The following is a 230,686-nucleotide window of genomic DNA, read 5'->3' on the forward strand; positions in this document are numbered from 1 at the left end:
GAACGTAATACCGGCGAACTCCGGAGTGGTGATGGAGCGGACCAGTCCCGCCAGTGGAAGGAGCGCCGGAGCTGCCCCTGCTGCGGTGTCCGGTGGATTGGGCACCAGTGCCTGCGCTTCCCATCTCATGACTCCATTCGAAAACATGTTCGAATGGAAGTCAAGGCGCCGCGCAGCAGACCGTGCCGGCGGAAGAGGCTATTGTTCCAGCGCCCAGGTGGCAGTCACGATGGCCTCAATTCGATTGGTACCCGGTTCGACTGCCACGCCCTCCGACGCGGACGTCCGCTGCATGCCTGCAAGCGGAACCGGTCCTGCCTGAGGCGGCCGGTCCGTCACGGAAAGCACCCGGCCCAGGGTGGCGGAGGCCAGGGCTGCATACTGCATGGCGGTGCGCAACGCGTCATGCCAGGCAGCTTCCCTGGCCTCTGCGCGGACCGCGGCGTCGTCAGAGAGGACCAACTGCAGGTTGTTCAGCCGCACATTGTCCCCGGCGGCACCAACTGCGCCGGAAATGACGGAGGACGCACTGACGAGGTCCCGCAGCCTGACGGTGAGGCTGCTGGACGCTACGTACCCCACGAGTTTCTGGCCTTCGCCGTCCCGCCAGGCGAGGTCGGCGCGGACGGCTAAACCCGCCGAGCGGATATCGTCCGGGGCAATGCCGTGGCTGCGGAGAACGGAGCCCACCGCAGCCAGTCCCTCCTCGACCGAGGCGTAGGCGCCCTCCACCGATTCGGCGCGGCACTCCACTCCCACCGAAACCAGCATCAGGTCAGGCGGCGCTTCCGCCCATCCCGTGCCTGTAACGGTGACCGTCCGCGCCTCCCCGTTTCCGCCGGGTTCCTGTCCCATCAATCTCGCCTCCCCGCCGTGAGCGGGTAGCCGCCGGCTGCCAGCCCTGCCCGGCGTTCAAAGATGTTCCCCGTTCCCGGATTTCCGGTTCGCAGAACGGACCAGCCCGCGGCTGCGAGGTACAGCGGGATGAAGGGCAACCCCAGGCACCACGCGTACTGCGTGCAGTGCCTTTCCTCGTGCCCCAGGAGTGCCGGCCGGGACAGCAGTTCCCGGGCTGTGCTGCGGCAGAACACTACGTTGCCCAGGGTGTAGGCCTGCGCGAACGGCAGCCGCCAGCGGTAGCCCGCGGCGACGATCAGTCCGCGCGGCCCCCGGCTGATCCGGGTCCGGGCGGCGAGGGCGACGGCGAGCCCGGCCAGGGTGCTCCCGTTCAGGAGGTTCGCTGCCCGCCTCAGCCGCTGGGCCGTCGTCGGGTCGTGAAAGGCACCTGCGCGCTGCCGCAAAGTCATGAGGCCATGGTAACCGGAGGGTTCAACTAGACTGGAGGGCAGTGGCCGCCGGTCCTGCCGGCGAGCCCTGACCTGGTCATTGAATGCACCTGACGTTCAGCGCATTCATCCATGACCTGCCGGCGACGGACGCGCCGGGCGGGAAACCGCCAACGGCTGCCCCGGCCGCCGGCAGCCACGACTCGTAGCTAAGAACAGTAGATGACTGAAACTTTGCCGGGCGCCGCCATTCCGAATCCCACGGATGAGGCCGCCATCAACGCCGCTGTAGACCAGGCCATCACCGCCATTGACGGTGCGGCCACCCTTGACGAGCTGAAGGCGGTGCGGCTTGCCCACAGCGGCGAGAAGTCCCCGCTCAGCCTTGCCAACCGCGAGATTGGCCGCCTACCCAAGGACCAGAAGGCGCTCGCCGGAAAGCTGATGGGTGCCTCCCGCGGCCGGGTCAACAAGGCGCTCGCCGAGCGCACCGCGGTGCTCGAAGCCGAGAACGACGCCCGGATCCTGGTGGAGGAAACCGTTGACGTCACCGCAGCCCCACGCCGCCGCCGCGCCGGCGCCCGCCACCCGCTTTCCACGCTGCAGGACCGCGTGGCAGACATCTTCGTGGGCATGGGCTGGGAAATCGCCGAAGGCCCCGAAGTCGAATCCGAGTGGTTCAACTTCGACGCCCTGAACTTCAAGCCGGACCACCCGGCGCGCGAAATGCAGGACACCTTCTTCGTGGAACCCCCCGAAGCCCACCTGCTGATGCGCACCCACACCTCCCCGGTACAGGTCCGTTCCATGCTGGAGCGCGAGGTGCCCATCTACGTGCTGTGCCCCGGCAAGGTGTTCCGCACCGATGAGCTGGACGCCACCCACACCCCGGTGTTCCACCAGTTCGAAGGCCTGGCCATTGACAGGAACCTGTCCATGGCGGACCTGCGCGGCACCTTGGAACACTTCGCCCGGCAGATGTTCGGCGACGAGGCCCAGATCCGGCTCCGCCCCAACTACTTCCCGTTCACCGAGCCCTCCGCGGAGCTGGACATCTTCCACCCTGGCGCCAAGGGCGGCCCGGCCTGGATTGAGTGGGGCGGCTGCGGCATGGTCAACCCCAACGTCCTGCGCGCCGCAGGCATCGACCCCGAGGTCTATTCAGGTTTTGCCTTCGGCATGGGCATCGAGCGCACCCTCATGTTCCGCAACGAGGTGGGGGACATGCGCGACATGATCGAAGGCGATGTACGGTTCAGCGAGCACTTCGGGATGGAGATCTAACAGTGCGTATCCCACTTTCCTGGCTGCGTGAATTCGCGGCAGTACCGGCCGGAGCAACGGCCGAAGATGTCATGGCCGAGCTGGTCAAGGTTGGCTTCGAGGAGGAAGCGGTCCACCGTCCCACGGACACCCTCCAGGGCCCCGTGGTGGTAGGCCAGGTCCTGAGCCTGGTCAAGGAACCGCAGAGCAACGGCAAGACCATCAACTGGTGCCAGGTCCGCGTTGTCCCGGAAGGGCAGGAGCAGACGCTCACCGGCAAGGGCATCGACCCCTCCGGCGTGCAGGGCATTGTTTGCGGAGCCCACAACTTTGTTGAGGGCGACAAGGTGGTGGTCACCCTCCCCGGTGCCGTCCTGCCGGGCGACTTCCACATCGCGGCCCGCAAGACCTACGGCCACCTCTCCGCCGGCATGATCGCCTCCGTCCGCGAGCTGGGCATCGGCGAGGACCACGACGGCATCCTGGTGCTGTCCCGCATCGGGCTGGACCCGGAGGTGGGCACAGACGCTATGGAGCTGCTGGGCCTCTATGACCAGGCAGCGGAAATCAACGTCACGCCGGACCGGGGCTACGCATTCTCTATCCGCGGCGTGGCCCGCGAGTATGCGCATGCCACCGGAACCGCCTTCACGGACCCGGCAGCCAAAGTCAGCGCCCCTGCAGGGCAGTCGGGCGGCTACGGCGTCAAGCTCAACGACGACGCGCCCATCTACGGCAAGCCCGGCTGCGACCGCTTCGTGGCCCGGACTGTCCGCGGCGTCGATGCGACCAGGCCCACTCCGCCATGGATGATGTCACGGCTCCGGCTGGCAGGCATCCGCTCCATTTCGCTGCCCGTGGACATCTCCAACTACGTCATGCTGGAGCTGGGCCAGCCCACGCACTGCTACGACCAGGACAAGCTCACCGGTGACATCGTGGTGCGGCGCGCGGCGGCAGGCGAGAAGATCACCACCCTGGACGGCAAGGAACGCACCCTTGACGCCGAGGACTTGCTCATCACCGACGACTCCGGTGCCATCGGTATTGCGGGCGTCATGGGCGGTGCGGCCACCGAGGTGAGCGACTCGACGTCGAACATCCTGGTGGAAGCTGCACACTTCGACGAGGTGTCCATTGGGCGCTCGCGGCGCCGGCACAAGCTGCCGTCCGAGGCGTCCAAGCGTTTCGAGCGCGGGGTTGACTGGCAGGTGGCGGGCATTGCCGCCCAGCGCGTGGTTGACCTCCTGGTGGAACTGGCCGGCGGCACGGCCGACGAAACGGGCACCGACGTGGGCACGGCACCGGAGACCATCACCATTGGTCTGCCCGCCGGCTTCGCCGCGGCCCGCATCGGCATTGACTTCACCGAAGAGCAGATTGTCACCTCCCTTAAAGACCTGGGCGCTGTCGTGGAAAAGAACGACGGCGGCTGGAGCGTCACGCCGCCTACTTGGCGCAGCGACCTGGAGACCAAGGAAGACCTGACCGAGGAAATCGCCCGGCTGGTGGGCTACGACAAAATTCCCGCCACCCTGCCCGTGGCGCCGCCGGGCCGCGGCCTCACCCGTGTGCAGCAGCAGCGCCGCCGCCTGATCCAGGCGCTCGCCGACGCCGGCCTCACCGAAGTCCTGGCCTACCCCTTCGTGTCCAAGGCAGCCAACGACACCTTCGGCGTGGCCGAACAGGGCGCGGAGCGGAGTGCGGTCAAGCTGGCCAATCCCATCAGCGAGGAGCAGGGCTTCCTGCGGACCTCCATCCTCCCTGGGCTGATCGAGGTGGCCAAGCGGAACCACTCGCGGGGCTTCCGCGATCTTGCCCTGTTCGAGTCCGGCCTGGTGTTCCTGCCGGCCGGGACCGTGGGCACAGCTTCGATCCCGCCGCTGGGCGCCAAGCCTGACGCCGAGGTGCTCGATGCACTGTACGACGGCGTCCCGGACCAGCCGTTCCATGTGGCTGCCGTGCTCACCGGCCATGATTCCCCGGCTGCCGCGGGGCACACCCCCCGGCAGTGGGACTGGGCTGACGCACTGGATGTTGCCCGCCTCGCCGGCGACGTCCTCGGCGTCGACCTGGTGGTCAGCCAGGGCAGCCACCAGGCGTTCCATCCCGGCCGCACCGCCCGCCTGGCGCTGCGGACAGGGGAGACCGTGGGCTACGCGGGCGAACTGCATCCCAAGCTGCTGGCGGCGTCGGACATGCCCGCCCGTTCGGTGGCACTTGAACTCGACGCGGACGCGCTGTTTGAGGCGGCACCGGACGTGATCGTGGCCCGCCATATCTCCACGTACCCGGTAGCCACCCAGGACGTTGCACTCGTTGTTCCTGCCGACGTGCCCGCGGACGAGGTCCTCGAGGCGCTGCGGGAAGGCGCCGGCGCGCTGCTGGAGGACGTTGCGCTGTTCGACGTCTACGCAGGCAAGGGCATCGAGGAAGGCAGGAAGTCGCTGGCCTTCGGCCTTCGGTTCCGGGCAGCTGACCGCACCCTCACCGCAGACGAAGCCTCTGCTGCGCGTGAGCAGGCAGTTGCCTTGGCCGCGGAACGCTTCGGAGCGGTCCAGCGGTAAGCAGGACACCCCCCCAGATAGAAGTCCCCGCACCCCTCGAATTGGGTGCGGGGACTTCTTCGTTACGGCGCCAACTGTTCGAACATGCTGAAGGCGCAGAACTTTCTTACTTCCTAGGTTTCTCGGCACGTTGACGGATTCCCTTGAGCATCCTTCGCTCCATAACGAACCAGCATGCATCGACCAGCGGGGCCAGAATCCAGAGGACGACCTTTGTGTAGATCCGGATGCGTACCCGGCTCACCAACCGTGTGTGGTCTCCCTCCGGGTACAGCGCGAAACACCAACTGACGCGGCCGGAGACCGGTTCCAGTACCATGGCCCGTTCGGCGTCAAGGATCCTTACCGGCCAGTCCGGGCCCTTGCCCAGGGGAATCACGTCACCTGCCGCAAGCCCTTGGAACTCGGGAAGTATCCTGCCGGCGCTTGGGCCGCTCAGGATACCGAAGGCCCGGTCCAGGATGTCGTAGCTGTATAGGCCACCGCGCCTGTCGCCCATTTGCACCAGCCACGGCCAGATGCTGCCGGGGAGGGTCTTGATGGATACGGCCCTGGTTGTCGTCACGTACGGATCGTTTACGAACTCATCGCCTGGCATTGGGCGTTCTTCTTCGTCCTTGTTCGCTCCCCAGTGGAGGTGGAGCGGGCGGAGGAACCGGTGATAGACAGCTTCCGCGGCGAGGATTGCCCCGGGAATGCGCAGGATTTTCGGGGGCAATTGAGCCGGCTGCCTGGGACTGTCCATGATTGAGGACTCTCCATCCTGTGACTGGTATCCCTGGCGATGTGAATGTTCTTGCCCCGGGATGGCTGCGGTCTGCAGCCTGTTCCTTTAAGTGAGTCCCTCGGCCCGGCTCCTGATCCCGTGGAGCATGCGCAGGGACATGACGAAGCTGGCGACTTCCACGGCCTCGACCAGGAACCGTGCCCACCATTGCCGATAGGCGTACCGCTCACGGACAACGAGTCGGGTGGTGTCGTTTGGCTTGGGCTGGAGGATGAAGGCCCAGGTGAAGTCGAAGGGGCCGGGCGCTGGACTTGGGGGGATGCGCAGGACGAGCGCCCTTTCCGGTTCAAGGAGCGCCACCTCCAGATTCGAGGAGTCCGTGGGTGCCAGATGGACAGGGTCCCCCACTTTGATGTCCTGCCACTCAGGATGGATGCGGTCCGCGCTGTGGATGTCCAGGCCGGCGAGGTTCTCCAGGAAATCGTAGCTGTAGAGTCCCCCTCGGCGCTGGCCCATCTGCACCAGCCAGGGCCACACCCGTTCTGCCGGGGCATGGACGGTGACAGACCGCGTTGCCTGCAGGCCGGCGACAGCGATCAGGTCATCACCGGGCAGTGGCCCGCCCGCCTCCTCGGGGGTTGCACCCCAGCGCAGTTGAAGGCGCCGGAACGCAAACCAGCAGGCCGGAATACAGATAAGTGCTCCGGCGGCAGGAAGTCGGCGCAGGTTTCGTTGATCCGTCATTGGCCGAGTGTCCCACCCTGGGGCTGCCTTTGGGGTGGGCCGAAAGCCCTGTTCAGCCATCCCAGGGCCAGGGTGTGGGCGCCCCATGTACAACCGCCGCGCTCAGGCTGCGAGCCGCCGTCGTGGCTGGTTCACGGTCCACAAGGACCAGGTGTCAGGGCACCAGGAGGACCTTGCCCGTGGTCTTCCGGCCCTCCAGGTCGCGGTGCGCCTGGGCTGCCTGGCTCAACGGGTAGCGCGCGCCGATCCGGACCTTCAGGCTCCCGTCGGCGGCGGCGGCAAAGACCTCGTTGGAGCGCCAGCGCCGTTCCGCGGCGTCGCGCAGGTAGTGGCCCATGGTGGGCCGGGTGAGGAACAGGGAGCCGCCGGCGTTCAGGCGCTGCGGGTCGAACGGCGGAACAGGGCCGGACGCGGCGCCGAACAGCACCAGCATTCCCCGGACCCGCAGGGCGGCCAGCGAGCCGTCGAAAGTATCCTTCCCCACGCCGTCGTAGACCACGTCCACGCCCGTGCCGCCCGTGATGTCCCGGACCCGCTCCGCGAAGCCGTCGTACCGCAGCACGTGGTCTGCCCCGGCCTCAAGCGCCAGCTGCTCCTTTTCGTCTGTAGAGACAGTAGTGAGAACCTCCGCGCCCCGGGACTTGAGCAGCTGGATCAGCAGCAGCCCAACCCCGCCCGCTCCGGCATGCAGCAGGACCTTGTGGCCCTGCTCCACCTTGAAAGTTGAGTTCATCAGGTAGTGGGTGGTGATGCCCTGGAGGGGGAGGGCTGCGGCGGTAAAGACGTCCAGGCCTTTGGGCACCGGAAGCGCGGCATCCTCATCCACCAGGGCTTGGTCCGCGTAGCAGTTGATGCCCTCGGCCGTGGCTATCAGGTCACCGACTGAGAAACCGGTAACGCCCTCGCCCACTGCCTCCACGGCGCCCGCGGCTTCCGTGCCGGGGGTGAACGGGTACTGAACTTTGTAGGCCCCGCTGCGCTTGTAAGTGTCGATGAAATTGACGCCCGCCGCCCCGACTTTAAAGAGCACCTGGCCCGGTCCCGGGGCAGGGGTCTGAACCTCTGCGTACTCAAGGACTTCCGGTCCGCCTGCCTGCCGTGCGACGATTGCGTGCGTCATGGCTCTCCTTTCGCCGGTTCCGGCGTTTCCGGCCCCGGCTGCCGAATCCATCCTATGGATACTGCTGACAGGGACGGCAAGTCCCGAAACTATTCCTTGCGGCGACTCGCATGCATAAATATCGATACCAGTGCATAACTATTGCTGTATAGTCGGAGCATGACTATTTCTGTTGCGGTTTCGGGAGCCAGCGGCTACGCCGGGGGAGAGGTCCTTCGCCTTCTCGCCGGACACCCCGGTGTGACCATCGGTGCAATCACAGCCCACAGCAATGCCGGTTCCCGCCTCGGTGAACTCCAGCCGCACCTGCATGGGCTGGCCAGCCGCATCCTCGAAGACACCACCGTGGAGAACCTCTCCGGCCATGATGTCGTCTTCCTGGCGCTGCCGCACGGTGCCTCAGCCGAGATCGCCGCCCAGCTTGCCGAAGGGACAGTCGTCATCGATGCCGGCGCGGACCACCGCCTCGAGGACCCCGCTGCCTGGGAGAAATTCTACGGCTCGCCCCACGCCGGCACCTGGCCCTACGGGCTTCCGGAGCTGCCCGGGCAGCGTGAGGCCCTCAAGGGCGCCAAGCGCATTGCCGTTCCCGGCTGCTACCCAACCTCGGCCCTCCTTGCCCTGACCCCCGGCTTCGCGGCGAACCTGCTGGAGCCGGACGACGTTGTGATCGTTTCCGCCTCCGGCACCTCGGGCGCGGGCAAGGCCGCGAAGGTCAACCTGATCGGCTCCGAAGTCATGGGTTCGATGAGTCCCTACGGCGTGGGTGGCGGACACCGGCATACCCCCGAGATCGAGCAGGGCCTTTCCAACGCGGCCGGGGAGAAGGTCAATGTTTCCTTCACCCCCACCCTTGCTCCCATGAGCCGCGGCATCCTGACCACCGCCACCGCCAAGGTCAAAGCCGGCACCACCGCAGCGCAGCTTCGCCAGGCATGGACCGAAGCGTACGACGACGAGCCGTTCGTCCACGTGCTGTCCGAGGGCCAGTGGCCCGCGACCAAGTCCGTCCAGGGCTCCAACCACGCCGCCATGCAGCTGGCCTTCGACGCGCACACGGGACGGGTCATCGTCACCTGCGTGATCGACAATCTCACCAAGGGCACCGCCGGCGGCGCCGTGCAGTCCATGAACATCGCACTCGGCCTGCCCGAAACCGCCGGCCTCAACCTCCAGGGAGTAGCCCCGTGACCATCACCGCACCCCAGGGATTCCGGGCAGCCGGCGTCACTGCCGGACTCAAGGCCTCCGGCAACCCGGACCTCGCCCTGGTCGTCAATGACGGCCCCTCCAAGGCGGCCGCCGCCGTCTTCACCAGCAACCGCGTGGCAGCAGCCCCCGTGCACTGGTCCCGCCAGGTGGTCTCCGATGGCCGCGTGGATGCCGTCATCCTCAACTCCGGCGGAGCCAACGCCTGCACCGGCCCCACCGGTTTCCAGAACACCCACAGCACGGCCGAGAAAGTGGCCGAGGTCCTGGGCATTTCGGCCACCGACGTCTTTGTCTGCTCCACCGGGCTGATCGGCGAACAGCTGCCCATGGACAAGATCCTGCCGGGCGTTGAGGCCGCCGCTGCAGAACTCAGCACCGACGGCGGCCCGGCTGCGGGCACCGCCATCATGACCACCGACAGCGTGCCAAAGTCGGCCCTCTTCATCGGCACCGACGCCGACGGCCAGGAGTTCAGCATCGGCGGGATCGCCAAGGGCGCCGGCATGCTGGCACCCGGCCTGGCCACCATGCTGGTGGTGCTCACCACGGATGCCATGGTGCAGCCGGAACTTCTCGACGTCGTCCTCCGCGATGCCACGCGCGTCACCTTCGACCGCGCCGACTCCGACGGCTGCATGTCCACCAACGACACTGTGGTCCTCCTGGCTTCCGGCGCCGCCGGTGCCGTTCCCTCCGCCGAAGCATTCAGCGAGGGCCTGACCCAGGTGTGCGCCGAGCTGGCCCGGAAGCTGATCGCCGATGCCGAGGGAGCCAGCCACGACATCGCCATCCGCACCTTCAACGCCGCCAGCGAAGCCGACGCCGAAACGGTCAGCCGCTCGGTGGCCCGCTCCAACCTGTTCAAGGCCGCCATCTTCGGCAAGGACCCCAACTGGGGCCGCGTGCTTTCCGCCGTCGGCACCACGGATGCCGCCTTCGAACCGGACAAGCTCAACGTGGCCATGAACGGCGTCCAGATCTGCCGCAACGGCAGCATCGGGGACGACCGGAGCCTGGTGGACCTGGAGCCGCGCGAGGTGCTGGTGGAGATCGACCTGCAGGCAGGCGACGCCGAAGCCACCATCTGGACCAACGACCTCACCCACGACTACGTGCACGAGAACAGCGCCTACTCCAGCTAGGGGCTCCGCCAGCCATTTGCCCGCCCAAGGCATGAACCGCTGTGGAAAGTGACAACATGAACACCCAGACGCGTGAAACCACCAGCATGTCCGCTGCGCAGGACAAGGCGGCAACCCTGATCGAGGCCCTTCCCTGGATCCAGCGGTTCGCCGGCAGCACCATGGTGGTCAAGTACGGCGGCAACGCCATGGTCAACGGCGAACTGCGCCGCGCTTTCGCCGAAGACATCGTCTTCCTCCACCATGTGGGCATCCACCCCGTGGTGGTCCACGGCGGCGGCCCCCAGATCAACTCCATGCTGGGCCGGCTGGGCATTGAATCCGAGTTCAAGGGCGGCCTTCGCGTCACCACCCCCGAAGCCATGGACGTGGTCCGCATGGTCCTCACCGGCCAGGTGGGACGCGAACTGGTGGGCCTGATCAACTCCCACGGACCCTACGCCGTCGGCATGTCCGGCGAAGACGGCGGACTGCTGCGCGCCGTGCGCACGGGCACCGTGGTGGACGGGGAAGAGGTGGACCTCGGGCTGGTGGGCGAGGTGGTGGGCGTGGACCCGGCCGGCATCGTGGACATCCTGGGCGCAGGGCGCATTCCGGTGATCTCCACGGTGGCCCCGGAAATTGTCGACGGCGGAGAGGGCGTGGCGGGCACTGCCCGGTTCCAGCCCACGGGCCAGGTCCTGAACGTCAATGCGGACACGGCAGCGGCCGCCGTCGCCTCGGCGCTGGGCGCCTCCAAGCTGGTGATCCTGACCGACGTCGAGGGCCTCTACGCCAATTGGCCGGACAAGTCCTCACTGATCTCATCCCTCACCGCCTCGGAGCTGCGGCAGATGCTGCCCAGGCTCGAATCAGGAATGATCCCCAAGATGGCTGCCTGCCTCAAGGCCGTTGACGAGGGCGTTGAACGGGCACACATCGTGGACGGCCGCCTGGCCCACTCCATGCTTCTTGAAACATTTACGACGGCGGGCATCGGCACCCAGGTAGTCCCGGACGAGGAGATCAACGGATGAACACGATGGAAAAATCATCAGTGACCGAGCTGGTCGAGACCACGGGCCACGCAGGCTCCGAGTGGCTCTCCCGCTACTCCAGCTCCCTCATGAACGTGTTCGGTACGCCCCAGCGGGTCCTGGTCCGCGGTGCAGGCTGCCTGGTGTGGGACGCCGACGGCAAGGAATACCTGGACCTGCTGGGCGGCATCGCCGTCAACGCCCTGGGCCACGCGCACCCCTTCGTGACGTCAGTCATCGCCAGCCAGCTCGCCACCTTGGGCCACGTCTCCAACTTCTTCACCAGCCCCACCCAAGTGGCACTGGCCGAAAAACTCCTGGAACTGGCCCACGCTCCCGCCGGTTCCAAGGTGTTCTTCAGCAACTCCGGCACGGAAGCCAACGAGGCCGCCTTCAAACTGGCCCGCCGCAACACCGGCGACGGTGCGGTCAAGCGGACCAAAATCATCGCCCTCGAGGGTGCCTTCCACGGCCGGACCATGGGAGCGCTGGCGCTCACCGCCAAGGAGGCCTACCGGACGCCGTTCGAGCCGCTGCCAGGCGGCGTGGTCCACATCCCGTTCGGGGATGTGGAGGCACTCAAGGCAGCAGTGGACGAAACCGTGGCAGCCGTGTTCCTGGAACCCATCCAGGGTGAAGCCGGTGTCCGGCCGCTGCCGCCGGGCTACCTGCAAGCTGCTCGGGAGTTGACGGCCCGGACCGGGGCCCTGCTGATCCTGGACGAGGTCCAGACCGGAATCGGACGCACCGGAAAGTGGCTCGCCAGCGAGGACGCCGGGATCGTCCCCGACGCCATCACCCTGGCCAAGGGACTGGGCGGTGGTTTCCCCATTGGTGCCCTGATCACCATGGGTGAGCAGGCGTCGTCGTTGTTGTCCGCCGGCCAGCACGGCACCACTTTTGGCGGAAACCCCGTGGCCACGGCAGCCGCCCTCGCCACCCTCCACGCCCTCGAAAGCCAGAATGTCCTGGCCAACGCCACGGCGGTGGGGGAGCACCTGCGCTCCGCGCTGGCCGCGATCCCGGGCGTGACCGAGGTGCGGGGCGAAGGGCTGCTGATCGGGTTCGACCTGGACGCCGACGTAGCCCCCGCGGTGGTGCAGGCCGGCCTCGATGCGGGGTTCATCGTCAACAGCCCGGGCCCGAGCACCATCCGCCTGGCACCGCCGCTGATCCTCACCACGGCACAGGCCGACACCTTCCTCGCCGCATTCCCGGCAATCCTCCAGACCGCTAAGGACGCCCAGTGACCACTGCAACCCGGCACTTCCTCAAGGACACCGACCTCAGCCCCGCCGAGCAGGCCGAAGTCCTTGAGCTCGCCGCCCGCATGAAGGCTGCCCCCTACAGCGTCCAGCCATTCGCCGCGCAGGGCAGCGGCCGCAAGACCGTGGCCGTGATCTTCGACAAGACCTCCACCCGGACCCGGGTCTCGTTCGCCACCGGGATCGCGGACATGGGCGGCAACGCCCTGATCATCAACCCCGGCGAGGCTCAGATCGGGCACAAGGAATCCGTGGAGGATACCACCAAGGTGCTCGAGCGGATGGTCTCCACCATCGTGTGGCGCACCGGACCGCATGCCGGCCTGGTGGCCATGGCGGAGAACTCCAGGGTCCCGGTCATCAACGCCCTGTGCGATGACTACCACCCGTGCCAGCTCCTCGCCGACCTGCTCGCGGTCAAGGAACACAAGGGCAACCTCAAGGGGCTCACCATGAGCTACCTGGGTGACGCCGCCAACAACATGGCAAACTCCTACCTGCTTGCCGGGGTCACCGCCGGCATGCACGTCCGCATCGCCGGGCCGGAGGGCTATCTGCCGGCCGCGGAGATCGTGGCGACGGCAGAGGAACGCGCGGCAGAAACCGGCGGTTCAGTCCTCATCACCACCGATGCCAAGGAAGCGCTGAAGGGTGCCGACGTTGTCGCCACCGACACCTGGGTGTCCATGGGACAGGAAGCCGAGAAGGAAGCCCGGATGCAGCTCTTCCGGGACTACTCCGTCGACTCGGACGCCTTGGCACTCGCCGCGGATGACGCCGTCGTACTTCACTGCCTCCCCGCCTACCGCGGCTACGAAATTTCCGCCGACGTCATCGACGGCCCGCAGTCCATCGTCTGGGATGAGGCGGAAAACCGGCTGCACGCCCAGAAGGCGCTGATGGCATGGCTGATGCACCGCTCAGGCCTGGCCTTCGTCGATGGCCTTTCCCCCGTCGAAGGCACCGGAGAGAGCACGTTCTAGTGTCCGCCCAGCCGTCCACTCCGGGCACCAGCCCGGCCACCAAGACCGCCCGGCAGGCGCGCATCACCGCCATCCTCACCGGGCAGTCCGTGCGTTCCCAGGCTGAGCTTGCGGCGCTGCTGGCCGACGACGGCGTGCAGGTCACCCAGGCCACGCTGTCACGCGACCTGGTGGAACTGGGCGCCGTCCGCGTCCGCGGCAAGGAAGGCGTCCTGGTCTACGCCGTTCCCGGCGAAGGCGGTGAACGGGCCGCGAAGAGCGGCGTGACCCAGGAAATCCTGGACGCGCGACTGGCCCGGCTCTGCAGTGAACTGCTGGTCACCGCCGAAGCCTCCGCCAACATCGCCGTCCTTCGCACCCCGCCGGGCGCCGCAAATTTCCTGGCCTTGGCCATCGACCACTCGGTGATGCCGTCCATCCTGGGCACCATCGCCGGCGACGACACCGTCCTGCTGGTCTCCCGCGACCCGCTGGGCGGCCCGGACCTCGCAGCCCGCTTCCTGCAAATGGCCGAGGAAGCCGGGCAATAAGCTTGACGACAACGAAACAACCAATCCCAACAAGGAGCATCTAAAGTGACTGAACGCATTGTGCTGGCCTACTCCGGCGGCCTGGACACGTCCGTCGCCATCGGCTGGATCGGTGAAGCCACCGGTGCCGAGGTCATCGCCGTGGCGGTCGACGTCGGACAGGGCGGCGAATCGCTGGAAACCATCCGCCAGCGCGCCCTGGGCTGCGGCGCCGTCGAGGCCTACGTCGCCGACGCGTCGGACGAGTTCGCCAACGAGTACTGCGTGCCCACGCTGAAGGCCAACGCCCTCTACCAGGGCCACTACCCGCTGGTGTCCGCCATCTCCCGCCCGGTCATCGTCAAGCACCTGGTGAAGGCCGCCCGCGAATTCGGTGCCACCACCGTGGCGCACGGCTGCACGGGCAAGGGCAACGACCAGGTCCGCTTCGAAGTGGGCATCCAGACCCTGGGCCCGGACCTGAAGTGCATCGCACCGGTCCGCGACCTCGCCCTGACCCGCGACAAGGCCATCGCCTTCGCCGAGGAAAAGGGACTGCCCATCGAGACCACCAAGAAGAACCCGTACTCCATCGACCAGAACGTCTGGGGACGCGCCGTGGAAACGGGCTACCTCGAAGACATCTGGAACGCGCCCACCAAGGACATCTACGACTACACCGCCACCCCGGAGTTCCCGCCGGCACCGGATGAAGTCACCATCTCCTTCGAAGCCGGCGTGCCGGTGGCGATCGACGGCGTGAAGGTCACTCCGCTGCAGGCCATCAAGGAACTCAACCGCCGCGCCGGCGCGCAGGGCGTGGGCCGGATCGACGTCGTCGAGGACCGCCTGGTGGGCATCAAGTCCCGCGAGATTTACGAAGCTCCGGGTGCCATGGCGCTGATCACCGCGCACAAGCACCTCGAGGACATCACGGTTGAGCGCGAGCAGGCCCGCTTCAAGGCAACGGTTGGCCAGCGCTGGGCCGAACTGGTCTACGATGGCCAGTGGTTCTCCCCGCTCAAGCGCTCCCTGGACGCCTTTATCGAGGACACCCAGAAGTACGTCTCCGGCGACATCCGCATGACCCTGCACGGCGGCCAGGCCATCGTCAACGGCCGCCGCTCCGACACCTCGCTATACGACTTCTCGCTGGCCACCTACGACACCGGCGACACCTTCGACCAGTCCCAGGCCAAGGGCTTCATTGAGCTGTGGGGCATGTCCGCCAAGGTTGCCTCCGGCCGCGACATCCGGGTCGCAGGGAAGTAGCCCCTGTGGCTGAGCCCAAGACCGAAGCTACCAACGCGGGAGCCTTGTGGGGCGGCCGGTTCGCCGGCGGCCCCGCGGACGCCCTCGCGGCGCTGAGCAAGTCCACGCACTTTGACTGGCGCCTGGCGCGCTACGACATTGCCGGTTCCAAGGCGCACGCCCGCGTGCTGCACAAGGCCGGGCTGCTGGACGACGCCGAGCTCGAAGGCATGCTCGCAGCGCTGAACCAGCTGGACGAGGACGTGGCGTCCGGCGCCTACCTGCCCGCCGAGTCCGATGAGGACGTGCATGGGTCGCTGGAACGCGGGCTGATCGAACGGGCAGGCGCCCAGCTGGGCGGCAAGCTCCGTGCCGGCCGGTCCCGCAACGACCAGGTGGCCACGCTGGGCCGCATGTTCCTGCGCGACCATGCAAAGATCATCGCGCGCGGCGTCCTGGCTACGGTGGACGCGCTCGTGGAGCAGGCCAAAGCCCATCAGGGTGTTGCCATGCCGGGCCGCACCCACCTCCAGCATGCCCAGCCGGTCCTGCTCAGCCACCACCTGCTGGCCCACGCCTGGGCGCTGCTGCGCGACGTGCAGCGGCTTCAGGACTGGGACAAGCGGGCAGGCGTGTCGCCCTATGGCTCAGGTGCGCTGGCCGGTTCTTCGCTGGGCCTGGACCCGGAAGCTGTAGCCGCTGACCTGGGCTTCTTCTCCGCAACCCACAACTCGATCGACGGCACCGCGTCCCGCGACGTCTTCGCCGAGTTCGCGTGGGTCTGCTCGATGATCGGAGTGGACCTGTCCCGCATTTCGGAGGAGGTCATCTTCTGGGCCACCAAGGAATTCTCCTTCGTCACGCTGCATGACTCCTACTCCACCGGGTCCTCCATCATGCCGCAGAAGAAGAACCCGGACGTGGCGGAGCTGGCCCGCGGCAAGGCGGGGCGCCTGATCGGCAACCTGACCGGGCTCCTGGCCACGCTCAAGGGCCTGCCGCTGGCGTACAACCGCGACCTGCAGGAGGACAAGGAGCCGGTGTTCGACGCCGCCGACACCCTGGAGCTGCTGCTCCCGGCCGTGTCCGGCATGATCGCCACCCTGAAGTTCAACACGGAGCGGATGGAGTCGCTGGCCCCGCAGGGCTTCGCGCTGGCCACGGACATCGCCGAGTGGCTGGTCCGCCAGGGCGTGCCGTTCCGCGAGGCGCACGAACTCTCCGGCGCTGCCGTCAAGCAGGCGGAATCCCGCGGCGTGGAGCTGTGGGACCTCACGGACGAAGAGTACGCCGCCATCTCGGCGCACCTCACCCCTGAGGTCCGCACTGTCCTGTCCACGGAAGGGTCCCTGAACAGCCGCAACTCCCAGGGCGGAACTGCGCCGGCCGCCGTCGAACGCCAGCTGGCCGCGCTGGAAGGCGAGCTTGCCGGCGTGCGGGAGTACGCCGGGTAGGAAACATTGTTGGCAGGGCCCCGGGGCATGTTCCCCCGGGGCCCTTGGCGTCTGTGGCTAGGCTGGCTCCATGAGCGAAACCTTCCGCAAATTCCTTCGCACCCTTCCCGACTTTCCGGCCGACCTGCCCGGATTCGATCCGGACAACGCGCCGCAGGACCCGGCGCTGCTGTTCAAGCAGTGGCTGGATGAGGCGCTGGACGCGGGGGAGCAGCAGCCGCACGCGTTCAGCCTGGCCACGGTGGGCGCGGCATCCGGGGGCGGGCAGCAGCCGTCCTCGCGGATGCTGATCCTGAAGAACATTGACGACGACGGCTGGCACTTTGCCACGTCCCGCACCTCGCGCAAGGGCCGGGAACTGGCCGCCGAGCCACGTGCCGCCATGAACTTCTACTGGCCGGGCCTGGGCCGCCAGGTCCGGGTGGTCGGCACCGTGGCCGACCTCTCCGCGGAGGCGTCCGCAGTGGACTGGCACGAGCGGCCCCGGGCCGATGGCAGCGACAATCCGCACTGGCAGCTTTACGCCGTTCAGCCCACCGAGATCGAGTTCTGGCAGGCCAGCAATGACGGCAACCATGTCCGGCACCGTGTGGGGCCTGACGGAACCCTGCTGGATTAGTACCTGGGCCGCCTGGTTGCTCGGCTAGGCTGGCCGCATGACCTCTCCTTCCCCTGCCGTGCTGCTGGCTGAACTGCACAAGGCCGCCGACGCGCTGACCGCCGCCATGGACCGCATTCCAGACGGCGGTGAAAGCGCTCCGTCCACCCTTCCCGGCTGGAGCCGCGGCCACCTCCTGGCCCACATCACCGGCATTTGCGAAGCTTTGGCGCGGCAGGTGGAGTACGGCCGCCGCGGCGAAACGGTGGAGCTTTACGACGGCGGCGTGGAAGGACGCAACCGCGCCATCGACCTCGCCGCGGGACACAGCGTCGAGCAGCACCGCAATGACGTCGATGCAGTGCTGCAGCGCGCACTGGCTGCTTTCGATGCGCTGGGCGAGGATGAGTGGCAGACGCACATCGCCTTCCGCGACGGAGTGATCTTCGACGCCGGGCTGGCGCTCTGGCGCGAGTTGGTCATTCATACCGCGGACCTGGACAGCGGCACGGGACCCGAAATCTGGAACAGGGAATTCTGCTCCCACCTCTTCGACTTCCTGGCGGCCCGCGTCCCGGCCGAAACCCGGCTGGTCCTGCAGCCGGTGGCACTTCCGCCGCTGGCCCTCGGTGCCGGCGGCAGCACCGTCGTCGTCAGTGGCATGGTCACGGACATTGCTGCATGGCTTGCGGGGCGGAAGCCATCGCTGGACAGCCTCCGGGCCACTGCCGTCGGGGACGGCACCGACCTGCCTGCCCTGCTGCCCTGGCCTTCGGCGATGCCCGACCCCAAGTAACACGTCCTTGCTCCATCACTTATGGTCCTTAAACCGGGGTTTTAGGGACCACAAGTGATGGAGCAAGCCACGGAGGTGGGGGAGTTGCCAGGCGTCAGGCGGCCTCGCGGGACAGCAGACTTTCCTTGATGCGCAGGCCCCAGCGGAAACCGCCCAGTGAGCCGTCCGTCCGGATCACGCGGTGGCAGGGCACGAACAACGCCGCCGCATTAAAGGCACACGCGCTGGCCGCAGCCCGCACCGCACGCGGGTTGCCCGCGAGGGCCGCATACTCCGTGTACGTGACCGGTGAGCCGGGTTTGACCTGGCGCAGCACATCCCACGCATGGGCACGGAACGGGCCGGACTGCTGCAGGACCGGGACTGCCATGGCCGGGGCGGGGTCCCCGGAGTAGAAGGCCTCGACGGCGGATGAGATGCCGCCGAGGTCCGTTACCTCCTCCACGGCGTCGGGCCGCAGTGCGGGATGGACCTGTCCGGTCAGTTCCGCAAGGCCCGCCGTCCACCCCGAAGCAAGGACCACGCCATCCCGGGCAAGGATGGTGAATGGTCCGTCCGGTGTGGACAGCTGCAACAGTTGAGCTTTCATGGCATCCCTTTCGCGGGAACGGTTGTTGTCAGTGCAGGCCGTGCCGCGGCGCGCCACAGGTGCATGGTGGCGTAGGAGCGCCACGGGCTGGTCTCCCGGAAGTCAGGGCTGAGGGTGCCCTCCCCATTATCGAGGGCACGGATCCCGTTCCGCACGGCGGTGTCATTGGCAAGGAAGACGTCCGGGGCGCCCAGGACCCGCATGGCCACGTACCCTGCGGTCCATGGTCCCACCCCCGGCAAGGGCAGCAGTTTGGCGGCCAGGCTTGCGGGGTCGTCCCCATAACCGAACTCCAGATCTCCGGCGGCCATGGCTGATGCTGCACCGAGCAGCGATCCGGTCCGCCTCCTGGGGCCGCTCAGCAGATGTCCGGCACCGGCTATTTGGGCCGGGGTGGGGAAAAGCCTGTCCAGGCCGTCGCCGGCGGTACTGCTGGGACTGCCGGCTGCGGACAGCTGGGTCAATGCGGTCCGAGCCGCAGCCACTGTAATCTGCTGGCCCACCATGGCCCGGACCAGCAGCTCCTGCGGGTCCAGCGCCCCCGGCAGCCGCATTCCTGGAGCGGAGGCAACCGTGGCAGCAAGCCGCGGATCGGCTGCGAGGGCGGCGTCAATCGCTTCCGGGTCCGCGTCCAGGTCGAACAGCCGCCGCACCCGGCTCAGCAGTGCCGGAAGGTCGCGAAGGTCCACCGCGCCGACGGTGAGGGTGAGCTGCCCTTCCCGCGTGCCGCCGTCGTACGCCACCCGGAAGCGCGCGTCGCCGTGGGGGAACCGCAGGGTCCGTGAGTAGGAGGTGGACGTGCCCTCTTCAATCCCTGGGAGGGCGCGGACGGCCAGGAACGGGAAGATGCCCGGATCGAACGGCGGCCGGTAGGGCAGGCCCAGGGTCAGGGCCGTCGTGCCGCCGCCGGTGACCGGGTGCCGGACCGTCCTGCCCGGAGCCGAATTGCGCAGGGCCGTGGGGGTCATGTCGAACACTTCGGCGATGGTTTCGTTGAACTGCCTCACGCTGCTGAACCCGGCGGCGAAGGCGATATCGGCCAGCTTCATGGAGGTGGACACCAACAGCGTCCGCGCGGTCTGGGCCCTTGCGGCCCGGGCCAGCGACAGGGGACCGGCGCCGAGCTCCTGGCCCAGGATCCGGTTGAGCTGGCGGGGCGAATAGCCCAGACGGGAGGCCAGACCGGCAACCCCGTCCCGGTTGATCACGCCATCGTTGATCAGCCGCATCGCCCGGCCCGCAACGTCCTGACGCACGTTCCACGCCGGTGTACCCGGCACGGCCTCCGGCAGGCAGCGCTTGCAGGCGCGGTAGCCTGCCTCGTGTGCCGCGGCGGAGGTCTCGTAGAACGTCACGTTTGACGCCTTGGGCGTCCGGGCCGGGCACGAGGGGCGGCAGTAGATTCCCGTGGTGCGGACGGCCGTGTAGAACTGGCCGTCGAACCGGGGGTCGCGGGCGTCGATTGCCCGGTAGCGCTGCCAGAAGTCCATTCCTTCATCCTGCCAGCCTGCCATGGCAGGTACTAGCGGAAATCGGACATGGCCGTGGAAGGGCGGAATCCGGTGCCTGGCCGCATTGCGGGGAGCTGAAGCCGTCCCCATCTGGGTAAGGTCAAGCAATGAACGAAAGTACTTCGGACGCCGGGCAGCTTCGGAGCTTCCTGTCCGGGGATGCCCGCGAGCTTGCTCCGCAACTGCTGGGCGCCGTCCTGACGCACCAGTCCAGGGAGGGCGACGTGTCCATCCGGCTCACCGAGGTGGAGGCGTATCTTGGGCCCGAGGATTCCCTGCACCCGGATCCCGGCTCGCACACTTACCGCGGTCCCACCCCGCGCAACGCCCCGATGTTCGGCCCCGCCGGACATCTCTATGTGTACTTCACTTACGGGATGCACCACTGCACCAATATCGTTTGCGGCCCTGCCGGCGTCGCGTCCGCCCTGCTGCTGCGCGCGGGCGAGGTGGTGGACGGCCTGGAACTGGCGCAACGGCGCCGTCCTACGTCGAAGAGTCCCGCCGACCTGGCCAGCGGCCCGGCCCGCCTTGCAAAGGCCTTGGGATTGACGACGGCGGACAGCGGCCGGGACGCGCTGGCTCCGCCTTTTGGCCTGGAGCTTCCCTCCGGCACCAGTGGGCCCGTCAGTTCCGGTCCGCGGGTGGGCGTGGCCGGCCCGGGAGGATCGGTGGAATACGCCTGGCGGTTCTGGCTCACCGGCGATCCCACAGTCTCCAAATACAAGGCGGCCAAGCCCCGGATCAGGAAGCAGCAGGAAGGCCTGTCACCGGCTGCAACGTTTCACAAGCGTTAACGGAAATGGTTGTAGAATGGACGGTCTGTCTTTCGCGATAGGGGAACGTTAATGCACGACGCCGAATTGGCCCACGAACGGGAGTATGTAGCCGGCCTGTATGCCCGGCTGGAGGAACTCCGGGAGGAAAAGCGCCGCCAGCTTGCGCAGGTCCGGCGCGCCGGAGCCGTGGGCACCATGCAGAACGTTTCCGAACGTGATGCGTTCGCGGCACTGTATGAGGACCGCCTGGCGCAGCTGGATGCGGTGGATGACCGGCTGGTCTTTGGCCGCCTGGACCTGGACTCCGGCGAGGCACAGTACATTGGCCGCATCGGGCTGACCACCGAGGACCTGCAGCGGCTGATGGTGGACTGGCGGGCACCCGAGGCCGGCCACTTCTACCAGGCCACTGCCTTCGACCGGCAGGGCGTGCGCCGCCGCCGGCACCTGATCCTGCAGGGACGCGAAGTAAAGGCCATCGAGGACGACGTCCTGGACGCCGGGATGCTCACGGACGACGAATCGCTGCAGGGCGAAGGCGCCCTGCTCGCTGCCCTGAACTCCAAGCGGACCGGCCGCATGTCGGACATCGTCAGCACCATTCAATCGGAACAGGACAGGATCATCCGGTCCTCCATCTCCGGCGCCGTCGTGGTCCAGGGCGGGCCGGGCACCGGCAAGACTGCAGTGGCCCTGCACCGCGCAGCCTACCTGTTGTACACCCACCGTGACCGCCTTAAGAGTGCAGGTGTGCTGCTGGTGGGGCCGTCGTCGTCGTTCATGAAATACATCGAACGGGTGCTGCCCTCGCTCGGTGAGACCGGCGTTGTCATGGCGAGTGTGGGCCGCCTGATGCCCGGCATCAATGCCGTTCCCGAAACCGACGCGGCCGTGGCCGCCATCAAGGGCCGCCTGGACATGGCTGCCATAGTGGCCAACGCGGTGTCCAACCGCATGCGCGTCCCGGCGCAGAACCGGATCCTCGAAGTGGACGGCCGCAAGCTCACGCTGACGCCCCGGCAGGTCCGGCGCGCCCGGGAACGCGCCCGTGCCACCGGAAAGCCTTACAACGAGGCACGGGTGACGTTCGTGAAGATCCTGCTGCGGGAACTGACCGAACAGATGACGGAGCTCGTCGAAGCCGGCAACCTCGGCAACAACGCGGACCGCTCATACCTTGCCGAGGACGTCCGGACCGCCCGGGACGTGCGGATCGCGCTGAACCTGTGCTGGATGCCCATGACCCCGGAGAAACTGATCTCCGACCTGTTCAGCAAGCCGCAAATCCTTGAATTCTGCACCCCCAACCTGACCCCCGCCGAGCGGGCGCTGCTGCAGCGTCCCGCAGACGCCCCCTGGACCGAATCCGACGTGCCGCTTCTGGACGAGGCCGCCGAACTGCTCGGCGAGCTGGACCCGGCTGCCGGGCGCGGGCTGGCGCAGCAGGAGCACGACCGTGCCCGCGACCTGGCCAACGCAAAGCAGACCCTGGTCAACATGGAAGCCGCCGGCGTGGACCCCTTGATGTCCGCGGAGGAACTGGCCGAGCAGAACCGGGAGCAGGAAGCCCGGCAGACTGCCGCCGAACGCGCCACGAGCGACCGCACCTGGGCCTTCGGGCACATTGTGGTGGATGAAGCGCAGGAACTCTCGCCCATGCAGTGGCGGCTGCTGGTCCGGCGCTGCCCGCTGAAGTCCTTCACCATTGTGGGCGACATTGCCCAGACCAGTTCCGTGGCAGGCGCCAACTCCTGGCAGGGGGCACTGGCCCCGATGTTCGGCGACCGCTGGCAGCTGGAGGAGCTCACCGTCAACTACCGCACGCCTTCCCAGATTGCCGAAGCAGCCGTCAGGATGGCCAACGCCGCGGGCCTGGTGGTCTCCGCGCCCAAGGCGGTACGCGAGGGGCGCTGGGCGCCCATTATTGACGAAGTCGGGCAGGGCGCAGTGGTCAGCAAGCTGGTGGAGGTCCTCCCGGAAGAAATCAAGGCGCTCGACGGCGGCCTCCTCGCCGTCATTGCCGACGGTGACCTCCTGCCCGAGGCCACGGCAGCCCTGCGCACCATGTATGGGCGCCGGATCGGCACCGGCGCCGGCAGCTACGAACAGGACATCGTGGTGATCAGCCCGCGCGAGGCAAAGGGCCTGGAGTTCGACGGCGTCGTGGTCCTGGAACCGTCCGTCATGCTCAACCACGAGCACGGCAAGGTGGGGGACCTGTACGTGGCCATGACCCGTGCCACGCAGCGCCTGCGGCTGATTGCCTCACAACCCGTGCCTGCCGGGATCGCGGGCTGACCCGCTGTTGGGCGTTACTGCTAACTTAGAAAGCGTGCCAGAACTGAACAACCTCGAACCGCAGCGCAACGACCCCACTTTCGCCAACATTTGGCAGGAACTGAAGTGGCGTGGGCTGGTCCATGTCTCCACCGACGAAGCAGAGCTCGAAAAGCTCCTCGCCAATGGGCCGGTTACGTACTATTGCGGTTTCGATCCCACCGCGCCGAGCCTGCACCTGGGCAACCTTGTCCAGCTCCTGGTCATGCGGCGTCTTCAGCTGGCCGGGCACAAGCCGCTCGGCCTGGTGGGTGGCTCCACGGGCATGATCGGCGATCCCCGTCCGACGGCGGAGCGTACCTTGAACACCAAGGACACGGTGGCCGAGTGGGTTGGCTATCTGCAGGCCCAGGTCAGCCGCTTCCTCAGCTTTGAGGGTGACAACGCTGCCAGGATCGTGAACAACCTGGACTGGACGGCCCCGCTCAGTGCCATCGACTTCCTGCGTGAGGTGGGCAAGCACTTCCGGGTGGGCACCATGCTGCGCAAGGACGCCGTGGCGTCCCGCCTGAACTCCGATGAGGGCATCAGCTACACGGAGTTCAGCTACCAGATCCTGCAGGGCATGGACTACCTGCAGCTTTACCGCGACTACGGCTGCGTGCTGCAGACCGGCGGCTCGGACCAGTGGGGCAACCTCACCAGCGGTACCGAGCTGATCCGCAAGGTGGAGGGCAAGAGCGTCCACGCCCTGGGAACTCCCTTGATCACCAACTCCGACGGAACCAAGTTCGGCAAGAGCGAGGGCAACGCCATCTGGCTGGACGCCGGCATGTGCAGCCCCTACGCCTTTTACCAGTTCTGGCTTAACACGTCGGACGCAGACGTGGTGGACCGGCTCAAGGTGTTCACGTTCCTGACGCGGGCCGAAATTGAAGAGATCGCGGTTTCCGTGGCCGAGCGTCCCTTTGCCAGGGAAGGCCAGCGGAAGCTTGCTTTCGAAGTAACCTCCCTGGTGCACGGAGTGGATGCAACGGAAAAGGTCATAGCCGCTTCCGCCGCTCTTTTCGGGAACGGCGACCTGGCAGCCCTGGACAAGGCAACCCTGCAGGCGGCCACCTCCGAGCTTCCTTCCACCACAGTGCAGGTGGATGCGATGGGAATTATCGACCTGCTGGTGGCGTCCGGTCTTTCGGAAAGCAAGTCCGCCGCCCGCCGGACAGTGGGTGAGGGGGGTGCCTACGTGAACAACGAGAAGGTCTCCGATCCAGAAGCCGTGATCTCCGAGTCCGAACTTCTGCACGGCCAGTACCTGCTCCTGCGCCGGGGCAAGAAGAACCTGGCCACCGTCGAGGTGCTGGTTCCCTAGCACCTTCGGGTCCTGCACGCACGCCCTTCCGCAGCCGATTTGCACGGCCGCTGGAGGGCGTGTATTGTTTTCTGAGTCGCCGCCGCTGAGTGGCGACAAACCCCCAACTTCTGAGAAGCAATTCTTACCGCGCAGGGCGTGGAACTGAAGAAATTGCTTCTCATTTTGCTGGGCGGATTCATTCCACCGAGTGGATTCCGGGAAAATAACCGGATTTGCAAAAGTGAATATGAATGAAATAAGATTGAAACATCGCAGCGAAGAAATACGGAATAAGCAATTCAACGAATTGCTTCCGGGAATATTCGAATGTGTCTGTTGTTTGAGAACTCAATAGTGTGCCAAGTTTGTTGATACCGATTTTTTATGAATTGGTTGAATTTGCTGTGCCGCCACCCCGTGGTTGGCATGGTTTTTACAGCTGGTTTCAAATTTTGTGCAGCCGTGGTCGCCGTTATTTCCGGTGGTTGTGGTTGTGTCTGTTTTACTTCAACGGAGAGTTTGATCCTGGCTCAGGATGAACGCTGGCGGCGTGCTTAACACATGCAAGTCGAACGATGAAGGGAGCTTGCTCCTGGATTAGTGGCGAACGGGTGAGTAACACGTGAGTAACCTGCCCTTGACTCTGGGATAAGCCTGGGAAACTGGGTCTAATACCGGATATGACTGACTATCGCATGGTGGTTGGTGGAAAGCTTTTGTGGTTTTGGATGGACTCGCGGCCTATCAGCTTGTTGGTGGGGTAATGGCCTACCAAGGCGACGACGGGTAGCCGGCCTGAGAGGGTGACCGGCCACACTGGGACTGAGACACGGCCCAGACTCCTACGGGAGGCAGCAGTGGGGAATATTGCACAATGGGCGCAAGCCTGATGCAGCGACGCCGCGTGAGGGATGACGGCCTTCGGGTTGTAAACCTCTTTCAGTAGGGAAGAAGCGAAAGTGACGGTACCTGCAGAAGAAGCGCCGGCTAACTACGTGCCAGCAGCCGCGGTAATACGTAGGGCGCAAGCGTTATCCGGAATTATTGGGCGTAAAGAGCTCGTAGGCGGTTTGTCGCGTCTGCCGTGAAAGTCCGGGGCTCAACTCCGGATCTGCGGTGGGTACGGGCAGACTAGAGTGATGTAGGGGAGACTGGAATTCCTGGTGTAGCGGTGAAATGCGCAGATATCAGGAGGAACACCGATGGCGAAGGCAGGTCTCTGGGCATTAACTGACGCTGAGGAGCGAAAGCATGGGGAGCGAACAGGATTAGATACCCTGGTAGTCCATGCCGTAAACGTTGGGCACTAGGTGTGGGGGACATTCCACGTTTTCCGCGCCGTAGCTAACGCATTAAGTGCCCCGCCTGGGGAGTACGGCCGCAAGGCTAAAACTCAAAGGAATTGACGGGGGCCCGCACAAGCGGCGGAGCATGCGGATTAATTCGATGCAACGCGAAGAACCTTACCAAGGCTTGACATGAACCGGTAAGACCTGGAAACAGGTCCCCCGCTTGCGGTCGGTTTACAGGTGGTGCATGGTTGTCGTCAGCTCGTGTCGTGAGATGTTGGGTTAAGTCCCGCAACGAGCGCAACCCTCGTTCTATGTTGCCAGCACGTGATGGTGGGGACTCATAGGAGACTGCCGGGGTCAACTCGGAGGAAGGTGGGGACGACGTCAAATCATCATGCCCCTTATGTCTTGGGCTTCACGCATGCTACAATGGCCGGTACAAAGGGTTGCGATACTGTGAGGTGGAGCTAATCCCAAAAAGCCGGTCTCAGTTCGGATTGGGGTCTGCAACTCGACCCCATGAAGTCGGAGTCGCTAGTAATCGCAGATCAGCAACGCTGCGGTGAATACGTTCCCGGGCCTTGTACACACCGCCCGTCAAGTCACGAAAGTTGGTAACACCCGAAGCCGGTGGCCTAACCCCTTGTGGGAGGGAGCTGTCGAAGGTGGGACTGGCGATTGGGACTAAGTCGTAACAAGGTAGCCGTACCGGAAGGTGCGGCTGGATCACCTCCTTTCTAAGGAGCACCTACAAATCGTTCATGCCGCGTATGTGGTGGTGGGGGTTTGTCAGGAAGCAAAGCCCGTTGCGCAGACGCAAGTTCTGCGGCGGGTGCTCATGGGTGGAATATCAACAAATAGCGGCCGCGTTGTTTTCTTCTTGTCCTAGTACGAGCCAGTGATGGTTCTGGAACGGTGGGGGAGTGATGGCATGGTTTAGTGTTTGGCACACTGTTGGGTCCTGAGGCAACAGGGCCATGGGGGGTTTGTTCTCCTTGTGGGTTTGTTTGTTTCTGGTTTCCCTGCCATGACGCCTCCGCGCATGCTGGCTCCCTTTTGGGGGTTGTGTGTGGGGGTGTGTGGTGTGGGGTTGTTGTTTGAGAACTACATAGTGGACGCGAGCATCTTGTATAAGAAGCAATTTCCAAGATAATGAACCTGGATCTGGCTGTGTTGTTGATGCCCTTTTGGGGTGTTGGGAGCGTGGTTGGTTTTCATGGTTCTCTCGAGTGTTTTTTGTTTTTGATCTTTGTGGTCAAGTTTTTAAGAGCACACGGTGGATGCCTTGGCATTAGGAGCCGAAGAAGGACGTAGGAATCTGCGATAAGCCTGGGGGAGTCGATAACCGGACTGTGATCCCAGGGTGTCCGAATGGGGAAACCCCGCCAAGCGCGCGAGTGACTTGGTGACCCGTACCTGAACACATAGGGTGCGTGGGGGGAACGCGGGGAAGTGAAACATCTCAGTACCCGCAGGAAGAGAAAACAATAGTGATTCCGTTAGTAGTGGCGAGCGAACGCGGATCAGGCTAAACCGTTCCATGTGTGATAGCCGGCGGGCGTTGCATGGTCGGGGTTGTGGGACTTTCCGTACCAGTTCTGCCGGGCTGGTGGGGTGTGATGTGCGCGCATAGGTGAACGGTTTTGAAAGGCCGGCCAGAGAGGGTGTTAGTCCCGTAACCGTAATGTGTTTGTACCGCCTGTGAGAGTATCCCAAGTAGTACGGGGCCCGAGAAATCCCGTGCGAATCTGTCAGGACCACCTGATAAGCCTAAATACTCCCTAATGACCGATAGCGGACCAGTACCGTGAGGGAAAGGTGAAAAGTACCCCGGGAGGGGAGTGAAACAGTACCTGAAACCGTGTGCTTACAATCCGTCGGAGCCAGTCTGATTCTGGTGACGGCGTGCCTTTTGAAGAATGAGCCTGCGAGTTAGTGTTACGTCGCGAGGTTAACCCGTGTGGGGCAGCCGTAGCGAAAGCGAGTCTGAATAGGGCGTTGCAGTGGCGTGATCTAGACCCGAAGCGAAGTGATCTACCCATGGCCAGGTTGAAGCGACGGTAAGACGTCGTGGAGGACCGAACCCACTTCAGTTGAAAATGGAGGGGATGAGCTGTGGGTAGGGGTGAAAGGCCAATCAAACTTCGTGATAGCTGGTTCTCCCCGAAATGCATTTAGGTGCAGCGTTGCGTGTTTCTTGCTGGAGGTAGAGCTACTGGATGGCTAATGGGCCCTACAAGGTTACTGACGTCAGCCAAACTCCGAATGCCGGTAAGTGAGAGCGCAGCAGTGAGACTGTGGGGGATAAGCTTCATAGTCGAGAGGGAAACAGCCCAGACCACCAACTAAGGCCCCTAAGCGTGTGCTAAGTGGGAAAGGATGTGGAGTTGCCCAGACAACCAGGAGGTTGGCTTAGAAGCAGCCACCCTTAAAAGAGTGCGTAATAGCTCACTGGTCAAGTGATTCCGCGCCGACAATGTAGCGGGGCTCAAGTACACCGCCGAAGTTGTGGATTTCGGATTATAGCTAAGCTGCTTCCTTGTGGAGTTAGTTCAGGCGTCCGGAGTGGTAGGGGAGCGTCGTGTGGGCGGTGAAGTCGCGGTGTAAACCAGCGGTGGAGCCTACACGAGTGAGAATGCAGGCATGAGTAGCGAAAGACGGGTGAGAAACCCGTCCGCCGAATGATCAAGGGTTCCAGGGTCAAGCTAATCTGCCCTGGGTAAGTCGGGACCTAAGGCGAGGCCGACAGGCGTAGTCGATGGACAACGGGTTGATATTCCCGTACCGGCGAAAAACCGCCCATGCTGAGCGGGGGATACTAACTGCCCGAGACCTGCCCGATCACCCTTGTGGTGTGAGGGTTTTGGTGGAGCGCAGGACCTGATCCCGGGAGGCAAGCGTATTAACAGGTGTGACGCAGGAAGGTAGCCGAGCCGGGCGATGGTTGTCCCGGTCTAAGGATGTAGGGCGAGTGGTAGGCAAATCCGCCACTCACGAAGCCTGAGATCTGATGGGACCCCCGTTTGGGGGGATTTGGTGATCCTATGCTGCCGAGAAAAGCATCGACGCGAGGTTTTAGCCGCCCGTACCCCAAACCGACACAGGTGATCAGGTAGAGAATACCAAGGCGATCGAGAGAATTATGGTTAAGGAACTCGGCAAAATGCCCCCGTAACTTCGGGAGAAGGGGGGCCCCAACCTTGAACGGTACTAGCGACCGGGAGGGGATCGGGGCCGCAGAGACCAGGGGGAAGCGACTGTTTACTAAAAACACAGGTCCGTGCGAAGTCGCAAGACGATGTATACGGACTGACTCCTGCCCGGTGCTGGAAGGTTAAGAGGACCGGTTAGCCGCAAGGCGAAGCTGAGAATTTAAGCCCCAGTAAACGGCGGTGGTAACTATAACCATCCTAAGGTAGCGAAATTCCTTGTCGGGTAAGTTCCGACCTGCACGAATGGAGTAACGACTTCCCCGCTGTCTCAACCATAAACTCGGCGAAATTGCAGTACGAGTAAAGATGCTCGTTACGCGCAGCAGGACGGAAAGACCCCGAGACCTTTACTATAGTTTGGTATTGGTGTTCGGAGTGGCTTGTGTAGGATAGGTGGGAGACGTTGAAGCCCGGACGCCAGTTCGGGTGGAGTCATCGTTGAAATACCACTCTGGTCACTTTGGACATCTAACTTCGGCCCGTAATCCGGGTCAGGGACAGTGCCTGATGGGTAGTTTAACTGGGGCGGTTGCCTCCTAAAAAGTAACGGAGGCGCCCAAAGGTTCCCTCAGCCTGGTTGGCAATCAGGTGTCGAGTGTAAGTGCACAAGGGAGCTTGACTGTGAGAGAGACATCTCGAGCAGGGACGAAAGTCGGGACTAGTGATCCGGCGGTACATTGTGGAATGGCCGTCGCTCAACGGATAAAAGGTACCTCGGGGATAACAGGCTGATCTTGCCCAAGAGTCCATATCGACGGCATGGTTTGGCACCTCGATGTCGGCTCGTCGCATCCTGGGGCTGGAGTAGGTCCCAAGGGTTGGGCTGTTCGCCCATTAAAGCGGTACGCGAGCTGGGTTTAGAACGTCGTGAGACAGTTCGGTCCCTATCCGCTGCGCGCGCAGGAAATTTGAGAAGGGCTGTCCTTAGTACGAGAGGACCGGGACGGACGAACCTCTGGTGTGTCAGTTGTACTGCCAAGTGCACCGCTGATTAGCTACGTTCGGATGGGATAACCGCTGAAAGCATCTAAGCGGGAAGCTCGCTTCAAGATGAGATTTCCATACACCCTCGGGTGTGAGAGGCCCCCAGCCAGACCACTGGGTTGATAGGCCGGATGTGGAAGCGAGGACTAACGACTCGTGAAGCTGACCGGTACTAATAGGCCAACAACTTACACCACACAGATATATACAAACTCTGCTTGCGTCCACTATGTGGTTCCCAACCAACAACCCCCAACACCAGGGGAATGGTTGCACGGAACCAACACAACTGAATAACAACACCACAATGTTGTAACCACACAAGTCTTCCCACACCACCCCCCACGGGTTGGTGACGGGTACAAGGGTTACGGCGGTCATAGCGTGGGGGAAACGCCCGGTCCCATTCCGAACCCGGAAGCTAAGACCCACAGCGCCGATGGTACTGCACCCGGGAGGGTGTGGGAGAGTAGGTCACCGCCGGACACACATTGAGTAGGACCCTGACAAAGGAATGTCAGGGTCCTACTGCTTTAACCCGACCTCCACCCAACAAACCCCCACACCGGCGCCCGGGCAAACCCGCAGGAACTGATGGGGCGTTACAGGAAACCTGCCAAAAGTGAGCGGGCATCGTGGGGATCCCCGGGAACTGGCGGGGCGTTACAGGAAAACCTGTCAAAGGTGAGCGGGCGTTGCTGTGAAGATGGCCACGATACCGCCACCAGGGCTCCCACTGTCCCGCGGGATTTTGTGGCTCCACTAGAATTGATGAAGATGTACGGACTTCGAAGCGCTTGATTTCGGGTTGCGTAGGAAACGAAACGAGCGGCTGCAGTTGCGCCAGTGGTCGGCTCACAACAGGAGGAATCCATATGGCCGAGCACAACGGGGGCAACCGCGGCAACGACCGTGGCGCGTTCCGCGGCAACAACAACTCCGGTGGGGATCCCCGCGGATTCCGGTCCCGGTCCGACCGCGACGGCGACAACTCCTCCCGTGGTGGTGCTGCCGGCGGTGAGCGGAAGGCGTTCGGTGATCGTGACCGTAAGCCTTCTGGTGATCGTCCGCGCCGTGATGGCGAGGGTGACCGCCGCGGTTTTGGTGGCGGAGCCGGCGGCGATCGTGACCGTAAGCCTTTCGGTGATCGTGACCGTAAGCCTTTTGGTGACCGTCCGCGCCGTGATGGTGAGGGTGACCGCCGTGGTTTTGGTGGCGGTGATCGTGACCGTAAGCCTTTTGGTGACCGTCCGCGCCGTGATGGTGAGGGTGACCGCGGTGGTTTTGGTGGCGGAGCCGGTGGCGGTGAGCGGAAGCCGTTTGGTGATCGTCCGCGCCGTGATGGTGAAGGTGACCGCCGTGGCTTTGGCGGCGGCGATCGTGACCGTGACCGGAAGCCGTTCGGTGATCGTCCGCGCCGTGATGGTGAGGGTGACCGCCGTGCCTTTGGCGGCGGCGATCGTGACCGTGACCGTAAGCCGTTTGGTGATCGTCCGCGCCGTGATGGCGAAGGCGACCGCCGCGGTTTCGGCGGCGATCGTGACCGTGACCGTAAGCCGTTTGGTGATCGTCCGCGCCGTGATGGCGAAGGCGACCGCCGCGGTTTCGGCGGCGAGAACCGCAAGCCGTTCGGTGACCGGCAGGACCGGGCGCCGCGCAGCTTTGACCGCGGTGACGCACGTGGCGAATCCGGCCGTGGCGAATCCGGCCGCGGCGGATCCGGCCCCCGTGGCTTTGGCCGCGACCGCCAGGAGGAGCGCCCTGCCCGCGTGCCCAACGCCGCCGACCTTCGCAGCGCCAACCGTCCGGACCGGGAGCGCTCACCCGAGATCGATGAGGACGTCACCGGCAAGGAGCTGGACCGTGCCACACACCACCAGATCAAGACACTCGAGCCCAAGAGCGCAGAGTGGGTGGCCCGCCACCTGGTGATGGCTGGCAGGCTGCTTGATGACGAGCCCGAGCTTGCCTTCCAGCACGCTCTCGCTGCCAGCCGCCGCGGTGGAAGACTCGCTGCCGTCCGTGAAGCCGTTGGCCTGACTGCCTATGCTGCCGGCCACTACGGCGAGGCGCTCCGTGAGTTCCGCACCTTCCGCCGGATCAGCGGTTCCAACGTGCACCTGCCCGTGATGGCCGACTGCGAACGCGGCCTGGGGCGCCCCGACCGTGCCCTCGATGTTGCCCGTTCGGAGGAAGCCCAGGACCTTGACGCTCCCGGCAAGGTGGAACTGGCCATCGTGGCGGCCGGTGCCCGGACCGATCTGGGACAGCTGGATGCGGCAGTGGCCGAACTCGAAATCCCGCAGCTGGACATCAACCGCGCCTTCTCCTACAGCCCCCGCCTCTTCCGCGCCTACGCCGATGCACTGGCAGCGGTAGGACGCCAGGAAGAAGCGGAGAAGTGGAGCCGCCAGGCCGTCGTGGCAGAAAACGCCCTGGGCCAGGGCGTGGACCAGGAACCCGAAATCATCGACCTCGGCTGGGACGAGGAAGAAGAAGCACGGGAAGAGGCTGAACGGCGCCGGCTGCTGGAGCGTGCCTCCACAGCTGCCGGGACAGAAGCCCCCGCCGAAGCCACCGCAGCAGCTGAACCGGAAAACACCCGCGCCGCCGAAGCGGAGGCAGCCCAGGACAGCAACCTCGACGACCAGGACGCCGACTACTTCGTCTCCGACGATGCCGAATCGGACCAGGACTCGGTGGAACACGACGAGCTCGAAATCGCAGCCGCTGAGGACGCCAACGCGGAGGACGCCAGTGACGCGCACCATGATGAAGAGCGCCGGGAAGACTGAAAAGTCATGAGTGATGTCTCGCTGGTCGCGCGCTTCGATGCGCTCCTCGCCGACCTGGACGGAGTGGTCTACGCCGGGCCCCACGCCATTCCCGGAGCCGTGGATTCACTGCGGCAGCTCTCCGGTTTGGGAATCGGCCTCGGCTACGTGACCAATAACGCCTCCCGCTCCCCGGGAGAGGTTGCAGCCCATCTCCGCGAGCTGGGTGCTCCTGCCGAGGACGACCAGGTGGTCAGCTCATCCCAGGCAGCCGCCGAGCTGCTCGCCTCGCTGCTGGCACCAGGGTCAAGGATCCTCATCACGGGCAGCCCTGCGCTGGCCCGGGAAATCGAGCTCGTGGGCCTGGTGCCCGTGGGCAGCCAGGCGGAGGACCCAGTGGCGGTGGTCCAGGGGTTCAGCCCCGCCATTGGCTGGAAGGACCTGGCGGAAGCCACCTACGTGGTGTCCGCCGGAGCGTTGTGGGTGGCCACCAACACGGACATGTCCATTCCCCAGGCGCGGGGCATCGCTCCGGGTAACGGCACCCTGGTTGCCGCCGTCGCTGCTGCCACCGGCCAACAGCCCAGGGTCGCCGGAAAGCCCGAGGCGCCGCTGTTCCACTCGGCCGCCAAGCGCCTCGGAGCGGAGCGTCCCCTGGTGGTGGGCGACCGGCTGGACACGGACATCCTGGGCGGCAACAATGCCGGCTTTGCCACCGTGGCTGTCCTGACCGGCGTCGACACACGCGAAACCATCCTCGCCGCAAGGTCGGCGGAACGGCCCGACTACATCATCGAAAACCTGACGGACCTGCACCGCCCATACCCGGAGGTCACGCACGACGACGGCACCTACACGTGCGGCCAGTCAACGGCACGCGTGGCCAACGGAGCGGTGGGCATCATTGGCAGCAAGGATCACCTCGACTCCTGGCGTGCCGCATGCGCAGCCTGGTGGGCGGAGACACCCGGCGCCGCAGCCCCGCAGGCACCCAAGCTGGTGTGGCTGGATCACTAGACTGGTTCAATGACTGAGCTGACCGAACCGGACGATGCCACAGCCCGGCCGGCACCCGAGTGGCCTCAGCCAGGCGGGCAGGACATCACCGATCCGGAGGTGTCGCAGGCCATCGCCGGGCTTTTCGAGCTGCCCGGGCTGCCTGTCGGGGACCACGAGACCGTCTACAACGGGCTTCATGACGAATTGCTGGCCGCCCTCAACAGCGATCCCGCAGAGCCCGGCCCCACCGTGAGTGAAGCCTGATGCCGGTGCGCCTCGACCAGGCACTGGTGGCGCGCGGACTGGCGAGGTCCCGCACCCATGCCGCGTCGCTGATCAGCGAAGGCAAGGTCAGATCCGGCGGCGAGGTCCTCAGCAAAGCGTCGCTTCAAGTGGACGACAGCCGGGACCTCGCCGTCGACCACGATGACCAGGACACCTACGCCAGCCGCGCCGGCCACAAGCTGGCCGGTGCCCTCGACGCCTTCCCTGATGTCTCGGTGGAAGGCAAAAGGTGCCTTGACGCCGGCGCCTCCACCGGGGGCTTCACCGACGTCCTCCTTCGGCGGGGCGCCGCACACGTGGTGGCGGTCGACGTCGGACACGGCCAGTTGGTGCCGCACCTCCGCAGCGATCCGCGCGTGGACGTCCACGAAGGCCTGAACGTCAGGTACATGGCGCCGGCCGACATCGGCGGCCCCGCAGCACTGACGGTCGCGGACCTGTCGTTCATTTCCCTCACCCTGGTGATCCAGCCGCTGGCGGACTGCACGGAGCCCGGTGGAGACCTGGTGCTGATGGTCAAGCCCCAGTTCGAAATCGGCAAGGACCGCCTGGGCCGGACCGGCGTGGTCACGTCGGAGCGCGAGCGGCGGATGGCCGTGGAGAAGGTGGCCAGGGCAGCGCTCGACGCCGGCCTGGACCTGTGCGGCCTGGCGGCCAGTCCACTGCCCGGGCAGGACGGAAACGTCGAATACTTCCTGTGGATAAAACGCAGGATCAGCAAAGACTTGCCTAAGATCGAAGAGCGAGAGGCAGCAGCCGCTGCGTTGCTCGGACAAATCTGGCCGAACCACTAGAGAGCGGAACCTGATGAGCAGGCGTGTACTGGTCCTTGCCCACACCGGCCGCGAGGAGTCGCTGAAGGCCGCCTGGGAAGCCTGCGCGCTGCTGCACGCCTCGGGCATAGTTCCCGTGATGCAGGAGTCCGAGCTGGGGGACATGGAACGGTTCTTCGGGCATCTGGCCCAGCCGGTGGAGGTCCTTCACGACCATGTTCAGCTGCCCGATGTGGAACTCGTCATGGTCCTTGGCGGTGACGGCACCATCCTGCGGGCCGCCGAACTGGTCCGCGAAGTGGATGTGCCGCTGCTGGGCGTCAACCTGGGCCACGTGGGTTTCCTGGCCGAAAGCGAACGAGCAGACCTTGCCCAGACCGTCGAGTGGATTGCCAGCCGCGAGTACACGGTTGAAGAACGCATGACCATCGATGTCCAGGTGTGGGTCCGGGGCCAGAAGATTTGGCACACCTGGGCTTTAAACGAGGCCGCCATCGAGAAGGCCAACCGCGAACGCATGCTCGAGGTCGTGACCGAAGTGGACGAGCGCCCGTTGACGTCCTTCGGTTCCGACGGGATCGTGCTGGCCACCCCCACAGGGTCCACGGCCTACGCGTTCTCCGCGGGCGGACCGGTGGTCTGGCCGGAAGTGGAAGCCCTGGTGATAGTCCCCATCAGCGCCCATGCGCTCTTCGCCAAGCCCCTCGTGGTGTCGCCGCGGTCAAAGCTCGCCGTGGAGGTCCTAAGCCGCACGGACGCCCAGGGCGTGCTGTGGTGCGATGGCCGGCGTTCGGTGGACCTGCCGCCCGGCGCCCGCGTGGAAGTGACCAAGTCCGCCACTCCCGTCCGGCTGGCGCGCACCCACCAGACGCCGTTCTCGGCCCGCCTGGTCCGAAAGTTCGAGCTGCCCATCCACGGCTGGCGGGGCCCGGTGCCCAAGTCTGATGCGGTGCATACCGGCCCCATTCCCATTGTGCGGACCCCGCGGCCCATGCCGCCGCTGCCGGTACCGCATGTGGAGAACCCCGGCAGCGATCCCGATCCGTCGACTGCAAAGTGAATCCATGCTTGAAGAACTGAGAATCCGCGATCTCGGCGTCATCACCGACGCAACGCTTCCGCTCGGCCCGGGACTGAGCGTTGTCACCGGCGAAACCGGCGCGGGCAAGACGATGGTGGTCACCGCCGTCGGGTTGCTCCTGGGCGCCCGTTCGGATGCCGGCGCCGTCCGCAGCGGCGCCAAGAGCGCCACGGCAGAAGCCGTGCTGAAACTCGACGCCGGGCACCCGGCCATCGCCCGTGCCCTTGAGGCCGGTGCCGAGGCGGAGGAGTTCGACGGCGGCGCGGAGCTGATCCTGGCCCGCCGGCTGGGTGCGGACGGACGCAGCCGTGCGTTCCTGGGTGGCCGGGCCGCCCCCGTGGGCGTCCTGGCAGAGATCGGTGAGTCACTGGTGGTGGTGCATGGCCAGTCAGACCAGATCCGGCTCAAAAGCGCCACGGCGCAGCGTGAAGCGCTGGACAAGTTCGCCGGCGACGCCCTGGCCGGCCCGCTGGCCAGCTACCAGGAGCTGTACAACCACTGGAAGTCCAGCCAGGCGGAGCTGGACACCCTTCGCAGCGCAGCACGGGACAGGCTCCGTGAGGCAGAATCCCTTGAGGCGGCCTTGGCCGAGATCGACGAGGTGGATCCGCAGCCGGGGGAGGACGAGCTGCTCAAGGCCGAGGCCGTGAAGCTTGCCAACGTGGAGGAGTTGCGGATCGCCGCCAGCACCGCGCACGAGGCACTCATCGCCGAGGACTTCGGCGAAACCGGGGATGCCACCACGCTGGTGGATTCCGCCAAAAGGACCCTCGAACACGTGGCGGAGCATGATGCGGAGCTCGGTTCCGCAGCGGCCCGGCTGGCCGAGGTGGGTTTCCTGCTCAACGACATCGCCACCGAACTGGCCAGCTACCAGGCCGGCCTGGACACGGAGGGCCCGGAACGGCTCGCCGAAATCGAGGACCGGCGCGCCGCCTTGGCCAAGCTGGTCCGCAAGTACGCCCCCACCATCGACGAAGTGCTGGAGTGGGCGGAAAAGGCGCGGATCCGCTTCGACGAGCTGCAGGACGATTCCTCCCGCATCGAGTCCCTGGACGCTGAAGTGGTCCGTGCCGAAGCAGAACTGAAGAAGCAGTCAGCTGCCGTCAGCAAAATCCGCGCCAAGGCCGCCAAGGACCTGTCCGGCCGGGTCAGCGCTGAACTCAAGGCCCTGGCCATGGCCGACGCCACCCTGGTGATCACCATTGAGCCGGCGGGGCAGCTGGGCCCGCACGGCGCGGACGAGATCAGTTTCCTGCTGCAGCCGCATTCCGGCGCCCCGGCCCGGCCGTTGGGCAAGGGCGCGTCCGGCGGTGAACTGTCCCGCGTCATGCTGGCCATCGAAGTGGTGCTTGCCGCCGTCGACCCCGTCCCCACGTTTGTCTTCGACGAGGTGGACGCGGGCGTTGGCGGCCGGGCCGCCGTCGAGATCGGCCGCCGCCTGGCCATGCTGGCACGCCACGTGCAGGTGCTGGTGGTCACGCACCTTCCGCAGGTGGCGGCGTTCGCGGACCAGCACATCACCGTGACCAAAACCTCAGTCAGGGGAGCCGACGGCGGCACGGCCACCGGGTTCACCTCCAGTGACGTGCGGCTGCTTGACGGCCCGGAGCGGGTGCGTGAGCTCGCCCGCATGCTGGCGGGCCAGGAGGACTCGGAATCGGCCCGGGCGCACGCCCAGGAACTGCTGGACGACGCCAAGCTCCTGCCGCAGCGGGCCTGACGGAACAGCCACGGGAAGGCGCAATTGATGATAGGCTCGAATTCCGTGGTGCAGCGATCAAATTCCCGTGTAAATTCCCGGTTCCCGGGCTCCTCCAAGACGACCAAGCACATCTTCGTCACCGGCGGTGTGGCGTCCTCGCTCGGCAAGGGACTGACGGCGTCCAGCCTTGGTCATCTGCTGCGGGCACGCGGCCTGTCCGTCACGATGCAGAAGCTCGATCCCTACCTGAACGTGGATCCGGGCACAATGAACCCGTTCCAGCACGGCGAGGTCTTCGTCACCGACGATGGCGCCGAGACGGACCTGGACATCGGGCACTACGAGCGCTTCCTTGACGAAAACCTCGAAGGTTCCGCGAACGTGACCACCGGGCAGGTGTACTCCACCGTGATTGCCAAGGAGCGCCGCGGCGAATACCTCGGTGACACCGTCCAAGTCATCCCGCACATCACGGATGAGATCAAGCGCCGTATGCGCCTGCCTGCAGAAGGCAACAACGCCCCGGACGTCATCATCACGGAAATCGGCGGCACCGTCGGGGATATCGAATCCCAGCCGTTCCTGGAATCCGCCCGCCAGGTCCGCCAGGACATCGGCCGGAACAACGTCTTCTTCGCCCATGTCTCCCTGGTGCCCTACATCGGCCCGTCCCAGGAACTGAAGACCAAGCCCACCCAGCACTCCGTGGCCGCGCTTCGCTCCATCGGCATCCAGCCCGAGGCGATCGTGATCCGCTCTGACCGCGAGGTCCCCGAAGCGATGCGCGCAAAGATCGGACGCATGTGCGACGTCGACATCGAAGCCGTTATCGGCTGCCCGGATGCGCCGAGCATCTACGACATCCCCAAGACCCTGCACTCCCAGGGCCTGGACTCCTACATCGTCCGCGCCCTGGACCTGCCGTTCAAGGATGTTGACTGGACCAGCTGGGACAAATTGCTTGAAGCCGTCCACAACCCCAAGCACCACGTCGAGATTGCCCTGGTGGGCAAGTACATCGATCTCCCCGACGCCTACCTGTCGGTCACCGAAGCGCTGCGCGCCGGCGGCTTCGCCAACGACACCAAGGTCAAGATCCGCTGGGTCCCGTCGGACGAATGCGAGACCCGCGAAGGCGCCATCAAGGCGCTGGACGGTGTCGACGCCATCTGCGTGCCCGGCGGCTTCGGCATCCGCGGCCTCGAAGGCAAGCTCGGCGCCCTGAAGTTCGCCCGCGAAACCAAGCTTCCCGTGCTGGGCCTGTGCCTTGGCCTGCAGTGCATGGTCATCGAGTACGCCCGCAACGTGGTGGGCCTGGAGGGCGCCTCTTCCAGCGAGTTCGAGCCGGACTCCAAATACCCGGTAATCGCCACCATGGAGGAGCAGCTGGAGTACGTTGAAGGCCGCGGTGACCTTGGCGGCACCATGCGTTTGGGGCTCTACGAAGCCAAACTGGATGAAGGCTCGGTCATCGCCGGAACGTACGGCAAAACCACCGTCAGCGAACGTCACCGGCACCGGTACGAAGTCAACAACAAGTACCGCCAGCAGATCGCGGACAAGGGCCTGGTATTTTCCGGCACGTCCCCGGACGGCAAGCTGGTGGAATTTGTTGAACTGCCCGCCGATGTCCACCCGTACTACGTTGCAACCCAGGCCCACCCCGAACTGAGCTCGCGGCCCACCCGCCCGCACCCGCTGTTCGCCGGCCTGGTCAAGGCTGCCCTGGACCACCAGGGCGTGAACCGCCATGACGCTGCCGACACGGCTGTGCCCGCGGCCGGGGAGCCTGCAGCATCGGGTACCGTTACCGCTAAGTAGTCAAGAGAACAAAAAGGACGGCGCGATGCCTGGTACACCTGAAGCCACCCCTGCCAAACAGGTTTCGGATGCACCAAGCCCGCGCCGTCTTTTGTCTACGGAGAAGGTCTACCAGGGCCGGATCTGGGACGTTGTCAGCGACACTTTCCAGCTCTCCGATTCCGGCGACGCGCTCACCCGCGATTACATCGAACACCCCGGCGCAGTCGCGGTCCTGCCCATGAACGATGAGGGGCAGGTCCTGCTGTTGAAGCAGTACCGGCATCCGGTGGGCATGGACCTCTGGGAGGTTCCCGCCGGACTGCTGGATGTCGAAGGCGAAGGCTTCGTGGAGGGTGCCGCCCGCGAACTGGCCGAGGAGGCGGACCTTGCCGCCGGAACCTGGAACGTCCTGGCCGATCTCTTCAATTCCCCGGGATCCTCCAGCGAGGCCATCCGCATCTACCTTGCCCGTGACCTCACCGAAGTGCCGCACCATGAGCGCCACGAACGGACGGACGAGGAAGCCGAGATCGAGTTCCACTGGATCTCCCTGGACGATGCCGTTGCGTCCGTCCTGGCCGGGCGCCTGCACAACCCGTCCGCCGTCGTCGGGATCCTTGCCGCCGCTGCCGCCCGCGCCGCCAACTATGAAGGGCTTCGCCCCGCCGACGCCCCCTGGCCCGCGCACCCCAGCCAGCGCTGATGGCAGGTGCTTCGGTAAGCGCAGGTGCTTCGGTAAGCGTGGCCCCTTCGGCTGAAGCGGCATCTGCGGTTGAACCGGTTCCGGGCACGGGAACCGCTGCCGCTGCCGCCGCGCCAGTGCCTCCAGCCATCGACCGTGGAATCACGGACTATCTGCAGCACATGGGGGTGGAACGGGGACTGGCCGCGAACACGCTGGCAGCCTACCGCCGCGACCTTGCCCGGTACGCCCGCTACCTGGCAGCAGCCGGCTGCGCGCGGCCGGAGGACATCACCCGGCACCACGTCACCGGTTATGTCCGTGCCCTTTCGGACGGTTCCGACGGCGGCTCCACCCTGGGGGTCCGGTCTGCGGCCCGGACGGTGGTGGCGGTACGCGGCCTGCACAAGTTCTGGGCCCTTGAGGGCCACACGCCGGCCGATCCAGCCCGCGACGTCCATCCCCCCATGGCCGGCAAGCGGCTGCCCAAGGCCATCACCGTTGACGAGGTGACCCGCATCCTTGAAGCGGCAGGAACCGACACCGCCGCCGGACTGCGGGACCGCGCCCTGCTCGAATTCCTCTATTCCACCGGCGCCAGGATCAGCGAAGCCGTGGGACTGGATGTGGACGACATCTCCCTCGCGGAGCCGGAGTCCGGGCCTGCCATTGTCCGGCTGTTCGGCAAGGGATCGAAGGAACGGCTGGTGCCGCTGGGCTCCTATGGGGCCCGGGCGCTGGACGCTTACCTGGTCCGCGGCCGGCCGCTGCTCGCCGCCAAAGGCAAAGGCACCCCGGCCTTGTTCCTGAATGCCCGCGGCGGCAGGATCAGTCGGCAGAGCGCCTGGACCATCCTGAAGGTGGCGGCGGAGAAGGCCAACATCACCCGGGACGTCTCACCACACACGCTCCGGCACTCCTTCGCCACCCACCTGCTCGAAGGCGGCGCGGATGTCCGGGTGGTCCAGGAACTCCTGGGCCATGCATCCGTGACCACCACCCAGGTGTACACCCTGGTCACGGCCGATACGCTCCGGGAGATCTACGCGGCCGCCCATCCCCGGGCGCTCGGCTGAAGTTTTAGAACAGCGCCTCAATGGTGAGTTCCACGGGGCCCAGCAGGAAAGCCAGCACGGAGGTGCCCATGCCGGCAAGCAGCATCAGTCCCGGATGTGCGAGGCCAAGCACCACCCGGCGCAGCCGTGGCCGGCCGCGGAGGAACGATTTCGGTACCCGCGAGAGCGTGGGTACCTGCCGCCAGCCGCGAAGCCTCCGCAGGAACCACGCGCACCGGGCAACAAACGCCAGCCACAGGACGGCCACCACCAGCGGGACGAGGGCCGCCATCAGGGTGAAGCCCAGGGCGGTGACTTCACGCTCGGAGTCACCCGCCACGGCCTGGATGGTGGTTGAGATGGAGGCACTCAGTACCACCGAGATGGCCCAGACCATGAATGCAGCAACCAGGGCCAGGAAACGCACGAAGAACAGGCCCAAAACCGACTCCCTGGCGGCCTTCACCTGCTGCCGGGGCGTCACGTGGAGCACGGCCAGGGTGCTGAGCAGCGTGGGGAGGGCTGCCGCAGCCACCAGCAGATACCACGTCCACCCTGCCAGGTCCACGAATTCATCGGTGCCAATGAGCGCTGTCCACACACAGGCCCAGGCCCAGCCCCAGTACAAAGGGTTGCGTACCAGCCACTCCGGCAGGCGGGCGTCAATGGTCGAGTTGCGGGCCGGCCGTATCCCGTGGGCTGTTTCGGGAGTCACACGTAGAGCTTGGCATATCCGCCGCCCCATGGCGCGTGCCGCAGGGAACTTCCGGACCCCCTAGGCTTGAATGCATGACTGCAGCCCGGGTTACCCTTTGCTTCCTGCTCCGCGACGGCGCCGGCGGGACCGAAGTACTCCTTGGGCTGAAGCAAACCGGTTTCGGCCGCGGCAAGATCGTGGGCGTCGGCGGCCACGTGGAACCGGGGGAGTCGGACGCCCAGGCCGTCATCCGGGAGGTTCTGGAAGAAACCGGCGTAGTGCTGCAGATGGAGGACCTGGTGGACGCAGGATCGGTCCATTTTGTCTTTCCGGCCCGGCCGGAATGGGATATGCAGACCAGGCTCTTCACCGCCCGGACCTGGCAGGGCGAGCCCGCACCCAGCGAGGAGATCGTGCCTGAATGGTTCCGCGTGGATACGCTGCCGGTGGACCGCATGTGGCAGGACGCGGACCACTGGCTGCCGGTGGTGCTGGAAGGCCGCACGGTCAAGGTGGTGGTCACCATGCACACCGACAACGAGTCGGTCGCCTCCTCCCGGAGCCTGCTGGAGTAAGCGGTTAAACGCCTGACGGCGGCCGGGCACCGGTCGCATTCACGCGAAAGGTGCCCACCCGCCGTCGGACGTTCCTGCTAAAGCTTACGGAAGGTGCCGTTCCTCCGGACCGATGTACTCGCTCAGCGGCCTGATCAGGGAGTTGGCGTCCAGCTGCTCCATGATGTGTGCGGTCCAGCCCGTGATCCGGCTGGCCACGAACAGGGGAGTGAATGTTGGTGTATCAAAACCCATCAGGTGGTAGGTGGGTCCGGCCGGGTAGTCGAGGTTCGGTTTGATGGCTTTCGCCTCATCCATCGCCGACTCCAGGCCGTTGTACAGCCCCAGCAGTTCGGGCCGGCCGTAGTGGGCAATCATCTTGTCCAGCGCGGCCTTCATGGTGGGGACCCTGGAGTCGCCGTGCTTGTAGACGCGGTGTCCGAAGCCCATGACCTTCTTCTTCTGCGCCAGGGCGTCTTCCATCCACGCCTTGGCCCGGGCGGCTGCTTCCTCCAGTGACTCCTCCTGCCGGATGCCAATTTCGTCGAACGTGTGCATGACGGCTTCGTTCGCGCCGCCGTGCAGCGGGCCCTTCAGGGCCCCGATGGCACCGGTCACGGCGGAATGCAGGTCCGAGAGCGTGGAGGTGATGACCCGGGCCGTGAAGGTGGACGCGTTGAAGGAGTGCTCGGCATAAAGGATCATCGAGACGTTGAAAGCCTCCACTACCTCCGGCACCTGTTCCTCGCCAAAGGCCATCCACAGGAAGTTCGCCGAGTAGCCAAGGTCTTCGCGGGGTTCCACCACATCCTGCCCATGGCGGCGGCGCTGGTCGTAGGCCACTACCGCCGGCATGGCGGCGAAGAGGTCAACGGCCTTGGCCATGTTCGCTTCCCGGGAGGAATCCTCCGCCAACGGATGCCGTGCCCCCATGACGGAGGCGGCGGTCCGGCATACGTCCATCGGGTGCGAGGTGGCGGGCAGGGCATCAATCACCTGTTTCACCACCGGATCAAGGGCGCGGCCGGCGCGTTCCCGTGCAGTGAACTCCGCAAGCTGGTCCTTGGTGGGCAGTTCGCCGTTCCACAGCAGGTACGCCACTTCCTCGAAGCTGCACCTGGCGGCCAGCTCCTGGACGGGGTAGCCGCGGTAGAGCAGGGAGTTCGTGTCAGGGTTGACCTTGGAAACGGCGGTGTAGTCCACCACCACGCCGGCAAGGCCCTTTTTGATCTCATTTTCAGCCATGCTGAAACTCCTTTGTTCCTAAAGCCTGTTGGTCCGGCCGCGGCCGGGATTCCGGTTGGATATCAGGTGCCGGGGATCTGGAAATTGAACACGCCGGTGTCAAAGCGGTTGTAGGCCTCATAATCAACGAGGTCGTAGAGCCTGGCACGGGTCAGCATGCTTGGAACCTGTGCCTCCTGGGTGCCGTCGGATTTGATCGATTCCAGAGTACGCTCAGCAGCGCCCATGGCACTACGGAGCAGCGTTACCGGATAAATCACCATGTTCACGCCCACACCGGCCAACTCGTCAACGGTGAAAAGGTCGCTTTTTCCGAACTCTGTCATGTTGGCCAGGATAGGCACGTCCACGGCTTCCCGGATGGCCCGGAACTCGCTGAGGTCCCGCATGGCTTCGGGGAAAATCGCGTCCGCCCCGGCTTCGACGAGCGCCTTGGCCCGCTGCTGCGCGGCTTCCAGCCCGTCGGTGGCGCGGACGTCGGTGCGGGCCATAATCAGGAAGTTGGGGTCGCGGCGGGCGTCGGCGGCGGCGCGGATGCGTTTGGTGGCGGTGTCCAGATCCACCACGTTCTTGCCGTCCAGGTGGCCGCAGCGTTTGGGGTTGAACTGGTCCTCGATATGGCCGCCGGCCAGGCCCGCGTTCTCGAGTTCCTGCACCGTGCGGGCCACGTTCATGGGTTCGCCGAAGCCGGTGTCGGCGTCGACAATCGAGGGGAGGTCGGTCATGCGGGCGATCTGCCCGGCCCGCGTCGCCACCTCGGTGAGCGTGGTCAGGCCGATGTCGGGCAGGCCGAGGTCGTTGGCCAGGACGGCGCCGGAGATGTACACCCCGGCGAAGCCCTTCTCCTCGATCAGCCGCGCCGAGAGCGGATTGAACGCACCGGGGAACTGCTGGATGGTCCCGGAGGCAAGCAGTTCCCGGAACCGGACCCGCTTCTGCTCGGGAGTGGTCTTCGAATACAGCATTTAGAACAGTCCCTTCGGCGCGGCCGCGGGGTCGATGACGCCAAGGGCGGCGGTGATGTTCAGCTGGTCCAGTTCCCCGGCTGCAAGTTCCGGGAGGCGTTCGACGGCGGCGAGGAACCGTTCGATTTCGGCCTCCTCCACGAGCCCGGCGGCGAGGGTGCGGAACTTGTTGACGTACTGTTCACGGGCGAACGGCCGGGCACCGAGCGGGTGGGCGTCGGCAACAGCGATCTGGTCGGTGATGACGGAGCCGTCCTTGAGCGTGATTTCCACGGAGCCGCCGAAGGCCTTCTCGGCAATGTCCAGGGAGTGGTAGCGGCGAGTCCATTCCGGATCCTCCACGGTTGTCACCTTGTGCCACAGCTCCACGGTGTCCGGGCGCGCGGCGCGCTGCGGGGCGTAGGAGTCCACGTGGTGCCAGGCTCCGTCCTGCAGGGCCACGGTGAAGATGTACGGGATGGAGTGGTCCAGGGTCTCCCGGGACGCGGTGGGGCTGTACTTCTGGGGGTCGTTCGCGCCGGAGCCGATCACGTAGTGCGTGTGGTGGCTGGTCTTGATCAGCACGGATGCAACGTTGGCCGGGTCTGTGACCTCCGGGTGTTCACGGTGCAGCTTGCGGGCCAGGTCGATCCAGGCCTGGGCCTGGTATTCGGCTGAGTGTTCCTTGGTGTAGGTGTCCAGGATGGCTCGCTTGGCTTCACCGGGGGTGGGCAGCGGAACCATGTAGGATGCGTCCGGACCATCGAGCATCCAGGCGATGACGCCGTCTTCGCCTTCGTAGATCGGCACGGGGGAGGTCTGGCCCCGCATGGCCCGGTCCGCGGACTCGATAGCCATCTTGCCGGCAAACGCCGGGGCATGGGCCTTCCAGGTGGAGATCTCACCCTTGCGGGACTGCCGGGTGGCGGTGGTGGTGTGCAGCGCCTGGCCCACCGACTGGAAGATGGTTTCGACGTCGAGGCCCAGCAGGGTGCCGATGCCTGCGGCCGCGGAGGGGCCCAGGTGCGCCACGTGGTCGATCTTGTGCTTGTGCAGGCATATGGCTTTGACCAGGTTGACCTGGATCTCGTACCCGGTGGCGATGCCGCGCACCAGGTCGTGGCCGTTGGCGCCAACGTGCTGGGCGACGGCGAGGATCGGCGGGATGTTGTCCCCCGGGTGGGAGTAGTCGGCGGCGAGGAAGGTGTCGTGGTAGTCCAGTTCCCGTACGGCCACGCCGTTGGCCCAGGCGGCCCACTCCGGGGCGACGCGTTCCTCGATGCCGAACACCTTGGAACCCTTGCCGCCCGTGCTGGGACCGTGGGTCAGTGCCTGGGCGCGGGCTGCGACGATGGGAGCCCGGTTCAGGGAGGCGATGGCCACCGAAGCGTTATCGATAATCCGGTTGATCACCATGTCGGTCACTTCGTCAGACACAGCCACGGGGTCCGCAGCAACCTGGGCGATCTTGTACGCGAGCTGGTCCTCACGCGGGAGGTTTTCTTCGCTGCGGTAGACGCGGACGTGGTGTTCCTTAACCATGATGCTCCTTTTGGTGGGATGTATGGGTTGCTTTGACGCGGGAGAGGCTGCGGTGCAGGTGGACGATGGTGGCCGCCTCGGCAAGCCTCGGATTGCCGGCCGCGATGGCCTCCGCGATGGCGGCATGCTCGGCAGCGGCGGCAGTGAGGCGGCACGCGTCATCGGCGGCAAGCCGGCGGATCCGGACCAGGTGGACGCGCAGGCTCCGCATGGCCTGGGCCAGGTAGGAGTTGGAGATGGCTGCGTCGATGGCTGCATCCAGCCGGCCCACCAGTTCGTAGTATTCATGCAGGGCAGGGTGATCGCCGCCGATCAATTCAGGAGCCCGGAGAAGTTCATGCTGCAGGTGCTCGAAGGTATTGGCGTCGCCGCGGCGTGCGGCCAAGGCTGCCGCCCTGCCTTCGAGGGTTTCGCGAAGCTCGAACAGTTCGTCGATGTCTTCCAGGGAAATGTCGCTGACCACCACGCCGCGGCCGCCCGCCGTCGTCAATCCTTCCGCCGTAAGGCGGCCCAGGGCTTCCCGCAGCGGCGTTCGTGAGACGCCCAGGCGCTCGGACTGTTCCACCTCGGCAAGGACCGTCCCCGGGGCCAGACGCCATTCGATGATGTCGTCCCGCAGGGCGGCATAGGCTTTGTCGCTGGCGCGCATGCCCGTCTCCTTCCTCGGCTGAGGGCTCCAGTGTATACACAAGTGCTGTTGTTTTGGGAAGAAGAAGGAAAAAAGCGCGAAAGGAGGCTCTTCTGTATACAGAACCTCTTGTTACCCGCGGAGGGGCCAGCTACCATGAGCTGCATCACAATGTCGTGGACGGGATTACGTTATGGTCAGCAACAGCTATCGGGATACCTACCGGCGCAGCATTGAAGAGCCGGAAGATTTCTGGCTGGAGGCGGCGGAAAAGATCCACTGGAGCGCTGCTCCTGCCCGGGCACTGGACTCCAGCCGGGCGCCGCTCTACAGCTGGTTTCCGGACGGCGCACTGAATACCTGCTACAACGCCCTGGACCGGCACGTCGCCGAAGGCCGGGGGGAGCAGGACGCACTGATCCATGACTCCGCCATGCTGGGAACCCGGCAGCGTTTCACCTATGCCGAACTGACCGGCCTCGTGGCCCGCTTCGCCGGCGTGCTGCGCGGCCACGGCGTGGGCAAGGGGGACCGCGTGGTCATCTACATGCCGATGATCCCGGAAGCCGCCATTGCCATGCTGGCAACCGCCAGGCTCGGCGCCGTCCATTCCGTGGTCTTCGGCGGTTTTGCGCCCAAGGAGCTCGCGGCCAGGATCCGGGACGCCGCACCTGCTGCGGTGGTCACCGCCTCGGGCGGGATCGAACCCATGCGCCGCATCGAGTACCTGCCGGCCGTCGCGGAGGCGCTTGAGTTGGCAGGCGCCCGGGACATTCCCGTGTTGGTCAAGGAGCGGGACGGTTTCGCGTCCAAGGCGGCGGACCGGGCCGGGTGGCTGGACTGGGATATGGAAATGGCTTCTGCGCAGCCGGCCGCTCCCGTTGACGTAAAGGCCACCGATCCGCTTTACATCCTCTACACATCGGGGACCACCGGCACTCCCAAGGGGGTGGTCCGGGACAATGGCGGCCACGCCGTCGCGCTGCGCTGGACGCTGGAGAATATCTACGACGTCGGTCCGGGCGACGTGATGTGGACTGCCTCGGATGTGGGCTGGGTGGTGGGACACTCCTACATCGTCTACGGGCCGCTGCTCGCCGGCGCCACCACGGTGATGTACGAAGGCAAACCGGTTGGTACCCCGGATGCGGGTGCCTTCTGGCGGGTGGTCCAGGACCACAAGGTCAACGTGCTCTTTACCGCCCCCACGGCGCTGCGCGCCATCCGCAAGGCCGATCCTGAGGCATCGCTGCTGGGCAGGTATGACATCTCCAGCCTGCAGACCCTGTTCACTGCGGGTGAGCGGCTGGACACTGACACCTTCCACTGGGCATCCCGGGTCCTTGGCGTGCCGGTGGTGGACCATTGGTGGCAGACGGAGACCGGCTGGGCCATCTGTGCCAACCCGCGCGGCCTGGAGCCCCTGCCCATCAAGGCCGGTTCCCCCAGCGTTCCGATGCCCGGCTACCGGCTGCGGATTCTCGACGGGACCGGCGATGCGGTGGCAGCCGGCGCCGAGGGCAACATCGTGCTGGGGCTGCCGTTGCCGCCTGGCACGCTGACCACTCTTTGGGGTAACGACGAACGCTTCATCTCTTCTTACCTGACGGCCTTCGATGGCTGCTACGCCACCGGCGATTCGGGCTACCAGGACCAGGATGGGTACCTCTTTGTCATGGGCCGCACCGACGACATCATCAACGTCGCCGGACACCGGCTTTCCACCGGCGCCATCGAACAAGTCCTCGGCCAGCACCCTGCCGTGGCCGAGTGCGCGGTGATCGGCCTCGCCGATTCCCTCAAGGGCCAGCGTCCCAGTGGCTACGTGGTGCTCAAGTCCGGCGTCGACATTCCTGAAGACGTCCTGGCCAAGGACCTGGTGGCATTGGTGCGCCGGGACATTGGTGCGGTTGCGGATTTCAAGCAGGTGACGGTGGTGGATGCCCTGCCGAAGACGCGGTCCGGGAAGATCCTCCGCAAGACCATGCGCCAGATAGCCGACGGCGAGGAGTATACAGTGCCTTCCACCATTGAGGATCCGGGGGTCATCGACCAGTTGATCGGAGCACTCCGGGTGGACGGACCGGAAGCCGGCTGAAAGGGGAATCCAAGGGCCGTCCAACCCCGATTCAGTTCAGCGGGGGTTCCAGCGGTATTCGTTTTCCGGCCTGCCGGGCGTGCCATAGCGGGCGGTCCGCGAAACGGTGCCGGCATCGGCAAGGTATTCGAGGTAGCGCCGCGCCGTCACGCGTGACATGCCCAGGGCGTCCATGACTTCGGTGGCGGACACTGCTTCCGGCTGCCGGCGGAGAAACTCCTGGACGGAGCCCAGCGTCGAGGTGGAAAGGCCCTTGGGAAGCGGGAGTTCGGACGGCGCCCTGAGGCTGGCAAAGGCCCTGTCCACTTCACTTTGGGACGCACCCCCCTTGCCGGGACCGCCGCTGGAACCACCCAGTTGCTGGCGGAACAGGCGGTAGTTTTCGAGCTTGTCGGAGAACGTTGCGAACGTGAAGGGCTTGATCAGGTACTGGACCACGCCGATTGCCACCGCGCTGCGTACGATCGCAAGTTCACGCACTGCCGTGATCGCGATGATGTCCGCGAGGATGCCCGCCGAACGCATCCGCCGGGCGATGTCCAGGCCATGCAGGTCTGGCAGGTTCATGTCCAGCAGGACCAGTTCCACAGGCTGTCCCGCGGCCACGAATTCGTTCAGCAGCCGCAGGGCAGACTGGCCGTCGGGGGCAGTCCCGGCCAGCTCGAATCCTTCCAGCCTTCCCACGTAGGCAGCGTGCGCTGCCGAAGCGATGGCCTCGTCTTCGACGACGAGGACCCGGATGTTGCTCACTGTCTGTGCTCCTTCTCCGCGGACGCTGCGGGCAGGAATACTTCGAACTTGGCGCCGCGCCGGCCGTTGATGGCCAGCGTACCGCCCAAACGCTGCACCGCCTGCCGGACCAGCGCAAGGCCGATGCCCCGGCCTCCGGGCCCCGCGGGCTTCGTGCTGAATCCGTGCCGGAAGATCTTTTCCGCGTCCGCGGGGTCGATGGGCGTCCCGGAGTCGTTTACGGCGATATCCAGGCCTTCGTCGTCGGCCTCCAGGGTCAGTTCCACACGCCGGGGAGGCGGTGCATCGGCGGCGGCGTCGATGGCGTTGTCCAGCAGGTTGCCCAGGATGGTCACCAGGTCCTGGACGGCCACTCCGGTTGCCGTGCCGGAGCCCAGGGTGGAGACGTCCAACTGGACGCCGCGTTCGTGGGCTTCGGCCACCTTTCCCATGACCAGTGCGCCCACCACCGGTTCATCGATCGAGCTCACCATGTCATCCGTCAGCTGCTGGCTCAGGGCCAGGTCCTGGGTGGCAAAGTCCAGGGCTTCCCCGGTCCTTCCCAGTTCCAGGAGCGAAACCATGGTGTGCAGCCGGTTGGCATGTTCGTGGGTCTGGGCGCGCAGGGCGTCGGAGAGGGTCCGCATGGTCTGCAGTTCATTGCCCAGCGCTTCGATCTCGGTCCGGTCCCGGAGGGTGGCCACGGTGCCGTACACGGGGACTTTTCCGCGCGTTCCGTGGGATTCAGGACCCCGGGCCGGCCCCTGGTTGACCACCAGCACGCGGGAATCGGTCAGGACCATCTCGTCCTTGGTGGTCCGTCCGGATTCGAACAGGCTGCGCAGTTCTTCGTCCAAGGGAAGGTCTGCCAGCGATGGGGGCCGGGTGGGATCATTGCTGCCCGTGTCCGCCAGGCCCAGCAGTTCGGCAGCCTGGTCGTTGTACATCACCACGCGCTTGCGCGCATCGATGAGGATCAGTCCTTCACGGACCGAGTGCAGCACCGATTCGTAGTAGGCGAACAGCTGCGCCAGCTGCTCGGGACCCCAGCCCCTGGTTACCCGCCGCAGGTACCTGCCCAGCAGCCACGACGCCAGGGAGCCGCCCACCAGGAGGGCTATGCCAACGGCCAGCAGGACGGGAAGACGCCCGGCGAAGGCAATATCGACGCTGCGGACAGTGACTCCCACCGCCACGAGCGCCTTGACGGTCCCCGCGGAATCTTTGACCGGAACAATCGTGCGCACGGACGGGCCCAGGGTCCCGGCCGTGACTTCGGTGAATGGCTGGCCCCGGAGCGCGGCGTCAATCGATCCGATGTACGGCCGGCCCAGCTCCTCGTCCCTGGGATGGGTCCAGCGGGTGCGGTCGGGAGCCATGATGGTGATGAAGTCGACGTGGGCCGCGGTGGTCACATCCCTGGCATACGGCTGCAGGAGGGTGGACGGGTCCGGCGTGACGGCAGCCTGGAGCACCAGGGGATTGGCGGCGATGGAAGCGGCAACTCCTTCCATCCGGCGGCCGGCCTCGTCATAGGTCCGGTCCCGGGCATCCACGTAGGCGGCGGTTCCCACAATGGCGATAAAGGACACGACGATCAGCAGGTTGGCCAGGAACAGCCGGCGGGCGATACTCCAGCGGTGGATCATGCCTGCCTCTCGTTGACCCTGCGGATGCCGCGACCAATATGAACGCAACGGTGAGCTGGATCACGGCGTAGCCAATGATGGATATCACACCGCAAGGACGTGACGAGCCCAGAGACTGTGCCCCAGCGTCTATCAGATTATCCATAAGGAGACACATCATGGCTTCTCAACGAGGAGAGTCCCTTGACACCGTGAAGACGCGGCGCAAAGGCCTGGACAAATCGCACTACCTTTACATTGCCGTCATCGTCGCCGTGATCCTGGGTGCAGCCGTCGGCCTGCTGTTCCCGGAAGTCGGCAAGTCCCTCAAGCCCCTGGGTGACGGATTCATCAAGCTCATCAAGATGATGATCGCTCCGGTCATTTTCTGCACCATCGTCCTGGGCATCGGCTCCATTGCCAAGGCGGCCACCGTCGGTAAGGTCGGTGGCCTCGCCCTGGGCTACTTCGTCGTCATGTCCACCTTCGCCCTGGCCATCGGCCTTGTGGTGGGAAACATCATCCACCCGGGTGAGGGCCTGAAGCTGTCGCCGTACGACCCCAACAAGAAGGCCGCCACGGACAGCACCGTGGACTTCCTGCTGGGAATCATTCCCAGTGACGTCCCCGTCCTGCCCACCCTGCTGGCAGCCATCCTGGTTGGCTTCGCGCTGCAGAAGATGGGCGCCCAGGGTGCCCCCATCCTCAAGGCCGTCAGCTACGGCCAGGCTCTCGTATTCCGCATCCTGATCATGATCATGTGGCTGGCTCCGGTAGGCGCCTTCGGTGCCATCGCCGCCGTCGTCGGTGCAACGGGCTTCCAGGCAATCATCAGCATGTTCACCCTCATGATTGCCTTCTACATCACCTGCGCCCTGTTCATCGTGGTCATCCTCGGCGGACTGCTGCAGGTAGTGGCCGGCGTCAACATCTTCAAGCTCATGAAGTACCTGGCCCGCGAATACCTCCTCATCTTCTCCACCTCATCCTCCGAAGCTGCCCTGCCCCGCCTGATCGCCAAGATGGAACACCTGGGCGTCTCCAAGCCCGTCGTCGGCGTCACCGTCCCCACCGGCTACTCCTTCAACCTTGACGGTACGGCCATCTACCTGACCATGGCCTCGCTCTTCGTCGCCAACGCCATGGGAACCCCGCTGGACCTGGGCGCGCAGATCTCGCTGCTGATCTTCATGATCATCGCCTCCAAGGGCGCCGCCGGCGTGACCGGCGCCGGCCTGGCAACCCTGGCGGCCGGCCTGCAGGCCCACCGTCCAGAGCTGCTGGGCGGCGTGGGCATGATCGTCGGCATCGACCGGTTCATGTCCGAGGCCCGTGCCCTGACCAACTTCACGGGCAACGCCGTGGCCACCGTCCTGATCGGCACCTGGGTCAAGGAGATCGACGGCGGCCAGGTGGGCCGGGTGCTCTCCGGCGAAGAACCCTTCGACGAAGCAACCATGATGGTCCACCACCACGGCGAGATGGCACCCAAGGAAGAGGGCGCACGCGAGGCCGCAAAGGCCTAGCCGCCACCCGCACACCCCACGAAACCGCCCCTGCAGCCATGCTGCGGGGGCGGTTTCGCGTTCCCCCCCACTTCAACCTTCGACCTCAGCTAGAGGGTCAAGGCTCAACATTCGCGGAAAGTCAAGTTCCGTCGAATACCGTGTCGGGCGCTGTAACCTAGGGAGCAGAACGAACGGCGCTGGTGAGCCAGCGGCAGGAAATCACCGTCATCGAAAGTGTGGACAGATACGTGAGCAGCGAACAGGGTTCAGCAACTCTGGAGGGCACGGAATTCGACCTGGAAAACGCGGTGATGGGGCCCACCGGGCGCCCATACCGGGAGTTCCCGGAACCCGCGCCGCTGCCCTCCCACGGTCCGGCACGCGTGATCGCCATGGTCAACCAGAAGGGCGGCGTAGGCAAGACCACCTCCACCATTAACCTCGCCGCGGCGCTCGCCGAGTACGGCCGCCGTGTCCTGCTGGTGGACTTCGACCCCCAGGGTGCGCTCTCGGCAGGCCTGGGCGTCAACCCGCATGAACTGGACCTCACCGTGTACAACGTCCTGATGGACCGCAAGGTGGATATCCGCGACGCCATCCACCACACCGGTGTGGAGAACGTGGACCTCCTGCCGGCCAACATCGACCTCTCCGCCGCAGAAGTCCAGCTGGTCAACGAGGTTGCGCGCGAACAGGTCCTGGACCGTGCGCTCAAAAAAGTCGAAGACGATTACGACGTCGTCCTCATCGACTGCCAGCCCTCCCTGGGACTCCTGACGGTGAACGCCCTCACTGCAGCCCACGGCGTGATCATTCCGCTCATCTGCGAGTTCTTCGCCCTCCGTGCCGTGGCGCTGCTGGTCGAAACCATCGACAAGGTCCAGGACCGGCTGAACCCGCGCCTGCAGGTGGACGGCGTACTGGCCACCATGTACGACGCACGGACACTGCACAGCCGCGAAGTGATCACCCGGCTGGTGGAGGCATTCGGCGACAAGGTCTTCGAAACGGTCATCAAGCGCTCCATCAAGTTCGCAGACGCCACGGTGGCCGCGGAGCCCATCACCAGCTACGCCGGAAACCACGTGGGCGCGGATGCGTACCGCCGGCTGGCCAAGGAGCTGATCTCCCGCGGCGGCGCGCCCTAAGCACGCCGTGGCCGAATCCAAACCCGGCTTCGAGGTGCGGCTGGCCAACTTCACGGGTCCGTTCGACCTCCTCCTGGGACTGATCGCCAAGCACCAGCTGGACATCACCGAAGTGGCCATCGCCACCGTCACGGATGAGTTCATCAAGTACATCCGGAAACTGCAGCAGCTCGGCGAAGAATGGGCGCTGGACGAGGCCAGCGAGTTCCTGGTGATCGCCGCCACGCTGCTGGACCTCAAGGCAGCACGGCTCCTTCCGGCCGGTGAAGTGGAGGACGACGAGGACATCGCCCTGCTGGAAGCACGGGACCTCCTCTTTGCCCGGTTGCTGCAGTACAAGGCCTTCAAACAGGTGGCAGGAATCCTTGGCGAAACCCTTCACCAGGAAGGCCGGCGCTTTCCGCGGCAGGTGGCCCTGGAGGAGCACTTCGCGGCGATGCTCCCCGAGCTGGTCTGGAAGCACACACCGGAGCAGTTCGCCGCGCTGGCCGAGGCCGCGCTCCGGCCTAAAGCGCTGGCCCAGCCGCCCCAGGTGGCACTCGGACACCTGCACGGAAGCACCGTCAGCGTCAAGGAAGAAGCGAGGATGCTGGGGCTCCGCCTTCAGCAGGAATCGCCCCAGACCTTCCGTTCCCTGATTGCCGACGCCGAGTCCACCCTGGTGGTGGTGGCCAGGTTCCTGGCCCTCCTGGAACTGTTCCGGGACCGGGCCGTCGCGTTCGACCAGCTGTCCCCTCTGGCCGAGCTTGCCATCCACTGGACAGCCGAAGGCCGGGACTGGTCTGCAGAAAACCTGAGCGAAGAGTATGAGGAGCAACCGTGAACCCCAAGCCGCAGGAAAGGGCGCCCCAGGAGGATCTGGACCACGGCCCGGACTTCGACGACCTCCCCGGCGGTGCCAAAGCTGCCCTCGAAGCTGTCCTCATGGTCCTCGACGAACCAGCCACCGAAGAGGAGCTGGCTGCGGGAGTGGGCCTGACGGTCAATACCGTCCGCTCCCTCCTGGCAGAACTGCAGCGTGAGTATAACGGCTATACTGTTAAAGCCCCGGAGATGGAGGATGCCAGCCACGCTGGCATCGGTTCCAGCCCCCGGGGTTTTGAATTGCGGAACATCGCCGGTGGCTGGCGGATCTACTCGCGCACGGAGTTTGCCGACATTGTGGGCAAATATGTGCTTGAAGGGCAGACGGCCAGGCTTACCCAGGCGGCGTTGGAAACACTGGCAGTCATCGCGTACCGCCAGCCCGTCTCCCGGGCCAGGGTGTCTGCGATTCGCGGTGTCAATGTTGATTCCGTCGTACGGACGCTTGCCCAGCGCGGGCTGATCGAGGACGCGGGAGCCGATCCCGAGTCCGGCGCAATCCTCTACCGGACCACCTCCTATTTCCTCGAACGGATGGGAATCAGTTCAGTGGGGGACCTGCCCCAGCTGTCGCCGCACCTTCCGGGGCTCGACGGGATCGCAGAGTTCTACGACGCCGGGACGATGTAGGCAGGCGCCCTGCCGGCACCTGTCCCATCAGCAGGTTTTATCAGGTTTTTTATCAGGGCAGACGAAGTCTGCACGGCTGGCTAGGGTTGTCCTTGGACATCTTTGCCGGCCAAAACACATTGAAGGACGGGTCATGACACAGGCGGGACGCCAGGGTTCACCACGTAACGGTTCGGGACGCGGCGGGAACGAACGCAACAATTCCCAGCAGCGCAGCACACAGGGCGGCGGCTTCAGCGGAGGCTCCCGCGGCGGAACAGGCAAGCGAGGCGCCGGCTTTGGCGGGGACCGGCCGCACCGAAGCCCCAAGCCGCGCGAGGAACGCTTTATTGACCCCGACCTCGCGGGGGACCAGCAGGGACGTCCGGCTGAGGGTGCCCGTGGCGCGAAGCCGTCGTCGCGGAAGCCCGCTGCCCGCAAGCCCGGCGCCAAGAAGGCTCCCGGAACTCCCGGCGCCCTCAAGCCCAAGCCGCGTACCGGCACTCCCGGGGCAGCAGCTTCGCGTGCCTTTGGCAGCGAACGCTTCGGCCAGAACCTGGGTCCGGTCCGCAAGCCCGGCCGGAAGAAGGGTCCCCGCGGCAACGTTCCGCAGTCGGAACTCCACGATGCCGACGGCGTGCGCCTCCAGAAGGTCATGGCGTCCGCAGGAGTGGCGTCCCGGCGCGTCTGTGAAGAGATGATCGCCGAGGGCCGCGTTGAGGTGGACGGCCAGGTGGTCACGGAACTCGGCATGCGCGTCGATCCCAAGACCGCCGTCATCCACGTTGACGGCCTGCGGATCCAGCTGGACGAGAACCTGGTCTACATGGTGTTCAACAAGCCCAAGGGCGTGGTGTCCACCATGGAGGACCCCGAGGGCCGGCCCTGCATCAGCGACTTCCTGAAGAGCAACAAGAACACCGGCGAACGCCTCTTCCACGTGGGCAGGCTCGACGTCGCCACCGAAGGCCTGCTGTTGCTGACCAACGACGGCGAACTGGCCAACAGGCTGACCCACCCGTCCTACGAAGTCCCCAAGACCTACCTGGTGCAGGTGCGCGGGCCGTTCCCGCAGGGCGTCGGCGCCCAGCTGAAGTCCGGCGTGGAACTGGAGGATGGCTTCGCGAACGTCGACTCCTTCCGCCTGGTGGACTCCACCCCGGGCCACGTTCTGATCGAGGTTGTGCTCCACTCGGGCAAGAACCGGATCGTCCGCCGCCTCTTCGATGCCGTCGGTTTCCCGGTCCAGCGGCTGGTCCGCGTCAAGGTGGGCCCCATCGGCCTCGGTGACCAGCGCCAGGGCAGCATCCGCAACCTGGGCAAGCAGGAAGTCGGCCACCTGCTGGCATCCGTAGGACTCTGACGCATGTCGGCGTTCAAAAGCCAGGGCCGTGGCCACCTGGATGGCCCGGTAGTGGTGATTGGCACCGGACTGCTGGGCACCAGCATCGGGCTGGGCCTGCGCGGCCGTGGTGTACCGGTATTCCTGTCCGACCCCTCGCCCACCAACCAGGCGGTGGCGGTGGACATCGGTGCCGGACGTCCCTTGGCGGACCTCGGGGACGCCAAGCCCCAGCTTGTGGTGGTCGCCGCTCCGCCGGACGTTACGGCCGACGTCGTGTACAAGGCGCTCGCTGATTACCCAGCCGCCGTCGTGGTGGACATTGCCAGCGTCAAGGCGGACATCCTGGCCCGGCTGTGCAGCCTCGGTGCCGACCTCAGGCGCTACGTGGGCACCCACCCCATGGCTGGGCGGGAAAAGTCCGGTCCGGTAGCCGCGCGCGGCGAGCTGTTTACGTCCATGCCATGGGTGATCTGCCCGTCGGAGGAGACCTCCGGCGCTGCCCTTCAGGTGGCACGGTCGCTCGCCTCGGACCTGGGGGCAGTGGTCTCGCAGTTCACGGCGGACGAACATGATGAGGCGGTGGCCCTGGTGTCGCACCTGCCCCAGGTCATGTCCTCCCTGCTGGCCAGTCGTCTCCAGGGAACCCCGCTGCATGCCCTGTCCCTGGCCGGCAACGGCCTGCGGGACGTCACCAGGATCGCCGCGAGCGACCCCACTCTGTGGGTGCAGATCCTGGGCGGGAATGCGGCCAAAGTCGTGGAGATCCTGTACGGCGTCCGTGAGGACCTGAATCGCCTCATTGGGACTTTGGAGCAGCCCTCGGCGCCGGGAGCCCGGCTGGACCTGGCGCAGCTGATCAGTGAGGGCAACGCCGGGCAGGCCCGGATTCCCGGCAAGCACGGCGGCCCGCCGCAGGCATATTCCTGGCTCACCGTCCTGGTGGATGACAAGCCCGGCCAGATCGCGCAGCTGCTCACCGAAATTGGTGAAATCGGCGTGAACGTGGAAGACCTTCGGCTGGACCATTCCTCAGGACAGAACGTTGGCATGGTGGAATTGTCTGTGTTGCCGAACAAGCACGACCACCTGATCGAAGCTCTCAACGACCGCGGATGGCGGGTACTTCAGTAATGACACAGGAACTCCTCGAAACCATGCGCGCGTTGCGCATCGGCCGGCCGCTGGTGGTCGCCATCGACGGACCGTCAGGTTCCGGTAAATCCAGCGTGAGCAAGGAGGTTGCCCGCAGGCTGCGGCTGGCCTACCTGGACACCGGAGCGATGTACCGCGCCCTCACCTGGTACTGCGTATCCCAGGGTATCGACCTTGACGACGGTGCGGCCGTGGAACAGGCCTCCCGGGACTTCGTGCTGGAATTAAGCACCAGCCCGCAGGAGGAATACGTCCGGGTGGGCGGCGTGGACGTCACCGACGCCATCCGTGAACCGGAAATTTCCTCCGCGGTCAGCTCTGTGGCCACCACCCTTGGTGCACGGACCGAACTCATCCGCCGCCAGCGGGACCTCATCGAAAAGCACCACCGCCGGATGGTGGTGGAAGGCAGGGACATTACCACCGTCGTCGCGCCCGGAGCCGAGGTGCGCATGCTCCTCACCGCAAGCGAGGAAGCCCGCCTTCGCCGGCGGGGCATCCAGCTGGGCGGGACGCAGAACGCCGAGCAGCTGGCAGCCCAGGTGACCCACCGGGATGCGAAGGACTCAACCGTGGTGAACTTCACCCAGGCCGCTTCCGGGGTGGTGACGCTGGACTCCTCGGACCTGGACTTCGAGCAGACCGTCAACGCCGCGCTGGTAATCGTCACCAAGGTGCTCAACCGTGACTGACGCCGGCGTGGCCCTGCCGTCCGGCCTGACCATGGCGTGGAGCAGGCCGGTGGGCTGGATCCTGGACCACTTGGTCTACAGGACCACCGTGACGGGCAGGAGCAACGTTCCCACCGGCGGGCCGGTAATCTTCGCCGCCAACCACATCAGCTTCCTGGACGGGCCGGTCATGTTCGGCGCGGCACCGCGGCCCATGCACATCCTGGTGAAACAGGAGATGTTCCAGGGTTTCCTGGGCCGGGTGCTTACCGCCTCCGGGCAGCTTCCGGTGGACCGGCGGGGGGACCGGGCTGCGCTGCAGCGCTGCAAGGACATGCTCGACGCCGGACGCTGCGTTGGGATTCTTCCCGAAGGGACGCGGGGGAGCGGGTCAGCGGCGGACATCAACGGCGGCGTGGCCTGGCTGGCATTGAACTCCGGTGCCCCCGTTGTTCCGGTCGCCATCCTGGGCACCCGGCAGGGCAATGAGCACCTGGACTTCGTTCCGCGGCCCGGGCGGCGCTTCCACGTCAGCTTCGGCTCAGCCCTTACCCTGGCCCGCCGGGCCGGCGAAAGCGGGCGTGCTTCAATGGACAGGGCGGCGCAGGACATCCGTGCAGCGCTGGCAGGGCACGTCCAGGACACCATCCAACTCAGCGGGCAGCCACTGCCCTTCGCTGACCATAACGACTTGACAGCAGTAGCCGGGGACGCCGGCAGATGACCACTAAGGACAGTGCAATGAGCGACACCACCCAGACTTCCGGGCATTCCGGCGCCGACGACGAATACACCCCCGCAGGCACGGACCAGGTTGCCGAACGCTTGGCGGCAATTGGCGACGACGAAGCGGAGCTGCGTGCCGCCTCGCTCCGGGCCGGCCTCGAGGACTACGAGCTTGACGAAGACGATGCCGCACTGCTGAGCGGGGAATACGGCGACGAGGACGTTGACGGGCCGGTCAAGCTTGATCCCGTCCTGGCGATCATCGGGCGGCCGAACGTGGGGAAGTCCACCTTGGTGAACCGCATCCTGGGCCGCCGCGAGGCAGTGGTGGAGGACACCCCGGGCGTCACCCGCGACCGTGTCATGTACTCGGCCAACTGGAACGGCCGCAACTTCACCCTGGTGGACACCGGTGGGTGGGAACACGACGCCCGAGGCATCCACGCCCGGGTCGCCGAGCAGGCCGAGATGGCCGTGGAACTCGCCGACGCCGTGCTTTTCGTGGTGGACTCCGCCGTTGGCGCCACTGCCACGGATGAAGGCGTCATGAAGATGCTGCGCCGCAGCAAGAAGCCGGTCATCATGGTGGCCAACAAGGTGGACGACTTTGCCCAGGAGGCTGACAGCGCTGCCCTGTGGGGCCTCGGCTTCGGCGAGCCCTACCCGGTCTCGGCCCTTCACGGACGCGGTGTGGCCGACCTCCTGGACCACGTCATGGAGGTGCTGCCGGAGTTCTCCACCATTGAGGGAACCGACCGTTCCGGCGGCCCCCGCCGCATTGCCCTTATTGGCCGGCCCAACGTGGGGAAGTCCTCGCTGCTGAACAAGCTTGCGGGATCCGAACGGGTAGTGGTGGACAACACCGCCGGAACCACCCGCGACCCGGTGGACGAATTCATCGAACTCGGCGGCCGCACCTGGCGGTTCGTGGATACCGCCGGCATCCGCCGCCGCCAGCACATGGCCCAGGGTGCTGACTTCTACGCCTCACTCCGGACGCAGTCCGCTCTCGAAAAGGCGGAGGTCGCCGTCGTACTCCTCGCCGTGGACGAGGTCCTCAGCGAACAGGACGTCCGCATCCTGCAGCTGGCCATCGAGTCCGGCCGCGCGCTGGTCCTGGCCTTCAATAAATGGGACCTGCTGGACGACGAGCGCCGCCGCTACCTGGAGCGCGAAATCGAGCAGGACCTGGCGCACGTCGAATGGGCGCCGCGGGTCAACATTTCGGCGAAGACCGGCTGGCACAAGGACCGCCTGGTTCCGGCCCTGGACCTTGCCCTGGAGAACTGGGACAAGCGCATCGCCACCGGCCGCCTCAACGCCTTCCTGGGTGAGCTCGTGGCTGCGCACCCCCACCCGGTCCGCGGCGGCAAGCAGCCGCGCATCCTGTTCGGCACCCAGGCCTCCAGCCGGCCGCCCAAGTTCGTGCTGTTCACCACGGGCTTCCTGGACCCGGGGTACCGCCGGTTCATTACCCGCCGCCTGCGCGAGACCTTCGGATTCGAAGGCACCCCGATTGAGGTCAGCATGCGCGTCCGGGAAAAGCGTGGCCGCAAGCGTTAATTGCGACACACCTGGGGCTGATCGCCGGAAAGTGTCACAGGCACCCCTCCGGATCGTGTAAGCTCTTCTAGGTGGTTCGGCCGGACTGCTGATGAAAATCCTCGGGTTTGAGTTCAGCGGAGAACGGCGGAACCAGCGGGCTGTAGCGCAGCTTGGTAGCGCACTTGACTGGGGGTCAAGGGGTCGCAGGTTCAAATCCTGTCAGCCCGACCACAAAGCCGCGGAAACCTCAGGGTTTCCGCGGCTTTTTCGTTGCCGGATTTGGGGTTATAGGACAAAGCGTGTGTAAATCCCGGGCGCGTCACGAGCGTCCTGCCCAGCCTTTGCGGTGCCAGAGCCCTTCGTCGGCGCTAAGGCCGGTGCTGTAAAGCTCGGGGCCAGGGTCCTGTTCCTTCTGGGCCTTGGATTTTGTTTTGGGTGGGGTGTGATGGTGGGTTTCGATGAGTTTTGCCGGTTGCAGGGACTGTTCGCTGTGCAGGTAGAGGTACCACTCGATCGCTCGTTTGCGGTGGTCTTCGCTCATGCCCCGATGTGCCCGCAGCAGTAACCGGAGTTGGGCGTTGGTGCCGCCTTCAATTCGGTTGGTGGTCGAGGCGATCTGGAGGCCTGCGAACTCGGTGCGCAGGTAGGTGAACAGTGTTCCGGCCTGACTGAGTCGTTCCAGGAGCCGGTAGGCCTTACGGAGCCTGTCGTGGGTGTACCACCAGGTCTGGTTGGCCCTGACCCAGCCCGGCACGACGGCGCTGCCGTTTCTGTAGGTCCGGGCTTTAACCAGGTGCCCGTAGGTCTGGTGCCAGTCGTTCAGCCCACCCAGCCATGCCGCCGCTTCGGCCGCGGTGGTAATCCTCGTCAGCGCCCGCCCGAGCCGCAGCAATGCCTTGCCCGCGTCAGTCCTGGGCCTGCCGGTCAGATGGGTGCGGACGTTGCGCTGGACGTGGACCAGGCAGCGCTGTACCGCGGTCTCACTCCAGCACTCGGACAGGGCCGCCGCGATGCCGGAGCCGCCATCGGTGATCACGACGATAGGGGCGGGAAACCGGGCGAGCAGGGCAGTCCACGCCGCCTTCTTCTCGGTGTCGCACCACTGCCAGCCAAGCACGTGATCCCCGGCCACAGCGATCAAACAACACCACGAGCCCACATAGATGCCATCAACCTGAATCTGGTCATGGATCTCGCCCGTGATCGGGATCTGCGGGGCTATGGTCCAGCACCACGAGGTGCGGCGCCGGAAGGACCGGGCCGTCCCTAACGACGTTGACGCTGACTGGCTCGAGGTGCCCAGCAGCCAGCCCAGGAACGCCTCCAGTTCCGCCCGCCGGCTCACATCGGGACGTTCACCTGAACGGCTCGCCCCGCACTCCAGACACCGATACCGCTGCTTACCGGCAGCCGTTTTCCCGTTCCGAACCAGCGCACGACCACAAATCAAACACTCCAGAGATATGCAAGCACCCCAGCCACCCTAAGCTTCAAAAGCTTAGCTACCACTGATTTCCCCCGCCGCCACTGGGAAGCAAGCCCCTCCCATACACACGTTTTGTCCTATAACCCCGGATTTGAGCTGGCCACCGAAAACCCATTCAAAAACCGTACGTTCGCCTTGGGTGCCGGTTAGCCGAGAGCAGCGTCGAGGGTGACGAAGCCGTAGCCGGCCGCCCGGAGCTGGGAGATCATCTCTGGAAGGGCCGCGGCGTCGAGCGTTGAGCCGTCGTCGGGGTTCGAGCCGAGGTGCATCAGGACGATTTCCCCGGGCTGCGCAGAAGCCATGACGCGCTGGACGATGAAGCCCGGGCCGCGCGTTCCGTTCATGGTGCCCTGCCAGCCGAGGGTGTCAACGGTCCACCGGATCGCGGCGTAGCCGGCGGCGTTGACGTCCGGGATCGTGCGGGAATCACGGGCGCCGAACGGGACGCGGAAGAACGGGAGCGGGTCGCCTCCAGCGGCCTCGATGGCCCTCTGGGCGCTGCTGATCTCGGCCGCGATCTGGGCGTCGGTCAGGGTTGTGAAGTCCGGGTGCGTCATGGAGTGATTGCCCATCCGGTTCCCCGCGTTGTAGATCAACGCCGTGTTGGAGGGGAACTGGTTGACCCAGTTTCCGGTGAGGAAGAACGTGCCTGGGACGCCGTTGGCTGTGAGGGTGGCGAGGATCGACCGGAGGCCGGCGTCGTTGGCGCCGGCGTCGAAGGTGAGCGCGACAACCTTCTGGGTGGTCGGAACGCGCTCGAGGTCAACGCCCATGAGCGCCGCCGGGATGCTGGTGTAGATGACCTCGGTCCTGCCGCCGGCCGCGTGCCACAGGATCGAACCGTGCTGGAAGTCGTTGCGGCGCCCGCCCGTGATGCCGTATTCGCCGCTGGTCGGGTAGCCGAGCCGGCTGCGCTCCCAACCGAGAGCCACCCACTGGGCCCGGATGCCCCCGTACACTTCGTGGGCTCCCGTAGCAGGGGACCAGTAGATCGACGAACCGGCGTTCGAGCCGCTGAAGTGGTTGTACCGGCCCACCCCGTCGGGGGTGCCGGTCTCGTCGGTGAGTGGGAAGCCCAGGAAGCCTGCGGGGCCGCCGAGGGCGAGGTAGTGTCCGCGGATCGCCCCGTTTACCGCCTTGGCTCCGGTGCCGGGGCTCCAGTAGACCGACCCTCCGGCGAAGTCGTTGTAGCGGCCAGCGGCGCCGGGGGTGCCGGTCTCGTCGGTGAGTGGGAAGCCCAGGAAGCCTGCGGGGCCGCCGAGGGCGAGGTAGTGTCCGCGGATCGCCCCGTTTACCGCCTTGGCTCCGGTACCGGGGCTCCAGTAGACCGACCCTCCGGCGAAGTCGTTGTAGCGGCCAGCGGCGCCGGGAGTGCCGGTCTCGTCGGTGAGTGGGAAGCCCAGGAAGCCTGCGGGGCCGCCGAGGGCGAGGTAGTGTCCGCGGATCGCCCCGTTTACCTCCTTGGCTCCGGTACCGGGGCTCCAGTAGACCGACCCTCCGGCGAAGTCGTTGTAGCGGCCAGCGGCGCCGGGAGTGCCGGTCTCGTCGGTGAGTGGGAAGCCCAGGAAGCCTGCGGGGCCGCCGAGGGCGAGGTAGTATCCGCGGATCGCCCCGTTTACCTCCTTGGCTCCGGTGCCGGGGCTCCAGTAGATCGTGCCGCCGGTGTAGTCCTGGGCGCGGCCCCCAGCGATGTCGTAAGGGCTGCCGACGGGCGTGCCGAGGAACGATGCGGCGCCGCCGAGTTGCTCATAGTGCTGGATGATGGCGTCGTCGCCAACCTCCTGGACCGCCATCGACGAGAGAACGCTCCGCTGCGCAGCCACCGCTGATGCGGCGGCCGGCCCCACGGCCATGCCCCCGACGCCGCCGCCGAGGGCGAGGGCCAATGCCATTCCGAGGACGGCGGGCCGATACCGGCGCATTGTGACCCCTTCGTGCTGATCGAGACATGCGAGCCTTGGTCAAAACGCTATGCCGAAGGGATGCGCCCGGGTAGGACCGGAAGTCCCGAATCGCAATCCAATCTCAGCGCCACACCGCCCGTGGTGGTGCCGCAGTCGCCGGGCAACAAATCTCCATCCAATTTCTGCTTCCCGGGGCGCCGCGGGACGGCTTGGGTTGCCATCTTCCTACTTCAGGAATTTGGACGTTCTCCGGTCCGCCAGGATCTTGCCTTTTGTCTGGCAGGTGGGGCAGTACTGCAGGGCAGTGTCCGCGAACGAGACTTCCCGGACGGTGTCGCCGCAGACGGGGCAGGGCTGGCCAGTCCGGGCGTGAACCCGCATGTGGCTGCGTTTTACGTCCTTGAGGTCCTTGGGCGGCTTGCCGGCTGCCTCCGCCAGCGCTTCGCCCAGCACGGAGTGGATGGCGTCGTACAGCACCTGCACCGTCTCCCGGTCCAGGGATTTTGCGATGGCGAACGGCGAGATCCGGGCGGCGTGCAGGATCTCGTCGCTGTAGGCATTGCCAATGCCGGCGATGACGCTCTGGCTGCGCAGGAGTCCCTTGACCTGCTGGGAACTGCCGGCGAGGATCTCACCCAGCATGTCGGCGTCGAACGCTTCAGTGAACGGATCCGGACCCAGGGTGGCGATGCCGGGGACCTCCTGGGGGTCGCGCACAACATAGACGGCGAGGCTCTTCTTGGTGCCCGCTTCCGTCAAATCCAGGCCACGCGGCCCGTCCGGACCGGAGAAGGCAGCGCGGACGGCGATCAGGCCCTTGCCCATCCGGAGCTGGCTGCCGGCGGGGGAGTCCGTAAAGCGCACCCAGCCCGCGCGTGCCAGGTGGAACACCAGGGAAATGCCGTCCGTGTCGATGCTGATGAACTTTCCGAACCGGCGGACGCCGGACACGGTACGGCCTTCGATGGCGTTGAAGGGCGGGTCGGCGGTCTTGAGCACTGCGAAGGAGACGATCTGCAGTTGGGACACCACGCAGCCCCGCAGCTGTTCGTCAAGGAACGCGGCCAGGCCGGCGACTTCAGGCAGTTCCGGCATGGGCTACCTGTCCTGTCCCCGGGATGCCGCACCAGTGCTTGCACTCATGGCTCCCATCTTGTCAGAAAGGCCCGTGCCGGCCCCGGCAGTTGTGCCTATACTTTCAGCGGCGGCCCCTTTTGCGGGCCCCTTTTGACATTTTGGCGCGTACCCCGATGAAAGGCCTCCCATGAGCAACATTCCCGAAGACCTGTCCTACACCGCCGAACACGAGTGGGTCACTGCCCCCAATGCCGACGGCGTGGTCCGCGTGGGAATCACCGACTTTGCCCAGGACGCCCTCGGAGATGTGGTTTACGCCCAGATGCCCGAAGTCGGCACGAAGATTACGGCAAACGAAGTAGTCGGTGAGGTCGAGTCCACCAAGAGCGTGAGCGACATCTACGCACCTGTTTCCGGCGAAGTGGTGGCCCGGAACGACTCCCTGGACAGCGATTCGGCGCTCATCAACACTGATCCGTACGGCGACGGCTGGCTCATCGAGGTCAAACTCGCCGAACCTGACGCCGTTGAGTCCCTGCTCAGTGCATCGGAGTACGAACAACAGGTAGGCTAAAGCTAACCGGTATTTCCGGTCCGGCCCCGCGCCGCAGGCAAAGCGTCTTCGCACGTCAGCCCCCGGATCGGGTGCCGGTGCCGGACCTGCTGGCAGGGCCGGAGAGCAAACGTTGGTTGCGGGTTGATGCCCGCAACGTCAAAGAGGAGGAATCCATGGCTGGCCACAGACACAACCCTGCCGACGGGGATTACGGCACGGGTGCGGCTAAGGCGTCGGAGACCACCTCGATCCATCTCACCCCCGTCACCGATGAACCCACCATCGCGCCCAGGCTGTCCTTTGACGAGCGCAACTCGGTGGAAGCCCTTCCTGCCGGTTCGGCGCTGCTTGTTGCCCACAGCGGCCCGAATGCCGGTGCCCGGTTCCTGCTGGATTCAGACGTGACCACCGCGGGCCGGCACCCGGACGCGGACATCTTCCTGGACGACGTCACGGTTTCGCGCCGCCACGTCGAATTCCGGCGCACGGCGCGCAGCTTTGAAGTAGTGGACAAGAACAGCCTCAACGGCACCTACGTCAACCATGACCGGGTGGACCGTGTGGAGTTGAAGTCCGGCAGCGAAGTCCAGATCGGCAAGTTCCGCCTCACCTTCTACCTGAGCCCTGCCACGGCTGCAGGCCGCAGCTGAACCGGGGACCGCTGCCTGTGGCAATGGCACAACCGGAACGCCGGGGCCCCCAGGTCCTGAACATCGGCGAAGTCCTCGCCCAGCTGAGCGCTGACTTTCCGGGCATGACGGCGTCGAAGATCCGGTTCCTTGAGGAAAAGGGACTGATCAACCCCCGGCGCACCCCAGCCGGCTACCGCCAGTATTCCGACGGCGACGTGGAGCGGCTGCGCTTCGTGCTGGCCCTGCAGCGGGACCAGTACCTGCCCCTGAAAGTCATCAAGGACTACCTTGATGCCATCGACAGGGGGGAGCGGCCGGAGAACCTGCCGCCCGGCGTCGTGGTTTCCCCGCGTATTGTCTCTGACGAGCTGGCCGCCGAGCTGCAGAACCGGGGCAGGAAACTGAGCGAGGAACAGCTGCGCACCGAATCCGGCGCCAGCGTTCCCCTGCTGCAGTCACTGCTAAGCTTCGGCCTCATCAGCCACAGCAACGGCCAGTTCGACGAACACGCCCTCCAGGTTGCCCGCGCCTGCGTCCAGCTGGAAAGCCACGGGCTGGAGCCCCGCCACCTGCGGCCCTTCCAGGCAGCGGCCGAACGTGAATTCGGCCTGGTGGAACGCGCTGTGGCACCGCTTGCTTCCCGCAAGGACTCTGCATCACAGGCGCGCGCGGCCGAGGCCGCCCGCGAGATCAGCGACCTCTGCCTCACCCTGCACCGGGCCCTGGTGCAGGACCACATCTCACGCATGGACATCTGATGATCGAAGTCGAGATTGTAGGCGTTCGCATCGAACTGCCTTCCAACCAGCCGCTGGTCCTGCTCAAGGAGATGCACGGCGAACGCCACGTCCCCATTTGGATCGGCACCCCGGAAGCCAGCGCCATTGCCCTTGCCCAGCAGGGCGTAGTGCCGCCCCGGCCCATGACGCACGATCTCCTGGTGGACGTCGTGGAGTCGCTGGGCCACTCGGTGGTCAGTGTCAACATCGTCGCGGTGGAGGACAACATCTTCTACGGGCAGCTGCAGTTCGAGAACGGAACCACCGTTAGCTCCCGGGCTTCGGACGCGCTTGCGGTGGCGCTGCGCGCAAAGTGCCGGATCTGGTGCGCCGATTCCGTCATGGATGAGGCCGGAGTCCGTATTACCGAGCACGATGAGGGCGAGGACGCGGAGCCGGGCCCCACCGTGGATGAGGAACGCGAGCTGCGCCGATTCCGCGAGTTCCTCGATGACGTGGAACCCGAGGATTTCGACGGCTGAGGTCACGTTAAGGTTAAAGTTAAGCCTGAAAGTTTCGACACGCCTCTTCCAAGCCCCTGGGGTCTTTGACCTCGGGACCCGCCGGGCCTAACGTCGAAGTATCAAGTTCCCTTGCTTACGGCAGCCGCGCAAGTCACACTGGAAAGTGCGCCCCGCGGAAAAATTACACGCATGGTCTTCATGCCAAGGCTGCCGTATCAGTTCCCGGGAGCGTACGACAAGGAGGATCCAGGTGAGTCCCAAAGGCGAAGCAGGCGGGCTGAAACAGCCCACGGCTGGTGTTGCTGTGCCCGTGAGCGGTGCCCAGGGCCTCCTGTTCACCGAGGACCTGCCCGTACTGGACGAGGACGCCGGCTACCGCGGTCCCACTGCCTGCAAGGCAGCAGGCATCACCTACCGCCAGCTTGATTACTGGGCCCGTACAGGGCTGGTTGAGCCTGCAGTCCGCGGTGCTGCAGGATCCGGCTCCCAGCGGCTGTACGGATTCCGCGACATCCTGGTGCTCAAGGTGGTCAAGCGGCTCCTGGACACCGGCGTATCCCTCCAGCAGATCCGCACGGCCGTTGAACACCTGCGGGAACGGGGCGTCGAGGACCTGGCCCAGATCACGCTCATGAGCGACGGCGCCAGTGTCTACGAGTGCACGTCCGCCGACGAAGTCATTGACCTCGTCCAGGGCGGCCAGGGCGTCTTCGGCATTGCCGTGGGACGGGTATGGCGCGAAGTGGAAGGCAGCCTTGCTTCCCTCCCCAGCGAGCATGCCGCAGAACAGTCCTTTCCGGACGACGAATTGAGCAAGCGGCGGGCCGCGCGGAAGATCAGCTGAGCCGCACAGATACCTTAAACAACAGGTCCGCCCTCCAGCCGGAGGGCGGACCTGTTTGTTCTGCGCGTGTCAGCGGGTGCGGCTGCGCAGGCCCTTGCCGGCTGCCATGAGATTGGACAGCAGTTCGTCGAACAGTCCGGCCGCGGACTTCGCCGAATCCCCGGGCCAGTGGTGGACGGGGTGGGCGGCGCCCTGGATCTGCTGCCAGTTGGCCTGTTCGGGAATGCGCGGGCTCAGCAGGAGTTCGCCGAACATGGATTCCATCTCTGCCAGGCGGTAGGTGTGCTCGGAGGAGCCGCTGCGGACGCGGTTGGCCACGATGCCTGCCGGTGACAGATTGGGTGCGAACTCCTGCTTGAACAGCTGGATGGCGCGCATGGTGCGTTCCGTGCCGGCAACTGAGAACAGGCCGGGCTCTGCGACAAGGGCAACCTTGTCGCTGGAAGCCCACGCCATGCGCGTCAGGCCGTTTAGCGACGGCGGGCAATCAATGAGGACCAGCTGGTATCCGTCGGCGCCGGCGAGCACGGCGGAAAGCCGGCGGAGGTCGCGGCGGCCAAGGTCCGGCCGGTCATAGATACCGGTGTAGGCAGATCCGACGGCGACATCCAGCACGGCTGGCCCGGCACCGTTTGATGGGGCGCGGTCAGCCCAGCTGCTGCGCACCACATTCTCGGCCAGTTTCGCCCTGCGCGGGCTCTTCAGCATCCTGCCGATATCCAGGTGGTCGCCTGGCTGTACGCCGAGGGCCGTGGTGGCGTCGGCGTGCGGATCCAGGTCCACCACCAGCGTGGGTACTCCGGCGGCCAGCGCCGCAGACGCCAATCCTGTGGTGACGGAAGTCTTGCCGACTCCACCCTTAAGGCTGCTGATGCTGACTACTTGCACTTGAGAGACCAAAACCTAACGCCGGATGCCGTGTTGGGAGTAATGTTTGCCTCGGCAGAGCCGAAGCCGGACGGTCCTGCCGCCCTACTCATCATATGTTGATGCGTCGGCGAATCCTGCTTTACCGGGCGTCGGCATGGCACCGACTGTGCTGCCGGGGCGGTTTCCGCCAGCCAGGCTGAAAGCGATCGGGACATGACGGGAAAATCTGTGACTGTTGCCACAATGATTTGTGTTTGTCCTTGTAGGTCCTAGACACTGTGACCACTCATCAGTCCACCCCGCAATGATGCAGGAGAAGCATGTTTTCCAAAATTCTGGTGGCCAACCGCGGTGAAATCGCGATCAGGGCCTTCCGCGCCGGCTACGAGCTTGGCGCCAAGACCGTTGCCGTTTTTCCCCAAGAGGACCGAAACTCGATCCACCGCCAGAAAGCGGACGAGGCGTACCTGATTGGCGAGGAAGGCCACCCCGTCCGGGCCTACCTCGACGTGGCGGAGGTGGTGCGGGTAGCCAAGGAATCCGGAGCGGACGCTATCTACCCGGGCTACGGTTTCCTCTCGGAAAACCCCGAACTGGCCCGGGCAGCAAAGGAAGCCGGAATCACCTTCGTGGGTCCGCCCGCCGAGGTGCTGGAGCTTGCAGGCAACAAGGTCGCCGCCCTGAAAGCGGCCCGCGAAGCGGGTGTGCCGGTCCTGAAGTCCAGCGAGCCGTCCAAGGACCTGGACGAGCTCCTGGCTGCCGCCGATGAGATCGGATTCCCCATCTTCGCCAAGGCTGTGGCAGGCGGCGGCGGCCGCGGCATGCGCCGGGTGGATACCCGCGAAGCCCTCCCCGAAGCCCTCAAGTCAGCCATGCGTGAAGCCGATGCGGCGTTCGGTGACCCCACCATGTTCCTGGAGCAGGCGGTCCTGCGCCCGCGGCACATCGAAGTGCAGATCCTCGCGGACGCCGAGGGCAACGTCATGCACCTTTTTGAGCGTGACTGTTCCATCCAGCGGCGGCACCAGAAAGTCATCGAGATCGCTCCGGCCCCCAACCTGGACGAGGGCATCCGCCAGGCCCTTTACCGCGATGCAGTGAAGTTCGCCAAAGCGCTCAACTACGTCAACGCCGGCACCGTCGAGTTCCTGGTGGACACTGAGGGCGAGCGGGCAGGCCAGCACGTGTTCATCGAAATGAACCCGCGCATCCAGGTGGAGCACACGGTCACCGAGGAAGTCACGGACGTGGACCTGGTCCAGGCCCAGATGCGGATCGCCTCCGGCGAGACCCTCGCCGACCTTGGCCTCTCCCAGGACTCCGTCAAGCTGCGCGGCGCAGCCCTGCAGAGCCGCATCACCACGGAAGATCCAGCCAACGGTTTCCGGCCCGACGTCGGCAAGATCACCGGCTACCGCTCGGCAGGCGGGGCGGGTGTGCGGCTGGACGGCGGCACAGTCTACTCCGGCGCCGAAATCAGCCCGCACTTCGACTCCATGCTGGTCAAGCTCACCTGCCGCGGCAGGGACTACCCGGCCGCCGTGGCCCGTGCCCGCCGCGCCCTGGCCGAATTCCGCATCCGCGGCGTCTCCACGAACATCCCCTTCCTCCAGGCCGTCCTGGATGATCCGGACTTCATCGCCGGGGACGTGGCCACCAACTTCATTGACCAGCGCCCTGAACTGCTCAAGGCCCGCGTCTCGGCCGACCGCGGCACCAAGCTCCTCACCTGGCTGGCCGACGTCACCGTCAACAAGCCCAACGGTGAACTGACAGTGCACTCCAACCCCGCCCACAAGCTGCCCGACGTCAAAGGCAAGCAGCCGGCACCAGGATCACGCCAGAAACTCCTTGAGCTCGGCCCGGAAGGCTTCGCCAGGGCGCTGCGTGAACAGACCGCCGTCGCCGTCACCGACACCACCTTCCGTGATGCGCACCAGTCCCTGCTGGCCACCCGTGTCCGCACGCGGGACCTGGTTGCCGCAGGACCGGCCGTCACGGCCCTGCTTCCGCAGCTGCTGTCCGTGGAGGCCTGGGGCGGGGCAACCTATGACGTGGCCCTGCGCTTCCTGGGGGAGGACCCCTGGGACCGGCTTGCCGCCCTTCGCGCGGCCATGCCCAACGTCTGCATCCAGATGCTGCTGCGCGGCCGGAACACCGTTGGCTACACGCCGTACCCTGAAGAGGTCACCGAGGCGTTCGTCAACGAGGCCGCAGCCACTGGCATCGACATCTTCCGTATCTTCGACGCCCTGAACGACGTGAGCCAGATGGCACCGGCCATCCGCGCCGTCCGGGCCACCGGCACCGCCGTCGCCGAGGTGGCGCTCTGCTACACCGGGGACATGCTGGACCCGGAGGAGAAGCTCTACACCCTGGACTACTACCTGGGGCTGGCGCAGAAGATCGTCGACGCCGGCGCCCATATCCTGGCCATCAAGGACATGGCCGGCCTGCTGCGGCCTGCAGCTGCCGCCAAACTGGTCGCAGCCCTCCGCGAAAGGTTCGACTTGCCGGTCCACCTGCACACCCACGACACTGCGGGCGGACAGCTCGCCACGCTTCTGGCAGCCGTCGACGCTGGTGTGGATGCCGTCGATGTTGCCTCGGCGTCCCTGGCCGGAACCACAAGCCAGCCCTCGGCGTCGGCCCTTGTGGCCTCCCTGGCCCACACTCCGCGGGACACCGGCCTCAGCCTGGACGCCGTCAGCTCCCTCGAACCGTACTGGGAGGCCGTACGCCGCGTCTACGCACCCTTCGAGTCCGGCCTGCCCGGCCCCACAGGCCGCGTGTACAAGCACGAGATCCCGGGTGGACAGCTGTCCAACCTGCGCCAGCAGGCCATGGCCCTGGGCCTGGGGGAGCGCTTCGAAGCCATCGAGGACATGTATACCGCAGCCGACCGCATCCTGGGCCACCTGGTCAAGGTGACGCCGTCCTCCAAGGTAGTGGGCGACCTCGCCCTGCACCTGGTGGGTCTCAACGCCGATCCCGCAGATTTTGAGGCGAACCCGCAGAACTACGACATCCCGGACTCCGTGATCGGGTTCCTGTCCGGCGAACTCGGTGATCCTCCGGGAGGCTGGCCGGAGCCCTTCCGCACCAAGGCCCTCCAGGGCCGGAGCGTGAAGGTCCGCGACGTGGAACTCAGCGCCGAGGACAGCGCCGCGCTGAAGTCCGATTCGAAGACCCGCCAGCACACGCTGAACCGGCTGCTCTTCGACGGGCCCACCAAGGACTACCTGAAGAGCGTGGAGACGTACGGGAACATCTCCGTGCTGGATACCCGTGATTACCTCTACGGCCTGCAGCGCGGCCAGGAGCACGAGATCCAGCTGGAGAAGGGCGTGCGCCTGATCGCGTCCCTGGAGGCCGTCTCCGAGCCGGACGAGAAAGGCATGCGCACCGTCATGTGCACCCTCAACGGCCAGTCCCGGCCGGTCATGGTGCGCGACCGTTCCGTCGTGAGCAACGTCAAGGCCGCCGAGAAGGCCGATCCCGCCCAGCCCGGCCACGTGGCCGCGCCGTTCGCGGGCGCCGTCACCGTCACGGTCAAGCCCGGTGATGAGGTGAAGGCCGGCGACACGGTGGCAACCATCGAGGCAATGAAGATGGAAGCATCGATTACGACGCCGGTAGGCGGCAAGGTTTCCCGCCTCGCCATCTCTTCTGTGGAGCAGGTCCAGGGCGGAGACCTGCTGCTGGTCATCGAACAGTAAGCCAAGGCAGCACGCCAGCGACACGAAGAGGGCCGCTCCCCAAAACATGGGGAGCGGCCCTTCTTCCGTTCCACGAAACCAAGGTCGAGTGACTGGCCGGCCTGGTTTGGAAGCCCGGCACAGGCGGGCCGCGGTCCGGCAGCGTGCGTAAAAGGGGCCCCGGGCCCCTGCTCGCCGCGAAGCGGCTTTAGCAGGGCGCGGGGAATAGCACGCAGAGGATCAGGGTCCGCCGGACCCGGGGATTCAGGAACGCGGGGCCGAGTACATTTCCTCGATGACGGTTTCAAAGTCCTTCATTACCTGGGCCCTTTTTACTTTCATTGAAGGGGTCAGGTGCCCGGAGGCCTCGGTGAAGTCTGCCGGGACGATGCGGAAGGACTTGATGGCCTCGGCCTGGGAAACCGACGTGTTTGCCGCCGTGATCAGGTCCTGCACCGCTGCCTTTACCACCAGATTCCCGGCAGCCTGCTCCAGGGTGGTGCCGGCTGGAAGTCCGTGGCGCTGGAGCCAGCCCGGGAGGGCTTCCTGGTCGAGGGTCACCAGGGCCCCGATGAAGGGCCTGTTGTCGCCCACCACCAGGACCTGCGACACGAGTGCGTCGGCACGGATCTGGTCTTCCAGCAACGCGGGGATGACGTTCTTGCCGCCGGCGGTGACGATGATTTCCTTCTTGCGGCCGGTGATCCAGACAAAGCCATCGTCGTCCACCCTGCCGATGTCACCGGTGTGGAACCAGCCATCGGTGAACGCCTCAGCCGTGAGGTCTTCCCGCCGGTAGTAGCCCCGCATGACGCAGACTCCCTTGGCGAGGATCTCGCCGTCGTCGGCAATCTTCACGGCGTTCCCCGGCAGGGGCTTGCCCACTGAGCCGATCTTGATCCTTGACGGGGTGTTGACCGTGATGGGTGCCGTGGTTTCGGTGAGGCCGTACCCCTCCAGCACCTGCAGTCCGATGCCCTGGAAGAAGTGTCCCAGCCGCTCGCCGAGGGGGCCGCCGCCGGACACAGCGTGGGCAACGTGCCCGCCCATGGCGGCGCGCAGCTTGCCGTACACCAGTTTGTCGAAGAGGGCGTGCCGGAGCTTCAGTCCCAACCCCACCCGTCCATCCTGGCGGGCTTTGGAAAACGCGATGGCAGTTTCGGTGGCGCGGTGGAAAATGGCGCCCTTGCCCCCGTCCTCTGCCTTGGTCAACGCTGAGTTGTAGACCTTTTCGAAGACCCTGGGCACCGCCAGGATGAAGGTCGGCTCGTAGCTTTGCAGGTCTGCCAGGAGGTTCTTGATGTCGGGGGTGTGGGCCACGGTGGTTCCGGCGGCCATGGCCAGCACCGAGATAAAGCGGGCAAACACGTGCGCCAACGGGAGGAACATGATGGTCTTGGCGTTCTCGTGGACAATGTCGCCGATAATGGCCAGTGCGTTGTCCGAGAGTTCAACGAAGTTTCCATGCGTGAGTTCACAGCCCTTGGGACGTCCGGTAGTTCCGGACGTGTAAATGATTGTGGCAACGTCATGGAGGCCGGCTGCACTTCTGCGTGACTCCAATTCTTCGTCACTGACGTCGCGGCCTGCCTCGCGGAGGCTGTCCAGGCCGTGGCCCTCGAGCTGCCACACATGCTGCACCGCCGTAAGTCCTTCGGCTGTGACGGCCTGGCGGATGACGTTCTCGTGGTGGGCGGACTCGCCGAAGGCGGCCACCGCGCCCGAATCGCCCAGGTTCCAGGCGACCTGGGAAGGGGAGGAGGTTTCGTAAATGGGCACCGACACCGCCCCGGCGAACCAGATGGAGAAGTCCACGAGAGCCCACTCGTAACGGGTCCGGGACATGATGCCCACGCGGTCACCTGCACCGACTCCGCTGGCGATAAGCCCCTTGGCCAGTGCCTTCACGTCGGCAAGGAACTCGGTGGCAGGCACATCACGCCACGTGCCTGCGGCGTCCAGCCGCGAAAACAGTGCCGGGTTGCCGGGCTTGGCCGCCTGCCGCAACACCAGATCGGTGATGTTGGTTTCGGGTGGGACAACAACCAGGGGCGGAACACTGAATTCGCGCACTATAGCTCCTTTGATATCTGAAGTCCCGCGCAGGGGTTTGCCTAAAGACTAGTACCCCTGCCGGAACTGTGCAGTACACAAACCTACTGGCGAGTAACTTAGTCGTCAATGGGAGCGGCATGCGGGACGTATATGTCAAGACAATCCTTCCGCCCGCCTAGAATGGTGCACTATGTACGGACCCTTGTCCGGCGATCAGGCCGGCCCCCTCAAAAGACCAGCGCCGTGGCGCCGCCGTCCCGCTTCGTACCGTGCCGGGCAGCTGCACGGCGGCGTCGGCGGACACCTTCGCCTTGGCCGCAAGGGACTTGCCATCGGGATCGACATCGGGGGAACGAAGGTGGCCGCCGGCGTGGTGGACGCCGAAGGCAGGATCCTCAATGAGGCACGGCGTTCCACCCCGGGAACGGATCCACGGGCAGTGGAGCAGGTCATCGTGGAACTGGTGGAGGAGCTGGGCCGGGGGCACCGCATCTGGTCAGTGGGCATCGGTGCTGCGGGGTGGATGGACCTGGCCGGTGGAACCGTGCTTTTCAGCCCGCACCTTGCCTGGCGCAATGAACCGCTGCGCGAGAACCTCCAGCGGCTCCTGCGCCGTCCGGTGCTGCTGACCAACGACGCCGATGCTGCGGCCTGGGCCGAGTGGCGCTTCGGCGCGGGGCAGGGGGAGGACCGGCTGGTTTGCATCACGCTGGGCACCGGCATCGGGGGTGCCATGGTGATGGACGGCAGGGTGGAACGTGGCCGGTTCGGCGTGGCAGGGGAGTTCGGCCACCAGATCATCGTGCCCGGCGGCCACCGGTGCGAGTGCGGCAACCGCGGATGCTGGGAACAGTACGCGTCCGGCAACGCCCTGGGCCGGGAAGCCAGGCTCCTCGCCCGGTCCAATTCGCCGATGGCGCAGGACCTGCTGGCAGCCGTGGGCGGACATCCCGACGCCATCACCGGAGCGGTCGTCACCGAACTGGCCCTGGCCGGAGATCCCGCGTCACGGGAGCTGATCGAGGAAGTAGGCGAATGGCTGGGCCTGGGGCTGGCCAACCTGGCGGCCGCGCTGGACCCGGGCCTCTTCGTGATCGGTGGCGGCCTCTGCTCAGCCGGTGACCTGCTGGTGGAGCCGGCCCGCAAAGCGTTCGCCCGGAACCTGACGGGCCGCGGCTTCCGCCCGGCCGCAGGAATAGAGCTGGCCGCACTTGGCCCCAACGCTGGGCTCATCGGCGCCGCAGATCTGTCGCGGGTCAGCAGCCGCGTCCGCAATTGACGACGGCGGCAGGTCGGCGGGAAGGACGCTAAACCCTTGCGCCGTCGTCGTCCCCGTTCTTCTCCTCCGGCAGTTTCATGATCAGGTACACGGTTCCAAGCACGAACGCGGCAACAAGGCCGACGATGGCCAGCAGGGGCGCAGCGCGCCAGAACATCGCCGACAGCAGCAGTGCCACCGGTCCGCCCACCGCGCCAAGCCAGGCCAGCATGGTCAGGGGATCGGTGCCGGCCAGGCTGGGCGGCTCCTCCGGCACGAACTCCTCGCCGCCGTCGTCCACCTCATAGTCCCGCGGTCCCTCCGGGGATTCCTGCGCGGCATCCTGCCCGCCCAATGCCGCCTGGCGCTGCGCCGCGGACAGTTCGGCGGGCGGTGCCCCCGCCAGGCCCAGGGGGTCGAAATCGCGGAAGGCGGACTGCGCCGGCTTTTCCGGTGCGGCGGGTTCCGTCTCCGCCGGCAACTTTTCCCCGGGTGCCGGGGAATCGGGGCGAAGGGCCACCGTGTCCGATTCGAGCCGTGCCACCAGGTCCAGCCACACGGCGTCGTCCTGGTTGGCGCCCTGGTCCGGCTGCTCGGAATCAGGCCTGTTCACTGCGGACCTCCCGTCCCGGTCCCGGCGGCCCGGACTCCAGCATGCGCCGGACAAAGTCCACCGACCCTTCAAAGATACGGTCGGCGTCATTATCAAGGGTGGCGACGTGGTAGCTGTTCTCAAGCCGGACCACTTCCAGGGGAGCGTTGGCCAGCCCGCGCCGCAGGACATCCATGCTGGCGTCGGACACCACGTGGTCCACAGTTGAGCGGTACACCTGGACAGGCGCTGTAACGCGGGGGAGGAGCCGGACGGTGTCCTTGAACATCTTGTTGAGCTCGTGGGCTGCGGCCACAGGGGTGCGGGCATACGCGCCCTCGTCCACCCCGGCTTTGAGGATGTCATTGCCAATGGACGGGGTGCTCCTCAGGACCAGCTTGAGGAGTCCGGCCAGCGATGCGCGGGGATCATCAATTACCAGGCCTGGATTAACCAGGAGCACCCCCGCGACGGGGCGGGTAGCGGCTAGGCGCAGGGCCAGCGCCCCGCCCATGCTCAGTCCTGCCGCGAAGACCTGGTCGCACTCGGCGTCCAGTTCCAGGAAAGCGTCGTCCAGGGCGCCGTGCCATTGCTGCCAGCGGGTCCGCGCAAGGTCCTGCCAGCTGGTCCCGTGGCCGGGCAACAGCGGCATCCGGACGGCGAATCCGGCCGCGGCGAATGCCATGGCCCAGGCGCGCAGGCCGTGGGGGCTTCCCGTGAAGCCATGGGAGAGGACAACGCCGGTGCGGGCCCCCTCGCCGCTGAAGGCGCTGCTGAAGGGGCTGTGGTCCGGGCCGGACGTCATGTCGTCTCCAAGCTGCTGGTTCGGCGGGCGTGGGCGGCGACGAAATCTGCCGACCCGGCGAAAATTGCGGGCGCGTCAACGTCCAGAGTAGCCACATGTCCGCTGCTGGCAAGGCCGATCACTTCCGCGAGGTTCCCGCCCAGCCCTCTGCGCAGCAGCGCCAGCGACGTAGGCGGAACAACGGCATCGGTGCGCGACTTGAAGACCTGCACGGGGGCGTCCACGCGGGGCAGTCCGCGCACTGCTGCTCCGAAGAGTTTCTTGAGCTCATGCACGGCAGCAAGCGGTGTCAGTGAATAGTCGCCGTCGTCGGTCGCTGGTGCCCCGGTCTGGTCCTCCTGGATCGGGACGGTGGTCCGCTGGAAGTACTTAAGGAGGCCGATGACCCGCACCCGCCGGTCATAAAAGCTCAGGCCCGGGTTGACCACGCTCACCCCTGCGACCGGGTGGCGGGACGCGGCCAGCAGTGCGATGGCACCGCCCATGGACAGGCCGGCGGTGAAGCAGGTGTCGGTCCGCCCTGCCAGCTCGAGGAATGACTCCTCGTAGCTGCGGTACCAGTCCTTCCAGCCGGTCCGGGCAAGCTGGCGCCAGTCCGTGCCGTGGCCGGGCAGGAGGGGGACGGACACGGCATACCCAAGCTCCGCCAGGTGCTGCGCCCACGGCATGATGCTCAGCGGGCTGCCGGTGAATCCGTGGCAGATGGCCACTCCGGTGCGTGCATTGGCGCCGTGGCCTGGATAGCTGAAAGCGGCTGGACGGGACGGGGTGCTGCTTTCAGTCATGACTCCATCGTGTCACTGTTCCAGCCAAATCTCACTAGAGTAGGGTTGCATTGAATCGCTGGCCAGGCCCGATGCAGGGCTTGGGGGCTGCCTTCCGGAGAGGTTCACCACGTGTTCTATTGGGTCATGAAAAGGATCTTCCTCGGTCCGGTGATCAAGCTGCTGTTCCGGCCGTGGGTCAAGGGCCTGGACAACATTCCGGCGCAGGGGGCCGCCATCATCGCCTCCAACCACCTGTCGTTTTCCGACTCAATCTTCATGCCGCTCATGGTGCGCCGGCCCGTGGTCTTCCTGGCAAAGTCGGAATACTTCACGGGTACGGGAATCAAGGGCAGGCTGACGGCCGCGTTCTTCCGCCTCACCAACCAGCTGCCCATGGACCGGTCCGGAGGCGCTGCCTCCGCCGCATCCCTGAACGCCGGCATGGAAGTCCTCAATGCAGGCGGCCTGCTGGGCATCTACCCCGAGGGCACCCGCAGCCCCGACGCGCGCTTGTACCGGGGCAAAGTGGGCGTGGCCAGGCTGGCCCTGGAGGCGGGTGTCCCGGTGATTCCGGTTGCCATGATCGGCACGGACAAGGTGCAGCCCATCGGCAAGCGGCTGCCCAACATCCGCAGGATCGGGATGATTTTCGGTGAACCGCTGGACTTCAGCCAATACCGGGAGCAGGCGGAGGACAGGACAGTCCAGCGCCAGGTCACCGACGACATCATGACCCACCTGATGAAACTGTCCGGGCAGGAATACGTGGACGAATACGCCGCCGTGGTGAAGCTCCGGCTCGCCGGCAAGCATGGAGAACCCGTGGCCGTTGCCGAGCCTCTTGCCATCCCCGTGGCGTCCGAAGGCAGGTTTGTCCAGGACCCCGGGTCCGGCAGTCCGGCCGCCACGCGCTCCGGTGCCGGGGACGGCGCCGTGGAGGACGACGCCGGCACGTCAGCGGCGGGCTAGCGGAACCTTCGGCAGGACGCGCCACGGTTGTGACGGCGACAGCGGGCAGCGTGACGGCCCTGTGCCCGGCGGTGCCGCCCTGCCGTTAGTCTTAGAGGGTGACTGAGCTATCTGCAAAACCCGCCTTTTCGCTGTCCAGCACCGCCCAGAGCGGAGCCGCCAACTATCCCGGACTGGACCACTGGCGGGACCTTCCCATCTCCCAGCAGCCCAGCTGGCAGGACCGGGATGTTTTCGAGGCGTCGGTAAAGGAACTGTCCGCCCTCCCGCCGCTGGTGTTCGCCGGCGAAGTGGACGTGCTGCGTGAGCGCCTGGCTGCTGCTGCCCAGGGCAAGGCGTTCCTGCTGCAGGGCGGTGACTGCGCTGAAACCTTCGAGGCCGCCACGGCTGACAAGATCAGCGCCCGGGTCAAGACCATCCTCCAGATGGCGGTGGTGCTCACCTACGGCGCAGCGATGCCCGTCATCAAGATGGGCCGGATGGCGGGCCAGTTCGCCAAGCCCCGCTCCTCCAATGACGAAACCCGTAACGGGGTTACCCTGCCCGCCTACCGAGGCGACATCGTCAACGGCTACGACTTCACCCCCGAGTCACGCGGGCACGACGCATCCAGGATGCTGCGCGCCTACCACACCTCCGCCTCCACACTGAACCTGATCCGGGCCTTCACGCAGGGTGGTTTTGCGGATCTGCGTTCCGTGCACCAGTGGAACAAGGGCTTCACCGAAAATCCTGCCCACGCCCGCTACGAGTCGCTGGCGCGGGACATCGACCGGGCCATCAAGTTCATGGCGTCCTGCGGCGCCGATTTCGAAGCACTCAAGCGGGTGGAGTTCTTCGCAAGCCACGAGGCCCTGCTGCTCGATTACGAACGCGCGCTGACCCGCATCGACTCCCGCACCGGCTTCCCCTACGACACCTCAGCGCACTTCCTCTGGATCGGGGAGCGCACCCGCGAGCTGGACCACGCCCACGTTGATTTCCTGTCACGGGTGCGCAACCCCATCGGCGTCAAGCTCGGGCCGTCCACCACCGGTGATGACGCCCTCCGCCTCATCGACAAGCTGGACCCGGAGCGCGAACCCGGCCGGCTTACCTTCATCACCCGCATGGGTGCCGGAAACATCCGCGAAAAGCTGCCGGCCGTCGTCGAAAAGGTCACCGCTTCCGGCGCCCAGGTCCTCTGGGTCACGGACCCCATGCACGGCAACACCGTCACGTCGCCCAACGGTTACAAGACGCGCAATTTCGACGACGTCATTGACGAGGTGCGCGGCTTCTTCGAGGTGCACCACGGGCTGGGGACCGTGCCGGGCGGCCTGCACGTCGAGATGACCGGTGACGACGTCGCCGAGTGCCTGGGCGGCGCGGACCCGATCGACCAGGAGGCCTTCCTGGACCGCTACGAGTCGGTCTGCGATCCCCGCCTGAACCACATGCAGTCGCTTGAGATGGCGTTCCTGGTGGCCGGCGCCCTCGCCAAGCACTAGGACCTGAGCAACCACCAGGAATAGGGTGGGCCGGCGGCGCCGGCCCACCCTCTTCGCGTTAAGCGGGTTACACCACCGTGATGGTGATGACGGAGCCTTCCGGAACTTCTTTGTTCACCGGTGACTGGTCCCGGACCGTGCCGAAGAAGCCGCCCAGGATGTTGTTCACGCGGACCTCGAAGCCCAGGGCTTCCAGTGCCTTGCGGGCGTCGGCTGCCTGCTTGCCGATGTAGCTTGGCACCGCCACCATCTTGGGGCCCTTGGAAATGGTCAGGGTGACAGTGCCGCCACGGGTCAGGGTTCCGTTGGCAGGGGACTGGCTAACGACGGCCCCCGCCGGGATCTTGCGGTCGAATACTTTGTCCGGGGCGACTTCTGCCGTAAGCCCTGCTGCCTTGACCGCGGCCACGGCGTCATCCGCGGACTTCCCGACCACAGAGGGGACCGGGATGGGCTGTGGGCCCTTGGAAACGACAATCGCCACGGGCGTGCCGTGCCGGGCAGGGGTGCCGGCAGCAGGTTCCTGCGACAGCACGGTGCCCGCTGCTGCCTTCTCGTCGAACTGTTCCGTGACAGTGCCCAATGCCATCTGGTCGGCGTTAAGGGAGTTCTTTGCCTCTGCCAGTGTTCCACCGGTGAGTTTGGGCAAGGGGAAGAGCTGCGGACCCTTTGAAACCAGCAGGGAGACGGGCTGGAACTTCCGGATTTCCGTCCCGGCAGCGGGATCCGTGCCTACCACCAGTCCTGTGGGCACCTGGTCGTCGAAAACGTCGCTCGTGGTGGACCGGAAGCCCACCCCTCCCAGCAACTGCTGGGCCTGCGCCACCGTCTTGTTGGCCACAGCCGGTATGGCGGCAGCAGCCCCCGGGCCCATTCCGAAGAACCATCCGGCACCCGTGGCCAGGAGTGCAGCGATGATGAGGACCAGGACCCACAGGACACCACGGCGGCGGGGATTTCCTTCATGCAGCGTACGCGCCGGCGTGGCGGCGGCCAGGGCACGAAGCTTCTCGCCTTCCTTGTCCGCCCGGCGCTGGGCCCGTTTGCCCAGCCGCGGCGGCGGGGGAGACCATGCGCTGTCGGCATCGTCGTCGTCGGGCAATGCCAGCCCCGGACGCTGCCGGTAGTCTGCCTGGGCGGCAGGGCCTGCCGCTCCCGGCCGGACCGGTGCCTCCGGCCGCCGTCCGGGCGGGTAGGCAGGCGCGGGCCGGGAAGGAGGCATCAGAGTCGTGGGGTTGTTGCCGCGGGCCAGGACCTCTGTTTGGTGCTGGGAAGCGGCGGCAGTGGCGGCAGGAGGCTGCAGGTCCAGTTCGGCATCAGTGAGGTTGGTCCGGATGTGGCGCAGTTCCTGCAGCAGCGCGCTGCCGTCCACCGGGCGTTTCTCCGGATCATTGGCAGTACACCACTGCACCAGTTCGTCCACTTCCCCGGCGAGCCCAGGCACCAGGGCCGATGGCGGGCCCACCGTTCCGTTGACGTGCTGGTAGGCCACCTGGATGGGCACTTCACCCTCGAACGGCTGCCTGCCGGTCAACATCTCGTACAGCATGATGCCCACGGAATAGACGTCGCTGCGCGCATCCGCCGGCTTCCCAAGCACCAGTTCCGGCGAGATATAGGCAACGGTTCCGATCAGTGCCCCCGTGCTGGTTGAGCTGGTGACGGCACGCGCCAGGCCAAAGTCACCAATCTTAATTCTGCCGTCATCGGCGATCAGGACGTTTTCGGGCTTCACATCACGGTGGATGAAACCCGCGGCGTGTGCTGCACCCAGCCCCTCCACCACGGGATCGACCAGCGCCAGCGCCAGCCGGGGCGGCAGGGCACCCCTGTCCCTGATGACGTCCCTTAGCGTGTGGCCCTTGATGTACTCCATGACGAGGTAGGCGGTGGTGCCGTCGTTGCCCTGGTCCAGGACACCCACCACGTGCGGATGGGACAACCGGGCGGCAGCCTTCGCCTCCCGGCCCAGCCGGTCCAGGAAGTTTTCGTCCGCAGCGAGGTGGGGGTGCAACACCTTCAGCGCCACTTCGCGGTCCAGCCGCTGGTCTACGGCCAGGTAGACAGTGGACATTCCGCCGCGGGCAAGCCTGGAGGTGACTGCATAGCGGTTGTCCACCAGCGTCCCTGCAACTGGGTCTGACACGTGTTCCTGCACCTTACGATCCTAATCCCGCAGCAAAACGGCGTCCGACACGAAAACGGGTCCGAACCGGTAACGGTTCGGACCCGCGCTCAGGAACCGGCCAGTGGCCAGGTTCAGCTGAAGTTCTTCTGGTGTGCCTTGATGGCGGCGAGGTAGGCCTTGGTGTCGTCGTACATGCCGTACTTGCTCACTGAGTACTGGCCCTGGTAGTAACCCGCAATAGCGGTGTCCTGGTCCTTGCTGGTTGCCAGCAGCTGCCGGATGATGGCGACGCCGGCCGTGGCGTTGTCGTACGGGTCCAGGAGGTTCAGCTTCCGTCCCACCAGGTCCGACGCCCACTGCCCGGAACTCGGGATGACCTGCATGGTGCCGATGGCGTTGGCCGGTGACACGGCACGCTGGTTGAAACCCGACTCCTGGAAGGCGAAGGCAAGGGCCAGGGAAGGATCCACCCCCATCCGGCGTGCGGTGTCCGTCACGATGTTCTTCATTTCCTCCCGGGAGGGAACGGGCGAGGCATTCAGCAGTGCCTTGTTTTCATTCGCCGAGCTGACCACGGCGGCCGGGTAGCTGAAACCCAGGAAGGAGCTCGGGACCAGGGGAGCGGCGGGAGCCTGCGGCGCGGCAGGAGCCGGCTGGGCGGACGCGCCCGGAATCACCAGCTTGCTGCCGGGGTAGATGATGCTGGTCATGCCCAGCTTGTTCGCGGAGAGCAGGTCCGCGAGCTTCACGCCGTTCCGGGAAGCAATCGCCGAGAGCGTGTCGCCGGCTTTGATCGTGTAGGAACCCGTTGCCGGTGCTGAGGTGGCTGCGAGCGGCGCCGGCGCGGCGGGGGCGGGGGCTGCGGGGGCAGGGGCAGGGTCGCCGCCCCCCACCTTGATCTTCTGCCCCGGGTAGATGATGGAGCGCATGGAGAGGTTGTTCCAGGCGAAGACGTCGGACAGGGCCACGTTGTGCTTTGCAGCGATGGCACCCAGGGTGTCGCCCGGTTTCACCGTGTAGGTTGCCCCGCCTGCTGGGGAAGGAGCTGCCGGGGCAGCCGCCGGGGCAGGAGCGGGCGCAGGGGCAGCCGGGGCCGAGCCGGACAGCTTGAGTTTCTGGCCGGGGTAAATGATGGTGTTCGCCTGGAGGTTGTTCAGCTTAAGGATTTCCCCGGTTTCGAGGCCGAAGCGGCCGGCGATGGCGCTGACCGTGTCGCCGCGGACAATCGTGTACTCCGCGGGAGCCGCCGGCTGCGCGGGCTGGAAGGCCGCCGGAATGGTGGTGGAGACAACAGCAGCGGGGATCACTGCTCCCGCCGCCTTTGCTGCAGCCTGGGCCTTCATTGCTGCTGCAAGGCTGCTGGGGATGTTCCGGGCCGGCTGCTGTGCGGCGGCAGGCTGGGCAAGGGCCAATGATGACAATACGACCGCTGGCAGTGCCGCAGTGGTGGCGGCAATCATGGGCAGACTCGGCTTGGGGGGCTGCTTGGGCGAGCGGGACGTCGTCATCGGAAGGAATCCTCTTCTCAACTGCGGGGTGCGGACGCGGGCGGGGATGCCGCTGTCAATCTTGATACTACTGTGACTTAAGTTATTACTGTTACAAGTGTGATGAATGTGAATCTCTCACAAATTTCGGATTAGCACAAGAATTTTCGGATTCCGCGTAAGGCCGTCTTTATGGGAGTGTCCGCAGGCCAGGGGCGGAATGAATTGCCCCGACTAGGCGCGGGGGTGCGCCGCGTGGCAACCTTGATCCGTGAATAATGTAGAAAACCTGGTGGGCGAGTGGTTGCCGCTGCCCGACGTAGCCCGTTTATTGGATGTTTCCGTCACCAAGGTCCACAGCCTGATCGATGAACACGCCCTCGCGGCATTGCGCGTTGGGGAACGGAAGATCCGGTCGGTTCCCGCGGAATTCATCCAGGACGGCCAGGTAGTGGACAGCCTCAAGGGGACCATCGTGGTGCTGGCAGATGCCGGCTATTCGGACGAAGACCTTATCGTGTGGCTTTTTACCGCCGACGAGTCACTGCGCGGCCGCCCTATTGATGCCCTCCGGGAAGGCCGCAAGACCGAAATCCGGCGCAGGGCCCAGACCTTGGCCTGGTAACCGCCGGTTTCAGGAGGCTCGGCTGACGGTCGCTTCAGCCAGCCTCCGCAGGGCATTCTTGGGCAACTCTTCCAATTCAAGCCCGTCAAGGGCATCAAATGCTGCCGAGCCGAATTCATTAATAAGGACTTCGGTGGCCTGCAGAGCCCCGGAATCCTCGATAATCCGGCGGATTTCGACGATGTCGGATTCGGACAGGTCCGGCCTGCCGAGGCTGGCATCAATGAAGGCGGACTCTTCCGGCGAAGCCTGGTCCAGCGCCAGGGCCACCAGAACGGTCCGCTTCCCTTCACGCAAATCGTCGCCGGCCGGCTTGCCTGTGGTGAGCGGATCCCCGAACACGCCCAGGACGTCGTCGCGGAGCTGGAACGCTTCGCCGAGCGGCAGGGCGAACGAGGAGTAGCCGCGGAGCAGGTCATTGGACGCGCCGGCCAGGGCTCCGCCCAACGCCAGTGGGTGCTCTGTGGAGTACTTGGCGCTCTTGAACCTGATGATGGACTGTGCCCTGCCAACGGCCCCCGCGCGGTCCCGGACCGGACCGGCCACTTCTTCCAGGATGTCCAGGTACTGTCCGGCCATGACCTCGGCGCGCATCAGGTTAAAGATCAGCCTGGCCCTGCTTCCGGATGCCGCCCGCTCGCCGATATCGGTGAACGCCTCCTCGCTGAAGGACAGGCAAAGGTCCCCCGCCAGGATGGCGGCCGCCTGGCCAAACCGTTCGCTGTCCAGTGCCCAGCCCTGTGAAGTATGCAGCTGGCTGAAGCGGCGGTGGACGCTGGGGCCGCCCCGCCGGGTGTCCGAACGGTCGATGATGTCGTCGTGGATCAGGGCGGCGGCCTGGAACAGCTCAAGCGCCGCACCGGCCGTGACCACCTGGCTGGCCCCGGCCTCCCCGCCGGCACCCCGCCAACCCCAGTAGCACATCAGGGCACGCAGTCGTTTGCCGCCCGTCACCAAGTTCGAAATTGATCCCATGATGGGCTCAATATCCGGGGAAATGCCGGACATGACCGACTGGCGTGCTGTGAGGAAGCTGGTCAGCTCGCCGGCAACCCCGGCCACGAAATCAGCCTGTTCATTCCGCAACTGCTCTGCGGCGGTCACTTGGCGGACTCAACTGCCACGTTGGCACCGATGGTGAAAGTGGAAACACCCGCGGCCTCGACCACGGAGAGGTTGACGGTCTCGTTGTCACCGCGGACGAAATCCCTGGAAGCCACTGCGCCCACGTTATCCCCGGGGACGGCTTTGAAGCCCTGGCCTTCCAGAGTCTTTGAATAGAAGTCCATGACGGCGGCCGTGGGGGCCTTGACGCTCCCCACCATTGCGGCTGTTGCAGGCGCTTTAGTCTTGTCAAAGCTGCTGGATACCACGGCCGCCCCCGGCATCAGGGGCAGGAGTTGCTGGGGAAATCCCTCCACCACGGCTCCAACTGTTGCTGAGGTGTTGGGCGACGCCGAGGGGCTGGGGGAGGCGGTCAGCGTGGATTGGGTGGCGGCAACGGAAGTGGAGGGGGCCGGCTCTGCCTGTCCGGATTGGGCGGGGCTGCATGCCGCCAGAGAAAGTGCCCCAATGGCGGCAAGTGCGGCCAGGCCAGCTGGCTTGTAGTTTCCAATAGCCGTCACAGAGACTTTCCTCCTGGTGTTGTTGGCGGGAACCAGCCTCCAGTTTAGCCAGCCTGCACTCCAGTCCTGACAAACCAGGGAGTCCGGGCGAACCGATAGGATTGGATCCGTGGTGCCTGCAGGTATGAACCAGCCATCCGCCGTGCGCCCTCCGGGCCGCAGGCCCACGTGCATCATGCATGTGGACATGGATGCTTTCTTTGTTTCGGTGGAGCTCCGGACGCGCCCGGAACTCCGCGGCAAGCCGGTTATTGTCGGCTTCCCGGGGGAACGGTCGGTGGTCCTCTCAGGATCCTACGAGGCCCGCGCCTTCGGTGTTAAGTCCGCTATGCCCATGGCTGTGGCAATGCGGATGTGTCCGCAGGCGGTGGTCATTGAACCCCGCCACAAGCTGTACTACGAGGTGTCTGGGCAACTGATGGCCATCTTCGAATCCATCACCGGACTCGTCGAGCCGCTCAGTGTTGACGAGGCCTTCCTGGACGTCACGGGAGCACTGCGGCGGCTTGGGCCGCCCAGGGGAATCGGTGAGCTCATCCGCCGGCGGGTGTCAGCTGAACTGGGCATCACTGCATCGGTGGGGATCGCGGAAACCAAGTTCGTGGCGAAGATCGCCTCGACACGGTGCAAGCCCGACGGCCTGCTGCTCATCGGCCCGGAGCAAACCGTGCCCTATCTTCACAGCCTCCCGGTAGGTGCCCTCTGGGGCGTCGGCGCCAAGACCGGAGAGGTGCTCGCGAACATGGGGATCCGGACTGTGGCGGATGTGGCGGCGACCCCCGTGTCCTCCTTGAAGAAGGTCCTTGGCGCCACCGGCGAACACGTACACCGGCTTGCCTGGGGAATCGATCCCCGTCCCGTTACCCCGGTGCGCCTGGAAAAGAGTATTGGTGCCGAAGAGACCTTTGCCGTGGACACCACCGATGATGCGCTCCTTCGCCGGGAACTGCTGCGGCTGTCCCACCGTACCGCCACCCGCCTCCGGAGCTCCGGAATGGTGGCCCGGACGGTAGCGCTGAAGCTGCGCTTCGCCGACTTTTCCACCATCACGCGCAGCAGGACGGTCCAGACGCCGGTGGACAGCGCCCAGCTGATCTACGCGGTGGCGCTCCAGCTCCTGGAGTCGCTGGGGGCACGGGCCATGGCTGTGCGGCTGGTGGGGGTCAGGGCTGAGCAGTTGGAGGAGGCGGCCCGCACTTCGCTCCAGCTAAGCATCGACCGCCGGGAAGAGAACTGGCGGGCAGCTGAACAGGCACTGGACCAGGTGGCGCGCAAATTCGGCAACAAGTCCGTCCTGCCCGCCCGCCTGATGGAGCAGGAAAGCCGGCCGGGAGACGGTTCCGGGCGGCCCGCCTAAGGGGCCCGGCAAAGTCATTGCCGTCTTTCAGATCAGGCCTCAACAATCTATCCTTATAAATACATAGTTTTCGAGTGAATGGACTTACTGCCGGACCCTCTTGGACATGCTCCCGCTCCCGCGAACGCATGCTGCATTCCTGTTCTGGCCACTGTCGGCGAGGCGGGAACTTTCCAGCAACAGCAGGCGTTTGAACGGAGTAGAAGTAGTGGCTGGGATCAGCCCGGACGTTGGCCTACAAAAGGAGGTCGTGATGCCGCTGTCGGAGCACGAACAGAAGCTGCTTGAGCAGCTTGAAAAGCAGCTTCACGAGGACGACCCGAAGTTCGCGAACTCAATGGGTTCGGACCCGGGACGTTCCTGGTCCACGAGGCACGTGGTTATTGGGGTCCTCTGCGCACTTGCCGGCGTATTCCTGTTGCTGGTCGGTGTCACGCTCCAGAACATATTTGTCGGCGTACTGGGCTTCGTGGTGATGGGCGGGGGAGTCTACTTCGCCACCATGCGCAGTTCCCGCGGGACGGCCGGGGCCAAGGCCGGAGGGGGCAAACCCGGCAAGCAACGGAGTTCGTTCATGAGCAACCTTGAAGAGCGCTGGGACGAGCGCCGGAGGGGCGAGCCGTAAAGAGCATGTACCCCCGGGTGCCAGGCTCCTCCATTTCGCTCCCCTGACGCAGGGGGACTGCACGAAAAGACCCGCTTCGGCGGGTCTTTTCGTGTTTAAGGGCAATTCCCCGCCCATGCCGTCGTCGTGGCGCATCAATGGCACGGGATGCGCCCCCCGGAAGCGAAAAGTCCTCCACTTTCCACCACTGTCCTGAATCCGCGCCATTTCAGGGGTCTTTTCCCACGAAACACCCGGCACAGGGAGCGTTCCGCGTTGACTGTGGTGGAAAGTGGAGTAATGTGGAGGACATAAGAGGGTGGTTGCAACATAGGGGATGTGCAGTTCCTGACGGCGGACAGGCGGTGGGCCAGTGTTTCTGGGCACTCACTCGCCGCGTCTGGATGAAAAGGGACGGATCATTCTCCCCGCCAAGTTCCGCGAGGAGCTTGCCAGCGGCCTGGTGCTCACAAGGGGCCAGGAACGTTGCATCTACGTCTTCAGCGAGAAGGAATTTGCGCGGGTCCACGAGCAGATGCGGGAGGCACCAATCTCCTCCAAGCAGGCGCGTGACTATATCCGCGTATTTCTCTCTGGAGCCTCGGACGAGGTACCTGACAAGCAGGGGCGCGTGACCATTCCACCGGCGCTCCGGGAGTATGCAGGACTCGGAAGGGAACTTGCCGTCATCGGCGCCGGTACCCGCGCCGAGATCTGGGACGCCCAGGCTTGGAATGAATACCTTGCGGAGAAGGAAACAGCCTTTTCCGAAACTGACGATCCCATTCCGGGCATTCTCTGAATTCCGGAGCGGGGCAGCAGGAGGTTTCTTGGATGAGATCTCCAGCCGGCCCATCGGCTGCCAACCTGGCTCACCTTCCCCGGAGCCAGGCGGGCGGAACGGTAGGCGCGGATGGGGATCTGGTCCAAGGAGCAGCAGGTGACAACGACGGCGGGAAAGGACCAGGCGTGACCGATCAACCCAAGCCCACGTCCGAACGCCATGTGCCGGTCCTTCGCGACCGGTGCATCAATTTGTTGGCACCGGGGTTCGAAGCAGCAAGGCTGCGCGGCGAGACCCCCATTGCCGTGGATACAACCCTGGGCATGGGCGGCCACTCCGAGGCAATGCTCCAGCGCTTCCCCGATCTCCACCTCATCGGTATTGACCGTGATGAAGAAGCACTGGCACTGGCGGGGGAGCGGCTCGCTCCGTTCGCCGCCCGGACTGATCTGGTCCACGCCGTGTACGACGAAATACAGGACGTCCTGGAAGACCTCGGCGTACCTGAAGTCCACGGAATCCTGATGGACCTGGGCGTTTCCTCACTGCAGCTGGATGAGCGTGGGCGCGGTTTTGCCTACTCCTTTGATGCGCCGCTGGACATGCGCATGGATACCAGCCGGGGCCAGACGGCGGCCGATGTGGTCAATACCTACAGCGAAGAGGACCTGGTCCGGATCATCCGCAAATGGGGCGAGGAAAAGTTCGCCGGCCGGATCGCCAACCGGATCGTCGCGGCACGTGCCGTCAAGCCATTTACCACCACCGGCGAACTGGTGGAGCAGATCCGGTCCGTGGTTCCCGCGTCCGCAGCGAAGTCCGGTGGACATCCTGCCAAGCGGACCTTCCAGGCCCTGAGGATCGAGGTCAACGAGGAACTCGACGTCCTGGAACGCGCCGTTCCCGCCGCCGTCGCTTCCCTGGCCCTCGGCGGCCGCATCGTGGTCATGTCCTACCACTCGCTGGAAGACAAGATCGTCAAAGGCGTTTTCCAGGCCCGCTCCAAGTCTTCTGCTCCGCTTGGCTTCCCCGTTGAGCTGGAAGAGCACAAACCCGAACTCAAGACCCTGACCAAAGGCACCGAGGTGCCCACCGCCGTCGAAATCGCCGAAAATCCGCGCGCTGCCTCCGCCAGGCTTCGCGCGGCAGAACGTATCAGAGCCAGGAGAGCTGCATGAGCACCGCCGCCGTCAAGAACTTTCCCGTTGTCTCCGGCAGTTCGGCGTCCGACATCAGGCGTGAGGCTGAACAGGCCGGGGGCCGGAAGAGCCGTACCCCGCTTTCCGTGGTCCGCACGGCGCCGCGAAAGCGCCGCGCGCCGTTCGTGGTCCTGTGCTTCGCCATGCTCGCCGTAGCGTTGGTGGCGGTGCTGGTCCTGAACATCTCGGTGTCCACGGCGCAGTACCAGTTGGTGGAGCTGCGTGCCAGGCAGAGCACGCTGACCAAGACGAACCAGGACCTCACCCAGCAGGTGCAGAGCTTTGAGGCACCGCAGAACCTGGCGGCCAAGGCCACCGAACTGGGAATGGTGGCGTCCACCGTCAAGGGCCAGATTGACCTGTCCACGTTGTCAGTGACCGGGAAAGCTACCCCGGCGGTCAAGGGCGCAGCCTCAGGAGCCGTGATTCCGTCGCCGGCAGTGGCAGGCCAGCTTATTGTGCCGCCCGCGTCCCAGAGTGCAGATTCAAAGGATGCGAAGTCCAAGGATGCACAGTCCAAGGATCCACAGTCCAAGGATGCGAAGTCCAAGGATGCTGCCGCGGATAAGGCAGCGGCGCCGGATGCCGGCAAGGCTCCTGCCGCCGCTCCCTCTGCCGACGCTGCCCAGGCGGCTGCCGCCCAGGCCGCCGCCGCAGCGGCTCCCGCCCCCGAACTTCACGGCGGTTCCGTCCCGGCGCCCCAGCAGAAGGTCCCCGGACAGTAAGCCAGCAGGCAGGACAGGCAGCAGCGTCGAGCAGCAAGGAATATTACGGTGGCGGAGACGACCGGCAAGGCAGGAAAAAGCAAGGCACCGAACGCCACCAAGCGCTTGCGCCTGGGACTGGGCGTCATGCTCACGCTCCTGCTGGTGGTGGGCGGGAAGCTCTTCCTGGTCCAGGGGCTCGACGTCGGCGGCATGGCCGAGGCGGCACTGAACAGCCGGATGACCTCGGCGATCCTTCCGGCCGAGCGGGGCAGCATCCTCGATTCACGCGGCACCGTCCTGGCCAACAGTGTGATCCGCTACAACATCGTGGTTGACCAGCGGGTCAATACGAAGACCGACGCCTATAAGCGGCTCGAGCCACAGGCCGACGGCCATGACAAGCTGGTGGATGTCAGCCGCGACCAGGCAATTTCCGAACTTGCCGCCGCGCTGGGCATGGACACGAATGCCGTCCGTGACGCGGTGACCGGGGAACAGCCGTATTACATTGTGGCCAAGGACGTGAAGCCCGACGTCGAGGACCGCATCTCCAAGCTCCAGGTTCCCGGCATCGTTGCCGAGGGCGTCAGTAAGCGCGTCTACCCGAACGGTGCCGTGGCAGGCGGTGTTGTGGGCTTCCTCCAGGACGGCACCACCGGGCAGGCCGGCATTGAGCAGACGCAGGACGACCAGCTCAAGGGCAAGGACGGCAAGCGACTGTTCGAGATCGGCGCCGACGGGCTCCGCATCCCGGTGGGCCTGGACGAGCTGACCCCGCCGCAGAACGGCAAGGACGTCAAGCTCACGCTCAACTCGGATCTTCAGTATTTTGCCCAGCAGGCGGTCCAGAGCCAGACTGACAAACTCAGCGCCGAATGGGGCGTCATCATCGTGATGGACGCCAAGACCGGGAACCTGCTTGCCCTGGCCGACACCAACTCCCCGGACCCCAACAACCCCGGCCTCGTGGCAGCCAAGGACCGTGGCGTCCGGTCCGTGACTGCGGCCTATGAGCCCGGCTCGGTGGAGAAGATGATGACGGCGGCGGCCGTGATCGATGAGGGACTTGCCAGCCCCCTGGACCACTTCACCATTCCGCCCACCTACACCGTGGACGGCCAGACCTTCAGCGACGCTTTTGCCCACGGCACGGAGGAACGGACGCTGGCGGGCATCATCGGCTACTCCATGAACACCGGAACGGTCATGGCAGGGCAGCGGCTCAGCAAGGAGCAGCGGTACGACTGGCTGAAGAAGTTCGGCATCGGCGAAGCTCCTGACATCGGACTCCCCGCCACGGCAGGCGGCATCCTCACGCCCCCGGACCAGTGGGACGGGCGCCAGCAGTACACCGTCCTGTTCGGGCAGGGCGTTTCCCAGTCCACGCTGCAGACGGTCCGTGCCTACCAGAGCATCGCCAACAACGGTGTCATGCTGCAGCCGCGGCTGATCGATTCGTACATTTCCCCTGACGGTACCGAGGAGAAAGTACCGGCCCAGCCGTCGCGGCAGATTGTCTCCGAAAGCACGGCCCAGCAGGTCCAGGACATCCTGGAAAGCGCCGTCACCGAAGGCGAAATCAAGGACGCCGGGATCGACGGGTACCGCGTGGGAGCCAAGACCGGTACATCCGAATCACCCTGCGACGACGGCAAGTCCGGCTACTGCGGGTACACCGCCTCCATTGTGGGAATGGCGCCGATGGATGATCCGCGGTTTATTGTGGAGGTGGTCCTCCAGCGGCCGAAGGGCAGCATCTACGGCATCACCAACGGGCCGGTGTTCCGGTCCGTCATGAGCCAGGCGCTGCGGACCTACAACGTCCAGCCTTCGACCGGCCAGCCGGCCAGAATGCCGCAGTACGCCAAGTAGCCGCTGCACCCCGCCGGAAATACCAGCAGCATCCAGCGCCTCACAGTGCCCGGCGCGAACCATGCCGGGCACGCACTAGCACCATCGGAGATCCCCTGTGTCAGAGTTCACCACGCCCGGCAGCGATACTGTCCCGGACGAAAATCCGGGCCGCTTCCGGCCCGCAGCCGTGGCGGCGGTCCCGCTGGCCGCCGTCGGGCAGGCCGTGGGCGTATCCGTACCCGCTCCAGCCGCCGACGTGGAAATCACTGGCATCTCGATCAATTCACGCACCGTCGAGCCCGGCGACCTGTACGTGGCCCTGCCCGGGGCCAGCAGGCACGGCGCCGACTTCGCCACGGACGCCATCGGGGCCGGCGCCGCGGCCGTCCTCACGGACGATGCCGGTGCGCACCTGCTGGCCCTCTCCGCGGACACGCCGGTGCCCGTGCTCGTCGTCGACAAGCCACGCAATGAGGTGGGACCCCTCTCCGCCATGATTTACCGGAGCCAGTCCGCCGACGGCCGTCCGCTGCAGCTTTTCGGCGTCACCGGGACCAACGGGAAGACCACCACCACCTACTTCATCACCTCGCTTCTGCGCGCGCTGGGGCGGCAGTCCGGCCTGATCGGCACCATCGAGATCCTGGCCGGAGGGGAGCCCATCCCCAGCCTCCTCACCACGCCGGAATCGCCTGAGGTCCACGGACTCCTCGCACTCATGCACGAGCGCGGGCTGGACGCCGCGGCCATGGAGGTGTCCTCCCATGCGATCTCGTACCAGCGGGTGGACGGCCTGGTCTTCGACGTCGCAGGGTTCACCAACCTCACCCAGGACCACCTGGACCTGCACCACACGATGGACGGGTACTTCGCCACCAAAGCAGAGCTCTTCACACCGGGCCGCGCCCGCAGGGCCGTGGTCACGGTCGACGACGAGTGGGGCCGGCGCCTGGCCGGCAACAGCGAGGTGCCCATCACCACGCTCAGCACAAGCGGCCGGACGACGGCGGACTGGACAGTCAGCGCTGCCTCGCCACGCGGCCTCGGCACCGACTTCACCCTGACAGGGCCCTCCGGTGCCGTCCTGAACGTCCACACCGGGCTGCCCGGCAGCTTCAACGTTGCCAACGCCGCCCTGGCCGCGCTCATGGTTCTCACGTCCGGGGTTGACGCCGCCGAACTGCAAGCCGCCCTGGACCGCGCCGATCCGTTCAGCACGGCCGTGCCCGGGCGCATGCAGCTGGTCGCCGGGCAGCCGGCCGCCGTGGTGGATTTCGCCCACAACACCGACGCCCTGGCACGGGCCCTGGAAGCAGTCCGCTCACCGGAACCGGACTCCCGCCTGATCGTTGTCTTCGGTGCCACCGGACAGCGTGACCAGGGCAAGCGCCCGGCCATGGGAGCCATTGCCGCCCGACTTGCCGACACCGTGATCATCACCGATGACGATCCGCACGACGAGGACGCAGCAGCGATCCGGGCCGACGTGCTGGCCGGCGCGCGGGAAGCCGTGGAGAAAGAGTCCCTGCACGCCGACCTGGTGGAGATCTTCCCGCGGGATGAGGCCATCCGGCACGCCGTGGGCCTGGCACGGCCGCAGGACACCATCCTGGTGGCCGGCCGCGGCCATGAGGTCTGGCAGGAAGTGAAAGGCGTGAACCTCGCCCTGGACGACAGGGTGGAACTGCGCAACGCCTTGACAGCCAGGGGATTCAACGTTCTCCATGACGACCGGATAGAGTCCTAGACCGAGATGATTGCATTTACTGCGGCGGAAATCGCCGAAATCACCAGCGGGCGCCTGGACGCCGATCCCGGAATTACGCCCCTCTCGGTGGTGACGGATTCACGCGAAGCCACGCCCGGTTCGCTTTACGTCGCAAAGCCGGGCGAGCACGCCGACGGCCACGACTTCATGGAAGCCGCTTTTGCCGCCGGAGCTGTCCTGGCCCTTGTCGAGCGCCCGGTCGAAGCCCCGGAAGGTACCGCCTACCCGTCCATCGTGGTTGCGGACGCCGTCCTTGCGATGGGCGCCCTGGCCGCCGAAGCGGTCCGCCGCATCCGTGCCGCCCGTGCAGCAGCGGGGGAGCAGCTGACCGTCGTGGGCATCACCGGTTCAGCCGGCAAAACCACCACCAAGGACCTGCTGGCCGGGATCCTTGCCACGCAAGGCAACACCATCGCGCCCCAGGGCTCCTACAACGGTGAGGTTGGCGTGCCGCTGACCGTCTTCCGGGCCGACGCCGACACCCGCTACCTGGTCATCGAGATGGGGGCCACAGGGATCGGCCACATCCGCTACCTCGCGGAGATGGTCAAGCCCGACATCGGAGTGGTCCTGGCAGTGGGCACCGCACACGCCGGAGAGTTCGGCGGGGTGGAGAACATTGCGCTGGCCAAGGGCGAGATGGTTGAAGGCCTTTCCGCCGCCGGCACCGCCATCATCAATCTCGACGACGAACGCGTCGCCGCCATGCGCAGCCGTACCTCGGCCAAGGTCCTCGGTTTTTCCGCCGACGGACGCCAGGACGCACAGGTCCGGGCGCTGAATGCTGATACCAATGCGGGGGGCAGCCCCGAATTCGACCTCCAGCTGCCCAACGGCGATGCACCCCTCCATGTGAGCAGCCGGCTGATCGGAGCGCACCACATGGGAAACCTGCTGGCAGCCGCGGCAGCCGCATGGGCCGCCGGAGTGACGGGAGACCACATTGCTGCCTCGCTGAGCAGCCAGGCAGCCGCCAGCCGCTGGCGCATGGAACGCACGGAGCGGCCGGACGGCGTCACCATCATCAACGATGCCTACAACGCCAACCCCGAATCCATGCGTGCCGCTCTCCGGACGCTGGCAGACCTCGGCCGCGGCCGCCGCACCTGGGCGGTCCTGGGAGCCATGCTGGAACTGGGCGATGACTCCATCCGCGAGCACACCGCCGTGGGCACCCAGGTGGTGCGCCTCAACATCTCGCGGCTGCTGGTGGTGGGCCGGGAAGCGCGCGCCCTCTACGTCTCCGCGGTACAGGAAGGGTCCTGGGGCGACGAATGCCTGTTCGCCGAAACCGTGGATGAGGCCCACGACATCCTCGACGCCGAGCTCCAGCCGGGCGACCTGGTGCTGTTCAAGTCCTCCAACAGCGTGGGGCTGCGCCATTTGGGCGATCGGATAGCATTACCCCCAACCCCGACCCCTGCCGACGAAAGGAGCACTCTGCTGTGATTGCTCTGCTGATCGGCGCAGGCCTGGCCCTGCTGTTCGCCCTGGTGGGCACGCCCCTCTTCATCCGGCTCCTGGTGCACCGCGGCTATGGCCAGTTCATCCGTGACGACGGCCCCACATCCCACCACACCAAGCGTGGAACGCCCACCATGGGCGGAACGGTGGTCGTGGCCGCCGTCCTGCTGAGCTACGGACTCACGCACCTCATCATGCTGATGATGAACCCTGATTCACCCGGGCCTTCCGCCTCGGCACTCATCCTGCTGTTCCTTATGGTCGGCATGGGCCTGGTGGGCTTCCTGGACGACTTCATCAAAATCTCGCGCCAGCGGAGCCTGGGCCTTAACGCCAAGGCGAAGCTCATCCTCCAGGCGGCTGTGGGCATCATCTTCGCCGTCCTGGCGTTGAACTTCCCCAACAGTGCTGGCCTGACACCGGCGTCGACGAAGATCTCCCTGGTCCGTGACCTGCCGTGGCTCGACCTCGCCTTTGGTGGCACCGTCCTCGGCGCCATCCTCTTTGTTATTTGGTCCAATCTGATCGTCACCGCCGCCACCAATGGCGTCAACCTCACTGACGGCCTGGACGGCCTCGCCGCCGGCGCATCCATCATGGTATTCGGCGCATATACCCTCATGGGCATATGGCAGAACAACCAGGCCTGCGGCTCACCCAGGGAAGCCGGCAGCGGCTGCTACCTGGTCCGGGATCCGCTGGACCTGGCGCTGCTCGCGGCGATCCTGAGCGCCGCACTGGTGGGCTTCCTCTGGTGGAACACCTCGCCGGCCAAGATCTTCATGGGCGACACCGGGTCCTTGGCCATTGGCGGTGCGGTGGCTGGTTTCGCGATCCTCTCCCGGACCGAGCTTCTGCTGGGCATTGTGGGCGGACTCTTCGTGCTGATCACCCTGTCCGTCATCATCCAGGTGGGCTACTTCAAGGCCACCGGCGGAAAGCGCGTCTTCAAGATGGCGCCGCTGCAGCACCACTTCGAGTTGAAGGGGTGGGCCGAAGTGACCGTCGTGGTCAGGTTCTGGATCCTGGGCGGACTCTTCGTCGCCGCCGGCCTTGGTATCTTCTACGCTGAATGGGTTGTACTGCTGTGACCGTTTCCCCCCGCCTGGCAAACCTTGTCTCCTGGGAATCCGACTGGGCCGGCCTGCGCGTGGTCGTCACCGGCATCGGTGTATCCGGCTTCGCCGCCGCAGACACCCTGATTGAACTCGGTGCACGCGTGGTGGTGGTGGATGCCGCCACCAGCGAAGCAGCGCATGCACATGCAGACACCCTCAAGATCGTGGGCGCCGCCGAGGTGCTGCTGGGACCGGACGCCGTCACCCACATACCGCGAGTCGATGGCGAACTTCCGGAACTGATCGTGACGTCGCCCGGTTGGCGCCCGGACCAGGCCCTCCTGGCTGCCGCGGCCAGGGCACACATTCCGGTCTGGGGCGACGTCGAACTCGCCTGGCGGGTGCGGACCCGGGAAGGCCGGAAGACAGCCGACTGGCTGGCCATCACAGGCACCAACGGCAAGACCACAACGGTTGGACTCACCGAATCGATGCTGCGTGCCGCCGGACTCAAAGCGGTCGCGGTCGGAAATGTCGGAACCCCCATCCTGGATGCCCTGCGCGACCCGGTGGAGTACGACGTCTTCGCCGTTGAGCTTTCCAGCTTCCAGCTGCACTGGGCGGAATCCGTGTCGCCGGTGGCCAGCGTCTGCCTCAATGTGGCCGAAGACCACGTGGACTGGCACGGTTCCTACGACTCATATCTCGCCGACAAGGCCAAGGTCTACGAGCGGACCCAAAAGGCCTGCATCTACAACGCGGAGCAGGTGGAAACCGAGCGCATGGTGGAGAACGCGGACGTGGTGGAGGGCTGCCGCGCTGTCGGCTTCACCACGGTCACCCCCGCAGTCAGCATGCTCGGAGTTGTCGAAGGGCTCCTGGTGGACAGGGCGTTCATCGAGGAGCGCAGGAACAGCGCCGCCGAACTTGCCTCGATGGCCGACCTTGGTCCGCTGGCTCCACGGCACATGGTGGCCAACGCCCTCGCCGCCGCCGGCCTGGTGCGCGCCTACGGTGTGGATGCCAAAGCGGTCCGCCAAGGCATTCTGGACTACGTTCCGGGCGACCACCGCATCCAGCCCGTGGCCCGCCTGAACGGCGTCCTCTGGGTCAACGATTCCAAGGCCACCAACCCGCATGCTGCGTCTGCTTCCCTGTCTGCCTTCAGCAACGTGGTCTGGATCGCCGGTGGCCTCTCAAAGGGCGTCAGCTACGACGACCTGGTGAGGGACCATGCGGCGCGGCTCAAGGCCGTGGTACTGATCGGAACAGACACCTCCCCGCTCCGGGAAGCCCTCCAGCGACACGCCCCCGATGTCCCGGTGATCGAGCCGGGGGCAGGCGACACTGAAGAAGTGCAGACTGCTTCGGCGCCCGGTGGCACTCCTGCCGGTTCACCCGGCAACGGAGAACAGGTGATGTCCCGGGCCGTTGCGTCAGCAGCACAGCTTGCCGAATCCGGTGACACCGTGCTGATGGCTCCCGCAGCTGCTTCCATGGATCAGTTCTCTTCCTACGCTCACCGTGGCGGTACTTTCATCGACGCTGTCCGCGAGCTGGTGGAAGGGCAGGCCCAGACCGGCGAGGAGTAACAATGGTCAGCACGCCCACCCGGCCCAAGGGTGGCAAGCCCCAGGGGGTCAAAACCCAAAGTGGCAAGCCCCGCCCCGGCTCCACGGCCACCCGGCGGCCTGCTCCGGCGGGCCTGAAGCTGCGGACCATCTACCGCCGGTTCTGGTCAGCGCTGGAGGGAACGGGCACGTCCCGGAACGGCTCCACGTACTACCTCATCCTCGGCGCCACGCTCGCCTTGACAGCCATCGGAATCATGATGGTCCTGTCCGCCTCCAGCGTTGAATCCATCGCTGCCGGCAAATCCCCCTACGGCGACGCCTTGAAGCAGGGTGTCTTCGCCGCAATCGGCATCTTCACCATGTTCGTGCTCTCGCGGATCAACGTGGTGTGGCTGAAGCGGCTCGCGTGGCCCGCGGTCGGCGCTGCGGTGCTGCTGCTGGGCCTGGTCCAGGTAGTCGGCGACGAAGTCAACGGCAACAAGAACTGGATCGACCTGGGCGGGATCACCTTCCAGCCTTCCGAAGCCGCCAAGCTCGCGCTTGCACTCTGGCTGGCCACGGTGCTCGCCCGGAAGGGCAAACTGCTCAGCCGGTGGCAGCATGTGCTGGTCCCCGCCGTGCCGATGGCAGCCATCGTCATCGTGCTGATCCTGGTGGGCAACGACCTCGGCACGGCCATGATCATCATGATGATCGTGGCAGCGGCGCTCTTCTTCGCAGGTGTTCCGCTCTACCTCTTCGGCATCGCCGGCATCATCGCCGCTGCCGGCACCGCTGTCATGGCCATCACCAGCTCCAACCGCATGTGCCGCATCACCTCATGGTGGACCGGCCAGTCCTGCGCGGACGGCATCGACGCCAACTACCAGGCCACCAACGGCATGTACGGCCTCGCCTCGGGCGGCTGGCTGGGCGTGGGCCTGGGGCAGAGCCGGCAAAAGTACAGCTGGATTCCCGAAGCCCACAACGACTTCATCTTCGCCATCATCGGCGAGGAACTCGGCCTGGTGGGCACCGTCGTCGTCCTGATCCTGTTCGCCATCCTGGGCGCTGCCATCTACCGCGTGGTGGTGGCCCAGGAAGACATGTTCCACCGGGTCCTGGCCGGCACCATCATGGTCTGGCTCCTGGGCCAGGCCACCGTGAACATGTCCGTGGTCACGGGTTTGATGCCCGTCATCGGCGTGCCGCTGCCGTTCATTTCCTACGGCGGTTCGGCGCTGCTGATGTCACTGTGCGCGGTGGGAGTGGTCCTCTCGCTGGCGCGGGAGCAGATGGCCCCGGCCATGCGCCCCAAACGGATGCTGAAGTTCAAGGCCCGGACCGGGCGGGACAAGGTCAAACCAAAGAATTCCAGAAAGCGTGCCTAACTCCAGATGACTCCGACACAACCCTCCATCGTCCTGGCCGGCGGCGGAACAGCGGGCCACATCAGCCCATTGCTCGCCATCGCTGCCGCCCTCAGGAGTGAAGCTCCCGGTGCATCCATCCTGGCGGTTGGAACGCCCTCGGGGATGGAAACCCGGCTGGTTCCCGCCGCCGGACTCCAATTGGACACGATCGACCGCGTGCCTCTTCCGCGCAAGCCTTCCGCGGACCTGCTCCGCCTCCCTGCCAGGCTGGCCGGGGCGGTCCGGCAGGCCGGTGCCATCCTGGACCGGGCGCAGGCCGATGTGCTGGTGGGAGTCGGCGGCTACGTTTGCACACCGATGTACCTGGCGGCACGGAAGCGCCGCATCCCCATGGTCATCCATGAAGCCAACGCCCGTCCCGGGTTGGCCAACCGGGTGGGGGCCTTCCTCAACGGCCGGGTTGCCGTGGCCTTCGAAGGCACCCCGCTGCGCAATGCCGTGCATGTGGGAATGCCCATGAGGAAGGAGATTTCCGGCCTGGACCGGAAGACCGCACGCAGCGCCGCGCGGGAGGCCCTTGGGCTCGATCCCCACCAGCCAACCCTGATCGTGACCGGCGGTTCCTCCGGCGCGCAGAGCATCAACCGGACCATCGCTGCCGCGGTTGGCCGCCTTGCCGATGCCGGAATCCAGACCCTCCACATCACCGGCCGCGGCAAGACAGTCCTGGACCAGGCCGGCCGGCCCCTCGCGGCGGCCGGCTACCGGCAGGTGGAGTACATCGACGGCATGGAGCTTGCTTATGCTGCTGCGGACCTGCTCCTGGCACGGTCGGGAGCGGCCACGGTGTGCGAGGTGGCAGCCGTCGGCGTCCCCGCGGTGCTGGTGCCACTGCCCATCGGTAACGGGGAACAGGCACTGAACGCAGCGGGCCTGGTGGCCGCAGGCGGAGCGCTGCTGGTGGCCGACCGGGACTTCACGGCGGAGTGGGTCGACCGCGAATTGATTCCCCTGATCACCGACAAGGCACGGCTTGCCGCCATGGAAGCCAAGTCCTACCGGCTCGGAGTCCGAAATGCCGACCAGCGCATGGCTGGTCTTGTCCTGGAAGCGGTAACTGCATGAGCCCCGAGAACACTCCCAGCCTGGAATCGCTTGGAAAGGTGCACTTCATCGGCATCGGGGGAGTAGGCATGTCCGCGGTGGCCCGCATCATGGTGGCCCGCGGAGTCCCGGTCAGCGGATCCGACGCCAAGGACCTGCCCGTCATGGCGGACCTTGCCGCGGCAGGTGCTCGCATTGCCGTCGGCTACTCCGCGGGCAACCTGGCGGACGCGCAGACTGTGGTTGCAGGCTCAGCCATCCGGGAGGACAACCCCGAACTGGCGGCGGCACGCGCGGCCGGGCTGCCCGTGCTGCACCGGTCCCAGGCCCTGGCCGCCACCATGGGCGGTGACACAGTGGTGACGGTCGCCGGAACGCATGGCAAGTCCACCACCACGTCGATGGTCACCGTGCTGCTCCGGGCGGCGGGCCTGGATCCGTCCTTTGCCGTCGGCGCCAACATTCCTGCGCTTGGCGTAAACGCCGCGCACGGGACGTCCGGCATCTTCGTTGCCGAGGCTGACGAATCAGACGGGTCCTTCCTGAACTACCGGCCCCGCATCGCCGTCGTCACCAATGTTGAGCCTGACCACCTCGATTACTACGGCACCGCTGAAGCCGTCTACGAGTCCTTCGACCGCTTCACTGCCCTGCTGCCGGCGGACGGCCTCCTGGTGGCCTGCGGTGACGACGCCGGCGCGCTGGCCCTGGCGGAACGGACCAGGGCGCGGGGCAACACGCGGGTGGTCCTGTACGGCACCAGTGACGCGGCAGACATCAGGCTTGACGACGACGGCAGGGGACAGGTTGCCATATCGGCAGACGGTGCCCGGTTCCCTTTGTCGCTGCAGGTGCCCGGACGGCACAACGCCCTTAACGCGGCGGCCGCCTTTGCCGTGGCCCTCGAGCTCGGTGTGGACGCGGCCGCCGCTGCCGACGGCCTGGCCCATTTTTCCGGCGCATCCCGCCGCTTTGAACTGAAAGGCGGAGCAAGGGGGGTGCGCGTGTTCGACGACTACGCCCACCACCCCACGGAAGTCCGGGCCGCCCTCACCGCTGCCCGGTCGGTGGCAGGCGGCCACAAGGTCCATGTCCTGTTCCAGCCGCATCTGTTTTCGCGTACCCGTGAGTTTGCCGCGCAGTTCGCCGATGCCCTCAACCTGGCCGATACCGCCCTGGTCCTGGACATCTACCCCGCCAGGGAGGACCCGATCCCCGGTGTCACGAGCCAGCTCATCGCCGACCACCTGAAGGAGGGCGGACGGCTCGTCTCCGCCGACGACGCAGTTGGCACCCTGGCCGGAGCCGCCACGGACGGGGACGTTGTCCTCACGGTGGGCGCCGGTGACGTCACAGCCTACGGTCCCAGGATTGTGGAGGCACTGAGTGCCTAGCTCCCGCCGCCCCACCTACTCCCCGGCCAAGGGGAAAAGCCGCCCCGACACCCAGTCCGGGAACAGCGCGAAGACAGCGGCAGACTCGTCCGGCATGCCCGGGGGCGGTGGAGGCGGTGACGTGATCACGGCATCCCGCAACGTCCCGGACCAGGTGTCCACGCAACAGCTGAATGAGCAGAAACCCGCCGGGGCAACGGTCCTTGCGTTCCCGGAGCCCAAAGGCAGGCGCCGCAGGAAAAAGGTCCTGCTCGCCGCGGGAACTGTGCTGCTTCTGGTTGCCGGGCTGCTGGCGGCCGCCGTCTACTCCCCACTCCTCGCCATGCAGAACATTTCGGTGTCAGGCACGCGGCTTGTCACGCCTGCCCAGGTTCAGGCTGCGCTGGAACCCCTGCGCGGCAAGCCACTGCCGCAGATCAGCGACGACGACGTCCGCGGGCTCCTGGGTTCCCTGATCCAGGTCAAGTCCGTTTCCGTGGAGGCCCGGCCGCCGTCCACCCTCGCCGTCGCGGTGCACGAGCGTGTGCCGGTGGCGCTGGTCAAGCAGGGGGAGCAGTACCAGTTGGTTGATGTCGACGGCATCCAGTTGGCAACCACCGACGATCCGGCGTCGGCCTCGCTGCCGGTCATCGACGGCGGTGCCGGCGCAATCGGCCAGGACCTGTTCCGCGCCACCGCCGCAGTCCTCGGGGCACTGCCGGCCGACGTGCTGGCGAAGCTGTCCAACGCGTCCGCGCAGTCCGTGGACGCCGTGGAGCTCAAGCTCGTGGACGGCCAGACCATCGTGTGGGGCAACGCCTCGGAGAAGGAACTCAAGGCCAAGGTCCTGGCAGCGCTCCTCAAGGCTCCGGCGGATCCCAAGAACCCGGTCAGGGTCTACGATGTCAGTGTTCCACGGCACCCCGTGACGCGCTGAGCGCTTTCTTTTCCGGTATTAATCCGACACGCGGACCCGGTTATTGAATGTCGGAACCAGAGGAAATACCGTCACAGACAAGAGTTACTTGACATAACTATAACCTTCAACTCGAAGGTTAAGGTTTCAGCCTTCAAGCTCTCCATCAGTTTTCGCAATAAGACACGAACAAGGGACACGTAACGTGGCAGCTCCGCAGAATTACTTGGCCGTCATCAAAGTCGTCGGCATCGGCGGCGGTGGCGTGAACGCAGTCAACCGCATGATCGAGGTCGGCCTCAGGGGTGTTGAGTTCATCGCCATCAACACCGACGCCCAGGCCCTGCTCATGAGCGACGCCGACGTGAAGCTCGACGTCGGACGGGAGCTGACCCGTGGCCTGGGCGCCGGCGCCAACCCGGAGGTGGGCAAGCAGGCTGCCGAGGACCATGCCGACGAGATCGAGGAAGTCCTGCGCGGCGCAGATATGGTCTTCGTCACCGCCGGTGAAGGCGGCGGCACCGGCACCGGCGGCGCCCCCGTCGTCGCCCGCATTGCCCGCTCGCTCGGCGCCCTGACCATCGGCGTGGTCACGCGCCCGTTCACGTTCGAGGGCCGCCGCCGTGCCGGTTCCGCAGAGGCCGGCATCGACGCCCTGCGTGACGAGGTGGACACCCTCATCGTCATCCCCAACGACCGTTTGCTGTCCATCAGCGACCGCAACGTATCCGTCCTCGACGCCTTCCGCTCCGCGGACCAGGTCCTGCTGTCCGGTGTCCAGGGCATCACCGACCTCATCACCACGCCCGGCCTGATCAACCTTGACTTCGCTGACGTCAAGTCCGTCATGCAGGGCGCCGGCTCTGCCCTCATGGGCATCGGTTCCGCCCGGGGTGAAGACCGCGCCGTCAAGGCGGCCGAACTGGCCATCGCCTCGCCGTTGCTGGAAGCATCCATCGACGGCGCCCACGGCGTGCTGCTGTCCATCCAGGGCGGCTCGGACCTGGGCCTGTTCGAGATCAACGAGGCCGCGCGGCTGGTCCAGGAAGTGGCCCACCCCGAGGCGAACATCATCTTCGGTGCCGTCATCGACGATGCCCTCGGTGACGAAGCACGTGTCACGGTCATCGCCGCCGGCTTCGACGACGTCAAGGCCACCTCGCCCTCCATGGACCAGTCCCAGCCGCAGGCCGCCCCGCAGCGGCCCGCTGCCCCCGCAGCCGCTCCCGCCTCTGCCCACCCGCAGAACGGAAGCCACCAGGGCAACGGCAACCACCAGCAGAACGTCCAGCCGATCCATGCAGGCGTCGGTGCCGCGGGCCTCAGCAACTGGGGACAGCAGCGCCCGTCGGCAGTCCCCGCCGACTCAGGCTTCGATGTCGACCTGCCCTCCGTCGTGGAGCCGGACCTGACCGGCACCCACCCGGATGACCTGGATGTCCCCGACTTCCTGAAGTAGGCAGCGGATTGTTCCATTGGCGCGCCGACATCCTGCCCGGGGTGTCGGCCGCGTTCACTGATGTGGCCGCGGGAAATCTTGCCCTGCACGTAGGGGACGATCCAGCCGGGGTCCAGCAGCGCCGGGCCCGGCTGGAGGAGTCGATCGGCCTGCGTCCCCAATCGCTGCGCTTCATGAACCAGGTCCACGGGAATACCGTGGCCGTGATGGGCCCCGAAGCCCCTTCACCCGAGGCTGACGCCATGGTGTCCCGCCGTCTTCCCCTGGCCGTCATGGTGGCGGACTGCATTCCGGTGCTGCTCGCGGGGGAGTCCCCAAGCGGGCCAGTGCTTGCCGCTGTGCACGCAGGCCGTCCCGGCATCGCCAACGGCGTCCTCCCGGCCGCCGTGGAGAACATGGTGTCCCTTGGCGCCTCCCGGATCCGCGCCTGGCTGGGCCCATCGATCTGCGGGTCCTGCTACGAAGTCCCTTCAGCACTGCAGGATGAGGTGGCCGCCCTGGTCCCTGCCACCCGGAGCACCACCTCCTGGGGAACACCGGCCCTGGACCTTCCCGCCGGTGCACGGAGCCAGCTCGAGGCTGCCGGCGTGGGCGTGGAATACGCCGGTGCCTGCACCCTCGAGACGGACACCCTCTACTCGTACCGCCGCGATCCGAATACCGGCCGTTTCGCCGGACTGATCTGGTGCCATGACTGAGCCGGCAAGTACAGGGCAGGGCCATGCGGATGATCCCCGCAGCACGGAACTTTCCGGGCGGCTTGCGGCCGTGCGGAAGCGGATCGCAGCGGCCGCCGGGGACGCCGGCCGCGCGGACCGGCTGCCGACCCTGATCGTGGTCACCAAGTTCCACCCGGCGGACGATATCCGGCGCCTGGCCGCCCTTGGTGTGACGGACGTCGGCGAGAACCGGGACCAGGAGGCTGCCGCCAAGGCCCTTGAGCTGGCTGACCTGACCCTGACCTGGCACTTCGTAGGCCAGCTGCAGACCAAGAAGGCCAAGTCCGTGGCGAGGTACGCGTCCGCAGTCCATTCCGTGGACCGGCCGCAGCTCGTGGACGCACTGGCCAAGGCCGTTGCCCATGAGATGGACGCCAGTGGGAGGGCAGCGCTGGACTGCTTCATCCAGGTCAGCCTTGAGGGCGACGGCGGCACGCACCGCGGCGGTGCAGACCCCGCCGACGTGCCGCTCCTGGCGGAGCGGATTGCCGCGGCGGAGGGCCTGAACCTGGCCGGCGTGATGGCAGTTGCGCCGCTGGGTGCGCCGCCGGAGCCGGCGTTCGAGCAGCTCGCCGGGATTTCCACCCGGCTGGTGGCGGCTTATCCCGCGGCGACAGGCATTTCGGCAGGCATGAGCCAGGACCTGGAGGCCGCCATCAAGTTCGGAGCGACACACCTGCGAATCGGTTCGGATATTCTCGGTTCCCGTCCCGCCGTGGGGTAGCGTCGGACCTATTGGAAGTGATGGGCGGGGGACTCCAGTGCTGTCAAATCATTGGGCGGCCCGCTTACGGGACACGATTAGGAGTCGACCATGGCCGGCGCTCTGCGCAAGACAATGATCTATCTTGGGCTCGCCGACGGCGATGAGCATTACGAGTCCGAGCAACAGACCACACGTAAGGATGAGGACGAACCGATGGAAGTTGACCGCGAGGAACGCCGTGCTCCGGCGCCGGTCCGCGAAGTCAGCCGCGAGGCGTCCTACGCCCCTGAAGAGGAATACCGCGCCCCTGTGACCCCCATTAAACGCGCGGCTTCGAGCCGCGAAGAGAACACCGGACTTCGCCAGATCACCACCATCCACCCGCGCTCCTACAACGATGCCAAGCTCATCGGGGAGAGTTTCCGGGATGGTATTCCGGTGATCATGAACGTTACGGACATGGGCGAAGCCGATGCCAAGCGGCTGGTGGACTTCTCGGCAGGCCTCGTGTTCGGCCTCCGTGGAAGCATCGAGCGGGTGACCAACAAGGTCTTCCTGCTCTCCCCGTCCTACGTCGAAGTAATCGGTGACGACAAGAAGGCCAGCGACACGCAGGCCAGCTTCTTCAACCAAAGCTGAGCACAAAAAGCCGCACCCGGATGCCAGGCAGGGACACCTGTCTGGCATCTGTGCTGAAATAGACAAGACACCAGCAGGACAACAGCGGCCTCCGCGATGGCAGCGCCGCACGAATATGGAGATATGAAATAAGTCATGGGAATTGTTTTCGGACTTCTCTATCTCGCCCTGCTGCTGTTCTTCGTCGCCCTGATCATCCGCCTGGTGTTCGACTGGGTACAAATGTTTGCCAGGGAATGGCGGCCGCGGGGCGCGGCCCTGGTCGTGGCGCACGCCGTGTACTCCATCACCGATCCGCCCCTCAAAGGCCTGCGGCGCATGATTCCGCCGCTCCGGCTCGGCGGCATCTCCCTGGACCTGGGTTTCCTGATCCTGTTCATCGGTGTCAGCATCGCGATGAACGTCACCAGGGGATTTGCCTGATCCACGCACCGGACCGGCAATGCAGTGTGTTCCCCCGCGGAACGGCTAGTGTAAAGCGAAGAAACCTCGCGTTTGACACCGCAGTGTTGAATTAGAGTAAGCAGACCAAATTTAGGTACCGTAGTTTTGACGGCCGGAAGGCCTACTGACTAACCAGACCAGTGAGGTGACCAGATGGCTTTGACGCCAGAAGACGTTGTCAACAAGCGCTTTCAGCCCACCAAGTTCCGCGAGGGCTATGACCAGGACGAGGTTGACGACTTCCTGGACGAAATCGTCGTTGAACTCCGCCGCCTGAACCAGGAAAACGACGAGCTCCGCAAGAAGCTCGCCGAAGCAGGTTCGAGCGTTCCGGCAAGCTCAGCTGCCGCCCCCGTGGTGGAGAAGGTCCCCGCGCCGGTCAAGGCCGACAAGGACGAAGCCCGCGAGAAGGCAGAGGCCGAGGCGAAGGCTGCCGAAGCCAACAAGAAGAAGGACGTCCAGCCGGCTGCCCCGGCTGCCGCGGCACCGGCTGCGCCCGCAGCTGTCGCCACTCCTTCCGCTGAATCCGCCGCCGGCCTGCTGGCCATGGCCCAGCAGATGCACGACCGCCACGTCGCCGACGGCCAGGCGCAGAAGGACAAGATCATCGCCGAAGCGCAGATCGAAGCCAGCAGCCTCGTCAACGACGCCCAGGAGAAGTCCCGCAAGATCCTCGGCGCCCTGGAGCAGCAGCGCTCGGTCCTGGAACGCAAGGTGGAGCAGCTCCGCGGCTTCGAACGCGACTACCGTTCACGCCTGAAGGCCTACATCGAAGGCCAGCTCCGCGACCTGGATGCCCGCGGCTCCGTGGCTACCCCGGAAGTCAGCGAAGCCAACTAAGTCTGGCAGCACGTATTCTGAAAGCCGGTGGCTGAGGATTCCTCGGCCACCGGCTTTTTGGCATTGACACCCAGCTCCACGAATTGAAAGCACCATGACTGACGAACTCGCTGCGGATGCGGCACGCCCTGTCCCACCCTCACACCGCCCGCGCCGGGCGGTGCTGCTCTCCCTGTTCGCCGGGTTCGCGGTTTTCGCCTACGTCCTGGACCAGCTGACTAAACTCTGGGTCACTTCCAGCATGGTGGAGGGGGAGCGGATCCCCGTCCTGCCACCCCTCCTGCACTGGTACTTCATCCGTAATTCCGGTGCTGCGTTCTCCATCGGTGAGAACGTCACATGGGTGTTTTCCATCATCATGGCCGCCGTGGCCATCGCAATCCTTTTCCAGGTACGCAGGCTGGGTTCGGCCTGGTGGTCCCTCGCCCTGGGCCTGCTGCTGGGCGGCGCCCTTGGCAACCTCACCGACCGGCTCTTCCGTGAGCCGTCCTTCGGCATGGGCCACGTGGTGGACTTCATCCAGCTGCCCAATTTCGCCATCTTCAACATCGCCGACTCCGCGGTGGTGTCCGCCGTCGCCATCATCTGCATCCTGACCATCCGGGGAATCGCCCTGGACGGAACGCGGCTGGGGAACGCACCGCAGGAAAAGCCCGCCCATGACTGAGCGCATTGTCGTGGCCGAAGAGTACGGCGGGACGCGGGCGGACGCCGGGCTGGCCGGCCTTTTGGGGGTGTCCCGCTCCGTGGCCGCATCCCTGCTGGCGGAAGGCCACATCCTGAACCGGGGCAAGGCATTGGGCAAGTCGGCAAAACTCGTGGCCGGGGACGTCCTGGACGTCACCGTCCCGGAACGGCGGGACCCGCTGAAAGTGGTGGAGGAGATTGTGGAAGGCCTGAACATCCTGCTCGATGACGACGATTTCGTCGTCGTTGACAAACCTGTGGGCGTGGCAGCCCACCCGTCGCCGGGCTGGGTGGGGCCCACGGTGGTGGGCGGCCTGGCCGCCGCTGGATACCGCATCTCGACGTCAGGTGCGCCGGAGCGGGCAGGCATTGTCCACCGGCTGGACGTCGGCACTTCCGGCGTGATGGTCGTCGCCAAGTCAGAGCGGGCCTACACAGCCCTTAAACGGGCTTTCAAGGAGCGCACGGTGGACAAGGTCTACCACGCTGTGGTGCAGGGCCTTCCCGATCCCCTGACCGGGACCATCGATGCCCCCATCGGACGTCACCCGGGGCACGACTGGCGTTTTGCCGTCATCGAGGACGGCCGGCCTTCGGTGACCCATTACGAAGTCCTGGAGGCTTTTGGCAAGGCCAGCCTGGTGGAGGTCCACCTGGAGACCGGCCGCACACACCAGATCCGGGTCCACTTCTCGGCGCTCCGGCACCCCTGCGTCGGCGACCTGACCTACGGCGCCGACCCCCGCCTTGCCGCCACCCTGGGACTTACCCGGCAGTGGCTGCACGCCCGCGAACTGGCATTCGACCACCCGGTGACGGGGGAGCGTGTCACGGTCTCCAGTGACTACCCCCAGGACCTGGCCTACGCCCTGGATGTACTGGAATCGGGACAGGCCTGACACGGGCCGGCTGGCAGGGCTGCAAAGCGTCAGAGCTTAGAATGGTCCGGTGAGTTCCAGCAATGATTCGTTTGTCCACCTGCACACCCACACCGAATATTCCATGCTGGATGGGGCGGCCCGCCTGGGGGAGCTGTTCGACGAAACCGAGCGCCTCGGCATGCCGGCCCTCGCCACAACGGACCACGGCTACCTCTTCGGCGCCTTCGATTTTTGGCGGAAAGCCACTGACAAGGGCATCAAGCCGATCATCGGCGTCGAGGCGTATGTAACTCCCGGCACCGCACGGACGGACAAGGAACGCGTCCGCTGGGGCGATGAATCCCAGCGCAAGGACGATGTCTCCGGTGGTGGTTCCTACACCCACATGACGCTCCTGAGCTACAACAACGTGGGCATGCGGAATCTCTTCCGGGCCTCGTCCATCGCCTCCCTCGATTCGGTCTTCGGCAAGTGGCCCCGGCTGGACCGCGAGCTCCTCAACACCTACTCCGAAGGGCTCATCGCCACCACCGGCTGCCCCTCCGGGGAGGTCCAGACCCGGCTGCGGCTCGGCCAGTACCGCGAAGCCCTGGAAGCGGCGGCCGAATTCCGGGACATCTTCGGCGCGGAAAACTACTTCTGCGAACTGATGGACCATGGGCTGGACATTGAACGGCGGGTCACCGGCGACCTGCTGCGGCTTGCCAAGGACCTGAACCTGCCGCTGGTTGCCACCAACGACCTCCACTACACCCACGAGCACGACGCCAAGGCGCACGAGGCCCTGCTGGCCATCCAGTCCGGCTCCACGCTGCTGGAACCCACCTACGACAACGGCGGATCGCGGTTCGCGTTCTCCGGCAGCGGCTACTACCTCAAATCGCCGCAGGAAATGCGCGAACTCTTCCGGGACCACCCGGAGGCGTGCGACAACACCCTGCTCATCGCCGAGCGCTGTGAGGTGTCCTTCAACACTGACGCGAACTTCATGCCCCGGTTCCCCTGCCCGCCCGGGGAGGACGAGACCTCCTGGCTGGTCAAGGAAGTGGACAAGGGCCTGAAGTACCGTTACCCGGGCGGCATTCCGGACGAGGTCCGCAAGCAGGCTGACTACGAGCTTGGCGTGATCACCTCCATGGGCTTCCCCGGCTACTTCCTGGTGGTTGCCGACTTCATCAACTGGGCCAAGAACAACGGCATCCGCGTGGGCCCCGGGCGTGGCTCGGGTGCAGGCTCCATGGTGGCGTACGCCATGCGCATCACCGACCTCGACCCCCTCCGCCACGGGCTGATCTTCGAACGGTTCCTCAACCCGGACCGCGTTTCCATGCCCGACTTCGACGTCGACTTCGATGACCGGCGCCGTTCCGAGGTCATCGACTACGTCACGCGCAAGTACGGTGACGAGCGCGTGGCCATGATCGTCACCTACGGCACCATCAAGACCAAGCAGGCCCTCAAGGACTCCTCCCGCGTCCTTGGCTACCCGTTCAGCATGGGCGAGACGCTGACCAAGGCCCTGCCGCCGGCCGTGATGGCCAAGGACATTCCCCTGGCTGACATCCAGAATCCGGAGTCCAAGCGCTACAGCGAGGCCGGCGACTTCCGGCAGCTGATTGCCACCGACCCGGAGGCCGCCAAGGTCTTCGAGACGGCCCTGGGCATCGAAGGCCTGAAGCGCCAGTGGGGCGTGCACGCCGCCGGCGTGATCATGTCCTCGGACCCCATCATCGACGTCATCCCCATCATGCGCCGGTTCCAGGACGGCCAGGTGATCACCCAGTTCGATTACCCCACGTCCGAGGGCCTTGGCCTGATCAAGATGGACTTCCTGGGCCTGCGAAACCTGACGATCATTTCCGATGCCCTTGAGAACATCAAGATGAACCGCGGCATCGACCTGGACCTGGAAAACCTTGAGCTCGACGACGCCCCGTCCTATGAACTCCTGGCCCGCGGTGACACCCTGGGTGTCTTCCAGCTCGACGGCGGTCCCATGCGGTCGCTGCTCAAGCTCATGAAGCCTGACAACTTCGAAGACATCTCCGCCGTGCTGGCGCTGTACCGTCCCGGCCCCATGGGCGCCAACGCCCACACGGACTACGCGCTGCGCAAGAACGGGATCCAGGAAGTGATCCCGATCCATCCGGAACTGGAGGAACCCCTCAAGGAGATCCTCGGTGGAACCTATGGCCTGATTGTGTACCAGGAGCAGGTCATGGCCGTGGCGCAGAAGCTGGCCGGCTACTCGCTGGGCCAGGCAGATATCCTCCGCCGCGCCATGGGCAAGAAGAAGAAGTCCGAGCTGGACAAGCAGTTCGCGGGCTTCTCCCAGGGCATGCAGGACAACGGCTACTCCATGGAAGCCGTCAAAACCCTGTGGGACATCCTGCTGCCGTTCTCCGACTACGCCTTCAACAAGGCCCACTCGGCCGCGTACGGCGTCATCTCCTACTGGACCGCCTACCTCAAGGCGCACTACGCGCCGGAGTACATGGCGGCGCTGCTGACCTCGGTGGGTGATGACAAGGACAAGTCCGCCATCTACCTCAACGAGTGCCGGCGCATGGGCATCACGGTGCTTCCGCCGGACGTCAATGAGTCCGCCTTGAACTTCACCCCGGTGGGGAACGACATCCGCTTCGGCATGGGTGCCATCCGCAACGTGGGCGTCAACGCCGTCGAGGCAATGGTGGCTGCCCGCGAAAGCGAGGGCGCCTTCACCTCGTTCAAGGACTACCTGATGAAGGTTCCGGCCGTGGTTTGCAACAAGCGGACCATCGAGTCCCTCATCAAGTCCGGCGCGTTCGACTCTCTGGGCCACCACCGCCGCGCCCTGGCGATGATCCATGAAGAGGCCATCGACTCCGTCATCACCCTCAAACGCAATGAAGCCATTGGCCAGTTCGACCTCTTCGCCGGCTTCGAGGACGCCGGCGCGGAATCGTCCTCACTGAGCATCGAGATCCCGGACCTGCCCGAATGGGAGAAGAAGGACAAGCTTTCCTTCGAGCGGGACATGCTGGGCCTCTACGTGTCGGACCACCCGCTGCAGGGCCTGGAGGGCCTCCTCGCCCAGCATGCCGAGATGAGCATCACCACCATCCTGGGCGAGGACGGGCCGCAGGACGGGGCCATCATCACCATCGCCGGGATGATCACGTCGCTGAGCCGGCGCATTGCCAAAGCAAGCGGCAACGCGTACGCCCGGGCGGAGGTAGAGGACCTGGGCGGTTCGATCGAGGTCATGTTCTTCGGTCAGGTTTACGGGCCGATCGCATCGGTCCTTGCCGAGGACCTGATCGTGGTGGTCAAGGGCCGCCTGCAGAAGCGCGACGACGGCGCCATCACCCTGAACTGCATGGAGCTGTCCGTCCCGGACCTGAGCGAAGGGCTGAACGGACCCCTGGTGATCACCATGCCCACCCACAAGGCCACCGAGGCCGTGGTCACCGAGCTGGGCGACGTACTGCGCACCCACCGGGGCAACTCCGAGGTACGGCTGCACCTGCAGGGCGATACCCGCACGGAGATCATGGGCCTGCCGGTCCACCTCCGGGTGAACCCCAGCCCGTCGCTGTTCGGCGACCTCAAGGTCCTGCTGGGCCCTGCCTGCCTGGACGCCTAGGACGGCCTGACGTCAATCAAAGGGGCGGACGACGGCGGGAAGCACCTCCCGCCGTCGTCCGCCCCTTGGTGCCGCTCGAGCAGCAGGGGCTAGATCTCGTAGTCCAGCGGCACGGGCTGCCCGTAGGCGCCGCCGTGGTACAGCAGGGGCGATCCCTCGCCGCCCACCTGGCCGTCCACCACCTGGACCACCACCACAGCGTTGTTCTCGAAGGACAGGCGCATCTGCACCTCACCGACCAGCCAGCCGGCAACGTCCTTCAGGATGGGTACCCCGTGCGGCCCGATCTCCCAGTGGTTGCCTTCGAAGCGGTTGCCCGGGCGGGCAAAGCGCGCGGCCAGTTCCTGGTTCTCCAGCCCCAGCATGTGGACGCCCAGGTACTGGGTGTTGGCCACGGCGGGCCAGGACCTGGAACTGCGTGCCATGTTGAACGTGAACCGGGGCGGCTTGGCGGACAGCGACGCCACCGACGTGGCGGTAAACCCGTAGGGCTCGTCCTGGTAGTTCACGGTGATGATGGCAACGCCCGCGGCGTGGCGGCGGAACATCTCCCTGAACGTCTGCTCGAACGGCTCGCTGTTGTCGGTCACCGGAACTCCTGCACTAAGTGGTGTAACTCTTTCTCCAAGCGTATTGGCCCTCGACTGCGGCGGGAAAACCGGCAGCGGCAACACCCCTGCCGGAGGCCCTGCCAGGAACCTTTGTTAAGGTGTGTTGCATGACAACCTCCGCCCGCCCTGCCAGGCGGCTGCCCTGGTCCCTGCTGCTGGTCCCCGCGGTTTCCGGGATTCCGGCAGGCATCCTCTGGTGGCTCCTGGCGCCGGGCGGATTGAACCTGATGACGCGGGATCCGGCCCTGGCATCAGGCACTGTTCCGCTGGTGTGGCTGCCACGCGACCTCACCCTCGCCGGGATCCTGGTGCTGGCCGGCTGCCTGCTGGCCGTGTTCCTGGCGGACGGCAAACGCCGGGACCCGCAGGTGGCCCTGCTGGCCGGCCTTGCCGGGGCCCTGGCAGGCAGCATCTTCGCGTGGGGGACAGGGATCCTGGCAGCCCGGCTGTTTGGTCCTGCTGTCGACGCCTCGGCGAACGCCAGCATTGCCTTTTCCCTCCGGGCCTGGCCGGTGCTGCTGCTGGGGCCTGCCGCCACGGCCGTGTCGGTCTTCGTGCTGGAGCTGGTGGGAGGGGCGGGCAGGAAGCCGCAGGTGGAGGCGGCTGAACGGGCAGGCGGGAACAGCCCCGTAAAATAGTCCCGTGACCACTTTCCCGGAGTTTCCCGCCCCTGCTGCCGCCGCCGTCGATTTCCGTACCGTCGACCTTCGTGGCCGCAACCTGACGCTTGCCGCGCTGCGCGCCGCCGTGCCCCGCGCCAAGGGCCAGACAGTGGCAGACGCCGAGGCAAAGGTGCTGGAGATCATCTCCGCCGTCCGGCAGCGCGGCTTCGCGGCCCTGGCGGAGCTGGCGGAACGGTTCGACGGCGCAGCGCAGGACCACCCGCTGGTCCCCGCGGATGCGATTGAGGCAGCGCTGGACCAGTTGGACCCGGCGGTGCGGGCCGCCCTGGAGGAATCCATCAGCCGGGCACGGAAATTCGCCGACGCCCAGCGCCCCCGCAATGTGGACGTCGAACTGGGCGACGGCGCAGTGGTCAGCCAGAACTGGGTGCCCGTGGCCCGCGTGGGGCTGTACGTTCCCGGCGGCCTTGCCGTCTACCCGTCATCGGTGGTCATGAACGTTGTGCCCGCACTGGCGGCAGGCGTGGTGTCCATTGCCCTGGCCTCGCCGCCGCAAAAGGAGTTCGGCGGCCTGCCGCACCCCACCATCCTTGCGGCAGCAGCGCTGCTGGGCATCACCGAGGTCTATGCCATCGGCGGCGCCCAGGCCATCGCCGCCTTCGCGTACGGGGTCGAAGCCTCGCCGTCCGGTCCTTCGCTTGAGCCCGTGGACGTGGTGACGGGGCCCGGGAACATTTTCGTGGCCACGGCCAAGCGGCTGGTCAAGGGTGTGGTGGGAATCGACTCCGAGGCGGGAACCACCGAGATTGCCATCCTGGCCGATGACTCCGCGCAGCCGGCACTGGTGGCCGCCGACCTGCTCAGCCAGGCCGAGCACGACCCCAAGGCCGCCTCGGTCCTGATCACGGACTCGGAAGAGCTGGCCGCGGCCGTACGCGCCGAACTGGAACTGCAGGCCGCCGCGACCAAGCACTCGGCGAGGGTCCAGGAGGCGCTGTCCGGCCCGCAGTCCGGCGTCGTGCTGGTGGACAATCTGGAGCAGGGGATCGCTGCCTGCGACGCCTACGCGGCCGAGCACCTGGAAATTATGACCCGGGATGCTGCGGCGGTGGCTGCGCGGATCCGGAACGCGGGCGCCATCTTCGTCGGCGACTACAGCCCCGTGAGCCTTGGAGACTACTGCGCCGGCTCCAACCACGTGCTGCCCACCAGCGGCACCGCTGCTTTTTCATCGGGGCTGAACGTCACCACTTTCCTGCGCGCCATCCAGGTGGTCAATTACAGCCGTGACGCCCTGGCAGCGGTCAGCGGACACATCGTGAGCCTGTCCCGGGCCGAGGACCTTCCGGCCCACGGCGACGCAGTTACGGTCCGGTTCCCCGGCTGAATTCGTACCACTACATGTAGTAATTACAGGATTGTTATTACCCCACATGTGCCCGTAAACTGGGAGGCGCCACAGCATTGCCCCCCGGCGGTGCTGATGGCCTCCAACGACGTTGCACGCCACAAGCGAAAAGGGGGAACGCCATGTACTGCCCGTTCTGCCGCAACCCCGATTCCCGCGTGGTGGACAGCCGCATGGCTGATGACGGCTCAGCCATCCGCAGGCGCCGGCAGTGCCCTGAATGCGGCCGCCGGTTCACAACGGTGGAAACCACCAGCCTCTCCGTGATCAAGCGGTCCGGCGTGGGCGAGCCCTTCAGCCGCAGCAAGGTCATCAACGGGGTGCGCAAGGCCTGCCAGGGCCGGCCGGTGAGTGAGGACGACCTCGCCATGCTGGCCCAGGAAGTGGAAGAACAGATCCGGTCCTCCGGCGCAGCCGAAATCGATGCCCACGAGGTGGGCCTGGTGATCCTGGGGCCGCTGCAGAAGCTCGACAAGGTGGCGTACCTGCGCTTTGCCAGCGTGTACCAGGCGTTCGAGTCCCTTGAGGATTTTGAAACCGCCATCGCCCTGCTCCGCCACGAGGCCGAGGAAGACGCCAAGGGCGCGGCCCCCAGCGCCAAGAGCTCCGAGAAGAGCCCCCTCTAGACTCCGGTGGCGGCAGCGGAGGGGAAGCCGCAGCCGCCACCGGCACCACTGCCTACTTGGCCAGCTTGTGCTTCAGGGCGATTTCCAGTGCGGCGCCCACAATCCCTGCCTCGTTGCGCAGGACGGCCGGCACAATCGGGGTGCGCAGCTTGAGGTTGGGCAGGTACTCATCCGCGCGCTTGGAGATCCCGCCGCCCACAATGAACAGTTCCGGCGAGAACAGAAACTCCACGTGGGAGAAGTAGCGCTGCAGCAGCACGCTGTACTCGTCCCAGGACAACCCGTCCCGCTCCCGTGCCACGGCGGACGCCTTCGATTCGGCGTCGAAACCGTCAATCTCCAGGTGGCCCAGTTCAGCATTGGGAACCAGCTTGCCGTCGAAGATGAAGGCGGAACCGATGCCGGTGCCGAGGGTGATGACCAGGACGGTCCCGGAGACGCCGGCGCCGGCACCGTAGCGGGCCTCGGCCAGGCCGGCTGCGTCGGCGTCGTTGATGACCTCTACGGGACGGCCCAGTTTTGCGGTGAGGAGAGCGTCGATGTCGGTGTCCAGCCAGCTCTTGTCCACGTTGGCGGCCGAGTGGACCACGCCGTGCTGGATGATCCCCGGGAAGGTCACGCCCACGGGGGAGCCGGCTTCCGGTGCCTCGGGGCGTGCCGAAAGCTCGGCCACCACCAGGGCCACCGCCTCGGCGACGGCCTCAGGGGTGGCAGGCTGGGGGGTGGGCACGCGGAAGCGGTCACCCAGGAGCTTGCCCTTCTTCAGGTCGACAATGCCGCCCTTGATCCCCGTACCACCGATGTCGATGCCGATCAGGGGTGCGTTCTTGTGCGGTTTTTCGTCCTTCTTGGCCAATGGGATTCCGTTCGTGACAGGGGCGGGCAGGAAAAGGGGCCGCTTTCGGCGGCCAGTAACAGGTGTCCGGTCTTCGCCGGCAGCATGCCCTGAGCGGGCATGGGACGGGCTACGGGAGGGTGAGGATCTCGGCGCCGGTCTCGGTGACCAGCAGGGTGTGTTCGAACTGGGCGGTGCGACGGTGGTCCCGGGTCACCACCGTCCAGTCGTCGCTCCACATGTCCCAATCCACGGTGCCGAGCGTGAGCATCGGTTCGATGGTGAACACCATCCCGGCCTCAATGACCGTGTTGTAGGCAGGGGCGGCATCATAGTGCGGGATGATCAGCCCCGTGTGGAACGCTTCACCAACGCCGTGGCCCGTGAAGTCACGCACCACGCCGTACCCGAACCGCTTGGCATAGGACTGGATGGCCCGTCCAATGACGTTGATTTCCCGTCCCGGCGCCACCGCCTTGATGGCCCGGTTCAGCGACTCCCGGGTGCGTTCCACCAGCAGCCGGGATTCCTCGTCCACGTCCCCCACCAGGAAGGTGTAGTTGGTGTCTCCGTGGACGCCGTTGATGTAGGCCGTGATGTCGATGTTCAGGATGTCGCCGTCCTGGACCACCGTGCTGTCCGGGATGCCATGGCAGATGACCTCGTTCAACGAGGAGCACAGCGATTTGGGGAATCCGCGGTACCCGAGTGTGGACGGGTAGGCCTGGTGGTCCAGCAGGAACTCGTGGCCCACCCTGTCCAGTTCGTCAGTGGTGACGCCCGGCTGGATGTGCTTGCCCACCTCGACGATGGCCTGCGCCGCGATCTTTCCGGCGATCCGGATCTTCTCGATGGTCTCCGCGGACTTGACCTCGGAACCGGTGAATTTTGCGGGCGCGGGCTTGCCCACGTACTCCGGACGGGGGATGGACGCCGGGACGGGACGCTGCGGACTCAGGGTACCCGGGGTGAGGGTGCCAATGGGTGCAGTCGAGGCAAGGGAAGGCATAGATTGATCATATAAGGCACCACAGAACGCCCAACAACCGACAAGCGGCGGAGGACACACGTAAAGGTTTGTGTTACGTGCATCACCCGGTTTTCCCTGTCGCCGGAACGAGGAGCAACGATGACTGAGTACTGGTTCAACATCAAGACCCACGAGGTGGAAGAGGACCGGCTGTCGGACTGGAGCCAGCTCATTGGGCCGTACAAGACCCGGGCGGAAGCCGAACATGCCCTGGAGAAGGTCAAGGCGCGCAACGAGGCCTGGGAAAAGCAGGACGACGACGACTGACGGCATTATTGGGCAAAGCGCCAGGCCGTTTTGGCGGCATTCCTCCGCGGACTGCCTCGGCCGCTGGCGGCCTCACCTTGACGTCCGCTTCCGGAATACCGCCAAAACGCCGTCCAGGTGCGCGCGGCTGCCGGCAGGTCGCCTGTTCCAGGGCTCTCGGGACGATGAAAAAGGTTAGAAGGTATGTTCCTGGCCGGGGAACTGGCCGGACCTGACGTCCTCACCATAGGCCGTGGCGGCGTCGAGCAAGGTGGTCCGCAGGTCCGCGTACTGCTTGACGAACTTGGCCATCCGGCCGCCCCGCAAACCTGCCATGTCCTGCCAGACAAGGACCTGGCCGGTGGTCGCTTTGCCGGCGCCGATGCCCACCGTGGGGACACTGACCGCAGCATCAACCGCCGCCGCCGTCTCCGCAGGCACCATTTCCATCAGCACGCAGAACGCTCCGGCGTCCGCCAGCGCAACGGCGTCGTCAATCAACCGCTGGGCGTCGTCGCCGCGGCCCTGGACGCGGTAACCGCCCAGGGCGTGTTCGCTTTGGGGCGTGAAGCCGATGTGCGCCATGACCGGAATGCCTGCCTGCACCATCGCCCGGACTGTCGGCGCATAGTACTTCCCGCCCTCGATCTTCACGGCGTGGGCCAGCCCTTCCTTCAGGAAGCGGACGCCGGCGCCCACGGCCTGTTCCGCGCTGACCTCGTAGCTGCCGAAGGGAAGGTCCGCCACCACCAGGGCACGCTTGGCGGACCTGGCGACAGCCCGGCACAGGGGGAGCAGTTCGTCCACGGTCACCGGAAGGCTGGTCTCGTTGCCAAAGACGTTGTTCGAGGCCGAATCGCCCACCAGCAGCACCTCGATGCCGGCGGCGTCGAAAATCTCGGCCGTGTACTGCTCGTAGGCAGTGAGCATGGCGAACCTGGTGCCATCGCGCTTGGCCTGCTGCAGGTGGTGGATGCGGACCTTTGCCGGCTTCCGTTCAGCCGGAGCCGCAGCCCGGGCCGGAGCCGCAGCCGGTGTGCTGGGGCCGCTGCCGTACGGGGCGGGTACTTCTGCGGACGCGCTGGAGTCGGAGCTGTTGCTGGAGGCCATGGGATGAGCGTAGTGCGCCATCCGCTGTCCTAGCTACCGCGTGCAAGGCGGGACAAAGGTGATTAGCGTCTCAGCGGCCTGCAGGGACCCATGCCAGCGGGCGGTGGAAACCGCGCCGGGCGCGGCCTGGGCTGCCTGCCACGTTAATGCTGTGTTACGCAGGGCCCTTGCTCAAGCATCGGTGCCGAATGATTAGTACAGTGTTGATGAACTGCTGCCGGCTTTCCCCTTTGCCTGGGCCCCGGAGCATGAACGTTGACCGGAGAAGAGGCCATCATGGACCGCCAGCAAGAATTTGTCCTGCGCACGATCGAAGAGCGGGACGTACGTTTCGTGCGCCTGTGGTTCACCGACGTCGTGGGTTCGCTGAAGTCCGTGGCCCTGGCGCCGGCGGAAGTCGAGGGAGCATTCGAGGAAGGCCTAGGCTTCGACGGTTCCTCCATTGAAGGACTTGCCCGCGTCTTTGAATCGGACATGCTGGCCCAGCCCGATCCTGCCACCTTCCAGATCCTGCCGTGGCGCGGTGAGACCGAACAGACTTCGCGGATGTTCTGCGACATCCTCACCCCTGACGGTGAGCCTTCCGCCGCCGATCCGCGCAACGTGCTGAAGCGGACCCTCGCCAAGGCGGCGGACATGGGCTTCACCTGCTACACGCATCCGGAGATCGAGTTCTACCTCCTCAAGTCGCACGAGCCCGGTCCGGACGGCGCGCCGGTGCCCGTTGATGAGGGCGGCTACTTCGACCACGTTCCCGGCGGCGTGGCCCAGGACTTTCGCCGCACGGCGGTCACCATGCTGGAGTCCGTGGGCATTTCCGTGGAGTTCAGCCACCACGAGGCAGGCCCCGGCCAGAACGAGATCGACCTCCGCTACGCAGACGCGCTGCAGACGGCCGACAACATCATGACGTTCCGCACCGTCATCAAGGAGGTGGCGCTGCAGCAGGGCACGTATGCCACGTTCATGCCCAAGCCCTTCACCGACCACCCCGGCTCCGGCATGCACACGCACTTCTCCCTGTTCGAGGGTGACAGCAACGCGTTCTTCGAGGCAGGTGCGGAGTTCCAGCTGTCCAAAACGGCCCGGCAGTTCATTGCCGGCATCCTCAAGCACGCCCCCGAGTTCACCGCTGTTACCAACCAGTTCGTCAACTCCTACAAGCGGTTGTGGGGCGGCGGCGAGGCACCCAGCTACCTGAGCTGGGGCCACAACAACCGCTCTGCCCTGGTCCGTGTGCCCCTGTACAAGCCGGGCAAGGGCCAGTCAGCGCGCATCGAGTACCGCGGCATCGACTCCGCTGCCAACCCCTACCTTGCCTATGCGGTCCTGCTCGGTGCCGGGCTGAAGGGCATCGAGGAAGGCTACGAGCTGCCGGCAGCCGCCGAGGACGACGTCTGGTCGCTGAGCTCGGCTGAGCGCCGCGCCATGGGCCACGACCCCCTGCCGGCCAGCCTGCACGATGCCATCCGCTCCATGGAGGACTCGGAACTCATGCCGCAGATCCTGGGCGAACAGGTCTACGAGCACTTCCTGCGCAACAAGCGCGCTGAATGGCAGGACTACCGGCTGCAGGTGACGCCCTACGAGCTGCAGCGCAACCTCGGCATCCTCTAGGTGCCCGGCGTGAGCCTGGCACGCCGCCTCATCGCGGCCGGATTCAGCGACCTGGAGAAGGGCGAACGGTTCCTTGCCGCGCGCGAACTCGAGGGACTGGACCAGGACAGGCTCTTTGCCGGGCTGCAGCTTGCGGCCAGTCCGGACACCGCACTGCAGTCCCTGGTCCGGCTGATCGAAAAGCACCCGCAGCTGCGGGAGCTGGCCGCTGCCGAGTCCGAGGCCAGTGAACCGATGTACCGCGTCCTGGGCTCCTCAGAAGCCCTGGGGGAGTTCCTGATCCGGCACCCCGAGCACCTGGACGCCTTCGAGGTCCGCGCCAGCCCGGAGCCGCTTCCCGCCGACCCGGGCCGGTTGCGCGCCACGCTCCTGCAGTCCGTGGGCGCCGACCCCCGCGCCGCCCGTCCCGTTGCCGCCGTGACCGGCGTGGACGCCTATGCAGCCCTGCGCACGGCGTACCGGCGCGGACTGGTCGATCTCGCCGTCAAGGACCTGTGCGCCGCGGATCCGCTGGACTTCCTGCCCTCGGTGGGCGGTGAACTGGCGGACCTAGCCGCCGCCGCCATTGAGGCCGCCCTGGCCGTTTCCAGGGCCGAGGCGGCGGAGCAGCACAGCGCTGGCGACGTCGCCGACGTCGGCCTTGCGGTGATCGGCATGGGCAAATGCGGCGCACGGGAGCTGAACTACATCTCCGACGTCGACGTCATCTACGTGGTGGACCCGGGGAGCCTGGAGGACGCCCACGCCAACACCATCGGCACGGCCCTGGCGAGCGGCATTTCCCGGGCCATTTCATCGGTTGCCAGGGAACCCGGGCTCTGGGAGGTGGATGCGAACCTGCGGCCCGAGGGCAAGTCCGGGCCGCTGGTCCGCACCCTCGCCTCCCACGAAACGTACTACGCCAGGTGGGCGGAAAGCTGGGAATTCCAGGCGCTCCTCAAGGCCCGCTGCATCGCGGGTGACGCCGCACTGGGCCGTGCCTACGAGGAAGCGGTGGCGCCGTTGATCTGGAGCTCGGCCGGGCGGGAGGGCTTTGTCGAGTCAGTCCAGGCGATGCGCCGCCGGGTGACCGAGCACATCCCGGCCGCCGAGGAGCAGCGCCAGATCAAGCTGGGGCGCGGGGGGCTGCGCGACGTCGAATTCACCGTCCAGCTGCTCCAGCTGGTGCACGGCAAGGCTGACGAGTCATTACGACGGCGGGACACCACCTCGGCGATCGCGGCATTGTCGGCGGGAGGTTACATTGGCCGTTCCGACGCTGCCGCCTTCGACAACGCCTACCGCTACCTCCGGCTCCTGGAACACCGGATCCAGCTGTTCCAGCTGCGCCGCACCCACCTGATGCCGGTGGCGGAGCCGGCGCTGCGCTCACTTGCCAAAGCCGTGCTTGGGCCCTTTTCCAACGAGCGCCCCAGCCCGGACTCCCTGCTGTCAGCGTGGCAGCGCACCAAACGTTCCGTCCGGGAACTGCATGAGCGCATCTTCTACCGGCCGCTGCTGAATACCGCGGCCAAGCTGAGCAGCGAGGACGCCAAACTGACGCCCGAGGCGGCGCAGGGGCGGCTGGCGGCCCTCGGATACCGGGACCCCCAAGGGGCAATGCGCCACATTGAGGCGCTGACTGGCGGGGTCAGCCGCCGCGCCGCCCTGCAGCGCCAGCTCCTGCCCATCCTGCTGGACTGGCTCGCGGAGGGCGTGGACCCCGACGCCGGCCTCCTTGCCTTCCGCCGCGTCAGCGAGGCCCTGGGCACGACGCACTGGTACCTGGGCCTGCTTCGCGACTCGAATGCGGCCGCCGAACGCCTGTGCCACATGCTGTCCAACTCCCGGCTGATCGCAGACCTCCTGGAAGTCTCGCCGGAGTCCGTGGCGTGGCTGGGACAGGACAAGGACCTGGTGCCCGTGGGCTTCGAGGCCCAGTGGCAGGAAATCACTGCGAAGATGTCCCGGCACGCGGACCCGGAGAGCGCCATGCGCCTGATCCGGCTGATCCGGCGCCGCGAAATCCTGCGCATCGCCATCGCCGATTCGGCCGGCCTCCTGGACCAGGAAAAGGTGGGCATGGCGTTGGCCGATACGGACCGCGCCGCCGTCCTGGGTGCCCTGCGGGTGGCGGAAGGAATAGTCTCCGCCGGAGGGCCGCTCAAGACCACGGTCCTGGTGGTGGCCATGGGCCGGCAGGGCGGCCGCGAGATCGGCTACGGCTCCGATGCCGACGTGATGTACGTCCACCGGGCACTTCCGGGCTTCTCCGAGGCGGAGGCGCAGGAACAGGCCGGACGCATCGTGGCCAAGATATCCAGCCTGCTCACCCAGCCGCTGAAGCCGGCCATCATGGCTGAGCGCGTCCTCCAAATGGACGCGGACCTCCGGCCCGAGGGCAAGAACGGGGCCATGGTGCGCTCCCTGGACTCCTTCGCCGAGTACTACCGCCGCTGGTCCCTGGTCTGGGAAGCGCAGGCCCTGCTGCGGGCACGCCCCATGGCCGGCGACGACGCCCTGGCCGCTGACTTCGTCAAGCTCATCGACCCCATCCGGTACCCCGAGTCCGTCTCCGAGCAGGACGTCCGCGAAATCCGGCGGATCAAGGCGAGGGTGGAATCCGAGCGGCTGCCGCGTGGGGCCGACCCGGCACGGCATCTCAAGCTGGGGCGGGGCGGCCTCAGCGACGTCGAATGGCTGGTGCAGCTCCTTCAGCTCCAGCACGCAGGCAAGCACCCGGAGCTCCGCACCACCTCCACCCTGGAAGCCCTGGCGGCCGCGGCGGAGCTGGGGCTGCTGGACAGCTCAGACGCCGGCCTGCTCGCCGAGGCCTGGCGGCTGGCCAGCCGCATCCGGTCAGCCAACGTCATCTGGAACGGCAAGGCGTCCGACCTCCTGCCCTCCTCGCGGCGTGACCTTGAGGCCGTGGCCCGCTGGTGCGGCTACGAACCGGGCAATGCCACTGCCCTGGAGGAGGACTACCTGAGGGTGAGCCGGCGGGCCCGGGCAGTCTTCGAGCGTGTCTTCTATGGGCACTGAACCCCCGCCATGGGTCTGGCTCATCCAATTGGAGGACCTGGACTCCGACGCCCTGGCCATTCAGCTCGACGCCATCGCGAACATGTCGCTGGTGCCGGGCCAGGACCGCTTTGTGGGCGACCCGCTGCGGATGGCCCTCACCGGACTGGCGGAGGAATCACGACGGCCATACGTGGTCGAGGCGGGCGGCTGCGCCGTCGGCCTGTTGACCCTGCAGTCCGGGGCCGCGCGGCTGGCCGGCTGGCCTGACGATCACTCCGCGTGGCTGCTGCGCGGGTTCCTCATCGACCGGCGGCACCAGGGCAAAGGCCTGGGCACGCTCGCGGCCGCCGCCGCTGTGGAGGCGGCACGCAAGCTGAGCGTGCGGCACCAAACTGGCGGGTCCGGCGTCGTACTGTCCGTCAACCAGGAAAACCCTGCGGGCCTGTCCGCCTACCGCCGCGCCGGCTTCATCGACTCCGGGCCGTACCTGGGCGGAACGTCCGGGCCCCAGCGGACCATGTTCCGCAGCTTCTCCGCAGTGGCGCCGGCGTAACGCGCCGGACCGGCATTGCACTTAGCAAGCGTTTGCCCGATCATGTGGATTGGCGGTGTTCTCCAACCTTGTTGGGGGGAAGGCTGGACAGTCTTCGTCTCGGGGGGCATTCGTCAGGGGGTCCGGCTCCCGGTCTCAGCACGTCTGGAGGCGGGCCCCCACCCTATGGTCTCCGTCCGCGGCTTTAAAGCCCGGACAAACGCAGAAGGCGGCCACCGGTTCATCACCGGTGGCCGCCTTCTGCTGTTCAGCTTTCCTGCAGGGCAGGGCTGGGACTAGACGCCGTAGTAGAGCTCGAACTCGTAGGGGTTCGGGCGCAGCGACAGCGGACGGATCTCGTTTTCGTACTTGTACTCGATCCAGGTGTCGATCAGGTCCTGGGTGAAGACGCCGCCGGCCTGCAGGAACTCGTTGTCCTCGGCCAGGGCCTCCAGGGCCTCCTCAAGCGTGCCCGGAGCCTTGGGGATATCCTTGGCTTCCTCTGCGGGGAGCTCGTAGAGGTCCTTGTCGATCGGTGCCGGCGGTTCAATGCGGTTGCGGATGCCGTCGATGCCGGCCATCAGCTGGGCAGCGAATGCCAGGTAGGGGTTGGAGGAGGGGTCCGGAGCGCGGAATTCGATGCGCTTGGCCTTGGGGTTGGTGCCCGTGATGGGGATACGGATACCGGCGGAGCGGTTGCCCTGCGAGTAGACCATGTTGACCGGAGCCTCGAAGCCCTTGACCAGGCGGCGGTAGGAGTTCACCGTCGGGTTGGTGAAGGCCAGGACGGCGGAGGAGTGCTTCAGCAGGCCGCCGATGTACCAGCGGGCGGTGTCGGACAGGCCGGCGTAGCCCTTCTCGTCGTAGAACAGCGGATCGCCGTTGCTCCACAGCGACTGGTGGCAGTGCATGCCGGAGCCGTTGTCACCGAAGACCGGCTTGGGCATGAAGGTCACGGACTTGCCCCAGGCGTCTGCCGTGTTCTTGATGACGTACTTGAACTTCTGCAGGTCGTCGGCAGCGTGCGTCAGAGTGGTGAACTTGTAGTTGATTTCAGCCTGGCCGGCGGACCCAACTTCGTGGTGGCTGCGCTCGACCTCGAGGCCGACCTCGTCCAGGGCAACACACATGGCGTCACGCAGGTCAGCCTGCTTGTCAGTGGGGGAGACCGGGAAGTAACCGCCCTTGACGGGGGTCTTGTAGCCGAGGTTTCCGCCCTCTTCCTCGCGGCCGGTGTTCCAGTGGGCTTCCTCGGAGTCGATCTTGTAGAAGCTGCCCTGCGGGGAGGACTGGTACTGGACGTTGTCGAACACGAAGAACTCAGCTTCGGGAGCGAAGAATGCGGTGTCAGCGATGCCGGTGGAGGCGAGGTAGGCTTCAGCCTTCTCAGCCACGCCGCGGGGGTCGCGGTGGTACGGGTCGCCCGTGCGGGGGTTGACGATCGAGAAGTTCAGCGCGAGGGTCTTCTCCATGCGGAACGTGTCCAGGAACGCGGTGGTGACGTCCGGGATCAGCTGCATGTCGGATTCGGCGATGCCCTGGAAGCCGCGGATGGAGGAGCCGTCGAAGAGCTGGCCGTTGATGAAGAAGTCGGCGTCAACGCTCTTGGCCGGAACGTTGAAGTGCTGCTGGACACCCGGAAGATCGGTGAACCGGATATCGACGAACTTAATATCTTCGTCCTTGATGAACTTGAGGACTTCGTCCGCAGTCGTGAACATCTATGCTCCTAACGCATATGTAAATATCTGGCGTGAAAGCCATCTGATCCAGCGCAATCCGAAGGCAGGAAAACGCGAGGTTTCCCTGCTGTGAGTACCTGCCGGGGGATTTGCTTGAAACTGCTAACAGCCTATGGATGCGGCATTTCCCGTCCGTGTCCGCATTGTTTCGGGCAGGTTACAGAATGCCCTGCTATGACCACGCTATCCTCCGTCCACATTGCGGTCGAGCGCTATCCACAGTGTGGGCGCACCGGGCACCCACGTGGCTCGGTAAGCTTGGACGGTGGTAGATCGCAAAGACATTGGGTCCTGGCTCAGCGGACCGGACACCTCCGGCATCTCCAAGTATCCGGGGGAACGCCTGGGCCTGCCCGAGTCCGGTCCGGGCTCCATGGCACGGGCGGGGCGCAGGATCGCAGCCATCTGCATCGACTGGGCCATCGCGCTGCTCATCAGCAACTTCGCCTTCGGCGGCGACTCCTGGGCCACCCTGGCGGTCTTCGCAATCGAGCAGATCCTCCTGGTGGGAACGCTCGGTTACAGCATCGGCCACCGCATGATGGGCATCGCGGTGGTGAAGCCGGGCGGTGGCACACCCGGGCCACTCGCGGCGCTGGTCAGGGCGGTGCTGCTCTGCCTGGTCATCCCCGCCGTGATCTTCGACCCGGACCAGCGCGGCCTGCACGACAAGGCGATGAACACGCTCCTCATCCGCCGCTAGGCGCCGAATGTCCCTTCCGGGCATCCGCACAATCCTCAACCTTGCCGGGCTTTCTGCCGGCGGAAGTTCGGCGCATTGGCAACGACCACGCCGCCGATCACGATGGCACCGCCCACCAGTTGTGCGGTGGTGTGGACGTGGCCGGCGAGGATGGTAAGGATGGCGGTGAACACCGTAATGAGGTTGAGGAACACCCCGGCGCCGCCTGCGGGCAGGACCGTCAGGGCACGGTTCCACAGCAGGTAGGACAGCACCGACGGGAAAACAGCGATAAACAGCAGTGACGCCCAGGAGTTGCCGGTTGAAGGCAGGGCCAGCCCGCCAGTGGCCAAGCGGACCGGGGCCAGCAGGGCCACCGCCACTGCCGCCTGGACTGCCGTGGCCGTAATCGGCGGAATCGTCGGGGCCCGGCGGCCGATCACCGTGTACGCGGTCCAGACAACCACGGCACCGACCATCAGCACCTCGCCGGTACCAAAGCCCGCGGTGAGCAGCCTGCCGGCATCCCCGCCGCTGATCACGATCAGGACGCCAGCCAGGGCCAGGAGGACGCCGGCCACTGACAACGGCGTCAGCCGTTCATGCAGGAAGACGGCGGCGGCAAGCGTGATGAGTGCCGGATTGAAGGCGTTGATCAGCGAAGCGTTGAACGCATCAGTGTGCACCAGGGCGACATACAGCAGGAGGTTGTAGCCGAGCAGGCCGCAGACGCTGAGCGCCACCAGCCACGGCCACGCGGCCAGGACTGAGCGCCAGTTTGGCCGCTCCACTAGTTGGGCTATGACCAGCAGCGGCACCAGCGCGATGGCCCAGCGCAGGAAGACCAGGCTCAGCGGCTCAATGCTTTGGACCGCACCGGCGCCTACGACATAGTTGCCGGCCCAGAACAGCGTTGCCCCAAGGAGGGAGAGCAGCGCGACCATGCGCCTGCGGCCCTGGGCGCGCCCGGATGGCAGCCCCGGCCTGGCGGACGACGGTTTTGAATCGATGGAGTCCACGGCTGTTGACGCGTCCGCCTATACCCGGCTGGACTCGAGGTCACCGGCGGACACTTCTGCCCCTGCGGCACTGAGGTAACCGCGCCGCCCAGCCCATCGCTCGAACAGCAGGGTGGCGAACGGGAAGATGGCGGAGAACCCCGCCAGCACCGCCACCATGAAGGGCCAGCGCTGCACCCGCCACAGCATCAGGGCAGCGACTCCGTAGCCGATGAACAGCGCACCGTGGATGGGTCCAGCCACCTGGACGCCAAGCTCACTGGTGCCCGCTATCCACTTGAAGTACATCCCGGCAAGGAGCGCTGCCCAACTGCAGGCCTCGGCCACCGCGAGGATATGGAAGGCACGGATCACGGTTGTCCTGGGGTTCATGGTCACGTCCTGTCTTAGGTTGATGGCAGGGCCAGTCGGTTGGGCAAGGGCTGCCACTCCGGCACAGGCGGCTGGCGCGCAAGAAAAAACGCCCCAGCCCGGCAGTGCCGGTACCGGGGCGTTCCGCCTGCTAGCGTCCGCGGTTGGGACGGGCCTTGTAGGGATCGATGCCCTTGGGGATGGGCATCCGGGTGCCCATCGAGGCAATGCGCTTGGAAACGGTGCTGACCTCCAGCTTGGTCAGTTCGTTCTTCATCTTGCCCATCTTCTTCGCCACCTGGCTCAGGGGCACCTGGCCTTCGCCATGTCCGGTCTGGATGGTGTGCACAGGAACGTTGGGCAGGATGCGCGCCAGGCGCTTGCGCTCGGCATCGAGCAGCGGCTTCACACGGTGGGTGGGGCCTTCGCTGACAAGGACGACGCCGGGGCGGCCAACGGCGCGGAAAACGGCATCTTGGGTGCGCGGGTTGACAGCCACAGGCTGCTCTTCAGTGATCCAGCCACGGCGGAGCGTGCCCAGGGCGGCGCCCGAGGCGCCGGGCTGGTTTTCAATCTGTGCGAAGGCGGCACGTTCGGCGCGGCGGGACAAAATAAACGTTGCCGCCAGCAGGCCCAGGGGAATGCCGATGATGAGGCCGGTAATCCAGTTATCCAGCCAGAAACCCACCAGGAAGCTGACTGCCACAACGCCCAGGAACGCCAGCAGCATGAGCCACGGAACCATGGGATCATGTCGGCGGGTCATGGTGAAGACCTCGCCGATCTGCTTGAGCCTGCTGGGCTTCTTGGCCTTTGCTTCCTTCGGCTTGCGCGTGAACAGGCCGCGCTTCACCGCGCTTGAGCCCGCCGGGGTGGAGTTGCTGGAGTCAGGGGATTTCGCCATAGTGCCTCAATTCTACGTGACTTAAACCAAAGGGCCGGACGCTGGAATGATCCGGCGTCCGGCCCGTGGCCACGTCACTGGGGGGAGGTCAGGAATGTGATGCGAGGAGGGTGGCGGCTTCCTGGCGGGTGGTGCCGGAGTCCTGGATGCCGTCGGCGATGTGGGCGAGTTCGGCGGGGATGTCCCGGCCTTTTTTCCGCATGGCGGTGGCCCAGAGGCGGCCGGCGCGGTAGGAGGAGCGGACCAGGGGCCCGGACATGACGCCGAGGAAGCCGATCTCCTGGGCTTCGTGCTGGAGGTCCACGAATTCCTGGGGTTTGACCCAGCGGTCCACGGGCAGGTGCCGTTCGGAGGGGCGGAGGTATTGGGTGATGGTGATCAGGTCGCAGCCGGCGGCGTGGAGGTCGCGGAGGGCTTCGCTGATTTCTTCGCGGGTTTCGCCCATGCCCAGGATGAGGTTGGACTTGGTGACCATGCCCAGGTTCCGGCCCTGCGTGATGACGTCCAGGGACCGTTCGTAGCGGAACGCGGGGCGGATCCGCTTGAAGATCCGGGGTACGGTTTCGACGTTGTGCGCGAAGACCTCGGGGGCGGAGTCGCAGATCGCCTTGATGTGGTCGGGGTTGCCGGAGAAGTCCGGGATGAGCAGTTCCACGCCGGTGCCGGGGTTCAGTTCGTGGATTTTGCGGACGGTTTCGGCGTAGAGCCAGACGCCTTCGTCTTCAAGGTCATCGCGGGCCACGCCGGTGACGGTGGCGTAGCGCAGGGCCATGGACTGGACAGAGCGGGCCACCTTGGTGGGTTCGAACATGTCCACGGGCGAGGGTTTGCCGGTGTCGATCTGGCAGAAGTCGCAGCGACGGGTGCATTCGGAGCCGCCGATCAGGAAGGTGGCTTCCTTGTCTTCCCAGCATTCGAAGATGTTGGGGCAGCCGGCTTCTTCGCAGACGGTGTGCAGGCCTTCCTTTTTCACCAGGTTCTTCAGCCCGACGAACTCCGGGCCCATCTGGACCTTGGCCTTGATCCATTCCGGTTTGCGCTCCACCGGGACCGCAGCATTGCGCTGCTCGATCCGCAGCATCTTCCGGCCTTCAGGTGCCAATGTCACAGTAGAGCTCCTTCAGGGCTCGAAACCAATGCTTCTTCATGTTTGCGGAATTCCTCCACGAACCGGTCCACGATATCCGCGGGCCGGATGTCCCGCCCTGTCTCCTGGGACATGGTGGTCACGCCGGCGTCAGTGATGCCGCAGGCGATGATCTGGCCGTAGGGTGCCAGGTCGTTGCTGCAGTTCATCGCAATGCCGTGCATGGTGACACCGTTCAGGACGCGGATGCCGATGGCGGCGATCTTGCGGTCCGGGCCTTTGGCATCGGCCTTGATCCAGACACCTGCGCGGCCCTTGATGCGTTCGGCAGTGATGCCGTAGTCCGCCATGACGGTGATCATGACCTCTTCCAGCCGCTCCACGTAATCGCGGATGCCGGCGCGGTTCTTCAGTTTCAGGATGGGGTAGGCAATCAGCTGGCCCGGTCCGTGCCAGGTAAGTTTGCCGCCGCGGTCCACGGCGACAACCGGCGTGCCGTCGAAAGGCCGCTCGTGGTCCTCGGTCAGCTTGCCGGCGGTGTATACGGCGGCGTGCTCCAAGAGCAGGACTGTGCTGGGCGCAACTCCGGCGACAACCTTGTCATGGAGTTCGCGCTGGGCATCCCAGCCTTCCATGTAATCAACGAAGTCGGGGGCAAGACCCAGCCGTGAAAACTCAAGAGTCATGGCATCCAGCTTAGACCCCGAAGCCGTGCCGGCCGGGTTTAGTGTCCAAGCTCACCGGCTGCCCGCTTTGTGACCGCAGCCAGGCCTGTGGATAACTTCTGCAGCGCGGCCGAAACTCGACTAGACATGCAGTATGGACGATGCACAGGCGCCGGAGGTTTCCGGTTACGACGTCGGGCGGTTGCTGGGCAGGGGTGGCAGCGCCGACGTGTGGCTGGCCAGGGAACAAGGCAGCGGCAGGGATTGCGCGCTCAAGTGCTTCCGCTCCGGAGGCAGCAGGCTCCGGGGCAGTGCAGCCCTCAGCGAGGAGGATGTGCGGCGGGAGGTCCGGATCCTGTCCGTCCTGGACCACCAGCACCTCATCAAGGCCCACGACGTGGTGCGCATGGCGGCACCCGGCGGCGGCACGGCCTTGAGCATGGATTATGCCGCCGGTGGCTCACTGGGCCAGCTGGTGGCTGCCCGTGGCAGGCTCAGCGTGGGGGAGACGGTTACCGTTCTGACCCCCATCGCCCAGGTGCTGGGTTACCTGCATGGAAAAGGGTTCACGCACTCGGATGTTTCGCCGGGGAACGTGCTGTTCACGGGGCAGGGGAAGCCGATGCTGTCCGACCTGGGTGTTGCGCGGATGCTTGGCGACCCGGGCAGCACGGGGACTGCTGGTACGGGGGGCTTCCTGGATCCGTCGCCGGTGGATGCGGTCCGCGCCGGGCTCCAGCCGGGGCGGGACATCTACTCGGTGGCCGCCCTGGGCTGGTTCTGCCTGACGGGTGAGGCCCCTGGCCGCACCGCCGACCGTCCGCCGTTGCCCCTCCTGGTTCCCGGCGTCCCCAGGGATCTTGCGGCTGCCCTGGAGGCAGGACTGAACGAGGACCGGCGGCTGCGCCCTGACGCCCTGGCCTTCGCCACGGCCGTTTACCGCAGTGCCGAACCCCAGCCCGTGGATCTTTCGGATGCGGTCCATCCCACCGTCCTGCCTGAGCTGCTGACGCGGCGGCACATTCCCGCCACGTCCAAAGGCGGCAGCCTCCGGGTGAAACTCCAGGGCCTGCGGCGGCGGGCGGTGACATCCCGCTGGTCCGACCGGTTGGTGCCGCAGGAGAACAGGGGCCAGCGGCAGTCAAAGGCGGCGCAGTCCCCTGGTAAACACGCGGATGTGCCGGCGGCCACCCGGGTTACCCGCAGGCTGCTGCATGTGATCGTCCCTGCCATTGCCGCCGCCGCGGGAATCTGGTGGCTGTCCGCGGTTTCCGGACAGTTGACGTGGCCGGACAATGCTGCAGCCGAACGGCCGGCAGTGCCGGCAAGCCCATCCGGGGACGCCGCAGTCGGGAGGCAGGCTGTTACCCCGGTGGACGATGCCCGGCAGCGGGCCGGGGCAGCTGATCCCGTGGCGGCCGTGCAGGGACTGGCGGCGCTGCGGGACTATGCGTTCAGCAGCGGCACGCTGGAGCTGCTGGCGGAGGTGAACGCCCCGGGCTCCGCTGCAGCCGCTGCCGACGAGCGCACCGCCGGCCAACTTCATGCTTCCAAGCACCGCCTGGACGGATTTAGCAGCACCCTGTCCGGGATGGCGGTGGAAGACGGCGGAACCCCGCACCAGGCCGTGGTCCGGATAACCTCGGCCACGTCCGGTTACCGCACAGTCAGCGCGGAAGGCACGGTGCTGGCGGCGGGGGCTCCCAGCGCGCCGCAGCCGATTCGGTTGGTCCTGGTCTTCGTCGACGGCCGCTGGCGGATCAGCGACATCCTTGCGGCACCAGGGTCGGGCTAGGCGCTTCCGCTCTTGCCGGCCACCCAGCGGGCTGCATCTTCCAGGCGTCCGTGCTGCCACTGGAACCCGGCCGAGGACAGGACCGCAGGCTCCATCCGCTGACTGGAGAGCAGCAACTCCTCGCCGAGGCCCGGCATGACGGTTCGCAGCACAGGAGCAGGAACCCGCAGCAGCGCCGGCCGGTGCAGGGCGTCGGCCAGGGCCGCGATGATCGTGTTGACGTCCGCTTGTTCCGGTGCAACCAGGTTCACCGGGCCGGAGATCTGGGAGTCGAGGAGGAAGAGGAAGGCGGCGGTAACGTCCGGAAGGGTGACCCAAGGCCAGAACTGGTGGCCGTTGCCGAACGGACCTCCAACACCCAGACGCAGCAGCGGAAGCAGCCTTCCGAGTGCTCCGCCGGAACGGCTAAACACTACGCCGGTCCGGGGCGTCACTACACGGACCCCTGCCGGCGCCGTCAGGGCGGCCTGCTCCCATTCAAGACAGATCTGTGCCATGACGCCTGATCCGGTCGGTGCATCCTCCCGCAGGACGGTGTTGCCGGCATCGCCGTAGTAATTCGAACCCGACTGGCTGATGAAGGTGGCCGGCGGGGCATCCAGCTGCGCCATCGCGTGCACCAATGTCCTGGTGGGCCCCAGCCGGGAACTGAACAGTTCCTCCACCCGCTTCCGCGTCCACGGCCTGTCTCCGATGCCTGCGCCGGAGAGGTTGACCACGGCATCTGCCCCGGCCAGCGCGGCCGGATCCAGGATGCCGGCGGCGGGGTCCCAGCGGATTTCGGCGGGGCCGGCGGGCGGCCGGCGGACCAGGGTCGTCACCGAGTGGCCTGCGCCGCGGAAGGCTGCGGACATGGAAGTGCCGATGAGCCCGGAGGCGCCGGCCATGACGATATGCATGGTCCCATCTCACCACGGCAGCGCGCGTTGTGTACCTCCCGCTGCGCAGGTAAGGGGTTGACTATGATCGAACGATGACCTCTTCGAGCTACTTCCGTTTCCCGCATGTGCACGGCGATCTGGTCACTTTCGTGGCCGAGGACGACGTGTGGATTGCGCCCCTGGACGGCGGCCGCGCCTGGCGTGTCTCGTCGCTCCAGCTTCCTGCCCGCAACCCGCGTTTCAGCCCGGACGGCAAGTGCCTGGTGTGGACGGTTGTGCAGGGAACGGCGCCGGAAGTCGTGTCGGCACAGGTCGACGGCGGCGGGTACCGGCAGCTCACCTACTTTGGGCACAGCACGACGAAGGTTAAGGGATTCACCGCCGGCGGTTCCGTGGTGGTCACCAGCGCCTTCCGCCAGGCTGAGAGCCGGCACACCCACGCCTACAGCGTCCCCCTGGAGGGTGGCTGGGCGCAGGAGCTCCCTTACGGCCCGGTGGAGTCCGTCGCTTTCGGACCCGAGGTCGGCGATGAACGGCCCGTGGTGCTGGCGAGCGTGCTGTCGCGTGAACCGGCATGGTGGAAGCGGTACCGGGGCGGGACGGCCGGCAAGTTATGGATCGACCGCGACGGCAACGGTGAGTTCGAGCGCCTGGTGCCGGACCTTGACGGCAACCTCACCGATCCGCTGTGGGTGGACGGCCGGATCGCCTTCCTGTCCGACCATGAAGGGTACGGCAACCTGTACTCGGTCCTTCCCAGTGGAAAGGACCTGCGCCGCCACACCGACCACCAGGACTTATATGTCCGGCATGCCGCCACGGACGGCAAGCGGGTCATCTTCGAATCCGCCGGTGAACTCTGGGTCCTCCGTGATCTTGGCTCGGATCCGGTAAAGCTGGATATCACCCTCGGCTCGGCCACGCAGACCAGGCGTCCTGCCCTCCTTGATGCCGTCAAGCACCTCGGTGCGGTGGCGCCGGACGTGGCAGGTTGCGCCAGCGCTGTGGAGTCGCACGGGACCATCCACTGGCTGCGGCACAAGGATGGCCCGTCCCGCATCATCGAGGCCACCCCGGGAGTCCGCGGCCGGCTGCCGCGGCCGCTGGGGGACGGCCGCATCGCTTACATCGCTGACCACGACAACGTGGAAGCACTGCACATCAAGGACATTGCCGCGCCGGTTCCGCACATTGCCGGTCACGCGGGGCCAGGCACCACCCAGGCCGCTGCAGCAGCGGAAACACCAGCCTCAACAACCCCGGGTTCCGGAGACACAGCAGAGACCGGCGCGGCGGGGAATGAAACGGTGAGCCTGCCGCAGCCTGTTCCCGCGGCCGGCGCGGCGGTGCTGGCGGGAGGCCAGTCCCACGTTGCCGCAGACGACGAACAGCAGGCAGATGTGGCACCGGCCCCGGCTGACGCCCCGGAACCCGCGGCAGGGGCAGGCATCACCGTCCCCACGCCGTCACGCGCCAGTTCGCTGGAAGCAAGCCCGGACGGACGCTGGCTTGCCCTCGGGACATCCTTTGGCGACGTTTACGTCCTGGACACCCGCAGCGGCGACCTCACGCAGGTGGCAAGCATCGGCGAAGGCAGCATTTCCGAACTGGCGTGGTCTGCGGACTCGCGCTGGCTGGCCTGGTCTGAACCGGTCACGTCCTTTGGTTCGCGCAGCCGGCTGCGGCTGGCCACCGTCGACCGGCTCGACGCCGAACCGGTGGACGTGACCGATGGCCGTTTCCGTGACGCCTCGCCGGCTTTCACCCCGGACGGCAGGTTCCTCGCCTTCCTGTCCAACCGCAGCTTCGATCCCGTGTACGACGGACATTCGTTCGACCTCTCCTTCCCCAGCCCCATCAAGCCATATCTGGTGGCACTCTCCGCAGAGACGCCGTCGCCCTTTGGCCCCTCCGTTGACGCCGCGGGTGCGGAGCCGGAGACCGCCACGAACGCGGATGCCGCGGCCGGCGGCGACGGAGAGGAAAATGACGTGCCTGCCGTCCATGTGGACGCGGAGGGACTGGCGCACCGGGTCATCAGTGTTCCCGTACCCCAGGGCAACTACAGCTCGCTCGAAGCCGTTGAGGGCGGACTCCTCTGGCTCGACTCCGCCCTGGCCGGCGTAACCGGCGACGGAAAGGCCAGCCAGGAGGACAAGGACGCCCGCCCCAGCCTGGTCCGGTATGACATCGCACGGCGCAAACAGACCACCCTGGTGGATGCCGTGGACAGCTACCGCCTCTCCGGCGACCGCAGCAAGGTGGCAGTGATTGCCGACAAACAGGTCACCGTGGTTCCATCGGACGCCAAGTCGGACGAAGACTCCGGCAAGGTGGTCAGGGTTGACCTTGGCCGGATCCGCGTCCTCATGGACCCGCTCAGCGTCTGGGGCCAGGCCTTCGATGAGGCCTGGCGGCTGCAGCGCGACTTCTTCTGGACCGAGGACATGGCCGGTCAGGACTGGGACTCCATCCATGCCCGCTACCGCCCCCTGGTTCAGCGGCTGGGCTCGCACGATGACCTGGTGGACCTGCTGTGGGAACTGCACGGCGAGCTGGGGACGTCCCACGCGTACGTGCGCCCCGCCCCGGTTACCGAACGCGGCAGCCGGGGACAGGGCAGGCTCGGCGCCGACCTCGCGCACACCACCCGCGGCTGGGAAATCACCCGCATCCTGGCGGGCGAGTCCTCCGACCCCCTCGCGACATCACCGCTCACCAGGCCGGGCGTGGGTGCCAAGGCGGGGGACATCCTGCTGGCCATCGACGGCGTCCCGCTGTCCGACAGCGTCACCCCGGCCATGCAGCTGGTGGGCGCAGCGGGCCGCGCCGTGGAGCTGACCCTCCTCAACGGCCCGGGGCACGGTGCTGCTGAAGGCACCCAGCGCCGGGTCGCCGTCGTGCCCGTCAAGGATGAGGAACGCCTGCGCTACCAGGAATGGGTGGCCGGCAACCGGCGGACCGTCCGGGAAGCCTCCAGTGGAACGTTCGGGTACCTCCACATTCCGGACATGATGGCCAACGGCTGGGCGCAGCTGCACCGCGACCTCGATACGGAAACAGCGCTCGACGGCCTGATCGTCGACGTCCGCCGCAACCGTGGCGGACACACGTCGCAGCTTGTGGCGGAACTGATTGGCCGCAAGGTCACCGGGTGGAGCATGCCGCGCGGGGAGAAACCGCGCACGTACCCGCACCACGCGCCCAGGGGGCCGGTGATCATCCTTGCGGACGAGTTTGCCGGATCCGACGGCGACATCATCACCCAGGTGTCGAAGCTGCGGGGCATCGGCCCGGTCATCGGAACACGGACCTGGGGCGGTGTGGTGGGCATCGACAACCGCTTCGCGCTGGCGGACGGCACGGGCGTCACCCAGCCCCGCTACGCCAACTGGTTCAGCGGCGGCATTGGCTGGGGCGTGGAGAACTACGGCGTTGATCCGGACATCGAAGTGGCCTACCCGCCGCACGCCTACGCCGCCGGCCGTGATCCGCAACTGGAGTACGGCATTGGGGCGCTGAAGGAAATGATCCAGGAACTGCCCACCGACCGGCCGCCGGCCCGCGCAGGGTACCGCCGGCTGAAGCCCGCACCGCTGCCGGCCCGCCGGCAGGGGAGCCAGCAGCCGTAGCTCCAGGGGTAACCAAAAGGCCCTGCCCGGCCGGGAAATCTTCCGGCCGGGCAGGGCGTTTTGTTTAGCTGGGGAGCGGCCTAGGCCTCGAGCGTGGCGTCCAGGGTGATGTCGATGCTGGCGAGGGCGCCGGAGACGGGGCAGCCCACCTTGGCGTCCGTTGCGATCTTCTGGAACTCATCTTCCGAGATGCCGGGGACGCGGGCTGACATGGTCAGGTGGCTGCCGGTGATGCCCGTGCCCGGCACGAAAGTAACATCTGCCTTGGTGCGCACTTCCTCCGGTGTGTGGCCTGCATTGGCAAGTTCATTGCTAAAGGCCATGGAGAAGCAGGCAGCGTGGGCTGCAGCGATCAGCTCTTCCGGGCTCGTCTTGCCGTTGGCCGCTTCAGTCCTGGCCTTCCACGTGACATCGAAGGTGCCCAGGCCTGAGGTGGCCAGGCTGGTGGTGCCGGAACCCTCCGTCAGGTTGCCGTTCCATACTGCGTTTGCTGAACGTGTTGCTGCCATGTCACTCCTCAGATTGATCCTTACCGGGGCAGGCTGTTGCCACGACCCCGCCGCTACCCATCCTAGGGATTCGGCACCCCGGGCGCACGGGTTGTCCGCTGTCAGAGGATTGTGACCATGGCGTTAAAACGCCGGCGGCGGCGCCCCCGGGGAAGGGGGGCGCCGCCGCCTACGTGCGGATGCAACCGCTTACTGCCAGAGGGTGGCGATGGCGATGTTGATCAGCGCCAGTCCGCCGACGCCGTGCGCCAGGCCGGTGGAGACGGGCTGCCCGTTCTTGACCTTGCGCGTTCCAATAACGGCCAGGACGGCAACCACGACGGCGATGACGAACTTGATGCCCAGCTTGGCGTAGTTCGGGTCGGAGTCCGGGAGGAACGGCAGGATGCCCATCATGGCGATGCCGGTGAGGAGCTGCAGGAAGGCGCCGTCACGCTGGCGCGGGTGCACCGTGGGGGTCCGCATCGTGGCGATCCAGTAGCCCACGATCATGGCGGCTCCCACGACGTGCAGGAAGACCAGGATGTTGAAGAGAATATTCATGGCTCCAGCTTAGCCAGTCAGTTCTACAGCTCGTAGCAAAGCCACGCGGACGACGGCCCGGGGCGGCCGCGGGCTGCTTGACGTTAAACCGCGACGGCGGTGCCGGCTGCGGGAGGTTCCCACCCGTGCCGGCACCGCCGTCGTTGTACTGCTGTGAAGGTTACAGCCCCAGGTCCGCTTCGAAGGCGCCTTCTTCAAGGCGTGCCTTCAGGGTCTGGAGGAACCGGCCGGCGTCGGCACCGTCCACCAGGCGGTGGTCGTACGTCAGGGACAGGTACATCATGGAGCGGATGGCGATTGAGTCGTCACCGTTTTCGTCAGAAACCACAACGGGCCGCTTGACGATGGCGCCGGTTCCCAGGATGCCCACCTGCGGCTGGTTGATAATCGGGGTGTCGAACAGCGCGCCCACCGAACCGATGTTGGTGATGCTGAACGTGCCGCCGGACAGCTCGTCGGGGCCGATCTTGCCGTCGCGGGTGCGGGAGGCAACATCGGCGATCTTGCCGGCCAGGCCGGCAAGATTCAGGTTGCCGGCGTCGGCGATGACCGGAACCAGCAGGCCCTTGTCGGTGTCGACGGCGATGGCCAGGTGTTCGGCGTTGTGGTAGGTGATTTCCTGCTTTTCCTCGTCGTACGCAGCGTTGAGCTTGGGGTGCTGCTTGAGGGCCTCGGCCACAGCCTTGGCGATGAAGGGCAGGAACGTCAGCTTGGTGCCGTTCTGGGCCTGGAACGAGTTCTTGGCCCGGGCGCGCAGCTTGGCGACCTTGGTCATGTCTACTTCGTGGACCTGGGTCAGCTGGGTGGAGATCTCCAGGGATTCGCGCATGCGCCGGGCGATGACCTGGCGGATGCGGGGAGCCTTCTGGGTGGTGCCGCGCAGGGAGGAAACAGCTCCAGCCGATGCGGCCGGTGCGGACGCGGAAGGAGCTGCGGCCGGAGCGGCAGCGGGAGCGGCCTTGGCCTCAGCGGCGGCCATGACGTCCTGCTTGCGGATGCGGCCGCCAACGCCGGTGCCGGAGAGCGAGGAGATGTCCACGCCGTGCTGGTTGGCCAGCTTGCGGACCAGGGGAGTGACGTAGCCGGACTCGGAGCCACCGGCCGGTGCCGCCTCCTGGACTGCGGGAGCAGCAGCGGGAGCGGGGGCCGCCTTCGGAGCTTCCTGGGCGGGTGCCGGTGCAGCAGCAGCCGGGGCTTCCTGCTTGGGTGCTTCCTGCTTGGGGGCCTCCTGCTGCGGAGCGGCAGCCGGGGCCGGTGCAGCCTGCGGAGCAGGAGCAGCGGCAGCGCCGGAACCGATGACGGCAAGCACGGAACCGACTTCAGCGGTCTCGTCCTCGTTGACCCGGATTTCCTGCAGCGTGCCGGCAACCGGGGACGGAATCTCGGTGTCCACCTTGTCCGTGGAGACCTCCAGCAGGGGCTCGTCGACCTCCACCTGGTCGCCAACGGCCTTGAGCCAGCGGGTGACGGTTCCTTCGGTGACGCTTTCGCCCAGTGCGGGGAGGGTGACCTCGTGGCTTTCGCCGCCGCCGGCAGCCGGCGGTTCCTGTGCGGGGGTTTCCTGTGCAGGTGCTTCCTGGGCGGGAGCTGCCTCAGCCGGGGCTTCCTGCGTGGGAGCTGCTTCTGCGGGGGCCTCCTGGGCGGCTGCGGCAGCGGGAGCTTCTTCCGCAGGAGCGGAGCCGCCGCCGGAGCCGTCACCGATGCGCACCAGGGGTGCGCCTACCTCGGCGGTCTCGTCTTCGGCGACCAGGATTTCTTCAATCACGCCAGCTACGGGAGAGGGGATTTCAGTGTCTACTTTGTCGGTGGAGACTTCGAGCAGCGGCTCGTCCACCTCTACCCGGTCACCTACCTGCTTGAGCCAGCGGGTGACGGTTCCTTCGGTGACACTCTCACCGAGGGCGGGCAAGTTAACGGATTCAGACATGTCGTCCCCGTTCTCCTTATTGATCTGTAGTGCGAATGATTGCTGCCTTGTTGGAAGCCTAGTGCACCCGGTCTGGACGACCGGGTGCACCGGGCCTGGTAATGCTGGGGAAACCTAGCCGTGCAGCGGCTTGCCGGCCAGCGCCAGGTGGGCTTCGCCGAGGGCTTCGTTCTGGGTGGGGTGGGCGTGCACCAGCTGTGCCACGTCCTCCGGGTAGGCTTCCCAGTTCACGATCAGCTGGGCCTCGCCCACCTGCTCGCCCATGCGTGCGCCGATCATGTGGACGCCCACCACGGGGCCGTCCTTCTGGCGGACCAGCTTGACCAGGCCGGAGGTGCCCAGGATGGAGCTCTTGCCGTTGCCGGCCAGGTTGTATTCCTGGGTCTGCACCTGGTCTTCGCCGAACTTTTCCTTGGCAGCCTTTTCGGTGTAGCCGACGGTGGCGATTTCGGGTTCGGAGTAGGTGACCTTGGGGATGTTGATGTCCTCGACCACCACGGGCTTCAGGCCGGCGATTTCCTCGGCCACGAAGATGCCCTGCTGGTAGCCGCGGTGGGCCAGCTGCACGCCCGGGACGATGTCGCCCACGGCGTAGATGTTGCCCACGCCGGTGTGCAGGCGTTCGTTGGTGATGACGAAGCCGCGGTCGATGGTGACGCCGGCTTCCTCGTAGCCCAGGTTGGCCGTGACGGGGCCGCGGCCGACGGCGACCAGCAGCAGGTCCGCTTCGAACGTCTTGCCGTCCACCAGGGTGACCTTGACGCCGTCGTCATTCTGCTCGACGCCCTGGAAGAAGACGCCGGTGGAGAACTTGATGCCGCGCTTCTTGAAGGCGCGTTCGAAGTTCTTGATGATCGTTGCGTCCTCGTTGGGAACGAGGGAGGGCAGGCCTTCGACGATGGTGACGTCCACGCCGAACGACTTCCAGACCGAGGCGAACTCGACGCCGATGACGCCGCCGCCCAGGATGATGGCGCTCTTGGGGATGAAGTCCATGGTCAGGGCCTGGTCGGAGGTGATGACCTTGCCGCCGATTTCCAGGCCGGGAAGGGTGCGCGAGTAGGAGCCGGTGGCCAGGACGATGTTTTTGCCCTTGTATGCGGTGCCGTTCACCACGACCGTGTCGGTGCCCTGCAGCTTGCCTTCACCTTCGATGACGGTGATGCCCTTGGACTTGATGAGCCCCTGCAGGCCCTTGAACTTGCCGGCGATGATGCCGTCCTTGTACGCGTTGACAGCGTTGATGTCGATGCTGTCGAGGGTGACGTTCACGCCGTACTTGGCGGAGTCACGGGCGTGGTCGGCCAGCTCTGCGGAGTGCAGCAGTGCCTTGGTGGGGATGCAGCCGTTGTGGAGGCAGGTCCCGCCCAGCTTGCCCTTCTCCACGAGGCCGACGGTGAGGCCGAGCTGTACTCCGCGCAGCGCCGCAGCGTAACCGCCGCTGCCGCCACCGAGTACCAGGATGTCGAATTCTTGCGCAGTTGCCTGATCGGCCACTAAAACGCTCCCTCGCGTGAACGATGACGCGTTCTGCGCGCATCATCTGGTCTTGGAACTTGCACTGCCGTGATTATGTCAGCAGGGCAACTCTCTTGCATTTGTGACTACCGTGGTTCACCTTAGCGAACCACCTATCCATGCTCCACCTTGGCGCTGTGTTTGTGGAGCGCTTGTGTCCAGTGTCACGCGGCTCTGTGGCACAGGAATCACTGCACCTCAGAGCCGCGTGACACAGGCGCTGGGGCCTTCGTCCAGGCAGCTTTTCAGGCCGCGGCCAGGATGTCCTCGACGTAGGCGACCAGGGTACGGACAGTGCATCCGGTGCCCTGCTTGTGGGTGTAGCCGTAGGGGCTGCCGTTGTTAAAGGACGGCCCCGCGATATCGATGTGCGCCCAGGGGATCTGTTCGCCCGCCTTGTCCTTACCCACGAACTCACGCAGGAACACAGCAGCGGTCATCATGCCGCCGTGACGTTCGCCAATGTTGGCCAGGTCCGCCACCTGGGAATCCAGGCTGGGGCGCAGTTCCTCCGGCAGGGGCATGGGCCAGACAAGCTCGCCGGCGCGGTCGGCCGCTGCCTTAAGGGCGTCCGTGACGCTCTCCGAACCCATGACACCGGCGGTGCGGTTGCCCAGTGCGATGAGCTGCGCGCCGGTCAGCGTGGCCACGTCGATGATGGCGTCCGGGTATTCGCGGCTGGCAGCGACGATGCCGTCCGCCATCACCAGGCGGCCTTCGGCGTCGGTGTTGAGGACCTCCACCGTCTTGCCGCCGAACATGGTCAGCACATCGGCAGGGCGGGATGCGCCGCCGCCGGGCATGTTCTCTGCGATGCACAGCCAGGCGGTGGCCTTCACCGGCAGGCCCAGGCCGGCGAGGGCCAGGACAGTATTAAGCACGACGGCGGCGCCCGCCATGTCGCTCTTCATGTCACCCATGTTCAGGGCCGGCTTGAGGGAGATGCCGCCGGTGTCGAACGTGATGCCCTTGCCCACGAGGGCAATTTTGGCGGTGGCCTTGGCGGGGGAGTACTCGACCTTGACCAGCCGCGGCTGCCGGGTGGAGCCCTTGCCGACGCCCATGATGCCGCCGAAGCCTTCCTTCTCAAGGCGCTTCTCATCCCAGACCGTGACCTTGACGGGGAGCCCCTTGGCGAGGTCCTTGGCGGCCTCGGCAAAGGACTCCGGGTACAGGTGGCTCGGCGGCGTGTTGACCAGGGACCGGGTGGCGTTGACGGCCTTGGCCACTAATCCGGCCCGCTTCAGGGCGAAGTCCAGGCCCGTGCTGCCTGCCAGCTCCGTGAAGATGACGGCATTGCGGACGGGATCCTTGAGCCCGTCCGTGGAAGTCCGGAACTCGGTGAAGGAATAGGCGCCCAGCGCGGCACCCTCGGCAACGGCCGTGACACCCTGCACGGTTGCCGTCGGGAATGCCAGCGTCACCGTGGGGAGCCCGGCCAGCTGCCGGATGGCCGATCCCGCCGCCCGGCGGAGCGCTTCGCCGGCAAGCGGGCTGCTGTCGGACACCTTTCCCACCCCGGCGAGGACCAGGATTCCGGCGCCGGTCTCGGGCAGGCCGGGGAGGCGGACCAGCTGGTCTGCCGCGCCGGTCATCCCAAGCGCCTTCAGCGAGTCAGCGAGTGCCTCCGCGGACTTCGCGGTCAGCGGGTTGTCCAGCAGGACCGGCCCGTCGCTTCCCTGCCCCACCCCGATGACCACTGCGTCGCTGGGGTTCTTCTTAAGGTCCCGCGAGACGGTACTAAGGTTGATTTCAGTATTCTTGACCACAGGGATGAGTCCTCAATTCTCGAAACGTTCGGGCAGGGATGCATGTTGGGCGCTCTGCCATGGTGGCCCGGATCCGGCCGTTCTGGACGGCGCCGGGGTGTGTGCAAGCCCGCCTGGCAGGCCAGTTCCGATCGTAGCCCTTCGCCCGCACAGCGGGAGAATTTCCTGAGATGTGCGCCACAGCGTGCCGCGGAATGCCGGCTGCCCCTGCCGCGTTATGCAGGATGTCCACCCGTACCCCTGAAAGGAACACGCCGTGCTTGAACGGATTTCCGGCTCCCTGCTGGACCCCGACGCGCTCTACGCCAGCAACATCGAGCTGTTCCACAGCCCGGAGCTGCAGGGGCTGGACCTGGTGATGGGTTTCACGGGGTTCGCCGACGCCGGCCACGTGGTCAAGCAGATCAACGCCGAACTGCTGGACACCCTCGATGCCCAGCCTGTTGCTGTCTTCGATGCTGATCAGTTGATTGACTACAGGTCCCGGCGGCCGCACCTGAGCTTTGTGGAAGACCACATCCAGGACTACCAGGAGCCGCGCCTGGCCCTGTACCGGCTGGTGGATGGGCTGGGGAAGCCGTTCCTCCTCCTGGCAGGCTTCGAACCCGACCTGCAGTGGGAACGGTTCGCCCGTGCCGTGGTGAACATCGTGGAAAAGCTGGACGTCAACCTGGTCACCTGGATCCACTCCATCCCCATGCCCGTGCCCCATACCCGGCCCGTCGGCGTGACGGTGCATGGGAACCGGCCCGAGCTGATCGAGGGCATCTCCGTGTGGAAGCCCACCGTTGAAGTTCCGGCGGCTGTCGGCCACATCCTGGAGCTGCGCCTGGTAGAGGCAGGACGCAATGTTGCCGGGTACGTCATCCACGTGCCGCACTACCTGGCTGAGGCCGAGTACCCCACCGCCGCCGTCGCCGGGCTGGAATACCTCGGCGCCGCGACGTCGCTGATGCTGCCCACGGACCGGCTCCGTGAGTCCGGCCGTGAGGTCGGCCGCCAGATCGCACAGCAAATCGAGGCGTCCGAGGAGGTCCAGCAGGTGGTTTCCCGCCTCGAGACGCGGTACGACGAGAAGGCGGACGGCATGGTGCGCCGGTCGCTCCTGGCGAATGAAAATGACGAGCTCCCCGACGCCGACGACCTCGGAGCTGCCGTGGAGGCCTACCTGGCCAGGGAGAACCCCGGGCAGTAGCAGGGCGTCACAGCATCCGGGCCGCGGGCGCGGGCCGGGCATAATGAACTAGTGACTGCTCCCCGCGCCTGGCTTATCTGGACCATTGGAATTTTCGGGTATCTGGTGGCCGTGGCACAGCGGACGTCCTTCGGGGTGGTGGGGCTTGAGGCCACCGAGCGCTTCCATGCAACCGCGTCCGCCATTTCCTTCTTCACTGTCCTGCAGCTGCTGGTCTACGCCGGGCTCCAGATCCCGGTGGGAGTGCTGGTGGACAGGTTCGGTTCGCGCGCCATGATCGCCGGCGGCGCAGTCCTGATGGGACTCGGCCAGCTGCAGCTGGCTTTCGCCGAAAGCATCCCGGCGGGAGTCCTGGGCCGTGTCCTGGTGGGTGCCGGTGACGCGATGACCTTTATCTCAGTGATCAGGCTCATCCCGCTCTGGTTCGCCCCGGCCCGCGTCCCCCTGGTCACCCAGTTGACCGGCATGTCCGGCCAGTTGGGTCAGCTCTTCAGTGTGCTGCCCTTCGCGCTGGTCCTGCACCTGTCCGGCTGGACCCCCGCTTTCCTGATGCTGGCAGGGATGTCCGCCCTCGCCGTGGTGCTGGTACTGCTGCTGCTGCAGGATTCTCCGCCAGGGACCGGGCGCCCGCACGCCCGGCAGGGGCTCAGGGCCACCGGCGCCTCGCTCGCCCGGGCCTGGCGCCAGCCCGGCACACGGCTGGGGATGTGGAGCCACTTCACCATCCAGTTCAGCGGTACCGTGTTCGCGATGACGTGGGGCTACCCGTTCCTGATCTCGGGCCAAGGACTGGATGCCGGTACCGTTGCCGCCCTGATGGCGCTGTATGTCGCCGCAGCCATGGCGGTGGGCCCGTTCATCGGCCGCTTCGTTTCGCGCCACCCCCTGCGCCGTTCCACCATGGTGCTGCTGATCGCCGGAGCCACCGCCGCAGCATGGGCCGCGGTGCTGCTGCTGCCCGGACGCGCCCCGCTGTGGCTGCTGGCCGGCCTGGTGGTGGTGCTCGCAATCGGCGGCCCCGGGTCCATGATCGGCTTCGACTTCGCACGGACCTTCAACCCCGCGCACCGGATCGGCACCGCCACCGGCATCGTCAACGTTGGCGGCTTCATCGCGGCCCTGGTGTCCATCTTCCTGATCGGCCTGGTGCTCGACGTCCTCTACGCCACCGGATTTTCGCAGGGGGTGCTCTACGGCCTGGCCCCCTTCCGGCTGGCCCTGAGTGTCCAGTTCCTGCTCCTGGCTGTCGGTGCCGGGGCCATCCTGGCATCCCGGCGGAAGGTACGCCGGCAGATGGCCGCGCAGGGGATCGTGGTTCCGCCGCTGCGCAGCGCCATCGCCCGGCAGCGCCGGGAAAGCCTGGCCCGCCGCCGCCAGTCAACGCCCGACGACTGAGCCTGTCCCCGCCACTCTTCCTCCACCGCGGGCTGGTTACCCACATAGCCGGCTTGGCCCCTGCCCGCACCACCGCCGGCGGCGAATGCTGGAGCCATGACAGCTTCAGACCGATTAATAGTCCGCGGGCCGGAAGACATTCTTGGCTTCATTCCACATTCGCTGGGGTACTGGCCAGAGGCCAGCCTGGTGGCCATGACGCTGCACGGCACCAGGCTTGGAGCCACGCTCCGGCTTGACCTCCCGGGGCCGGAGATGGAGACGGCCCCGGCCCTTTTTGCACGTGCCGTCCGTCGCTACCTCGCATCAGACCAGGACGCTGACGGCAGTTTGCTGGCTGTCTTCACCAGCGACGCAGGAATGGTCCGGCCATCCCCGTATGACTTTCTGCTTTCCACAGTGCAGGGTGTGCTGGGCCAGGCCGGGATGCCCGTCCGCGATGCCTGGTTCGTGGGCGATGAGTACTGGCGGGACGCCCTGTGCAGCGATGCCTCGTGCTGCCCGCTCCCGGGACGGCCGCTGCAGGAGATCAGGGACAGCATGCTCAATACGGAAATGGTGTACCGGGGCAGCAGTGTTGGACCCGCTCCGAGAGCCGCGCGCGGGCCGGAAGTCCAGCAGGCGCCAGTCCCCGCCCTGCATCTGGCGGCCCTCCTTGAGGCGCAGGCCGCCTGGGAGGCTGAGCTTGGCGGGCAGTCCCGGAGCAGGGCGCACTTCACTGCGGTGCTTGACTTCTGGGAGAGCCTGCTTGACCGGACCCACGCCGGTCCATGGATTCCGGACGTTGAGCGGGACGCCTTCCTTCGCGCCACACTGATCGTTCCCACCTGGCGCGATGCCGTGCTCGTGATGGCCGCGGCCGGCAGGGCTGCCGCAGAGGCAGGCGCGGAACAGTTCGGCGTCCTCTCGGACGCGAGTGGGGACGGCAGCGGCCATTCCGTGGTGGCGGTGCCGTTGATGCCACCGGCGGAACCCGCCGGCGCTCGGCAGGGGTCAACGAAAGAGGGGACAAGGGAACCGGGGGTGGGAGGGCCGCGGGCATCGAGGCGTGCGGCCGGGAGGCGGCACACGATGCCCGGTGCCGCGTCCGGCTCCGTTCCTGCCGGCTACGGTGAGGTCCTCATGGGACTGGCGCCGGACGTGCCGGACTGGGCGGGCCTGGACGCGCTGGACCGGATTCTGGGAGAACTGGCGGTGCCCGGCGGGACCCCGGCCGCCGCAGCGCTGACGCTCCGTGGCTGGGTGGCCTGGTGCCGCGGCCGCGGCTCCTACGCCGCTGCCCACCTGGGCCAGGCCCTCGGGATCGAGCCGGAATACCGGCTTGCCGAACTCCTGCTGGACCTCGTGGGCAGGGGCACGCTCTGTGGCTGGGCCGCACGGAAGGAAGCCGCCTGGCAAAAATTCCGGACCGATCCCGCGGGGCAAAAGGAAACGCTGTGAACCGGGGCCAACCGGCCTGAAGAGCGGAGGACATGGGGCCGGCCGGGGCGGGCCGGCCGGGGGCAGCAGGAATGGATGGCGGCACGGGAGGCCGGATCCGGGCAAATCGTGAGACAATGGATGCCGAGACCCGGTTGGGTCCGTGTATCGAGTGCTTGTAACCGTCCCCGCAAGGGAACATTACAGCCGCTCCGGGAGTTGTCTTAAGTGACTCTGCCGGCCGTGGTGGTGCTTGGTTTTCACCACGGACTTGACAGGGTCATAGTGGTGTTGCCCGTATGGTGATTCCACAGACCACCGCTAGAAAGGTTTTCTGTGACCCCGTCTTCCACGAAGAAGGATTCCGCCGCCCAGGATGTCTTGTCCCCTGAGGAGAAGCAGGCCGCGACCAATGCCAAGCGGGCAGCTACGCGGGCAGCCAACAAGGCTTCGGCCGGCGAGGCTGCAGGCGACGGCAAGCGCGAGCCCAAGAAGCGTGGGCCCAAGCCCGGCGCCAAGGCCGCAGCCGAGGCTGCGGGAAAGTCGGCCGGTGACGTTGACCCGGATGAGGTCGAAGACGTCGAGGAAGACCTCGACGACGTCGTCCTCGAAGGTCCCGAGGCAGCAGAGGACACCGACGCCGATCCCGTCAAGGGTGCCGCCGGCAGCGGCAAGGGCTTCGTCTACTCTGACGCGGACGACGATGACGCCCCGGTGCAGCAGGTCATGTCTGCCGGCGCCACGGCTGACCCCGTCAAGGACTACCTGAAGCAGATCGGTAAGGTGGCACTGCTCAACGCGGAGCAGGAAGTCGACCTTGCACTGCGGATCGAAGCCGGGCTGTTCGCCGAGGAAAAGATTGCCGCAGACGACGGATCCATGGATCCGAAGTACAAGCGCGAACTCGAATTCATCATCCACGACGGCAAGCGCGCCAAGAACCACCTGCTGGAAGCCAACCTCCGCTTGGTGGTCTCGCTGGCCAAGCGCTACACCGGCCGCGGCATGCTGTTCCTGGACCTGATCCAGGAAGGCAACCTTGGCCTGATCCGCGCTGTGGAGAAGTTCGACTACACCAAGGGCTTCAAGTTCTCCACCTACGCCACCTGGTGGATCCGCCAGGCCATCACCCGCGCCATGGCCGACCAGGCCCGCACCATCCGTATCCCGGTGCACATGGTTGAGGTCATCAACAAGCTGGCACGCGTCCAGCGCCAGATGCTGCAGGACCTGGGCCGCGAACCTACGCCCGAAGAGCTGGCACTGGAACTGGACATGACCCCGGAAAAGGTGGTCGAGGTCCAGAAGTACGGCCGCGAGCCGATTTCGCTGCACACCCCCCTGGGTGAGGACGGCGACTCCGAGTTCGGCGACCTGATCGAGGACTCCGAAGCTGTTGTTCCGGCCGACGCCGTGAGCTTCACCCTCCTGCAGGAGCAGCTGCACTCGGTCCTGGACACCCTGTCGGAACGCGAGGCCGGCGTGGTCGCCATGCGGTTCGGCCTGACGGACGGGCAGCCGAAGACTTTAGACGAAATCGGAAAGGTCTACGGGGTCACCCGCGAGCGGATCCGCCAGATCGAGTCCAAGACCATGTCCAAGCTCCGCCACCCCTCCCGGTCGCAGGTGCTGCGGGACTACCTGGACTAGGTCTCTTCCGGACAGCCAAGCAGGGGCTGTTCCCGAATCCACTCAAGGTGGGTTCGGGAGCAGCCCCTGCTTTGTTTCCAGCTGCCGCGGCCAGCGTCTGTCCCGGTGCAGTTAAACGCCCGCGGGGCCCTTCCGGATTGGAAGGGCCCCGCAGGTTCGTTGTTACCGATGCCTCATCTAGTCGATTTCCACGGCAGCTTTCTCGTGAAGCTTTCCCGTCTCGTCGTGCCAGTCGGAGCTCAACGGCTTGAGCGTCGCCTCGACTGCACGGGCGTGGTGGCCGCAGAACAACAGCTCACCGCCGGAGGACTCGAGTACAACCCGGACATATGCCTGAGCTCCGCAACGGTCGCACCGGTCGAGTGCGTTTAGTGTGCGGTCTGCCACTGCTGTTGTCATGTCGGCCTCCTTAGTAGATCAGTACATCTATATAACCAGTATTCGTATCCGAACCATCGCAAGGATGGGGCAAGTTCGCTGTCCGCGTATCCGCAAGGTTAGGTCAAGAATTGCCCAGTCCCGCGCATCACGGGGGCTGGTGGCGCGCCGCACATGGCCCGGAGGGTGTGGCAGACGCCTGCGGCCGCTGCCGCCGACTACTCTTGAAGGTGCGGTCCCAGCGCCGCTTCCACGTCCCTGAAGGAGTTCATCACCAGTGGCACCAAGCTCTGAGTACACCGCCCGGCACCTCTCCGTACTGGAGGGCCTCGAAGCCGTCCGCAAGCGCCCGGGCATGTACATCGGCTCAACCGACTCGCGTGGCCTCATGCACTGCCTCTGGGAGATCATCGACAACTCTGTGGACGAGGCGCTGGCCGGGTTCGGCCACGATATCCGCATCATCCTGCACGCTGACAACTCCGTGGAGATCCACGACGACGGCCGCGGCATCCCCATCGACAAGGAACCCAAGACGGGACTCTCCGGCGTCGAAGTGGTGTTCACCAAGCTGCATGCCGGCGGAAAGTTCGGCGGTGGCTCCTACACCGCTTCCGGCGGCCTGCACGGTGTGGGCGCGTCCGTGGTCAACGCACTTTCCTCCCGGTTGGACGTCGAGGTGGACCGCGGCGGCAAGACGTACAAGATGTCCTTCCGCCGCGGTGAGCCCGGCCGCTTCAAGGACACCGGTTCCCGCGTGGATCCGGCAGCGCCGTTCACTCCCTTCGTTGATGACTCGGTGCTGGACATCGTGGGCAAGGCCAAGCGCGGCGTCACCGGGACCCGAATCCGCTACTGGGCGGACCGGCAGATCTTCACCCCCGATGCCAGGTTCTCCTACGAGGACCTGGTTGCCCGTGCCCGCCAGACCTCCTTCCTGGTACCGGGCCTCAAGCTCACCGTGCGGGACGAGCGCAAGCTCCCTGGAACCCCGGGCGAAGCGGGCCCCCATGAAGAGGTCTTCCACCACGACGGCGGCATCTCCGAGTTCGTCGAGTTCCTCGCCGCGGACCCGGCCGTCACGGACGTGTGGCGGCTGCACGGGTCCGGGAAGTTCAAGGAGACCGTCCCGGTCCTGGACGAACGGGGGCACAGCCAGCTGGCCGAGGTTGAACGTGACTGTGAGGTTGACGTGGCGCTGCGGTGGGGCATTGGCTACGACAGCACCGTGCGCAGTTACGTGAACATCATCGCCACCCCCAAGGGCGGCACGCACCAGTCCGGGTTCGAACAGGCGCTGGTCAAGACGTTCCGGAAAGCCGTGGAAACGAACGCCCGCAAGCTCAAGGCCGGAAACGACAAGATCGAAAAGGATGACATCTTCGCCGGCCTCACAGCGGTGCTGACCGTACGGCTGGCCGAACCGCAGTTCGAGGGCCAGACCAAGGAGATCCTCGGCACCAGCGCCGTGCGTGCCATCGTGGCAAGGGTTGTGGAGCGTGAGATCTCCGCCAAACTGTCCTCCAGCAACCGGAACGACAAAGCCCAGTCCGCCCTGCTGCTGGAAAAGATCGTCAGCGAGATGAAGTCCCGCATCTCGGCGCGCGTGCACAAGGAGACCCAACGGCGCAAGAATGCGCTGGAAACCTCCTCCATGCCCACCAAGCTTGCCGACTGCCGCACGGACGACGTCGAACGTTCCGAACTGTTCATCGTGGAAGGCGACTCCGCGCTGGGCACCGCCAAGCTGGCCCGCTCCTCAGACTTCCAGGCCCTCCTGCCCATCCGCGGCAAGATCCTCAACGTCCAGAAGGCGTCGGTGGGGGACATGCTCTCCAACGCCGAATGCGCTGCCCTTATCCAGGTGGTGGGCGCGGGCTCCGGCCGCAGCTTCGACATCAGCGCCGCACGGTACGGCAAGGTGATCCTCATGACCGACGCCGACGTCGACGGCGCCCACATCCGGACCCTGCTGCTGACCCTTTTCTTCCGCTACATGCGGCCCATGATCCTGGAGGGCAGGGTGTTCGCCGCAGTTCCACCGCTGCACCGGGTGGAGGTCATCAACGCAGGCCAGAAGGCCAACGAAATGATCTACACCTACTCCGAGGCGGAACTCCATGTCCTGCTGGCCCGCCTGGCCAAGGAAGGCAAGCGGTACAAGGAACCCATCCAGCGGTACAAGGGCCTGGGGGAGATGGACGCCGAGCAGCTGGCGGAAACCACCATGGACCCGCGGCACCGCACCCTGCGCAAGGTGGGGATCGAAAACGCGCAGCAGGCAGAGGAGATCTTCGACCTGCTCATGGGCTCCGACGTTTCCCCGCGCAAGGACTTCATCATCGCGGGCGCGTCCAGCCTTGACCGGGAGCGCATCGACGCCTGATTGAAGGCAAGTCCAGTGCGCCGGGGTCAGCCCAGCAGGCCTGGAACCACCAGCAGCACCGTGGGCAGCGCCAACAGCAGCACGGAGCCGGCCAGGACGGCGCTGCGGACGGCGGCGGGAAGCTGGGGCTGGGGCGTCAGGAGGCGGCTGACCCGCGAGGCTGCGGTCCTGACCGCGTCCGAGCCCGGTCCGCCCGATGCCGCTTCCAGCCCTGACAGGGCGAGCGTGGGTGAGGACGGCCGGATGTCCCCGGCGCCGGCGTTTCCTGCCGAGCCGCTGGCCACGATGGCGATCGCCTTGATGAGGGTCGCCTTGCTCTCGGTCCGCAAAGCAACGTCGTCGGCCAGCATCTCGATCAGCGAGTTGACGGCTTCCTGGGCAAGCCTGGTGGTGGGAAGCCAGGGGAGCGCCTGGCGCCAGGCAGCAAAGGCCCACAGCAGCAGGTGGTGCCGTTGGCTCAAATGGGCGTTTTCGTGGATCAGGACGGCCCGCAGCTCGGCCGGTTCGAGGGCGGCCATCAGGCCGTCAGACAGGACGGTTACGGAGCGGGCGCCGCCTGGAAGGCAGTAGGCCACAGGGGAGTCGTGGCTGATGACCAGCGTCCCCGCATCCTGGGCCGACGGGGAGGCCAGCAAAGCCAGCAGTTCGCGGTGCCGGCGCCGCTGCCGCTGGATTTTGTAGTACGTCAGCAGCAGCGTGAACACCAAGTGGGCCGTGAGCAGGGCAGCGGTGGACAGCGCAAAGATATGCCAAAAGCCCAGCGCAGTGGTGGGGGCATTGAAGAACACCATTCCTGCCAATGCGCGGAGCCCTGCGATGAGGTTGTCACCGATGGGTTCCAGGCCGTAGACCAGCATGGCGCCGATCATGGACAGTCCACCTGCGAGCGCAATCGCCTGCCACAGCAGCATGGCCGTGAACGGCGACCTGGCCGGCCATTGTGCCCGCGACAGGAGGATCGGCACCGGCCAGGCCAGGATTATCGCAAGGACCGCCAGCAGGTATGAGGCCCAGAACATGGTGTGTTAGAGGTGGCCCAGCAGTTTGCGCAGCGTCTCGGCTTCACCTTCGGACACGGACCCGATGAAGCGGGCCAGGACGGCCTCGCGGTCAGGGGCTGATCCCAGGACTTCGTGCATGAGTTCGGCGGTGTGGTCCGCACGGCTGGACACGGCCTGGTAGCGGTGCGGGCGGGTTCCGCGTTCGCGCTCCACCAGCCCCTTCTTTTCCAGGCGGGAGAGTACGGTGAGCACCGTGGTGACGGCCAGCTCCTTGCCTTCGTGGCCCGGCCCGCCCTGCGCCGCGGACGTGCGCGCCAGCTGGTCCCTCAGGGTATTGGCCGTAGCCGCTTCCTGGCCCGCCCAGAGCAGGTCCATGACTGCCCGTTCCAGTTCACCAAGACTAGCCATTTCACTTTTCCTTTTATTTCCCGCACCGTGCTCTTTGAATGCCGGTGACGTCACGCGGTTTGTTCAACTACATCACTAAATCTACCCCGAAACCGCCCCGGATTCTACATCGGGTAGAACATGTGGCGCGCCGGCGCTTGCCGGTCCATGTATGGGAAGGGCGTTGGTTTTCGCCCGCCGGCGCCAATGTTCTACACTATGTAGAAGTTACAGTTCTACGAAGCGTAGAAAACTGCATCGGCCAACAGTAGGGACCGCCATGGACGCCTTGGAAATCGCACGCTGGCAATTCGGTATCACCACGGTCTACCACTTCATGATGGTGCCGCTGACCATCGGCCTGGGCCTGGTGGTCGCCGTCATCCAGACCGCCTGGTACCGCACCGGCAAGCCAGAGTACCTGCGCATGACCAAGTTCTGGGGAAAGCTGTTCCTCATCAACTTCATCATGGGCGTGGCCACCGGCATCGTGCAGGAATTCCAGTTCGGCATGGCATGGAGCGAGTACAGCCGGTTCGTGGGGGACGTCTTCGGTGCCCCGCTGGCCCTTGAAGCCCTCTTGGCCTTCTTCGTCGAATCCACGTTCCTTGGCCTGTGGATCTTTGGCTGGAAGCAGCTTAAGCCCGCCATCCACCTTGCCTGCCTCTGGGTGGCCGTCATCGGGTCGGCCCTTTCCGCCTACTTCATCATCGTGGCCAACAGCTGGATGCAGCACCCGGTGGGTGTGGAAATGATCAACGGCCGGCCCGTCATGACCGATGCCTGGGCCGTGTTCACCAACAACACGGCGCTGGTTGCCGTCCCGCACACCCTCTTCGGCGCCCTGGCTGTGGCCGGCGGCTTCCTCCTGGGCATCGCCTGGTACCACCTCTGGCGGAGGCGGCACGACGGCGTTGACACCGTGGGTGCCGACGGCAAGGTCATCCCCGGTGAAGACGTCCGCATCCCCGGCCGTGACCGTGCAGACCACAGCGTGTGGATCCGGTCCCTGCGGATCGGCGCCGTGGTGGCCATGATCTCCTTCGCCGGCACCGCGGTGACCGGCGACCTGCAGGGCAAGCTGATGTTCCAGCAGCAGCCCATGAAGATGGCAGCCGCGGAGGCAGCCTGCCACGACGGCACCGGCTTCTCAGTGCTGAGCATCGGCAACGTGGGTTCCAGGAACTGCGACGACGTGGTGGCCGTGATCGAGGTTCCGGGCATCCTGTCCTTCCTGGCCAAGGGCGACTTCACCACCGAGGTCAAGGGTGTCAACAGCCTGCTGCCCGAATACAAGGCCAACTACGGAACCAACCTGCCGGACAATCCCATTTACGGTGAGCGCGCGGGCCAGGAGATCGAATACGTGCCCGTCATGGAAGTCACCTACTGGGGGTTCCGGATGATGATCGGCTTTGGCGGACTCGCTGCGCTGGCCGCACTGGTGGCGCTCTGGCTCACCCGCAGGGGAACCGTGCCGGAGCAGCGGTGGCTGATGCGGCTGGCTGTCTTCGGCATCCTCGCCCCGTTCGGCGCCAACGCCGCCGGCTGGATCTTCACCGAAATGGGCCGCCAGCCGTTTGTCGTGGCGCCCAACCCCGACCCCAGCGGCATCGACCAGGTGTTCATGTTCACCGCCGCCGCCGTCTCCCCGGGGGTCTCCGCAGGGGAACTGATCGCCTCGCTGGTTGCCCTGACCGCCGTCTACGCAGTCCTGCTGGTGGTGGAAGTCAAACTCCTGGTCAAGTACATCCGCGGCGGGGTGCTCTCCGCAATGCCCGAACTCGGCCACGCACCGGTGGACGAGAACGAGGACGCGACACCGGGCCCCGGCGGCAACGGTGATACAAAACCCGCCGACGACGTCCTGGCCTTCGCCTACTAGCAGAGGAAACACACAATGGAACTGCTTCCCACCATTTGGTTCATCGCCATCGCGGTGCTGTGGACCGGCTACCTCTTCCTGGAAGGCTTCGACCTGGGCGTGGGGATGCTGATGAAGCTCTTTGCCCGCAACAACACGGAGCGCCGTGTGCTGCTGAACACTATCGGGCCTGTCTGGGACGGCAACGAGGTGTGGCTCCTGACGGCCGGCGGCGCCACGTTCGCAGCCTTCCCGCTCTGGTACGCGTCGTTGTTCTCCGCGCTCTACCTCCCCCTGCTGGTGGTCCTGCTGGCCCTCATCTTCCGGGCCGTGGCGTTTGAGTACCGCGGCAAGGTGGACAGGGACAGCTGGCGGAACCGGTGGGACTGGGCCATCGCCCTGGGCTCGTTCTTCGCCGCCTTTGGCGTGGGCGCTGCGCTGGCGCTCACCACCACAGGTCTTCCGCTGAACGCCAACGGCGACCGTGAAGGCGGCCCCATGGCCTGGTTCAGCGGTTACGCCCTGCTGGGCGGCATCGCCGTGGTGGGCTTCGCACTGCTCCACGCCCTGGCGTTCCTGGCCCTCAAAACGGATGGGGAGATACGGCACCGCGCCCGCCGGTGGTTCGTGCGGCTCCTGCCGGTCCTGCTGCTGCCCATCGCAGCATGGGCCCTCGCCATCCAGTTCATGGCCGGCAAACCGTGGACCTGGGCCGCCGTCGTCCTGGCCGTTGCTGCTGCCGCTACAGCCTGGCTGCTGGCCCGGAACGGCTCCGAAGGCCGGTCCTTCCTGGCCCTGGGCGCCTTCCTGGTGCTCGGCACGGCGTCCATCTTCGGGGCCGTGTTCCCGGTGGTGCTGCCCTCCACGCTGGACAGCGCCTTTGACCTCACCATCTCCAACGCCTCCTCCTCGGACTACACGCTGGGGCTGATGAGCATCGTGGCAGCTGTGGGCCTTCCCCTGGTGATCGCCTACCAGGCCTGGACCTACTGGGTCTTCCGCCGCCGCGTCAGCGCCGCCCACATCCCGGAAGCCCACAGCTTCCTCCCGGCGGTGGCCGCCAAGGCGTTCACCACCAAGGGCTGACGTGCGGCCCGCCTTTCCTGCCGGTCCGGCAACCCGTTCGGCCATCTACTGGCTGGGAGTCCTGGCCGCCCTCAAGGCCCTGTCCCTGGTCCTGATCGGCCAGGCCGTGGCGTCCGCCCTGGCCGGCCTGGTAGCCGGGGACCCTGCCTGGGCAACCCAGCTCCCTGCCGGGCTCGCCGGCGTCGTCCTTCGCTCGCTGACCGTCTGGGGCCAGGCCGTCGCCGCCCGCCGCGCAGCGCTGGGGGTCAAGGAAGAACTCCGTGCGGAGCTGCTGGAACGCGCCCTCCGCACGGGCGTCAGGTCCTCAGGCCCGGGCGACGGCGGCCTGGCGGTACTGGCAACCCGCGGACTGGACGCCCTGGACAGCTACTACACGCAGTTCCTTCCCGCGCTGGTTAACTGCGCGGCCGTGCCACTGCTGCTGGGGGCCCGGATCCTCTTCGCGGACTGGGTGAGCGCGCTGGTCATTGTCCTCACCGTGCCCCTGATCCCGGTGTTCATGGTGCTGATCGGCCGGTACACCGAGGACAGCGTCCGCGAGGCGCAGGCATCGCTGGCCCGGCTGGGCGCCCACATGCTGGAGCTCGCCAAGGGCCTGCCGGTTTTGGTGGGGCTGGGCCGGGCCACCGCCCAGCGCAAGGCCCTGGAGGAAATCTCCGACGAATACCGCACCCGCACCATGGGCACCCTGCGGACCGCCTTTCTGTCCGCACTGGCCCTGGAACTCATCGCCACCATTTCGGTGGCCGTTGTGGCCGTCTTCATCGGGGTCCGGCTGGTCCACGGCGACATGCCACTGGAAGCCGGCCTGCTGGCGCTCCTCCTGGCACCGGACTGCTATCTCCCGCTGCGCGAACTGGGCACCGCCCACCACGCCAGCGACGACGGCCGGGTGGCGCTCGCGGAAACCGCCGCCGTCACCGGCGGACCCGAGCCAACACCCCTGCCGGCGGCCAAGGCCGGCAGGCCGGGTGCCCCGCTGGAGGTCACCGGACTTACCGTGACCTACGCCGGACGGTCCGAAGCAGCCGTGGGACCCCTCACCTTCACCGCGCCGCAGTACAGGATCACCGCCCTGGACGGACCCAGCGGCGCGGGCAAGAGCACCATCCTGGGCGTGCTGGCCGGAACCATCGGCACCGGCGACGGGACGGGCATCACCGGATCCATCCGCGGACTGGACCGCAGTACCGTGGCCTGGGTGCCGCAGCACCCCGTCATGGTGGCCGGCACCGTCCTGGACGAGGTGCTGCTGTACCTTTCGCCGGAGGCCGGCCGGGGGACGGACCGGTTGGCCGCAGAAGAGACTGCCCGCCGCTGCCTTGACCGATCCGGAGCAGCCCACCTGGCCGCGAAGCACCAGGCGGAACTGAGCCCTGGCGAGCTGCGCCGCGTGGCCCTGGCCCGCGGGCTGGCCAGGATCGAGGCCGGTGCCGCCCTCCTGCTGCTGGACGAGCCCACGGCCCACCTGGACGATGCTTCCGCCCTCGTTGTGGAGGACGCCATCCGGCGGCTCCGTGGTCAGGCCACCGTGATCCTGGTGGCTCACAACCAGCGGACCCGGCAGCTCGCAGACCTGCTGGTGCCGGTGGGAACGAGGAGCCAGCCCGCGCCGGCAACGCTCCGAAATGACAGCGCTGAAGATGTCCTGCCCACTGCCGCCACAGGCCCCGCTGCAGCAGAGACAAGCGGGGGCAATGCAGCCAACAACGCCGGTACCAGCCGGCCCGCCCAGGCCGCACCTGGCCCGGTCCGCCTCCTGGCCGCCCTCCTGGCGCCGGTGAGGGGCAAGTTCGGCGCCGCTGCTGTCGTCGGCACGCTGGCGGCTGTCTTCGCCGTCGCGCTTTCCGGCCTTTCCGGCTGGCTCATCATCCGCGCCAGCGAGCAGCCGCCCATCCTCTACCTCCTGACCGCCATCGTGGGCGTCCGGTTCTTCGGCATCGGCCGGGCCGTCTTCCGCTACTGGGAGCGGCTGCTGCTGCACGATGCCGTCTTTGCCGCACTCACCCGCCTGCGCGGCCGGCTTTGGGAGTCACTGAGCCGCAGGGCCCTGTCGCTGCGCCGGCTCCTGCAGGGCGGCAACGTGCTGGGGACGGTCATTGACGACGTGGACACCGTCCGCGACCTCCTTCCGCGCGTGGTCCTGCCGCCCATCACGGCGGTGGCGGTGTCCGTGCTGGCCGTGAGCGCCACCGCTGTCCTGGTCCCGGCAGCCCTTCCCGCGGTGGCCGGTGCGGCTCTCAGCGGCCTGCTGCTGGCGCCCGCTGCCGCCCTCTGGGGCGACCGCAAATCCGCCACCGCCGAGCAGTCCCTTCGCTCCGGCGTCCTGCGGCGCGTGACGGCGGCCCTGGACGCGCGCGCCGAACTGCACGCAAACGGCGTAGCACCTTTCGTGCTTGAGGCGCTACTGGCAGAGGACCGCCGCGCCACGGCCGCATCCCAGCGCTCAGCCTGGGCAGACGGCCTGGGACATGCCATCGCCACCGCCGCCTGCGGCACGGCCGCGCTGGCTGCCGCTTGGCTGGCGGCTCCCGGCGTCCTCGCGGCCCAGGTGGCCCCGGCCACCGCAGCCGTCGTGGTCCTCCTGCTGCTCGCGCTGGTGGAACCGTACGCAGCGATGACGACGGCGGCCCGCCAGTTCCCGGCGCTCCGTGCCGTCATGCGCAAGGTGGGGGAGTCGGGGGCCCTTGATGGCGGCGACGTGTCCGACGGGCTGTACCCCGTTCCCGGCCGGGCCGGCGGTGAACCCGGTGTTGAACTGGTGGACCTGGCCGTGGCCTGGCCGGTCGGCTCCCCGGTCTTCTCCGGCGTGGACGCGGTGGCAGCTCCGGGGCGGTGGCTGGCAGTGACCGGGCCTTCGGGTTCGGGAAAGTCAACCCTGCTTTCGGCGCTGCTGGGGTTCCTGCCGGCGGCTGCAGGCCAGGTGCGGGTCACCGGGCGGGCGGCGTGGTGCCCGCAGGAGGCGCACCTTTTCGACTCCACCATCCGCGGCAACCTGATGCTGGGCCGGCCGTCCGGAGATGGTGCACCGCCCCTGGCGGACGACGGGCTGGAAGCCGTCCTGGCCGCCGTCGGACTTGCGGGCCTGGTGGGCCGGCTCCCGGCGGGGCTGGACACGCGGATCGGTCCCGGCGGTGCCTTTCTGAGCGGCGGCGAGCGCCAGCGGCTGGCCGTGGCACGGACCCTGCTGACCGGCGCGCAGGTGATCCTGCTGGATGAGCCCACCGCCCACCTGGACGCGGAGTCCGCGGCCGCCATGCTGGCGGACCTGCGCGCGGGGCTTCGGGACCGCACCGTGGTGCTGGTCACCCACAACCCGGCAGACATCATGGCCGTCGACGCCCGGCTGGACCTTTCGGCATCGTCCGGACGGCCCCGGGCATCGCTGGCCGCTTCCCGGTAGGGCCGGACGCGCTCGATTTCGTCAGCCGTCGACGTCGTGAAGGTGGTGGACGACGTCGTGCAGGAAGTATTGGGAGAGCGTGAGGACAGTGAACTCCGAGCCGTTGCTGCGCAGCCCCCTGCGTCCCCAGTCCTCTTCGCGGACGCCGGCGAACGCCTCAGCGGCCTGGTGGCCTTCCGCCGCCAGTTCGCGGGCCACCTCGGAGGGTTCGGCGTTGGCGTAGTCCTTCTCAACAGCCGTCCGGTCCTGGTCCCAATCCTCGAAACGGGCGCCGTCTTCGGCGAGCATCAGGTTCAGCCGCTGGTCGAAGAGTGCGAAGACGTCCCGCACATGGCACGCATACTCCAGCGCCGACCACGTGTCGTCGTCGGGGCGCTGTGCTGCGTCCGGCCGGCGGAGGACGGCCCGCCACCGGGGGATCATGCTTTCGATGCTCCCGGGAACCGTTGACGGCGTGGCTGTGGAGGCGTTGAAGGAGCATTCCGGGCAGGGGCGGGACAGGACCCAGGTCCAGTCCTTGGCATCAGGAACGATAGGCATGGGAGCAGTCTAAGCGGTACGCATGGACCCGAAGCTACGCCTCCGCTGCCGGGCCGTCCGTCCATGCCATGGCCGGGCCCACCGCTTCAACCGCCTGGGAGAGCGGGACGCCCGAACCGTCGCGGCGGCCGTGTTCCTGCGGCAGCGACCGCGCCACGCCCGCGGCGGATGAAGCCTTGGCCGGCCCGTGTCCCGCCCAGGCGAGCAGCAGCATGTCCTCACCCTTCAGGAACCGGTGCGACCGGACCCCGGCGGTGGCACGCCCCTTGGCCGGATACTCGGAGAACGCCGTGACCTTGGCCGTACCCGGGGCGGTGCCCGGAAGGGCGCCGTTGGTGCCGGCGATGGTGACCACGACGGCGGCCTCGTCCTTGGGCTGGACGGCGCCGAAGAAGATCACCTGGTCGCCCGCGGCGAGCTTGATCCCGGCCATGCCGCCGGCGGTGCGTCCCTGGGGGCGGACGACGGCGGCGGGGAACTTCAGCAGCTGGGCCTCCCTGGTGAGGAACACCAGTTCGGCGTCGTCGTCTCCGGCGGGAGCCACCCCCACCACCACGTCCTTGTCCTTGAGGCTGATGACTTCCCAGTCCTCGCGGTTCAGCGGGTAGTCCGGCTGGACGCGCTTCACCACACCCTGGGCCGTGCCGATGGCCAGGACCTCATCAAGGCGCACAAACGCCACCAGGGTCTCGCCCTTCACCAGGGTGAGGAATTCCCTGGCCGGAACACCTCCCGCCAGGTTGGGCAGCCCGGCAACCGGAGGCAGGACCGGCATGTCCATGACCTGCAGGCGCAGCATGCGGCCCAGCGAGGTGACGGCCGCGATTTCGCCGCGGGCCGACGTCTTCACCACGGATGAGTACACGTCATGCTTGCTCCGGGGCCCGGCCTCGGCCAGCGGCTCCTGGTTGCTGGTGCGGGCCACCTGCCCGGAGGCGGTGAGGATGGCCCAGCAGGGGTCGTCAGCGATCTCCAGTGCCAGCGGCGCGGCCTTGCCCTTTTTGCCATTGGCCGCCACCAGCTCAGCGGACGCAACGGTGGGGGCCACGGCCTCGGATTCCAGCAGCACGGTGCGGCGCGGAGTGCCATGTTCCTCGGCAATGGCGCCGAGTTCGTCGGAGACCACGGTGCGGAGCAGTTCCTCGGAGTCCAGGATGGCCTGCAGCTCCGCGATTTCGCGGCGAAGTTCGTCCTGTTCCTTCTCCAGCTCGATCCGGGAGTATTTAGTGAGCTGGCGGAGGCGCAGTTCCAGGATGTAGTTCGCCTGGATCTCGGTGAGATCGTAGATGGACATCAGCCGCTCACGCGCTGCTGAGGCCTCGTCCGAGGATCGGATGATCTGGATGACTTCGTCGATGTCCACGATGGCGATGAGGAGGCCCTCCACCAGGTGCAGGCGGTCCTTCTTCTTCCCGAGCCGGAAGACAGTCCGGCGCCGGACCACGTTGATGCGGTGATTGACGTAGACGCGCAAGAGGTCCACCAGGCCAAGCGTCTGCGGCTGGCCGTCCACCAGCGTGACGTTGTTGATGCCGAAGGAGTCCTCCATCGGCGTGTACCGGTAGAGCTGGTGCAGGACGGCGTTCGGGTTGAAGCCGTTCTTGAGCTCGATGACCAGCCGCAGCCCGTGCTTGCGGTCGGTCAGGTCCACGATGTCGCTGATGCCGGTCAGTTTCTTGGCGTTGACGGCATCCTTGATCTTCTCGATCACCTTTTCCGGGCCCACCATGTACGGCAGTTCGGTGACCACCAGGCCGGTACGGCGCGCGGAGAGCTGTTCCACCTCCACCTTCGCCCGGGTCTTGAAGGAGCCGCGGCCCGTGGCGTAGGCGTCGCGGATGCCGTCCAGGCCAACGATGCGGCCGCCGCTGGGCAGGTCAGGGCCCGGAACGAACCGCATGAGGTCATCGAGCGTAGCGTCCGGGTTGGCAATCAGGTGCCGGGCGGCGGAGGTGACCTCCACCAGGTTGTGCGGGGCCATGTTGGTGGCCATGCCGACGGCGATGCCGGTGGCGCCGTTGACCAGCAGGTTGGGGAAGGCAGCGGGAAGGACGTCTGGCTGGGTCAGCTGGTTGTCGTAGTTGGGGACGAAGTCCACCACGTCTTCGTCGAGGTGGTTGGTGAGGGTGAGGGCGGCCGCCGCCAGCCTTGCCTCGGTGTACCGCGGCGCTGCCGGGCCGTCGTCGAGCGAGCCGAAGTTGCCGTGCCCGTCAATCAGCGGCAGCCGCAGCGAGAAGTCCTGCGCCATGCGCACCATCGCGTCGTAGATGGCGGCGTCGCCGTGCGGGTGCAGCTTGCCCATGACCTCGCCCACCACGCGGGCACTCTTGACGTGGCCCCGGTCCGGGCGCAGGCCCATGTCGCTCATCATGTACAGGATGCGGCGCTGTACCGGCTTCAGTCCGTCACGGGCGTCGGGGAGGGCCCGGGAGTAGATCACCGAGTACGCGTACTCCAGGAAGGAGCCCTGCATTTCGGACGTCACGTCGATATCGACGATGTTTTCCGTGTAGTCGCTCTCCACGATGGGCTGTGAACTTTGGCGGCGTGCCATGGGGTTTGGTAAATCCTTCTGGGGTTACTGCGCAGCCTTGGGGTGTGCTGCGATAGTTTTTGGCTAGGCTAAGCCTATGGTGGATCAGCCCGGGGACGGCGAATATCCGGAACATTGGGAAGCCGATGTCGTCCTGCGCGACGGCGGGACAGCGCACCTGCGGCCCATCCACCCGTCGGACGCGGACGCGGTGCAGGCCTTCCACACCGGACAGTCGCAGAATTCAATCTACATGCGCTTCTTTGCCTTCAAGGCAAAGTTGTCCGCCAAGGAGCTCAAACGCTTCACGGAAGTGGACTACAAGGACCGGGTGGCGTTCGTCATCACCATCCACGGGGAAATCATCGGCATCGGCCGCTACGACCGGCTTTCCGATCCCACCGAAGCAGAGGTCGCCTTCAATATTGCCGACGCCCACCAGGGGAGGGGAATCGGGTCCATCCTCCTGGAGCACCTGGCCGCCGCCGCGCATGAAAACGGGATCCGGAAGTTCACCGCTGAAGTATTGCCGGAAAACCGCAAGATGCTGATGGTCTTCTCCGACGCCGGCTACGACGTCAAGCGCCACTTCGACGACGGCGTGGTGAGCCTGGAGTTCAACATCGACCCCACCGAGAAATCGCGCGTCGTGATGGAGTCCCGCGAGCACCGCGCCGAGGCGAGGAGCGTCCGGGAGCTGCTGGCGCCGTCGTCCGTTGCCGTGATCGGTGCCAGCCGCAAGTGGGGCACCGTGGGGTACCAGCTGCTCGAGCACATCATCGAGGGTGGCTTCCACGGGTCCGTGTACGCCATTAACCCGGAGGCGCTGGAGCTGGCGGGGATGATGTCCTACGGCAAGCTCTCCGAGGTTCCCGAACCCGTCCAGCTGGCCATCATCGCCGTCCCCTACGAGGAAGTGGCCGGCGTTGTGGCTGAGTGTGCGGCCGCGGGCGTCAAGGGCGTGGTGGTCGCCTCGGCAGGCTTCGCGGACGACGGCGAGCGGGGCCTGCTGCGCCAGCGCGCCCTGGTGCGCCAGGCCCGGGCCAACGGGATGAGGGTGATCGGCCCGGCATCGCTGGGCATCGCCAACACCCACCCGGACGTGTCCCTGAACGCCTCGATGGCTCCCACCATGCCGCTCCGCGGCGGCCTGGGCCTGTTCAGCCAGTCGGCGGCCATCGGCGTCTCACTGTACGCCGCTTCCAGCCGGCGCCGGCTGGGGCTGTCCAGCCTCCTCTCGGCAGGCAACAGGGCCGACGTCTCCGGCAACGACATGATGCAGTACTGGGAGGATGACGCCGACACCTCCGCGGTGGGCCTGTACCTGGAATCGATCGGCAACCCGCGCAAGTTCTCCCGCATCGCGCGGCGGCTGGCGCGCACCAAGCCGGTCATCGTTGCCAAGTCGGACACCATGGGGCTCCGCCTGCCGCCCGGACACGCGGTCCGGACCACGCAGGCACCGGCCGGGGCGCTGGATGCCATGCTGCGCCAGTCGGGCGTGATCCGCGTGGAAACGGTGGAACAGCTGGTGGACGTGGCCCAGGTGGTGTCAGGGCAGCCCCTGCCGACAGGACCGGACGTGGCCATCTTCAGCAACTCCCAGGCGCTGGGGAACGTCGTGGCGGACAGCGCCGCAGCGCACGGACTGGGAGTGTCGCAGGTGGTTTCCGGCCTGGACCTCGATGCCGGCCAGTCGGTGGCCCTGCCCGCACTGCGGAAGGCCCTCCTTGACGCCCTGGCTTCGGATGCCGTGCATGCCGCCGTCGCCGCGCTGCTGCCGGCCCGCGGACTGACCGCCGACGCCGTAGCGCAGGTCCTGGCGGAATGTTCGGCCAGTGCCGGGAAGCCGGTGGTGGCAGCATTCACCGGCATCCTTGACCCTGCCATCAACGTGGAAGGCCTGGTGGGGGCGGAGGGCTGTACCGTCCCTTGCTTTTCCAACCCCGGCGCCGCCGTGGCCGCGCTCGCGTCCGTCGTCAGGTACGCGGAGTGGGCGGCCCGCGACCAGGGGCAGTTCGTCGAACCCGCCGGCTGCGACCCCCGGCAGGCGGAGGCCGAACTCGACGCCCTGCTGCGGGACGTGACAGGCGAACAGCTTAAGCAGCTGGACCCGGCCGCGGCTGCTTCCCTGCTGGGGCATTACGGCATCTCCGTCCTGCCCTCTGCCGGGTTCACCACCCCGGATGAGGCCGTGGCGGCAGCAGACGCACTGGGCTGGCCGGTGGTCCTGAAAACCACCGACCCCGCACTGCGGCACCGGCTGGACCTTGGGGGGGTGCGCCTCGGCATCGAGGACGCTGAGTCGCTGAGGCTCAACATCGAGCAGATGCGGCGGGCGCTCGCCGCCTACGGCGATCCGGTCCTGGAAGTCCAGGCGATGGCGCCCGTGGGGCAGGCCTGCACGTTCCGTGCCATCGAGGATCCGCTGCTGGGCCCCGTCATCTCGTTTGGGCTCGCCGGCGACGCCGTCAACCTCCTGGACGACTGGTCACACCGGGTGCCGCCGCTCTCCGCGGCGGACGTCCATGATTTCGTCCGGGCCCCCAGGGCGTCCCGGAAGCTCTTCGGCTATCAGGGCCTGCCGGCCGTGGACGTGCAGGCGCTGGAGGACCTCGCCGCGCGGCTGGCCTGGATGAAGGACAACCACCCGGAGATCGCGCTGGTGGAATTCAACCCTGTTTTGTGCGGCACGTCGGGAATCACCATCCTCGCCGCCGACGTGCGCATCGGCAACGCCGCGCAGCGCACTGACAGTGCGCGCCGGGCCATGCTGGGCTGACGCGGTTAGCAAGTCATCGAACGATCTGTGAAAATGGGGGCATGAGCTTCCAGCCTCCCGCTTCGGCGCCCGAAACGCCCGGCAACGAAAACCAGGCAGTCCGCCAGCACAGCTCACACAACCACGGAATCCAGGGCCAGAGCCTGGAAGATGCGCTGCAGAAGGCCGGGTTCTACCCGCCCCTGGTGTCCGACGTCGTCGATGACGCGCTGGACGGCCGGGACTGCGTGGCCCACCTGGTGCACCTGGAAACCCACTTTGACCGTGCGGAGGTGCGCCGCCACATCACCGTGCTGGTCCTCACCGCGGACATGCTGGTGATCACCCACGTGGACGACCAGCAGCTGGATGAGGCCGGGGAGCAGATCGTCGCCCAGATCTCCACCGAGTCCGTCCCCGTGGCCCAGATCCGGTCGGTGGTCCTGAGCTACATGTACGCCCAGCCGCAGAACTACAAGCCTTCGGACCCCGTCCGGGAACTCACCTTGTCCATTGCCTGGTCCGGTGGGCAGCGGCTGGACATGGGTCCGGCCAGCTGCGGGGATCCGCAGTGCGAGGCTGACCACGGCTACACCGGAACCATCGCCCAGGAAGACATCGTGCTTCGCATCAGCGCCGAGGCTGACGGGCTGCAGGCGGTGCAGGACGCCAAGCTCTTCGCCAGGGCCCTGCGCGCGGTCAACACGGGTTCTGCAACGCCCGTTTCCCACGCCCAGTCCATGGCGCCGCGGCCGCGTGCCGGGGTGTTCGGCAACCGGCTCAGCCGCGGGCACCAGCAGCGCTGAGATGCCGGAAGAACGCCCCTCAGCCCTCCAGGAAACCGCAGCCACCGGCCGCACTGCCGACCTTCCAGCCGCACCCGCCTACGGACAGCGTTCCATCGCGGAAGTCCTCACCAGCGCCGCAGCCAGCATCGGCGTGGAGGGCTTCACCAACGCCTTGGGATTCCCGGCCGCATCAAGGGTTTGCATAGTCCTCGCTGACGGGCTGGGCCGGAACCTGCTGAAGCAAAAGGCGGCCCACACACCGTTCCTGCGGTCCGTGATGCAGGCCGGGCAGGGCGAGGTCCCCGTGTGGCTGGATTCCGCCTTCCCCTCCACCACGGCAGCGGCATTGTCCAGCTTTGGGACCGGACTTCCCGCCGGCCAGCACGGCATGGTGGGCTATGACGTCCTGGACCCCGACCAGGACAAGGTGGTCAATCTGCTGGGGAACTGGGATCCGGGTGTTGACCCGGCCGAGTGGCAGCCTTTTCCCACAGTCTTCGAACAAATCGCCGGACAGGTGGATGTCAGCACCGTCAGCCTCTCCCAGTTCGACGGCTCGCCGATGACCAGGGCTGCCCTTCGCGGCGGCAGGTTCATCCCGGGGACCACCGCGCACGCCCGGACTGCCGCCGCCGCCGAGGCCATGGCAGGCTCCGGCCCGTCCCTCATGTACTTCTACGTCAACGAGCTGGACAAGGCGGGCCACCGTTATGGCTGCCGTTCGGAGCAGTGGGAGCACCAGCTGGAAGAGCTCGATGCCACGGTCAAGCGGCTCAACTCCTCGCTCCCCGCCGGGACCACCATTGTGCTCACCGCGGACCACGGAATGCTGGACGTCCCGGAAACCCAGCGGATCGATTTTTCCACCCATCCGGAGCTGGTGGACGGCGTCCGCCACACGGCCGGGGAACCGCGCATGGTGCACCTGTACCTTGAAGAGGCGGACCTGGAAGCGGATGCAGGCGTGCGGGACAGGCTGCTTGCCGCATGGAAGGCGCGGTTCGGTGACCGGGTCTGGGCCTTCACGCGTGAGGAAGCCATTGCCGGGGGACTCTTTGGTGACGTCCGGCCCGCTGTTGCCGGCAGGATCGGTGACGTGATGATCGCGGCCCGTGATGCCGTCGCGCTTTACGACGGCCGGCGGATGCGGCCCACTGCCATGGAAGTGGTGGGCCAGCACGGCTCGCTGACGAAGGCGGAGCGGGAGGTCCCGCTGCTGTGCTTCACGGCTGAAGGAAGGAACCGCCGGCGTGGCTGAACTCATTTTCTTCTCCGGCACCATGGACTGCGGCAAATCCACCCTGGCGCTGCAGATGGACTACAACCACCGGGCCCGCGGCCGCGGCGGCGTGCGCTTCAGCCGCAACGACCGGGCCGGAGAGTCCCGCATCTCAAGCCGCCTGGGCCTGGAAACGGATGCGGTGGAGGTGCTGGACGGCACCGACTTCTGGGAGGAAGTGATGCTCCGCCGCACCCAGGGCCGGCGCGTTGACTACCTGATCTGCGACGAAGCGCAGTTCTACACTCCGGAGCAAGTGGAGCAGCTGGCCAAGGTGGTGGACGAAATCGACGTCGACGTTTTTGCCTTCGGCATCACGGCCGACTTCCGCACCCGGCTGTTCCCGGGTTCACAACGGCTCATCGAGCTTGCCGACCGCGTGCAGGTGCTCCAGGTTGAGGCGCTGTGCTGGTGCGGACGGCGCGCCACGCATAACGCCAGGACAGTCGACGGCGTCATGGTCACCGAGGGCGCGCAGGTTGTGGTGGGCGACGTAGACATGGTTGTTGAGGCTGCCGCCAACCTCGAGGCGGAGCATGTGCCGCTAGTGGGCTACGAGACGCTGTGCCGGCGCCACTTCATGCGGCGGGTGACGGCGCACGGTGCCAGCCTGATGGCCCAGCAGGACCAGTTGCTGCCGTTCGATGTGGATGCCTGCCTGTGGCGGGGCTCAGGCGGACCGGGGGAGAACCGCGGGGCCTAGGCTTTACGGCGCGTCACCCTGGACACGGATGGCCGTGGATAGGGCCGCCCCTTGCGCTGACCGTTGCCTGTGAATGTCAGACCCTCCCACGATGATGGGTTTATGGGGAAAGCGGCGGTGGCGAGGGCGTTTGAGGACATCAAGGCTGCCCTCGCTGTGCTCACCGCAGAAGTTGATGGGGCGGGTTTGGAGCCGTTTTCTGCCGCTGATCCGTTGGCGAGGTTGGCGGATGGGTGCCTGGATATTTTGGCTGGGTCCCGGCAGGTCGAGGCGGGGATCGCGGGGCTAAAGGCGAAAGCCGCCGTGAGGTACGCGGAGGCTGCCTGGGCTGTTGCGGGGCCGGGGATGCCGGTGGTGGCGCAGGAGATGGCGGTCTCGGCGGAGATCGGGTGCGTTCTGGCGTTGGGTCCGCGGGCTGCGGGGTCTTTCCTTGCCACCTCCCACGCCGTGACCGCCAGGTTGCCGCTTACCCTGGAGGCTTTGCAGGCCGGGGTGATCTCATGGCAGCACGCCGTGGCCATGGCCGATGAGACGGCCAGCCTTGATGCTGCGGGGGCGGCGGCGTTGGAAGCGCATTTCCTGGACCCTGACGCACTTGACGCGGCCCGGGGGTGCCCGATGGGGCAGATGCCGGCGCACCGGTTCAAGTCCAAAGCCCGGCTCTGGCGGGAACGCCACCACGCCGAAAGCATCGAGAAGCGCCATGCCAAGGGCGTGGCGGACCGGCGGGTGGAGTTCCGGCCGGACCAGGACGGGATGGCCTGGCTCAGCGCGTGCCTGCCCGCGGACCAGGCCTTGGCGGGCTGGAACCGGCTCACCGCTATTGCCCGGGCGATGCAGGGACCTAACGAGTCCCGCACCATGCCCCAGCTCCGTGCAGACACCTTTGCCGAAGCGATCCTGAATGGTGGGCTGGGCACGGGCGGTGACACCAGTGGCAACATGAGCGGGAGCAGTGCCATCCAGGCGCAGGTTCTGGTGACGGTCCCGGTGTTCGCGCTGATGGGGGTGACGGAGGAGCCGGCGGTCCTGGACGGGTATGGGCCGATCCCGCCGTCGATGGCACGGCGGCTCGTCGCGGACGGCGCTGATTCCTTCCACCGGGTCCTGGTGGATCCGCGGGACGGGGCGCCGTTGGAGATCGGCAGGACCAGCTACCGAATCACAAGAGCGATGCGGGCCTGGTTGAGGATGCGGGATGGCAAGTGCCCGTTCCCGGGCTGCAGCAACAACTCGCTGGACAACGAGGCCGACCACATCCTCGCCTGGCACAAAGGCGGCACCACCGGCATCAGCAACTTGGGACAACCATGCCCGAAACACCACAAGCTCCGGCACACCACACGTTGGAAACCCACCGCGGCCAGCAAGACCGAACCACCGGGCTGGACCTCACCCACCGGCCGCCACTACGCCAGCGAACATCAGGACTGGGAGCCACCCAAGTTGCCGCGATGTTCACCAACACTTGCGCGACCGCAACCTGAAGAACGAAGCCTCCTCGAAGACGCGCTCATCGAATTCCTCGCTTCGTGACGCCGAACTTCTGCACCTCTGGCCGACGGACCTCAGTTGGCAGCAGCGAAGTGGGCGGCGGGTCCCGGTGAGTTCTGGGCGCCTAATAACTGGGCGGGCGTTCTACCGGAGAACCCTGCGGTAGCGGATGTGGGTGGCCAGCGGCGAGTGGAGCACCTCGACGGGCTCGAAACCGAAGGATTCAACGCCGTCGAAAATCCGTTCCCCTGAACCGAGCAGGACCGGTGCGATGTCGAGGGTGAGCTCGTCAACCACGCCGGCGGCCAGCGCCTGCCGGACTGTCGACGCTCCGCCGGCGATATCCACGCCGTTGTTCCCGGCGGCTTCCCTGGCTGCAGCGTAGGCGGCGTCGAAACCGACGGTGATGAAGTGGAAGGTAGTCCCGCCCTCCATCTGGATGGGGCCGTGCGGGTGATGCGTCAGAACGAAGACAGGGGCGTGGTACGGCGGTTCGGCGCCCCACCAACCGCTCCATTCCTCATCCCAGTCCCCGCGGATGGGGCCGAACATGTTCCGGCCCATCACATATGCGCCACACGGGCGCATCAGCCATTCGCTGGCCACCTTGTCGGCATCGTTCGCCCGGGGGTCACCGATGTGCCAGCCATGCAGTTCCAGCCCCCGCCGGCCCAGCGGGTTGTCCCGGCTCTGGTCCGGCCCTGCGACGAAACCGTCCAGCGAGACTGACATGTGGCAGGTTGTGTCCGGCACCGCAAACCTCCTGAGGATGGTGCCTTGCATGCGGCACGTGCTGGGGAGCCTAGCACGTGACCTAAGCCATAAGGGAGCCCGGGGCGGCTAGTCGCTCCGGGTACCGAAAACGATCTCGTCCCAGGACGGCACGCTGGACCGCTTGGGCCGTGCAGGCCGTTCCGGCGCCTCAGTCTCCGGCAGCTGTCCGGTGGAGGGGGCAGTGTCGTCCTGCTTTGCGGCCGGGCGCCGGGGATTGCTGCCGAGCAGTTCATCCAGTCCGGCTCCGCCGGACGTTCCGGGACCTGCCGCGGGAACGGAACCCGAGGGTTTCTGCGGGGACGCCGCAATGGTGATTTCCCTCGTGTCGGTGCTCACGCCGTCGTGAAGCCGCAGCGCATCATCGTGGTTGTCGCGGTGCGGCGGAAGGAGGCTGAGCCTGGACAGCATGGAGGGCCTGGTGTCCCTGCGCCTGATGAAGGATTCGCCCTGGGCTGCCGGCGCATCCTGCTGGTCATCCTGCGCATCCGGTTCCTCTGCCTCGGGTTCGGCCGGCATCTCGGAAGGGCGGGGATGGGCGGCCGGCACGCCATGCGTGAGCAGCAGCGCCAATGCGTCGTCCGAGTCCTCATCCACGCCCAGCCGCTGGCCGCGCCGTGACCGGAGCATGTCCAGGAGGCCGTCTGACTCCTTGCTGGAATCCTGGACGGGCACCCCCTGGGCGCCGGCTGGCGTCTTGGACGCATCCGCATCCGTCTCGAAATCAAAGGGGCGGTCGGAAACCGCGGTGAGCCGGCGGGCAGGAACGGGTCCGTCCAGCGGCTCAAGCTCGCTCAGTTGCTGCGCCCAGCGGTTGGTGTTCTGCAGTGACTTCCGTCCCGGATTGAACGTCCACAGCGCGGGCGGCTCCTCGCCAATGCCAGAGGTGCCGCCGGACTTGGCCTCAAAGCTCGCCGAGACAGTCCATGTACCGTCCTGGCGCCGCCAGGAGTCCCATTCCACCGTTGAGGGATCGATGCCGTGGGCGGACAGGCGGTGGGCTACCATGTCGCCCAAAGTCGCCGGGTTGTCACCGAAAGCGGAGCGGTAGATGTCATGGCCGGGGGAGGGCGCCGCGACTTCGACTTTCCGCGCCTGCTGGGCAACGTATTCGCGCTCCGCGAGGACCGGGCCCTCGTAGCGTTCCACCTTGGCAAGCGGCATCCCGGACAACTCCGCGACGTCCGCGGCCGTCGCCCCGGCACGAATTCGTGCCTGGATGTCCCTGGGGGACATGGGAACGGCAGGCCTTTCCGCCCGCGGCTTGGCCGTGGACCTGCTGGCCGTCCTGAGGGCCTCATCGATCGGCAGCTGGAACATCTCGCCGCCGGCCCCGCTCAACAGGAGATGCGTCCCGTCGTCGTGCACGCCTACAAGCCGTAGATCCTGCATACAAATCCTCCACCCTGGCATTACTATCAATCGAAACTCTGCCACCCAGCGGCGGGGAATTGGCTCAAGGAGCAGGGCGCGCCGTGATTTTCCGCTGGAACCAAGCCGGAAAGGCGTGTTCGGGCGGCTGCCGGGCAGCCCGGCAGCGTCAGCGCCGCGTCAGGGCTGCCGTCAGCTGATCAGGATGGCGGGTCGAGGCCAGCCAGTAGGGGGTCCGGTCGGCGGGGTCGGTGATCTCGATCTTCACGACTGGGTCGATCCAGCCCCGGATGCACAGGTAGGCAAGCCCGTTGAGCCGGGTGCCCCGTTCCGCCGTCGCCTCGCCGGCCCTGAACTCCTGTACAGCGCCGACGAATCGGCGTTCAATGGTGGCCCGTCCAACGGTGAGGGTGTCCGCCGTGACCATGATGACGGGGGTGGAAAGAACCAGGAGGACAGCGATGATGGCGAAGAGCACCAACGCAGCGGTGTAGCCCGCCGCCATGCTGATCGGGGCGAAAACCAGGATGCCCGCCGCGGAGACGCCGGCGGCGATAATCCAGATCCAGGCGTTCGGCCACAGCTTCTCCCTGTAGATAACAGCCATCCGGGCAGAGGGTGTGCTGGGAACGGACGCAGACGGGTTTGAATCGGGCATAGCCCCAGCTTTCCACCTTTGGCTCGCTATTTCACCTTGGGACAGGCACCCCCGCCCGGCTTCAGGCCGCGCTTCCCTAGGAGCGATTTGGGAGCGCGGGTTAGAGTGAGTGACTGTGACTGATCATCCCGCCACGGTAGACCTTGTCCCGGACGCAGCATTGCCCGCCCCTGCAGCTCCCACCCTGCAGGTCCAGTTGAAGATGCTGGATCCGGAGCTGGAGGCGCCGTCCTACGCGCATCCGGGCGACGCAGGCGCAGACCTCCGTGCCCGCGAGGACGTGGTCCTGATGCCCGGGGAGCGCAAACTGGTCCCCACCGGCGTCGCCATCGCTCTTCCTTACGGCTTCGTGGCGCTGATCCACCCCCGGTCCGGCCTGGCCACCAAGCACGGCCTGACGATCGTGAACGCCCCCGGCACCGTTGACGCCGGCTACCGGGGCGAGATCTCGGTAACGCTGCTGAACACCGATTCGTCCCAGCCGATAGAGCTGCGGCGCGGCGATAGAATTGCCCAAATGGTCATCCAGCGGGTGGAGCATGCCCAATTTATTCCTGTCAGCGAACTGAGCGGGTCCGTGCGCGGCACGGGCGGCTTCGGCTCCACCGGCGGGTTCAACCTCCCCGGAGCCTGACCTCAGGCTGCACCGCTGCCACACCGGCATGCACGACGGCGGAACCTCGAAAGTTCCGCCGTCAGGTTTCAGGACTGGCACATTTTCGGAATTAAGGAGTCACCCATGGTCTTTGGGTTCGGCAGGAAAGCAAAGAACGAAGAGCCGGCAGAGCCGGCCGATGAGCTCACCGTTGCGGAGGGTGAAGAAAGCCCATCCGCCACCGGCGCCCGCCGCCAGGACGGCCCATTCGACGAGGCCGAGATCAGCAGCCGCGACGGCTATGTGGACCTCGGAGCCTTGCTGATCACTCCCAGCGAGGGCCTTCAGCTCCGCCTCGAAGTGGAGGAGGCCACGCAGCGGGTGGTGGCAGTGACCCTGGACCTCAACGGCTCCAGCCTTCAGCTGCAGGCCTTCGCGGCGCCCAAGACCGAGACCCTGTGGGACGAGATCCGCGAACAGATCGGCCAGTCGGTGGGTGCGCAGGGCGGCCAGGTTGAAGAGGTGGAAGGGGCTTTCGGCACCGAACTCGTGGCCAAACTGCCCGCCGGCCTTCCGGACGGCAGCCAGGGCTACCGCGTAGCCCGCTTCATCGGCGTCGATGGTCCCCGCTGGTTCCTGCGCGGCGTCCTGGGCGGGCCCGCGGCGCTGGAGCGCCCCGCCGCGGAACCGCTGGAGGCACTGTTCCGGCAGGTGGTGGTGGTCCGCGGCGACAGCCCCATGCCGCCGCGCGACCTCCTGCAGCTGAGGCTGCCCAAGGACGCATCCGCCACTCCTCCGCCCGCCGAGCCCACCCTGGAGGAGCCCGAACGTGGTCCCGAAATTACCCAGATCGGCTGAACCTCCCCACGACAACCCGGTCCATGCATCCGGCGGGCTTACCCCGCTGGGGCAACTTCCGGACAAGGGACGCGTCATGTGCCAGGGGCACGTCGAATCAGTGACCTTCGTCCCCGCCGACCGGAACCCCGAATTCAGTGCCATCCTTTCCGAGGACGACGCCGATCGTCCCGCCACTGGTCCGAGGCGGGGCAGGCCCCCGCGCCTCCGCGTCGTCTGGCTGGGCCGCCACCGTGTGCCCGGCATCGAAGCAGGCGCACAAATCCGGGTTGAGGGGATGCTGGCCCGGGGCAAAGACATGCCCACCATCTTCAATCCCCGCTACGAGATACTGTCCCGCCAGGAGCACGAATGACCGCCCAAGAGCCCGAACAACAGCCCTCCGGTCCTGCCCAGCCGGGCGGAGCACAGGAGGGCACGCCGCAGGCTCCCGGTCCATCCCCGGTTGCCGGCCTCGCCGCAGAATACGCCGCAAAGGCCGGGCTCCACCGCACCCACGACGGGCGGGTGGACGTCCTGCGCAGCGCCGGGGGAGTGCAGGGCATTGCCGAGAGCATCGTTCCCGGCCTCGTGTTCCTGGTGGCGTTCACCATCACCCGCGAGCTCACGTTGTCGCTGGTGGCAGCCCTGGCATCCGCGGCCGTGTTCACCGTTATCCGCCTGATGCAGCGGCGCCCGCTCACCCAAGCCCTGGCGGGCGTGGTGGGCGTGGGCATTTCCGCCTGGCTGGCCAACACCACCGGCAAGGCCGAGGACTTCTACCTGCCCGGCTTCTTCACGAACGCTGCCTACATCCTGGCCATGGTCATCTCAATTGCGGTCAAGTGGCCGGTGGCCGGGCTCCTCTTCGGTTTCATCCGCAACGAAGGGGTGGAGTGGCGCAAGGACCCTGACCGGGTCAGGGCGTACCGCCTGGGCACCTGGATCATCGTGGCTGTCCTGGCGATGCGGCTCATCGTGCAGGTGCCCCTCTACCTGATGGGAACCGACGGACTGGCTGCCCTCGCCACCACCCGCCTCATCATGGGGGCGCCGCTGTACATCCTCGGTGTCTGGGTGGCCTGGCTCGTGACCCGGCCTGCTCCGGCGGAACCTGAAGCCGGCGCAGACCAGGTGGCCTGAACCCGCTTTTACTTCAGCCAGAATTCAGCCGCACGGGTGCGGCGGCGAACCTAGCCGTCGAAGCCGTCGTCGTCCTGGGCGTGCCCGTGGCTGCCTGCGGCGGCGGGCTGGGCGCTCTCCGCAGCGTCACCGGTGTCGATGCTGCCGGGGGCGGACGAGAGCAGCTCCCGGAGTCCGTCCTCAGCGGCGATGGTGGTGACGAAGAAGAGCTCGTCGCCGCCGTCGATCACGTCGTCCCGGCTGGGCGTGATGGGTGCCTGGTCCCGCAGGATCGCCACCAGCGTGGCGTCCTCCGGCCAGTGGATGTCGCCCACGGTCATGCCGATGACGTGGGAATCGTGCGGAACCGTAAATTCCACCAGGGACGCCACACCCGTCTGCAGCGTCAGCAGGCGGACCAGGTCGCCGATCTCCACCGCCTCCTCCACCAGGGCGGTCATCAGCTGCGGGGTGTTCACGGCCACGTCGACGCCCCATGAATCGTTGAACATCCAGTCGTTCTTTGGGTTGTTCACCCGGCCAACGGTGCGGCCAACCCCAAACTCGGTCTTGGCCAGCAGGGACACCACCAGGTTCACCTTGTCGTCGCCGGTGGCGGAGACCACCACGTCGGCATCCTCCACCTTGGCACCCTGAAGCGTGGAGAGCTCGCAGGCGTCCCCCACCAGCCAGTGGGCGCCCCGCAGGCCGCTGCGTCCGATTACCTCGGGTTTGAGGTCGATCAGGAGGATCTCATGCTTGTGCGCCAGCAGCTCCCTGGCGATGGACGATCCGACGCTGCCCGCGCCGACAATAACAACTTTCACTGGTACTCCTTGGCAGGGGCTTTGGCGAGGATCTGTGCGATCTGGGCGCTGCGGTCCACCTGCAGCATGGCGTGCACGGTGTCGCCGTCCTGGTAGGCGGTCCCGGCGTCGGGCAGCAGGCCCTCGCCGAAGCGGGTCAGGTACGCCACGCGGACATCGGCAGCCTTCTCAATACTGCTGACGCGGTGCCCGATCCAGCCGGCATCGAGTTCCAGTTCGGCCAGGACCAGGCGTCCGGAGGGTTCGCGGAAGTCGCCCGCGAGGTGCTGCTCGGGAAGGATGCGGCGCAGCACCTGGTCGGCACTCCACCGGACAGCGGCCACCGTGGGAATGCCCAGGCGCTGGTAGATCTCGGCCCGTCCGGGGTCGTAGATCCTGGCGACGACATGCGGCACGTGGAAGGTCTCACGGGCCACCCGGGTGGCCAGGATGTTGGAGTTGTCACCACTGGAGACTGCGGCGAAGGCGTAGGCCTCACCCACCCCCGCCTGCTTGAGGGTGTCCCGGTCAAAGCCGACGCCGGTGACTTTCCGTCCGGTGAAGCCCTGGCGGAGCCGGCGGAAGGCGCGGTCGTCCTGGTCGATGATGGCCACGGAATGCCCGGCATCCTCCAGCGTGTGCGCCAGCGTTGCCCCCACCCGGCCACATCCCATGATCACGAAATGCGCCACCGTATCTCCTCCATATGTAAGTCAGGATCGTGCAGCTAGAACTCTACCGGCATGGCCCTTGTGAGGCCTGGCCCGGAGCCGTCATGACATCGTCCGCGATTCAGACTAGCTTTGTGGGGTGTTGACAATACTGAACGCCGTCAAACGGGTGCTGGTGGGACGGCCGTTCCGGAACGACCGGCTGGCGCATACCCTGCTTCCCAAGAAGATCGCACTGCCGATCTTCGCCTCCGACGCCCTTTCCTCCGTAGCCTACGCGCCGGACGAGATCCTCCTGACCCTTGCCCTGGCAGGCGTCAGCGCCGTGGCCATCTCGCCGCTGGTGGGGCTGGCCGTGATGGTGGTGCTGCTGACCGTCGTCGCGTCCTACCGGCAAAACGTCCACGCTTACCCATCAGGCGGCGGCGACTACGAGATCGCGAACGTGAACCTCGGCAAGTACGCCGGCCTGACGGTGGCCTCGGCCCTCCTGGTGGACTACGTCCTGACCGTGGCCGTGTCCATGTCCTCGGCAGCCGCGTACCTCACCACTGCCGTACCATCCCTGCACGGTGAGCAGGCCGTCATCGCCACTATCGGCGTCGTCATCCTTGCCCTGGTCAACCTGCGCGGCATCAAGGAAGCGGGCAGTGTCTTCGCTGTCCCCACCTACATCTTCATGGCATCCATCCTGGGCATGACCGCAGTAGGCGTGTTCCAGGCCGCAACGGGGCAGTTGGGGGAGGCGCCGTCCGCGGCCTTCACCATCGTCCCGGCCGAGGGCTTCGACCAGGGCCTGGTGGGCCTGGCCGGTGCCTTCCTGCTGCTCCGGGCCTTCTCCTCCGGAGCCGCGGCGCTTACGGGCGTGGAAGCAATCAGCAACGGTGTGCCGAACTTCCAGCACCCGAAGAGCAAAAATGCGGCCACCACCCTGCTGCTGCTGGGCATGATCGGCGCGGCCATGCTGGCCGGCATCATCTACCTGGCCAACGCCACCAAAGTCCACATCGTGCTGGACCCTGCCACGGAATTCCTGCTGAACGGGAACCCGCTGCCGGAGGGATACGTCCAGAACCCCGCCATCAGCCAGATCGCCCAGACCATCTTCGGCGCGGGCAGCATCCCCTTCTACATCGTGGTGGCCGCCACCGGCGTCATCCTGGTGTTCGCGTCCAACACCGCCTTCAACGGGTTCCCGGTCCTGGGGTCCATCCTGGCGCAGGACGGCTACCTGCCCCGCCAGCTCCGGACCCGCGGCGACAGGCTTGCGTTCAGCAACGGCGTCCTGGCCCTCGCGGCTGGCGCCCTGGTGCTCATCATCTCCTTCGACGCGGACGTCACCAAGCTCATCCAGCTCTACATTGTGGGAGTCTTCATCTCCTTCACCCTCAGCCAGCTCGGCATGATCCGGCACTGGGGGCGCGAGCTGAAGCTCGCCAAGGACAAGGCCGTCCGGCGCCGGATGATGAAGTCCCGCACCATTAACAGCATCGGCTTCGGCATGACCGCGCTGGTGCTGGTCATCGTCCTGATCACCAAGTTCGAGCAGGGCGCCTGGATTGCCCTGCTGGCCATGTTCATCCTGTTCCTGATCATGTGGAGCATCCGGGCGCACTACGACAACGTGGCCAAGGAACTTGCGGTGGACGAGGACTCCTCGCCCCGGGCCTTGCCCACCCGGGTGCACGCCGTCCTGCTGGTGTCGCACGTCCGCAAGCCCGTCCTGCGCGCCCTGGCCTACGCCCGTGCGTCCAGGCCATCCCGGCTGGACGCCATCACGGTGGACATCGACCAGGAGGAAACGGCGCACACCATCGCCGACTGGGAAAAGCTTGAAATCCCCGTCCCGCTGACCGTCCTCGCCAGCCCCTACCGTGAGACCGTCACGCCCATCATGGACTACATCAAGCAGATGCGCCTGGACTCCCCGCGGGACCTCATCGTGGTCTACATTCCGGAATACGTGGTGGGCAAGTGGTGGGAGCAGCTGGTGCACAACCAGACCGCACTGCGCATCAAGACACGCCTGCACTTTGAACCGGGGGTCATGGTGGCCAGCGTTCCCTGGCAGCTCAAATCATCCGAAGAAGCCAAGAACCTCCAGGACGTGCAGTGACCACAGGAACTTCCTCAACCGCCCCGCAGGCACGCGAGGCCGCCGGCCATACAGGCGAAGAGGTGGTCCTCGACGTCGGGCCCGTGGCGCATGGCGGGCACTGTGTGGCCCGCCACGGGGGCAGGGTTATCTTTGTCCGGCACGCCATACCGGGGGAGAAAGTCCGGGTCCGGCTCACCGACGCAGGAGACGATGCGAAGTTCTGGCGGGCGGATGTCATCGAGGTGCTTGAGGTTTCCACGGACCGGGTGGAGCACTTTTGGCGCCCGGCGGATTCCCTGCGAGCATGGGGCCACGGGCACCCGCCGGTGGGAGGTGCCGAGTTCGGGCACATGACGCTGGCACGGCAGCGCAGCCTGAAGGCGGACGTCCTGGCAGAACAGCTCACGCGCCTGGCCGGCTTTGAGCATATGCCGCCCGTTTGGACCGGCGGCGTGGAAGCCGTGGGGGAGAACCACGACGGCGGCAGCGGGCTTGGGTGGCGCACACGGGCCAGCTTTTCGGTCACCCCCGGGGGCAGGCTGGGCATGCATGCGCACCGCTCCAACGACATCATCCCGGTTCGGGAGATGCCCCTGGCCAGCGACGCCATCAACGGGCTGCGCTTGTGGGACCTGGACCTCCAGGGCATCGAGCGGGTCGAGGTGGCGGCCCCGGCCAACGGGTCGCGGCCCCTGGTGCTCCTGGCCCCGGCGCCCGGAACCAAGGAGAAACGGCTGCGGGCAATCGCTGCGGGAGTGCCGGAGGAAGCCTCGGTGGCGGTCTTTGATCCGCTGACGGGCAGTGTGACGCAGTTGCGGGGGCGGACCTGGGTACAGGAATCCGCCATGGGCCACAATTACCGGGTCACTGGGGAGGGCTTTTGGCAGATCCACCGCGACGCGCCCGGGACGCTTGTGGGGGCTGTCACAGAATTCCTGAGGGAGGGCGACTTCCTCCACGCCGGGGCCGTGGTTGCCGACCTCTACGCGGGCGCCGGCCTCTTCACCGCAGTCCTGGCCGACGCCGTGGGGGAGACGGGGTCCGTACTGTCGGTCGAGGGGGCGCCGGGAACCAGCCGCGACGCCCGGAAGAACCTGCATTCAGCACCGCAGGTGGAGGTGGTCCAGGGCCGCGTGGAACGGGTCCTGCGCCAGAAGCCGCGGAATTTCGACGCCCTGCTCCTTGACCCGCCCCGGGCCGGAGCCGGGAAAGCCGTCGTCGGCCAGCTCGTCGCGTCGCAGCCCCGGGCCATTGCCTACGTGTCCTGCGACCCGGCGTCGTTTGCCCGTGACCTGGGTTACTTCCGCCGCTCAGGGTGGGACCTGGCCGGACTCCGGGCCTTCGACCTGTACCCCCACACCCACCACCTCGAGACAGTGGCACTGCTGGCTCCGGCTCCATGATGCCGCCGGGGTTTTGGACTACGATGGCCGTAGTAGTCCCACGTCGCGCCCGTAATCTCGGCCGGCCGTGTGCAATTTTCGGGCCCTGTAACTACTTAGGGCGTCCTAACTAGCAGGCGGTCAACCGCGCGACAAAGATGAAACTGTTGCGAGAGGAGTCCTGCGATGAGCACTGTGGACAGCTTCGGTTCAAAAGGCAAACTTAATGTAGCCGGAACCGAATACGAAATTTTCCGGTTGAACTCCGTTGAAGGTGCAGAAGCCCTTCCGTTCAGCCTCAAGGTATTGCTTGAAAACCTGTTGAGGACAGAGGACGGCGCGAACATCACCGCCGATCACGTCCGCGCTTTGGCAGGCTGGGATCCGAATGCGGAGCCCGATACAGAAATCCAGTTCACGCCGGCACGCGTGATCATGCAGGACTTCACCGGCGTTCCCTGCGTGGTTGACCTTGCCACCATGCGTGAAGCGGTCAAGGACCTGGGCGGGGACCCCAAGCGGGTCAACCCGCTGGCACCGGCCGAAATGGTCATCGACCACTCGGTGCAGATCGATGCCTTCGGCAACTCCGGCGCACTGGAGCGCAACATGGAGATCGAATACCAGCGCAACGGTGAGCGCTACCAGTTCCTGCGCTGGGGCCAGACGGCATTCGACGACTTCAAGGTTGTTCCCCCGGGAACCGGCATCGTGCACCAGGTCAACATTGAGTACCTGGCCCGCACCGTGATGACGCGCGAAGTGGATGGTGCGCTCCGCGCCTACCCCGACACCTGCGTCGGCACCGACTCGCACACCACCATGGTCAACGGCCTGGGCGTGCTGGGCTGGGGCGTGGGCGGCATTGAAGCCGAGGCAGCAATGCTCGGCCAGCCCGTCTCCATGCTGATTCCGCGCGTCGTGGGCTTCAAGCTCAGCGGCAGCATCCCCGCCGGTGCCACCGCAACCGACGTGGTGCTGACCATCACCGAAATGCTGCGCAAGCACGGCGTCGTGGGCAAGTTCGTCGAATTCTACGGCGAAGGTGTCGCAGCGGTGCCGCTGGCCAACCGCGCCACGATCGGCAACATGAGCCCCGAGTTCGGTTCCACCGCCGCCATGTTCCCCATCGACGACGTCACCCTTGACTACCTGCGCCTCACCGGCCGGTCCGAGCAGAACGTCGCCCTCGTGGAGGCCTACGCCAAGGAACAGGGCCTGTGGCACGATGCGTCCCGCGACATCAAATTCTCCGAGTACCTGGAACTGGACCTGTCCACGGTTGTTCCGTCCATCGCCGGCCCCAAGCGCCCGCAGGACCGCATCGAGCTGACCGAGGCCAAGGACGAGTTCCGCCACGACCTGCTCAACTACGTCTCGCACGACGCCAACGCAGGCACCCTGGACGAGTCCCTCGAAGAGACCTTCCCGGCGTCGGACGCCCCGTCCTTCACCAGCGGCGCAACCCACGTCTCGGACACCGACCGCGAACCGCCGAAGTACTCGGCGGCGCACGGGGGAGCGGGCCGCATCACCAGCCCGGTTCCCGTGAAGATGGCTGACGGGCGCGAATTCGAACTGGACCACGGCGCGGTCACCATTGCGTCCATCACGTCCTGCACCAACACCTCCAACCCCTCGGTCATGCTTGCCGCCGCCGTCCTGGCGCGCAACGCCGTCGAAAAGGGCCTCACCTCCAAGCCGTGGGTCAAGACCTCCGTCGCCCCAGGCTCGAAGGTTGTTACCGACTACTACGAGAAGTCCGGCCTGACCCCCTACCTGGAGAAGCTCGGCTTCTACATCGTGGGCTACGGCTGCGCCACCTGCATCGGCAACTCCGGTCCGCTGGAAGCCGAGATCTCCGAGGCCGTCCAGGCCAACGATCTCGCGGTCGCCGCCGTCCTGTCCGGCAACCGCAACTTCGAAGGCCGGATCAACCCGGACGTCAAGATGAACTACCTGGCGTCCCCGCCGCTGGTCATCGCCTACGCCCTGGCCGGTTCCATGGACTTCGACTTCGAAACCGACGCCCTCGGCAAGGATGAGGCCGGCAACGACGTCTTCCTGAAGGACATCTGGCCCAACCCGGTTGAGGTCCAGCAGGTCATCGATTCCTCGATCGACAAGGACATGTTCGCCAAGGGCTACGAGGGCGTCTTCGACGGCGACGACCGCTGGAAGGCCCTGGACACCCCGGCCGGCGACACCTTCGCCTGGGATCCCAACTCCACGTACGTCCGGAAGCCCCCGTACTTCGAGGGCATGCAGGCCACCCCGGAGCCGGTCAACGACATCACCGGAGCCCGCGTGCTGCTGAAGCTCGGCGACTCCGTCACCACCGACCACATCTCCCCGGCAGGTTCGTTCAAGTCCGACACCCCCGCCGGCCAGTACCTGCTGGCCAACGGCGTGGAGCGGAAGGACTTCAACTCCTACGGCTCACGGCGTGGCAACCACGAAGTGATGATCCGCGGTACGTTCGCGAACATCCGCATCAAGAACCAGCTACTGGACGGGGTTGAGGGTGGCTTCACCCGCGACTTCACCCAGGCTGAAGGCCCGCAGGCCTACGTCTACGACGCCGCGCAGAACTACCAGGCAGCCGGCACCCCGCTGGTAGTCCTGGCCGGCAAGGAGTACGGTTCCGGTTCGTCCCGTGACTGGGCCGCCAAGGGGACCGCCCTGCTGGGCGTCAAGGCGGTCATCGCCGAGAGCTACGAGCGCATCCACCGCTCCAACCTGATCGGCATGGGCGTCCTGCCGCTGCAGTTCCCGGCCGGCGAGAATGCTGCCAGCCTGGGCCTGACCGGCACGGAAACCTTCTCGGTAGAGGGCGTCACCGCCCTGAACGAGGGCACCACGCCCAAGACCCTGAAGGTCACCGCTACCGCCGAGGACGGCTCCTCGAAGTCGTTCGACGCCGTCCTGCGCATCGATACCCCGGGTGAAGCGGACTACTACCGCAACGGCGGCATCCTGCAGTACGTGCTGCGCCAGATCTCCGCGAACTAGCGGGTTTCTGCCCAGCAGGCAACATCCTCCCGAAGCCCCGGCCGGTCACCGACCAGCCGGGGCTTCGGCTTTGCAGCCAAAACCAAGGCGTTAGAGTTAAACGGCACGTCTACCACCCGAAGGAGGGGTCATTGGGAATCTTGGACACCATCCGGAATCCGCAGGACCTGAACGAGTTGACCGAGGAACAGCTGGCACAGCTGGCCTCGGAGATCAGGGACTTCCTGATCACGAACGTTTCCCAGACGGGCGGCCACCTCGGACCTAACCTCGGCGTCGTGGAACTGACGCTGGCCGTGCACCGCATTTTCGAGTCTCCCCGCGATAGCATCGTCTTCGACACGGGCCACCAGTCCTACGTCCATAAGCTGCTGACCGGGCGCCAGGACTTCAGCACCCTCCGCCAGGAAGGCGGGCTCTCCGGCTATCCAGCCAGGGCCGAGTCAGAGCACGACATCGTCGAAAGCTCCCACGCCTCCTCCTCCCTTTCCTGGGCGGACGGCATCTCCCGGGCCCGCCAGCTCACCGGGGAAGGCGACCGCCACGTCGTCGCCGTCGTGGGCGATGGCGCCCTCACCGGCGGAATGGCGTGGGAAGCCATCAACAACATCGCCGCGGACAAGAAGCGCCGCGTGGTCATCGTGGTCAACGACAATGGACGCTCCTATGCACCCACCGTGGGCGGATTCGCCGACTACCTTGCCTCCCTGCGCCCCACCATCGACTCCTTCCGCGCCGCGCCCGCCTATGAGGGGGCGCTGGACTGGTGGAAGAAGAAGCTCCAGAACGGTGGCCCCGTGGGCCAGTTCACCTACAAGAGCCTGCATGCCATGAAGAAGGGCATCAAGGACTGGTGGGCGCCGCAGGGCATGTTCGAGGACCTCGGCATGAAGTACATCGGCCCCGTGGACGGCCACAACCTCCAGGCCATGGAACACGCGCTCTCCACTGCCAGGAACTACGGCGGCCCGGTCATCGTGCACGCCATGACCGAGAAGGGGCATGGCTACGCCCCCGCCCGCGCCCATGAAGCGGACCAGTTCCACGCCGTCGGCATCATCGATCCGGAAACCGGCGAACCAACCGGCAGCGGCGGGGCACAGTCCTGGACCTCGGTGTTCGCCGACGAAATCGCAGCCATCTCGGATGAGCGCGACGACATCGTGGGCATCACCGGAGCCATGCTGATTCCGGTGGGCCTGCACAAGTTTGCGGCCAAGCACCCTGAGCGTGTCATCGACGTCGGCATCGCCGAGCAGCATGCGCTCACCGCTGCCGCCGGCATGGCCTTCGGGGGGCTTCATCCGGTGGTGGCCGTCTACGCCACCTTCCTGAACCGCGCCTTCGACCAGCTGCTGATGGACGTCGCCCTCCACAAGGCCGGCGTCACCATCGTCCTGGACCGTGCGGGCGTTACCGGCCCGGACGGCGCCAGCCACCACGGCATGTGGGACATGGCCATGGTTCAGATTGTTCCCGGCCTGCACCTGGCCGCACCACGCGACGCCACCAGGCTCCGCGAGGAACTGCGCGAGGCCGTGGCCATCAGCGACGCCCCCAGCGTGGTCCGCTTCTCCAAGGGCTCCGTGGGTCCGGCAGTCGAGGCACTGGAACGGTTGAGCGACGGCGTGGACGTCCTGGCCCGCCGCCCCTCCGGTTCCACCGAGAACGACGTGCTGATCGTCAGCGTCGGAGCCATGTCCGAACTGGCCCTTGACGTCTCGAACCGGCTCGGTGCGCAGGGCATCAGCACCACTGTGGTGGACCCCCGCTGGGTCCTCCCGGTCCGCCGCTCCATCATTGCGCTGGCCTCCCACCACCGGCTGGTGATCTGCATCGAGGACGGTGTGCGTGCCGGCGGCGTCGGGTCACGCATCCGGCAGGAAATGCGCGCCGCAGGGGTGGACACCGCCCTGAACGAGGTGGGCCTGCCCGTGGAGTTCCTGGATCACGGCACCCGCAACCAGGTGCTGGAGCGCGTGGGGCTGACCGCCCAGCAGATCACGCACGACGTCGTGGCGCAGGTTTTGGGAACCAAGGTTCCGTTCGCACGGCCCTTGCCCGGGCAGCAGCACCCCACCACCGGCAGCCTTCCGATCCTGTGAAGGACGAGGATGAACTGAAGTACCCCGGCCCCGCGGGGGAGTCCGGACCGGTCCTGCACACCACCACCACGCGCGTTCCCAACGGACTGCAGCCGGGCCAGCTGGTGGTTTCCCGGAACCGGAAGTGGAACGGCAAGGCCCACTGGGTGGTGCCGGGCCGGTACCTTGGCGAAGACCGGCATGGCTGGTGGATCTTCCAGGGCACCAACGAGTTCTGTTCCCGCCCCGGCGCCGCGTTCTACACGCGTTCGGACGCCGTCCTGCTGGTGCCGCGCCAGGGTGACTGGGTGGCCACTTTTTACGACTCGGCCCACCCCGCGGGCGTACGGGTCTACATCGACCTGGCGGTCGGCCACGAATGGACACAGATCCGGCCGGCTGTCACCGAGTTCCACGTCATCGACATGGACCTGGACGTCATCCGGACCGCTGACCGCGGCGTCTTCATCGACGACCAGGACGAATTCGCGGAACACAGCGTCTCCATGCGCTATCCGCAGCAATTGATCGAAGATATCCAGTCCTCGGCGGACTCTCTGTACCAGGCCGTGAAGGCACAGCAAGCTCCGTTCGACGGCACCGACGTCGAATGGTTTAGAAAAGGACGCACATGAGCGGCATTGTCAGGGTCTACAAGCGCGACGACGAGGGCACCCTCCACTTCCGGGAGGCCTGGTTCGACGAGGACTACTCGCAGTTCGTCATGAATTTCGGCGCTGTGGGGCACCAGAGCAAGACCGAGGAAACCGATGTCCCTGACGCTGCTGCGGCCGAGGGCCTCCTGGACGCCTTTGCAGCCCAATGCGAGGAGGACGGATTCGCCGAGATCCCCGCCGGGGAGCAGTTCTGGGTGGTGGCGCAGTTCGCGCTAAAGACCCGGGAAGGTACGGAGCGGGACCGCTACCTGGAGGAGAAGGCCACCGACGCCCTGATCAGCCACCTCGCCTGGCGGGGCCTTGGCACGGTGGAGCGTTCCGAATTCACGGACTACAAGCTCAACATCTTCTGCCTTTGCCCGGATGTGAACAAGGCCGTGAACGCCATCAAGGTCTGCGCCCGCGGCGAGGACCTGGACTTCACCAAGCTCAGCATCGGTGCCGCCCCCTACAGCGACCCCGACCATTACAAACTCAAGCACTCAGCCAAGCCGGCCAGCAGCTTCACCCTCTAGGAGGCGTCCTTGACCAGTTACCGCCGCGTTGGAAAATCAGGCCTGACCGTCTCCACCGTGGGGCTAGGCTGCAACAACCTCGGCCGCGCCAATACCGCCACTGAGTCGCAGGACGCAACGGACGCCGTCGTCCACGCGGCAGTCGATGCCGGCATTACCCTCTTCGATGTTGCCGACACCTACGGCCGCGAGCCCGGGTTGAGCGAGACCATGCTCGGCAAGGCCCTCGGAAAGCGGCGCTCCGGCGTGGTGCTGGCGACCAAGTTCGGCATGGATATGAAGGGCGCCAGCGGGCCCGACTTCGGTGCCCGCGGGTCGCGGCGGTACATCATCCAGGCGGTGGAGGCTTCGCTGCGGCGCCTGGGCACGGACTGGATTGACCTCTACCAGTTCCACACGCCGGATCCGCTGACCCCCATCGATGAAACCCTCGCGGCGCTGGACACCTTGGTCCGCACCGGCAAGGTCCGCTACATCGGCCACTCCAACCGCTCCGGCTGGCAGATCGCCCAGGCGGAGTACGTGGCACGCGAACTGGGTACCGCCCGCTTCATCTCCACCCAGAACCACTACAACCTCCTGGACCGGCGTGCCGAGCTTGAAGTGACCCCGGCCGCGGAGGAGTTCGGGCTCGGCGTCCTGCCGTACTTCCCGCTGGCCAACGGCCTCCTGACCGGCAAGTACGCACCGGGCCATGCGCCGGAAGGGTCCAGGCTCAGCCACACCCGCACCAATATGGTGGACGACGCCGACTGGGACCAGTTGGGCCGGTTCAGCGCCTTCGCGAAGGAACGCGGGTTGACGGAGATCGAGGTGGCCTTCTCCTGGCTTGCCGCCCAGCCCTCGGTGGCCAGCGTCATCGCCGGGGCCACCAGGCCGGAGCAGGTCAGGCAGAACGCGGAAGCGGCGGACTGGATCCCCACACCCGAAGACCTGGCCGCCCTGGACGGGATCTTCCCGGCGGTGCCCAAGGTCGCGCTCTTCTAGGCAGCCGTGCCCGCCTACCTCCTGGACGTTGATACCGGGATCGACGACGCCCTGGCCCTTGCCTACCTGGCGGCCCTCCCGGACACGGAGTTCGTGGCAGTCACTGCCACTCCCGGCAACGTGGACGCGGACCAGGTGGCCCGCAACACCCTTGCGTTGCTGGAACTGTGCGGACGGCCCGGGGTCCAGGTGGCCGTGGGTGCCCGCAAACCCCTGTCGATCCCGCTGCAGACCACCCCTGAGACCCACGGACCACAGGGGATCGGCTACGCCGTCCTGCCGGAGCCCGCCGGCCGGATCAGCGAACGCGATGCCGTGGACCTGTGGATCGAACATGCCAGGGCCAGGCCGGGGGAGCTTACCGCGCTCATCACCGCCCCGCTGACCAACTTCGCCCTGGCGCTGCGCAGGGAACCGCAACTTCCCGACCTCCTGGCCAAAGTGGTGATCATGGGCGGTGCCTTCTACCACCAGGGCAACACCACCCCCACCGCCGAGTGGAACACGCACGTGGACCCGCACGCCGCCAAGGAGGTTTACGCTGCCTACCGCGGAAAACCGTTGCAGAAACTGCCCATCGTCTGTTCCCTGGACACCACCGAACGCATGGAGCTCCGCCCGGCCCACGTCGCGGCGCTGGCCCGGGCTGCAGGTGCCACCGTTCCCGAGCTGGTGCTCCCGGAAGACCCCGAGGGCAAGCGGAGCAGCTCCGACAACACCCTTATCAGGCACCTTTCGGATGCCCTGCGGTTCTACTTCGAATTCCACCGGCTCTACGATCAGGGCTACCTGGCCCACGTCCACGACTTTTTCGCCGCAGGAGTGGCGGCAGGCACGCTCAACTACACGGCCCGCCGTGCCACCGTAGACGTCGAAACGGAGTCGCCGCTCCTGGCGGGAACCACCGTGGCCGACTTCCGCGGGCTCTGGGGCACGCCCCCCAACGCCAGGATCGTGGCCGGCAACAACCCGGAGCAGGCGTTCCGCCGGCTGGTTTCCGCCGTTGGAATGCTGGCCCGCCGGGTGGGCTGAACGGGCAGGCGGGCGGCACCCCGCCAGCAGGGCACCGCGCATGGGACGCGGCCCGGGATGGCCGGTAGAATGGGCCACGGACCGGCCCGGCGCAGTTGCCGCCGGCTGCTGCCGAGGTGACATAGGCAGCCACACTGACGGCCCGGCATTGCCGGGCCATTGCCTGCACCCAAAGGAACATTCCCCATGTCATCGCCCTCTTTGACGCTCCCGTCCCAGGAACGCCCCGCGGCCCGCCGCCGGCTTCTGGAGATCCTCGGCGCCCTGGCCATCGCGGCCACCTATGTCTACCTGGTGCTCAACCAGCCCGCAGACATCACCGGAGGTCCGGGCAGCGCATCGGCCCTGATCGCCCTCACCGGCTTCCTGGCAGGCGCGGTCCTGCTGATCGTCGCCGTCCTGCCCACGCTGGCGGCCTCTACTCTGGTGCTGATCCCGGTGGCGTTGGTCCTGAACATCGTGCTCGGCCAGTTCGTGGGCAGCACCCTGGTTCCCTTCTACCTCGACGCCATCGGCACGGTGCTGATTGCCGTCCTGGCCGGACCGGCCGCCGGCGCCGCCACGGGCGCGCTCAGCAGCATCGTCTGGTCCTTCTTCAACCCCACGGTGCTTCCGTTCGCCGCAGGCGCCGCGCTGATCGGGTGCCTGGCCGGGCTGGCAGCACGCTACGGCCTGTTCCGCCGCTTCTACCTGGCTCCCGTGGCCGGCTTCGTTACCGGGATCATCGCCGGCGTGGTCTCCGCCCCGGTAGCCGCCTTCGTCTTCGGCGGAACCTCGGGCGTGGCCACGGGTGCGATCGTCAGCGCCTTCCGGGCCATGGGCGACACCCTCCTGGCCGCCATCACCAAGCAGGCGCTGATCTCCGACCCCATGGACAAGGCCATCGTGTTCACCATCGTGGCCATCCTGGTCTATGCCCTGCCCCGCCGGGCCCGCCAGCAGTTCCCCTTCATCCGGCGCCACCGGGTCCTGGCCGGCAGCGCGCCTGCGGCTGACGTTCCCGCCCGGGATTTGGCCCAGGGTTCGGCACAGGGGACCGCCCCGGACTCCGCACGGAAGGGCTGACCATACCCCTGTGACGGCATCATCGGCAGGCAGGACGGCAACGGCGGCCAAACGCGGACGGCTCAACCCGCTGACCTCGCTGACCGCTGCGGCGGCCACAGCGGCCATTACGACGGCGGGCGGCAGCTGGCCGCTGTCCCTCGCCGTGGCTGCCGCGTGCGTTGGCCTGTCCGTGGCGGGCGGCACGGCCCGCCGGGTGCTGCCGGCGGCTGCAGCAGTCCTGGTTCCGCTGGGCCTGTCACTGCTGTGGCTGCATGGGCTGTTCTTCCCCGAAGGACGGACTGTGCTGGCAGCGTGGGGACCTGCCCGGATCACGACAGAAGGCCTGGACTTCGCCGGGCAGCGGATCCTGCTGCTGGCCGCCGTGGTCCTGGCCCTGCTGCTGTTCTCCTTCAGCGTCGATGTCCCCGACCTCGTGGCCGCCTTGTCCGCCCGCGGGGTGCAGGGCCGGTTCGCTTTCGTCCTGGCCTCCACCCTGACCCTGCTCCCTGCCATCGCCGCCAGGGCACGGCGCATCCGCCAGGCCCAGGAATCGCGCGGCCTGGTGGTCTCCCGGAGCTTGGTGTCCAGGCTGGGCGCCTTCCGGCTGCAGGCCGTTCCGCTGGTCCTCTCCCTGATTGAAGACGCCGGCATCCGCGCTGCGGCGCTGGAAGCCCGAGGGCTCAGCAACACCGGGCCGAGGACCAGCTACCGTGAGGTGGCTGATTCCGGCCTGCAGCGGGCAGCACGCACCGTCCTGGTGATGGCGGCCCTGGCGGCAGTGGTTCTCCGAGTGGTCCAGGCGGGTGCCGGTGGCTGAGCCCGTGGTGACCAGCGGCCCAGGTAATGCGGGCAAAGCAAGTAATGCCGGCGTGCCAGGCAAACCGGTACTGGCAGCCGGGATCCGGCACTTCACCTTCCACGACGGCCAGGCCCCGGCCCTGCACGATGTAACCGTGTCCTTTGCGCCGGGCTCCTTCACGGCCATCCTGGGCGCCTCCGGCAGCGGGAAATCAACCCTGGGCCGGTTGCTGGCCGGCTGGCTGCCTCCGGGCGGCCACGGGACACTGGCAGGGTTCCTCGAGTTGTCGGGCACGCGGCTGGAGTTCGACGGCGGCCCGGGGGACTCCCGGATCGATCCCGCCCAGTGGGGCCGGCACGTGGGCTTTGTCCCGCAGGACCCCGCTGCCGTCCTGTCTACCGTGCGGGCCACTGTGGCGGAGGAACTGGCGTTCGGACTGGAAAATACCGGCACGGAGCGCGCTGACATGCAGGTGGCTGTAGAACGCACAGCCGGGCTGCTGGGACTTCGGAACCAACTGGACCAGGACCCCGCCCAGCTCTCAGGTGGCCAGCTGCGCCGCCTGGCCATCGGCTGCGCCATCATCGCCGGACCGCCCGTACTGGTCATGGACGAGCCCTTTGCCTCCCTGGACACGGCTGGCGCGGACAGTCTTGCCGCCCTGGTCCGGGACCTGCTGAAGCGGGGTACCGCCGTCGTCATCCTCAGCCAGATTGTGGACCCGCTGCTGCTGGGCGCCGACACCTGGATGGTGCTGTCTGATGGCACGGTCATCGCGTGTGGGCCTCCCGCCGGCACGGGAACCCGACAAACCGAAAGCGGGAACGGCCTGGGCATGCTGCCCTGGGCAATCCGGCGTCCGGCCAAACGGGACGCTGACGCGCCGCCAAGGCCGCCTGCAGGGCAACTGTCGGGACCGCCAGCGTTGCAGCTCCGCGGTGTGTCCTTTGCGTACCCGGGGCCACAAACCAACGGCAAAAGACGCGGCAAACGATGGGGCAAGGCGGCACGGACGGAGGCGCCGAACCATGGCACCCCGGTGCTGCAGGACGTCCACCTGGCGGTGCAGCCCGGGGAAATCGTGGCGGTTACCGGGCCCAACGGCACCGGCAAATCCACGCTCCTGCGGCACTTCAACGGCCTGCTGCGGCCCACCGCGGGAACTGTCCTGGTCCGCGGCAATGACATTTCCGGCGCGCCCGTTGGAAGGACCGCGGCAGCCGTGGGCCTCCTGTTCCAGCAGCCGCGCGACCAGCTGTTTGAACGGACCGTACTGCGGGAGGTCAGCTTCGGGCTGGACCGCCTGGTGGGTCCGGACATGGCTGCAGGACGGGCCGTTGCAGCCCTTCAGGCAGTCGGCCTGGCGAAGGCCGCCGCCGAGCACCCCGCCGAGCTGCCGGCCTCAGCCCAGCGCCTCCTGGCGCTGGCCACCGTCCTGGCGCGCAGGCCCGCCGTCCTGGCGCTGGACGAGCCCACCGTGGCACTGGACGGCGACGGACTGGCCCTGCTGGACGCCGCCGTTGGATCCGCTGCAGCGGAGGGCGCCGCCGTCGTGCTGGTCACCCATGACTTGGGCTACGCACGGACGGTGGCGCACCGCATCCTGATGCTCGACGGCGGCCGGTTGGCGCCGGCCTGACCGTCGGTATGACGGCGGCCGGCAGTGCGCGCCCGCCAGTGGGCGGGCGCGCCAATCCGCCTAGCCTGCGGCGGGGGACGCGACGCCCGGCGCCAGGAAGCGCTTGCCATTCACCCGCTCGGAGGCCCCCACCCGGTCCAGGTAGGGGGTGATGCCGCCCAGGAACATCGGCCAGCCGGCGCCCAGGATCATGCAGAGGTCGATGTCCTCCGGACCGGCGACGACGCCCTCATCCAGCATGAGGCCGATTTCCTCAGCCAGGGCATCCTGGACGCGGCGCAGCACCTGCTCGCCAGCGGAAGGGCTGGAGCCAAAGGACAGCATTTCCAGCGTGGAAGCGGGGATGGCCCGGGTGCCATCCGGGGAAGTCTCCCACAGTGCCTTGACGTTGTTGTCGATGAGCTTCTTGAGATTGGTGGATACCGGGAAACGGTCGCCGAACGCGGCGTGCAGCGATTCCTGGACGTGCTGCGCCACGGGAAGGCCCACCATGGCCAGCAGCGTGAACGGCGTCATGGGCAGCCCCATGGGCCGGAGCGCATTGTCCGCCACCTCTGCCGGCGTGCCCTCATCAAAGGCGGCCGTGACTTCCCCCATGAGCCTCAGTAGGATGCGGTTGACCACGAATGCAGCGGCATCCTTGACCAGCACCCCGGTCTTCTTCAGGGACCTGGCCAGCTCGAAAGCGGTGGCCAGCACGGCGTCGTCGGTCCGCGGGGCCCGGACGATCTCCAGCAGCGGCATCACAGCCACGGGATTGAAGAAGTGGAACCCCACCAGCCGCTCAGGGTGTTGCAGGTCCGCGGCCATTTCCGTCACCGAGAGCGAGGACGTGTTCGTGGCCAGGATGCACTCCGGCGACACGATGGCCTCCAGTTCGGCGAAGACCTGCTTCTTGATGTGCAGTTCCTCAAAGACCGCCTCAATCACGAAGTCGGCGTCGGCGAAGACATCCTTTGACACCGAACCCGTCACCAGGGCCTTGGTGCGGTTGGCCGCGTCCTGGCTGACGCGCTTTTTCGCCAGCAGCTTGTCCACCTCGGCGTGGACGTAGGCCACGCCCTTGTCCACACGCGCCTGGTCGATGTCAGTCAGGACCACAGGCACCTTCAGCTGGCGGGCGAAGAGCAGGGCCAGCTGGCCGGCCATCAGCCCGGCGCCAACCACGCCCACTTTGGTGACGGGACGGGCCAGCCTGCGGTCAGGGGCGCCGGCCGGGCGCTTGGCCCGCTTCTGCACCAGGTCCAGGAAGGCATAAACAGTGGAGCGGAACTCGTCCGTCTGCATCAGCTCAGCCAGGGTTTCGCATTCCATCGCGGCGGATTCCGATGCCGTCATGGTGCGGTTCGCCTCGAGGATATCCAGGACCTTGGCGGGTGCGGGGGACGCGTTGGAGGTCTTGGCCTCAACGAACGCCCGGCCGGCCTCCACCGCGGCGGCCCAGCGGGTTGCCGCCTCAGGAGAGGAAGGGTCGACGGCGTTGGCCTGCTGCGGGACCACGTCACCGGAGATGACACCGGCGGCCCAGGCAAGCGACTGCTCCAGGAAGTCGGCAGGCTCGAAGAGGGCGTCGGCGATGCCCAGCGTGAACGCCTCCGCACCGGACAGTGTCCGGTTGTTGCTGAGCGGGTTCTCGATCATGACCTTCACGGCATTCTCCGGGCCCAGCAGGCGGGGGAGGATGTAGACGCCGCCCCAGCCGGGCACCAAACCGAGGAACGCTTCCGGCAGTGCCAGGGCCCCGGCGCCCGTCGATACGGTGCGGTACGTGGACTGCAGGGCGATTTCCAGTCCGCCGCCCAGGGCTGCGCCGTTGATGAAGGCGAAGCTGGGGACGCCAAGGTTTGCCAGCGTTGCGTAGACATCATGGCCCAGCTGCGCCATCCACAGCCCGTGCTCACGTTGTTCCAGTGACTTCACGGCGGAAAGATCGGCGCCTGCCACCAGGTAGTGCGGCTTGCCGGTCACGCCCACGCCCACGATCTCGCCCCGGGCGGCCCGCTCGCGCAGGCCTTCCAGGACCGTGCCGAGTTCCACCAGGGTGTTGGGGCCCAGGGTGGTGGGCTTGCTGTGGTCGAGGTCGTTGTCCAGGGTGACCAGGGCGAAGGTACCCGGACCTGGCTGGCCCGCGGTGCCCGGCAGCGCGATGTCCTGCACATAGGAGTGGGTGACGGTTTCGTTGGGGAAGAGGTCCGCCAACTTTCGGAAATCTGCGGCGCTCATGCCATGGCTCCTTCGGAAACGGTAGCGGCGGTCTCCCCGGAAGGGGTTCCGCTGTAGTCGGGGTGGTTCGGGTTCTCCCAGATCACGGTGCCGCCCATGCCAAGGCCCACGCACATGGTGGTGATCCCGTACCGCACCGAGGGGTCCTCTTCGAACTGGCGGGCCAGCTGGATCATCAGCCGGACGCCGGAGGAGGCAAGGGGGTGTCCCACGGCGATCGCGCCGCCGTACCGGTTGACCCGGGGGTCGTCGTCGGCGATGCCGTAGTGGTCAAGGAAGCTCAGGACCTGCACGGCGAACGCTTCGTTGATCTCGAACAGGCCAATGTCGTCGATGGTGAGTCCGGCATTCTTCAACGCTTTTTCGGTGGCGGGGACGGGGCCGATGCCCATGACCTCCGGCTCCACCCCGGCGTACGCGTAGCTGACCAGCCGCATCTTCACGGGCAGCCCCAGCTCCGCGGCGGACTCGGAGGATGCCAGGACCGCGGCGGTTGCGCCATCGTTCAGGCCGGCGGCGTTTCCGGCAGTGACCCGGCCGTGGGCCCGGAACGGCGTGCGCAGGCCGGCGAGGTCAGCCATGCTGGTCCCCGGGCGCGGCGGTTCGTCCTTGCTGTGGACCGTCCAGCCCTCGCCGGGCTTGCGGGCGGCAACGGGAACCAGGTCGGGCTGGATCTTACCGTCCCGGTAGGCGGCGGCCAGCTTGTTCTGCGAGGCCACGGCGTAGGCGTCGGTGCGCTGTTTCGTGATGGCCGGGAAGCGGTCGTGCAGGTTTTCGGCAGTGTTTCCCATGTTCAGGGCTGCGGGGTCCACCAGGCGTTCGGACATGAACCGCGGGTTGGGGTCGGCGCCGGATCCCATGGGGTGGTGACCCATGTGCTCCACGCCGCCGGCAACCACCACGTCGTAGGCACCAAAGCCGATGCCGCCCGCCGTCGTGGTGACGGCCGTCATGGCACCGGCGCACATGCGGTCGATGGCGAAGCCGGGGACCGTCCGGGGGAGGCCGGCCAGCAGGGCCGCGGTCCGGCCGAGGGTAAGGCCCTGGTCGCCGGTCTGGGTGGTGGCGGCGATGGCTACCTCGTCGATCCGCTCCGACGGCAGGGACGGATTGCGGCGAAGCAGGCCGCGGATGCATTTCACGATCAGGTCGTCGGCCCGGGTCCCGGCGTAGATTCCTTTCTCGCCGGCCCTGCCGAAGGGTGTGCGGATGCCGTCCACAAAGACGACGTCGCGGACAGTGCGCGGTGATGCGCCGCTTCCGTGCTGGCTCACGTGTAACTCCTCATCGAGACGTAGCGCGCCGGGTGCATGCCGGAGTGCGGCACTAACTGGCGTCGGTCACACCGATGTTACTCGTGAGTAACTTAGCCTGCAAGGGCTGACGTTAAAGGGTTACTGGCCGCCAGCGGCAGCAACCTGTTTAGGTTCCTTGGGCGGAAGGGGCTGCGGATCCAGGAAAGCGGCGGTGATCAGTGGAGCCGTGAGTTCCACCTGCCATGGGCGGGCACCGAGCGCCCGCAGTTCGGCGGAAATCGAGTCTTCGGTGACGTCGGCCGGCGGCCGCCACGCCACACGCCGCAGGTAGTCGGGCGTCAGGAGGTTCTCCAGCGGAAGGTTCAACTCCCCGGCCTTCTCCTGGAGCAGGGGGCGGGCCGTGGCCAGGCGGGCGGCGGCTTCGGGATCGCGGTCTGCCCAGACCCGCGGCGGCGGTGGGGCGTTGGTGGCAAGGTGCAGGGGCGGCAGTTCCGCCAGGTCCCGGGCCGAGGCGATGCAGCGCAGCCACCGTGGAGCTTCGCGCTGGGCGGCCCGCCCGTGGAAGCCCTTGGTGCTGAGCAGTTGGGGGACGGTGGCGGGCATGGCCTTCGCCGCGGCTACGAGGGCTGAGTCCGGCAGGAGCCGCCCGGGTGCCACGTCGCGTTTCTGCGCCAGGGAGTCGCGTTCCAGCCACAGCTCGCGGACCGCGGCAAGCTGGCGGCGGTCACGGATCTGATGCAGGCCGGAGGTCTTCCGCCAGGGGTCAACGCGCGGGGGAGCGATGCCCGCTTCGAGGATGGCCGCGAACTCCTGCTGGGCGTATTCCAGTTTTCCGTCCGCCTGCAGCAGCTCGATGAGTTCCTCGCGCAGCTCCGTGAGGACCTCGACGTCCAGTGCGGCGTAGCGCAGCCAGGGCTCCGGCAGGGGTCGGGTGGACCAGTCGGCCGCAGAGTGTTCCTTGGCAAGGCCGAATCCCAGCAGCTGTTCGATGACGGCGGCCAGGCCTACGCGGGGCAGCCCGGCCAGGCGCGCTGCGAGTTCCGTGTCGAAGAGCTTGTCCGGCCACATTCCGAGTTCGGAGAGGCAGGGGAGGTCCTGGGTGGCGGCGTGGAGGATCCACTCGACGCCGCGGAGGGCGTCGTTGATGATGTCCAGGTTCTCGAACGGCTCGGGATCGATCAGCCAGGTCCCGGCGCCCTCGCGGCGGATCTGGACCAGGAAGGCCCGCTGTCCGTAGCGGAAGCCGGAGGCGCGTTCGGCGTCCACGCCGGCGGGCCCGGTGCCGGCGGCAATGGCAGCGGCACAGCGCTCCAGGCCGGACTGCGTCTCGATGACCAGCGGAACGCCGTCGCGGGGCGAGTCAAGGTCGATGATTTCGGGGATGGGGCTGTCAAAGCCCTCCACCGTGATGTGGGGTGCGGCAGCAGCAGCCGGGACGCCGGCTGTGGTGTTTTCCGGAATGTTTGGGGTCATGATGCCCCCAGTTTACCGGGCTGCCCCATAACCGTTCTGCTGGCTTCGCCGCCGGGGCGGGAGTGCGGTGACGCCGTCGGGCAGTGGCGGGAGTCCGGCGAACGTGCACACCATGTCGGACCAGGCCTCAAGGTGGGCCTGGACATCGGCGGAACCGGGCGTCCAGGAGGCCCGGAGCTCGATGTCTATGGACCCGGGCCGCCCGGCCAGGGTCCCGAAGCTTTCGGACAGGACGCGGGTGGCGGTGCCGCCCGCGGCCCGGTATGCCGCATTATGGTTCTCCAGTGCCTCCACCAGCCAGGTCCACGCCACGGTGCCCAGCATCTGGTCGTTGCCCATTTCCGGTTCCAATTCGGCACGGATGTAGGTGACGATCCGGAACTCGCCGTCCCAGACTGCCGAGCCGTCCGGATCATGCAGCAGGATGAAGCGTCCGGTGGCGAGCTCCGTTTCGTCCTCGTCCGCCGGCCCCGAAGCGGAGGCGGCGGCAAGGGCCATGGCCGCGGGTCCGTGGACGGGCGTGGCGGGGGCGCCGGGCGCCATCACTTCGGCGCCCAGCGCGACGGCGAAGGGTGCCAGCCGCGCGGGGGCAGGGATCTCCGCGAGGCGCAGTTCCTTCCGGCAGCGGGCTTTCCTGAGGGTTCCCAACGCGTGGAGAAAATCCGGGGGAACCTGGTCAAGTGCGTTCACCTTGGCAGATTACGGGGCGGGACGGGCGGGGGCGGGAAGGCTCGCCGCCAGCGGACGTTCACCCGGCCTGGCCGGCCCGGTGATCCCGGAGCTCATGGCGGATCGCGGCAGCAAAGGTATCGACGTCCTCTTCCGTGGTGTCAAAGGAACACATCCACCGGACTTCCCCTGCCGCCTCGTCCCAGTCGTAGAACCGGAAGGACTTGCGCAGCCGGTCCGCTGTTCCGGGGGGAAGGATGGCGAAGACGCCGTTGGATTCGGTTTTCTGGGTGGGCCGGACGCCGTCAATGGTGTCGACGGCGGCACGGAGGCGGGCGGCCATGGCGTTGGCGTGCGCGGCGGAGCGCAGCCACAGGTCGCCTTCCAGCAGCGCGATGAACTGGGCGGACATGAAGCGCATCTTGGAGGCAAGCTGCATGTCCATCTTGCGCAGGTAGACCAGCCCGTGGGCTGCCTCAGGGTTCAGGGCCACCACCACTTCGCCGAAGAGCAGTCCGTTCTTGGTGCCGCCAAAGGACAGGATGTCCACGCCGGCGTCGCGGGTGAAGGCCCGCAGGGGCACGCCCAGGTGGGCGGCGGCATTGGCCAGCCGCGCCCCGTCCATGTGCAGCTTCATGCCCCTGGCGTGTGCATGGTCGGCAATGGCACGCACTTCTTCCGGGGTGTAGCAGGTGCCCAGTTCCGTGGTCTGGGTGATGGAGACGGCCAGCGGCTGGGCGCGGTGTTCGTCGCCCCAGCCCCAGGCCTCCCGGTCGATCAGTTCGGGGGTGAGCTTGCCGTCCGGCGTGGGGACGTGCAAAAGCTTGAGTCCGCCGATGCGTTCGGGGGCTCCGTTCTCGTCCATGTTGATGTGGGCGGTGGAGGCGCACACCACGGCGCCCCAGCGGGGGAGCAGGGACTGTAGTGACAGGACGTTGGCGCCGGTGCCGTTGAAGACCGGAAAGCATTCGATGCCCGGGCCGAAGTGGTCAACCATCAGTTCCTGCAGCCGCGCCGTGTAGTCGTCTTCGCCGTAGGAGACCTGGTGCCCGTCATTGGCGGCGGCAAGTGCCGCGAGGACTTCGGGGTGGACGCCTGAGTAGTTGTCGGAGGCAAAGCCGCGCACGTTGGGATCGTGCAGCCGCAGCCCCGTGCGGGTTTCTGCTGTTGTCGTCATTGGGTTGCTCACGCTTTCAGTTTAGGTACTGCCGGGGCCGTCAGTCGGCCAGCCTGAGGCGGGCACCGTTGAGTTCGGCGGATGGTGTGCCAAAAAGGCGTACGACGGCGGAGGCCAGGTCAGCCACGTCAGTCGCCCCCGGGAACCTGCGCTCCGGGTGGGTTCGGCGCAGGTCGTCGTCCACCAGCGCCTTGACCACCAGGATCGTGGCGGCGGCTTGGCTTCCGCCGGCCCCGGAGGCGCGGCGGAAGCCATCGGCCATGGCCAGGGTCCAGGTTTCCGCGGCTGCCTTCGCTGCCGCATAGCTGGCCACGGCTGCGGTGGGTTTATCCAGGGCGGTGGAGGACACCATCGCAAACCGTCCCGAGGCGGATGTGGCGAGGTCGTCGAAGAAGACACGTGAGACGTTGCGCAGGGTGGTGATGGCGCCGCGTTCCAGGAAGTCCCAGTCGTCGTCGGACTGGTCCGTGATGCCCTTGGCCCCGCGCCAGCCGCCCACCAGGTGGATCACGCCGTCCACCGCCCCCAAGGCGCCGGTGACGTCGTCGCGCAACTGCCGGACGTCCGCCAAAACCGCGAGGTCGCACGTAAAGGGCGTGACGCCATCGCCCGCCTTCTGCGCTGCTGCGCGGATGCCGGCGGGATCGGACCCCGCCGTGGCCACCCGGTGGCCGGCCGCGGCCAGCGCCCGGGCCACGGCGATTCCGGAGGCACCGCTGCCGCCGGCCACCAGGACGGTGAGCGGCCGGGCATGCGGGCTCTGGCCGCCCTGGTCGGCTTCTGTTGCTCCGGCAGTGCTCACAGTGCGGAGCAGCCGGTGATCCCGGCGGTGGACTCGATGACGGGGCGCATCTTCTTCTCCAATGCCTCGTAGAACATGGACAGCGGGAATTCGTCGTCCAGCACCTGGTCCGTGAGGCCGCGCGGCGTTCCCGCCAACGGGAGCGCGTCCGGGCCCTTGGCCCAGACGGAGGCAGGGCTGGGGGTGACAGTGGCCGAGACCAGCTGGTAGGCGGCCAGCCAGTGGGCGGTCTTGGGGCGGTCGATGGAGCGCCAGTAGAGTTCGTCGATGCTGGCTCCCAGGGCGATCACAGCGTCTGCCACCTCATCCCAGTCGATGGCAAGCCGGGTGTCCGTCCAGTGCAGCACGTGCTGTTGGTGCAGCCAGGCAAAGAGGAGCTGGCCGCCCAGGCCATCGTAGTTGCGGACCCGGCTGCCGGTAATGGCGAAGCGGAAGATGCGGTCGAAGATGATGGCGTACTGCACGAGCTTCGCGTGCCGCCGTGCTTCAGGATCGGCGTCGTCGTCCTTTTCGATCCGGACCGATTCGCGGAATGCGGTGAGGTCGCAGCGCAGCTCTTCGAGCGAGTACAGGAAATAGGGCATCCGCTGCTTGATCATGAACGGATCGAACGGCAGGTCCCCGCGCATGTGCGTCCGGTCGTGTATCAGGTCCCACATCACGAACGTGGCCTCGGTGAGGTCCTGGTCCGCGAGCAGTTCCGCGGCGCCCTCCGGCAGCTCCAGGGACGTGATCTCCGCTGCAGCCTTCAGGACGCGGCGGAACCGGGCGGCTTCCCGGTCGGCAAAGATTGCGCCCCAGGTGAAGGTGGGGGTCCGGCTGACGGCCACCGTTTCGGGGAAGAGGACGGCTGAGTTGGTGTCGTAGCCCGGGGTGAAGTCCACGAAGCGGATGGGGACGAACAGTTTGTTCGAGTAGTCCCCGGCTTCCAGCCCGGCGATGAATTCGGGCCAGATGACCTCGACCAGCACAGCCTCCACCAGCCGGTTGCTGCTGCCGTTCTGGGTGTACATGGGGAACACCACCAGGTGCTGCAGCCCGTCGCTGCGCTGCTCCTGCGGCTGGAATTCCAGGAGCGATGACAGGAAGTCAGGGACCCCGAAGCCGCCGGCAGCCCATGCCTCAAAGTCTGCGCAGGCGGCGCCCAGGTAGCCGGCGTCGTGCGGAAAAGCAGGAGCCAGGGCCTGGACTGCGGCCACGATGGCATCCACGTACCGGGCTGCTTCCGGGTGGTCCTCCGGAGTGGGGACGGAGCCGTCCTGGACCTGGAGCCCCTGCAGTGCGGTGGCGGCTGCCTTGAGCCGGAGCCAGTCCTGGTTCTGTGCGGAAATCCCGGTAACGGCGGTGGTCAGGGTCTCTGTCATCGTCGGCTGCCTTTCTGGTTGCTTGCTTCTCTGGCGAGCGTAACAAGCAACCAGCAGGACTTATGCCAAAACGTATGTTTCGTAAGAAAGGCTTAGCCTTGCTGCTCCGGCGGAAGGACCGAGACAGGTCCTTCGCTGTGGGATAGGCGCCGGGACAGCCCTTCCGGTGCCCTAGCTTTGCGGCGTCCCTTCCGGTCCAGCATCCTTTGCCTTGAGACGGAGGGACACGGAGTTGATGCAGTAGCGCTGGTCGGTGGGCGTTCCATAGCCCTCGCCCTCGAAGACGTGGCCAAGGTGCGAGTCGCAGGAAGCGCAGCGCACCTCGATCCTTTCCATGCCGAGGGTCCTGTCATGGATGTAGCGCACGTTGCCCTCAGCCAAAGGAGCCCAGAAGGAAGGCCACCCGCAGTGCGAGTCAAACTTCTCGTTGCTGGTGAACAGTTCGGCGCCACAGGCCCGGCACTGGTATACGCCTTCGGTATGGGTATCCCAGTATTCGCCGGTGTACGGGCGCTCGGTCCCGGCCTGGCGGAGGACGTGGTACTCCTCCGGGGTCAACTCCTCCCGCCACTGGGCATCGGTTTTCTGGACCGTGTTTGCTGGCGTGGTGCTTTCCTGGCTGCCACCAACCATGTCCGTTGCCTTGTTCCCGAAAATGCTGTTTCCAAAGATGCTCATAGCATTCCCAACGCTCAGGAGTCGCCGATAAATCCCGAGCCCGCGTACAGGTGGAGCACGGGGACACCGAGTTGGTCCTGCGCCTTGTTGGCCCAGTCCGTGTGGAAGGTGTCGGACACGGCATGCGGCCTGGTGATCACCACGGCCTGGGAGGCGCCGGTTTCCCGGACCTTTGCCACCAGGCCCTCCACTGCCTTGCCCTCCACCACCTGGCCGCTTACACCGGAGCCCAAACCCTCCAGTGCCGCGAGCGACGCGGTGAGGATTTCATCTGCGTGCGCCCGCTCTGTGGCGGGGTCCGGGTTGCGCGCTCCAAGTTCCCGGAACGCCTTGGCAACGTCAAGCATGGAGAGGTTTTCCAGGAAGTCCACGAGCAGGTGCCGCTCGGTGTTCGCCGGCACCAGGACCAGCAACCGGTTGTCCGCCCCATCCACCAGCCGTTCGATGTTCACGCGGTCGTCCGCGCCCAGGGGTTCTTCGGTCAGGATGATGATGGGATCACTCATGGCCTTAGCCTAGCGCCGCCCGCGGACGCCCGCACGGCACCAAAAGAAAGTGCCGGAACAGGGCTGGTGGGCTGCACGGCGCCGTGCCGGTCCTGCCCGGGAATGCGGATATCGGCGGCAACGCCGGTAAGAATAGTTCCATGGCACCTTTCCGGCGAGCGCGCCCTGCAATGACTGCATCCATCCGGGATTCCGGCGGAATGTCTCCCGGAGCGAAGTGGGCCATTGGCGGCGCCATCGCCGGCGGATCCGTGGCCAGCCTGCTTGGAGCAGGCTCCTCCGCGCTCGCCGTGTACTTTGCCCGCCGCGTCATCACGCCTGCACGGCAGCGGGTTGCCGACAAGGAACTGCTGGCCGTTATCCGGGACGGGCACAAGCAGCAGGTGATCCTGGCTGCCGACGATGACACCACTGTGGACGGGGTCTACGGGTTCTTTTTCGACGGCGGCAAGGGGCATGTGCGCATTGGCCGCATTATTTCCTACTCGCCCGCCGAACGGACGGTCCTGCGCGAGGTGGAAGCTGTCTACAGCGGTGATTTGTCCACGGCGCGCTGGGGATGGTGGAGCGGTGCCATCTACCCGGACCCGGCCGCCGCCGGAATTCCTGCCGAGGACGTGCTGGTTCCGGTGGAACGCGGGGAAGCGCCGGCCTGGCTGGTCCGGGCGAAGGGTACGGCCCGCACCTGGGCCATTATGGTGCACGGACGCGGAGCCAGCCGGCAGGAGGCGCTGCGAGCGGTGGGACCGGCACTGGAGCTGGGCCTGACCAGCCTGCTGGTGTCCTACCGCAATGACGGACTGGCGCCTTCAGCCGATGACGGACGCTACGGCCTGGGCTCCACGGAATGGCAGGACATTGAAGCTGCCATTGAATATGCGCTGGCCCACGGTGCCGAGGAAATCGTCCTGTTTGGCTGGTCCATGGGCGGGGCCATTTGCCTGCAAACCGCGGACCTGTCCCGCTACCGGCACCTGATCCGGGCCATGGTGCTCGACGCCCCGGTGATCGACTGGGTCACCGTGCTGGCGCACCATGCGCAGCTGAACCGGATTCCGTCGCTGGTGGGCCGCTACGGGCAGCTGATGCTGGGCCACCCGCTGGGCCGCCGCCTGACCGGCCTCTCGGCGCCGGTGGACCTGAAAGTCATGGACTGGGTGTCCAGGGCCGTCGAACTGCGGACTCCCACGCTGATCATCCACAGCGTTGACGACGAGTATGTTCCCTACGGGCCGTCTGCCCTCCTGGCCGAGCGGAACCCGGAAATGGTCACTTTCGAAACATTCAGGCACGCACGGCACACCAAGGAATGGAACGTGGACCCCGAGCGCTGGGAACGGCTGGTCAAGGCCTGGCTCCGGCAACAACTCGCCCCCCGCCTCAACCCCGGATCCGGGCTAAGCCCGGGGGCCCTGGCCGGACCAACGCCTGCGGGGGCGTGACATGGCGGACCAACAGCAACAGGGAAAAACAGGGACGTTGAGCGCACGTGGGCGGGAGCTCGCAGCGGGACTTGAAGGACTGGTCACAGCTGCCCCGGGCGGGCCGGCCCAGGCGTCGCGTGCACCCTTTGACGGGACCGTGATTGGTGAAGTGCCTGTCTGCACTGCGCATGACGTTGCTGCCGCCGTCGGTACGGCCCGCCTGGCGCAGCGGCACTGGGCCACTGTTCCGGTGGCTGAACGCTGCGCCGTGGTCCGGCGCTTCCGCGGGCTGGTGCTGGACCGGGAGCAGGACATCCTGGACCTGGTGCAGGCAGAGAGCGGCAAGTCCCGGCTGAGCGCCTTCGAGGAGTTCGCGGACGTTGTCCTGACGGCGGACTACTATCTACGGAACGCTGAACGGTTCCTTGGGCCGCGCCGCCGGAAGGGCGCCGCCCCGGTCCTGACCCGCACCACCGAACACCGCATGCCCAAGGGCGTGGTGGGCGTCATCAGTCCCTGGAACTACCCCCTGACCCTTGCGGTCTCGGACGCCATCCCGGCCCTGCTGGCCGGAAACGCCATCGTCCTGAAGCCGGATTCACAGACGCCCTTCACCGCCCTGCTGATGCTCAGGCTGCTCCGTCAGGCAGGCCTTGCAGCAGAGCTGTTCCAGGCGGTCACAGGGCCCGGCCCCGCGATTGGGCCCGCCCTGATTGAGCGGGTCGACTTCCTGATGTTCACCGGATCGTCCAAGACCGGCAAGACCGTTGCCCGGCAGTGCGGTGAGCGGCTGATCGGCTTTTCCGCCGAACTCGGCGGCAAGAACCCCATGCTGGTTCTGGCTGACGCGGATATTGGCAAAGCTGCAGCCGGCGCGGTCCACGCCTGTTTTTCCAACTCGGGACAGCTGTGCGTCAGCATCGAGCGGATCTACGTGCACTCTGACGTCCATGACAGTTTCCTGGCCGCCTTCGCAGCCGGGGCGAAGGGCATCCGCATGGCTCCAGGACCTGACTGGGACATCGGCATGGGCTCCCTCATCAGCGCGGCACAACTTGAACGGGTGGACCGCCACGTCCAGGATGCCGTGGCCAAAGGCGCGCAATTGGTCACCGGCGGCCGGCGGCGGCCGGACCTGGGGCCCTTGTTCTACGAGCCAACGGTCCTTGCCGGAGTCACTGGGGAGATGCTCGTGGCCCGTGAAGAGACTTTCGGTCCCGTCGTGGCTGTCTACCGGACAGCTGACGATGACGAAGCCGTAGCCCTCGCCAACGATTCCGACTTCGGCCTGAACGCCAGCGTCTGGTCCGGCCGCCGGGGGGAGGCTGTGGCGCGCGGGCTCCTGACGGGCACGGTCAACGTCAATGAAGGCTATGCAGCCACCTGGGCATCCCATGATGCGCCCATCGGGGGCATGAAGGAGTCCGGCGCGGGCCGCCGCCACGGCCGGGAAGGGATCCTCAAATACACCGAGCCGCAGACCATCGCGGTGCAACGGCTGCTGCCGGTTGCACCCATGCCCGGCATGTCGAACCGGGCCTACGCGCGGATCATGAAAGGGGCCATCACGCTGATGGGCCGCTTCCCCCGCAACCGCTAACCGACATCGCCCGCGCCGCCAGGACATACGCCTCAAAACGCCAGGAGAACCATATGCCCACAGGAACCCCGCTTTCCGGCGCCACAGTGTTGATCACGGGAGGCGGCAGCGGGCTGGGCCGCCGGCTGGCGCTCGGAGCGGCCCGGCGCGGCAGCCGGGTGGTCATCTGGGATCTGGATGCTGGACGGGGCGCAGCGGTGCGCGATGAGATCCGGGCCGCCGGCGGCTCTGCCGAATCCCAGATCGTGGACGTCTCGGACCGTGAGGCGGTGAAGGCTGCCGCGGCTGTTGCCGGACCGGTGGATATCCTGGTCAACAACGCCGGCGTGGTCAGCGGCCGGCCACTCCTTGAGGCCACGGATGAAGCCATCGAACGGACCATGAACGTCAATGTCATGGCCCTTTACTGGGTTACCCGCGCCTTCCTCGGCGGAATGGCCAACCGCCGGCGGGGAACGGTGGTCACCGTTGCCAGTGCTGCCGGCCTGGTGGGTGTTGCCCGCCAGACCGACTATTCCGCCAGCAAGTTCGCCGCCTTCGGCTTCAACGAATCACTCCGTGCCGAGCTTCGCGCCGGAAGAACCGGTGTCAATACGCTGGTGGTCTGCCCTTACTACATCGACACCGGGATGTTCGATGGCGTCCAGACCCGCTGGCCACTGCTCCTCCCCATTCTCCAGGAAGAGCAGGTGGCAACCAGGGTCCTTGACGCCATCGAAGCCGGGCGCCGGAAACTTGTCCTGCCGCCCATTGTGAACCTGTTGCCTGCCCTGCGGATTCTTCCGGTCACCGTCTTTGACGGGCTCATGGACGTGCTGGGAGTCAACCGGACCATGGACCACTTCACCGGACGGGATGCGGGGCGGGCAGGAGGGAATTAGGGGTAAGGCCTACCCTCCTTCATTGGGGACCCGTGACCCTATGACAGACCAAAGCCCGGGTCTATCCTGCTGCCCAGGGGGGATACCGTTGCGAAGAAATGGGGCCCCGAAATGCGCATGACAAGGCGACAACTGCTGCAGGCCGGTGCTGTTGCCGGTGCAGGGCTCCTGGCTTCGCCCGGCTTGCCGGCTGCCGCGGCCCGTGCACCTGCGTCCGGGAAGCAATCGATGTTTACCGAGCAGCTCCCCAGCATGGATGAGCTCGGAGTGCTGGACGTGCAGGCTGGCGGCAGCAAGTCGCTCTGGGTCCGCAACGCCCGCCACCGGTTCCAGGAACACATGGGCCTGACGGACACCTTGGCCTACCAGGAGGCCGGTTCAACCCGGACGTACCTTGGCCCCGTGATCATCGCCCGGAAAGGTACGCCGTTCGAGCTGACGGTCCACAACCAGGCCGGACGGCATCCCCTGGCCTTTGCCATCGACCCCGAACTGGTTCCGGCGGGCAGCAACGATGCAGTGCGGCCGCGGACGTCCGTCCATCTTCACGGCGGCAACGTCAGTGTGCGGTCCGATGGCGGCCCGGACCAGGCCTTCGGTCCCGGCGCCTCCTACACGTACCATTACGGCAACAACCAGGATGCCGCCGGGCTCTGGTACCACGACCATGCACTGGGCCTCACCCGGCTGAATGTCTACGCCGGGTTGGCCGGCGGCTACCTCCTCCGGGACAAGCCTGGCGGGACCGGGATCGATACCGGTGACGGGACACACCTGCCGCCGCCCCCGTACGAAGTGCCGCTGATTATCCAGGACCGGATGTTCAACCCCGACGGCTCGTTTGCCTACCCTCCCAATCCGGATCTCGTCAGCGCAGACGGCACACCCCGCCCCTGGGCCCCGGAGTTCTTCGGCGATGTGGCCACCGTCAACGGGAAGAACTGGCCCAACCTGGACGTGGCCCGCGGGAAGTACCGTTTCCGGATGTTCAACGGCTCCAACGCCCGGTTCTACGACTTCAGGTTCCTCGCCGGCGGCACCCCGGTCCCATTCCACCAGATAGGGTCCGACGGCGGCCTGCTCGACGCTCCTGTCCGGCTCACCAGGCTGGTGATGGGACCGGGCGAACGGGCAGACATCGTGGTGGACTTCGGGGGACTCAAGGCAGGCGCCAGGGTGCTCCTGGCCAACAGTGCTCCGGTGCCCTACCCGGACGGGCCAAAGTCTGTCCGGCAGGGCGGACTCCCGCTCCCGCAGATCATGCAGTTCACCGTCCTCTCCGAGCCCGGCTATACGGTGCCGCTGCCGCCCCACCTCCGGTCCGAAGCCGTTACCAAGCTCGGAGAACGGCCGGTCAAGGCAACGAGGTCCATGGCGCTGGTGGAGGTAGCCAACGCGGACGAGGTGCCGGTGATGGCGCTGCTGAACAACAGGATGTTCGACGGCACGGACATCACGGTGGTGAAAAGTGACACCCTGGAACAGTGGGAGCTCATCAACACCACCGTGGACGCCCACCCCATCCACCTGCACTTCACCCAGTTCCAGGTCCTCAACCGGCAGAAGTTCGACGTCGATGCCTACCTCGAGGCCACAAAGTTTGTAGATCCGGAAACCGGACTCGTCACGCCGGGGGCGGGCAAAGCGGTCGACGTCGGGCCGCACCTGATGGGCCGTCCCGAGGACGCGCCTGCCACCGAGCAGGGCTGGAAGGACACGGTGGTGGCGAAGCCGGGGGAGGTGACACGGATCCGCGTCCCCTTCGGTGCTGCCGCAGCGGGCGGAGACCCGCTGGCCATCGGCTCATCCTTCAAGGGCGAATACGTATGGCACTGCCACATCCTGGAGCACGAGGACAACGACATGATGCAGCGCTACGTGATCAAGTAGCCTGTCGTTCCCATTCTCTGCGCTGCTATGGCTGAGGGCTGCCCGCAGCCGGCGAGCTGATGGGAGCGGTAATGGCGTTCGTCAGCCGGGCCAGGTCTGCCGGGGCGAGCTCAACGTCCAGGCCGCGGCGGCCTCCGGACACCAGGATCGTGTCCAGCCCCAGGGCGGTGGAATCCAGCACCGTGGGGGAGGGCTGGCGCTGCCCGATGGGGGAGATTCCGCCCAGGACGTAGCCGGTGCGGCGCTGGGCTGCGGCGGGATCGGCCATTGCCGCCTTCTTGGCTCCGAGTGCCGAAGCCATTGCCTTCAGGTCAAGGCTTCCGCTGACCGGCACGATCCCCACTGCCAGTCGGCCCTCCACGTCCACCATCAGTGTTTTGAAGACGCGCGAAGGATCGATGCCAAGGGCTTCTGCAGCTTCAGCGCCGTAGCTCGGCGCGGATGGATCGTGGGTGTACGGGTGCAGCACAAAGGGAACCCCTGCAGCGGTCAGCGCCGCTGTTGCCGGGGTTCCCTGGGAGCCGTTCTTCCGTGCCATGGGTACTGGGGTCAGGCCTGGGCGCGGGAGCTTGCGGCCACCTTGCGCTTGATCCTTCCCAACATGGCGGTCATGCCCCTCATACGCAGCGGCGTGATGGCGCGGGTGAGCCCCAGCAGTTCCGGCATGTCGTCGGGCACGGACAGGATTTCATCGGCGGACAGGCCATCCAGGCCCTCGTGCAGGACGCCGGCAAAACCCCGTGTGGTGGGCGCCTCGGCAGGTGCCTTGAAGAACAGGTGGACCGCGCCGTCGTCGTTGTTCCCCGTCTCAATGGTGAGGAACAGCGGCGACTGGCACTCCACCACCTGCTCCAGGAGCTCGGGGTGGTCCTTGAGCCGGTCGGGGAGCTCGGGCAGTCCTTCGGAAAACTCCAGCAGCAGCTGGAGCCTCTCGGGTTCGGACAGGGCCTGGAAGTCGTCCACGATCGCCGCCAGGGCGGATGGCAAAGCTTGAGTAGTCATCGTTTCAAGTCTACGCGGGCGGGTGCTGCGTCAGGCTCCGACGGTGGCCGGAACGGAACCCCGCTCGGCGCCCTTGACGATCGGCGCGCGGACCGCATTGCCCCACTCGGTCCAGGATCCGTCGTAGTTGCGGACGGAATCAAAGCCCAGGAGGTACTTCAGGGCGAACCAGGTGTGGCTGGAACGCTCGCCAATGCGGCAGTATGCCACCACGTCGTCACCCTCGGACAGGCCGGCCTCGCCAAGGTAGATCGCCTCCAGTTCCCCGCGGCTCTTGAAGCTGCCGTCGGCGGCAGCGGCGCGGGCCCAGGGAATGGATGCGGCGGTGGGGATGTGGCCGCCGCGGAGGGCGCCTTCCTCGGGGTAGGCCGGCATGTGGGTGCGCTGGCCGGTGTATTCTTCGGGCGAGCGGACGTCGATGAGCGGGCCGGTGCCGAGGTGGGCCAGGACGTCGTCCTTGAAGGCGCGGATGGGAGCGTCGTCGCGCTCAACCTCCGGGTAGCTCCCCGGGGCGGGGGCGGGCCGGTCCCTGGTGAGTTCGCGGCCTTCGGCAATCCACTTGTCCCGGCCGCCGTCGAGCAGCCGGACATCCTGGTGGCCGAACAGGGTGAAGACCCAAAGCGCGTAGGCTGCCCACCAGTTGGACTTGTCGCCATAGATGACCACGGTGCTGTCCCGCGAGATTCCCTTGGACGCCGCGAGCTTCGCGAAGGCCGCGCCGTCAATGTAGTCACGGGAAACTTCGTCGTTCAGGTCCGTGTGCCAGTCAATCTTGACCGCGCCGGGAATGTGGCCTGTTTCGTACAGGAGCACATCCTCGTCCGATTCCACCACGACGAGTCCGCCGTCAGCCACTGCGCCGTCCTTTATGGCAGCCGCCAGCCACTCCGTGGAAACGAGCCGCTCCGGGTGGGCATAGGCAGCAAACTTCTCATTCTGGTCAACCGGGTAGGGCATTGCTTGGCCTTTCAGTAAGAGCACGGGAATCCATGGAACATGCATTGGAACCTGTTCCCACCCTAGCCAGCGCCCCTGACGTTGTCCGTATTCCGTTAATAGGGCGAAATGTTGTCTTCGTCACTCCATGCGCCGGGAGGAGGGCAGCGAGCCCGGGTCCGGCCTGCATAGCCGGTATCCTTTCTGGGGACCAACCACCAGCAGAACGGACCACCTTGGTACAGATCGAACAGCTTGCCGCCCGCACTCCGGCAGTTTCGGTGGACGAACTCCTCAAGGGCTTCTACCCATCGCCGCGGTTCGGGGAAGTCTCCTTTGCGAGCTACCGCCCGGACCCCAAGCAGCCCAGCCAGGCCACGGCCGTGCGGGAACTGCAGGGGTTTGCCGACGGCGTGGGGTCGGGTAACGGGGGCGGGCTCTTCAAGAAGCTGTTCGGCAAGAAGGACGAATCGCGCGCCGGCATCTACCTTGACGGCGGGTTCGGCGTGGGCAAGACCCACCTGCTCGCGTCCCTGTGGCACGCGTCGCCGGGCCCCAGGGCTTTCGGCACGTTCGTGGAATACACCAACCTCGTGGGCGCCCTGTCCTTCCGCAAGACGGTCGATGCCCTGAGCAGCTACAAGCTCGTCTGCATCGACGAATTCGAACTTGACGATCCGGGCGATACCGTCCTGATGTCCCGGCTCATGCGGGAACTGGCCGACGCCGGGGTCAAGCTTGCCGCCACCTCCAACACACTCCCTGGCTCGCTTGGTGATGGCCGCTTTGCCGCCGTGGACTTCCAACGCGAAATCCAGGTCCTGGCCGACCAGTTCGAGGTCATCCGCATCGACGGCGAGGACTTCCGGCACCGCGGCCTGCCCGCGGCCCCGGCCCCGCTGAAGAACAGCGAACTCAACGCGCACATGAAGGCGGAGTTCGACGGCAAGACGGTGGCCCAGGATGAATTCCCGACACTCATCCACCACCTCGCCGGCGTGCATCCCAGCCGCTACCGCCAGCTGATCGACGGCATCGACGGCGTGGTCTGGCGCAACGTGGAAACCATCAAGGAGCAGGCCGTGGCGCTGCGGTTCGTGGTGCTGGCGGACCGGCTCTACGACAAGGATGTTCCCATCCTGGCCAGCGGCGTCCCCTTCGACCAGCTGTTCACCGAGGAAATGATGACCGGCGGGTACATGAAGAAATACTTCCGCGCCGTCTCCCGCCTGACCGCGCTGGCCCGTGAAGGCCAGAACCACGAACCCTCCTAGCGGGAACCCCGCCCCGACGTCGTGCCGCGCCCGGGTTTTAGCGCCCACCGGACCACGAGCCCGGCAATCAGCGCCCAGAACGCGGCACCAATTCCGGCAAAAGCCAGCCCCGAGGCCGCCATCAGGAACGTGACCGCCGGGGCGATTCGCTCTTCGGCGTCGGCAAGGGCTGTCGAAATTGCCGAAGCCAGGGTGCCCAGCAGGGCCAGTCCGGCCACGGCTTCGAGCATCCCCGCGGGCGCCTGGTTAACTACCGACACCAAGGCTGTGGAAAAGGCAGCCAGCACCAGGTAGGCCAGGCCGGACGTAAAGCCGGCGATCCACCTCCTGCTTCGGTCGCCGCCTGCTTCGGGGCCGGCGGCGAGGGCCGCGCTGAGTGCTGCGAGATTGATGGCGTGGCCGCCGAAGGGTGCTCCCACAATGGTGCCCGCTCCTGTAACCAGCATCGCCGGCCGCCACGGGGTCTCATATCCGAATGAACGCAGCACGGCCACTCCGGGAACGTTCTGCGACGCCATGGTCACCACGAACAACGGGACGGCAATGCCGGCGAGGGCCTGCAGGCTGAACGAGGGCGTGGTCCACGCCGGTGCGGGCATGAATCCTGCCGGATCCACTGGCGTCCCGGCCGACGCCAGGGAAGTTCCGATCACGCCCAGGGCCACCAGCAGTGCTGCAGGAACCGCCCAGCGCGGAGCGAACTTCATCATCAGCAGCCAGCACAAAATGACCGGCGCAACAAGTACGGGGACCGTGCCCAGGGCTTTGAAGGGGGCCAGGCAGAGCTGCAGCAGGACCCCGGCCAGCATCGCCTGCGCCAGGAAGGACGGGATGCGTGCAATCAGCCTGCCAAGCGCCGGCACCATGCCGGTCAGGGCCAACAGCAGGCCCGCCGCGACGAAGGCCCCGACGGCGGCCGGCCACCCGCCGTCGGGAATTCCCGATGCGGCCAGCAGCGCCGCACCCGGCGTTGACCAGGCCAGTGTCACCGGAACGCGGGAGCGCCACGCGAGGACCAGGACGCCAAACCCGACGCTTAGGGTCAGTGCCAGCAGGCCGGACGCGGCCTGGGCGGAATCGGCCCCCACCGCCATAAGGCCCGCCAGGACCACGGCAAACGATGAGGTGAAGCCCACCAACGCGGTGACGATCCCGGCGACGACGGGCCGGGAGTCGATCCGGGCCCGGGTGGTCTTTGCCTCGAAGGGTGCGGGGGAGTTGGGCATACCGGCAGGTTACCGGCGGGCGTCCGGGAATCGGGAATCGTTGGCACTGACGCCGTTACCTGCGGGAACTGCCCCAACTTGTCTTCAGCGCCTTTAAACGCCGAAGGTGCGGGCGCCGCCTCCCGGCGGGACCCGCACCCCGTTGACGTGCTGGGGCAAAGCCCTGGCCAAATCCTTTACGGAGCCCTGTCAACCGGCGGAACCGGATTTTCAGGAGCTGCCGGCGGAACCTGTCCGGCGGCAGGTGCCTGGCCCGGGGTTCCGTTCTTGTCAATGAGCTTGGAAGCGCCATCCTGGATCTTGTCGACATGGCCGGTGTACTTGCCGCCGGTCTTGGTGTCGACGAAATCGCCGGCCTTGCTGATGCCGTTCTTGATGGCCTGCTCGTTGCCGCGGATGAGACCCTGAGCCTTGCCCTTTAGATCGTCAATCAAACCCACGAGCACCTCCCTTCGATCGCGGAGCCAGGTCGCTCCTCGCGCCTTCGATCCTATCCGCGGGTGACAGGCGTGCCAAGGGAGTTCGCCCGCAGCGGATGCCGGGGAAACAAAAAAAGCAGCTCCGCAGAGCTGCTGTTCGTGTGGGCGATACTGGGATCGAACCAGTGACCTCTTCCGTGTCAGGGAAGCGCGCTACCGCTGCGCCAATCGCCCGGAACCGGAAGACCGGCTGATGGGATGTAAGAGAGCGGACGACGAGATTCGAACTCGCGACATCCACCTTGGCAAGGTGGTGCTCTACCAGCTGAGCTACGTCCGCGTGTGCAGGATGACCGGTGAACCGGCTGTACTGCGGGCAAGTTGCCTTGCCAGTGGGCGATACTGGGATCGAACCAGTGACCTCTTCCGTGTCAGGGAAGCGCGCTACCGCTGCGCCAATCGCCCATTGAATCCGAAACATCCGGAAACCATGGTTTTCACCGAGGTGGGTACGGGATTCGAACCCGTGTATACGGCTTTGCAGGCCGCTGCCTCGCCTCTCGGCCAACCCACCGTGTTAGCGTCAATTCCGAAGAATGTTTGCTGTGACAGTGTCCTGCGAGCGGACGACGAGATTCGAACTCGCGACATCCACCTTGGCAAGGTGGTGCTCTACCAGCTGAGCTACGTCCGCATTTTGGAGGGTTGATTCCTTGCCGTTTCCGGCATTTCCTCGCGTTCCAACGAGTAAAAACAATATAGGAGGTTCGGGGATTCTCCAAATCGCTCCGGTCCGGGCCGGAACTATGACCTCCCGATCCCTGTAACTGCGCGGATTTTTGGAGTTACAGGCGTGTAATTCCCGACGGCGGCAGCGGGGGCTGGTGCGTTATGCTGCGTTCCGCCGGGCTGCTTTCAGTTGTTGGCGGCCAGGCCGGGGGTGCGGCTTTGGGGCCGGTTCTCAAGGTCCGCCGTTCGATTTTTGAAATAGGGCAGAGGTGGGCTAGCATTCAAATGCATCGGGGCGATTGGCGCAGTGGTAGCGCGCTTCGTTCACACCGAAGAGGTCACTGGTTCGAACCCAGTATCGCCCACCGCAGAGGCCCGTTTCCGCTCATCAGCAGCGGAGACGGGCCTCTTTTGCGTGCAGCTCCTGCCTCCCGGAGCTTTTGTCGGCCCCCTGTGAAAGAGTCTTTTGTATGACTGATCCGCTTCTCGCCCACGCCACCGAATACGGCCGGATGTATGCACGGTCAACGTCCGAGCAGTTTTCGGTACCTTCCATCACCACGGTGATCAGCCAGCAGCCGCACGGCCTGGATGGCTGGTTCGGTTACATGGGTGCGAGCAGCCTGGCCAATGATCCGCTGCTCTCGGACTGCCTGGGCAGTCCCGCCAAAATCAAGCAGGCCATCAATCGTGCCGCCAAGGCTGCCGAAACTTACCGGGACGATGCCGCCAGGCGCGGGGACCGCGTCCACAATTACTGCGAGCAGGTGGCGCTCCGGGCGCTCGGGCGCCCCCATGTCATGAAGGAAGCCCGCGAGGCCTTGGCTGCCAACGGGGAAGAGGCCTTCGCCGTCCGCTTCGACGAATGGTGGGAACTCTTCCAGGTGGAGCCCATCGCCCCCGAAATCACGGTCTGGAACAACACCGTGGGCTACGCGGGCACCCTTGACCTTGTAGCCCGGATCAACGGACGCATTTGCCTGATCGACTACAAGACCAAGGGCACAACCCGGGACGGCCTGGTCAAACCGCTGGATAACAAAGTGGTGATGCAGCTGGTGGCCGGCATGAAGGCGGAGGAAAGCCTGGTGGATGCGGAGGCCGGAACCTGGGAGCCCTGGAAATACGGCGAAAACCCTGTCCTGCTGGCCGTGGCCATTGGCGAGACGGAGGTCCGTCCTGTCCGTGCCAACCCCGAGGTCCTCAAGCACCACTGGTGGAAGTTCTGCGCCCTGCGGCGGGTCTGGGAATTGTCCGCGGACACCATCAGTGCCGGCACCGCGCTGCTGCCCATCGCACCCCCGCCGCTGGCACAGGCCCGCACCGCCTAAGCGGCGGGTGGACCTCGAGAGACTGCACCTAAACTGGATAGGTTCCCTTTGCCGCCAACCGTGAGGACAAACAGCGCATGGCTATTCTGAATATCCGCATCATCGGTGATCCTGTGCTGCGCACAGTTGCCGATCCCGTGACGGAATTCGGACCCGAGCTTGCCAAACTGGTGGCCGACATGACCGAAACCATGGAGGACGTGGACGGCGCGGGGCTTGCCGCTCCGCAGGTGGGCATCAGCAAGCGCGTCTTCACGTACCGGATCGACGGGGTGGAGGGGCACATCATCAACCCCGTCCTGGAGAACAGTGAGGACTACCAGCCGGACCACGTGGAGGGCTGCCTGTCCATTCCCGGCCTCGGCTTCCCCGTCCGCCGTTTCCGCGCCACCCGGGTCACCGGTGTGGACATGCACGGAAATCCGGTGTCCGTGGATGGGGAGGGGATGCTGGCACGCTGCTTCCAGCATGAAAATGACCACCTGGACGGCATTCTCTACACCGACCGCCTTGAGGGCGAAGACCGGAAGGCTGCATTGCGGTCCATCCGCAACGCCAATTACGACGCCGTCACCGGGCGCACCACCGCCAAGCGCGCCAAGAGTGTCGGGTCAAGTTTCGGCGGGGCCAGCTTCGGAACCAGCACCGCCGGCTCCAGCTTTGGCACCCAAGGGTGAGGGTCCTCTTCGCGGGGACACCCGCCGTCGCTGTGCCGTCCCTGGACGCCCTGGTCAACGCCGGCTTCAACGTGGTGGCGGTCCTGACCCGGCCCGACGCGCCGGTAGGCCGCAAACGCGTGCTGACGCCCTCGCCGGTGGCACAACGCGCCGCGGAACTGGGCATTGACGTCATCCGTGCCGCGCGCGTCGATGCCGAGGCCATTGCCGCTGTCTCCGCAGTGCAACCGGACGTCGCGGCCATCGTCGCCTATGGCGGACTGGTTCCCCCTGCAGCACTGGGCATACCGCGGCACGGCTGGGTCAACCTGCATTTCTCCCTGCTGCCCGCCTGGCGTGGTGCGGCACCGGTCCAGCGGTCGGTCATGGCAGGCGACGATGTCACCGGTGCCGTTACCTTCCAGCTGGAGGAAGGGCTGGACACCGGCCCCGTTTTTGGCACGCTGACCGAGGCCGTCAGGCTGCAGGACACTGCCGGCGACCTGCTGGAGCGGCTGTCCCGCAGCGGTGCGGTCCTGCTGGCGCAGACCCTGTCCGCCATCGAGGCCGGAAAAGCGTCGCCGCAGCCGCAGGCCGGCGACGTCTCGCTGGCACCCAAACTGACCCTGGAGGATGGACACATCAACTGGTCCCATCCTGCCCTTGCCATCAACCGGCAGGCACGGGGAGTTACCCCTGAGCCTGGCGCCTGGACCCTGCTGGACGGGCAGCGGGTCAAGCTCGAGCCTGTGCGGCTCCGGCCGGATATTGCAGGGCTTGCCCCCGGCTCAGTGGCCTTGCACGGGAAAACCGTGGTGGTGGGAACTGGCTCGCACGCAGTGGAACTCACCCGGGTCCAGCCCGCAGGGAAAAAGATGATGGCTGCAGCCGATTGGGCGCGCGGCATGGCTTCACTGGAGGGTGTGGTGTTCGAATGAGCGGGTCCGGCGGCAATACAGGTGGACGGAATACCGGCCGGCCCAACACTGGCGGAGGGGGAAGCGCCGGAGGATTCGGCCGCGGCGGGAAGAGCGGGCAGGGCGGCAGCGGCGCGCCCGCCGGCAGCGGCCGCGGCAACGGTGGACCCCGGGACGCCAGCAGGAGGGACGCCAAAGGCCGGGAACGCAACCGCGGTCCGCAGCGGGGCTTTACCGAACAGGCGCCGTCGCAGCGGACCAGGCGCGCCGACCCCGCCCGTCTGGTGGCCTTCGAAGTGCTGCGCGCTGTGGCAGAGGAGGATGCCTACGCCAACCTGGTGCTGCCCGCGCGGATCCGGCATCACCACCTGGACAAACGGGACGCCGGGTTCGCCACGGAACTGAGCTACGGCGCCCTGCGCGGCCAGGGAACCTACGACGCCATCCTGGCACGGTGCGTGGACCGGCCATTGGCCAAGCTTGACCCGGCCGTCCTCGACGCCCTCCGCATCGGCGCCCACCAACTGCTGGCCATGCGGGTCCCGGCGCACGCCGCACTTGACCAGACGGTAGGGCTTGCCCGTGCCGTCATCGGCGCCGGCCCCTCGGCACTGATCAATGCCGTCCTCCGCAAGGTTTCCGCCCACTCCCTTGAGGAGTGGCTGGACCTGCTGGTGGAGGGCGAAACCGACGAGACGAAGATTGCCTCGCTCCGGTACGCGCACCCCGAGTGGATTGTCCGGGCCATGCGCCAGTCACTGGTGGCCCACGGCCGGCCCGCAGGCGAAATCAACGACCTGCTGGAGGCGGACAACGCTGCCCCGGTGGTTAACCTTGTGGCCCTGCCGGGGCTGGGCAGCCTGGACGAAGCGCTGGAGAACGGTGCCACGCCCGGCGAACTGGTGGAAGGCTCCGCGCTGTCCAGCGGCGGGGACCTGGGACGCCTGGCGTCGGTGCGTGCAGGTAGCCTCAGGGTCCAGGACGTTGGTTCACAGCTCGTGGCCAGGGCCCTGGCCGCGGTGGACCTTCCCAACCCGGATCTCAGCCGGGCGGGCGACGGTGCCGGCCGCAATCCCGGCGCCGAAAGTGCGGCCGATGCAGGGGCGGGTGCCGGTGAAGCTTGGCTCGATCTTTGCGCCGGCCCCGGTGGAAAAGCAGCCCTCCTTGGTGCGCTGGCCCACCAGCGGGGCGCCACGCTGCTGGCCAATGAGCCCGCCCCACACCGCGCAAAACTGGTCAGCCAGGCGCTGTCCGCCGTACCGCAGGGCAGTTGGCAGGTCCGGACCGGCGACGGCCGGGATGTGGGTGCCGAACAGCCGGAACGATATTCCCGCGTCCTGGTGGATGTTCCCTGCACTGGCCTGGGAGCTCTTCGGCGCAGGCCCGAGTCCCGGTGGCGGCGCTCTCCCAAGGACATTGCAGACCTGGGCCCGCTGCAGCGCGAACTGCTGAACTCCGCCCTGGCCGCCGTCCGTCCCGGGGGAGTGGTGGCCTATGTAACCTGTTCACCGCACCCGGCAGAAACCACGGCTGTCGTGGCCGACGTCCTCCGGAAACGCGCCGATTTAGAACTCCTGGACGCGGGCGCCGCCCTGGATGCAGTCAGCCTCACCGGAAACCTGGGCGCCGGCCATGAACTGACAGCCCAGCTCTGGCCCCACATCCACCACACCGACGCCATGTTCCTGGCCCTGATCCACAAAAAAGCCTGACAGGGAAGAATCCCCGACTCATTAACCTGGGCTCCGGGTCCGGCCTGTTCCCGGCCGCGGACCGGAAGTTTCCTACGACACCAAGCACCTTCAGCGAAAGGCACCCCTGTGACGCAATGCTGCATCAACCCGAGCATCCTCTCCGCCGACTTCGTCAACCTTGAGGCCGAACTGCAACGGATCAGCAACGCCGACGCCGTCCACGTGGACGTCATGGACAACCACTTCGTCCCCAACCTGACCCTCGGGCTGCCCGTGGTGCAGCGGATCCAGGCTGTCAGCCCGGTTCCGCTGGACGCCCACCTCATGATCTCCGACGCGGACCGGTGGGCGCCGGGTTTCGCCGACGCCGGCCTGGCCTCGGTCACGTTCCACGCAGAGGCCTCCATTGCCCCCATCAAGCTGGCACGGGAACTGCGCAGCAGGGGATCCAAAGCGGGGATGGCATTGCGCCCGGCCACCCCGGTGGAGCCGTACCTGGACATGCTGGCCGAGCTGGACATGCTGCTCATCATGACGGTGGAACCGGGCTTCGGCGGCCAGGCATTCCTGGACGTCACGCTGCCCAAGATCCGGCGGGCTCGCGCAGCCGTGGAAGGCTCCGGACTGGGAGTGGCCATCCAGGTGGACGGCGGGATCACGGAAGACACCATCACACGCGCGGCTGAAGCCGGCGCCAACGTTTTTGTGGCCGGCTCCGCCGTCTACGGCGCCGATGACCCCGCCGCAGCCATCGACCTGCTGCGGGACAAGGGCAACCGGACATTACGCGGGGCGACGGAATAACGGGGAGCCCCTGCCGGTTGTGGCACAATAACAACACACATACGTGCTCCGGGGTCGGTGTAAGTCCGAACCGGCGGTGACAGTCCGCGACCCGCGAGCCGGCATTCTCTGACGAGGATCCGGCAGACGGTTGAACCGGTGGAATTCCGGTACCGACAGTTAAAGTCTGGATGAGAGAAGCACGTACAGCTGTATCAGTGGGCCCGTGGGCCCGCAACGTTCTGCTGTCGTACCCCCGGAGCCATCGCGGTTCGACAGGGAAGGAACGACACGCACATGAACCCCCAGCGATGGCTCTTAAACGCCGAAAATCCTGCCGCCTCCAAGGCAGCCACCCAACCCGCCCCGGCCGCCGCATGACGGGCGCCGTGGAACTGACGCCCGCCGCCGGGGTGGTCACTGCCTTCAGCGCCGACGAAACCCAGGCCATGGAGCACGCCCTGCGGGCAGCCCTGCAGGGCCCGCGCGGCGCGAACCCGCTGGTGGGCGCCGTCGTCGTCGGTCCTGACGGACGCCACCTTGTCACCGGCTACCACCGCGGCGCCGGCACCGCGCACGCCGAAGCCGACGCAATTGCCCAGGCCGCCGCCGTCGGCCTGGACCTCTCCGGATGCACCATGGTGGTCACCCTGGAACCCTGCAACCACGTGGGCCGCACCGGGCCGTGCACGGAAGCAATCATCGATGCCGGCATCACGGACGTCGTCTACGCCGTCGACGATCCCCATGATCCCGCCGCCGGCGGCGCCGCAACGCTGCGGACGGCCGGCGTCCGGGTCCGCAGCGGCCTCGGTGCCGACGAATCCCTGGACATGAACCGCCAGTGGTTCGAGGCCGTCGCCGCCAAGCGCCCGTTCGTCACCCTCCACATCGCCCAGACCCTGGACGCCCGGATAGCTGCCGAAGACGGCACCAGCCAATGGATCTCCAGCCCCGAGTCGCTGGCAGACAACCACGGAATCCGCAGCCGCATCGACGCCATCCTGGTGGGCAGCCAGACCGTGCTGGTGGACAACCCGCGCCTGACCGCCCGGGAACCGTCCGGCGACCCTGCACCCAAACAGCCGGTACGGGCCGTCATGGGACTGCGCGGAATCCCGGACGGCGCCGCGATCCGCGGCGATGACGGCCTGGCCGTCCACCTTCCCACCCGGGACCCGCGCGAAGCGTTGACCATGCTGTATCAAGCAGGCATCCGGCACGTCATGGTGGAAGGCGGGTCAAGGATCCTCAGCGCCTTCCTCTCAGCGGGCCTGGTGGACGAACTCATCGTGTACCTGGCGCCCACCCTGCTGGGATCCGGCACCCCCGCCCTGAACGGGCTCGGCATTACCAGCCTTCCGGACGCCCAGCAATGGGAATGGGACGAGGCTGACGGGGGCGCCGTCCGGACGCTTGGCCGGGACCTCAGGCTTCACCTCAGACCGCAACGGAAAGTTGCACTCGACCACCCACCAACCCGCGGCAGCGCGGAGCAAGCCCAGGGAGGCTACTGATGTTCACCGGAATTATTGCCGAGCAGGGGCAGGTGCTGTCCGTGGAGCGCGACGGAAACACCAGCGCCACAGTCCGGCTGCACGCCCCCGGCTCCACCGAAGGCCTGCCACTTGGCGGCTCCATTGCCGTGAACGGGGTCTGCCTTACGGCAACCGCCATTGACGGCAAGGAGTTCAGCGTTGACGTCATGGGGGAAACCCTGGTCCGGAGCACCATCGGCGAGCTCGTTGCCGGGGATTCAGTCAACCTGGAACGCTGTGTTCCTGCAGGCGGACGCCTGGACGGGCATGTCGTACAAGGCCACGTGGACGGCGTGGGAGTCCTGCTGGAACGCGAACCGCTGGGCAACTGGGAGCGCCTGCGCTTTGGCGTCCCCGCCAACCTGGCCCGCTACATTGCCGAGAAAGGCTCCATCGCCATTGACGGTGTCTCCCTCACTGTCACCGCTGTCAGCCCGGCGCCGGAGCAGGAGCCCTGGTTCGAAGTGGGCCTGATCCCCACCACCTTGGCTGAAACGGGCCTGGGGACAAAAACCGCCGGCAGCCGGGTGAACCTGGAGGTCGACGTCCTGGCCAAATACACCGAACGGCTGCTTGCCTTCCGCGATGCCGGCGCAGCAGCCGGCACCGGTGGCACCGCGGTTGCAGGAGGTGCACGGTGAACGCCGCAGTACACCTGGAATCCGCCGCTGCCGCGGATGCGGTCAACACCGACAATGCCTCCGGCGGCCGGGCGGCCGCGCCTGCCAAGGGACTGGACTCCATTGAGGATGCAGTGCGCGCCATGGCGGCAGGCCGGCCTGTGCTCGTCGTTGACAACGAGCACCGCGAAAACGAAGGCGACATCATTTTCGCCGCCCAGCACGCCACGCCCGCCCTGATGGGCTGGACCATCCGGTACAGCTCCGGCGTGATTTGCGTGCCGCTGACCGGGGACCGCGCGGACGCCTTGGCGCTGCCGCCCATGACCGCGGTCAACGAGGACGCCAAAGGCACGGCCTACACAGTGTCCTGCGACGCGGCGATTGGCGTCAGCACGGGAATTTCCGCCACGGACCGGGCCCTGACGGCCCGCATCCTGGCCGACCCGCAGGCCACACCGGCCTCCGTGACCCGCCCGGGGCATATTTTCCCGCTCCGTGCGGTTGACGGTGGTGTGCGGGAACGCCAGGGCCACACCGAGGCGGCCGTGGACCTGTGCCGACTTGCGGGCCTGGAGCCCGTCGGGGTGATCGCGGAAGTGGTGTACGACGACGGTGAAATGATGCGCCTGGACGGCTTGCGTTCGTTCGCAGCGGAACATGGATGTCCGCTGATCTCCATTGAGGACCTGGTGGCGTATCTTGAAGCCGGGGCCGGGGGAACCCAGCGTGAGGATGTCCGGGTAACGCCGGGCGAACAGAAGGAGAAACGATGACGGCAGCGGCAGCCAGCGACGACAGCCAGCAGAACGGCCACCGGAGGCACCACGCAGTATCCGGCGAGGCACCCCATCCCGTCAGCGGAGGGCCCGTCGTGCAGCTGCCCACCGCCTTCGGCGACTTCGTTGCCCAGGCATGGACTGATCTGGTGACCGGTGTGGAACACCTGGCCGTCAGTTCCCCCAACGCCCCCACCGACGGTCAAGCCCCCTTGGTGCGGCTGCACTCCGAGTGCCTCACCGGCGATGTCTTTGGCTCCTACCGCTGCGACTGCGGGGAACAGCTTGCCTACGCACTGGAACTGATCCGGGACAACGGCGGCACCCTGCTATACCTTCGCGGCCAGGAGGGCCGCGGCATCGGCCTGGCCAACAAGATCAAGGCCTATGCCCTGCAGGAAGCCGGCTTCGACACGGTGGAGGCCAATGAACAGCTGGGCCTGCCCGTTGACGCCCGGTGCTACAAGGCCGCAGCCCAGATCCTTGCCGAAATGGGCCTGCACGAGGTGCGGCTGCTCAGCAACAACCCGGACAAGCAGAACAGGCTGGCCAAGGCCGGCGTGAACGTCGTGGAAATGGTGCCCACCGAGGTGCCTTCCCGGGAACAGAACATCCGCTACCTGCGCACCAAGAAGGACCGCATGGAACACCGGCTGCTGCTGGATACCCAGGTGGCTCCGGTGCCCGTGCCGGCCCCCGAAACCCCTTTCGACCACGAACAAGACTGAACGGAACAGAAGAACCCATGAGTGGACACGGCGCCCCCGACATCGACCTCAGCACCCTCAACCCGGCCGAGACCTCGCAGCTGAAGCTCGCGATCGTCGCAGCCAGCTGGCACACACAGATCATGGACGGGCTCCTTGACGGCGCGCTCCGGGCCGCCAAGGACGCCGGCATTGCCGAGCCCACCGTGCTGCGGGTTCCCGGCAGCTTCGAACTGCCCGTTGCCGCAGCACGCCTGGCACCGCACTTTGACGCCGTCGTTGCCCTCGGCGTCGTGATCCGCGGCGGAACCCCGCACTTTGACTACGTCTGCCAGGCAGCGACGTCCGGCCTGACCGACGTCAGCGTCTCCACCGGCGTGCCGGTGGGCTTCGGCGTGCTGACCTGCGACAACGAACAGCAGGGACTGGACCGCGCCGGTCTGCCCGGCTCCAAGGAAGACAAGGGCCATGAGGCCGTGACGGCGGCGCTGGCCACCGCCGTCGTGCTCAAGCAGTACCAGAGCTAAGGGACAGCCTGCTTCGCGGGCGCGGTGTGTATTCGCTCACATCGCGCCCGTCATGCAATGGCCCGGGAAGCGCCGGTGCGGCCGCAGCAAGTAGGCTGGAGGGCGTGAAGAATTTCGAGACGCTGTTCGCTGAGCTCAGCGAGAAGGCAGCCACCCGCCCGGAAGGCTCCCGCACCGTCGCTGAATTGGAGTCCGGTGTTCACGGCATCGGCAAAAAAGTCGTTGAGGAAGCAGCCGAAGTATGGATGGCTGCCGAATATGAATCCGATGAAGCCGCGGCCGAGGAAATTTCCCAGCTGCTGTACCACCTGCAGGTTCTGATGCTCGCCAAAGGCCTGACCCTGGAAGACGTCTACAAGCATCTGTAGCCACCGGTCCGGCGCGCTGACGCCGGGTCCGCTGTGGCCTGCAATGCCTGAAACCAAGACCTTCCACCCCAGAAAGAACCTCCCATGCTGCGAGTAGCCGTCCCCAACAAGGGCTCCCTGTCTGAAGCCGCCTCCGCCATGCTCTCCGAAGCCGGATACCGCCAGCGGCGCGACAGCCGTGAGCTGGTCATGGTGGACCCCGACAACGACATTGAGTTCTTCTTCCTCCGCCCCCGTGACATCGCGGTCTACGTCGGCCAGGGAACGCTCGACGTCGGCATCACCGGCCGCGACCTGCTTCTGGACGCCGGGGTGGAGGCCGAAGAGCTGCTTCCGCTGGGATTCGCCGCCTCAACGTTCCGCTTCGCCGGCCCGGTGGGCGACTTCGCCTCCGCCGCCGAACTTGAAGGCAAGCGCCTGGCCACCAGCTACGATGGCCTGCTGCGCAGCTACCTGGCCGAACGCGGCATCAACGCCAAGGTGGTCCGCCTGGACGGGGCGGTGGAATCCTCTGTCCGCCTCGGCGTGGCGGACGCCATCGCCGACGTCGTGGAAACCGGCAACACGCTCAAGGCCGCCGGCATGGAAATCTTCGGCGATCCCATCCTCAAATCCGAGGCCGTCCTGATCCGCCGCACCGGCAACGGGGGCGCCGCCAACGGCACCGCCAGGGAAATCGACGTCCTCATCCGCCGTCTCCAGGGCGTCCTGGTGGCGCGCCAGTACGTGCTGATGGACTACGACATCCGCAAGGAGCTCGTGGAGAAGGCGGCCGGCCTGACACCCGGCCTTGAATCGCCCACCGTTTCACCGCTGCGCGATTCCGATTGGGTGGCCGTCCGGTCCATGGTGCCCAAGAAGGAAACCAACCGGATCATGGACGAACTGTACGACCTCGGCGCGCGCGCCATCCTGGTCAGCAGCATCCACGCCTGCCGCATCTGAGCCGGCCGCAGCAACCACCACAGATTCCAGGAGTTCCCATGGCAGTAGCAGTACGCGTCATTCCCTGCCTTGACGTCGACGCCGGACGCGTCGTCAAGGGCGTCAACTTCGAGGGCCTGCGCGATGCCGGCGACCCCGTGGAACTCGCCCACCGCTACGACAACGCCGGTGCCGACGAACTGACGTTCCTTGACGTGACGGCCTCCTCCGGCAACCGCGAGACCACGTTCGACGTGGTCCGCCGCACCGCGGAGGAAGTATTCATCCCGCTGACGGTGGGCGGCGGCGTCCGCGGCGTAGCCGAGGTGGACAAGCTCCTGCGCTACGGCGCGGACAAGGCCTCCATCAACACCGCGGCCGTGGCCCGCCCCGATGTCATTGACGAAATCACCCGCCACTTCGGTTCCCAGGTGCTGGTCCTGTCCGTTGATGCCCGCCGCACCCGCCCGGGCTCGCAGCCCACGCCGTCGGGATTCGAAGTGACCACCCACGGCGGCCGCACCGGCACCGGGATCGACGCCATCGAATGGGCCCGGGAAGCAGCGGACCGCGGGGTGGGGGAGATCCTGCTGAACTCCATCGACGCCGACGGCACCAAGGACGGCTTCGACCTCGAACTCATCAAACTGGTCCGGGCTGCCGTTAAAGTCCCCATCATCGCCTCCGGGGGAGCGGGGGAACCCGCGCACTTCCCGCCGGCCGTCGCAGCCGGCGCGGACGCGGTCCTGGCCGCCTCGATTTTCCACTGGGGACCGGACGACATGATGTCCCAGGTCAAGGAAGCGATCCGGGAAGCCGGCTTCGAAGTCCGCTGAAGCGTGTTCCCACCCAACTAAGTAGCGCTAAGTGACCCTTCTATGGTTCGTCAAGCCTGGGAGGCGCTGGGTGTGGCGGCGTTGAGGGTGCGGTAGATACGTCGGGCGAGGTAGCGTTTCACGCAGCGGCGGATTTCCCTTTTGGTGCGTCCTTCGGTTTGTCGTTTGGTGACGTAGTTGCTGGTCTCGGTGTCGAACGTCATTCTGCTGAGGGCGACCATGTGCAGTGCCCTGTTCAGGGTTCGGTCACCGCCGCGGTTGAGTCTGTGCCGGACGGTGTTCCCGGAGGAGGCTGGGATTGGGCTGGCCCCGGCTAGCGAGGCGAAGGCGGCTTCGGACCGGACCCGGCCGTGGTGTGACCAGGCGGTGAGGCAGATGGCGGCGGTGACGGGGCCGAAGCCGGTTTCCTGGAGCAAAGGTGCGGCTTCGCTCACTTCCACCAGTTCGGTGATCCGGTCGTTGTTGGTTTTGATCTCCGCGTCGAGCTCGCCGATCCGCTTGGCGAGCCGGACTGCTTCTGAGCGGGCGATCGACAGTGCCAGTGGTTCTTCACGGGCGCGCCAGCGGCAGACTTCACGGATCTGGGTTCCCGTGAGGGGTTTGCGGGCGTCAAGGCCAAGGTCGTTGACCCGGGCCAGCGCTGTTAGGGCGTTCACGGCCCGGGTGCGCTCGGTCGTCATCGACTCCCGCGCGGTGACCAGGACCCGCAAGGCGGCCCGGATACCTTCGTTCAGTCGTGGCCTGCGCAACTGATCCGTTTCCAACGGCAGGACGGCCGCGGCGATCCGGTGGGCATCCAACAGGTCGGATTTGCCAACCCCGTGATGGGACCGGGCATCCATCCTCGGTGCTTCGGCGACGTCGTAGCCGGCGGCGCCTACAGCTCCGGCGAGGAGGGCACCATAGGACGCGGCTCCCTCGATCACCCACAAGGTGGCCAGGTCAGCTCCGATGTGACGTGCCACCCAGGCCAGGGCGCGGTTGATCCCGGCGCTGGTGGTCGGGAAGTCCCGGGTTTGAAGCAGTTCCCCGGTTGTGGTGGTGATGATCGCGTAGACATGGTTTTTGGCGTGGGTATCGACGCCGACGACAAACGGGTGCGAATGCGTAACGATAGACATAGCGGTTCTGGCATCTTCCTCTAGACCGGATAGGGTCAGGCCGCGTTCGGCCGGTACCAGTCCGGGTAGAGGTCACTTCGGAACAGCACTGTGACGAGCCACGCCCCCTTAGAGGGGCCGGGCAACCTTCTGATCAAGTCACCGAGGTGGGCCGGGCAGGTGCCGGCCGTCCACCCCAGCGGACGGACAAGTCAATTGAAAGGCACCCACAAGGGGGCCAATCGTTTTGTGAGTCACGACCACAGGGCGGAACGGCCAACACCTACTCTGCCAGCCAGTCCCGGACCAGCCACCCCAATCCTCACAGTCGTTTTGAGGGCTCATAACGACACTTAACGCTACTCAGTTGGAGGGTTAGAGCCCTACTTCGGCTGACTGGAGGAGGGCGACGGCGTCCGGCTGGCCTTCGAATGTGACCAGGGCATGGCGGGTGCGGCCGTGGGCGTGCATCAGCAGTTCGCCCGGCTCACCGACAATGGCCACCGAAACAGGTGCCCGCTTGGCGACGTGGCGCGGACCGGACGGACGGACCAGGACAATGCCCAGGTCCACGCCGCGGTAGAGAATGGCGGCCCGCTTCACGAGTTCGTCCCACAGGGCGTCCGAGTATGCCTCATCAAGTGCCCTGGGTGCCCACCGGTCCACGGCCCGCCGGACGTCCTCGGTGTGCACGAAGTACTCGATCAGGTTGGCGCTTTCGTCGAGCGCCTTGATGCTCATCGGCGAAAGCGCAGGGGGACCCGCGCGGAAGGTGTTGACCAGCCGGGCATAGTCGTCGTTGCCGGTCAGCTTTGCCGCCAGCCGGGCGGTCGCCTGGTCCGATGCCTTGGCCAGGCGCTTGATGATCAAACCGAGCCCGACGGCGGCCTTCCGCTCGCGCAGGTAGAGGTGCGCGGCAAGGTCCCTGGTACGCCAGCCCTTGCACAGAGTGGGCGCATCAGGGCCGGCCGCAAGCAGGGTTTCGGCCAGGACTTCTCGGGACGGTTCGACGAAATGCATCACTTGTGAAACTAGCACGAGAGGCGCGGAGTTGGGCAGCACTTCAGAGGCCGGTGGCGTGCTGTTGTTCACAACAGGAGTACGGGCGCGTGTTGGCACTAGACTTGACCCGATGTCTGAGCAGCCAACCCCCGTCCCAACCGCCGGATCCGCCGTGTCCCCGCCCGTGGAAGCCGTGCCGCCGTCGTCTGAAGAAATTGTGCCGCCGGCCGGTCCGCTGCCCCGGGAAGTGGCTGCCGCGCTCAAGCGCGACGGCGCCGGCCTGGTAGCCGCCGTGGTGCAGCAGTACGACACCAACGAAGTCCTGATGCTTGGCTGGATGGACGACGAAGCGCTTCATCGCACCATGACCACCGGCCGCGTCACTTTCTACTCCCGCTCACGGCAGGAGTACTGGCGCAAGGGCGATACCTCCGGGCACGTCCAGTGGGTCAAGTCCGTGGCTCTGGACTGCGACGGCGACGCGCTGCTGGTGCGCGTGGACCAGGTGGGCGCGGCCTGCCACACGGGTACCCGCACCTGCTTCGACGGCCGTGCCCTCGACGTAGTGGCAGGCCAGGCAGGCTAACCCGATACGCTGCCCGGCAGGCCTCCCTCCACGGCCACCACAGCAAGATCACCATGGCGCCCGGCAAGGCCGGCCCTTCCGAAGAACAGGCGGACAAGCATAACCATGCAGGACCTTGGAACCATCAGCCCAAGCCTTGAGGAATTCCGGGAACTTGCCGGCCACAGCCGCGTCATTCCCGTGAGGCTCAAGGTCCTTGCCGACGCCGAAACCCCCATCGGGCTGTACCGGAAGCTGGCGCAGGGGCAGCCCGGCACCTTCCTGATGGAATCAGCAGCCGTCGGCGGTGCCTGGTCACGGTACTCCTTCATCGGCGCCAGGTCCCGCGCCACCCTGACCACCAGGGACGGGCAGGCACACTGGCTGGGCGAACCGCCCGCGGGCGTGCCGGTCAGCGGCAGCCCCGTGGACGCCATCCGCGACACCATCGAGGCGCTGCGCACCGACCGCTTCGAGGGGCTGCCGCCGTTTACCTCCGGCCTGGTGGGCTTCCTCGGCTGGGAGACGGTCCGCCACTGGGAACGGCTGGTCAGCCCGCCCGAGGATGACCTGCAGTTGCCGGAAATGGCCCTGAACCTGGTGACCGACATGGCCGTACACGACAACGTGGACGGTACGGTCCTGCTGATTGCCAACGCCATCAACTTCGACAACAGCTCCGAGCGCGTGGACGAGGCCTGGCACGACGCCGTCGCGCGGGTGAAAGAACTCCTGGCAAAGATGAGCGCTCCCGTGGTGCAGCCGGTCTCCGTGCTGGCACCGGAAGCCCTGGACTTTGCGTCCAGCGTCCAGGAACGCTGGGACGAGGCTGAATACCTTGCCGCACTGGACCGCGGCAAGGAAGCCATCGTGGACGGCGAGGTTTTCCAAGTGGTGATCTCGCGACGGTTCGAAATGGAATGCAAGGCATCCGCCCTCGACGTGTACCGGGTCCTGCGCAACACCAACCCCAGCCCCTACATGTACATTTTCAGCCTGGCCGACGCCGACGGCCGCGAGTACTCCATCGTCGGGTCCTCGCCGGAAGCGCTGGTCACGGTCACGGGCGAGGAGGTCATCACCCACCCCATCGCCGGCTCGCGTCCGCGCGGAAAGACCGTCGAAGCGGACAAGGCCCTGGCCGAGGAGCTCCTGGCGGACCAGAAGGAACGCGCTGAGCACCTGATGCTCGTGGACCTGTCCCGCAACGACCTCTCGAAGGTTTGCGTGGCCGGCACGGTGGACGTCACCCAGTTCATGGAGGTGGAGCGGTTCAGCCACATCATGCACCTGGTGTCCACCGTGGTGGGCCGGCTGGCCCCTCAGGCCAAAGCCTATGACGTCCTGAAGGCAACCTTCCCGGCCGGCACCCTCTCGGGTGCCCCCAAGCCCAGGGCCCTCCGCCTCCTCGATGAGCTGGAACCGCACCGACGCGGCATTTACGGCGGCGTGGTGGGCTACCTCGACTTCGCCGGCGACATGGACATGGCCATCGCCATCCGGTCCGCCCTGATCCGCGAAGGACGGGCCTACGTCCAGGCCGGTGGCGGCATCGTGGCCGACTCCGTGAACCCCACCGAGGCGCTGGAAACCGTTAACAAGGCCGCCGCCCCGCTGCGTGCCGTGCACACGGCAGGATCGCTGCACAACATTTCCGCGGACTCCCTTCCTGGCGGGACAGCGTCCTGATGCCGGACTCCGACATGGCACCGGACCGGCCTGGCGACGCGGCCACGGCAGGAGCGGCGGACACGGCGGCCAAGGCGGTCAAGCCCGGGAAGAGCCGGGCCGTACCGGCCTGGGCGCGCAAGTCCACGCTGGTGCTGCTGATCGC

At 66.4% G+C, this 230,686-nt stretch carries 196 protein-coding genes, 7 tRNA genes, 3 rRNA genes, 1 pseudogene and 1 riboswitch (2 of these 208 only partly in view); of the genes and pseudogenes, 133 read left to right on the forward strand and 74 right to left on the reverse strand.

Annotation, left to right across the window (positions count from 1 at the left end; genetic code table 11):
- The 3 genes from FBY36_RS16535 to FBY36_RS16545 all read right to left on the reverse strand — a co-directional run.
- Positions 1-129, reverse strand: the 5' portion of a protein-coding gene (locus tag FBY36_RS16535) for an Rv2578c family radical SAM protein (protein ID WP_142121141.1). 993 nt of this gene lie to the left of the window's left edge; 129 of the gene's 1,122 nt are visible here — the first part of the coding sequence; it begins with the start codon at positions 127-129; its stop codon lies off the left edge, out of view.
- Between the two features lie 69 nt (positions 130-198).
- The gene (locus FBY36_RS16540; RefSeq protein ID WP_142121143.1) at positions 199-855 is read right to left on the reverse strand and encodes an SIMPL domain-containing protein; all 657 of its coding nucleotides are present in this window, start codon (positions 853-855) and stop codon (positions 199-201) included.
- Positions 855-1,307 carry a hypothetical protein gene (locus tag FBY36_RS16545; protein WP_142121145.1) on the reverse strand — a complete coding sequence of 151 codons (453 nt, stop codon included), beginning with the start codon at positions 1,305-1,307 and terminating at the stop codon, positions 855-857. The genes FBY36_RS16540 and FBY36_RS16545 overlap by 1 nt, the downstream gene beginning before the upstream one ends.
- Positions 1,308-1,508: 201 nt before the next feature.
- On the opposite strand from FBY36_RS16545, the gene pheS reads away from it, so the two are divergent.
- Together pheS and pheT are read left to right on the forward strand one after the other, a co-directional pair.
- Complete coding sequence (pheS, locus tag FBY36_RS16550) at positions 1,509-2,570, forward strand: phenylalanine--tRNA ligase subunit alpha (protein ID WP_142121147.1); 1,062 nt, start codon at positions 1,509-1,511, stop codon at positions 2,568-2,570.
- 2 nt (positions 2,571-2,572) lie between these two features.
- On the forward strand, positions 2,573-5,116 hold the full coding sequence (pheT, locus tag FBY36_RS16555; RefSeq protein WP_142121149.1) for a phenylalanine--tRNA ligase subunit beta: 2,544 nt from the start codon (positions 2,573-2,575) through the stop codon (positions 5,114-5,116).
- A 106-nt stretch (positions 5,117-5,222) separates the two neighbouring features.
- On the opposite strand, the gene FBY36_RS16560 is transcribed toward pheT, so the two are convergent.
- From FBY36_RS16560 to FBY36_RS16570, 3 genes are all read right to left on the reverse strand, one after another.
- Positions 5,223-5,681, reverse strand: coding sequence for a hypothetical protein (locus FBY36_RS16560; RefSeq protein WP_160141901.1), 459 nt, complete (start codon positions 5,679-5,681; stop codon positions 5,223-5,225).
- Between the two features lie 267 nt (positions 5,682-5,948).
- Positions 5,949-6,587 carry an SRPBCC family protein gene (locus FBY36_RS16565; RefSeq protein WP_200830521.1) on the reverse strand — a complete coding sequence of 213 codons (639 nt, stop codon included), beginning with the start codon at positions 6,585-6,587 and terminating at the stop codon, positions 5,949-5,951.
- Between the two features lie 154 nt (positions 6,588-6,741).
- The gene (locus FBY36_RS16570) at positions 6,742-7,707 is read right to left on the reverse strand and encodes a quinone oxidoreductase family protein (protein ID WP_142121153.1); all 966 of its coding nucleotides are present in this window, start codon (positions 7,705-7,707) and stop codon (positions 6,742-6,744) included.
- A gap of 159 nt (positions 7,708-7,866) precedes the next feature.
- On the opposite strand from FBY36_RS16570, the gene argC reads away from it, so the two are divergent.
- The 10 genes from argC to FBY36_RS16620 all read left to right on the forward strand — a co-directional run bounded on the left by argC (position 7,867) and on the right by FBY36_RS16620 (position 17,933).
- On the forward strand, positions 7,867-8,898 hold the full coding sequence (gene argC / locus FBY36_RS16575; RefSeq protein ID WP_142121155.1) for an N-acetyl-gamma-glutamyl-phosphate reductase: 1,032 nt from the start codon (positions 7,867-7,869) through the stop codon (positions 8,896-8,898).
- Positions 8,895-10,061 carry a bifunctional glutamate N-acetyltransferase/amino-acid acetyltransferase ArgJ gene (argJ, locus tag FBY36_RS16580; protein WP_142121158.1) on the forward strand — a complete coding sequence of 389 codons (1,167 nt, stop codon included), beginning with the start codon at positions 8,895-8,897 and terminating at the stop codon, positions 10,059-10,061. Before argC ends, argJ begins: the two co-directional genes overlap by 4 nt.
- Positions 10,062-10,117: 56 nt before the next feature.
- Positions 10,118-11,077: an acetylglutamate kinase gene (gene argB, locus FBY36_RS16585; protein ID WP_142121160.1), complete on the forward strand. Its 960-nt coding sequence runs from the start codon at positions 10,118-10,120 to the stop codon at positions 11,075-11,077.
- Positions 11,074-12,327 carry an acetylornithine transaminase gene (locus FBY36_RS16590; protein WP_142121162.1) on the forward strand — a complete coding sequence of 418 codons (1,254 nt, stop codon included), beginning with the start codon at positions 11,074-11,076 and terminating at the stop codon, positions 12,325-12,327. The genes argB and FBY36_RS16590 overlap by 4 nt, the downstream gene beginning before the upstream one ends.
- A complete protein-coding gene (gene argF, locus FBY36_RS16595) occupies positions 12,324-13,325 on the forward strand; it encodes an ornithine carbamoyltransferase (protein WP_142121165.1) in 1,002 nt (333 codons plus the stop codon). The genes FBY36_RS16590 and argF overlap by 4 nt, the downstream gene beginning before the upstream one ends.
- A complete protein-coding gene (locus FBY36_RS16600) occupies positions 13,325-13,855 on the forward strand; it encodes an arginine repressor (protein ID WP_056338242.1) in 531 nt (176 codons plus the stop codon). The genes argF and FBY36_RS16600 overlap by 1 nt, the downstream gene beginning before the upstream one ends.
- Before the next feature lie 45 nt (positions 13,856-13,900).
- Positions 13,901-15,106: an argininosuccinate synthase gene (locus FBY36_RS16605; protein ID WP_056338239.1), complete on the forward strand. Its 1,206-nt coding sequence runs from the start codon at positions 13,901-13,903 to the stop codon at positions 15,104-15,106.
- A gap of 5 nt (positions 15,107-15,111) precedes the next feature.
- A complete protein-coding gene (gene argH / locus FBY36_RS16610; protein ID WP_142121168.1) occupies positions 15,112-16,539 on the forward strand; it encodes an argininosuccinate lyase in 1,428 nt (475 codons plus the stop codon).
- Positions 16,540-16,609: 70 nt separating this feature from the next.
- Positions 16,610-17,158, forward strand: coding sequence for a pyridoxine/pyridoxamine 5'-phosphate oxidase (locus FBY36_RS16615; RefSeq protein WP_142121170.1), 549 nt, complete (start codon positions 16,610-16,612; stop codon positions 17,156-17,158).
- A gap of 37 nt (positions 17,159-17,195) precedes the next feature.
- Entirely contained in the window at positions 17,196-17,933 is a 738-nt protein-coding gene (locus FBY36_RS16620) for a maleylpyruvate isomerase family mycothiol-dependent enzyme (protein WP_142121172.1), read from the forward strand.
- 94 nt (positions 17,934-18,027) lie between these two features.
- Here FBY36_RS16620 and FBY36_RS16625 read toward each other — a convergent pair whose 3' ends face one another.
- Positions 18,028-18,522 carry a methylated-DNA--[protein]-cysteine S-methyltransferase gene (locus FBY36_RS16625; protein WP_142121175.1) on the reverse strand — a complete coding sequence of 165 codons (495 nt, stop codon included), beginning with the start codon at positions 18,520-18,522 and terminating at the stop codon, positions 18,028-18,030.
- Positions 18,519-20,012 (reverse strand): DNA-3-methyladenine glycosylase 2 family protein, encoded by a 1,494-nt coding sequence (locus tag FBY36_RS16630; RefSeq protein WP_142121177.1) that lies wholly within the window; start codon positions 20,010-20,012, stop codon positions 18,519-18,521. The genes FBY36_RS16625 and FBY36_RS16630 overlap by 4 nt, the downstream gene beginning before the upstream one ends.
- A 128-nt stretch (positions 20,013-20,140) precedes the next feature.
- Between FBY36_RS16630 and FBY36_RS16635 the strand changes: the two genes are divergently transcribed.
- The 16 genes from FBY36_RS16635 (at position 20,141) to xerD (ending at position 41,106) form a co-directional block, all read left to right on the forward strand.
- Entirely contained in the window at positions 20,141-20,830 is a 690-nt protein-coding gene (locus tag FBY36_RS16635; RefSeq protein ID WP_142121180.1) for a DNA-3-methyladenine glycosylase, read from the forward strand.
- Between the two features lie 51 nt (positions 20,831-20,881).
- Positions 20,882-23,110 (forward strand): HelD family protein, encoded by a 2,229-nt coding sequence (locus tag FBY36_RS16640; RefSeq protein WP_142121183.1) that lies wholly within the window; start codon positions 20,882-20,884, stop codon positions 23,108-23,110.
- 34 nt (positions 23,111-23,144) lie between these two features.
- Positions 23,145-24,458 (forward strand): tyrosine--tRNA ligase, encoded by a 1,314-nt coding sequence (tyrS, locus tag FBY36_RS16645; RefSeq protein WP_142121186.1) that lies wholly within the window; start codon positions 23,145-23,147, stop codon positions 24,456-24,458.
- Between the two features lie 489 nt (positions 24,459-24,947).
- Positions 24,948-26,469 (forward strand): 16S ribosomal RNA (locus FBY36_RS16650).
- A gap of 516 nt (positions 26,470-26,985) precedes the next feature.
- A 23S ribosomal RNA gene (locus tag FBY36_RS16655) occupies positions 26,986-30,125 on the forward strand.
- A gap of 172 nt (positions 30,126-30,297) precedes the next feature.
- Positions 30,298-30,414: ribosomal RNA gene (gene rrf / locus FBY36_RS16660) — 5S ribosomal RNA — on the forward strand.
- The 16S, 23S and 5S rRNA genes sit together here, the layout of an rRNA operon.
- Before the next feature lie 513 nt (positions 30,415-30,927).
- Positions 30,928-31,860, forward strand: a complete 933-nt coding sequence (locus FBY36_RS20915) for a hypothetical protein (RefSeq protein WP_235008876.1) — start codon at positions 30,928-30,930, stop codon at positions 31,858-31,860.
- Positions 31,860-32,723 (forward strand): hypothetical protein, encoded by an 864-nt coding sequence (locus tag FBY36_RS20920; protein WP_235008962.1) that lies wholly within the window; start codon positions 31,860-31,862, stop codon positions 32,721-32,723. Before FBY36_RS20915 ends, FBY36_RS20920 begins: the two co-directional genes overlap by 1 nt.
- A 6-nt stretch (positions 32,724-32,729) precedes the next feature.
- Positions 32,730-33,719 carry an HAD-IIA family hydrolase gene (locus FBY36_RS16670; RefSeq protein WP_142121192.1) on the forward strand — a complete coding sequence of 330 codons (990 nt, stop codon included), beginning with the start codon at positions 32,730-32,732 and terminating at the stop codon, positions 33,717-33,719.
- Between the two features lie 9 nt (positions 33,720-33,728).
- Positions 33,729-33,965 carry a hypothetical protein gene (locus FBY36_RS16675; protein ID WP_142121195.1) on the forward strand — a complete coding sequence of 79 codons (237 nt, stop codon included), beginning with the start codon at positions 33,729-33,731 and terminating at the stop codon, positions 33,963-33,965.
- The gene (locus FBY36_RS16680) at positions 33,965-34,780 is read left to right on the forward strand and encodes a TlyA family RNA methyltransferase (RefSeq protein ID WP_142121198.1); all 816 of its coding nucleotides are present in this window, start codon (positions 33,965-33,967) and stop codon (positions 34,778-34,780) included. Before FBY36_RS16675 ends, FBY36_RS16680 begins: the two co-directional genes overlap by 1 nt.
- Before the next feature lie 13 nt (positions 34,781-34,793).
- Positions 34,794-35,819 (forward strand): NAD kinase, encoded by a 1,026-nt coding sequence (locus FBY36_RS16685; RefSeq protein ID WP_142121201.1) that lies wholly within the window; start codon positions 34,794-34,796, stop codon positions 35,817-35,819.
- A 4-nt stretch (positions 35,820-35,823) separates the two neighbouring features.
- Positions 35,824-37,563 carry a DNA repair protein RecN gene (recN, locus tag FBY36_RS16690; RefSeq protein ID WP_142121204.1) on the forward strand — a complete coding sequence of 580 codons (1,740 nt, stop codon included), beginning with the start codon at positions 35,824-35,826 and terminating at the stop codon, positions 37,561-37,563.
- A 27-nt stretch (positions 37,564-37,590) separates the two neighbouring features.
- Complete coding sequence (locus FBY36_RS16695) at positions 37,591-39,366, forward strand: CTP synthase (RefSeq protein ID WP_142121206.1); 1,776 nt, start codon at positions 37,591-37,593, stop codon at positions 39,364-39,366.
- Positions 39,367-39,391: 25 nt separating this feature from the next.
- The gene (locus FBY36_RS16700; RefSeq protein ID WP_142121208.1) at positions 39,392-40,051 is read left to right on the forward strand and encodes an NUDIX domain-containing protein; all 660 of its coding nucleotides are present in this window, start codon (positions 39,392-39,394) and stop codon (positions 40,049-40,051) included.
- Positions 40,051-41,106 (forward strand): site-specific tyrosine recombinase XerD, encoded by a 1,056-nt coding sequence (xerD, locus tag FBY36_RS16705; protein WP_442858250.1) that lies wholly within the window; start codon positions 40,051-40,053, stop codon positions 41,104-41,106. Before FBY36_RS16700 ends, xerD begins: the two co-directional genes overlap by 1 nt.
- A gap of 4 nt (positions 41,107-41,110) precedes the next feature.
- Here xerD and FBY36_RS16710 read toward each other — a convergent pair whose 3' ends face one another.
- Positions 41,111-41,800, reverse strand: a complete 690-nt coding sequence (locus tag FBY36_RS16710) for a hypothetical protein (RefSeq protein WP_235008877.1) — start codon at positions 41,798-41,800, stop codon at positions 41,111-41,113.
- A gap of 74 nt (positions 41,801-41,874) precedes the next feature.
- Here FBY36_RS16710 and FBY36_RS16715 point away from each other — a divergent pair, with 74 nt between their 5' ends.
- Positions 41,875-42,357, forward strand: a complete 483-nt coding sequence (locus tag FBY36_RS16715; RefSeq protein WP_142121210.1) for an 8-oxo-dGTP diphosphatase — start codon at positions 41,875-41,877, stop codon at positions 42,355-42,357.
- 84 nt (positions 42,358-42,441) lie between these two features.
- Here the strand turns inward: FBY36_RS16715 and FBY36_RS16720 are convergent, their stop codons facing one another.
- The 4 genes from FBY36_RS16720 to FBY36_RS16735 form a co-directional block, all read right to left on the reverse strand.
- Positions 42,442-43,581, reverse strand: coding sequence for a bifunctional 2-methylcitrate synthase/citrate synthase (locus FBY36_RS16720; protein WP_142121212.1), 1,140 nt, complete (start codon positions 43,579-43,581; stop codon positions 42,442-42,444).
- A gap of 62 nt (positions 43,582-43,643) precedes the next feature.
- Entirely contained in the window at positions 43,644-44,546 is a 903-nt protein-coding gene (prpB, locus tag FBY36_RS16725; RefSeq protein WP_142121214.1) for a methylisocitrate lyase, read from the reverse strand.
- Positions 44,547-46,067: an MmgE/PrpD family protein gene (locus FBY36_RS16730; protein WP_142121216.1), complete on the reverse strand. Its 1,521-nt coding sequence runs from the start codon at positions 46,065-46,067 to the stop codon at positions 44,547-44,549.
- Positions 46,060-46,716 (reverse strand): GntR family transcriptional regulator, encoded by a 657-nt coding sequence (locus FBY36_RS16735; protein WP_142121218.1) that lies wholly within the window; start codon positions 46,714-46,716, stop codon positions 46,060-46,062. Before FBY36_RS16735 ends, FBY36_RS16730 begins: the two co-directional genes overlap by 8 nt.
- A gap of 172 nt (positions 46,717-46,888) precedes the next feature.
- Between FBY36_RS16735 and FBY36_RS16740 the strand changes: the two genes are divergently transcribed.
- Entirely contained in the window at positions 46,889-48,793 is a 1,905-nt protein-coding gene (locus FBY36_RS16740) for a propionyl-CoA synthetase (RefSeq protein ID WP_142121220.1), read from the forward strand.
- 36 nt (positions 48,794-48,829) lie between these two features.
- Here FBY36_RS16740 and FBY36_RS16745 read toward each other — a convergent pair whose 3' ends face one another.
- Both FBY36_RS16745 and FBY36_RS16750 read right to left on the reverse strand, forming a co-directional pair.
- Positions 48,830-49,543, reverse strand: a complete 714-nt coding sequence (locus FBY36_RS16745; protein WP_142030895.1) for a response regulator — start codon at positions 49,541-49,543, stop codon at positions 48,830-48,832.
- Positions 49,540-51,171, reverse strand: coding sequence for a sensor histidine kinase (locus tag FBY36_RS16750; RefSeq protein WP_142121222.1), 1,632 nt, complete (start codon positions 51,169-51,171; stop codon positions 49,540-49,542). Before FBY36_RS16750 ends, FBY36_RS16745 begins: the two co-directional genes overlap by 4 nt.
- Before the next feature lie 158 nt (positions 51,172-51,329).
- On the opposite strand from FBY36_RS16750, the gene FBY36_RS16755 reads away from it, so the two are divergent.
- From FBY36_RS16755 to FBY36_RS16800, 10 genes and pseudogenes are all read left to right on the forward strand, one after another.
- The gene (locus FBY36_RS16755) at positions 51,330-52,676 is read left to right on the forward strand and encodes a cation:dicarboxylate symporter family transporter (RefSeq protein WP_142121224.1); all 1,347 of its coding nucleotides are present in this window, start codon (positions 51,330-51,332) and stop codon (positions 52,674-52,676) included.
- A gap of 230 nt (positions 52,677-52,906) precedes the next feature.
- On the forward strand, positions 52,907-53,806 hold the full coding sequence (locus tag FBY36_RS16760) for a ParA family protein (RefSeq protein ID WP_142030898.1): 900 nt from the start codon (positions 52,907-52,909) through the stop codon (positions 53,804-53,806).
- Between the two features lie 7 nt (positions 53,807-53,813).
- Positions 53,814-54,629 (forward strand): segregation and condensation protein A, encoded by an 816-nt coding sequence (locus tag FBY36_RS16765; RefSeq protein ID WP_142121226.1) that lies wholly within the window; start codon positions 53,814-53,816, stop codon positions 54,627-54,629.
- A 35-nt stretch (positions 54,630-54,664) separates the two neighbouring features.
- Positions 54,665-55,300 carry an SMC-Scp complex subunit ScpB gene (scpB, locus tag FBY36_RS16770; protein WP_142122690.1) on the forward strand — a complete coding sequence of 212 codons (636 nt, stop codon included), beginning with the start codon at positions 54,665-54,667 and terminating at the stop codon, positions 55,298-55,300.
- Between the two features lie 133 nt (positions 55,301-55,433).
- Entirely contained in the window at positions 55,434-56,642 is a 1,209-nt protein-coding gene (locus FBY36_RS16775; protein ID WP_142121228.1) for a pseudouridine synthase, read from the forward strand.
- Between the two features lie 3 nt (positions 56,643-56,645).
- A complete protein-coding gene (locus tag FBY36_RS16780; RefSeq protein WP_142121230.1) occupies positions 56,646-57,755 on the forward strand; it encodes a prephenate dehydrogenase in 1,110 nt (369 codons plus the stop codon).
- Complete coding sequence (gene cmk, locus FBY36_RS16785; RefSeq protein ID WP_142121232.1) at positions 57,755-58,468, forward strand: (d)CMP kinase; 714 nt, start codon at positions 57,755-57,757, stop codon at positions 58,466-58,468. Before FBY36_RS16780 ends, cmk begins: the two co-directional genes overlap by 1 nt.
- Before the next feature lie 31 nt (positions 58,469-58,499).
- Positions 58,500-59,178 (forward strand): annotated as a pseudogene (locus FBY36_RS16790) (lysophospholipid acyltransferase family protein).
- A gap of 10 nt (positions 59,179-59,188) precedes the next feature.
- Positions 59,189-60,736, forward strand: coding sequence for a ribosome biogenesis GTPase Der (gene der, locus FBY36_RS16795; protein WP_142121234.1), 1,548 nt, complete (start codon positions 59,189-59,191; stop codon positions 60,734-60,736).
- Between the two features lie 136 nt (positions 60,737-60,872).
- Positions 60,873-60,949: transfer RNA gene (locus FBY36_RS16800), tRNA-Pro, on the forward strand.
- 88 nt (positions 60,950-61,037) lie between these two features.
- Here FBY36_RS16800 and FBY36_RS16805 read toward each other — a convergent pair.
- The 3 genes from FBY36_RS16805 to FBY36_RS16815 all read right to left on the reverse strand — a co-directional run bounded on the left by FBY36_RS16805 (position 61,038) and on the right by FBY36_RS16815 (position 65,203).
- Positions 61,038-62,168 carry an IS1249 family transposase gene (locus FBY36_RS16805; RefSeq protein WP_160141902.1) on the reverse strand — a complete coding sequence of 377 codons (1,131 nt, stop codon included), beginning with the start codon at positions 62,166-62,168 and terminating at the stop codon, positions 61,038-61,040.
- A 182-nt stretch (positions 62,169-62,350) separates the two neighbouring features.
- On the reverse strand, positions 62,351-64,126 hold the full coding sequence (locus FBY36_RS16810) for a polysaccharide deacetylase family protein (RefSeq protein ID WP_142121239.1): 1,776 nt from the start codon (positions 64,124-64,126) through the stop codon (positions 62,351-62,353).
- Positions 64,127-64,333: 207 nt separating this feature from the next.
- Positions 64,334-65,203, reverse strand: coding sequence for an Fpg/Nei family DNA glycosylase (locus FBY36_RS16815; protein ID WP_142121241.1), 870 nt, complete (start codon positions 65,201-65,203; stop codon positions 64,334-64,336).
- A 169-nt stretch (positions 65,204-65,372) separates the two neighbouring features.
- On the opposite strand from FBY36_RS16815, the gene gcvH reads away from it, so the two are divergent.
- The 5 genes from gcvH (at position 65,373) to FBY36_RS16840 (ending at position 68,460) form a co-directional block, all read left to right on the forward strand.
- Positions 65,373-65,759 (forward strand): glycine cleavage system protein GcvH, encoded by a 387-nt coding sequence (gene gcvH / locus FBY36_RS16820; RefSeq protein ID WP_018763524.1) that lies wholly within the window; start codon positions 65,373-65,375, stop codon positions 65,757-65,759.
- 155 nt (positions 65,760-65,914) lie between these two features.
- A complete protein-coding gene (locus FBY36_RS16825; RefSeq protein ID WP_142121243.1) occupies positions 65,915-66,391 on the forward strand; it encodes an FHA domain-containing protein in 477 nt (158 codons plus the stop codon).
- Between the two features lie 23 nt (positions 66,392-66,414).
- Positions 66,415-67,131 carry a transcriptional regulator FtsR gene (gene ftsR / locus FBY36_RS16830; RefSeq protein ID WP_018763526.1) on the forward strand — a complete coding sequence of 239 codons (717 nt, stop codon included), beginning with the start codon at positions 66,415-66,417 and terminating at the stop codon, positions 67,129-67,131.
- Positions 67,131-67,634 (forward strand): bifunctional nuclease family protein, encoded by a 504-nt coding sequence (locus tag FBY36_RS16835; protein WP_056331728.1) that lies wholly within the window; start codon positions 67,131-67,133, stop codon positions 67,632-67,634. Before ftsR ends, FBY36_RS16835 begins: the two co-directional genes overlap by 1 nt.
- A gap of 232 nt (positions 67,635-67,866) precedes the next feature.
- Positions 67,867-68,460, forward strand: a complete 594-nt coding sequence (locus FBY36_RS16840) for a MerR family transcriptional regulator (RefSeq protein ID WP_018763528.1) — start codon at positions 67,867-67,869, stop codon at positions 68,458-68,460.
- A 69-nt stretch (positions 68,461-68,529) separates the two neighbouring features.
- Here the strand turns inward: FBY36_RS16840 and FBY36_RS16845 are convergent, their stop codons facing one another.
- Positions 68,530-69,348 carry a ParA family protein gene (locus FBY36_RS16845; RefSeq protein WP_142121245.1) on the reverse strand — a complete coding sequence of 273 codons (819 nt, stop codon included), beginning with the start codon at positions 69,346-69,348 and terminating at the stop codon, positions 68,530-68,532.
- A gap of 302 nt (positions 69,349-69,650) precedes the next feature.
- On the opposite strand from FBY36_RS16845, the gene FBY36_RS16850 reads away from it, so the two are divergent.
- Positions 69,651-73,049, forward strand: coding sequence for a pyruvate carboxylase (locus FBY36_RS16850; protein ID WP_142121247.1), 3,399 nt, complete (start codon positions 69,651-69,653; stop codon positions 73,047-73,049).
- 243 nt (positions 73,050-73,292) lie between these two features.
- Here FBY36_RS16850 and FBY36_RS16855 read toward each other — a convergent pair whose 3' ends face one another.
- Positions 73,293-75,101, reverse strand: a complete 1,809-nt coding sequence (locus tag FBY36_RS16855; protein WP_142121249.1) for an AMP-dependent synthetase/ligase — start codon at positions 75,099-75,101, stop codon at positions 73,293-73,295.
- Between the two features lie 172 nt (positions 75,102-75,273).
- On the opposite strand from FBY36_RS16855, the gene FBY36_RS16860 reads away from it, so the two are divergent.
- Positions 75,274-76,362: an ROK family glucokinase gene (locus FBY36_RS16860; protein WP_235008878.1), complete on the forward strand. Its 1,089-nt coding sequence runs from the start codon at positions 75,274-75,276 to the stop codon at positions 76,360-76,362.
- Positions 76,363-76,390: 28 nt separating this feature from the next.
- Here FBY36_RS16860 and FBY36_RS16865 read toward each other — a convergent pair whose 3' ends face one another.
- From FBY36_RS16865 to FBY36_RS16875, 3 genes are read right to left on the reverse strand one after another with little or no spacing between them, the layout of a single operon-like run.
- On the reverse strand, positions 76,391-76,954 hold the full coding sequence (locus FBY36_RS16865) for a hypothetical protein (protein ID WP_142121251.1): 564 nt from the start codon (positions 76,952-76,954) through the stop codon (positions 76,391-76,393).
- Positions 76,941-77,738, reverse strand: a complete 798-nt coding sequence (locus FBY36_RS16870; protein WP_142121253.1) for an alpha/beta hydrolase — start codon at positions 77,736-77,738, stop codon at positions 76,941-76,943. Before FBY36_RS16870 ends, FBY36_RS16865 begins: the two co-directional genes overlap by 14 nt.
- Positions 77,735-78,523 (reverse strand): alpha/beta hydrolase, encoded by a 789-nt coding sequence (locus FBY36_RS16875; protein WP_142121255.1) that lies wholly within the window; start codon positions 78,521-78,523, stop codon positions 77,735-77,737. Before FBY36_RS16875 ends, FBY36_RS16870 begins: the two co-directional genes overlap by 4 nt.
- Before the next feature lie 111 nt (positions 78,524-78,634).
- Between FBY36_RS16875 and FBY36_RS16880 the strand changes: the two genes are divergently transcribed.
- Both FBY36_RS16880 and FBY36_RS16885 read left to right on the forward strand, forming a co-directional pair.
- Positions 78,635-79,474: a lysophospholipid acyltransferase family protein gene (locus FBY36_RS16880; protein ID WP_142121256.1), complete on the forward strand. Its 840-nt coding sequence runs from the start codon at positions 78,635-78,637 to the stop codon at positions 79,472-79,474.
- Between the two features lie 98 nt (positions 79,475-79,572).
- Positions 79,573-80,964: a class II 3-deoxy-7-phosphoheptulonate synthase gene (locus FBY36_RS16885; RefSeq protein ID WP_142121258.1), complete on the forward strand. Its 1,392-nt coding sequence runs from the start codon at positions 79,573-79,575 to the stop codon at positions 80,962-80,964.
- A gap of 67 nt (positions 80,965-81,031) precedes the next feature.
- Here FBY36_RS16885 and pknB read toward each other — a convergent pair whose 3' ends face one another.
- Complete coding sequence (gene pknB / locus FBY36_RS16890; protein ID WP_142121260.1) at positions 81,032-83,122, reverse strand: Stk1 family PASTA domain-containing Ser/Thr kinase; 2,091 nt, start codon at positions 83,120-83,122, stop codon at positions 81,032-81,034.
- Positions 83,123-83,223: 101 nt separating this feature from the next.
- Complete coding sequence (locus FBY36_RS16895) at positions 83,224-84,600, reverse strand: lytic transglycosylase domain-containing protein (RefSeq protein ID WP_142121262.1); 1,377 nt, start codon at positions 84,598-84,600, stop codon at positions 83,224-83,226.
- A 250-nt stretch (positions 84,601-84,850) separates the two neighbouring features.
- Here FBY36_RS16895 and FBY36_RS16900 point away from each other — a divergent pair, with 250 nt between their 5' ends.
- Entirely contained in the window at positions 84,851-85,204 is a 354-nt protein-coding gene (locus FBY36_RS16900; protein ID WP_200830522.1) for an Rv2175c family DNA-binding protein, read from the forward strand.
- A gap of 9 nt (positions 85,205-85,213) precedes the next feature.
- Here FBY36_RS16900 and FBY36_RS16905 read toward each other — a convergent pair whose 3' ends face one another.
- On the reverse strand, positions 85,214-86,308 hold the full coding sequence (locus FBY36_RS16905) for a polyprenyl synthetase family protein (protein WP_142121264.1): 1,095 nt from the start codon (positions 86,306-86,308) through the stop codon (positions 85,214-85,216).
- On the reverse strand, positions 86,305-86,829 hold the full coding sequence (locus tag FBY36_RS16910; RefSeq protein WP_142121265.1) for a hypothetical protein: 525 nt from the start codon (positions 86,827-86,829) through the stop codon (positions 86,305-86,307). The genes FBY36_RS16905 and FBY36_RS16910 overlap by 4 nt, the downstream gene beginning before the upstream one ends.
- Before the next feature lie 124 nt (positions 86,830-86,953).
- Here FBY36_RS16910 and dinB point away from each other — a divergent pair, with 124 nt between their 5' ends.
- The 23 genes from dinB (at position 86,954) to dnaE (ending at position 113,946) form a co-directional block, all read left to right on the forward strand.
- Entirely contained in the window at positions 86,954-88,186 is a 1,233-nt protein-coding gene (gene dinB / locus FBY36_RS16915) for a DNA polymerase IV (RefSeq protein WP_142121267.1), read from the forward strand.
- A gap of 253 nt (positions 88,187-88,439) precedes the next feature.
- Positions 88,440-88,811, forward strand: coding sequence for a DUF3040 domain-containing protein (locus tag FBY36_RS16920; RefSeq protein ID WP_142121269.1), 372 nt, complete (start codon positions 88,440-88,442; stop codon positions 88,809-88,811).
- 352 nt (positions 88,812-89,163) lie between these two features.
- Positions 89,164-89,592, forward strand: coding sequence for a division/cell wall cluster transcriptional repressor MraZ (gene mraZ / locus FBY36_RS16925; protein WP_018763545.1), 429 nt, complete (start codon positions 89,164-89,166; stop codon positions 89,590-89,592).
- A 167-nt stretch (positions 89,593-89,759) separates the two neighbouring features.
- Positions 89,760-90,752 (forward strand): 16S rRNA (cytosine(1402)-N(4))-methyltransferase RsmH, encoded by a 993-nt coding sequence (rsmH, locus tag FBY36_RS16930; protein ID WP_142121271.1) that lies wholly within the window; start codon positions 89,760-89,762, stop codon positions 90,750-90,752.
- Positions 90,749-91,498, forward strand: a complete 750-nt coding sequence (locus tag FBY36_RS16935) for a hypothetical protein (protein ID WP_142121273.1) — start codon at positions 90,749-90,751, stop codon at positions 91,496-91,498. The genes rsmH and FBY36_RS16935 overlap by 4 nt, the downstream gene beginning before the upstream one ends.
- Before the next feature lie 48 nt (positions 91,499-91,546).
- Entirely contained in the window at positions 91,547-93,352 is a 1,806-nt protein-coding gene (locus tag FBY36_RS16940; protein WP_142121275.1) for a peptidoglycan D,D-transpeptidase FtsI family protein, read from the forward strand.
- A gap of 97 nt (positions 93,353-93,449) precedes the next feature.
- The gene (locus tag FBY36_RS16945; RefSeq protein ID WP_142121277.1) at positions 93,450-95,081 is read left to right on the forward strand and encodes a UDP-N-acetylmuramoyl-L-alanyl-D-glutamate--2,6-diaminopimelate ligase; all 1,632 of its coding nucleotides are present in this window, start codon (positions 93,450-93,452) and stop codon (positions 95,079-95,081) included.
- Between the two features lie 6 nt (positions 95,082-95,087).
- Positions 95,088-96,551: a UDP-N-acetylmuramoyl-tripeptide--D-alanyl-D-alanine ligase gene (locus FBY36_RS16950; RefSeq protein ID WP_142121279.1), complete on the forward strand. Its 1,464-nt coding sequence runs from the start codon at positions 95,088-95,090 to the stop codon at positions 96,549-96,551.
- A complete protein-coding gene (mraY, locus tag FBY36_RS16955; RefSeq protein WP_142121281.1) occupies positions 96,548-97,657 on the forward strand; it encodes a phospho-N-acetylmuramoyl-pentapeptide-transferase in 1,110 nt (369 codons plus the stop codon). Before FBY36_RS16950 ends, mraY begins: the two co-directional genes overlap by 4 nt.
- Positions 97,639-99,216 (forward strand): UDP-N-acetylmuramoyl-L-alanine--D-glutamate ligase, encoded by a 1,578-nt coding sequence (murD, locus tag FBY36_RS16960; protein ID WP_200830523.1) that lies wholly within the window; start codon positions 97,639-97,641, stop codon positions 99,214-99,216. Before mraY ends, murD begins: the two co-directional genes overlap by 19 nt.
- A 2-nt stretch (positions 99,217-99,218) precedes the next feature.
- A complete protein-coding gene (gene ftsW, locus FBY36_RS16965) occupies positions 99,219-100,568 on the forward strand; it encodes a putative lipid II flippase FtsW (RefSeq protein ID WP_142121285.1) in 1,350 nt (449 codons plus the stop codon).
- A gap of 6 nt (positions 100,569-100,574) precedes the next feature.
- A complete protein-coding gene (murG, locus tag FBY36_RS16970) occupies positions 100,575-101,675 on the forward strand; it encodes an undecaprenyldiphospho-muramoylpentapeptide beta-N-acetylglucosaminyltransferase (protein ID WP_142121287.1) in 1,101 nt (366 codons plus the stop codon).
- On the forward strand, positions 101,672-103,048 hold the full coding sequence (gene murC, locus FBY36_RS16975) for a UDP-N-acetylmuramate--L-alanine ligase (protein WP_142121289.1): 1,377 nt from the start codon (positions 101,672-101,674) through the stop codon (positions 103,046-103,048). The genes murG and murC overlap by 4 nt, the downstream gene beginning before the upstream one ends.
- The gene (locus tag FBY36_RS16980) at positions 103,041-103,964 is read left to right on the forward strand and encodes an FtsQ-type POTRA domain-containing protein (RefSeq protein WP_200830524.1); all 924 of its coding nucleotides are present in this window, start codon (positions 103,041-103,043) and stop codon (positions 103,962-103,964) included. The genes murC and FBY36_RS16980 overlap by 8 nt, the downstream gene beginning before the upstream one ends.
- 184 nt (positions 103,965-104,148) lie before the next feature.
- Positions 104,149-105,402, forward strand: coding sequence for a cell division protein FtsZ (gene ftsZ, locus FBY36_RS16985; RefSeq protein WP_142121291.1), 1,254 nt, complete (start codon positions 104,149-104,151; stop codon positions 105,400-105,402).
- A gap of 8 nt (positions 105,403-105,410) precedes the next feature.
- Complete coding sequence (locus FBY36_RS16990) at positions 105,411-106,100, forward strand: polyphenol oxidase family protein (RefSeq protein WP_142121293.1); 690 nt, start codon at positions 105,411-105,413, stop codon at positions 106,098-106,100.
- Positions 106,093-106,845 (forward strand): YggS family pyridoxal phosphate-dependent enzyme, encoded by a 753-nt coding sequence (locus FBY36_RS16995; RefSeq protein WP_142121295.1) that lies wholly within the window; start codon positions 106,093-106,095, stop codon positions 106,843-106,845. The genes FBY36_RS16990 and FBY36_RS16995 overlap by 8 nt, the downstream gene beginning before the upstream one ends.
- A gap of 90 nt (positions 106,846-106,935) precedes the next feature.
- Complete coding sequence (locus tag FBY36_RS17000) at positions 106,936-107,466, forward strand: cell division protein SepF (RefSeq protein WP_142121297.1); 531 nt, start codon at positions 106,936-106,938, stop codon at positions 107,464-107,466.
- Positions 107,467-107,601: 135 nt separating this feature from the next.
- Positions 107,602-107,889: a YggT family protein gene (locus tag FBY36_RS17005; protein WP_142121298.1), complete on the forward strand. Its 288-nt coding sequence runs from the start codon at positions 107,602-107,604 to the stop codon at positions 107,887-107,889.
- A gap of 174 nt (positions 107,890-108,063) precedes the next feature.
- Positions 108,064-108,750 carry a DivIVA domain-containing protein gene (locus FBY36_RS17010; RefSeq protein ID WP_056331667.1) on the forward strand — a complete coding sequence of 229 codons (687 nt, stop codon included), beginning with the start codon at positions 108,064-108,066 and terminating at the stop codon, positions 108,748-108,750.
- Between the two features lie 94 nt (positions 108,751-108,844).
- A complete protein-coding gene (gene lspA / locus FBY36_RS17015; RefSeq protein WP_142121300.1) occupies positions 108,845-109,417 on the forward strand; it encodes a signal peptidase II in 573 nt (190 codons plus the stop codon).
- Positions 109,410-110,336 (forward strand): RluA family pseudouridine synthase, encoded by a 927-nt coding sequence (locus tag FBY36_RS17020; protein ID WP_142121302.1) that lies wholly within the window; start codon positions 109,410-109,412, stop codon positions 110,334-110,336. The genes lspA and FBY36_RS17020 overlap by 8 nt, the downstream gene beginning before the upstream one ends.
- 49 nt (positions 110,337-110,385) lie before the next feature.
- Complete coding sequence (gene dnaE, locus FBY36_RS17025; RefSeq protein WP_142121304.1) at positions 110,386-113,946, forward strand: DNA polymerase III subunit alpha; 3,561 nt, start codon at positions 110,386-110,388, stop codon at positions 113,944-113,946.
- A gap of 89 nt (positions 113,947-114,035) precedes the next feature.
- Here dnaE and FBY36_RS17030 read toward each other — a convergent pair whose 3' ends face one another.
- Positions 114,036-114,536, reverse strand: a complete 501-nt coding sequence (locus FBY36_RS17030; protein WP_142121306.1) for a flavin reductase family protein — start codon at positions 114,534-114,536, stop codon at positions 114,036-114,038.
- A gap of 128 nt (positions 114,537-114,664) precedes the next feature.
- Between FBY36_RS17030 and FBY36_RS17035 the strand changes: the two genes are divergently transcribed.
- The 3 genes from FBY36_RS17035 to nrdR all read left to right on the forward strand — a co-directional run bounded on the left by FBY36_RS17035 (position 114,665) and on the right by nrdR (position 117,214).
- Positions 114,665-115,195, forward strand: a complete 531-nt coding sequence (locus tag FBY36_RS17035) for a hypothetical protein (protein WP_142121308.1) — start codon at positions 114,665-114,667, stop codon at positions 115,193-115,195.
- A 4-nt stretch (positions 115,196-115,199) separates the two neighbouring features.
- Entirely contained in the window at positions 115,200-116,567 is a 1,368-nt protein-coding gene (hisD, locus tag FBY36_RS17040; RefSeq protein WP_142121310.1) for a histidinol dehydrogenase, read from the forward strand.
- Positions 116,568-116,710: 143 nt separating this feature from the next.
- A complete protein-coding gene (gene nrdR, locus FBY36_RS17045; RefSeq protein ID WP_142121312.1) occupies positions 116,711-117,214 on the forward strand; it encodes a transcriptional regulator NrdR in 504 nt (167 codons plus the stop codon).
- A 52-nt stretch (positions 117,215-117,266) separates the two neighbouring features.
- On the opposite strand, the gene ppgK is transcribed toward nrdR, so the two are convergent.
- Both ppgK and map read right to left on the reverse strand, forming a co-directional pair.
- Entirely contained in the window at positions 117,267-118,070 is an 804-nt protein-coding gene (gene ppgK / locus FBY36_RS17050) for a polyphosphate--glucose phosphotransferase (protein ID WP_142030944.1), read from the reverse strand.
- A 109-nt stretch (positions 118,071-118,179) separates the two neighbouring features.
- The gene (map, locus tag FBY36_RS17055) at positions 118,180-119,058 is read right to left on the reverse strand and encodes a type I methionyl aminopeptidase (protein WP_142121314.1); all 879 of its coding nucleotides are present in this window, start codon (positions 119,056-119,058) and stop codon (positions 118,180-118,182) included.
- Positions 119,059-119,178: 120 nt separating this feature from the next.
- Between map and FBY36_RS17060 the strand changes: the two genes are divergently transcribed.
- Positions 119,179-119,346 (forward strand): SPOR domain-containing protein, encoded by a 168-nt coding sequence (locus FBY36_RS17060; RefSeq protein WP_142030946.1) that lies wholly within the window; start codon positions 119,179-119,181, stop codon positions 119,344-119,346.
- A 174-nt stretch (positions 119,347-119,520) separates the two neighbouring features.
- Here the strand turns inward: FBY36_RS17060 and panB are convergent, their stop codons facing one another.
- Positions 119,521-120,435, reverse strand: a complete 915-nt coding sequence (gene panB, locus FBY36_RS17065) for a 3-methyl-2-oxobutanoate hydroxymethyltransferase (protein ID WP_142121316.1) — start codon at positions 120,433-120,435, stop codon at positions 119,521-119,523.
- 276 nt (positions 120,436-120,711) lie between these two features.
- On the opposite strand from panB, the gene glnA (FBY36_RS17070) reads away from it, so the two are divergent.
- From glnA (FBY36_RS17070) to FBY36_RS17080, 3 genes are read left to right on the forward strand one after another with little or no spacing between them, the layout of a single operon-like run.
- Positions 120,712-122,052 carry a type I glutamate--ammonia ligase gene (gene glnA, locus FBY36_RS17070; protein WP_142121319.1) on the forward strand — a complete coding sequence of 447 codons (1,341 nt, stop codon included), beginning with the start codon at positions 120,712-120,714 and terminating at the stop codon, positions 122,050-122,052.
- A 9-nt stretch (positions 122,053-122,061) separates the two neighbouring features.
- A complete protein-coding gene (locus FBY36_RS17075) occupies positions 122,062-125,073 on the forward strand; it encodes a bifunctional [glutamine synthetase] adenylyltransferase/[glutamine synthetase]-adenylyl-L-tyrosine phosphorylase (protein ID WP_142121321.1) in 3,012 nt (1,003 codons plus the stop codon).
- A complete protein-coding gene (locus tag FBY36_RS17080; protein ID WP_142121323.1) occupies positions 125,063-125,608 on the forward strand; it encodes a GNAT family N-acetyltransferase in 546 nt (181 codons plus the stop codon). The genes FBY36_RS17075 and FBY36_RS17080 overlap by 11 nt, the downstream gene beginning before the upstream one ends.
- A gap of 275 nt (positions 125,609-125,883) precedes the next feature.
- Here FBY36_RS17080 and glnA (FBY36_RS17085) read toward each other — a convergent pair whose 3' ends face one another.
- Positions 125,884-127,308, reverse strand: coding sequence for a type I glutamate--ammonia ligase (glnA, locus tag FBY36_RS17085; RefSeq protein ID WP_142121325.1), 1,425 nt, complete (start codon positions 127,306-127,308; stop codon positions 125,884-125,886).
- A gap of 286 nt (positions 127,309-127,594) precedes the next feature.
- On the opposite strand from glnA (FBY36_RS17085), the gene FBY36_RS17090 reads away from it, so the two are divergent.
- Positions 127,595-128,032 (forward strand): RDD family protein, encoded by a 438-nt coding sequence (locus FBY36_RS17090; protein WP_142121327.1) that lies wholly within the window; start codon positions 127,595-127,597, stop codon positions 128,030-128,032.
- A gap of 35 nt (positions 128,033-128,067) precedes the next feature.
- Here FBY36_RS17090 and FBY36_RS17095 read toward each other — a convergent pair whose 3' ends face one another.
- The 5 genes from FBY36_RS17095 to lipB form a co-directional block, all read right to left on the reverse strand.
- Positions 128,068-129,030, reverse strand: coding sequence for a DMT family transporter (locus FBY36_RS17095; RefSeq protein WP_235008879.1), 963 nt, complete (start codon positions 129,028-129,030; stop codon positions 128,068-128,070).
- Between the two features lie 18 nt (positions 129,031-129,048).
- Entirely contained in the window at positions 129,049-129,402 is a 354-nt protein-coding gene (locus FBY36_RS17100; protein ID WP_142121329.1) for a DUF3817 domain-containing protein, read from the reverse strand.
- Between the two features lie 130 nt (positions 129,403-129,532).
- Positions 129,533-130,285 (reverse strand): DUF4191 domain-containing protein, encoded by a 753-nt coding sequence (locus FBY36_RS17105; protein WP_142121331.1) that lies wholly within the window; start codon positions 130,283-130,285, stop codon positions 129,533-129,535.
- Between the two features lie 88 nt (positions 130,286-130,373).
- Positions 130,374-131,393: a lipoyl synthase gene (lipA, locus tag FBY36_RS17110; protein WP_142121333.1), complete on the reverse strand. Its 1,020-nt coding sequence runs from the start codon at positions 131,391-131,393 to the stop codon at positions 130,374-130,376.
- Positions 131,390-132,058 (reverse strand): lipoyl(octanoyl) transferase LipB, encoded by a 669-nt coding sequence (gene lipB / locus FBY36_RS17115; protein ID WP_142121335.1) that lies wholly within the window; start codon positions 132,056-132,058, stop codon positions 131,390-131,392. The genes lipA and lipB overlap by 4 nt, the downstream gene beginning before the upstream one ends.
- A gap of 133 nt (positions 132,059-132,191) precedes the next feature.
- On the opposite strand from lipB, the gene FBY36_RS17120 reads away from it, so the two are divergent.
- Positions 132,192-133,832: a protein kinase domain-containing protein gene (locus tag FBY36_RS17120; protein WP_142121337.1), complete on the forward strand. Its 1,641-nt coding sequence runs from the start codon at positions 132,192-132,194 to the stop codon at positions 133,830-133,832.
- Here the strand turns inward: FBY36_RS17120 and FBY36_RS17125 are convergent.
- Positions 133,829-134,731: a TIGR01777 family oxidoreductase gene (locus FBY36_RS17125; protein WP_142121339.1), complete on the reverse strand. Its 903-nt coding sequence runs from the start codon at positions 134,729-134,731 to the stop codon at positions 133,829-133,831. The genes FBY36_RS17120 and FBY36_RS17125 overlap by 4 nt on opposite strands.
- A 74-nt stretch (positions 134,732-134,805) precedes the next feature.
- Here FBY36_RS17125 and FBY36_RS17130 point away from each other — a divergent pair, with 74 nt between their 5' ends.
- Positions 134,806-138,345, forward strand: coding sequence for a S41 family peptidase (locus FBY36_RS17130; RefSeq protein ID WP_142121341.1), 3,540 nt, complete (start codon positions 134,806-134,808; stop codon positions 138,343-138,345).
- An 80-nt stretch (positions 138,346-138,425) separates the two neighbouring features.
- Here the strand turns inward: FBY36_RS17130 and FBY36_RS17135 are convergent, their stop codons facing one another.
- From FBY36_RS17135 to FBY36_RS17155, 5 genes are all read right to left on the reverse strand, one after another.
- Positions 138,426-138,854 carry an OsmC family protein gene (locus FBY36_RS17135; RefSeq protein ID WP_142121343.1) on the reverse strand — a complete coding sequence of 143 codons (429 nt, stop codon included), beginning with the start codon at positions 138,852-138,854 and terminating at the stop codon, positions 138,426-138,428.
- Positions 138,855-139,043: 189 nt separating this feature from the next.
- On the reverse strand, positions 139,044-139,397 hold the full coding sequence (locus FBY36_RS17140) for a hypothetical protein (protein WP_142121345.1): 354 nt from the start codon (positions 139,395-139,397) through the stop codon (positions 139,044-139,046).
- A gap of 160 nt (positions 139,398-139,557) precedes the next feature.
- Complete coding sequence (gene sucB, locus FBY36_RS17145; protein ID WP_142121347.1) at positions 139,558-141,324, reverse strand: 2-oxoglutarate dehydrogenase, E2 component, dihydrolipoamide succinyltransferase; 1,767 nt, start codon at positions 141,322-141,324, stop codon at positions 139,558-139,560.
- A 114-nt stretch (positions 141,325-141,438) separates the two neighbouring features.
- The gene (lpdA, locus tag FBY36_RS17150; protein WP_142121349.1) at positions 141,439-142,821 is read right to left on the reverse strand and encodes a dihydrolipoyl dehydrogenase; all 1,383 of its coding nucleotides are present in this window, start codon (positions 142,819-142,821) and stop codon (positions 141,439-141,441) included.
- A gap of 266 nt (positions 142,822-143,087) precedes the next feature.
- Positions 143,088-144,611 (reverse strand): leucyl aminopeptidase, encoded by a 1,524-nt coding sequence (locus FBY36_RS17155; protein WP_142121351.1) that lies wholly within the window; start codon positions 144,609-144,611, stop codon positions 143,088-143,090.
- Between the two features lie 256 nt (positions 144,612-144,867).
- Here FBY36_RS17155 and FBY36_RS17160 point away from each other — a divergent pair, with 256 nt between their 5' ends.
- The 4 genes from FBY36_RS17160 (at position 144,868) to FBY36_RS17175 (ending at position 150,270) form a co-directional block, all read left to right on the forward strand.
- Positions 144,868-145,806, forward strand: a complete 939-nt coding sequence (locus FBY36_RS17160; protein WP_142121353.1) for a proteasome assembly chaperone family protein — start codon at positions 144,868-144,870, stop codon at positions 145,804-145,806.
- 51 nt (positions 145,807-145,857) lie between these two features.
- Complete coding sequence (locus tag FBY36_RS17165; RefSeq protein ID WP_142121355.1) at positions 145,858-147,201, forward strand: MFS transporter; 1,344 nt, start codon at positions 145,858-145,860, stop codon at positions 147,199-147,201.
- Between the two features lie 96 nt (positions 147,202-147,297).
- On the forward strand, positions 147,298-148,641 hold the full coding sequence (locus tag FBY36_RS17170) for a DUF4192 domain-containing protein (protein ID WP_142121357.1): 1,344 nt from the start codon (positions 147,298-147,300) through the stop codon (positions 148,639-148,641).
- Positions 148,642-148,956: 315 nt separating this feature from the next.
- Positions 148,957-150,270: an RNA polymerase sigma factor gene (locus tag FBY36_RS17175; protein WP_142121359.1), complete on the forward strand. Its 1,314-nt coding sequence runs from the start codon at positions 148,957-148,959 to the stop codon at positions 150,268-150,270.
- 177 nt (positions 150,271-150,447) lie between these two features.
- Here FBY36_RS17175 and FBY36_RS17180 read toward each other — a convergent pair whose 3' ends face one another.
- Positions 150,448-150,669, reverse strand: a complete 222-nt coding sequence (locus FBY36_RS17180) for a DUF7455 domain-containing protein (RefSeq protein ID WP_013600696.1) — start codon at positions 150,667-150,669, stop codon at positions 150,448-150,450.
- Positions 150,670-150,925: 256 nt separating this feature from the next.
- On the opposite strand from FBY36_RS17180, the gene FBY36_RS17185 reads away from it, so the two are divergent.
- Positions 150,926-153,034: a DNA gyrase/topoisomerase IV subunit B gene (locus FBY36_RS17185; RefSeq protein ID WP_142121361.1), complete on the forward strand. Its 2,109-nt coding sequence runs from the start codon at positions 150,926-150,928 to the stop codon at positions 153,032-153,034.
- Between the two features lie 26 nt (positions 153,035-153,060).
- Here the strand turns inward: FBY36_RS17185 and FBY36_RS17190 are convergent, their stop codons facing one another.
- Both FBY36_RS17190 and FBY36_RS17195 read right to left on the reverse strand, forming a co-directional pair.
- On the reverse strand, positions 153,061-154,053 hold the full coding sequence (locus FBY36_RS17190; protein ID WP_142121363.1) for a M56 family metallopeptidase: 993 nt from the start codon (positions 154,051-154,053) through the stop codon (positions 153,061-153,063).
- A gap of 6 nt (positions 154,054-154,059) precedes the next feature.
- Positions 154,060-154,443, reverse strand: coding sequence for a BlaI/MecI/CopY family transcriptional regulator (locus FBY36_RS17195; protein WP_018769682.1), 384 nt, complete (start codon positions 154,441-154,443; stop codon positions 154,060-154,062).
- Positions 154,444-154,702: 259 nt separating this feature from the next.
- Here FBY36_RS17195 and FBY36_RS17200 point away from each other — a divergent pair, with 259 nt between their 5' ends.
- Genes FBY36_RS17200 through cydD form a run of 3 tightly spaced genes read left to right on the forward strand, consistent with a single transcriptional unit; the run spans position 154,703 to position 160,775 of the window.
- Positions 154,703-156,307, forward strand: coding sequence for a cytochrome ubiquinol oxidase subunit I (locus tag FBY36_RS17200; RefSeq protein WP_142121365.1), 1,605 nt, complete (start codon positions 154,703-154,705; stop codon positions 156,305-156,307).
- 15 nt (positions 156,308-156,322) lie between these two features.
- On the forward strand, positions 156,323-157,372 hold the full coding sequence (gene cydB / locus FBY36_RS17205) for a cytochrome d ubiquinol oxidase subunit II (protein ID WP_142121367.1): 1,050 nt from the start codon (positions 156,323-156,325) through the stop codon (positions 157,370-157,372).
- Between the two features lies 1 nt (position 157,373).
- A complete protein-coding gene (gene cydD, locus FBY36_RS17210; protein ID WP_142121369.1) occupies positions 157,374-160,775 on the forward strand; it encodes a thiol reductant ABC exporter subunit CydD in 3,402 nt (1,133 codons plus the stop codon).
- Positions 160,776-160,796: 21 nt separating this feature from the next.
- On the opposite strand, the gene FBY36_RS17215 is transcribed toward cydD, so the two are convergent.
- Together FBY36_RS17215 and FBY36_RS17220 are read right to left on the reverse strand one after the other, a co-directional pair.
- A complete protein-coding gene (locus FBY36_RS17215; protein ID WP_142121371.1) occupies positions 160,797-161,315 on the reverse strand; it encodes a DinB family protein in 519 nt (172 codons plus the stop codon).
- 34 nt (positions 161,316-161,349) lie between these two features.
- Positions 161,350-163,869 (reverse strand): DNA gyrase/topoisomerase IV subunit A, encoded by a 2,520-nt coding sequence (locus FBY36_RS17220; RefSeq protein ID WP_142121373.1) that lies wholly within the window; start codon positions 163,867-163,869, stop codon positions 161,350-161,352.
- A 76-nt stretch (positions 163,870-163,945) separates the two neighbouring features.
- Between FBY36_RS17220 and FBY36_RS17225 the strand changes: the two genes are divergently transcribed.
- The 5 genes from FBY36_RS17225 to FBY36_RS17245 all read left to right on the forward strand — a co-directional run bounded on the left by FBY36_RS17225 (position 163,946) and on the right by FBY36_RS17245 (position 170,915).
- On the forward strand, positions 163,946-166,630 hold the full coding sequence (locus tag FBY36_RS17225; protein WP_142121375.1) for a bifunctional acetate--CoA ligase family protein/GNAT family N-acetyltransferase: 2,685 nt from the start codon (positions 163,946-163,948) through the stop codon (positions 166,628-166,630).
- Between the two features lie 41 nt (positions 166,631-166,671).
- The gene (locus FBY36_RS17230) at positions 166,672-167,415 is read left to right on the forward strand and encodes a DUF5998 family protein (RefSeq protein ID WP_142121377.1); all 744 of its coding nucleotides are present in this window, start codon (positions 166,672-166,674) and stop codon (positions 167,413-167,415) included.
- 1 nt (position 167,416) lies between these two features.
- Positions 167,417-168,655, forward strand: a complete 1,239-nt coding sequence (locus FBY36_RS17235) for an alkaline phosphatase family protein (RefSeq protein ID WP_142121378.1) — start codon at positions 167,417-167,419, stop codon at positions 168,653-168,655.
- Positions 168,648-169,379 (forward strand): thymidine kinase, encoded by a 732-nt coding sequence (locus tag FBY36_RS17240; RefSeq protein ID WP_142121380.1) that lies wholly within the window; start codon positions 168,648-168,650, stop codon positions 169,377-169,379. Before FBY36_RS17235 ends, FBY36_RS17240 begins: the two co-directional genes overlap by 8 nt.
- Before the next feature lie 102 nt (positions 169,380-169,481).
- Positions 169,482-170,915: an HNH endonuclease signature motif containing protein gene (locus FBY36_RS17245; RefSeq protein ID WP_142121382.1), complete on the forward strand. Its 1,434-nt coding sequence runs from the start codon at positions 169,482-169,484 to the stop codon at positions 170,913-170,915.
- 102 nt (positions 170,916-171,017) lie between these two features.
- Here FBY36_RS17245 and FBY36_RS17250 read toward each other — a convergent pair whose 3' ends face one another.
- The 3 genes from FBY36_RS17250 to FBY36_RS17260 all read right to left on the reverse strand — a co-directional run bounded on the left by FBY36_RS17250 (position 171,018) and on the right by FBY36_RS17260 (position 173,673).
- The gene (locus tag FBY36_RS17250) at positions 171,018-171,626 is read right to left on the reverse strand and encodes a dihydrofolate reductase family protein (protein ID WP_142121384.1); all 609 of its coding nucleotides are present in this window, start codon (positions 171,624-171,626) and stop codon (positions 171,018-171,020) included.
- An 87-nt stretch (positions 171,627-171,713) separates the two neighbouring features.
- The gene (gene sepH, locus FBY36_RS17255; RefSeq protein WP_142121386.1) at positions 171,714-173,036 is read right to left on the reverse strand and encodes a septation protein SepH; all 1,323 of its coding nucleotides are present in this window, start codon (positions 173,034-173,036) and stop codon (positions 171,714-171,716) included.
- A 148-nt stretch (positions 173,037-173,184) separates the two neighbouring features.
- Entirely contained in the window at positions 173,185-173,673 is a 489-nt protein-coding gene (locus FBY36_RS17260; RefSeq protein WP_142121387.1) for a DUF3093 domain-containing protein, read from the reverse strand.
- Positions 173,674-173,788: 115 nt separating this feature from the next.
- On the opposite strand from FBY36_RS17260, the gene dut reads away from it, so the two are divergent.
- From dut to FBY36_RS17280, 4 genes are all read left to right on the forward strand, one after another.
- Positions 173,789-174,307 carry a dUTP diphosphatase gene (dut, locus tag FBY36_RS17265; RefSeq protein ID WP_142121389.1) on the forward strand — a complete coding sequence of 173 codons (519 nt, stop codon included), beginning with the start codon at positions 173,789-173,791 and terminating at the stop codon, positions 174,305-174,307.
- A 105-nt stretch (positions 174,308-174,412) separates the two neighbouring features.
- On the forward strand, positions 174,413-175,126 hold the full coding sequence (locus FBY36_RS17270; RefSeq protein WP_142121391.1) for a DUF3710 domain-containing protein: 714 nt from the start codon (positions 174,413-174,415) through the stop codon (positions 175,124-175,126).
- 76 nt (positions 175,127-175,202) lie between these two features.
- Positions 175,203-175,481: a hypothetical protein gene (locus FBY36_RS17275; protein WP_142121393.1), complete on the forward strand. Its 279-nt coding sequence runs from the start codon at positions 175,203-175,205 to the stop codon at positions 175,479-175,481.
- A complete protein-coding gene (locus FBY36_RS17280; RefSeq protein ID WP_142121395.1) occupies positions 175,478-176,248 on the forward strand; it encodes a DUF3159 domain-containing protein in 771 nt (256 codons plus the stop codon). Before FBY36_RS17275 ends, FBY36_RS17280 begins: the two co-directional genes overlap by 4 nt.
- Before the next feature lie 50 nt (positions 176,249-176,298).
- Here FBY36_RS17280 and FBY36_RS17285 read toward each other — a convergent pair whose 3' ends face one another.
- Together FBY36_RS17285 and FBY36_RS17290 are read right to left on the reverse strand one after the other, a co-directional pair.
- Complete coding sequence (locus FBY36_RS17285; protein WP_142121397.1) at positions 176,299-177,054, reverse strand: potassium channel family protein; 756 nt, start codon at positions 177,052-177,054, stop codon at positions 176,299-176,301.
- A complete protein-coding gene (locus FBY36_RS17290; protein WP_142121399.1) occupies positions 177,051-177,725 on the reverse strand; it encodes a potassium channel family protein in 675 nt (224 codons plus the stop codon). The genes FBY36_RS17285 and FBY36_RS17290 overlap by 4 nt, the downstream gene beginning before the upstream one ends.
- A 118-nt stretch (positions 177,726-177,843) precedes the next feature.
- Between FBY36_RS17290 and FBY36_RS17295 the strand changes: the two genes are divergently transcribed.
- From FBY36_RS17295 to FBY36_RS17345, 11 genes are all read left to right on the forward strand, one after another.
- The gene (locus FBY36_RS17295; RefSeq protein ID WP_142121401.1) at positions 177,844-179,820 is read left to right on the forward strand and encodes an APC family permease; all 1,977 of its coding nucleotides are present in this window, start codon (positions 177,844-177,846) and stop codon (positions 179,818-179,820) included.
- Complete coding sequence (locus FBY36_RS17300) at positions 179,817-181,205, forward strand: class I SAM-dependent RNA methyltransferase (RefSeq protein ID WP_142121403.1); 1,389 nt, start codon at positions 179,817-179,819, stop codon at positions 181,203-181,205. Before FBY36_RS17295 ends, FBY36_RS17300 begins: the two co-directional genes overlap by 4 nt.
- A 165-nt stretch (positions 181,206-181,370) precedes the next feature.
- Entirely contained in the window at positions 181,371-184,196 is a 2,826-nt protein-coding gene (locus FBY36_RS17305; protein ID WP_142121405.1) for an aconitate hydratase, read from the forward strand.
- Positions 184,197-184,327: 131 nt separating this feature from the next.
- Entirely contained in the window at positions 184,328-186,301 is a 1,974-nt protein-coding gene (gene dxs, locus FBY36_RS17310) for a 1-deoxy-D-xylulose-5-phosphate synthase (RefSeq protein WP_142121407.1), read from the forward strand.
- Entirely contained in the window at positions 186,298-186,915 is a 618-nt protein-coding gene (locus tag FBY36_RS17315) for a DUF402 domain-containing protein (protein ID WP_200830525.1), read from the forward strand. Before dxs ends, FBY36_RS17315 begins: the two co-directional genes overlap by 4 nt.
- Positions 186,912-187,472, forward strand: coding sequence for a hypothetical protein (locus FBY36_RS17320; protein WP_142121409.1), 561 nt, complete (start codon positions 186,912-186,914; stop codon positions 187,470-187,472). The genes FBY36_RS17315 and FBY36_RS17320 overlap by 4 nt, the downstream gene beginning before the upstream one ends.
- A 9-nt stretch (positions 187,473-187,481) precedes the next feature.
- Entirely contained in the window at positions 187,482-188,459 is a 978-nt protein-coding gene (locus FBY36_RS17325) for an aldo/keto reductase (RefSeq protein ID WP_142121411.1), read from the forward strand.
- 6 nt (positions 188,460-188,465) lie between these two features.
- Entirely contained in the window at positions 188,466-189,491 is a 1,026-nt protein-coding gene (locus tag FBY36_RS17330; RefSeq protein ID WP_142121413.1) for a nucleoside hydrolase, read from the forward strand.
- 186 nt (positions 189,492-189,677) lie between these two features.
- Entirely contained in the window at positions 189,678-190,556 is an 879-nt protein-coding gene (locus FBY36_RS17335) for an ECF transporter S component (protein WP_142121415.1), read from the forward strand.
- 10 nt (positions 190,557-190,566) lie between these two features.
- A complete protein-coding gene (locus FBY36_RS17340) occupies positions 190,567-191,355 on the forward strand; it encodes an energy-coupling factor transporter transmembrane component T family protein (RefSeq protein WP_142121417.1) in 789 nt (262 codons plus the stop codon).
- A 52-nt stretch (positions 191,356-191,407) separates the two neighbouring features.
- Positions 191,408-192,976 (forward strand): ABC transporter ATP-binding protein, encoded by a 1,569-nt coding sequence (locus tag FBY36_RS17345; protein WP_235008880.1) that lies wholly within the window; start codon positions 191,408-191,410, stop codon positions 192,974-192,976.
- 60 nt (positions 192,977-193,036) lie between these two features.
- Here the strand turns inward: FBY36_RS17345 and FBY36_RS17350 are convergent, their stop codons facing one another.
- The 9 genes from FBY36_RS17350 to FBY36_RS17390 all read right to left on the reverse strand — a co-directional run bounded on the left by FBY36_RS17350 (position 193,037) and on the right by FBY36_RS17390 (position 203,124).
- Positions 193,037-195,199 carry a 3-hydroxyacyl-CoA dehydrogenase NAD-binding domain-containing protein gene (locus FBY36_RS17350; protein ID WP_142121421.1) on the reverse strand — a complete coding sequence of 721 codons (2,163 nt, stop codon included), beginning with the start codon at positions 195,197-195,199 and terminating at the stop codon, positions 193,037-193,039.
- A complete protein-coding gene (locus FBY36_RS17355) occupies positions 195,196-196,473 on the reverse strand; it encodes a thiolase family protein (RefSeq protein ID WP_142121423.1) in 1,278 nt (425 codons plus the stop codon). The genes FBY36_RS17350 and FBY36_RS17355 overlap by 4 nt, the downstream gene beginning before the upstream one ends.
- 120 nt (positions 196,474-196,593) lie before the next feature.
- On the reverse strand, positions 196,594-197,928 hold the full coding sequence (locus tag FBY36_RS17360) for an HRDC domain-containing protein (RefSeq protein ID WP_142121425.1): 1,335 nt from the start codon (positions 197,926-197,928) through the stop codon (positions 196,594-196,596).
- Between the two features lie 12 nt (positions 197,929-197,940).
- Positions 197,941-198,618 (reverse strand): DUF3000 domain-containing protein, encoded by a 678-nt coding sequence (locus FBY36_RS17365; RefSeq protein ID WP_142121427.1) that lies wholly within the window; start codon positions 198,616-198,618, stop codon positions 197,941-197,943.
- A gap of 58 nt (positions 198,619-198,676) precedes the next feature.
- Positions 198,677-199,774, reverse strand: a complete 1,098-nt coding sequence (locus FBY36_RS17370; RefSeq protein WP_142122695.1) for a threonine aldolase family protein — start codon at positions 199,772-199,774, stop codon at positions 198,677-198,679.
- Between the two features lie 40 nt (positions 199,775-199,814).
- Positions 199,815-200,576 carry an SDR family NAD(P)-dependent oxidoreductase gene (locus FBY36_RS17375; protein ID WP_142121429.1) on the reverse strand — a complete coding sequence of 254 codons (762 nt, stop codon included), beginning with the start codon at positions 200,574-200,576 and terminating at the stop codon, positions 199,815-199,817.
- Positions 200,573-201,940: a DUF6421 family protein gene (locus tag FBY36_RS17380; RefSeq protein ID WP_142121431.1), complete on the reverse strand. Its 1,368-nt coding sequence runs from the start codon at positions 201,938-201,940 to the stop codon at positions 200,573-200,575. The genes FBY36_RS17375 and FBY36_RS17380 overlap by 4 nt, the downstream gene beginning before the upstream one ends.
- Before the next feature lie 171 nt (positions 201,941-202,111).
- Positions 202,112-202,573, reverse strand: a complete 462-nt coding sequence (msrB, locus tag FBY36_RS17385; RefSeq protein ID WP_142122696.1) for a peptide-methionine (R)-S-oxide reductase MsrB — start codon at positions 202,571-202,573, stop codon at positions 202,112-202,114.
- Positions 202,574-202,632: 59 nt separating this feature from the next.
- Positions 202,633-203,124 carry a hypothetical protein gene (locus FBY36_RS17390; RefSeq protein ID WP_142121433.1) on the reverse strand — a complete coding sequence of 164 codons (492 nt, stop codon included), beginning with the start codon at positions 203,122-203,124 and terminating at the stop codon, positions 202,633-202,635.
- Between the two features lie 170 nt (positions 203,125-203,294).
- Between FBY36_RS17390 and FBY36_RS17395 the strand changes: the two genes are divergently transcribed.
- The 4 genes from FBY36_RS17395 (at position 203,295) to FBY36_RS17410 (ending at position 208,919) form a co-directional block, all read left to right on the forward strand.
- On the forward strand, positions 203,295-204,566 hold the full coding sequence (locus FBY36_RS17395) for an alpha/beta hydrolase family protein (RefSeq protein WP_142121435.1): 1,272 nt from the start codon (positions 203,295-203,297) through the stop codon (positions 204,564-204,566).
- Between the two features lie 37 nt (positions 204,567-204,603).
- The gene (locus FBY36_RS17400) at positions 204,604-206,148 is read left to right on the forward strand and encodes a succinic semialdehyde dehydrogenase (RefSeq protein ID WP_235008881.1); all 1,545 of its coding nucleotides are present in this window, start codon (positions 204,604-204,606) and stop codon (positions 206,146-206,148) included.
- Positions 206,149-206,201: 53 nt separating this feature from the next.
- Positions 206,202-207,029 carry an SDR family oxidoreductase gene (locus tag FBY36_RS17405; RefSeq protein WP_142121439.1) on the forward strand — a complete coding sequence of 276 codons (828 nt, stop codon included), beginning with the start codon at positions 206,202-206,204 and terminating at the stop codon, positions 207,027-207,029.
- Between the two features lie 117 nt (positions 207,030-207,146).
- Complete coding sequence (locus FBY36_RS17410; protein ID WP_235008882.1) at positions 207,147-208,919, forward strand: multicopper oxidase family protein; 1,773 nt, start codon at positions 207,147-207,149, stop codon at positions 208,917-208,919.
- A gap of 25 nt (positions 208,920-208,944) precedes the next feature.
- Here the strand turns inward: FBY36_RS17410 and ybaK are convergent, their stop codons facing one another.
- Genes ybaK through FBY36_RS17425 form a run of 3 tightly spaced genes read right to left on the reverse strand, consistent with a single transcriptional unit; the run spans position 208,945 to position 210,878 of the window.
- A complete protein-coding gene (gene ybaK, locus FBY36_RS17415; protein WP_142121443.1) occupies positions 208,945-209,457 on the reverse strand; it encodes a Cys-tRNA(Pro) deacylase in 513 nt (170 codons plus the stop codon).
- A gap of 11 nt (positions 209,458-209,468) precedes the next feature.
- A complete protein-coding gene (locus tag FBY36_RS17420) occupies positions 209,469-209,921 on the reverse strand; it encodes a SufE family protein (RefSeq protein WP_142121445.1) in 453 nt (150 codons plus the stop codon).
- A gap of 30 nt (positions 209,922-209,951) precedes the next feature.
- Entirely contained in the window at positions 209,952-210,878 is a 927-nt protein-coding gene (locus FBY36_RS17425; protein WP_142121447.1) for a sulfurtransferase, read from the reverse strand.
- Positions 210,879-211,093: 215 nt separating this feature from the next.
- Between FBY36_RS17425 and zapE the strand changes: the two genes are divergently transcribed.
- Positions 211,094-212,131 (forward strand): cell division protein ZapE, encoded by a 1,038-nt coding sequence (gene zapE, locus FBY36_RS17430; protein WP_142121449.1) that lies wholly within the window; start codon positions 211,094-211,096, stop codon positions 212,129-212,131.
- Here the strand turns inward: zapE and FBY36_RS17435 are convergent.
- From FBY36_RS17435 to FBY36_RS17465, 7 genes are all read right to left on the reverse strand, one after another.
- The gene (locus tag FBY36_RS17435; RefSeq protein ID WP_142121451.1) at positions 212,128-213,357 is read right to left on the reverse strand and encodes a benzoate/H(+) symporter BenE family transporter; all 1,230 of its coding nucleotides are present in this window, start codon (positions 213,355-213,357) and stop codon (positions 212,128-212,130) included. The two genes, zapE and FBY36_RS17435, sit on opposite strands and share 4 nt — an antisense overlap.
- Positions 213,358-213,533: 176 nt before the next feature.
- Positions 213,534-213,797, reverse strand: coding sequence for an antitoxin (locus FBY36_RS17440; protein ID WP_056333980.1), 264 nt, complete (start codon positions 213,795-213,797; stop codon positions 213,534-213,536).
- Between the two features lie 141 nt (positions 213,798-213,938).
- A tRNA-Val gene (locus FBY36_RS17445) sits at positions 213,939-214,010 on the reverse strand.
- Between the two features lie 33 nt (positions 214,011-214,043).
- Positions 214,044-214,116: transfer RNA gene (locus tag FBY36_RS17450), tRNA-Gly, on the reverse strand.
- Positions 214,117-214,169: 53 nt separating this feature from the next.
- Positions 214,170-214,241 (reverse strand) — tRNA-Val (locus FBY36_RS17455).
- Between the two features lie 38 nt (positions 214,242-214,279).
- Positions 214,280-214,350 (reverse strand) — tRNA-Cys (locus FBY36_RS17460).
- Between the two features lie 47 nt (positions 214,351-214,397).
- Positions 214,398-214,470: transfer RNA gene (locus tag FBY36_RS17465), tRNA-Gly, on the reverse strand.
- Positions 214,471-214,798: 328 nt separating this feature from the next.
- Between FBY36_RS17465 and FBY36_RS17470 the strand changes: the two genes are divergently transcribed.
- From FBY36_RS17470 to hisF, 14 genes are all read left to right on the forward strand, one after another.
- Positions 214,799-214,870, forward strand: a tRNA-Val gene (locus FBY36_RS17470).
- Positions 214,871-214,975: 105 nt separating this feature from the next.
- Positions 214,976-215,836, forward strand: a complete 861-nt coding sequence (locus FBY36_RS17475; protein WP_142121453.1) for a cytochrome — start codon at positions 214,976-214,978, stop codon at positions 215,834-215,836.
- A gap of 77 nt (positions 215,837-215,913) precedes the next feature.
- Positions 215,914-216,513 carry a peptide deformylase gene (def, locus tag FBY36_RS17480; protein ID WP_142121455.1) on the forward strand — a complete coding sequence of 200 codons (600 nt, stop codon included), beginning with the start codon at positions 215,914-215,916 and terminating at the stop codon, positions 216,511-216,513.
- Positions 216,510-217,430, forward strand: a complete 921-nt coding sequence (gene fmt, locus FBY36_RS17485; RefSeq protein ID WP_142121457.1) for a methionyl-tRNA formyltransferase — start codon at positions 216,510-216,512, stop codon at positions 217,428-217,430. The genes def and fmt overlap by 4 nt, the downstream gene beginning before the upstream one ends.
- Positions 217,427-219,121 (forward strand): RsmB/NOP family class I SAM-dependent RNA methyltransferase, encoded by a 1,695-nt coding sequence (locus FBY36_RS17490; protein WP_142121459.1) that lies wholly within the window; start codon positions 217,427-217,429, stop codon positions 219,119-219,121. Before fmt ends, FBY36_RS17490 begins: the two co-directional genes overlap by 4 nt.
- A gap of 108 nt (positions 219,122-219,229) precedes the next feature.
- Positions 219,230-219,907, forward strand: a complete 678-nt coding sequence (rpe, locus tag FBY36_RS17495; RefSeq protein ID WP_142121461.1) for a ribulose-phosphate 3-epimerase — start codon at positions 219,230-219,232, stop codon at positions 219,905-219,907.
- Between the two features lie 39 nt (positions 219,908-219,946).
- Positions 219,947-220,094, forward strand: a riboswitch (FMN riboswitch).
- Positions 220,095-220,263: 169 nt separating this feature from the next.
- On the forward strand, positions 220,264-221,403 hold the full coding sequence (gene ribD, locus FBY36_RS17500) for a bifunctional diaminohydroxyphosphoribosylaminopyrimidine deaminase/5-amino-6-(5-phosphoribosylamino)uracil reductase RibD (protein WP_142121463.1): 1,140 nt from the start codon (positions 220,264-220,266) through the stop codon (positions 221,401-221,403).
- Positions 221,403-222,065 carry a riboflavin synthase gene (locus FBY36_RS17505; RefSeq protein WP_142121465.1) on the forward strand — a complete coding sequence of 221 codons (663 nt, stop codon included), beginning with the start codon at positions 221,403-221,405 and terminating at the stop codon, positions 222,063-222,065. The genes ribD and FBY36_RS17505 overlap by 1 nt, the downstream gene beginning before the upstream one ends.
- Positions 222,062-222,820, forward strand: coding sequence for a 3,4-dihydroxy-2-butanone-4-phosphate synthase (gene ribB, locus FBY36_RS17510; RefSeq protein ID WP_142121467.1), 759 nt, complete (start codon positions 222,062-222,064; stop codon positions 222,818-222,820). Before FBY36_RS17505 ends, ribB begins: the two co-directional genes overlap by 4 nt.
- Positions 222,817-223,551, forward strand: a complete 735-nt coding sequence (gene ribA / locus FBY36_RS17515; protein WP_142121469.1) for a GTP cyclohydrolase II — start codon at positions 222,817-222,819, stop codon at positions 223,549-223,551. Before ribB ends, ribA begins: the two co-directional genes overlap by 4 nt.
- Before the next feature lie 17 nt (positions 223,552-223,568).
- Positions 223,569-224,057 (forward strand): 6,7-dimethyl-8-ribityllumazine synthase, encoded by a 489-nt coding sequence (ribH, locus tag FBY36_RS17520; RefSeq protein ID WP_056333394.1) that lies wholly within the window; start codon positions 223,569-223,571, stop codon positions 224,055-224,057.
- Positions 224,058-224,161: 104 nt separating this feature from the next.
- A complete protein-coding gene (locus FBY36_RS17525) occupies positions 224,162-224,425 on the forward strand; it encodes a phosphoribosyl-ATP diphosphatase (RefSeq protein WP_009358176.1) in 264 nt (87 codons plus the stop codon).
- An 84-nt stretch (positions 224,426-224,509) separates the two neighbouring features.
- On the forward strand, positions 224,510-225,370 hold the full coding sequence (hisG, locus tag FBY36_RS17530; RefSeq protein WP_142121470.1) for an ATP phosphoribosyltransferase: 861 nt from the start codon (positions 224,510-224,512) through the stop codon (positions 225,368-225,370).
- 38 nt (positions 225,371-225,408) lie between these two features.
- On the forward strand, positions 225,409-226,185 hold the full coding sequence (hisF, locus tag FBY36_RS17535) for an imidazole glycerol phosphate synthase subunit HisF (RefSeq protein ID WP_056333399.1): 777 nt from the start codon (positions 225,409-225,411) through the stop codon (positions 226,183-226,185).
- Between the two features lie 50 nt (positions 226,186-226,235).
- On the opposite strand, the gene FBY36_RS17540 is transcribed toward hisF, so the two are convergent.
- A complete protein-coding gene (locus FBY36_RS17540; RefSeq protein WP_142117607.1) occupies positions 226,236-227,306 on the reverse strand; it encodes an IS110 family transposase in 1,071 nt (356 codons plus the stop codon).
- Positions 227,307-227,660: 354 nt separating this feature from the next.
- Complete coding sequence (locus tag FBY36_RS17545) at positions 227,661-228,305, reverse strand: TIGR03085 family metal-binding protein (RefSeq protein WP_142121472.1); 645 nt, start codon at positions 228,303-228,305, stop codon at positions 227,661-227,663.
- 112 nt (positions 228,306-228,417) lie between these two features.
- On the opposite strand from FBY36_RS17545, the gene hisI reads away from it, so the two are divergent.
- From hisI to FBY36_RS17560, 3 genes are all read left to right on the forward strand, one after another.
- The gene (gene hisI, locus FBY36_RS17550) at positions 228,418-228,873 is read left to right on the forward strand and encodes a phosphoribosyl-AMP cyclohydrolase (RefSeq protein ID WP_235008883.1); all 456 of its coding nucleotides are present in this window, start codon (positions 228,418-228,420) and stop codon (positions 228,871-228,873) included.
- 105 nt (positions 228,874-228,978) lie between these two features.
- Entirely contained in the window at positions 228,979-230,541 is a 1,563-nt protein-coding gene (locus FBY36_RS17555) for an anthranilate synthase component I (protein WP_142121474.1), read from the forward strand.
- Positions 230,541-230,686, forward strand: the 5' end (the start) of a protein-coding gene (locus FBY36_RS17560; protein WP_142121476.1) for a Trp biosynthesis-associated membrane protein. It continues 559 nt past the right edge of the window; 146 of the gene's 705 nt are visible here — the first part of the coding sequence; it begins with the start codon at positions 230,541-230,543; the stop codon falls past the right edge of the window. Before FBY36_RS17555 ends, FBY36_RS17560 begins: the two co-directional genes overlap by 1 nt.

Source organism: Arthrobacter sp. SLBN-122, assembly GCF_006715165.1.
GTDB lineage: Bacteria > Actinomycetota > Actinomycetes > Actinomycetales > Micrococcaceae > Arthrobacter.

Bases quoted from the DNA above. Each gene is read 5' to 3' on its own strand.
- FBY36_RS16540 (WP_142121143.1), bottom strand. From the start codon at position 855: ATGGGACAGGAACCCGGCGGAAACGGGGAGGCGCGGACGGTCACCGTT.
- FBY36_RS16545 (WP_142121145.1), bottom strand. From the start codon at position 1,307: ATGACTTTGCGGCAGCGCGCAGGTGCCTTTCACGACCCGACGACGGCC.
- pheS (WP_142121147.1), top strand. From the start codon at position 1,509: ATGACTGAAACTTTGCCGGGCGCCGCCATTCCGAATCCCACGGATGAG.
- FBY36_RS16565 (WP_200830521.1), bottom strand. From the start codon at position 6,587: ATGACGGATCAACGAAACCTGCGCCGACTTCCTGCCGCCGGAGCACTT.
- FBY36_RS16570 (WP_142121153.1), bottom strand. From the start codon at position 7,707: ATGACGCACGCAATCGTCGCACGGCAGGCAGGCGGACCGGAAGTCCTT.
- argC (WP_142121155.1), top strand. From the start codon at position 7,867: ATGACTATTTCTGTTGCGGTTTCGGGAGCCAGCGGCTACGCCGGGGGA.
- argB (WP_142121160.1), top strand. From the start codon at position 10,118: ATGAACACCCAGACGCGTGAAACCACCAGCATGTCCGCTGCGCAGGAC.
- FBY36_RS16590 (WP_142121162.1), top strand. From the start codon at position 11,074: ATGAACACGATGGAAAAATCATCAGTGACCGAGCTGGTCGAGACCACG.
- FBY36_RS16615 (WP_142121170.1), top strand. From the start codon at position 16,610: ATGAGCGAAACCTTCCGCAAATTCCTTCGCACCCTTCCCGACTTTCCG.
- FBY36_RS16620 (WP_142121172.1), top strand. From the start codon at position 17,196: ATGACCTCTCCTTCCCCTGCCGTGCTGCTGGCTGAACTGCACAAGGCC.
- FBY36_RS16625 (WP_142121175.1), bottom strand. From the start codon at position 18,522: ATGAAAGCTCAACTGTTGCAGCTGTCCACACCGGACGGACCATTCACC.
- FBY36_RS16630 (WP_142121177.1), bottom strand. From the start codon at position 20,012: ATGGACTTCTGGCAGCGCTACCGGGCAATCGACGCCCGCGACCCCCGG.
- FBY36_RS16635 (WP_142121180.1), top strand. From the start codon at position 20,141: ATGAACGAAAGTACTTCGGACGCCGGGCAGCTTCGGAGCTTCCTGTCC.
- FBY36_RS16640 (WP_142121183.1), top strand. From the start codon at position 20,882: ATGCACGACGCCGAATTGGCCCACGAACGGGAGTATGTAGCCGGCCTG.
- FBY36_RS20920 (WP_235008962.1), top strand. From the start codon at position 31,860: ATGGCTGGCAGGCTGCTTGATGACGAGCCCGAGCTTGCCTTCCAGCAC.
- FBY36_RS16670 (WP_142121192.1), top strand. From the start codon at position 32,730: ATGAGTGATGTCTCGCTGGTCGCGCGCTTCGATGCGCTCCTCGCCGAC.
- FBY36_RS16675 (WP_142121195.1), top strand. From the start codon at position 33,729: ATGACTGAGCTGACCGAACCGGACGATGCCACAGCCCGGCCGGCACCC.
- FBY36_RS16680 (WP_142121198.1), top strand. From the start codon at position 33,965: ATGCCGGTGCGCCTCGACCAGGCACTGGTGGCGCGCGGACTGGCGAGG.
- FBY36_RS16685 (WP_142121201.1), top strand. From the start codon at position 34,794: ATGAGCAGGCGTGTACTGGTCCTTGCCCACACCGGCCGCGAGGAGTCG.
- recN (WP_142121204.1), top strand. From the start codon at position 35,824: ATGCTTGAAGAACTGAGAATCCGCGATCTCGGCGTCATCACCGACGCA.
- FBY36_RS16695 (WP_142121206.1), top strand. From the start codon at position 37,591: ATGATAGGCTCGAATTCCGTGGTGCAGCGATCAAATTCCCGTGTAAAT.
- FBY36_RS16700 (WP_142121208.1), top strand. From the start codon at position 39,392: ATGCCTGGTACACCTGAAGCCACCCCTGCCAAACAGGTTTCGGATGCA.
- xerD (WP_442858250.1), top strand. From the start codon at position 40,051: ATGGCAGGTGCTTCGGTAAGCGCAGGTGCTTCGGTAAGCGTGGCCCCT.
- FBY36_RS16715 (WP_142121210.1), top strand. From the start codon at position 41,875: ATGACTGCAGCCCGGGTTACCCTTTGCTTCCTGCTCCGCGACGGCGCC.
- FBY36_RS16720 (WP_142121212.1), bottom strand. From the start codon at position 43,581: ATGGCTGAAAATGAGATCAAAAAGGGCCTTGCCGGCGTGGTGGTGGAC.
- prpB (WP_142121214.1), bottom strand. From the start codon at position 44,546: ATGCTGTATTCGAAGACCACTCCCGAGCAGAAGCGGGTCCGGTTCCGG.
- FBY36_RS16730 (WP_142121216.1), bottom strand. From the start codon at position 46,067: ATGGTTAAGGAACACCACGTCCGCGTCTACCGCAGCGAAGAAAACCTC.
- FBY36_RS16735 (WP_142121218.1), bottom strand. From the start codon at position 46,716: ATGCGCGCCAGCGACAAAGCCTATGCCGCCCTGCGGGACGACATCATC.
- FBY36_RS16740 (WP_142121220.1), top strand. From the start codon at position 46,889: ATGGTCAGCAACAGCTATCGGGATACCTACCGGCGCAGCATTGAAGAG.
- FBY36_RS16750 (WP_142121222.1), bottom strand. From the start codon at position 51,171: ATGATCCACCGCTGGAGTATCGCCCGCCGGCTGTTCCTGGCCAACCTG.
- FBY36_RS16755 (WP_142121224.1), top strand. From the start codon at position 51,330: ATGGCTTCTCAACGAGGAGAGTCCCTTGACACCGTGAAGACGCGGCGC.
- FBY36_RS16775 (WP_142121228.1), top strand. From the start codon at position 55,434: ATGACACAGGCGGGACGCCAGGGTTCACCACGTAACGGTTCGGGACGC.
- FBY36_RS16780 (WP_142121230.1), top strand. From the start codon at position 56,646: ATGTCGGCGTTCAAAAGCCAGGGCCGTGGCCACCTGGATGGCCCGGTA.
- cmk (WP_142121232.1), top strand. From the start codon at position 57,755: ATGACACAGGAACTCCTCGAAACCATGCGCGCGTTGCGCATCGGCCGG.
- der (WP_142121234.1), top strand. From the start codon at position 59,189: ATGAGCGACACCACCCAGACTTCCGGGCATTCCGGCGCCGACGACGAA.
- FBY36_RS16810 (WP_142121239.1), bottom strand. From the start codon at position 64,126: ATGCGCCGGTATCGGCCCGCCGTCCTCGGAATGGCATTGGCCCTCGCC.
- FBY36_RS16815 (WP_142121241.1), bottom strand. From the start codon at position 65,203: ATGCCGGAACTGCCTGAAGTCGCCGGCCTGGCCGCGTTCCTTGACGAA.
- gcvH (WP_018763524.1), top strand. From the start codon at position 65,373: ATGAGCAACATTCCCGAAGACCTGTCCTACACCGCCGAACACGAGTGG.
- FBY36_RS16825 (WP_142121243.1), top strand. From the start codon at position 65,915: ATGGCTGGCCACAGACACAACCCTGCCGACGGGGATTACGGCACGGGT.
- ftsR (WP_018763526.1), top strand. From the start codon at position 66,415: ATGGCACAACCGGAACGCCGGGGCCCCCAGGTCCTGAACATCGGCGAA.
- FBY36_RS16835 (WP_056331728.1), top strand. From the start codon at position 67,131: ATGATCGAAGTCGAGATTGTAGGCGTTCGCATCGAACTGCCTTCCAAC.
- FBY36_RS16850 (WP_142121247.1), top strand. From the start codon at position 69,651: ATGTTTTCCAAAATTCTGGTGGCCAACCGCGGTGAAATCGCGATCAGG.
- FBY36_RS16860 (WP_235008878.1), top strand. From the start codon at position 75,274: ATGTACGGACCCTTGTCCGGCGATCAGGCCGGCCCCCTCAAAAGACCA.
- FBY36_RS16870 (WP_142121253.1), bottom strand. From the start codon at position 77,738: ATGACGTCCGGCCCGGACCACAGCCCCTTCAGCAGCGCCTTCAGCGGC.
- FBY36_RS16875 (WP_142121255.1), bottom strand. From the start codon at position 78,523: ATGACTGAAAGCAGCACCCCGTCCCGTCCAGCCGCTTTCAGCTATCCA.
- FBY36_RS16895 (WP_142121262.1), bottom strand. From the start codon at position 84,600: ATGACGACGTCCCGCTCGCCCAAGCAGCCCCCCAAGCCGAGTCTGCCC.
- dinB (WP_142121267.1), top strand. From the start codon at position 86,954: ATGAACCAGCCATCCGCCGTGCGCCCTCCGGGCCGCAGGCCCACGTGC.
- FBY36_RS16920 (WP_142121269.1), top strand. From the start codon at position 88,440: ATGCCGCTGTCGGAGCACGAACAGAAGCTGCTTGAGCAGCTTGAAAAG.
- FBY36_RS16935 (WP_142121273.1), top strand. From the start codon at position 90,749: ATGAGCACCGCCGCCGTCAAGAACTTTCCCGTTGTCTCCGGCAGTTCG.
- FBY36_RS16950 (WP_142121279.1), top strand. From the start codon at position 95,088: ATGATTGCATTTACTGCGGCGGAAATCGCCGAAATCACCAGCGGGCGC.
- murD (WP_200830523.1), top strand. From the start codon at position 97,639: ATGGGTTGTACTGCTGTGACCGTTTCCCCCCGCCTGGCAAACCTTGTC.
- ftsW (WP_142121285.1), top strand. From the start codon at position 99,219: ATGGTCAGCACGCCCACCCGGCCCAAGGGTGGCAAGCCCCAGGGGGTC.
- murG (WP_142121287.1), top strand. From the start codon at position 100,575: ATGACTCCGACACAACCCTCCATCGTCCTGGCCGGCGGCGGAACAGCG.
- murC (WP_142121289.1), top strand. From the start codon at position 101,672: ATGAGCCCCGAGAACACTCCCAGCCTGGAATCGCTTGGAAAGGTGCAC.
- FBY36_RS16995 (WP_142121295.1), top strand. From the start codon at position 106,093: ATGACTGAGCCGGCAAGTACAGGGCAGGGCCATGCGGATGATCCCCGC.
- FBY36_RS17000 (WP_142121297.1), top strand. From the start codon at position 106,936: ATGGCCGGCGCTCTGCGCAAGACAATGATCTATCTTGGGCTCGCCGAC.
- FBY36_RS17005 (WP_142121298.1), top strand. From the start codon at position 107,602: ATGGGAATTGTTTTCGGACTTCTCTATCTCGCCCTGCTGCTGTTCTTC.
- FBY36_RS17010 (WP_056331667.1), top strand. From the start codon at position 108,064: ATGGCTTTGACGCCAGAAGACGTTGTCAACAAGCGCTTTCAGCCCACC.
- lspA (WP_142121300.1), top strand. From the start codon at position 108,845: ATGACTGACGAACTCGCTGCGGATGCGGCACGCCCTGTCCCACCCTCA.
- FBY36_RS17020 (WP_142121302.1), top strand. From the start codon at position 109,410: ATGACTGAGCGCATTGTCGTGGCCGAAGAGTACGGCGGGACGCGGGCG.
- FBY36_RS17035 (WP_142121308.1), top strand. From the start codon at position 114,665: ATGACAACCTCCGCCCGCCCTGCCAGGCGGCTGCCCTGGTCCCTGCTG.
- nrdR (WP_142121312.1), top strand. From the start codon at position 116,711: ATGTACTGCCCGTTCTGCCGCAACCCCGATTCCCGCGTGGTGGACAGC.
- map (WP_142121314.1), bottom strand. From the start codon at position 119,058: ATGCCTTCCCTTGCCTCGACTGCACCCATTGGCACCCTCACCCCGGGT.
- FBY36_RS17060 (WP_142030946.1), top strand. From the start codon at position 119,179: ATGACTGAGTACTGGTTCAACATCAAGACCCACGAGGTGGAAGAGGAC.
- panB (WP_142121316.1), bottom strand. From the start codon at position 120,435: ATGGCCTCCAGCAACAGCTCCGACTCCAGCGCGTCCGCAGAAGTACCC.
- glnA (WP_142121319.1), top strand. From the start codon at position 120,712: ATGGACCGCCAGCAAGAATTTGTCCTGCGCACGATCGAAGAGCGGGAC.
- FBY36_RS17080 (WP_142121323.1), top strand. From the start codon at position 125,063: ATGGGCACTGAACCCCCGCCATGGGTCTGGCTCATCCAATTGGAGGAC.
- glnA (WP_142121325.1), bottom strand. From the start codon at position 127,308: ATGTTCACGACTGCGGACGAAGTCCTCAAGTTCATCAAGGACGAAGAT.
- FBY36_RS17100 (WP_142121329.1), bottom strand. From the start codon at position 129,402: ATGAACCCCAGGACAACCGTGATCCGTGCCTTCCATATCCTCGCGGTG.
- FBY36_RS17105 (WP_142121331.1), bottom strand. From the start codon at position 130,285: ATGGCGAAATCCCCTGACTCCAGCAACTCCACCCCGGCGGGCTCAAGC.
- lipB (WP_142121335.1), bottom strand. From the start codon at position 132,058: ATGACTCTTGAGTTTTCACGGCTGGGTCTTGCCCCCGACTTCGTTGAT.
- FBY36_RS17120 (WP_142121337.1), top strand. From the start codon at position 132,192: ATGGACGATGCACAGGCGCCGGAGGTTTCCGGTTACGACGTCGGGCGG.
- FBY36_RS17125 (WP_142121339.1), bottom strand. From the start codon at position 134,731: ATGCATATCGTCATGGCCGGCGCCTCCGGGCTCATCGGCACTTCCATG.
- FBY36_RS17130 (WP_142121341.1), top strand. From the start codon at position 134,806: ATGACCTCTTCGAGCTACTTCCGTTTCCCGCATGTGCACGGCGATCTG.
- FBY36_RS17135 (WP_142121343.1), bottom strand. From the start codon at position 138,854: ATGGCAGCAACACGTTCAGCAAACGCAGTATGGAACGGCAACCTGACG.
- FBY36_RS17140 (WP_142121345.1), bottom strand. From the start codon at position 139,397: ATGAATATTCTCTTCAACATCCTGGTCTTCCTGCACGTCGTGGGAGCC.
- sucB (WP_142121347.1), bottom strand. From the start codon at position 141,324: ATGTCTGAATCCGTTAACTTGCCCGCCCTCGGTGAGAGTGTCACCGAA.
- FBY36_RS17170 (WP_142121357.1), top strand. From the start codon at position 147,298: ATGACAGCTTCAGACCGATTAATAGTCCGCGGGCCGGAAGACATTCTT.
- FBY36_RS17180 (WP_013600696.1), bottom strand. From the start codon at position 150,669: ATGACAACAGCAGTGGCAGACCGCACACTAAACGCACTCGACCGGTGC.
- FBY36_RS17190 (WP_142121363.1), bottom strand. From the start codon at position 154,053: ATGTTCTGGGCCTCATACCTGCTGGCGGTCCTTGCGATAATCCTGGCC.
- FBY36_RS17195 (WP_018769682.1), bottom strand. From the start codon at position 154,443: ATGGCTAGTCTTGGTGAACTGGAACGGGCAGTCATGGACCTGCTCTGG.
- FBY36_RS17200 (WP_142121365.1), top strand. From the start codon at position 154,703: ATGGACGCCTTGGAAATCGCACGCTGGCAATTCGGTATCACCACGGTC.
- cydB (WP_142121367.1), top strand. From the start codon at position 156,323: ATGGAACTGCTTCCCACCATTTGGTTCATCGCCATCGCGGTGCTGTGG.
- FBY36_RS17215 (WP_142121371.1), bottom strand. From the start codon at position 161,315: ATGCCTATCGTTCCTGATGCCAAGGACTGGACCTGGGTCCTGTCCCGC.
- FBY36_RS17220 (WP_142121373.1), bottom strand. From the start codon at position 163,869: ATGGCACGCCGCCAAAGTTCACAGCCCATCGTGGAGAGCGACTACACG.
- FBY36_RS17225 (WP_142121375.1), top strand. From the start codon at position 163,946: ATGGTGGATCAGCCCGGGGACGGCGAATATCCGGAACATTGGGAAGCC.
- FBY36_RS17230 (WP_142121377.1), top strand. From the start codon at position 166,672: ATGAGCTTCCAGCCTCCCGCTTCGGCGCCCGAAACGCCCGGCAACGAA.
- FBY36_RS17235 (WP_142121378.1), top strand. From the start codon at position 167,417: ATGCCGGAAGAACGCCCCTCAGCCCTCCAGGAAACCGCAGCCACCGGC.
- FBY36_RS17245 (WP_142121382.1), top strand. From the start codon at position 169,482: ATGGGGAAAGCGGCGGTGGCGAGGGCGTTTGAGGACATCAAGGCTGCC.
- sepH (WP_142121386.1), bottom strand. From the start codon at position 173,036: ATGCAGGATCTACGGCTTGTAGGCGTGCACGACGACGGGACGCATCTC.
- FBY36_RS17260 (WP_142121387.1), bottom strand. From the start codon at position 173,673: ATGCCCGATTCAAACCCGTCTGCGTCCGTTCCCAGCACACCCTCTGCC.
- FBY36_RS17270 (WP_142121391.1), top strand. From the start codon at position 174,413: ATGGTCTTTGGGTTCGGCAGGAAAGCAAAGAACGAAGAGCCGGCAGAG.
- FBY36_RS17275 (WP_142121393.1), top strand. From the start codon at position 175,203: ATGTGCCAGGGGCACGTCGAATCAGTGACCTTCGTCCCCGCCGACCGG.
- FBY36_RS17280 (WP_142121395.1), top strand. From the start codon at position 175,478: ATGACCGCCCAAGAGCCCGAACAACAGCCCTCCGGTCCTGCCCAGCCG.
- FBY36_RS17305 (WP_142121405.1), top strand. From the start codon at position 181,371: ATGAGCACTGTGGACAGCTTCGGTTCAAAAGGCAAACTTAATGTAGCC.
- FBY36_RS17320 (WP_142121409.1), top strand. From the start codon at position 186,912: ATGAGCGGCATTGTCAGGGTCTACAAGCGCGACGACGAGGGCACCCTC.
- FBY36_RS17335 (WP_142121415.1), top strand. From the start codon at position 189,678: ATGTCATCGCCCTCTTTGACGCTCCCGTCCCAGGAACGCCCCGCGGCC.
- FBY36_RS17350 (WP_142121421.1), bottom strand. From the start codon at position 195,199: ATGAGCGCCGCAGATTTCCGAAAGTTGGCGGACCTCTTCCCCAACGAA.
- FBY36_RS17360 (WP_142121425.1), bottom strand. From the start codon at position 197,928: ATGACCCCAAACATTCCGGAAAACACCACAGCCGGCGTCCCGGCTGCT.
- FBY36_RS17370 (WP_142122695.1), bottom strand. From the start codon at position 199,774: ATGACGACAACAGCAGAAACCCGCACGGGGCTGCGGCTGCACGATCCC.
- FBY36_RS17380 (WP_142121431.1), bottom strand. From the start codon at position 201,940: ATGACAGAGACCCTGACCACCGCCGTTACCGGGATTTCCGCACAGAAC.
- msrB (WP_142122696.1), bottom strand. From the start codon at position 202,573: ATGGTTGGTGGCAGCCAGGAAAGCACCACGCCAGCAAACACGGTCCAG.
- FBY36_RS17390 (WP_142121433.1), bottom strand. From the start codon at position 203,124: ATGAGTGATCCCATCATCATCCTGACCGAAGAACCCCTGGGCGCGGAC.
- FBY36_RS17395 (WP_142121435.1), top strand. From the start codon at position 203,295: ATGACTGCATCCATCCGGGATTCCGGCGGAATGTCTCCCGGAGCGAAG.
- FBY36_RS17405 (WP_142121439.1), top strand. From the start codon at position 206,202: ATGCCCACAGGAACCCCGCTTTCCGGCGCCACAGTGTTGATCACGGGA.
- FBY36_RS17410 (WP_235008882.1), top strand. From the start codon at position 207,147: ATGACAAGGCGACAACTGCTGCAGGCCGGTGCTGTTGCCGGTGCAGGG.
- ybaK (WP_142121443.1), bottom strand. From the start codon at position 209,457: ATGGCACGGAAGAACGGCTCCCAGGGAACCCCGGCAACAGCGGCGCTG.
- FBY36_RS17420 (WP_142121445.1), bottom strand. From the start codon at position 209,921: ATGACTACTCAAGCTTTGCCATCCGCCCTGGCGGCGATCGTGGACGAC.
- FBY36_RS17425 (WP_142121447.1), bottom strand. From the start codon at position 210,878: ATGCCCTACCCGGTTGACCAGAATGAGAAGTTTGCTGCCTATGCCCAC.
- FBY36_RS17435 (WP_142121451.1), bottom strand. From the start codon at position 213,357: ATGCCCAACTCCCCCGCACCCTTCGAGGCAAAGACCACCCGGGCCCGG.
- FBY36_RS17475 (WP_142121453.1), top strand. From the start codon at position 214,976: ATGACTGATCCGCTTCTCGCCCACGCCACCGAATACGGCCGGATGTAT.
- def (WP_142121455.1), top strand. From the start codon at position 215,914: ATGGCTATTCTGAATATCCGCATCATCGGTGATCCTGTGCTGCGCACA.
- FBY36_RS17490 (WP_142121459.1), top strand. From the start codon at position 217,427: ATGAGCGGGTCCGGCGGCAATACAGGTGGACGGAATACCGGCCGGCCC.
- ribD (WP_142121463.1), top strand. From the start codon at position 220,264: ATGACGGGCGCCGTGGAACTGACGCCCGCCGCCGGGGTGGTCACTGCC.
- FBY36_RS17505 (WP_142121465.1), top strand. From the start codon at position 221,403: ATGTTCACCGGAATTATTGCCGAGCAGGGGCAGGTGCTGTCCGTGGAG.
- ribA (WP_142121469.1), top strand. From the start codon at position 222,817: ATGACGGCAGCGGCAGCCAGCGACGACAGCCAGCAGAACGGCCACCGG.
- ribH (WP_056333394.1), top strand. From the start codon at position 223,569: ATGAGTGGACACGGCGCCCCCGACATCGACCTCAGCACCCTCAACCCG.
- hisG (WP_142121470.1), top strand. From the start codon at position 224,510: ATGCTGCGAGTAGCCGTCCCCAACAAGGGCTCCCTGTCTGAAGCCGCC.
- hisF (WP_056333399.1), top strand. From the start codon at position 225,409: ATGGCAGTAGCAGTACGCGTCATTCCCTGCCTTGACGTCGACGCCGGA.
- FBY36_RS17540 (WP_142117607.1), bottom strand. From the start codon at position 227,306: ATGTCTATCGTTACGCATTCGCACCCGTTTGTCGTCGGCGTCGATACC.
- FBY36_RS17545 (WP_142121472.1), bottom strand. From the start codon at position 228,305: ATGCATTTCGTCGAACCGTCCCGAGAAGTCCTGGCCGAAACCCTGCTT.
- hisI (WP_235008883.1), top strand. From the start codon at position 228,418: ATGTCTGAGCAGCCAACCCCCGTCCCAACCGCCGGATCCGCCGTGTCC.
- FBY36_RS17555 (WP_142121474.1), top strand. From the start codon at position 228,979: ATGCAGGACCTTGGAACCATCAGCCCAAGCCTTGAGGAATTCCGGGAA.